This is a genomic window from Alistipes sp. AF48-12, assembly GCF_003477565.1.
Taxonomy (GTDB): Bacteria; Bacteroidota; Bacteroidia; order Bacteroidales; family Rikenellaceae; genus Alistipes_A; species Alistipes_A hominis.
The window spans coordinates 114,254-275,796 of the sequence record NZ_QUDJ01000001.1; the positions used below are offsets into that span (position 1 = coordinate 114,254).

The 161,543-nt window shown below is 56.1% G+C and carries 114 protein-coding genes, 3 tRNA genes, 1 rRNA gene, 11 pseudogenes and 1 riboswitch (1 of these 130 cut by a window edge); of the genes and pseudogenes, 70 read left to right on the forward strand and 59 right to left on the reverse strand.

What is annotated here, in order from left to right; genetic code table 11:
* The 3 genes from DW082_RS00585 to uxaC all read right to left on the reverse strand — a co-directional run.
* Positions 1-599, reverse strand: the 5' portion of a protein-coding gene (locus tag DW082_RS00585) for a bifunctional 4-hydroxy-2-oxoglutarate aldolase/2-dehydro-3-deoxy-phosphogluconate aldolase (protein ID WP_118456875.1). It extends 73 nt beyond the left edge of the window; only the first 599 of its 672 coding nucleotides appear in the window; its start codon is at positions 597-599; its stop codon lies beyond the left edge, outside the window.
* A gap of 34 nt (positions 600-633) precedes the next feature.
* A complete protein-coding gene (locus tag DW082_RS00590) occupies positions 634-1,671 on the reverse strand; it encodes a sugar kinase (RefSeq protein ID WP_118456877.1) in 1,038 nt (345 codons plus the stop codon).
* Positions 1,672-1,756: 85 nt separating this feature from the next.
* Complete coding sequence (uxaC, locus tag DW082_RS00595) at positions 1,757-3,184, reverse strand: glucuronate isomerase (protein WP_118456879.1); 1,428 nt, start codon at positions 3,182-3,184, stop codon at positions 1,757-1,759.
* A 211-nt stretch (positions 3,185-3,395) separates the two neighbouring features.
* Between uxaC and DW082_RS00600 the strand changes: the two genes are divergently transcribed.
* Positions 3,396-4,469 carry a substrate-binding domain-containing protein gene (locus tag DW082_RS00600; protein ID WP_055205172.1) on the forward strand — a complete coding sequence of 358 codons (1,074 nt, stop codon included), beginning with the start codon at positions 3,396-3,398 and terminating at the stop codon, positions 4,467-4,469.
* Between the two features lie 546 nt (positions 4,470-5,015).
* Here the strand turns inward: DW082_RS00600 and DW082_RS00605 are convergent.
* Positions 5,016-5,945, reverse strand: a complete 930-nt coding sequence (locus tag DW082_RS00605; RefSeq protein WP_259335440.1) for a helix-turn-helix transcriptional regulator — start codon at positions 5,943-5,945, stop codon at positions 5,016-5,018.
* A gap of 311 nt (positions 5,946-6,256) precedes the next feature.
* Here DW082_RS00605 and bioA point away from each other — a divergent pair, with 311 nt between their 5' ends.
* The 7 genes and pseudogenes from bioA to DW082_RS00645 form a co-directional block, all read left to right on the forward strand.
* On the forward strand, positions 6,257-7,549 hold the full coding sequence (gene bioA, locus DW082_RS00610; protein WP_055205830.1) for an adenosylmethionine--8-amino-7-oxononanoate transaminase: 1,293 nt from the start codon (positions 6,257-6,259) through the stop codon (positions 7,547-7,549).
* 57 nt (positions 7,550-7,606) lie between these two features.
* A complete protein-coding gene (locus DW082_RS00615) occupies positions 7,607-8,380 on the forward strand; it encodes a radical SAM protein (RefSeq protein WP_101572254.1) in 774 nt (257 codons plus the stop codon).
* Positions 8,381-8,407: 27 nt separating this feature from the next.
* Positions 8,408-9,565 (forward strand): glycosyltransferase family 87 protein, encoded by a 1,158-nt coding sequence (locus DW082_RS00620; protein ID WP_118456883.1) that lies wholly within the window; start codon positions 8,408-8,410, stop codon positions 9,563-9,565.
* Positions 9,566-9,598: 33 nt separating this feature from the next.
* A protein-coding gene (gene prfB / locus DW082_RS00625; protein WP_409049060.1) for a peptide chain release factor 2 occupies positions 9,599-10,688 on the forward strand; the annotation gives its coding sequence in 2 pieces (ribosomal slippage) (positions 9,599-9,652 and positions 9,654-10,688; 1,089 coding nt in all).
* A gap of 262 nt (positions 10,689-10,950) precedes the next feature.
* Complete coding sequence (locus DW082_RS00630) at positions 10,951-12,765, forward strand: CotH kinase family protein (protein WP_118456887.1); 1,815 nt, start codon at positions 10,951-10,953, stop codon at positions 12,763-12,765.
* 307 nt (positions 12,766-13,072) lie between these two features.
* Entirely contained in the window at positions 13,073-13,852 is a 780-nt protein-coding gene (locus tag DW082_RS00640) for a hypothetical protein (RefSeq protein ID WP_147386936.1), read from the forward strand.
* 644 nt (positions 13,853-14,496) lie between these two features.
* Positions 14,497-14,730, forward strand: a pseudogene (locus DW082_RS00645) (conjugal transfer protein TraG); the annotation flags it as partial.
* Positions 14,731-14,771: 41 nt separating this feature from the next.
* On the opposite strand, the gene DW082_RS14215 reads toward DW082_RS00645, so the two are convergent.
* From DW082_RS14215 to DW082_RS00665, 5 genes are all read right to left on the reverse strand, one after another.
* A complete protein-coding gene (locus DW082_RS14215) occupies positions 14,772-15,854 on the reverse strand; it encodes a DUF6236 family protein (protein WP_147386937.1) in 1,083 nt (360 codons plus the stop codon).
* Positions 15,855-15,887: 33 nt separating this feature from the next.
* Positions 15,888-16,613, reverse strand: a complete 726-nt coding sequence (locus tag DW082_RS14780) for a YhcG family protein (RefSeq protein ID WP_409049061.1) — start codon at positions 16,611-16,613, stop codon at positions 15,888-15,890.
* Entirely contained in the window at positions 16,574-16,921 is a 348-nt protein-coding gene (locus DW082_RS14785; protein ID WP_409049062.1) for a DUF1016 N-terminal domain-containing protein, read from the reverse strand. Before DW082_RS14785 ends, DW082_RS14780 begins: the two co-directional genes overlap by 40 nt.
* Positions 16,922-16,998: 77 nt before the next feature.
* Positions 16,999-17,604: an RteC domain-containing protein gene (locus DW082_RS00655; protein WP_118456893.1), complete on the reverse strand. Its 606-nt coding sequence runs from the start codon at positions 17,602-17,604 to the stop codon at positions 16,999-17,001.
* A gap of 756 nt (positions 17,605-18,360) precedes the next feature.
* A tRNA-Ser gene (locus DW082_RS00665) sits at positions 18,361-18,449 on the reverse strand.
* Positions 18,450-18,591: 142 nt separating this feature from the next.
* Positions 18,592-18,806, forward strand: a riboswitch (cobalamin riboswitch).
* Positions 18,807-18,951: 145 nt separating this feature from the next.
* Here DW082_RS00665 and DW082_RS00670 point away from each other — a divergent pair.
* From DW082_RS00670 to cobO, 3 genes and pseudogenes are all read left to right on the forward strand, one after another.
* Entirely contained in the window at positions 18,952-20,958 is a 2,007-nt protein-coding gene (locus DW082_RS00670; protein ID WP_118456965.1) for a TonB-dependent receptor, read from the forward strand.
* A 20-nt stretch (positions 20,959-20,978) separates the two neighbouring features.
* Positions 20,979-22,123, forward strand: a pseudogene (locus DW082_RS00675) (YncE family protein).
* A 111-nt stretch (positions 22,124-22,234) separates the two neighbouring features.
* Positions 22,235-22,753, forward strand: a complete 519-nt coding sequence (gene cobO / locus DW082_RS00680) for a cob(I)yrinic acid a,c-diamide adenosyltransferase (RefSeq protein WP_101572219.1) — start codon at positions 22,235-22,237, stop codon at positions 22,751-22,753.
* Between the two features lie 77 nt (positions 22,754-22,830).
* Here the strand turns inward: cobO and DW082_RS00685 are convergent.
* Positions 22,831-24,659: pseudogene (locus DW082_RS00685) on the reverse strand (ABC transporter ATP-binding protein).
* Positions 24,660-24,881: 222 nt separating this feature from the next.
* Here DW082_RS00685 and trpS point away from each other — a divergent pair.
* The 3 genes from trpS to DW082_RS00700 all read left to right on the forward strand — a co-directional run bounded on the left by trpS (position 24,882) and on the right by DW082_RS00700 (position 29,884).
* Positions 24,882-25,871: a tryptophan--tRNA ligase gene (trpS, locus tag DW082_RS00690; protein WP_118456897.1), complete on the forward strand. Its 990-nt coding sequence runs from the start codon at positions 24,882-24,884 to the stop codon at positions 25,869-25,871.
* A 29-nt stretch (positions 25,872-25,900) separates the two neighbouring features.
* Positions 25,901-27,688, forward strand: coding sequence for a chloride channel protein (locus DW082_RS00695; RefSeq protein ID WP_101572215.1), 1,788 nt, complete (start codon positions 25,901-25,903; stop codon positions 27,686-27,688).
* Positions 27,689-27,940: 252 nt separating this feature from the next.
* The gene (locus tag DW082_RS00700) at positions 27,941-29,884 is read left to right on the forward strand and encodes a fibronectin type III domain-containing protein (RefSeq protein ID WP_118456899.1); all 1,944 of its coding nucleotides are present in this window, start codon (positions 27,941-27,943) and stop codon (positions 29,882-29,884) included.
* Positions 29,885-29,952: 68 nt separating this feature from the next.
* Here DW082_RS00700 and DW082_RS00705 read toward each other — a convergent pair whose 3' ends face one another.
* The 5 genes from DW082_RS00705 to DW082_RS00725 all read right to left on the reverse strand — a co-directional run bounded on the left by DW082_RS00705 (position 29,953) and on the right by DW082_RS00725 (position 35,338).
* Positions 29,953-31,194, reverse strand: a complete 1,242-nt coding sequence (locus DW082_RS00705; protein ID WP_101572418.1) for an MFS transporter — start codon at positions 31,192-31,194, stop codon at positions 29,953-29,955.
* A 29-nt stretch (positions 31,195-31,223) separates the two neighbouring features.
* Positions 31,224-32,477 (reverse strand): DcaP family trimeric outer membrane transporter, encoded by a 1,254-nt coding sequence (locus DW082_RS00710; protein ID WP_118456967.1) that lies wholly within the window; start codon positions 32,475-32,477, stop codon positions 31,224-31,226.
* A gap of 179 nt (positions 32,478-32,656) precedes the next feature.
* A complete protein-coding gene (gene trmB, locus DW082_RS00715) occupies positions 32,657-33,400 on the reverse strand; it encodes a tRNA (guanosine(46)-N7)-methyltransferase TrmB (protein ID WP_055205755.1) in 744 nt (247 codons plus the stop codon).
* A 53-nt stretch (positions 33,401-33,453) separates the two neighbouring features.
* A complete protein-coding gene (locus DW082_RS00720; RefSeq protein ID WP_145996528.1) occupies positions 33,454-33,906 on the reverse strand; it encodes a hypothetical protein in 453 nt (150 codons plus the stop codon).
* On the reverse strand, positions 33,890-35,338 hold the full coding sequence (locus DW082_RS00725; protein ID WP_118456901.1) for a regulatory iron-sulfur-containing complex subunit RicT: 1,449 nt from the start codon (positions 35,336-35,338) through the stop codon (positions 33,890-33,892). The genes DW082_RS00720 and DW082_RS00725 overlap by 17 nt, the downstream gene beginning before the upstream one ends.
* 250 nt (positions 35,339-35,588) lie before the next feature.
* On the opposite strand from DW082_RS00725, the gene DW082_RS00735 reads away from it, so the two are divergent.
* On the forward strand, positions 35,589-35,861 hold the full coding sequence (locus DW082_RS00735) for a GNAT family N-acetyltransferase (protein WP_118456905.1): 273 nt from the start codon (positions 35,589-35,591) through the stop codon (positions 35,859-35,861).
* On the opposite strand, the gene DW082_RS00740 is transcribed toward DW082_RS00735, so the two are convergent.
* From DW082_RS00740 to DW082_RS00765, 7 genes are all read right to left on the reverse strand, one after another.
* Positions 35,854-36,669 (reverse strand): alpha/beta hydrolase family protein, encoded by an 816-nt coding sequence (locus tag DW082_RS00740; RefSeq protein ID WP_310648285.1) that lies wholly within the window; start codon positions 36,667-36,669, stop codon positions 35,854-35,856. The genes DW082_RS00735 and DW082_RS00740 overlap by 8 nt on opposite strands.
* 220 nt (positions 36,670-36,889) lie before the next feature.
* Positions 36,890-38,098, reverse strand: a complete 1,209-nt coding sequence (locus DW082_RS00745) for a hypothetical protein (protein WP_070103354.1) — start codon at positions 38,096-38,098, stop codon at positions 36,890-36,892.
* A 1-nt stretch (position 38,099) separates the two neighbouring features.
* Entirely contained in the window at positions 38,100-39,323 is a 1,224-nt protein-coding gene (locus tag DW082_RS00750) for a beta-galactosidase (protein ID WP_259335442.1), read from the reverse strand.
* Between the two features lie 147 nt (positions 39,324-39,470).
* Positions 39,471-40,631 carry an alpha-L-rhamnosidase C-terminal domain-containing protein gene (locus tag DW082_RS15395; RefSeq protein ID WP_409049065.1) on the reverse strand — a complete coding sequence of 387 codons (1,161 nt, stop codon included), beginning with the start codon at positions 40,629-40,631 and terminating at the stop codon, positions 39,471-39,473.
* A 5-nt stretch (positions 40,632-40,636) separates the two neighbouring features.
* The gene (locus DW082_RS14795) at positions 40,637-42,208 is read right to left on the reverse strand and encodes a family 78 glycoside hydrolase catalytic domain (RefSeq protein WP_409049063.1); all 1,572 of its coding nucleotides are present in this window, start codon (positions 42,206-42,208) and stop codon (positions 40,637-40,639) included.
* A 183-nt stretch (positions 42,209-42,391) separates the two neighbouring features.
* Positions 42,392-43,144: a CDGSH iron-sulfur domain-containing protein gene (locus DW082_RS00760; protein ID WP_101572199.1), complete on the reverse strand. Its 753-nt coding sequence runs from the start codon at positions 43,142-43,144 to the stop codon at positions 42,392-42,394.
* Between the two features lie 49 nt (positions 43,145-43,193).
* Positions 43,194-44,561 carry an MATE family efflux transporter gene (locus tag DW082_RS00765; protein WP_101572198.1) on the reverse strand — a complete coding sequence of 456 codons (1,368 nt, stop codon included), beginning with the start codon at positions 44,559-44,561 and terminating at the stop codon, positions 43,194-43,196.
* 180 nt (positions 44,562-44,741) lie between these two features.
* Here DW082_RS00765 and DW082_RS00770 point away from each other — a divergent pair, with 180 nt between their 5' ends.
* Positions 44,742-45,212: a hypothetical protein gene (locus tag DW082_RS00770; RefSeq protein WP_118456907.1), complete on the forward strand. Its 471-nt coding sequence runs from the start codon at positions 44,742-44,744 to the stop codon at positions 45,210-45,212.
* 13 nt (positions 45,213-45,225) lie between these two features.
* On the opposite strand, the gene mtgA is transcribed toward DW082_RS00770, so the two are convergent.
* Complete coding sequence (gene mtgA / locus DW082_RS00775) at positions 45,226-45,906, reverse strand: monofunctional biosynthetic peptidoglycan transglycosylase (protein WP_101572412.1); 681 nt, start codon at positions 45,904-45,906, stop codon at positions 45,226-45,228.
* Positions 45,907-46,119: 213 nt separating this feature from the next.
* Between mtgA and nifJ the strand changes: the two are divergent.
* The 18 genes and pseudogenes from nifJ to DW082_RS00865 all read left to right on the forward strand — a co-directional run bounded on the left by nifJ (position 46,120) and on the right by DW082_RS00865 (position 78,322).
* Positions 46,120-49,666: pseudogene (gene nifJ, locus DW082_RS00780) on the forward strand (pyruvate:ferredoxin (flavodoxin) oxidoreductase).
* Positions 49,667-49,904: 238 nt separating this feature from the next.
* Positions 49,905-51,932, forward strand: a complete 2,028-nt coding sequence (locus DW082_RS00785; protein ID WP_055205737.1) for a transketolase — start codon at positions 49,905-49,907, stop codon at positions 51,930-51,932.
* A gap of 184 nt (positions 51,933-52,116) precedes the next feature.
* On the forward strand, positions 52,117-54,111 hold the full coding sequence (locus tag DW082_RS00790) for an OPT family oligopeptide transporter (RefSeq protein ID WP_118456908.1): 1,995 nt from the start codon (positions 52,117-52,119) through the stop codon (positions 54,109-54,111).
* Between the two features lie 18 nt (positions 54,112-54,129).
* Positions 54,130-55,349: pseudogene (gene pepT / locus DW082_RS00795) on the forward strand (peptidase T).
* A gap of 322 nt (positions 55,350-55,671) precedes the next feature.
* A complete protein-coding gene (locus DW082_RS00800; protein ID WP_118456910.1) occupies positions 55,672-56,973 on the forward strand; it encodes an O-acetylhomoserine aminocarboxypropyltransferase/cysteine synthase family protein in 1,302 nt (433 codons plus the stop codon).
* Between the two features lie 251 nt (positions 56,974-57,224).
* A complete protein-coding gene (locus tag DW082_RS00805) occupies positions 57,225-58,673 on the forward strand; it encodes a sodium:solute symporter (protein WP_118456912.1) in 1,449 nt (482 codons plus the stop codon).
* Positions 58,670-61,669, forward strand: coding sequence for a xanthan lyase (locus tag DW082_RS00810; RefSeq protein ID WP_118456914.1), 3,000 nt, complete (start codon positions 58,670-58,672; stop codon positions 61,667-61,669). The genes DW082_RS00805 and DW082_RS00810 overlap by 4 nt, the downstream gene beginning before the upstream one ends.
* 12 nt (positions 61,670-61,681) lie before the next feature.
* On the forward strand, positions 61,682-62,851 hold the full coding sequence (locus DW082_RS00815) for an acyltransferase family protein (RefSeq protein ID WP_101572180.1): 1,170 nt from the start codon (positions 61,682-61,684) through the stop codon (positions 62,849-62,851).
* Positions 62,848-63,689 (forward strand): annotated as a pseudogene (locus tag DW082_RS00820) (ATPase). The gene DW082_RS00815 and the pseudogene DW082_RS00820 overlap by 4 nt, the downstream one beginning before the upstream one ends.
* Positions 63,690-63,698: 9 nt before the next feature.
* On the forward strand, positions 63,699-64,520 hold the full coding sequence (gene murQ, locus DW082_RS00825) for an N-acetylmuramic acid 6-phosphate etherase (RefSeq protein WP_055205729.1): 822 nt from the start codon (positions 63,699-63,701) through the stop codon (positions 64,518-64,520).
* Between the two features lie 145 nt (positions 64,521-64,665).
* Positions 64,666-65,445 carry a 5'/3'-nucleotidase SurE gene (gene surE, locus DW082_RS00830; RefSeq protein WP_055205814.1) on the forward strand — a complete coding sequence of 260 codons (780 nt, stop codon included), beginning with the start codon at positions 64,666-64,668 and terminating at the stop codon, positions 65,443-65,445.
* A gap of 539 nt (positions 65,446-65,984) precedes the next feature.
* Positions 65,985-67,183, forward strand: a pseudogene (locus tag DW082_RS00835) (efflux RND transporter periplasmic adaptor subunit).
* Positions 67,184-67,221: 38 nt separating this feature from the next.
* Positions 67,222-70,398, forward strand: a complete 3,177-nt coding sequence (locus DW082_RS00840; protein WP_101572176.1) for an efflux RND transporter permease subunit — start codon at positions 67,222-67,224, stop codon at positions 70,396-70,398.
* Positions 70,399-70,403: 5 nt separating this feature from the next.
* Positions 70,404-71,788 (forward strand): annotated as a pseudogene (locus tag DW082_RS00845) (TolC family protein).
* Between the two features lie 18 nt (positions 71,789-71,806).
* Entirely contained in the window at positions 71,807-72,589 is a 783-nt protein-coding gene (gene lpxA, locus DW082_RS00850) for an acyl-ACP--UDP-N-acetylglucosamine O-acyltransferase (protein WP_101572172.1), read from the forward strand.
* Positions 72,590-72,828: 239 nt separating this feature from the next.
* The gene (locus DW082_RS00855; protein ID WP_055205724.1) at positions 72,829-73,545 is read left to right on the forward strand and encodes an SIMPL domain-containing protein; all 717 of its coding nucleotides are present in this window, start codon (positions 72,829-72,831) and stop codon (positions 73,543-73,545) included.
* 76 nt (positions 73,546-73,621) lie between these two features.
* Complete coding sequence (locus DW082_RS00860; RefSeq protein WP_055205723.1) at positions 73,622-74,875, forward strand: Gfo/Idh/MocA family oxidoreductase; 1,254 nt, start codon at positions 73,622-73,624, stop codon at positions 74,873-74,875.
* A 27-nt stretch (positions 74,876-74,902) separates the two neighbouring features.
* On the forward strand, positions 74,903-78,322 hold the full coding sequence (locus tag DW082_RS00865) for a DUF1080 domain-containing protein (protein WP_118456970.1): 3,420 nt from the start codon (positions 74,903-74,905) through the stop codon (positions 78,320-78,322).
* A 103-nt stretch (positions 78,323-78,425) separates the two neighbouring features.
* Here DW082_RS00865 and smpB read toward each other — a convergent pair whose 3' ends face one another.
* Both smpB and DW082_RS00875 read right to left on the reverse strand, forming a co-directional pair.
* Positions 78,426-78,881, reverse strand: coding sequence for an SsrA-binding protein SmpB (gene smpB / locus DW082_RS00870; protein ID WP_055205722.1), 456 nt, complete (start codon positions 78,879-78,881; stop codon positions 78,426-78,428).
* A 6-nt stretch (positions 78,882-78,887) separates the two neighbouring features.
* The gene (locus DW082_RS00875; protein ID WP_101572170.1) at positions 78,888-79,577 is read right to left on the reverse strand and encodes a DUF4290 domain-containing protein; all 690 of its coding nucleotides are present in this window, start codon (positions 79,575-79,577) and stop codon (positions 78,888-78,890) included.
* Between the two features lie 271 nt (positions 79,578-79,848).
* On the opposite strand from DW082_RS00875, the gene DW082_RS00880 reads away from it, so the two are divergent.
* From DW082_RS00880 to DW082_RS00900, 5 genes are all read left to right on the forward strand, one after another.
* Entirely contained in the window at positions 79,849-81,060 is a 1,212-nt protein-coding gene (locus DW082_RS00880) for a sigma-54 dependent transcriptional regulator (protein WP_101572168.1), read from the forward strand.
* A 168-nt stretch (positions 81,061-81,228) separates the two neighbouring features.
* Positions 81,229-81,945, forward strand: coding sequence for a GDSL-type esterase/lipase family protein (locus DW082_RS00885; RefSeq protein ID WP_259335444.1), 717 nt, complete (start codon positions 81,229-81,231; stop codon positions 81,943-81,945).
* Positions 81,946-81,967: 22 nt separating this feature from the next.
* Positions 81,968-82,516: a GNAT family N-acetyltransferase gene (locus DW082_RS00890; protein WP_101572166.1), complete on the forward strand. Its 549-nt coding sequence runs from the start codon at positions 81,968-81,970 to the stop codon at positions 82,514-82,516.
* Between the two features lie 254 nt (positions 82,517-82,770).
* A complete protein-coding gene (gltX, locus tag DW082_RS00895; protein ID WP_118456916.1) occupies positions 82,771-84,300 on the forward strand; it encodes a glutamate--tRNA ligase in 1,530 nt (509 codons plus the stop codon).
* 190 nt (positions 84,301-84,490) lie between these two features.
* Positions 84,491-85,804: a retropepsin-like aspartic protease gene (locus DW082_RS00900; protein WP_101572162.1), complete on the forward strand. Its 1,314-nt coding sequence runs from the start codon at positions 84,491-84,493 to the stop codon at positions 85,802-85,804.
* 47 nt (positions 85,805-85,851) lie between these two features.
* Here the strand turns inward: DW082_RS00900 and rlmH are convergent, their stop codons facing one another.
* The 5 genes and pseudogenes from rlmH to DW082_RS00920 all read right to left on the reverse strand — a co-directional run bounded on the left by rlmH (position 85,852) and on the right by DW082_RS00920 (position 91,170).
* Positions 85,852-86,325: a 23S rRNA (pseudouridine(1915)-N(3))-methyltransferase RlmH gene (rlmH, locus tag DW082_RS00905; protein ID WP_101572160.1), complete on the reverse strand. Its 474-nt coding sequence runs from the start codon at positions 86,323-86,325 to the stop codon at positions 85,852-85,854.
* Positions 86,322-87,914: a glycoside hydrolase family 2 TIM barrel-domain containing protein gene (locus tag DW082_RS00910; protein ID WP_118456974.1), complete on the reverse strand. Its 1,593-nt coding sequence runs from the start codon at positions 87,912-87,914 to the stop codon at positions 86,322-86,324. Before DW082_RS00910 ends, rlmH begins: the two co-directional genes overlap by 4 nt.
* A 35-nt stretch (positions 87,915-87,949) precedes the next feature.
* A pseudogene (der, locus tag DW082_RS00915) lies at positions 87,950-89,255 on the reverse strand (ribosome biogenesis GTPase Der).
* A 62-nt stretch (positions 89,256-89,317) separates the two neighbouring features.
* A complete protein-coding gene (locus tag DW082_RS14800; RefSeq protein WP_259335445.1) occupies positions 89,318-89,680 on the reverse strand; it encodes a DUF4954 family protein in 363 nt (120 codons plus the stop codon).
* Positions 89,677-91,170 (reverse strand): DUF4954 family protein, encoded by a 1,494-nt coding sequence (locus DW082_RS00920; RefSeq protein WP_259335446.1) that lies wholly within the window; start codon positions 91,168-91,170, stop codon positions 89,677-89,679. Before DW082_RS00920 ends, DW082_RS14800 begins: the two co-directional genes overlap by 4 nt.
* 153 nt (positions 91,171-91,323) lie before the next feature.
* Between DW082_RS00920 and DW082_RS00925 the strand changes: the two genes are divergently transcribed.
* The 7 genes from DW082_RS00925 (at position 91,324) to DW082_RS00955 (ending at position 96,773) form a co-directional block, all read left to right on the forward strand.
* On the forward strand, positions 91,324-91,746 hold the full coding sequence (locus DW082_RS00925; protein WP_118456918.1) for a nucleoside recognition domain-containing protein: 423 nt from the start codon (positions 91,324-91,326) through the stop codon (positions 91,744-91,746).
* Positions 91,746-92,279 (forward strand): hypothetical protein, encoded by a 534-nt coding sequence (locus DW082_RS00930; protein ID WP_118456920.1) that lies wholly within the window; start codon positions 91,746-91,748, stop codon positions 92,277-92,279. Before DW082_RS00925 ends, DW082_RS00930 begins: the two co-directional genes overlap by 1 nt.
* 100 nt (positions 92,280-92,379) lie before the next feature.
* Positions 92,380-93,294 (forward strand): hypothetical protein, encoded by a 915-nt coding sequence (locus DW082_RS00935; RefSeq protein WP_055205712.1) that lies wholly within the window; start codon positions 92,380-92,382, stop codon positions 93,292-93,294.
* Positions 93,295-93,605: 311 nt separating this feature from the next.
* A complete protein-coding gene (locus DW082_RS00940; RefSeq protein ID WP_101572150.1) occupies positions 93,606-95,300 on the forward strand; it encodes a SulP family inorganic anion transporter in 1,695 nt (564 codons plus the stop codon).
* 330 nt (positions 95,301-95,630) lie between these two features.
* A complete protein-coding gene (locus DW082_RS00945) occupies positions 95,631-96,050 on the forward strand; it encodes a lipocalin family protein (RefSeq protein WP_409049066.1) in 420 nt (139 codons plus the stop codon).
* A 181-nt stretch (positions 96,051-96,231) separates the two neighbouring features.
* Positions 96,232-96,534, forward strand: coding sequence for a GNAT family N-acetyltransferase (locus DW082_RS00950; RefSeq protein WP_182424055.1), 303 nt, complete (start codon positions 96,232-96,234; stop codon positions 96,532-96,534).
* An 11-nt stretch (positions 96,535-96,545) separates the two neighbouring features.
* Complete coding sequence (locus tag DW082_RS00955; protein WP_118456926.1) at positions 96,546-96,773, forward strand: (4Fe-4S)-binding protein; 228 nt, start codon at positions 96,546-96,548, stop codon at positions 96,771-96,773.
* Between the two features lie 65 nt (positions 96,774-96,838).
* On the opposite strand, the gene DW082_RS14805 is transcribed toward DW082_RS00955, so the two are convergent.
* From DW082_RS14805 to DW082_RS00965, 3 genes are read right to left on the reverse strand one after another with little or no spacing between them, the layout of a single operon-like run.
* Positions 96,839-97,594, reverse strand: a complete 756-nt coding sequence (locus tag DW082_RS14805) for an MFS transporter (protein WP_259335447.1) — start codon at positions 97,592-97,594, stop codon at positions 96,839-96,841.
* Positions 97,576-98,301, reverse strand: coding sequence for an MFS transporter (locus DW082_RS14810; RefSeq protein WP_259335448.1), 726 nt, complete (start codon positions 98,299-98,301; stop codon positions 97,576-97,578). Before DW082_RS14810 ends, DW082_RS14805 begins: the two co-directional genes overlap by 19 nt.
* 1 nt (position 98,302) lies before the next feature.
* Positions 98,303-99,007, reverse strand: a complete 705-nt coding sequence (locus DW082_RS00965) for an SOS response-associated peptidase (protein ID WP_118456928.1) — start codon at positions 99,005-99,007, stop codon at positions 98,303-98,305.
* A 548-nt stretch (positions 99,008-99,555) separates the two neighbouring features.
* Between DW082_RS00965 and DW082_RS00970 the strand changes: the two genes are divergently transcribed.
* A complete protein-coding gene (locus tag DW082_RS00970) occupies positions 99,556-100,740 on the forward strand; it encodes a 6-bladed beta-propeller (RefSeq protein ID WP_101572141.1) in 1,185 nt (394 codons plus the stop codon).
* A 44-nt stretch (positions 100,741-100,784) separates the two neighbouring features.
* Here DW082_RS00970 and DW082_RS00975 read toward each other — a convergent pair whose 3' ends face one another.
* Positions 100,785-101,156, reverse strand: coding sequence for a DUF488 domain-containing protein (locus tag DW082_RS00975; protein ID WP_101572139.1), 372 nt, complete (start codon positions 101,154-101,156; stop codon positions 100,785-100,787).
* Between the two features lie 162 nt (positions 101,157-101,318).
* Between DW082_RS00975 and DW082_RS00980 the strand changes: the two genes are divergently transcribed.
* On the forward strand, positions 101,319-102,374 hold the full coding sequence (locus DW082_RS00980) for a winged helix DNA-binding domain-containing protein (protein WP_101572137.1): 1,056 nt from the start codon (positions 101,319-101,321) through the stop codon (positions 102,372-102,374).
* 77 nt (positions 102,375-102,451) lie between these two features.
* Positions 102,452-103,690, forward strand: coding sequence for a site-specific integrase (locus DW082_RS00985; RefSeq protein WP_118456930.1), 1,239 nt, complete (start codon positions 102,452-102,454; stop codon positions 103,688-103,690).
* A gap of 158 nt (positions 103,691-103,848) precedes the next feature.
* On the opposite strand, the gene mgtE is transcribed toward DW082_RS00985, so the two are convergent.
* The 4 genes from mgtE to DW082_RS01005 all read right to left on the reverse strand — a co-directional run bounded on the left by mgtE (position 103,849) and on the right by DW082_RS01005 (position 110,008).
* Complete coding sequence (mgtE, locus tag DW082_RS00990; protein WP_153498338.1) at positions 103,849-105,234, reverse strand: magnesium transporter; 1,386 nt, start codon at positions 105,232-105,234, stop codon at positions 103,849-103,851.
* Between the two features lie 396 nt (positions 105,235-105,630).
* Positions 105,631-105,703 (reverse strand) — tRNA-Ile (locus tag DW082_RS00995).
* Between the two features lie 180 nt (positions 105,704-105,883).
* Positions 105,884-108,028, reverse strand: a complete 2,145-nt coding sequence (locus DW082_RS01000; protein WP_118456976.1) for a cytochrome c biogenesis protein CcdA — start codon at positions 108,026-108,028, stop codon at positions 105,884-105,886.
* A gap of 75 nt (positions 108,029-108,103) precedes the next feature.
* A complete protein-coding gene (locus DW082_RS01005; RefSeq protein WP_118456932.1) occupies positions 108,104-110,008 on the reverse strand; it encodes a class II glutamine amidotransferase in 1,905 nt (634 codons plus the stop codon).
* A gap of 782 nt (positions 110,009-110,790) precedes the next feature.
* Between DW082_RS01005 and rbr the strand changes: the two genes are divergently transcribed.
* Positions 110,791-111,369: a rubrerythrin gene (gene rbr, locus DW082_RS01015; RefSeq protein ID WP_101572130.1), complete on the forward strand. Its 579-nt coding sequence runs from the start codon at positions 110,791-110,793 to the stop codon at positions 111,367-111,369.
* 84 nt (positions 111,370-111,453) lie between these two features.
* Here rbr and DW082_RS01020 read toward each other — a convergent pair whose 3' ends face one another.
* On the reverse strand, positions 111,454-113,292 hold the full coding sequence (locus DW082_RS01020; RefSeq protein ID WP_118456978.1) for a PQQ-binding-like beta-propeller repeat protein: 1,839 nt from the start codon (positions 113,290-113,292) through the stop codon (positions 111,454-111,456).
* A gap of 191 nt (positions 113,293-113,483) precedes the next feature.
* Here DW082_RS01020 and DW082_RS01025 point away from each other — a divergent pair, with 191 nt between their 5' ends.
* The 7 genes from DW082_RS01025 (at position 113,484) to DW082_RS01050 (ending at position 125,242) form a co-directional block, all read left to right on the forward strand.
* Positions 113,484-116,528, forward strand: a complete 3,045-nt coding sequence (locus tag DW082_RS01025) for a TonB-dependent receptor (RefSeq protein ID WP_118456934.1) — start codon at positions 113,484-113,486, stop codon at positions 116,526-116,528.
* 20 nt (positions 116,529-116,548) lie between these two features.
* A complete protein-coding gene (locus tag DW082_RS01030) occupies positions 116,549-118,195 on the forward strand; it encodes a RagB/SusD family nutrient uptake outer membrane protein (RefSeq protein WP_055205698.1) in 1,647 nt (548 codons plus the stop codon).
* Between the two features lie 10 nt (positions 118,196-118,205).
* Complete coding sequence (locus tag DW082_RS01035) at positions 118,206-119,828, forward strand: glucoamylase family protein (protein WP_118456980.1); 1,623 nt, start codon at positions 118,206-118,208, stop codon at positions 119,826-119,828.
* A 5-nt stretch (positions 119,829-119,833) separates the two neighbouring features.
* On the forward strand, positions 119,834-120,205 hold the full coding sequence (locus DW082_RS14815) for a hypothetical protein (protein ID WP_259335449.1): 372 nt from the start codon (positions 119,834-119,836) through the stop codon (positions 120,203-120,205).
* The gene (locus tag DW082_RS01040) at positions 120,142-122,112 is read left to right on the forward strand and encodes a glycoside hydrolase family 3 N-terminal domain-containing protein (protein WP_259335452.1); all 1,971 of its coding nucleotides are present in this window, start codon (positions 120,142-120,144) and stop codon (positions 122,110-122,112) included. Before DW082_RS14815 ends, DW082_RS01040 begins: the two co-directional genes overlap by 64 nt.
* Positions 122,113-122,145: 33 nt before the next feature.
* Positions 122,146-123,789, forward strand: a complete 1,644-nt coding sequence (locus DW082_RS01045; RefSeq protein WP_172970808.1) for a hypothetical protein — start codon at positions 122,146-122,148, stop codon at positions 123,787-123,789.
* A gap of 82 nt (positions 123,790-123,871) precedes the next feature.
* Positions 123,872-125,242, forward strand: coding sequence for a glucoamylase family protein (locus DW082_RS01050; protein WP_216645976.1), 1,371 nt, complete (start codon positions 123,872-123,874; stop codon positions 125,240-125,242).
* 91 nt (positions 125,243-125,333) lie between these two features.
* On the opposite strand, the gene DW082_RS01055 is transcribed toward DW082_RS01050, so the two are convergent.
* The gene (locus DW082_RS01055; protein WP_101572120.1) at positions 125,334-126,218 is read right to left on the reverse strand and encodes an AraC family transcriptional regulator; all 885 of its coding nucleotides are present in this window, start codon (positions 126,216-126,218) and stop codon (positions 125,334-125,336) included.
* Positions 126,219-126,595: 377 nt separating this feature from the next.
* Between DW082_RS01055 and DW082_RS01065 the strand changes: the two genes are divergently transcribed.
* The gene (locus DW082_RS01065) at positions 126,596-127,441 is read left to right on the forward strand and encodes a phospholipase A (RefSeq protein ID WP_055205795.1); all 846 of its coding nucleotides are present in this window, start codon (positions 126,596-126,598) and stop codon (positions 127,439-127,441) included.
* A gap of 48 nt (positions 127,442-127,489) precedes the next feature.
* Here DW082_RS01065 and DW082_RS01070 read toward each other — a convergent pair whose 3' ends face one another.
* From DW082_RS01070 to DW082_RS01090, 5 genes and pseudogenes are all read right to left on the reverse strand, one after another.
* A complete protein-coding gene (locus DW082_RS01070; protein ID WP_101572116.1) occupies positions 127,490-127,975 on the reverse strand; it encodes a copper resistance protein NlpE N-terminal domain-containing protein in 486 nt (161 codons plus the stop codon).
* A 17-nt stretch (positions 127,976-127,992) separates the two neighbouring features.
* The gene (locus DW082_RS01075) at positions 127,993-129,720 is read right to left on the reverse strand and encodes a hypothetical protein (RefSeq protein WP_147386938.1); all 1,728 of its coding nucleotides are present in this window, start codon (positions 129,718-129,720) and stop codon (positions 127,993-127,995) included.
* Positions 129,721-129,748: 28 nt separating this feature from the next.
* The gene (gene cdaA / locus DW082_RS01080; RefSeq protein ID WP_055205792.1) at positions 129,749-130,537 is read right to left on the reverse strand and encodes a diadenylate cyclase CdaA; all 789 of its coding nucleotides are present in this window, start codon (positions 130,535-130,537) and stop codon (positions 129,749-129,751) included.
* An 88-nt stretch (positions 130,538-130,625) separates the two neighbouring features.
* Positions 130,626-133,669, reverse strand: a pseudogene (secDF, locus tag DW082_RS01085) (protein translocase subunit SecDF).
* Between the two features lie 276 nt (positions 133,670-133,945).
* On the reverse strand, positions 133,946-134,200 hold the full coding sequence (locus tag DW082_RS01090) for a hypothetical protein (RefSeq protein WP_055205691.1): 255 nt from the start codon (positions 134,198-134,200) through the stop codon (positions 133,946-133,948).
* A 402-nt stretch (positions 134,201-134,602) separates the two neighbouring features.
* Here DW082_RS01090 and DW082_RS01095 point away from each other — a divergent pair, with 402 nt between their 5' ends.
* The 5 genes from DW082_RS01095 to DW082_RS01115 all read left to right on the forward strand — a co-directional run bounded on the left by DW082_RS01095 (position 134,603) and on the right by DW082_RS01115 (position 142,493).
* The gene (locus DW082_RS01095) at positions 134,603-136,915 is read left to right on the forward strand and encodes a glycosyl hydrolase family 28-related protein (RefSeq protein WP_182424053.1); all 2,313 of its coding nucleotides are present in this window, start codon (positions 134,603-134,605) and stop codon (positions 136,913-136,915) included.
* A gap of 112 nt (positions 136,916-137,027) precedes the next feature.
* A complete protein-coding gene (locus DW082_RS01100; RefSeq protein WP_118456939.1) occupies positions 137,028-138,413 on the forward strand; it encodes a cytochrome-c peroxidase in 1,386 nt (461 codons plus the stop codon).
* Between the two features lie 135 nt (positions 138,414-138,548).
* Positions 138,549-139,544, forward strand: coding sequence for a cation diffusion facilitator family transporter (locus DW082_RS01105; protein WP_118456941.1), 996 nt, complete (start codon positions 138,549-138,551; stop codon positions 139,542-139,544).
* A gap of 153 nt (positions 139,545-139,697) precedes the next feature.
* Complete coding sequence (locus tag DW082_RS01110) at positions 139,698-140,855, forward strand: MFS transporter (RefSeq protein WP_055205790.1); 1,158 nt, start codon at positions 139,698-139,700, stop codon at positions 140,853-140,855.
* A gap of 108 nt (positions 140,856-140,963) precedes the next feature.
* Positions 140,964-142,493 carry a DUF4832 domain-containing protein gene (locus DW082_RS01115; protein WP_101572106.1) on the forward strand — a complete coding sequence of 510 codons (1,530 nt, stop codon included), beginning with the start codon at positions 140,964-140,966 and terminating at the stop codon, positions 142,491-142,493.
* A gap of 67 nt (positions 142,494-142,560) precedes the next feature.
* Here the strand turns inward: DW082_RS01115 and DW082_RS01120 are convergent, their stop codons facing one another.
* From DW082_RS01120 to pdxA, 8 genes and pseudogenes are all read right to left on the reverse strand, one after another.
* On the reverse strand, positions 142,561-142,767 hold the full coding sequence (locus DW082_RS01120; RefSeq protein WP_055205686.1) for a heavy-metal-associated domain-containing protein: 207 nt from the start codon (positions 142,765-142,767) through the stop codon (positions 142,561-142,563).
* A gap of 19 nt (positions 142,768-142,786) precedes the next feature.
* Positions 142,787-144,325, reverse strand: a complete 1,539-nt coding sequence (locus DW082_RS01125; protein WP_118456943.1) for a beta-L-arabinofuranosidase domain-containing protein — start codon at positions 144,323-144,325, stop codon at positions 142,787-142,789.
* The gene (locus DW082_RS01130; RefSeq protein ID WP_118456945.1) at positions 144,235-144,543 is read right to left on the reverse strand and encodes a hypothetical protein; all 309 of its coding nucleotides are present in this window, start codon (positions 144,541-144,543) and stop codon (positions 144,235-144,237) included. The genes DW082_RS01125 and DW082_RS01130 overlap by 91 nt, the downstream gene beginning before the upstream one ends.
* Before the next feature lie 51 nt (positions 144,544-144,594).
* On the reverse strand, positions 144,595-145,644 hold the full coding sequence (locus tag DW082_RS01135; protein ID WP_055205684.1) for a hypothetical protein: 1,050 nt from the start codon (positions 145,642-145,644) through the stop codon (positions 144,595-144,597).
* A 39-nt stretch (positions 145,645-145,683) separates the two neighbouring features.
* Positions 145,684-146,466 (reverse strand): hypothetical protein, encoded by a 783-nt coding sequence (locus DW082_RS01140; protein WP_145996527.1) that lies wholly within the window; start codon positions 146,464-146,466, stop codon positions 145,684-145,686.
* Positions 146,467-146,569: 103 nt separating this feature from the next.
* Positions 146,570-147,106, reverse strand: coding sequence for a translation initiation factor IF-3 (gene infC / locus DW082_RS01145; protein ID WP_055205682.1), 537 nt, complete (start codon positions 147,104-147,106; stop codon positions 146,570-146,572).
* Positions 147,107-147,242: 136 nt separating this feature from the next.
* Positions 147,243-149,185 (reverse strand): annotated as a pseudogene (gene thrS / locus DW082_RS01150) (threonine--tRNA ligase).
* Positions 149,186-149,238: 53 nt separating this feature from the next.
* Positions 149,239-150,333: a 4-hydroxythreonine-4-phosphate dehydrogenase PdxA gene (gene pdxA / locus DW082_RS01155; protein WP_101572099.1), complete on the reverse strand. Its 1,095-nt coding sequence runs from the start codon at positions 150,331-150,333 to the stop codon at positions 149,239-149,241.
* 186 nt (positions 150,334-150,519) lie between these two features.
* Here pdxA and DW082_RS01160 point away from each other — a divergent pair, with 186 nt between their 5' ends.
* The 3 genes from DW082_RS01160 to DW082_RS01170 all read left to right on the forward strand — a co-directional run bounded on the left by DW082_RS01160 (position 150,520) and on the right by DW082_RS01170 (position 154,994).
* Complete coding sequence (locus tag DW082_RS01160; RefSeq protein WP_101572097.1) at positions 150,520-151,353, forward strand: GIN domain-containing protein; 834 nt, start codon at positions 150,520-150,522, stop codon at positions 151,351-151,353.
* A 171-nt stretch (positions 151,354-151,524) separates the two neighbouring features.
* Positions 151,525-152,622 (forward strand): nitronate monooxygenase family protein, encoded by a 1,098-nt coding sequence (locus DW082_RS01165; RefSeq protein WP_055205679.1) that lies wholly within the window; start codon positions 151,525-151,527, stop codon positions 152,620-152,622.
* Positions 152,623-152,732: 110 nt separating this feature from the next.
* A complete protein-coding gene (locus DW082_RS01170; RefSeq protein WP_118456947.1) occupies positions 152,733-154,994 on the forward strand; it encodes a cation-translocating P-type ATPase in 2,262 nt (753 codons plus the stop codon).
* A gap of 62 nt (positions 154,995-155,056) precedes the next feature.
* Here the strand turns inward: DW082_RS01170 and DW082_RS01175 are convergent, their stop codons facing one another.
* Complete coding sequence (locus DW082_RS01175) at positions 155,057-156,187, reverse strand: alkaline phosphatase (protein ID WP_118456949.1); 1,131 nt, start codon at positions 156,185-156,187, stop codon at positions 155,057-155,059.
* A gap of 173 nt (positions 156,188-156,360) precedes the next feature.
* On the opposite strand from DW082_RS01175, the gene DW082_RS01180 reads away from it, so the two are divergent.
* A tRNA-Met gene (locus tag DW082_RS01180) sits at positions 156,361-156,434 on the forward strand.
* A gap of 144 nt (positions 156,435-156,578) precedes the next feature.
* On the opposite strand, the gene DW082_RS01185 is transcribed toward DW082_RS01180, so the two are convergent.
* On the reverse strand, positions 156,579-157,685 hold the full coding sequence (locus tag DW082_RS01185) for a BF3164 family lipoprotein (protein WP_145996526.1): 1,107 nt from the start codon (positions 157,683-157,685) through the stop codon (positions 156,579-156,581).
* Positions 157,686-158,137: 452 nt separating this feature from the next.
* Here DW082_RS01185 and DW082_RS01190 point away from each other — a divergent pair, with 452 nt between their 5' ends.
* Together DW082_RS01190 and DW082_RS01195 are read left to right on the forward strand one after the other, a co-directional pair.
* Complete coding sequence (locus DW082_RS01190) at positions 158,138-159,154, forward strand: hypothetical protein (protein ID WP_118456951.1); 1,017 nt, start codon at positions 158,138-158,140, stop codon at positions 159,152-159,154.
* A 60-nt stretch (positions 159,155-159,214) separates the two neighbouring features.
* A complete protein-coding gene (locus tag DW082_RS01195) occupies positions 159,215-159,394 on the forward strand; it encodes a hypothetical protein (RefSeq protein WP_147386939.1) in 180 nt (59 codons plus the stop codon).
* A gap of 124 nt (positions 159,395-159,518) precedes the next feature.
* On the opposite strand, the gene DW082_RS01200 is transcribed toward DW082_RS01195, so the two are convergent.
* From DW082_RS01200 to DW082_RS01210, 3 genes are read right to left on the reverse strand one after another with little or no spacing between them, the layout of a single operon-like run.
* Positions 159,519-159,824: a hypothetical protein gene (locus tag DW082_RS01200; RefSeq protein ID WP_118456955.1), complete on the reverse strand. Its 306-nt coding sequence runs from the start codon at positions 159,822-159,824 to the stop codon at positions 159,519-159,521.
* A complete protein-coding gene (locus tag DW082_RS01205) occupies positions 159,817-160,188 on the reverse strand; it encodes a hypothetical protein (protein ID WP_055205673.1) in 372 nt (123 codons plus the stop codon). The genes DW082_RS01200 and DW082_RS01205 overlap by 8 nt, the downstream gene beginning before the upstream one ends.
* Positions 160,189-160,201: 13 nt before the next feature.
* Positions 160,202-160,384 carry a YtxH domain-containing protein gene (locus DW082_RS01210; RefSeq protein WP_055205672.1) on the reverse strand — a complete coding sequence of 61 codons (183 nt, stop codon included), beginning with the start codon at positions 160,382-160,384 and terminating at the stop codon, positions 160,202-160,204.
* A 508-nt stretch (positions 160,385-160,892) separates the two neighbouring features.
* On the opposite strand from DW082_RS01210, the gene DW082_RS14650 reads away from it, so the two are divergent.
* A complete protein-coding gene (locus tag DW082_RS14650; RefSeq protein ID WP_147386940.1) occupies positions 160,893-161,162 on the forward strand; it encodes a hypothetical protein in 270 nt (89 codons plus the stop codon).
* Between the two features lie 288 nt (positions 161,163-161,450).
* Here DW082_RS14650 and rrf read toward each other — a convergent pair.
* Positions 161,451-161,543: ribosomal RNA gene (gene rrf / locus DW082_RS01215) — 5S ribosomal RNA — on the reverse strand; the annotation flags it as partial.

Genomic DNA, 161,543 nt, shown 5'->3' on the forward strand with positions numbered 1-161,543 from the left:
GCGATCGCCTCGGCTGGGAATAGTTTCGAGCCCATGCCGACGCAAGTGATCCCCGCACGGAACCAACCGGACAGATTTTCTTCGGTCGGCTCGACTGCGCCGGTAGCCATCAACATGCTCCACGGCATCGGGGCCTTGATGTTTTTGACGAACGACGGACCGCCGACGCACCCCGCCGGGAAAATTTTACACAGGTCGCAGCCGGCCTCCTGCGCCGCGCTGATCTCGGTGACCGAACCGCAACCCGGCGTGTAGGGAACGAGCCGCCGGTTGCAGACCTTCGCGACGTCCGGGTTGTACATCGGGCCAACGATGAAATTCGCGCCGAGCTGGATGTACAGCGCCGCCGTCGGGCCGTCGACAACCGAACCCGCGCCCAGCACCATGCCGGAACATTCGGCGGCTGCAAATTTCGACAGTTCGGCGAACACCTCGTGGGCGAATTCGCCGCGGTTCGTAAATTCGAACGCGCGGATCCCGCCGTCGTAGCACGCTTTCAGCACGTCTTTGGCCGTTTGCGGACATTGGTGGTAAAATACCGGGACGATGCCGGTCGAAACGATCGCCGACAATGTCTCTATTTTTGAAAATCTTGCCATTTTTCCGTGTTTTTAAGGTTGAACGATGCGCGAGTCAGCGGACGACGCGGCCCGATCCGTCTCCTTTCATCAGGTTTTCCACTTCCGCAACCGTTACCAGGTTGAAATCTCCGTAAATCGTATGTTTCAGCGCCGAAGCCGCCACCGCGAAGTTCAGCGCGCGGCGGTCGTCGCCGTAGGCCAGCAGCCCGTAGATCAGGCCGCCCATGAACGAATCGCCTCCGCCGACCCGGTCGACGATGTCGGTGATATCGTAGGTCGGAGCCTGCAACAGTTCCCGGCCGTTCCATAATACGCCGCTCCAGGTGTTATGATCGGCGTTCACCGCGCCGCGCAACGTAATGACCACGCGTTTGGCCCGCGGAAAACGCGCCGTGAGCTGGCGGCAGACCGATTCGAAACGCGCGCCGTCGACGCGCCCGCCGGTCGATGCGGCATCGAAGCCTTCAGGTTTGATGCCGAACACTTTTTCGGCATCTTCCTCGTTGCCGAGAATCAGGTCGCACCCTTCGACCAGCGCCGGCATCACTTCGGCCGCCGTCTTGCCGTATTTCCACAGGTTTTTGCGGTAGTTCAGGTCAGTCGACACCGGAATGCCGAGCCGGTTGGCTGTGCGGATCGCTTCGAGGCAGGCGTCGGCAGCCCCCTGGCTAATTGCCGGCGTAATGCCCGTCCAATGGAACCACGATGCGTCCTGCAACGCTTTTTCCCAATCGACCATGCCCGGAGCGATCTCCGAAACGGACGAATGCGCGCGGTCGTAAACCACTTTGCTCGGCCGCGCTACGGCCCCGGTTTCGAGGAAATAAATCCCCAGCCGGTCGCCGCCGTACACGACATGCGACGTGCCTACGCCGTATTTGCGCAACTCGCGCAGGCAGCTATCCGCAATATCGTTTTTCGGCACGCGCGTTACGAATTCGACCGGCAGGCCGTAATTGGCCAGCGAAACGGCTACGTTCGCCTCGCCGCCGCCGAACGTGGCGGTGAACGAACCGGCCTGTCCGAAGCGCAGGCGATCCGGAGTCGCCAGACGCAGCATCACCTCCCCGAAAGTTACAACTTTTGACATATTCTTAGCGTTTTTAACAATTCCGAATTATGAGAGTCGCATCGCGGGCATCGGTTTCGATGTAGCCCGCCCGTAAAACGTTTTCCTATTGTCGCTTATCATCGTTTTCGAAAAAACCGAAATAACGCTCGGCGTTGCCGTAGCAGATATCCTCGACCAACTGCCCGATAAACGCCGTCTCGCTACGCGGCAATCGCCCGCTCTCGATGTCGGCGCCGATCACGTCGCACAGGATACGGCGGAAATATTCGTGACGCGGGTACGACAGAAAACTGCGCGAATCGGTCAGCATCCCGACGAAACGCCCCAGCAATCCGAAGGCCGACAGCGTGTCGATCTGGTGGCGCATACCCCGCTCCTGGTCGAGGAACCACCACGCCGAACCCAACTGCATCTTACCCGGCACCGATCCGTCGTTGAACGAATAGGCCATCGCGGCCAACACTTCGAAATCTTTCGGATTCAGGTTATACAGAATGGTTTTGGCCAGCGCGCCGCGCGACTCGAGCCGGTCAAAGAAACGGTGTCCCGCTTCGGCGCAGGGCTTATCGCCGATGGCGTCATAGCCGGTATCGGGGCCGAGCCTGCGGAACATCCGGGTGTTCGGATTGCGGATCGGCCCGATGTGGAACTGCTGCGTCCACCCCTTTTCGCTGTCCATCACGGCCAGTTCGAACAACAGACCGCCCTGCAACTGCGCGACTTCTTGCGGATGGAGCGTGCTGCCGCCGCGCACTTTATCGAAAATGCGACGCAAGTCGTTTTCGGTATAATCGTCCGTCGGGAAGGTATCCATCCCGTGATCGGAAAGGCGGCATCCCGCCGCTGCGAAGCAGTCGTGCCGCCTACGCAACGCGTCCAACAACTGAGCATACGAGCCGATCGAAACGTCCGACGCCTCTTCGAGCCGTGCGAGATATCCGTTGTAGGCCGCCGCATCGGCTACGGCCAGCGCCCGGTCGGGACGCCACGTCGGCAACACCCGGACGGCAAAATCGCCGGCAGCCAACTCGCGGTGGTATTCCAGCGAATCGACCGGATCGTCGGTCGTACAGACCGCCCGAACGTTGCACCGCCGCATCAACGCCTGCGCCGTAAACGCGTCGGTCGCCAGCGCAGCGTTGCAGGCGTCGTAAATTTCACGCGCCGTAGCGGGCGACAGCACCCGGTCGATCCCGAACAGCCGGGCCAGTTCGAGGTGCGTCCAGTGGTACAACGGATTCCGCATCGTATACGGAACCGTTTCGGCCCACTTCCCGAACTTCTCGTAATCGCTTCGGGAGCCGGTTATATACTCTTCCGAAACGCCGTTGGCCCGCATCGCGCGCCATTTATAATGGTCGCCGCCGAGCCATGCCTCGGTAATACCGCTGAAACGGTGGTTGCGGGCGATCATTTTCGGATCGAGATGACAGTGATAGTCGATGATCGGCATCTTCGCAGCATACCTGTGATAGAGTTCGACGGCCGCATCGGTCGTCAGCATGAAATTTTCTCCTATGAACGGGCTCATGTGATTTTCAGATTTTATCGGTCGTTCCCCAGGGGGCCTTCCGATATACCGAAGCCAAAAGTAATCAATTTTCCGGAGTTTCGTGCACGTGCACGAAATAAAATTCAGCACTCTGGAAAATATTCGCTATTTTTACCGGGAGTTTTGCTACCGGTACGGACATCCGACGACCGGCCGCAAACCACGGCAAACAGACAAAACACGACAAGGCATGAGCAAACCGGATAAAAAAGTTACGATAAAAGACGTCGCCCAGCTCGCGGGAGTTTCGAAAGGCACCGTAGACCGGGTGATCCACAACCGCGGCGAAGTGTCGGCCGAAAGTTTCCGGAAAGTACAGGAAGTGGTGCGGAAAATCGACTACAAACCGAACGCGTACGCTTCGCTGCTCGCCTCCCGGCGTCATTACCGGATCACCTGCCTGATGCCCGACTTCGAAGGAGGAGACTTCTGGGAGATCGCGCACCGGGGCGTCCTGCGAGCTTATGAAGAGTGCCGCGATTTCAATATCGGAGTGCAGGTAGTACGTTACGACCAGTTTCGAGTCGAATCGTTCCGGCAGGCTTGCAGCGACACGCTGGCCGACCTGCCGGATGCCGTGCTGATCGTCCCGATGTTCCGCGAAGCCGCGACGGAGTTCGTTACGGAGTTGGCCGGGAAAAAAGTGCCGTTCGTTTTCATCGAATCGAAACTGCCCGGCACGCCCTATCTGGCCTATTACGGGATGCCGGTCTTCGAAAGCGGCTACCTGGGAGCGAGCTTGCTGTTGCGGAATTCGGCCCCGGCGGAGGTCGCCTGTTTCCGGTTCCACCGCAGCGGAGACGCGCTCAGCAACACGGCATCGATCCGCCAGGACGGTTTCCTGCATTTCATAAAACAGGAAAAGCGGGCATGCCGGCTATGGGTCGACTACTTGTATCCGTCCGACTGTGCGCAAAATACCGAAATCCTCGACCGTTTTTTCGAAGCGCATCCCGACATCCGGCACATCATCATCTTCAACTCGCGCGCCTACATCGTAGCCGAATACCTGCAGGCGCACGGCATGGGCGATCGCATCCTGCTCGGTTTCGACCCGCTGGAGCGGAATGTGAAATGCATGAAATCGGGCTACCTCGACTATATCATCGCCCAAAAATGCGAAACCCAGGCCTACCGGGGCGTCAGAGCGCTGTGCAACCTGTTCGTTTTCAAAACCACGCCGGCCAGTGCCGACAACTACATGTCGATGGACATCCTGACCGCCGAAAACGTGAACTACTACATCGACCTGCCCAACGAATAACGCACGGCATCCGGCTCCGCTTCTATCCGCAGGAGCGGGCCGATTCCGCGACGGCCGTTGGCAGCAAGAACGGCTTCCCGACCGACGATCCGCTCCGGAACACCCGTTCGTTAAGCGTCTTTTTACCATATACTTATCGCCTCTGCCGCAAATGAAGAAATCGTCTCCGCCGGGGTATAAAAATATCGGCAGCTTCGTTCGGAAGTTGCCGATATTCATAAAAGGTTAGTTAGCTTTGATCAATTAGGTAGTGTAAATGTAAGAACTATTTTTCAATTCCCCAAATTTTTAATATACTTTTTCATCGCCAACAGAAATAAAGTATGCGGCAAAACCGGAAAACCCGGTCGCCGCATACCCGATAAAAAACCGAACGAAGGAGGTACTCTATTCCAAAACTTCGCTTTTTTTTATAATTTCTTTTATAACTTCTTACTAAAAATAGATTCTTGAATCAATATATAAATACCTGCCATTCAATACGACTTATAAATCTTCACAACCATTCATACGCTCCGTTCGCCCGGTGTCCATACGATATTCAGATCAAAGCTGAGGAACAGCCGGAGTGCCGTGTGGAACGAAACCTTTGGTTTCCGACGCGACCCCGGAATCGCTCTGTGCATGGCGATGGCGGTAGTTCGCAGGCGTGAAACCGTATTCTTTTTTGAATAGTTTGATAAAGTGGGACGTATTCGGAAAGTTACATTCGTTTCCTATTTCGGAGATCGACTTGTTGGTCGATATCAGCAGCAGCCGCGAATGCATCAGGCGCTGGCGGATGAACCATTTGTGAGGCGGTTCGTAAAAATGCTTCCGGAACTCTTTCTTGAACGAAGTGAGGCTGCGGTTGCACTTTTCGGCCAGCTCTTCGACTGAAATATCGGAGAAGATATAATCCTGGATCGTCTGCTCGAAACTCTCTTTCATCAGGTCCATATTGCTCAGGATCTTGCTCTTCAGGCAACATTCCTTTTGCGTGAGGATCAGATAGACCAGTTCGGTGATTTTGATCATTTCCGCCGTCGTATCCTGACTGAACAAGTCGTCCTTAAGGTACTGGCTGACCGTTCCGAAGAAATTCTTGATGGCTCCCGTCGCAGGGTAGCTTACATGCGTCTGCTGCTCGCAATCGGGACAGCTGTGATCGTTGGTTATGTGCAGTTGATAAACCACGCTCAGGTTATTCAACACTTTGGAAAGTTGAGCGGAAGTATAATAAAACACGATCTGCTCGAAATTCTTACCGGCCTCCGGAATGTCCTCCGTGTAATGACTGCCGGTTCCCATATAGAATAATGTTCCCTGAGGTATTTCGTGGCACAAATCGCCGTAGTAAATGCATTTCTTCCCGCGCACTACGTAACCGATGCTGTGACGGGCATAATTGTTTGCCTGAATTCCACTGCGGTTGGGTTGCACATACCTTACAATCATAGGCTGCTGTGCCGGAATCGGAGAAGATAAACGTGCCATAATTCAATAATTTTAAAAGTTAACGATTCGATAAATATTTTGATTTGCCTATATATAATCAGCACTACATCTATTTCACATTACAAATATACAAGATAAAATTTAAAATGCAATGGATTATTCTAATTTTTCCAATATTTTTTCATATTTTTTCTCATGGCCCTATGTACAAACCCCTTTGAAGCGTATCATACATAACGGCTCCGGCCGCATTCGATACAATCTTTCCTTCAAACGTCCGGCGCTGCCACAAACTCTTCCGCAAAAAGTCTGTTAAATTTACTATTTTTACAACAAAGATGGGCTTTAAGATGAAAGACAGAGAGACAAAAGAGATACTCGACTACGACAGAACGCACCTGTGGCATCCGTACACGTCGATGAAACAGCCGTTGAGCGTTTTCCACGCCGTCCGGGCCGACGGAGTGCACATCGAACTTTCGGACGGACGGCGGATCGTGGACGGCATGTCGTCCTGGTGGTCGGTGATCCACGGATACAATAATCCGAAACTGAACGAAGCCGTCGAGGCGCAGCTTCAGCACATGGCTCACGTCATGTTCGGCGGACTGACGCACACTCCCGCCGTCGAACTGGCCCGCAAGCTGGTAAGCCTGACCCCCGACGGGCTGGAGAAGATTTTCTACTGCGACAGCGGGTCGGTGGCCGTCGAGGTCGCCGTGAAAATGGCGATGCAGTACATGTATGCGCAGGGCACGCCGCGCAAAAATACGCTGGCGACGATCCGCAGCGGCTATCACGGCGACACGTGGCACGCCATGTCGGTATGCGATCCGGTCACCGGAATGCATTCGGTCTTTACCGGACGGCTGCCGGTACAATTTTTCGCGCCGCAACCGGCTGTCCGGTTCGGAGAGGAGTGGGACGACCGCGATTTCGCGCCGATGGCCGAAATCATCGAACAGCATCACGAAGAGTTGGCCGCCGTGATCGTCGAACCGATCGTGCAGGGAGCCGGCGGCATGTGGTTCTACCACCCCGAATACCTGCGCCGGTTGCGGGAAATGTGCACGCGGTACGACATCCTGCTGATCGCCGACGAGATCGCCACCGGCTTCGGCCGCACCGGACGGATGTTCGCATCGGAATGGGCCGGTATCGCGCCCGACATCCTGTGCGTGGGCAAAGCGCTGACCGGAGGTTACATGAGTTTTGCCGCCGTGCTGACGACCGAACGGGTCGCCGACGTCATCTCTTCGGGCAATCCGCCGGAATTCATGCACGGGCCGACGTTTATGGGCAATCCGCTCGCCTGCGCCGTAGCGAACGCATCGCTGGACATCCTGATAAACAACTCCCCGTTGCAACGGATCGCCGAAATCGAAAATCTGCTCCGCGCGCAACTGGCTCCGGCTGCCGGCATGAAACAGGTGACCGACGTGCGCGTCCTCGGCGCGATCGGAGTGCTCGAACTCCGCAAACCGGTCGATATGGCGACGATGCAGCGCCGGTTCGTCGAAGAGGGCGTCTGGATCCGGCCGTTCGGCAGGTTGGCATACGTCATGCCGCCATATATAATAAAGGACCACGACCTGGAGAAACTGACCCGCGCGCTGATCGAAGTGGTCGGCGAAACCGATTAGCCGATTGCACGATCCGGATTCATTTCGTATCTTTGGCCGGATAAAAGACCAGACGCCATGAGCACTTCGCTGTACGATCAAGTGATTTTCGGCCCTGTACACAGTCGCAGGCTCGGCTTGTCGCTGGGGGTCAACCTGTTGCCGCTCGACAACAAACTGTGCAGTTTCGACTGCATTTACTGCGAATGCGGATGGGCCGGCCGCGGTGCGAAACCTCGTTTCAACGACCGTGCGACCGTACGCGAACTACTGCGGGCCAAACTGCTCGAAATGACCGGAGCGGGAACTCCGCCCGACGTCATCACCTTCGCAGGCAACGGCGAACCCACGATGCATCCCGAGTTCGGCGCCATCATCGACGATACGATCGCCGCGCGCGACGAACTCTGCCCGAAAGCCAAAATATCGGTGCTCAGCAACGCTACGATGATCGGGCGGGAAGAGGTGCGCGAAGCCCTGCTGAAGGTGGACAACAACATCCTGAAACTCGATTCGGCATTCGACGCCACGGTGCGGCAGATCGATCTTCCGCGCGGGGACTATTCGGTAGCCCGCACGGTCGAGAACATGAAACGCTTCGACGGACGGCTGATTATCCAGACGATGTTCCTGCGCGGCGAGTACGGCGGGCGGACGGTGGACAACACCACCGAAGAAGAAGTATCGGCCTGGCTGGCACGAATCGCCGAAATCGCTCCGCGTCAGGTAATGGTCTACACGATCGACCGGGATACCCCGGCCGAGAACCTTCGCAAAGTATCCGTTCCCGAACTCCGGGCGATCGCCGCGCGCGTCGAAGCGCTCGGTATCCCATGCTCGGTCGCCGGCTGATTTTCCCACGAAACCCAAACCAACGCCATGTCCCGATTTACCGAAAACATCAGTCGTTTTTTTCTGAACCGCCGCAATATCTTCATCCTCGGCTTTGTACTGACTTTCGTACTGACGCTGCTGGAAGTGTCGCACGGCAAACAATACAACTTTTTTACGTTCCAGAACGGCACGTTCGATTTCTGGAAAGGGGAAGACCCTTACGGCGTCGAAAAGTACGACTTCCTGTACGGCCCACTGTTCGCAATCCTGTTCGCGCCGTTCGCCTACCTCGGCATGACGGTCGGCCCGTTCGTATGGAACCTGTTCAACTTCTCGATGTTCTTCTGCGCCATTTTCACGCTGCCCCGGCTTACGGAGAATCAGAAATGCCAGACTTACCTCTACACGGCGATGATCCTCGCGACGACGCAGATGTCGATGCAGTTCAACCCGGTAGTAGCCTACCTGTTCCTGTTCGCCTTCACGCTGCTGGAGCGCGGGAAACCTTTCTGGGCGATCACGCTGATCCTGATCTCCGGGTTCTGCAAGATATACGGCATTTTCGAACTGGCGCTGTTGCTGTGCTACCCGAAGTTCTGGCGTAACATCCTGTTCACGGTCGCGCTGGCGGCGGTTTTCGTCTTCCTGCCGTTGGTCAGCATCGAGCCGTCGGGCCTGATGCCGTTCTACGCCCGCTGGGCCGAGGTGCTGGCGCTGCATGTCGATCAGTTCCAGTTTTACGCGCTGTTCAACCTTTACCCGATCCACGACCTGCTGACCCCGGTCATGACCTACGTACAGATGGGATCGATCGCCCTGCTGGCCGTCCTGTTCGTAGTGAATCGCAAACAGTTCGACCGGTTCGACTTCCGGGCCGGCTCGCTCGGCATCCTGATGGGCTGGGTGATCCTGTTCAGCCTCTCGACCGAAAAACACACTTATGTCATCGCTTTGGCAGGCTATCTGCTCTGGTATTGGGTACAGGCCCGCAAAACCCGGCTCGATAGGACGCTCTTCTGGGCGAACTTCGTCTTGTTGGTCGCCGTACCGGTCGATCTGGTCTGCCCGACGCCGGTCATGCGGTTCCTGTGCGACACGCTGCAACTGAACATCTACTGCTTCACGTTCACCTGGCTGCGGATGATCTACCTGACGTTCCTGAAACCGATGGCCTGTCCGAAAACGATCGAGGCGGAAGTTTAACTCTTTTCGAATTTACACCTTAAATATTATAGTATGATAACCACGGAACAAATTAAAGAGCTTATAAGACGACAGGATTCGTTGAGGAGGCATCTTTGACGTCGATAACCGACGCATCGAATTAGAAGAAGAGGAGAGCCGCACGCAGGCTCCCGATTTCTGGGACGATCCCGAAAAGGCCGAGAAACAACTGAAAAAGGTCGCCGGGATCAAATACTGGATCACGGCCTACGACGAAATCGCGTCGGCCGCGGACGATCTGTCGCTGATGCCCGATTTCGTCCGGGAAGGGCTTACCTCCGCCGAAGAGCTGGACGCCCATTACCGGGCGACGCTCGAAAAGATCGAAGCGCTCGAAATGCGCAACATGCTCGGCGGCGAGGAGGATCACCTGGGCGCGATCATGGAAATCAACTCCGGGGCCGGAGGCACCGAGAGCCTCGATTGGGCGGCCATGCTGCTGCGCATGTACACCCGCTGGGGCGAAGCGAACGGATACCAGGTAAAAATCGTCGACCTGCAGGAAGGCGATGAAGTGGGCGTCAAATCGGCGACGCTGGAATTTGTCGGCGAGTTCGCCTACGGCTACCTAAAAAGCGAAAACGGAGTCCACCGGCTGGTACGCCTGTCGCCGTTCAACGCCAACAACAAGCGGCAGACGACTTTCGCGTCGGTGTTCGTTTCGCCGGCGGTAGACGACACGATCGAAATCGTCGTCAACCCGGCCGACATCGAATGGGACACCTACCGCAGCGGCGGCAAGGGCGGCCAGAACGTCAACAAGGTCGAAACGGGCGTACGCCTGCGTCACCTGCCGTCGGGCATCGTGGTCGAGAACACCGAAACCCGCTCGCAGATCATGAACAAAGAGAACGCGCTGCGCATCCTGAAGTCCAAACTCTACCAGCGCGAGCTGGAAAAACGGATGGAATTGCAGAACGAACTGGAAGGACAGAAGAAAAAGATCGAATGGGGTTCGCAGATCCGCAGCTATACGCTCCATCCCTACAAGCTGGTAAAAGACCACCGCACCGGACAGGAAACCTCCGACACGCAAGCCGTGCTGGACGGCGACCTGAACGAGTTTATCAAAGCGTTCCTGATGAGCAACGGAGTTTCCTGACCGATACGCGTACGAACGCAACCGACGAACTTTCCGGAATTTCCCCGTACGGGGAAATTCCGGAAAGTTTTTTCACGACACGGTTTTTCGTATCTTCCCGGCACGCCTCTGCGAACCAAGCCGGCCGCACATTGCGTATTTATCCGGCAACCGATTGCATTTTCGAATTTTATCGTTAAATTAGCGAACGGCGTTCTATAAAAACGCCACTTACCGTCCGGCGACACCCGGACATCCGAATCCACCTAAAACTTTACCGTTTATGAAAAAACAGCTACTCCTTTTCGCCACATGCGTCGCGCTGCTGTCAGGCTGCAAAGACAACGACGAAAACGGCCGGCCCGACTCGCCGGCCACCCAACCGGCGATTACCGCCTTCGTATTCGAAGCCGCCCGGAATCCGCAAACGCTGATCATGGACATCAAATGCGCGATCGACGGGAACGAAATTTCGGGGCTGATCCCCTACGCGACCGACCTCGACAAGCTCGTTCCGTCCTTCAAAGGCCGGTTCGCTCAGATCTCGGTAAACCATACGGTTCAGCAATCGGGCGTTTCGGAAAACGATTTCACGAAAGAGGTCGTCTATACGGTCATGGATAGCATCGGACAAACGGTCGACTATAAAGTCAACATATCCTGTTTCGAAGGGGCGGAGTCCGGCCCGGCGATCACGTCGTTCGTTTTCGAAGCGGCCAAAAACCCGCTGTACCTACTGTCGGATGTCGAATGCACGATCGACGGAACATCGATTTCGGGCCTGATACCCTACGTGACGGACATCGACAAACTCGTTCCGACCTTCTTGGGCCGTTTCGACCGGATCTCCGTCGGCAAGGTTTCGCAGCAGTCGGGCGTCACGGCGAACGACTTCACGAAAGAGGTCGTCTATACGGTTACGGACAGCAAGGGAACGTCCGCCGAATACAAAGTCAACCTGTTCAATTTCACCGGTCTGCCGGTCGTTACGGTCGAAACCGACCAGCGTGCGGCAATCACGTCGAAAGAGAACTACGTCAACGGAACGCTGACGATTAGCAAAACCGCCGATTTCAAAGCCGGATACGAAGGCGCCATGCGTATCCGGGGCCGGGGCAACGCCACGTTCGGGTATCCGAAAAAGCCGTACAAGATCAAGCTGGACGAAAAATCCGAGATTCTGGGTATGCCGTCCGACAAAGAGTGGGTATTGCTGGCCAACTACTGCGACAAATCGCTGCTGCGCACCAGCATCGCATTCAAATTGAGCGAGCTGATGTCGATGCCGTGGACGCCCCGCACCGAATTCGTGGAACTGTTCCTGAACGGGCGTTACGAGGGCAACTACCTGCTCGGCGAACACGTGAAAGTTTCCAAAAACCGGCTGAACGCCGATGACGACGGCTACCTGATCGAACGGGACGGCTATTACCAGCAGGAACCGCTGTACTTTATGACCGACCGCGGCAACCCGTTCACGTTCAAGCATCCCGATACGGACGACATCACGCAGCAACAGGTCGCCTACATCAAAGATTACGTCAATAAATTCGAATATGTGCTCTATTCGCAGAATTTCATGGACCCGGAAGAGGGATACCGCAAATACATCGACGTAGACAGTTGGGTGAACTGGTACTTGGTACAGGAAACCCTGTGCAACAAAGATACGAACTACTACTTCTTCAAAAAGAACGCGCAGCCGGACACCAAACTCGGCATGTCGCCGGTCTGGGACTTCGAGTGGTCGCTCGGCATCGGCTGGAACTATACCGAACCGGCCCGCCACGACGTCCTGGTACAACGTTCGCTCTATTTCGACCGGCTGATGCAGGATCCCTACTTCGCAGGACTGGTCAAAGAGCGCTGGAAAACGCTTAAAAGCGAATACCTGCCGCAGCTCTACGCCTACATCAACGAGACGGCTCAGAAGATCTCCGTATCGCAGCGGGCCAACTTCACGAAGTGGAACATCCTCAACACGCCGGTCAGCGTCGAAGTCATCACGCTGGGAACCTGGGAAAACGAAGTGCAGTACGCCAAGGACTTCCTAACCCGCCGCGTGCAGTGGCTGGACTCGGCGATTCCGATCTGGTAAGTATTTTCCGGCCAATTACGCAAAAGGCACCAGAGTGTCCGTAAGCGACATTTCGCATTCTTACCAATATTCGCAAGGTTCGGGAAACGTCTATCTCGTGGCAACCAAGATGGCGAATTCGGGAGGACATGCAGCCCCGGCGGTCAAAGCCGACATTAATTGGGTTTACATAAAAGATACCCAAAATACAAACGACGGAACTCCTATCATGGTTCACAGAAAAGAGGTCACCGACGTTTTCGAAGCCAACAGCGTACGAGCGTACGGTAGGGTACGATCCGAAAGTCGAAATTAAAACACTGCTTTTATGAAACGCCTAACGATACTCGCCCTATTTCTGTTCCCGTCGGTAGTTTGTGCACAGCAGCGAACGGCAGCGATATCCCCGGAATCTTTTGAGAAAAGAGCCGAATTCAGTGCCGCTGCATTCGATATCGTCTGGGCCCGGCCCAGGCATATGATCGATTTGGATACGCTGGCGGGACAGTGGATCCGAAGAGGACACCGCTCGGGAACTGCATATGCTCCCGTACTCGAATCCGAGAACGGGGAGTTCATTTTGATGTACATGAGCTTTTTAATTTACAGAACCGAGGGCGAGATCGAGATAGACCAAACCATGAGAAAGTTAGAAAAGTCGCCGCCAACGAACGAGCTGCTCACGAACGACAACTATCCCCGCCTCTTGATAACCGGCGAATTGAAAGCGGCCTACGGCTATACGGAAGGCTTTTTCAACCCGGTGGAAGGGAAAGTGTTCACCCGGGAAGATTTCGAAACCTACGTAACGATCGTTTCGGGCGGCAAAGCCCGGAGGTGGTTCAATGCCGACTCGGTGTTCCTGTACACCCTGCCGGTGGACGATCCGTTCAAAAAGGGCTACACGCATTGCACGGGTATGATCGTCTCTAAAAAAGGCAGGGCCAGCATAGGACTGAAGCTCTGGTTCACCAATGCAGGAAAGAAAAAAGAGCAACAATATCTCCGTTCGCTCCGCTGGAAGATACGGTACCGCAACGACGACTGGAAATACGACCGGGAAGTATTCGAACGTGCAGTCAGGAACCGCGAAGGAGACCGAAAATAGACGGCCTATCCGCCTTAAGGAATAAAACGGCGGCAGGTCTGCCTCCCCCGGCCGATTTCAACATAGACGGAAGCGCTTACATGTCGGCATATAAGCGCTTCCGTCTACGACTGTTACGATTTACAACGCAAAAAGCGGGAAAATTCCTGAACGGAATCATAAAAAACATCCGCACGATCGACCGGATCATGCGGAGTCTCTGTTTATCGATAAATCATACTGCGGAGAGATAGGGTTATGAACCAACACCCCCAGATCCCTTATTATCAAGGTGATAATTATTTCAAAAAGTACGTTTGTAACGAATTAGTAACGGTATCTTGTCTGTCATAGTCGCCTAATGGCTTCTTCTTGTCTGCCCGTTTTTTCATCACGTTACAAAGATAACAAAAATATTTGATTGACACATATTCTTCTCATTCAAAAAAGATTTTTTATAGTATTCTATGAATATCTTCTCTCATTATGGGGGATATATCCAATGCTTCCAAGTCTAACTGTCTAAGCCATGTCAAGCTTTCACTTTGAGACATATGCGTATTCGTAATATATTTCTCAGATAGGGTTATTACTGTATTACGACTTAAACCTAAAGCTAATAATGATAAATGTGTTTTGATTGGTACATTAAAGTATATAGATGCGTTTTTCATTGCGAAATCGTCGAGGATGCCGAAAAGGTGAAGCAGGAGGAGAAAGCCTACAAGAAGATTCCCATCATTACCGATTTTACGGACGAGGAGGGCAACGACCGCATGAAAGAGATGATACAGGAAAACTACAATCGCATCAAAGCCGACGTGCGGCAAATCGTCGCCGACGAACTGGAACGCATCAAGAGCGATCCGGCGCTGGTGCACCTGTTACAACAGACGTAATTTATAAAAGAATCCTCGCTGCTAACTCAGCGAGGATTCTTTTATATTCCGTTATTCATTGATAGTAAATACGAATATGGACTATTTCTCAAAACGTCTTGTTTATCTATATTATAGGAAATTAATGTAGATATGACAGAAATACCTGCACCTGCTAATAATGCAGAGGGGATAGATATTCCCAACAAAGCTGCAGGTATAGTAGTTGCACCTGTTGAGAAAAACGATATTTTCATAAGATTATTGACAAACGTTTTTATACCTGCTCCATTCAGAGACTTTTTTAGATTATTATATCCCGGCAAAAATTGATTTACATATATATCACTGACTTGTTGCCGTATCTGTTCTATTGTTGCATCGACTGGAATATTTCTGGTAAGACTTTCGATATTCATTCTAAACAATCCTAATTCATCTTGATGTTGTCTTTTAAATTTAAGAATATCATCAATCGAAACCTCATCCGATATAGTTATTCCATTAAAGGATAAATCCATAAGAATACCTTGAGCTAATTGATGCCCTCTATTACGAATATGACGATCTCTCCACTGATAATCCCAATGATTGTATATTGCTACTTGGTTATCAAGCCTTGCTAAATTACTAAAATTAGATGTGTGAGTATTGTCTGTTAGAGGTGCAATGCTATGCTGCTCGCATAGTCGATTTGTGAGTAATGTCATATAAAAATTGGCAAAACCTCCACTTACATGAAGCCAACCATCTTTATCCATATACTCTCGTAGTTGATACCATATTTCATGAGCCATTTTCTCCGGATGAATTCGGTGAATTTCTCGAATTTCTCTCGGCAATTTTTGGAGATGCATTGCAATTCCATTTTCGGGATGAGTCAAAACTTGGTATCCCTCATTACTATTTAAGTAATTTAATACATCATTCGTTAATCCCTCTATTAAATCCATGTCGGAATTAACGAAAAGAGGTTTTATCACCCCTTCATCTGCTAAAAATTGGGTGGTACATTGTTTATATGGATGGTCTATTGATGATGGTACAATAGTATTAATTTCATCCCAATACAAGATAGCTGTTTTAAGCCATGCCTCATTGGAAATATCAATTGTAGGATAATAAAGTGCACGAGTAAATGCCATGATAAATATTATTTAATATGTTATAATCCGATTTTAGTGTTGTAACCGATAGAACTCCTTTTGCCGTTCGATCTCCTCGCGTAGCTCCTCTTCGGTCGGCATATAGAGCATGTATTTCGAGGCGAACAGCCGGTCGTTGTCGTGCAACACGGAATAGCGTGCGATGTCCTCATCCGTTTCCGAGCAGAGAACGATGCCGATGGTCGGGTTGTCGCCCTCGCCGCGCACCCGTTCGTCGTACATCCGCACATACATATCCATCTGTCCTACGTCTTGGTGCGTGATGGTCGTCGTCTTGAGGTCGATCAGTACGAACGATTTGAGTATGTAGTTGTAGAAAACGAGGTCGATGAAGTAGTCTTTCTTTTCGGTGCGGACTAATTTCTGCCGTGCGACGAACGAGAAGCCCTTACCCAATTCGAGCAGGAATTTTTGCAGATTGCCGATGATGGCTCCCTCCAGCTCCGTTTCCGAAAAGTCGCTGTTGGGCGTAAGGCCTATGAACTCCGCGACGGTCGGGTTCTTGATGAACTCCATCCGGTCATGCTCGAACGGTTTTGTCAGCGTCCGCATTTCGGCTGTTACGTTTTCCTTATGCTGCGAGAGCAGCAACCGCTCGTAATACTGCGACCCTATATTGCGGTCGAGCGTGCGGTAGCTCCACATCTGTTCGGCGGCCTCTTTCAGATACCATGCGCGGGCATCGGCATTGGAAACGCTCAACAGACGCTTGTAATGTGACACGTCAAAATTCCCCACGCTGTGGGGAGTTTTTCGGGAAAGGCAAGATAGAACTGACGGAAATAGTACAACGAGTTGACGGGAAACCCCTTGCCGAACTCTGCCGTAAGCTCTTTCGACAGGGATTTTAACAACTGCGAGCCGTAATCCGCGCGGTCTTTTCCCTGCTGTTCCTGCTCCACGATCCGCTTGCCCATCTGCCAATAAGCCTCGACCATCGCCGAGTTGATCGCGGCGTATGCCTTTTGGCGGGCATTGGTTACGATCCGCTTGATCTCTTGTATGAAATCAGGGGTATATAAAGCGGTAATATCGTCTTTTTTCATTGTTGCCGAATGATTTTACGACAAAAATACATAAATTAACGGAAGAACGCCGTATGTTCTCCCGTTTATCGGTAAGGTTACCGCCTCGCCCGTTCTTTCTCCTCATCGCGCTGCATGAGCAGGTTCAGCCGCTCACGCAGCTTGTCGAGGAAATAGGTGCGGCTCTCGCTCTTGCAGCGTTTGATGTCCGTATAGGCGTTATAGCAATGGCTGTCCTTTATTTCCAGCCCGAATATCTGACCGAAAAACGCAGCCAGCTCCTTGATGTCGTTCTCTCCGTCGTTGATACAGCCGATCTCGTCGAACGCATAGATGATCTCCACCAACTCGACGAGACTACCCGTCCAGCGGAAAGGCGTGTCCGGAATATCGGATTTTTGCGCCGACAGCGGAGGCGTCTGGGTTTGGAGGTATCGAAACATCCGACGCACGAACGTCAGGGCTTTGCGGATAGGAATTGTATGGGAAGATTCCGCCTTGTGAATCTCGTGCAGACAGCCCAGTTCCTTTTCGATATAGGCGAGCGTGAAGATAAGGTGATGCCGCTGGGATGGCGGAGCGCAGCATACGGTGCAAACCTCTTTGATGAACTCGTTATATACCGACGGCGTTATGGTGCGGGCGTCGGCTCCGTCATTGATCAGACGGAAAAATTCGTTTTTTGTAAGTATGAGGAAATCCATTCAGTTTCTGTTTTTCGGGTTGTTGTACTCCGTGACTAATTACGTGTTGCGCACGCTTCACATAAGAACAACCCCCTTTCCTGTGGAATGGATCGTATCGGATTGATAATTTATAAGTTATTGGATTGATTTTCGTATGACGAGCCGTTTCCACCCCGCAAGTCATAGGGTCATCCCTGCGATTGCGTATGCGAAAATACTATTATACCCCCTGCGGCTTGCAGCCGCAGGGGGTACAACGAAAACGGATAGCCCTGCCGCAGAGCGGCTATTCTTTCACGGGCCGGACGGAGAAGCCCCAGCTTTTCCCACTTGAAGGGCTCGGGCTGATTCCATTTTTGCTTATCATGAACTGACGCCCAGAATGGGTCGCAGTCGCTTGTCCCGTCCAGTAACCGTATGTATATCCGTCGTAATATATTACGTGGCCATCCGTATAGTACCGTATTCCCTGGCCTGGAATAAAGATCGTGCTTCGCCGTTGAGTGATACACGCTTGCGCGGCGAGAGTTTCGACGTCCGCCCCGTTCGAGAATAACAAGAGAGCGGAGCGGCCGGGCATCCGTTTCCGTTGTACCCCCTGCGGCTGCAAGCCGCAGGGGGTATAATAGTATTTTCGCATACGCAATCGCAGAGACGGCCCTATGCCCCCTCATTTGTGTCCTTAACGGAGAAAAAAGAAAACACCCAAACTTACATTTTAGGGTGTAAATCTGGGTGCTATCCTTGTAATTCGCTGACAATCAGCCTTGTTTGCGGAGAGTTAGGGATTCGAACCCCAGGAACCACATAAGCGGTTCAACAGATTTCGAGTCTGCCCCGATCGACCACTCCGGCAACTCTCCTATTGCGGATGCAAAGATAATACTTTCCGGGATATATTTTCCATCCCGGACGTATTTTTTTGAAAAACACTCCGACGGCACACCGTCCAAACGTCCGGACGCACATTTTTTTACGATCCGGCAGCATCGTCCCGAAAAAAAACTATCTTTGCCGTGCAAAGGTTTCCGCATCGCGCTTTCGACCGCGATCAGGGAATTAAAAGGGAATGCCGTGCGAATCGGCAACAGTCCCCGCTGCTGTAAGTTTCAGTTCCGAAAGGAATAAAATGTTTCGACACTCTTGGCCACTGACATCGAGTCGGGAAGGCGCCGAAACGGAAACGAGTCAGAAGACCTACCTTTGCTTTACGGATTTTACAGTCTGCGGTGAACAGACGAAAATCGACGGAATTTCCGGCTGACCTATTTGCGCACGATGCCGCCCGCTGTAAAACCGAATTGGATTTTTTAACGATCAACGAGCGGCATGGAACGTATTCCTCCCATTTATCTCTTCCTGTTTATGTGTTGCCTGACACCGGCGGCGCTTTATTCGCAGAACGGCTCCGACAGCCTGACACGCAAAGCGTATCCGGACAGCCTACGCCATTACAGCATCGACGAGGTGACCGTATACGGACAGAACCAACCGTCCCGGATTATCCCCGCCCAGGAACTCTCCGGCAAAGAACTGCAGCGACTCAACGCCCTGTCGGTCGCCGATGCGGTACGCTATTTTTCCGGGGTGCAGATCAAGGATTACGGCGGAATCGGAGGACTCAAAACCATCAATATCCGTAGCATGGGCACCCAGCACGTCGGCGTTTTCTTCGACGGCATCCAACTCGGCAACGCACAGAACGGGCAGATCGACCTGGGACGCTTTTCGCTGGACAACATGGAATCCATTTCGCTGTACAACGGGCAGAAAAGCGCGGTATTCCAGCCGGCTAAAGATTTCGCATCGGCCGGTTCGATTTACATGCAGACGCGAACGCCCCGTTTCGACCGAGACGGAAAAAACAACCATTTCGGCGTGTCGATGAAAACCGGCTCTTTCGGCACGGCCAACCCGTCGATCCTGTGGGAACACCGGTTCAACGACCGGCTCAGCAGTTCGTTCAACGTCGAATACCTGTACACCACGGGCCGCTACAAGTTCAGCTACACGAAAAAAAACGGATACGACACGACTGAAGTGCGCCGCAACGGCGACGTGCGCGCCCTACGGGCCGAAGGCGGCCTTTTCGGCCTGGTACGCAACGGCGAATGGAAAGCGAAAGTCTACTTTTACAACTCGGAACGGGGCTACCCGGGCGCTTCGGTGCGACAGGAACCCGGACGGTTCCGGCACGAAGACCGGCAGTGGGACGACAACTTTTTCGTACAGGGTTCTTTCCGGAAAACCTTCAGTCCGTTTTACAGTCTGTTGCTGAACGGCAAGTACGCCTACGATTACCTGCACTACCTGTCCGATCCGCGCCTCGACGAGAGCACGATGTATGTCAACAACCACTACTACCAGCAGGAGACGTATTTATCGGCAGCCAACGAATTTACGTTTTTCAAATGGTGGAAAGCCAACCTCGCCGCCGATTTCCAATGGAACACGCTGGACGCCGACTTGGTCGATTTCGTCTATCCGCAGCGCTATTCAGTACTGACGGCCGCGGCGACCTCGTTCGAATTTCCCCGGGTCAAAGTGCAGGCAAGCCTGCTGCACACTTATGTCCACGACCGGACGGAAGCCGTCGGGGGAAGCGCCGGCGACAAAAGCGAATTCACGCCCACCTTCGTAGTCTGGTACAAACCGTGGAGTCGGCCGGAGCTGAGTTTCCGCGCATTCTACAAACGGATTTTCCGGATGCCTACGCTGAACGACCTGTACTACACGTTCATCGGCAACAAATACCTGAACCCGGAATACACCACCCAATACAACCTCGGCGTCACCTATGCGAAAAATTTCGACGGCATCCTGCGGCGGATCGACTTCCAGGCGGACGCCTACTACAACGAAGTGGACGACAAGATCGTCGCCATGCCCACCAGCAACCAGTTCCAGTGGACGATGATCAACCTCGGTCGCGTGGAAATACGAGGGATCGAAACGACCGTGCAGACCAACTGGCTGTTCGGTCCGGTAACCTTCAACGCCCGGCTGAACTACACTTACCAGAAAGCCCAGGACGTCACCGACCGGACGAGCGAATGGTACGGCGGCCAAATCCCCTATATCCCGTGGCACAGCGGTTCCGCCGTACTGAATCTCGGCTACCGGGGATGGGATCTGAATTACAGCTTCCTTTACACCGGAGAACGCTACGAATCCGTCGCGAACATCCCCGAAAACTACGCGCGGCCGTGGTATACGCACGACATGGCGCTCTCGAAATACATCCCGTTCAAAAAAACGGCGCTGCGCATCACCGCCGAAGTGAACAACATCTTCAACCAGCAATACGAAGTCGTACAATGTTACCCGATGCCGGGCACGAATTTTAAAATCAAAATAAACTTTACGTTATGAAAAAACATTTGACAAAATCCCTGCTGCTTTTGCTGCTCAGCGCAGCCGTCTGCAGCCTCAACTCCTGCCGGAAAGAAGAAACGGGCACCCCTTCGTCCGGTTCGGGCGGCGGAGAGGGAGAGACCGCCGGTACGGTGAAAGGATTCTTCCTGCTGAACGAAGGCAATCAAGGCAGCAACAAGGCCTCGCTCGACTATTTCGACTACGAAACGGGCGTCTACACAAAAAACATCTACCCCGAGCGAACCCGGGCGTAGTCAAGGAATTGGGCGACCTGGGCAACGACCTGCAGGTTTACGGCGAAAAACTGTATGCCGTGATCGGCGGTTCGGGACTGGTCGAAGTAATGGATGTCAACACGGCCAAGCACGTGGGGCAGATCTCCGTTCCGAGCGGCCGCCGACTCGCATTCAAAGATCAGTACGTCTACATCAGCTCCTACGCAGGCCCGCTTAATTTCGATCCGAACGCCCGGAAGGGTTATGTGGCCCGGATCGACACGGCGCAACTCGGGAAAGTCGATACCTGCGTGGTCGGCTATCAGCCCGAAGACATCGTCGTCTCCGGCAACAAACTTTACGTTGCCAACTCCGGCGGATACCGGGCTCCGGTCTACGACAGCACGGTTTCGGTGATCGACCTGAGCACATTCAAGGAGATTTACAAAATCAACGTAGCGATCAACATACAGAAGATGAGGCTCGACCGTTCGGGCAACCTCTGGGTGTCGACCCCGGGGAACTACTACGACATCCCGTCGCGGACTTTCGTGATCGACACGAAAACGGACAAAGTGACCGACACGCTCGAAGTGCCGAACGCCAACATGGCCCTGCGCGGCGACTCGCTGCTACTGTACAGCGCCACCTGGGACATGACCACCGGAAAAAGCGCCTATTCGTTCACTTTCATAGACACCCGGACGAAAAAAGACGCCGGGCAGAATTTCATCAAGGACGGAACGGATAAAAATTATACCGCAGCCTATGAAATCGCGGTCAACCCGGACAACGGAGACTTTTTCGTCACCGATGCGAAAGACTATATAACGCCCGGAAAGATCTATTGCTACGGTTCCGACGGACGCACCAAATGGTCGGCCACCACGGGCGACATTCCGGGGCACATCGCATTCACGCATAAAAAGCTGCAACCGCTGAAATAACGGCTCCCGCCGCAAAACGACAAGCTCCGGAACCTCCGTTCCGGGGCTTTTTTCCGTACCGTCCGCCGCTTTCCCCGCAATAAACCGTATTTTTGTAAAAACACGACGATCATGGGCAACAAAGGATACATCCATGTGTACACCGGGGACGGGAAAGGAAAAACGACGGCCGCTTTCGGGCTCGCGGTACGGGCGCTCTGCGCCGGAAAAAGCGTCTACGTCGGACAGTTCGTCAAAAGCATGGCCTATCACGAAACGAAAATAGCGGAAATGTTCGACAAACTCCGGATCGAGCAACTGGGTCGCGGCTGTTTTATTCGCGAGGAGCCGGAACAGACCGATATCCGGATGGCCCGCGAAGGACTGGACAAATGCGCCGCGCTGATGGCCGGCGGCGACTACGACGTAGTGATACTCGACGAACTGACCATCGCCCTGCACTACGGATTGCTGACCGTCCGGGAAGTGCTCGAAGCGTTGGACCGCCGCCATCCGTCCGCCGAGATCGTCATCACGGGCCGTTACGCCCCGCAGGAACTGATCGACCGGGCCGACCTGGTAACCGAAATGCGCGAAATAAAACACTATTACCGGCAGGGCGTACGCTCGCGCGACGGGATCGACAAATAGCGACTCCGCACGCACGGAAAAACGATTTTCAAATTGAAAACAACGCGGCAACCCGTAAGCGAAGCCGCGCGGGAATTTTACTCCTCGACCTGCTGCATCTCGATCAGCCGGGCATAGATGCCGTGCCGTTCCATCAGTTGTTGGTGAGTCCCCTGTTCGGCGATCCGGCCCTTTTCGATCACGATGATCCGGTCGGCGTTGTGGATCGTGCTCAGACGGTGGGCGATCACCAGCGAAGTGCGCCCTTTCAGTAAGGCGTTCAAAGCTCCTGCACCAGTTTTTCGGACTCGGTATCCAATGCCGAGGTCGCTTCGTCGAGAATCAGTATTTCCGGATTTTTCAACACGGCCCGCGCGATGCTCAACCGCTGGCGCTGGCCGCCGGAAAGCTTCATGCCCCGGTCGCCGATGTTGGTCTGATAGCCGTGCTCGGTCTCCATGATGAAATTATGCGCATTGGCCACGACGGCCGCCTGGCGGATCTCTTCGTCGGTGGCGTCCTGCTTGCCGAGCCGCAGGTTGTTGGCGATCGTATCGTTGAACAGGATGGTCTCCTGCGACACGACGCCCATATACTCCCGCAAACTTTCGATGTCGTACTGACGAATATCCACCCCGTCGATCAGGATCGCGCCGCCCTGTATGTCGTAAAAGCGCGGGATCAGATCCGAAAGCGTCGATTTGCCTCCGCCGGACGGACCGACCAGCGCAACGGTCTCCCCTTTCCGTATTTTGAAGTTAACGCCGCAAATTACCTCCTTATTATCGTAGGAAAAACGCACGTCGCGGAACTCGATTTCGTCGTGCAGTCCGGTCATCCGGACTGCATCGGGCGCATTGGTGATCTTGCTTTTCTCATCGAGCAGCGCCAGCACGCGCTCCCCGGCCGCAATCCCCTGGTTGATGTTGGCGAACGAATCGGTAAACGAACGCAACGGCCGGGTGATCTGCGTAAAGATCGACAGGTAGGCGACGAACGCGCTCGCCTCCAGATCGCCCGACAACACCAGGCTGCCGCCGTAGACCATCAACACCGCCGCCGCGGAAATCCCGAGAAACTCGCTCGTCGGCGACGCCAATTGCTGCCGCCGCGCCATGCTCAGCGAGATCCGCGAGAAAAGACCGTTGATATCGTGAAACTTATTGCGGATATAGTCGGTCGCATTGTACCCTTTGAGGATTTTGATCCCGGTCAGCGATTCGTCCATCAGGCTGACCATATCGGCAAAACGTTCCTGCGCAGCCGTAGCCGACTTGCGCAGCCGCTTGACGATCGAACCGATCACCAGCGCCACGACCGGCAGGAAAATCACCGAAAAAATCGTCAGCTTCCACGAAATCATCACCAACGCGATCAGGAAACCGACGATCATGAACGGATCGCGGAACGCAACCAGCAGCGTATTGGTGATGCAGAACTGCACGACCTGCACATCGGACGAAATTTTCGAAATGATGTCCCCCTTGCGCTCGTTGTTGAAATAACCGACATGCAACCCCATCACGTTATCGTACACCCGGTTGCGGAGCCGCTGCAACGAACGCACGCGCATGGTCTCCATCACGCGCTGTCCGAGATAACGGAACAGGTTGCTCAGAAACGACATCAGGATGATGAATACGCTGAGGAAAATCAGCACGTCCATTTTCGAATAATCGGTTCCGAAGACACGGTATATCAAAAAGTTGACGAGGCTCCTGAAATAATCCGTATTCAACGCGAACGACGGCAGCGCGGTCACCGGCTCGAGCAGTTGGTCCTCAACGAACAACGTGTTGAGCAACGGCATGATCAGCATGAAGGTGAACGTATAGAATATCGTGTAAAAAAGCGTGTAGAAAAAATAAGGGATCGCGTACTTTTCGATGGGTTTCGCAAAGCCGAGCAGCCGCCAATAGGTATTCATTCGCTGGATTTCATTAGATTACTTCGGACAAAAGTAATCCATTTTCCGATATATCCTTTATCTATTTTGCCGGAAAGCTGCCTGTTTTAGGGTAAAATTCGTAAATTTGTCTGCTGAAATCTCCGGGATTCACCGATTCCCGGCATGTCGAATCCGGACAACACATTCGCATTCAACCGAATCTGTTGTCGATAAACGGCGCGTTGCGCCAAACGTTTAATTATGGAAACTGTTGTCAGTGGAATACGGTCTACCGGAAACTTGCACCTCGGAAACTATTTCGGGGCGCTCAGGAACTTTGTCAAAATGCAGCACACGGAACGGTGCTTTTTCTTCATCGCCGACTACCATTCGCTGACGACGCATCCGGATCCCAACATGCTGCACGTCAACGTCAAGAACGTGCTGTCGGAATACCTTGCCGCAGGGCTCGATCCGGAGGCTGCCACGATCTACGTGCAGAGCGACGTTCCCGAAGTAGCCGAACTGTCGCTGCTGCTGAGTATGCACGCCTATGTCGGCGAGCTGGAACGCACCGCTTCGTTCAAAGACAAGATCCGCAAGCACGCCGACAACGTCAACATCGGTCTGCTGAGTTACCCGGTATTGATGGCCGCCGACATCCTGCAGCATCGCGCCACCCGCGTACCGGTAGGCAAGGATCAGGAGCAACACCTCGAACTGACACGCCGGTTTGCACGCCGGTTCAACCAGCTTTACCAGGTCGAATTTTTCCCGGAATGCCAGCCTTACACGTTCGGCGGCAACCTGGTAAAAATCCCCGGACTGGACGGAAACGGCAAAATGGGCAAATCGGAGGGCAACGGTATTTTCCTATCCGACACGGACGAGGCGATTCGTAAAAAAGTAATGAAAGCCGTGACCGATTCGGGCCCGACCGCGCCGGACAGTCCGATGCCGGAGGTGATCGCCAACCTGTTCACGCTGCTGAAAGCCGTTTCGACCGAAGATACGGTACGGCATTTCACCAACCTGTGGAACCGCTGCGAGATCCGCTACGGCGACCTGAAAAAACAGCTCGCCGAAGACATGATCAAGGTCGTGGCCCCGATCCGCACCCGCATCCAAGACATTATCGGCGACGACGCCTACTTGAGCCGGGTCGTCAAACAGGGCGCCGAAAAGGCCCGCGAAAGTTCGAGCCGGACGCTGTCGGACGTTCGCCGGATCATGGGTATCAAACCGTTCTAAACCGCAATCCCTTAAACTCTGCGACGGCCATGCCTAAGCTGAGAAACAAAATAGCGCTGCTGTACCGCTACCTGATCATCGCTACCAAGCGGCTGACCGATAAACAGTTGATGATTCTGCTCGCGATCGTGGTCGGTCTGGCGGCGGGGTTTGCTACGTTCGTATTCGAACGGGCGCTGATGTTTTTCCGCTTCGTGCTGACCAGCTGGTTCGACATCGACACGGCCAGCGTTTTCTACCTGTTCTATCCGGTCATCGGAATCATCATCGCCACACTGTTCGTCAAGTACGTCGTGCGCGACAACATCAGCGAAGGAGTGACCCGCGTACTGTACGCGATGAGCAAAAAAGGGTCGCGCATCAAGCCGCACAACTGCTATTCGTCGATCGTCGCGAGTTCGGCGACGATCGGTTTCGGCGGTTCGGTCGGCCCGGAGGCGCCGATCGTACTGACCGGAGCGGCCGTCGGATCGAATATCGCCCGCTTCATGCGACTCAATTACAAGAACATCACGCTGCTGCTGAGTTGCGGCGCGGCGGCGGCCCTGTCGGCCGTATTCAAGGCGCCGATCACCGGAGTCGTCTTCGTGTTGGAGATACTGATGCTCGACATCACCGTCGCATCGATCATCCCGCTGCTGATTTCGGCCGTGACCGCCACGACGCTGATGTTTTTCCTGAACGGTTTCGATCCGGTTTTCAACCTCAATATCCTGCACTCGTTCGAACTGGAACACCTGCCGTACTACATCGTCCTGGGCCTGATATGCGGGCTGATGTCGTACTATTTCACACAGATCAACTCGAAAATCGGGCAATTGTTCGCCCGGATCAAAAGCATGTACCGCCGTTGGATCGCGGGCGGCCTGATCATCGGCGTCCTGATCTTCCTGTTTCCGCCGCTTTACGGCGAAGGGTACGAATCGCTGGCCGATCTGATGCACGGAAACGTCGATGCGCTGTTCAACAACTCGATGTTTTTCCAATACCGGGGCATCGGCTGGGTCGTCATGCTGTACCTGATCGCCACGCTGTTTTTCAAGGTGGTCGCGATGTCGGCCACCAACGGAGCCGGAGGGGTCGGCGGCTCGTTCGCCCCGTCGCTGTTCGTAGGCGCTTTCACCGGCGCGACGATGGTCTATGGGCTGAACTATTTTTTCGGACTCGAACTACCGATCATTCCGTTTACGCTGGTGGGCATGGCAGGAGTCATGTCGGGCGTAATGAACGCCCCGTTGACGTCGATCTTCTTGATCGCCGAACTGACCAACGGCTACGCGTTGTTCGTCCCGCTGATGCTGGTCGCCGCGCTCTCTTTCGCGCTGGACTACTACCTCGAACCCTATTCGATCTACACGAAAAAGCTGTCGCAAAGCGGCGAACTGCTGACCCACAACAAAGACCGTTCGGTACTGGTATTCCTCGATCTGCCCGCCTTGATGGAGACCGATTTCTACAAAATCTCGATGAACACGACGCTCGGCGACGTCGTGAACCTTATCTCTACCGTCCACCGGAACATTTTCCCGGTGGTCAGCAAAGACGGCACCCTGCTGGGCATCGTTCAACTGGACGACCTGCGGGCCGATATGTTCTCTCCGGAAAAATACGGGACGACGATCGACCGCTACATGATCGCGCCGCCCGACCTGATCTACCAGAACGAGCAGATCGGCAGCGTACTGGACGCTTTCGAAGATTCCAAAGCCTGGATGTTGCCGGTCGTTACGACCGATAAGAAATACCTCGGATTCATTTCCAAATCGCGCATTCTGGCCGCGTACCGCGAACAACTCCGCGCAATCAGCGAAGAATAACCCATCGGAAAACAAACAAAACCGATCCGTCCGCCTTACGGAAACGCCACGCGAACCGGCCCCGATCTAAATTAATCTCATTTTTTTACATTCTCTTGTTCGTTTTATTTTTTTTATTTAATTTGGTCCGAAAGAAAATTTTCATTAATTATGTCTATTATCAATAACTATTTTATAGTTCGTAAACAGCACGGAACGAACACATCGAAATAAAACCAATATCCTATTTTGTTTAACTAAAACACACTGATTATGAAAAATTACCTAAAACTGAGTGCATGGTTGTTTTTGATTCCGGCACTGATGTTTTCATCGTGCAAGGACGACGACAAATCGGACGGCGACCCGTTGCTGGCTCCGAGAAACCTTGTCGGACTGGCCGGCGACGGGCAGGTCATCCTGAACTGGGACGCTCCTTTGAGCGGCGAGGTGAAAGAGTACTCCGTAACCTGGACTCCGGGCAACGGCAGCGCTACGGTAAGCGGCATGGCATACACGGCGACCGGACTGACCAACGACACCGAATACACTTTTTCGGTGAAAGCCGTCTACGCGTCAGGATCGTCCGACGCCCTTACGGTCAAGAAAACGCCGAAAACCGAAGCGATCAACTACACAGCCTGCACGGACGTAGCAGCCCAGGCGGGCTATAAGGCGATCACGCTGACATGGGCCGTTCCGGAAATCGTTCCGAAAGCCGAATTGTCGGGTTATACGATTACCGTTGCGCCGGGTGAAATGGAACCGATCAAAGTTGCCGACCCACAAGCCGTTTCAGCGGTTATCGACGAATTGGCCAACGGCACCGAATACACCGTAACGATCATCGCAGACTACAAAGACGGCGGCATGTCGGCAGGCGTATCGGTCAAAGCGACTCCTACCGAACTGATCTCAAAAGTCGAATCGGACAATGTCTCCAAAATAAGCTTCGACAAAGAAAATGCAGCCATCGAACTGTATTATACCAGACCGGTGGATGTAAAGGCCATTCCGGTAACCTTCACGCTGATCGAAGGCGCAACGATAGATAACGAGAGCGGCGCCGTAAGCAAAACGCTGAATCTGAAGGATCCCGCCACGGTCGACGTCGTTATGAACGATTTCACGGTTCCGTATCAGGTAACCGCCGTAGTCGATACGCTCGTAAAATCGCTCCAGGCATCCTACGACGGCACGACGGTCAACGGAAAAGTCGATCAAGCGACCCGAAAGATCCTGATCGACTTCGGAACGACCCAGATCGACAAATCGGCCATCGAAGTAACGATCGACATCTCCGAAAACGCAACGTTGGTAAATCCGTCGGCATCGCCGGCCACGATGAATCTGTCGAGCGAAAACACCGCGATCAAACTGTCGGATAAATACGGAAACGAGGTATCCTACGGCGTAACCTGCCTGGGCGCGGATCTTCCCGTTGTGGAAGGATTCAACCCGAAGGACATTACCGGAAAAGACATTCCGGCCGATTGGGTACGTCTCAACCGGTTTAACGGCAAAGATATTCCCGCTACGATCGCAGTCTATGAAATCCCCGAGACCAATTCTTACGTGGTCATGTGGAAAAAAGGGTCCGATTTCACGACCTACCACCTGGGAAAAGACGCCGTTCCCTTTGCGGATTACAAAGCGGATTATGCGGATGAAAACACCATCCTGGTGTCGGGAACGCCCAACCTCCAGAACGCATTCCACGCCTCTCAGGTCGTTGTAAAAGGCCCTCAGGGCCCGATGTTCGCCAAACAGACTAACGGCAACTGGGCACACTATACCGGCGACTGGGACGGCGACACGTTCTTTAACTTCGACACGAAAGAGAATCCCTGGCCTGTAGTCGAAGGATTCACCGGTAACGGATTCTACCTGAATCCGGGAGCGCCGAACGGATACACGTCGGTTGCGCCGCACACCACCACAAAGAAAACGCAATGTTTCTTCGCATATCACGGGGAACCCTCCGATGCCAACCTGGCCGGATTCTTCGTTTCCGGCACTGCCTCTTTCACCCAAGACGAAGTCTGCGAAAAACTGATCAGCATCGGGCTTACCAGAGGATTCCCGATCAACTCGATCGACCAGACTACGGATAACATGAACGTAGGTCTCACCATCAATGGAGGAGATGCCGTCAACATCACCGTATCGGGAGGTCTCGATCCGGTATATGCCGTAGGAATCAGCGAAACGAAATAATCTTTCTATCCATTTTCAAAAAAGAGGAAGCGCAAGGCTTCCTCTTTTTTTAGATCCCATATTTCGCTTCATTCGCTGAAATCGGGAGCTCCGAAAACGTAACTTTCCCGGTACCGGTAGCCGACGACCGCCATCAACAGCACGATCGCAGCGTTCAGCACGAACGGGAAATCGGCCGAACCGGACTTCCCGAACAGCCCGGTCAGCAGATCGACGATAAAAGGGCACAGCAGGATCGCCAGGTAATTGACCGACATCACCAGCGCCAGCGCCAGCGTCGTATTTTTCGAATCGGCCGTCCGGACGCTCTTGTCGTAAACCAGCGGCTGGATAACCCCGTAGCCGATCCCCGCGACGAAACATCCCAACCCGATCGTCCACTCGTATTTGAACAGGTAGATTAGCAGCAGCCCGGCGCAAATCAGCAGCAGCGGCAGGAAAACGGTCGCATTCTTCAATTTGCGGATAATCCAGGTGATAAACAGACCGGGCAGCATGATCGCCAGGAAAAAAAGCGAAATCATCACGCCGGAAGCCGAACTGCTCAGCGTATAGTGCTGCATCAGGAAAGGCAGGTTGAACGTGACCACGAGTACGACGTAAGTAGCCAAAAAATAGAGCAGCATCAATCCTACGAGCCGCGGCACGTCGATCCCGGGCAACCATTTTACAGCCCCGATAGCCGCATCCGTCGGAGAAGCGGGAACCGCAGGTATCGTCGCGGCCTCCCCCCGATCCGGCTTGTATTTCCGCAACGAAAGCGTCATCAGCAGCGCGACTCCGGGCAACAGGTAGACCAGAAACGGGTAATGCCAGTCGACCGTCGCCAGCCAGCCGGTCAGCGACGTGGCGAGCACCAGCGTAACGTTGCTGATCGACGAACTGATCCCAAGCTGACGGGTACGGTAGGCTCCGGTGAAATGGTCTGCGATCAGTCCGGTCGACAGCGGGATCACCATCCCGGCTCCCACCCCGAGCACGCAGTTGATAAAAATCAACAGCACGATGTTCTTTGCGAACAGGCTGAAAAAACCGCTGATGCAGAACAACGCGAGTCCCGTGTAAAGAATCAGCAGCTTGTTCCTGCTCACCGACAGCTTACCGGCCAGCAGGACGAACGGAATGATCAGCAACGACGGTAGCGAGGTAAGCATCTGGATTTCGAGATCGGTCGCGTGTTTGAAAATTTTATCCAGATCGCCCAGAATCGGCGATATGGCCAATCCCGGCAGGGAAACCACCGCCGAAACCGACCAGATTGCCACCAGTACATTCAGGGGAATCGTACCCCGTCCCGTTTGTATTTTCAGCATAACCTTCGTCGCTAATTAAATAAGATTTAGAAATTATACTGCACGATCGCCTGAACGCGGTTGGCGTGCCCCTGCTCCTTGTCCATGTTCCGGCGCGTTCCGTAAAGGTAAGCGGCTCCCAATTGACAACTTTCGGTCAGGTTATAGAACAGATTCACCGACAAGTAATTGGCTATCTGATAAGTATTCGCGTCGCGGTAGTCGTTCCGGCTGAAAACCTTCACGCCGCTGTAAGCCGCGGTGGCCAACCATTTCGAAGAGAACATGTACTGGGCCCCGGCGATCCAGCTCATCATCGGCAGCGCCTGCAGGCTGTTCGCCCGTTTGGGATTGACCACCAGGTCGAGTCCCGTGCCGGCTATATCCTGAATATAGGCCGCGATCCCTTCGCCGTAGAGGAACTGCATGTAGGTCGTCAGTCGTTTGCCGGCCTGGATCGAGCCGCTCAACTGGGTTCCCCATCCGAAAACCGATTTGGTGGCGTCCGACTGGTCGTCGTAATAGAACATATCGCGGAAAATGGCCGATGCGCGCAAGTGGCTCCGCCCTTTGTTCCAGCTATACTGGAAATAGAGCGGGAAATCGGGCATCCGCTGCGGGATCGAACTCATATCGCTCGCCAGCGACGCGCTGAGATTCGGCATTTCGGCGGCGACCGCCATCGACCAGTGATCGTTGAACTTCCGGGTATAACGGATCATCGTGTTATACACCATCGGATAGCCGTTCGGCCCTTCGAAGTCTACCGTCGAAGGCGATGCCCCGAGGTCGCAGAACGTCGTGAAACGGCGTCCGATCGAGAATCCGGCCAGTTCGATATAAGCCATATTCAGACTGAACCCCAGGTTATTCGATTCCCGGAAATCGGCCTGAATGTAACCGACGATCGGCCCGAGCTTGCCGGCATGGGCGATCGCCTTGAAATACAGGGTAGAAGTCGACGGATCGAGCTGGAACTGCTGACGTTGTTTCGGCGAATTCGGCACGGGAATGGCCGACGTTACGAAATCGAGATCGTTGGCGATCCCGTCGAAATCGTACGAAAGACGCGTGTTCACGTTACCGCCGATACCGAAGATCATCTTCTGGTCTTTACCCGAAATGATGAACTTGGGCAGACCGGTCTGGCGAAACCCCTTTTCGATCGTCGAATAGTACAGATCGATCACCTGGGTCGCCGACATCGTGTCCACTTCGGTCCCCCGGCGGTTGATAAAAAGCACATCGGGTTTCGCATTGTTCTTCAGCACCTGGGCCTGCAGCCCTCCGAAAAGAAACATGCGATGATCGCTGCTGCAAAAAGTATACAATGTTTCATAATTATGGAATTTAAATTGGTTTCGGGCATACGCGTCCTCGGACGGTCTCCGTAAACTCAATTATTGTGCCGATCCCCGCCCCGCAAATACGAAACAGGGCGTCCCGACAGGAACGCCCCGGATGATAAATTATTAAAGAATTACCGCTGTACGGCAACTCCGGCCGACAGCAACGCTTCGTCGGGAGCAAAAGGAATCGTCTCGAACTCCCGGCGGTCTCCGAACCCGAAACGCAGGTAGGTGATCGGCAGCCCTTCCTGCAAAAAACGCTGTTCGTAAGTGGTTTTGATCGACAGCACCTCGTCGGCGAATCCCGTCCCGTAAATATCGTCGCAGCAGGCGGCGACCGGAAGTCCGTTGCCCCGGGCCAGATTTTTCGTATATTCGTGCAGGTGAACCGAATCGGTCTTCAGATTGATCATGCCGCCCTCGCGCAGAAAGCGGGCGTACATAGCCAGAAATTGCGGGGCAGTCAACCGTTTTTTGATCCGGTTTTTGTTCAGTTGCGGATCGGGAAACGTGATCCAGATCTCATCGACTTCGCCGGGAGCGAAACACGAATCGATGAATTCGATCCGCGTACGCAGGAAAGCCACGTTCTTCATTCCGTTCTCCGTCGCGGTCTTGGCCCCGCGCCACAAGCGGGCGCCTTTGACGTCCACCCCGATAAAATTCCGTTCCGGGAAACGTTCGCCCAACGCCACGGTATATTCGCCGCGCCCGCACCCCAATTCCAAAACGATCGGTCGGTCGTTCCCGAAAAAATCGCGGTTCCACTTCCCTTTCAACGCATAATCTTTCCGGAAAACCTCCTCGAACCCAGGCTGAACGACACAACGGAACGTGGCATTCTCCGCAAAACGTCTGATCTTATCTTTTCCCATTCGATCCTCTTCGACTGATCCGGAAACCGATCCGGTATTCCGGGAATCTCTACTCAATAAATATCCATTCCGACGGCAGCAACGCCCTCCACCTCTTCGCCGGGCATCAACGGCTCGAACTGAAACAGGTAACTGCCCGGCCGCGACAGGCACACCCCGCTGCGGTAAGCCTGGCTGACGTCCCGGTAAAGCCCCAACCCCGGATGCCCGTCCGGCACGTGCACCACTACCGTATCGCGCCAGCGATACCCGGCAGGCGTTACGGTGGTCACGGCCAATACCAACCGGTCGTAACTGAAATTACTGCCGTACCGCACGACGACATCCATCGTCCGCAGCGACGCGGTATCGGTATTCTCGAAACTGACGGCGACCCGCTCCGACCGGTTCCATCCGTACTGATCGGTTTCCGCCACCGAAGCCTGCTGCGGCGCGAGGCATGACACCATAGTCGCCAGGCAAACCAGTCCCGGCAACCTCCGGACGATTTTACTCGCCGGCGCCACCTTTTTCCTGTTTTCCGCCGCCGGACTGCTGTCCGTCGCGGTTCTGTCCTCCGTTCGGATTGCGACGGCGATTACGGCCGTTGTTGCGACGCGGCGCATCCTCGCGGGCCGCCGGAGCGCCCCCGGCCGCATCGGCCGGAACGCGCTGTTTGCGGGCAGGTTGCTGACCTGGCGCCGGTTTATCGGAACGCCGGTTTTCCGGTTTCCCCGAAGCCGGCTTCTGCTCCCTCGCCCCTTTCGGCGATCCGGAACGGGCATCGCCGCTCTGACTCGCTCCGGCCGGCGCTTTCCGCTTTTTACGGTTTTTGCGCCGTCCTTGCTGCTTATCGAAACGGGTCAGGCTCTCTTCGCCCACCACGTTGGCAAACGTCGGTTCGATATCGACCGATACGGGCGAAGCGTCGCTCAACCGTTCCGGCTTGTTTCCTTTCTGGTTCATCCGGATCACCTCGCGCACCCGTTCGACCGGCAGCGCAACCAGATTCGCCTGCGATCCCGGATCCGTCGCAAACCACATCGTGCGCTCCAGAATATCGCTTTTCACCAGGAAGTAATCGCCTTCGATCGTCTGCAACGGCTGGTTGACGCGCGGGAAATCCTTGCGGGCGTCCAGGTACGTATCCAGTTCGTACACCAGACAGCACTTCAGCTTGCCGCACTGTCCGGCCAGTTTCTGCGGGTTCAGCGAAATCTCCTGATGCCGCGCCGAGTTGGTCGTCACCGATACGAAATTCGAGATCCACGACGCGCAACACAGCTCCCGGCCGCAGGACCCCAGCCCGCCGATGCGCCCGGCCTCCTGCCGCGCCCCGATCTGCTTCATCTCGACCCGGATGCGGAACTGCTCGGCGAAAACCTTGATCAACTCGCGGAAATCGACCCGTTCGTCGGCAATGTAATAGAAAATAGCCTTGATCTTATCGCCCTGGTATTCGACGTCGCCGATCTTCATATTCAGGTTCAGGCTGGCCGCGATCTGGCGCGAACGGATCATCGTTTCGTGCTCGAGACCGATCGCCTCCTGCCACTTTTCGATGTCGTAAGGTTTCGCCTTGCGGTAAATTTTCTTGAATTCGCCGTTCTGCGGATTGAACCCCACGCGCTTCATCTGCCGGGCCACCATGTCGCCGGTCAGCGACACGATCCCGATGTCGTGTCCGGGCGAGGCCTCGACGGCCACGATGTCGCCGCGTTTGAGCGGCAGGCCGTTGACATTCCGGTAATAACTCTTCCGCGTATTCTTAAAGCGCACCTCGAAAATATCGTCCGGGAAAACTTCCGGCATGCCCTCGAGCCAGTCGTAGGCATGCAACTTAAAACAGCCCGAACAGGGCGACGCCGAAACCTCTCCGCCGCACCGGCAGAACTCGCAGCCCCGTCCGATGTCGAGCGTCGGTTTCGCATCTTTATTTTTACACTCTTTGCAATCCATCCGAATATATGTTGTTAGGCGCCGGATCATTTCCGGCCGGGAACGTCTTTCGTAAAAAGACCGGCCGGAGCACCGAAAGCGCCGGTAATTTGCACCTTCTGCCCGTAATAGCACAAAAGTAATAAATTTTTCCGGATTGCCGTTTTCCCGGCGATCCGGAAAACGGAGAACCGTTTGCGAAAACCCGATTTTCGCTTATCTTTGGGAAAGCGGCACACCGTTTGCCGCGACGACTTTAAAAACTGCGCTTATGGAGATCATTCACGACACACAGCGCCGCCGGTTCGAAATCGACGGCGAAGGACACCGGGCCTACCTCGAGTACGTCCCGGTCGAAGGAGGGATCGACATCGTCCACACGATCGTATCGCCGATGCTCGGAGGCCGCGGCTACGGCTCCCGGTTGGTACGCAGCGCGCTCGACTACGCCCGCGACAACGGGCTGAAAGTAATCCCGTCCTGCTCGTTCGTCGGAGTCTATCTGGAAAGACACCCGGAGTACAAGGCACTGCTGTTTAAATAGGCTCTCCCGACCGGTTCTGTTGCGTATCGAAAAAACGCCGAAAAAAAAACAGATGGTACTCGACCGCGCTGCGCCAGTAATCGTGCGTATGTTGTCCGGGCCGCACGATGTAGTCGTGGGAAATATGATAATACAGCATCTGCTCGTGGAGCTGCCGGTTGACCTCGAAAAAATAGTCTTCCGTCCCGCAGTCGATCACGATAGCCAGTTGTCCCGGCTGCAAGCCGTAATCGACCGGCCGGGCTTTCGTCGAGGCCACCTCCCGGTTCGCATCGGTAAACGGCACCACGCGGTACAGTTGACTGAGTACGGTATGTTCGTCCCACACCGCCCGGTTTTCGGCATACGGACCGAGTTGCTCGCTGATTTTCCAATTGTTCGGGAAAGGCCGGATATCGACTCCACCGCTCATCGACCCGCACGCGCCGAAAACGTCCGGATGCCGGAAAGCGAGCCATAGAGCGCCATGCCCGCCCATACTGTACCCCGTAATCGCCCGCCCGCGGCGGTCGGGCAACGTCCGGTAATGCGCATCCACATAAGCCACCAGTTCCGTCCCGACATAAGTCTCGTAACGGCTGCGGGGATTGACCGGACTGTCCCAATACCAGCTCGACTCGCCGTCCGGACACACGACAATCACCCCGAAAGCGGAAGCCGTCTGCGGCAGTTCGGGCTTCGTTTTACGCAACCAGCTGTCGTACCGATTATTATACCCGTGCAATAGATACACCACCGGGTAACGGCCGACGGCGTTCCGACCGTACCCGGCCGGCAGGATCACGACGTTTTTGATCTTCTTGTCCATCGAGGACTGTAAACCTCCACCGTATCGACCGTCTGCGCCCGCACGGACGCCGCGGCCAACAATACCGCCGCAAACAGGACGGCGCATTTTCGCATACTTTTCATACCGATCATTCCGATTTTGTCGGCAAAAATAAGAATTTACCCTCGAACGGCATCGGATCGAAACGAAAAACCCGCTTCTGATGAAGCGGGTTTTTCGAAAACGGAACGCACAAACGTTACCACATATAGATCGCCACATCGCCCGGATCGACGTTCATCGCCGGAGTATAATCTCCGGCCGATACGATCGAACCGTCTTTCAGAATACGTTTTACGGACGGATCGGCCGAGAAGATCAGCCTCATCGGCTGCTGATAATCGCGGTTGACGATCACCAGGAACGTGCGACCGTCGTTTTCCAGCAGCGAAATCACGGCTCCCAACCCTTCCGTTTCGAGAACGTCGACCGGTTCGGGCAACTTGGTCAGCCGCTGCGTACCGCGCGGAATCGTTTTGCCGGTATGGCGCACCCATTTGACCTTCGCCCCGGCGAAAACGCCCGACAGCGCCTTGATCTCCCCGTTCACCTGCCGCACCAGATCATAGGCGACCGTCCGCCTGCCGTCCAGGCCGATCGGTCCGAACTCGTAGTCGAAACCCTCCGAATTCACGGGCGTCCAGTAAGTGAAATACTGCAGGCCTTGTGCGCCGTAAGCCAAGTCGCTGAACATCTGCAGCCGCAGCGTGGCGAGGGTCGGATGCGGGTATTTCCAATGCTTGGTAGCCATGGCGAACGCCCAGAAATCCTTGCCGGCCTTTTTCGATTCGTCCGAAAACTCCTCGAGGTTCTCGTACCATTCCGGCTTCATGCCGTCGTACGTGATCGGATAGTGGTCGAACGACAGGAACTGCATCGGCACCTCCCGGTCGAATCGCGACACGTACTCGCGGTAACTTTGAACGCCCAGCGCGTCGAGATGCTCCTTGCCGCCGTTCGGGAACAGGTTCAAGTAACAAAAATGCTTGTCATCGACCGCCTGCACTTTCCGGGCCCATTCGCCCAATGCGGGGAAATCGCTGCTGAGCGGTTCGTCGCGCAGGAAATATCCGGCCAACGCCGGATGTTTCATAAAGCGTTTCACGGTAGCCTCCGTATCGTTGCGTAATTCGGGACAGGCGGCGATTATCTTAACCCCTACTTTTTGGGCCGCATCGAGCGCCTTCACGACCTCGTCCGCATTGGAATACCCCCTGAAATTGAGGGTAAATCCGGCGTCCTTGAGCTCCTGGAACCGTTCCACCGTAGCTTCGTCGGCCGGAATGCCGTACCAGGCCAAGATCGGAATCTCCTTCTGCGGCAGTTTCGGCTGGGCGCCGAGGATTCCGGCCCCCAGCAGCGTCGCGGCACAACACAGCAACAGCGTATTTATCCGTACTCTTTTCATCCTATTGCAGCATATAAATTACGGCATCCCCCGGCTCGACCATCAACGTCGAAGAGTAGAGCGACGCCGGAACGATCGAACCGTCTTTCAGAATCCGCTTCGCCGACGGATCGAGTTCGATATCCAATTGCATCCGGTCGTTGAAATCGCGGTTGACGATTACCAGGAACCGGTTGTCTCCGTTCTGCAATTCGGAAACGACGGCGCCGGTTCCGGTCGTTTGCAGCTTCTTGACCGACGCGGGCAGCTCCGCCAACGGAGTAGTTCCCTGCGGAATCGTATCGCCGGTATGACGTACGGACAGCACTTTCGCACCGAGGAACACGCCGGTAAGCGCCTTGATCTCACGGTTCAATTCCGTCACCTTGTCATAGACGTCGGTACGCTTGCCGTCCAGACCGATCGGCCCGTGGTGGAAATTCCAATTCGGGTTCTTTCCCGGAGTCCAGTAAGTAAAATACTGCAACCCCTGGGCCCCATAAGCCAGGTTGCTGAACATCTGCAACCGCATCTGGGCCAGATCCGGGATCGGATACGGATCGTGCGCGGTCGCCAGCGAGAAGGCCCAGAACGGTTTCCCGGCCAGGCGCGCTTCGTCCGAGAAGATCTCCAGGTTCTCGTAATAATCCGGACGCAGCATCCGGCCTACGACCGGATAATGGTCGAACGACAGCAACTGCAACGGCACCTCCTGATCGAAGCGGTGCACGTAATCGCGGTAGCTGTCGGCTTTCAGCGCCTCCAGGGAAACGTACGTGGGCAGCAGGTTCAGGTAGCAGAAATGCGCGTCGTCGGTGGCGCGGATCCGTTTCGCCCACTGGCCCAACTCGGCGAACGACTCGGTGTTCGGCTCGTCGCGCAGGAAATAACCCGCCGTCGCCGGATGGTTCATAAAGCGTTTCACGGTCGCTTCGGGTTCCTTTTCGAGCTCCGGGCACGAAACGATCAGTTTGACGCCGGCCGCCTGCGCCGTATCCAGCGCCCGCTGCATCGCATCGGCATCGGGGTAACTGGTAAAACTGTGTGTGATCCCGGTTTCCTTCATTTCGCGGAAACGTTCGAGCGTCGTACAGTCGGACGGGATGCTGTGCCAAGCCAGGATCGGCATTTCGCCGGTCGCCTGCAGTTTCGGCCAGACAGCCTGTTCCGCCGCCTGCTTCTGTCCGGAATTACAACATCCGGCCAGACCGGCAGCCAATAGAGACAGCAAGAAGATTTTTTTCATCGGTCTAAGTTTTAGTATTTTATGAATATTCCGATTTCAAATTTAATAAAATTTCCGCAATCGACGGAATAAACGCCTCATTTTTATCTCCATACAAAAACGGAGGCGTTTACACGCCTCCGTTTCCGTCGATCGCGACCGTCCGGGCTATTCCACCGTAAAGGTATATTTGCCCGAACGCACCGTATATTCGGCGTAATCGTCCTTCATGCCGTTATAAACGATATTCCCGTCTTTCTTACCGGTTCCGTCCGTGCGAACGGCCGAAGGGGCTTTCGCATCCGGTACGCACACCGTAGCCGTACAGCCTACCGGCACTTCGACCGTCATCGTAAACCGACCGCCCCGTTTGCTCCAGTCGACCGACGCTTGCCCGTAAGGAGTCGCCGTGGCGTACTTCGCCCAGTCGATCTGCGATACCGGCTGCGGGCGAAACACGATATGACGGTAACCGGGCTGCGACGGGTCGGCGTTCAGGCCGGCCAGTTTGCGGTAGAACCAGGTCAGTGAACCGCCGAACATCGGATGGTTGCGCGAATTTTCGCCGTTCCACTGTTCCCAAGTCGTCGTGGCGCCCTGGTCGATCCAGTGACCGAAACTCGGATAGTCCCGTTTGTTCATCGCTTCGTAAGCCAGTTCGCCCAATCCGTTCTCGGCCAGCACCTCGAAGAAGAACTGGGTGCCGAAAATGCCGGTATCCAGATGACCTCCGTTGTCGAGAATATCCTGCCTGAGCGACGCCACTACCCGGTCGCGGTATTCGTCGGGAACCCCGATCCGCAATGCGAAAATATTTCCTCCGTAACGGCCGTAAGTTCCTTTCTGCGGATCGTAGAAACGCTTGTGGAAAGCGGCAGCCGTCCGGTCGGCCAGCTCACGGTAGGCCTTTGCATCGTCCGTCTTGCCGAGCGCTTCGGCTGCGCGGGCCGTGTAATCGGCGCAACGCCACAGGTAGAACGTATGCACCATTTCCGCAGGCGGAAAATCGAAGGCCGGACACCAGTCGCCGAGGTTCATCCACTGGTTCGGCGTTTGCATCAGCATGACGCCGTCGTCGCCCACCCAGTTTTGCATGAAACGGATCTGCTCCTTCATCGCGTCGTAATTGCCGGCCAGCAGGTCGCGGTCGCCGTAGTGCACGTAGAATTCCCACGGCATGATATTCATCGCGGCTCCCCACGCCACGCCGCCGCCGCAGCCGGGCTGCCACGGCGCGCCGTTGGGCACGTAACCCGTCTCCGGATTCTGCGCCCCCCACATGTCGCGAATCCACTTGTTGTAAAATGCCGCGGCATCAAGGTTATGCATCACCGTCACACACGCGACCTGCCCGTCGCCCGTATAGGCCGAACGTCGCGGTGCGGGCAGTCGCTCGCCACGCTGCCGTGCATGTTATCGGTCTGACTGCGCCACCAGATCCGATTGATCGTATTGAACAGCGGATTGGAACACTCGAAACAGCCGGTCGTAGCCACGTCCGAATATACCGCCTCGGCCGTCACCTGTTCCGGACGCAGTTCTCCGGGCCAGCCGCTGAGTTCCACTTCACGGAATACATACCACGTAAAACGGGTGTGGTACGACTCGGGGCCGCCGCCCTTCATCGTATAGCTGTTCGAACCGACCGGAGATTCGCAGATGTAACGAATGTCGATCTTCTGTCCCGGAGCGCCTTCGACGTCTTTCAGATGCAGCCAGCCCGAAATTTCCTGTCCGAAATCCACTTTGTAACGACCTTCGCCGAGTTTTTCGATCTTCACCGGTTCGAGCCGTTCCATCACCCGGTCGGGCGGACCGTTCTGGGCGACGAGCTTCCCTTCCGGCGCTTTGCGCAGCGCGACCGGCTGCCAGGCCGAGTCGTCGAATCCCGGAGCGCACCACCCCGGCTGTTCGCGGCGGGCGTCGTAGTGTTCGCCGGAATAGACCCCGTCGGAGACGATCGCGCTTTCGGACGCTTTCCACGACCCGTCGCTCAGGATCACGTCCTGCGTTCCGTCCGCATAGGTTATATGCAGTTCCCCGAAAAAGCGGGGCGACCCGAACGCCATTACCCAATGGATCTTCGCATTGTAGAAACCGTTGCCGAGAATCGCTCCGAGCACGTTTTCGCCGCGGCGCACCCGGTCGGTCACGTCGTATCCGACGTACATCACCCGGTACTCCCTGAAATTATCCTCGACCGGAATCCCGCGTTTTTCGAGTCCGGGACGCTTGCCGTAATTGGTCTGGTTCGGAGCCAACACGTCGTCGCCGACCTTTTCGCCGTTCATATACAACTCGAAATAACCGAGGCCGGTTCCGTAGAAGTAAGCCGAAGCGACCTCCTTATCCACGCCGAACGACTTGCGCAGCAACGGGGCCGGAGGCGGCACGTCCTGACTCAGAGCCTCCAGCGACTCCTCGCCCTGCCACGGCGCGCCGATCCAGCGGCATTTCCACTCCGACGGATCGAGGATACCCATATTCCAGCGGGCCGGTTCGCTCCACGCCGATACGTTGCCCTTCCCATCCCACACGCGCACCCGCCACCAGCAGGTCTCGCGCGACTGCAACGGCTTTCCCGCATATTTCACCAGCGTGGACTGCGGACTTTTTACTTTCCCGCTGTTCCACAGATCGGCCATCCCGTCCCGCAACGCTTTTTCGGTAGAGGCCACCTCGATCTGGTATGCCCGCTGCTCCTGGCCGCGAAGGCCTGCGGCAGCGGTATTGATCCACGACAAGCGGGGATGCTGCGCGTCTACGACCGACGGGTCGGTCTGGTATTCGCAGGTCAGCTTTCCGGGAACGATTCCGGCGCTTCCGCGCGCCGCAGACGACGCGCCGGAAACGACCAGACAGGCCGCCAATAGCAGGCCCGCAACTTTTGCACTCGGTTTTTTCATAAATTCAATTCAGTTATTTAGGTTTTCCGCATCCTCCCGCGGTCATAAAATCGGGGAGTTCGACAAAATTACCATTTTTCGCGGATTTTCCGAACGATTTCGACAGGCATAAAAAAACGGAGGGAAAAATTTCCCTCCGACAAACATTATTTTCGAAAACAGCGACGAAGCTTTCGAAATACCCTACCACTCTTCGCCGTCCGGCTCGGGCTTTCCCGGCAATCCGTCGCGAAACCCCATCGAAGCGTGCGTCCCGTCGCAGTACGGCTTGTTGGACGACTGGCCGCAACGGCACAATGTCACCCGGTTGCGGATCTCGTAGACAAACCCGTCTTCGCGTTGAATCGGAATGCCGCCGCGCACCCACAACGCGCCGCTGCACCCGCGCTGCGGATCTTCCAACAGGCCGAGCGAAGGTTCGAAATGCGGTTCGTGCGGATGGCTGGCGTCGAGCCACGCCGAAAGACGTCCGGCCGGACAACGGTCCGCCTCGCGGATCGTCAGGTCGCGGGCGCGTTCGCCCTCCTCCTCTACCAGATTCCACACCTGCCCCTTCGCATCGCAGAAACGGGCGAAAGCGCAATACTCGCGGTTATCGGTCAACGCCACTTCCGGACCGCCGAACGACTCGGCTTCATCCAGCAGCGGTTCTTCCGATGCGGTAAGCGACGGGTCCCAGTCGGTATGCACGTGCGAACCGTCGCAGTACGGCTTGGTCTTCGACGCGCCGCAACGGCACAGCGCCGTCGGTTCGTCTTGGGTAGCATACTCTTTGCCCGCCTTGTAATACCAGATTTCGCCTTCGCGGTTCGGCAACATGAATTGTTGTTTCAGTGGCGGCTGTCCGTAAACCAGATAGGGCCCTTCCTCCATAACGGTGATATGAAACCGGTCGGGGGCCACTTTCGTGCCCGGTTGTACATTGAACTTTTCCATGTGATTGATGTGTTTAAAAATCGTTTACGGATTTTCGAACGTGCAACAATCATACCCGTCGGCCGGAAGAAGGATAAAATACGCGTCTTTCGCTGCGCAGGAACAGAATCGCCACAACGGCCGCCAGCAGGTCGGCGGCCGGGATCGATAGCCACACTCCGGTCAGGCCGAACCAGCGCGAAAAGAAATAGAGCGCCGGGATCAGGAAAATCACCTGTCGGGACAACCCCATGAAAACGGCCTTCTGAGCCTTGCTGATCGACTGCAGGAATACCGAAACGACGATCTGAAAACCGTCCAGAAACAACAGGCAGTACCCCAGCCGCATCCCGTGCACGGCCATAGCCGTCAGATCGGGATCGTCGGTAAAAGCCCTGACGAGCCAGCGGGGAAACAGTTCGGAAGCGAGGAAACCGACCGTAACGATCAGCGTGGCGATCCGGATCGTCAGCAGCAGCACATCTTTGACCCGTTTGTGTTTTCCGGCGCCGTAATTGAAGCCGACGATCGGCTGCATCCCCTGGCAAAGCCCGAGCACGCACATCACGATCAGCATACCGAAGCTGTTGATGATGCCGAATGCTCCGATCGCCAGGTCGCCCCCTTCGCGCACCAGTTGGTTGTTCATGATGATGTTGACGACGCTCGCCGCCAGGTTCATCAGGAACGGGGCCATGCCGATCGAAACGATGTTGCGGATGATCCGGGCCTTCGGCCGGAAACAACCGACCCGGAAATGCACCTGGTGTTTGGTGTTGAAAAAGTGACTCATCACGAACAACATGCTGACAAACATCGAGATGACCGTCGCGACGGCCGCCCCCTCGATCCCCATATTCAATCCGAAAATGAAGACCGGATCGAGGATCACGTTCAGCCCGACGCCGATCAGAATCGTGTACATCGACTTGCGCGGATAACCGGTGGCCCGCATCACCCCGCTGAAACTGTAACTGAGGTTCGACAGGACGCTCCCCGGAATCACGATCCGCAGGTAATCCTTCGCATACGGGATCGTCTGCGCGCTGCCGCCGAACGCCAACAGGATATCGTCCAAGTAGAGCATCGAAAAAGTAATCAGCACCGCCGAAAACAAAAACGTCAGCACGAAAGCGTTCCCCAGAATATTACGTGCCCAACGCACATCATTCATTCCCAGTACGATGGATATCCGAGCCGACGCGCCAACGCCGACCAGCGTACCGATCGCCATCACGAGCGTCATCAGCGGGAAAGTCAACGCCAGCCCCGAAATCGCCAACGGGCCCACGCCCTGCCCGATAAAAATTCTGTCGACGATGTTGTACAACGACGCCATCACCATCCCGATCACCGCCGGAATGGAATAATCGAGTAATAACTTCCCTACGCGCTCCGACCCGAGCCGGGCCGTCGCTTGATCCATCTGCACTGCCATATTTCGTTTTTTTCTGATACGCCGTTCCGGAGAGGACGGCCGAGACAGGACAAAGATACCGAATTTCAACCGAAAAATCCGCAATTTCACCTATAATATATTGCATATTCCACAGAAATGATTAGTTTTGTATGCGTAGGGCCGTATCATACAAGTACTAACGAATTCTATTCGGAAATCATGAAATCCGTAAAAGTCCTGCCGACGCTGTCGATCCTGTTGCCGGCGGTTTCCGTTGCGCAGGCGGCGCGTCCGCTGCGGGGAATCCGCATCGTCAGTCCGGCAAATCCCGTAACGATCTACCTGAACGGCGAGCGGGTCTTGTCCGTCACCAACAGTTGTTTCATCGCCAACCTGAAAAGCGGCGACTGCCGGATCGAGGCCTACGACGGGTACGGCGACAATAAACGCAACGGCAGTCCCGTTTTTTCAGAAATCGTACGTCATTCGGGCCGCGAGGTCACCGAAATCAGCGTCGAAAACCGTAGCCGTGCCTGTTCAACGCTCCGGCGATCGGCCGGGCGCAGTTCGGCCGGCTTGCTGAACATGATCCGGGAAGAGGCGTTCGACGCCAACAGGAACACGCTGCTGTCGACGCTGAAATTTTCGGGAAGCAAAAGCGAACTGAAAAATTTTATCGGCGGTCTATAAAATCCGGCGCGGCTCACCGGCCCAGATCGACCTCGCCGACCATGTTCATCAGGGTACGCACGCGGGCGGCGCGGCGCACCATGTAGTTCGAAGGGTTCTGTAACCGCATCCGCAGCGGATTCGGCAGCACGGTGGCGATCATCGACGCCTCGTAACGGTTCAGTTCTTTGGCACTCTTACCATACACCTCGCGGGCGGGAGCTTCAACCCCGTACATGTTCCGGCCGGTCTCGATGACATTCAGGTAGGTTTCCATGATACGGCGTTTGCTCCAGCAGCACTCGATCAGCACGGTGTAATAAGCCTCGAACCCCTTTCGCAGCCAGGTGCGCGAAGGAAAGCAGAAAACGTTCTTGGCCGTTTGCTGCGAAATGGTGCTTCCGCCGCGGAGGCGCTTACCCTCGCGGTTCTCGTCGAACGCCTGGTTGATCGCCTCCCAGTCGAAACCGTTGTGCGTAGCGAAATTATTATCCTCGGTGGCGATTACCGCCTGTACGACCGACGGATTGATCCGGTCGAATGGCACCCAATTTGAATGCACTGAAAAACCGTCCTGCGTGAAATTCTCGAAGAAACGGAGCACCTTCAGCGGCGTGACCGTTACCGGCACCGCCCGAAGCAACAGCACCGAGCAAATCGAATAGGTCACAAAAAACAGCGACAGATAAACTACCAACCGCAGCAAGTAGCGCATAATCAAGATTTACAGACAATTAATTTTCAAGAAAACACATCCGAAACGAGAAAACGCTCTGGAGCATTCGGGCAAAAATAATATAATTTTTCACATTTCATAGTGAAAAAATGAGCAAATTATTCAATTTAAAATAATCGCTGTATATTTGCACGAAATTACAGAGAAGGGAAAAACTTTTAGGAAAATTATTCCAACAAATCGTTTTTAAAAATGGCACAAAAAAAATTTATCACCTGTGACGGAAACTACGCAGCCGCCCACATCGCTTATATGTTCAGCGAGGTAGCGGCGATCTATCCGATCACTCCGTCGTCCACGATGGCAGAATATGTCGACGAATGGGCGGCAAGCGGACGTAAAAACATTTTTGGGGAGACAGTCAAAGTCGTTGAGATGCAGTCCGAGGCAGGAGCCGCCGGCGCAGTGCACGGTTCGCTCCAGGGAGGTGCTTTGACCACTACGTTCACCGCTTCTCAGGGGTTGCTGCTGATGATTCCGAACATGTACAAAATAGCCGGGGAGCTGCTTCCCTGCGTATTCCACGTATCGGCGCGGGCGCTCGCAGCACAGGCCCTGTCCATTTTCGGCGACCACCAGGACGTAATGGCCGCCCGTCAGACCGGCTTTGCCATGCTGGCTTCGGGCAGCGTGCAGGAAGTGATGGATCTGGCCGGCATCGCCCACCTGATCGCCATTAAATCGCGGGTTCCGTTCATGCACTTTTTCGACGGATTCCGCACCTCGCACGAAATCCAGAAAATCGAGCTGATCGACGAGGAAGCGCTCATCAAACTACTCGACACCAAAGCGTTGGCCGAGTTCCGCAAACGGGCGTTGAATCCGGAGAACCCGGTAACGCGCGGCACGGCCCAGAACTCCGACATCTATTTCCAAACCCGCGAAGCGTCGAACCGCTTCTACGACGCCATCCCCGATCTGGTGGCCGAGGCCATGGAGAACATCAGCAAAATCACCGGCCGGGAATACAAACCGTTCACTTATTACGGCGATCCGGACGCCGAAAACGTCGTAATCGCGATGGGTTCGATCACCGAAACGATCAAGGAGACGATCGACTACATGCAGGCGAAAGGCGAAAAGGCCGGCTTGATCTCGGTACATCTCTACCGTCCGTTCTCGCCGAAATACCTGATGAACGTACTGCCGAAATCGGTAAAACGAATCTGCGTGCTCGACCGTACCAAGGAACCGGGCGCCAACGGCGAACCGCTCTACCTCGACATCAAAGACGTGCTGTACGGCACCGCAAACGCGCCGATCGTCGTAGGCGGCCGCTACGGGCTGTCGTCGAAAGACACCACCCCGGCGCAGATGCTGGCCGTTTACGAAAACCTGAAGGCCAACGAGCCGAAGGATCACTTCACGGTAGGCATCGTGGACGACGTAACGTTCACCTCGTTGCCGGTAGGCCCGGAACTGCACCTCGAAAACAAAGATACGTTCGAGGCCCGTTTCATCGGCCTGGGCGCCGACGGTACCGTTGGAGCCAACAAGAACTCGATTAAAATCATCGGCAACACGACCGACAAATACTGCCAGGCCTACTTCGCCTACGACTCGAAAAAGTCGGGCGGCTATACGGCATCGCACCTGCGTTTCGGCGACAAGCGATCCGTTCGCCCTACCTGGTCAATACGCCGGATTTCGTAGCCTGCCACGTTCCTTCGTACCTCGGCAAGTACGACCTGCTGAAGGGGCTGAAGGACGGCGGCACATTCCTGCTGAACAGCGTTTGGGACGCGGAAACCACCAAGAAGCACCTGCCGGACGCTATGAAAAAGTACATGGCCGAGCACAAAATCAACTTCTACATCATCAACGCGACGAAAATCGCATCGGAAATCGGCCTCGGAAGCCGCACCAACACGATCATGCAGAGCGCATTCTTCAAGGTGTCGGGCGTCATTCCGTACGACAAGGCCAAGGAGGAGATGAAGAAAGCCATCTACAAATCCTACGGCAAGAAAGGCGAGGACGTGGTCAACATGAACTACGCCGCCGTAGAACGCGGGGGCAACGTGACCAAAGTGAAGATCCCGGCCGAATGGGCTTCGATCGAAGTCGTTCCGACCGAACCGGAAAACGCACCCGAATTCATCCGGAAAATCGTCCGCCCGATCGAAAGCCTCGAAGGAGACAACCTGCCGGTCAGCGCGTTCGTCGGCCGTGAAGACGGTTCGTGGGATCCGGGCACGTCGCAGTACGAGAAACGCGGCATCGCCGTAAAAATTCCGGAATGGCAGCCCGACAACTGTATCCAGTGTAACCAGTGCGCTTATGTTTGCCCGCACGCAGCGATCCGTCCGTTCCTGCTGACCGAAGAGGAAGCCGAAGCCGCTCCCGAAGGAACGAAAACGATCCAGGGCGCCGGCGCGACGAAAGCTACAAATTTAAGATCCAGATCTCTCCGCTCGACTGTACCGGTTGCAGCAACTGCGCGAACGTCTGCCCGGCTCCGAACAAGGCCCTCGTGATGAAGCCGCTCGAAGAACAGCTCCAGAACGGCGAGGAAGCCCGCTGGGAATACATGCACCGCAAAGTCGGCTACAAAGATACCGTCGTAGACAAGACCAAGACCGTGAAGAACAGCCAGTTCTCGCGTCCGCTATTCGAATTCTCGGGCGCCTGCGCAGGCTGCGGCGAAACGCCTTATATCAAAGCGATCACCCAGTTGTTCGGTCACCGGATGATTATCGCCAACGCGACCGGCTGCTCGTCGATCTACGGAGGCTCCGCACCGTCGTCCCCTTACTGCTCCAACGACAAAGGTTTCGGGCCGGCCTGGGCTAACTCGCTGTTCGAGGACAACGCCGAATTCGGACTCGGGATCCTGTCGGGCGTCGCCAAACAGCGCGAGCGCCTTTGCATCCTGATGCGCGAAGCGATCGAAAACGGATCGACCTGCTCGGCCGAACTGAAAAGCGTAATGACCGAATGGATCGACAACCGCAAAGACGCGACCAAAAGCGAAGAGATCGCCGAACGCCTGATCCCGATGATGGAAGCCTGCAACTGCCCGATCTGCCAGCAGATCCTCGAACTGAAACACTACCTGATCAAAAAGTCGATCTGGATCATCGGCGGCGACGGCTGGGCCTACGACATCGGATTCGGCGGTCTGGACCACGTCATCGCATCGGGCAAGAACGTAAACATCCTGGTTCTCGACACCGAAGTCTATTCGAACACCGGCGGACAGTCGTCGAAGAGCACCCCGATCGGCGCCGTCGCCAAATTCGCGTCGGCCGGCAAGCGCGTCCGCAAGAAAGACCTCGGAGCGATGGCAATGACCTATAGCTACGTCTATGTCGCTCAGGTCGCCATGGGAGCCAATCACAACCAATACTTCCAGGCCATTAAAGAAGCCGAAGCTTACAACGGCCCGTCGTTGATCATCGCCTATGCGCCCTGTATCAACCACGGTATCAAAGGCGGCATGGGGCTGTCTCAGATGACCGAGAAGCAAGCCGTCGAATCGGGCTACTGGCACCTATGGCGCTACAACCCGACCCTTCCGGAACAAGGCAAGAATCCGTTCATCCTCGACTCGAAGGAACCGGACTGGTCGAAATTCCAGGAATTCATCCACAAGGAAGTGCGCTACACTTCGTTGCTGAAAACGTTCCCGAAAGAGGCCGAAGAGTTGTTCGCAGCCTCCGAGTCCGACGCCAAATGGCGTTACGACACCTACAAACGTTACGTAGCGATGGACTACTCGAACGAAAAGAAAGAGTAGCGCCTACCGTATAACGACAAAGGCGAAGGGCCGTCCCGATTGCGGGACGGCCCTTTGTTTTCGGAACGGTTCCCGGACGGCGCGGAGACGATCCGGGAACGGCGCGGAAAGGCCCGCCGCCGGGGAATTATTCGTTTGCAGGATTTTGAAGAATCGGTTTTTTTACCTAAATTTGTTTCGTTTAATTTTTCCGGAAACGAATTCACTTGAAACCAAAAATACTAACTGAATTAACAAAATGAAAGACTTGACGACAAGAGCTGCGGATAACATCCGTATCCTCGCAGCCTCCATGGTGGAGAAAGCGAAGTCGGGACATCCCGGCGGCGCAATGGGCGGTGCCGATTTCGTAAACATTCTCTATTCGGAATACCTGAACTACAATCCCGAAGACCCGCGTTACCCGTTCCGCGACCGTTTTTTCCTCGATCCGGGCCACATGTCCGCGATGCTGTATTCGGTGCTGTCGCTGGCAGGTTATTTCAAAATGGACGAACTGGCCGCTTTCCGTCAATGGGGCAGCCCGACGCCGGGACACCCCGAGGTGGACGTCGCCCGCGGTATCGAAAACACGTCGGGTCCGCTGGGCCAGGGACATGCGATGGCGCTGGGCGCAGCGATCGCCGAACGCTTTCTGGTAGCCCGCTTCGGCGAATGGATGGCGCATAAAACCTACGTGTTCATCTCCGACGGCGGTATTCAGGAAGAGGTGTCGCAGGGCGTGGGCCGTATCGCCGGCCATCTGGGTCTGAGCAACATGATCATGTTCTACGACTCGAACAACATCCAGCTTTCGACGAAAGTGGACGAAGTTTCGACCGAAGACATCGTGGCCAAATACGAAGCGTGGGGCTGGAACGTCATCAGCATCGACGGCAACGACGCCGCCGAAATCCGCCAGGCGCTGAACCGCGCGATCGCCGAAACCGAAAAACCGACGCTGATCGTAGGCCATACGCTGATGGGCAAAGGCGCCGTCGGCAAAGAAGGCGAAGACTTCTCGAACAAGGTTTCGACGCACGGACAGCCGTTGTCGGCAGCCGGCGGCGACACGGCCAAAACGATCGCCAACCTCGGCGGGGACCCGGAAAAACCGTTCCAGATCTTCAAAGACGTCGAAGAGCTGTACGCCCGCCGTCGCGAAGAGCTGAAAAAATGGTACGCGCTGCGTAAAGAAGAAGAATCGATCTGGCGCGCCGCCAACAAAGAACTGGCCGCGAAACTCGACCAGTTCCTGTCGGGCAAGGCTCCGGATATCGACTATGCGAAGATCAACTGCGGCGACAACGTGGCTACTCGCGCCGCATCGGCCGCCGTACTGTCGTACCTGGCCGAGCATGTGGAAAACATGATCGTTGCATCGGCCGACCTGAGCAACTCGGACAAAACCGACGGATTTTTGAAAAAGACGCATGCGATGGTCAAAGGCGACTTTACCGGCCGTTTCCTGCAACCGGGCGTAGCCGAGTTCACGATGGCCTGCATCATGAACGGCATGGCGCTGCACGGCGGCGTAATTCCGGCCTGCGGAACGTTCTTCGTATTCTCGGATTATATGAAACCCGCGCTGCGTATCGCCGCGCTGCAACGCCTGCCGGTCAAATACGTCTGGACGCACGACTCGTTCCGCGTGGGCGAGGACGGTCCGACGCACCAACCGATCGAACACGAAGCACAGTTGCGCCTGATGGAACAACTGCGCAACCACAAAGGCGAACGTTCGGTCGTCGTACTCCGTCCGGCCGACAGCTACGAAACCGTCGCCGCCTGGAAAATCGCGATGGAAAACGAACGTCCGACCGCGCTGATCCTGTCGCGTCAGAATATCAAGAATCTGCCCGCAGCGAGCGGCGACCGCGCCAAGGAAGCCATGCAGGCCGTCAAGGGCGCTTATATCGTCGAAGACTGCGCCGGAACCCCGGACGTAATCTTGCTGGCGAGCGGTTCGGAAGTGGCTACGCTGATAGACGGCGCCGAAAAGCTGAAAGCCGACGGCGTGAAAGTACGCGTAGTATCGGTTCCGTCCGAAGGACTATTCCGCGACCAGAGCAAGGAGTACCAGAAGAGCGTGCTGCCGTGCGGCGTGCCGAAGTTCGGTCTGACCTCGGGTCTGCCCGTGACGCTGGCCGGCCTGGTCGCCTGCGACGGCGAAGTGTACGGTCTCGATCACTTCGGATATTCCGCTCCTGCGAGCGTCCTGGACAAGGAGTTCGGCTTCTCGGGCGAGAACGTTTACAACCAGGTGAAAGCGATGCTGAAAAAATAAGGCGACTTTTTCATAAACAAGGCAGAGAGGCCGGGTTCCGCAAGGATCCGGTCTCTCTCTTTTCGGCCGACGGGCGGCGGACAGCTTACGGCAAAACAACGCGGATGGCAAACCAAGCGATTCCGATCCGTTTTCCGAATTTGTCGTAAAATAACTACCTTTGAATGACAGATACCCGAAAACCATGGCACAACCGCACAAAACCGATACTACCTCGCTGCCCGAAAACGCATACGGCGAACTCGCCCCCGGCGAAACCTACCGCCCCGTCATGCCCGACACGCCCGCACCGCGCGAAGTAACCCCTTACTCGGTCACATTCGGCATCCTGATGGCCGTCGTCTTCTCCGCCGCCGCCGCGTACCTCGGTCTGCGCGTCGGTCAGGTCTTCGAAGCCGCCATCCCGATCGCCATCATCGCCGTCGGCGTCGGCAACCTCACCGGCCGCCGCAACATGCTCGGACAGAACGTCATTATCCAGTCGATCGGCGCAAGTTCCGGGGTCGTCGTCGCCGGAGCCATCTTCACGCTGCCCGCTCTCTACATTCTGGGGCTCGAAGCGCAGTTCTACCAGATCTTCCTGTCTTCGCTGTTCGGCGGTATGCTCGGCATCCTGCTGCTGATCCCGTTCCGCAAATATTTCGTGCGCGACATGCACGGTAAACTCCCGTTCCCCGAAGCCACCGCCACGACCGAAGTGCTCGTCTCCGGCGAAAAAAAGGGAAACCAAGCCAAACTGCTCGCCGTCAGCGGACTCGTCGGAGGAGTCTACGACTTTATCATCAGTACTTTCGGCTGGTGGACCGAAGAAATATCGACCCGCATGACCGGCTGGGGCGAAGCGCTGGCCGACAAGATGAAAGTCGTTTTCAAGATCAACACCGGCGCCGCCGTCCTCGGTCTCGGCTACATCGTGGGCCTGCGGTATGCGGCCTATATTTGCGCCGGATCGTTCACCGTATGGTTCGTACTGATCCCGTTTCTCAGCCACTTCGCCGACGGGCAGACCCTCGCCGTGGGCGAAGGGATCACCACGCTGCTGCGCGACATGACGCCCGAAATGATTTTTAAAAATTATGCCCGGCATATTGGGATCGGTGGGATTGCAATGGCAGGGGTCATCGGCATCGTCCGCTCGTCGAACATTATCCGGCAGGCGCTCGGGCTGGCCGTCACCGAACTGCGCGGCCGACGCGCCGGAGCCGAAACCGCCGAACGCACCCAGCGAGACATTCCGATGAAACTGATCCTCTCGGTGCTGATCGCCGTACTGGCCACGACGTTCATCTTTTTCCGCTTCGGACTGCTGGACAACTGGCTCCACGCGGGCATCGCGATCGCCATTGTTTTTGTCATCTCGTTCCTGTTCACGACCGTCGCGGCCAACGCCATCGCAATCGTCGGCACGAACCCGGTATCGGGCATGACGCTGATGACACTAATCCTCAGCTCGCTGATACTGGTCAGCGCCGGACTCAGCGGCACGGCCGGCATGACCGCCGCACTGATCATCGGCGGCGTGGTCTGCACGGCGCTCGCCATGGCCGGCGCTTTCATCTCCGACCTGAAAATCGGCTACTGGCTCGGCTCGACGCCCGCTAAACAGGAGGGCTGGAAGTTTCTCGGAACGGCGGTCTCGGCCGCAACGGTCGCCGGCGTGATGATGGTGCTGAACAAAACCTACGGCTTCACCGGCGACGGCGCGCTGGTCGCACCGCAGGCCAACGCGATGGCCGCGGTCATCAAACCGCTGATGGAAGGCGGCGCAACGCCGTGGCTGCTCTATTTCGCCGGCGCGGCGCTGGCGCTGGTGCTGACGATGATCGGCGTTCCGGCGCTGGCTTTCGCGCTCGGCATGTTTATTCCGCTGGAACTGAACGCCCCGCTGCTGGTCGGAGGTCTCGTCAGTTGGTATGTCGGCAGCCGCAGCCGAAACGCCGAAACGAACAAGACCCGCCGCGAACGCGGAACGCTTATTGCATCGGGATTCATCGCCGGAGGCGCGCTGATGGGCGTCGTGAGCGCCCTACTGAAATATTTCGGAGCCGACTGGTTCGCTACGGAATGGAACGGCACGACGGGAGCCGAAGTGTTGTCGCTTGCAATGTACATCCTGCTGATCGCCTATTTCGTCCGCGACAGTTTAAGAGATTCGGCCCGTAAGAACAACGGAAGTTAATACGAAAGAGATAAAAATATGACCCTCGAACAACGATTCTTAAAATACGTCGCTTTCGACACGCAGAGCGACCCGAAAAGCGAAACCTATCCGTCGACGGCCAAACAACTGGCCCTGCTGAACCACTTGCTCGAAGAGATGACGACCCTCGGACTGCACGATGTCGAGATCGATCCGAACGGCTATGTCACCGGTACGATCCCGCGACGCCGGGCTGCGAGTCGGCCCCGGTCGTCGGCTTCATTTCGCACGTCGATACCAGTCCCGATATGAAAGGGTCGGACATCCGCCCCGGCATTATCGAACGCTACGACGGCGGCGATATCGCGCTGAACGACAAACTCACGATGCGCGCCGCCGATTTCCCGGAACTGGCGTTCTACAAAGGGCACCGGCTGATTGTGACCGACGGCACGACACTGCTCGGCGCCGACGACAAAGCCGGCATCGCCGAAATCATGACCGCAGCCGAATACCTGACGACCCACCCCGAAGCGAAACACGGCACGATCCGGATCGGGTTCACGCCGGACGAAGAGATCGGCCGCGGAGTAGACTTCTTCGACGTAGAGCGGTTCGGGGCGAAATTCGCCTACACGATGGACGGCGGCTTCGAAGGCGAGATCGAATACGAAAACTTCAACGCGGCCGCCGCCGAAATCGCCGTGCAGGGACGCAACATCCACCCCGGATACGCCAAAGACAAAATGATCAACGCGCTGCAGGTAGCCTGCGAAATCAACGCGCTGCTGCCCGCCGCCCAGCGTCCGGAACACACCGAGGGCTACGAAGGTTTTTATCATTTGGTCGGATTGGAGGGAACGGTCGAACGGGCTTCGCTGGAATACATCATCCGCGACCATTCGCACAAAAAGTTCGAAGCAAAAAAACGCTATCTCGCCGACGCCGTGGCGCTGCTCGGCGAGAAATACGGGGAAGGCGTCATCCGCCTGACGCTGAAGGACCAGTACTACAACATGCGCGAAAAAATCGAACCGTATCCCGAAGTGATCGAAAAGGCGATGGAAGCGATGCGGCAGGCAGGCGTCGCGCCGATCGTGCGTCCGATCCGCGGCGGCACGGACGGGGCGAGGCTATCGTACATGGGCCTGCCGTGCCCGAACCTGTTTACCGGCGGCATGAATTTCCACGGCAAATTCGAGTACTGTTCGGTCGACACGATGCAACGAGCCGTGCAAACCATTATAAACCTGGCCCGTATCTGGTCCGAATCCTGACAGACGCGCAGCCTTTCGTTTGCAGAAACTAAAAAAAAATTAAAAAAAAATTGCGGAAAACGCACCAACTTTACGGGAAATGCATATATTTGCCGCAGGAACATGAATGAAATGACAAACAACAGCGCATACGAACGTTTCGCCGCACTCCGGACTTCCAGCCGGATGACGATGGGTATGTGCATGTCTTCCTGCTTACGCCGGATGTGATTCTGTTTGTCTACCCCGCACCGATTCAAAACGACACAATCATAACGATCCGGCTTTCGAGCCGGATTTTTTTGTATCCCGAATTCACAAACCAATCAAAAAAAATAAAACCATGAGCAAAAGAAATTATCACTTCGACACCCTGCAGGTTCACGCAGGACAGGCACCCGACCCCACGACCGGTTCGCGCGCCGTTCCCATTTACCAGACCACGTCGTATGTCTTTTCGGACGCGCAGGAAGGCGCCGACCGGTTCGCGCTGAAGAAGTTCGGCAACATCTACACGCGACTGACCAATCCGACGACGGCCGTATTCGAAGACCGCATTGCGGCGCTCGAAGGCGGCACGGCGGCCGTAGCAACCGCATCGGGCCTGTCGGCGCAATTTTTGGCCATCAGCAACCTCGCCGAAGCCGGCGACAACATCGTCAGCACCTCGTACATCTACGGCGGCACGCACAATCAGTTTAAAGTCGCCCTGCGCCGTTTCGGTATCGAGGTACGGTTCGCCGACGGCGACGACGTACGGAGCATCGCTTCGCTGATCGATCCGAGAACGAAGGCGATCTATCTGGAAACCATCGGCAACCCGGAGTTCAACGTGCCCGACTTCGAACCGATCGTCGAACTGGCGCGTAAGCACGACATCGCCGTAATCACCGACAACACGTTCGGGGCCGGCGGTTACTTGTTCCGCCCGATCGAATGGGGCGTCAACGTCGTGACGCATTCGGCGACCAAATGGATCGGCGGACACGGCACCAGCCTCGGCGGCGTAGTGGTCGACGGCGGCAACTTCGACTGGGGCAACGGCAAATACCCGGCCTTCAGCGAACCGACCGAAAGCTACAACGGACTGAAAATATGGGAGGTATTCGGCAGCGACGGTACCTTCGGCAACATCGCGTTCGCAATCCGCACGCGTGCCGAAGGACTGCGCGATCTGGGACCGTGCCTGAGCCCGTTCAATGCCTTTCAACTGCTGCAAGGCCTCGAAACGCTGTCGCTGCGAGTACAACGCAGCGTCGACAACACGCTGGAAATCGCGCAATGGCTCGAAAAACACCCGAAGGTCGAAAGCGTCAATTATCCCGGCCTCAAAAACAGTCCGCACCACGCGCTGGCAAAAAAATACCTGCGCCACGGCTTCGGCGGCGTACTGTCGTTCCGCGTCAAAGGCAACGCCGAACAGACGGCTCAGGTCATCAACCACCTGGAATTGATTAGCCACCTGGCCAACGTCGGCGACACGAAGTCGCTGATCATCCACCCGACATCGACGACGCATGCCCAGCTCAGCGAAGCCGAACAGCGCAAAGCCGGCGTCTTCCCGAACCTGCTGCGGCTATCGCTCGGCATCGAGGCGGTCGAAGACCTCAAAACCGACCTGGACGAAGCGTTACGGACCCTATAACCGCCTCCGGTTTCGGAAACCGATGTTCGAAAGGCCGTTCCCGGTTCGGGGACGGCCTTTCGCTTCTATCCGATATTCAACGCTGGAACCGACGATTCCGCACAGGCAATTTTACCCGACTCCGGCGTAAAACGGAAAACCCGCGAAATCCTTTCGTCCCCCACCGAACGGAATCCGACGGAAACCGTCTCGTAATCTGCCGTTTTTTCTAAAATAGTTCGTACCTTTGGGATACCAAACCGATCCGGAATATGACCCCTGCTTTAGTCCTCGTTACCGTCGCGGCTTATTTTACCGTGCTGTTCGCAGTCGCCTACGTGACCGGACGGAAGGCCGATAACCAGGGATTTTTCGTCGGCAACCGGAAATCGCCGTGGTTCGTGGTCGCTTTCGCGATGATCGGATCGAGCATTTCGGGGGTTACGTTCATCTCGGTGCCGGGTTGGGTGGCGACCAGCCACTTTTCGTATATGCAGATGGTGCTCGGGTTTCTGACCGGGCAGTTGATCATCGCGTTCGTGCTGATCCCGCTGTTTTACCGGATGCGGCTCGTATCGATCTACGAATACCTCGAAAACCGCTTCGGAGCCTCCTCCTACAAAACCGGGGCATGGTTCTTCTTCATCTCGAAAATGCTCGGGGCGGCCGTGCGGATTTTCCTGGTCTGTATCGTCATGCAACTACTGGTTTTCGAACCGCTCGGCATCGGATTCGTCTGGAACGTCGCCGCCACGATGGCGCTCGTATGGCTCTACACGTTCCGCGGCGGCGTCAAATCGCTGATTTGGACCGATTCGCTCAAAACGTTCTGCCTCGTAGTAAGCGTCGTACTGTGTATCTGTTACATCGCGTCCGACCTGCAGCTCGGCTTCGGGCAGATGGTGCGGACGATCGCCGTCCACGACTATTCGCAGGTCTTCTTTTTCGACGATATAAACGACAAACGCTACTTTTTCAAGCAGTTCCTTGCGGGCGTTTTCACGGTGATCGCGATGAGCGGCCTCGACCAGGACATGATGCAGCGCAACCTGAGCTGCAAGAATTTCCGGGATTCGCAGAAAAACATCGTAACCAGCGGCATCCTGCAGCTGTTCGTGATCCTGCTGTTCCTGATGCTCGGAGTGTTGCTCTACACGTTCACCGAACGCAACGGCCTGCAGGTTCCGCAGAAAAGCGACGAATTGTTCCCGATGATCGCGACGCAGGGTTACTTCCCGGTGATCGTCGGTATTCTGTTCGTGCTCGGACTGATTTCGGCAGCCTATTCGGCGGCGGGGTCGGCGCTAACCTCGCTGACGACCTCGTTCACGGTCGATATTCTCGGAAGCACGAAAAAACACGACGAAACCCGGACGGCCCGCATCCGCAAGCGGGTGCACGTCGGCATGGCCGTCACGATGGGCGTCGTAATCCTGATCTTCAACGTGCTGAACAACACGAGCGTCATCGACGCCGTCTACGTGCTGGCCAGCTACACTTACGGTCCGATCCTCGGCATGTTCGCGTTCGGCATTTTCACCAAACGCCCGGTTCGGGACCGTTGGGTTCCGCTCGTCGCGCTGCTGTCTCCGGTGCTCTGTTTCGTACTGGACAGTCACTCGGAAACCTGGTTCAACGGTTATTCGTTCAGTTACGAACTTTTGATATTCAACGCATTATTTACATTTGCAGGCCTTTGCCTGCTAATCAGAAAAAAATGAAAATCATAAAAAAAACGCACGCAGTCCGTCTTGCGTTCCTGTTGTCGGGGTTCTTCGCGGCAACTCTGCCGCTGCAAGCCCAGCCGCTCCCGCAGGATGTCCGCGACCGGATCGGGGACCTGCTCACCGAAACGGCCCGCACGACGATCCGCTCGGGCCGGATTACGATCGACTCGGTGGCCGCAGACAAAAAAACGCTGGAACTCTATGCCGGCGAGAACTGCGCCTACATCCCGTTCCGCGAAGACAACGTCCGGAGAATTTACGACGGTATCCGAGAATTGCTGCCGGCCGGGTTCAAACGCAAGGAGATCGTCCTGTTCTCCGACGGAAAACGGATCGAGGAACTGATCCCCGCCCCGTTGCGCAGCAAAGCCGACCGCAGCCGAAAACGCTTCGTCACGAAATCGCCCGAGCCGCTGGTCACGCGGGCGAATCGGCCCTACCGGCCGACCGCCGGACTCGACGGACGCCACATCGCCCTGTGGCAAAGTCACGGATACTATTTCGAACCGAAACTGAACCGCTGGGAGTGGCAGCGGGCACGTATTTTCGAGATCGTCGAAGACCTCTACACGCAGAGCTACGTGCTGCCCTACCTGGTTCCGATGCTGGAAAACGCCGGGGCCTACGTCCTGATGCCGCGCGAACGCGACGTACAGACCGAAGAGGCGATCGCAGACAACGACCCGGCGATAGCGGGCGCGTCGCGTTACGAAGAGCGAAACGGGACGAAACCCTGGACGACCGGCGAGGAGCCCGGCTTCGCCTACAAACAATCCAGCTACAAGGACGCCGAGAACCCGTTCCGCGACGGAACGTTCCGGCAGGCCGTGACCGTAGGTCATCCGGACGACGTCAGCACGGCACGTTGGACGCCCGACATTCCGAAAGGCGGCCGGTATGCCGTTTACGTCTCCTATAAAACATTGCCGAACAGCACGGACGATGCGGTCTACACGGTTCGCCACAAAGGTGGAACGACCCGTTTCCGCGTTAACCAAACGATGGGCGGCGGCACATGGATCTACCTCGGGCACTTCGATTTCGATGCGGGATGTTCCGAATCGGGCTGCGTTACGCTGAGCAATTTGTCGCATAAGACAGGTCGGATCGTCACGGCCGACGCCGTCAAAATCGGCGGCGGACAGGGCAACATCGCCCGGATCATGCCGGCCGAACAACGCAATCCGGAAATCGACTACGCATACGAGACCAGCGGCTATCCCCGTTTCACCGAAGGTGCGCGCTACTGGCTGCAATGGGCGGGATTTCCGGATTCGGTCTATTCGGCCACGGGGCATACGAACGACTACCGCGACGACTACCTGTGCCGCGGCCTGTGGGTGAACTACCTGATTGGCGGGACGAAGAACGCCCCCGACCGCGAAGGGCTGCACATTCCGGTCGACCTATCGCTGGCATTCCATTCCGACGCCGGAACGACGATGAACGACTCGATCATCGGCACGTTGGGCATCTATTATACGCACAAAGACGACGGACTCTACCCGAACGGCGCCTCCCGCGACCTGTCGCGCGACCTGACCGACCTGGTGCAATCGCAGATCGTATCGGATATACAGGCGTTGTACGAACCCGAATGGTCGCGTCGCGGCATGTGGGACAAAGCCTATTTCGAAGCGCACGTCCCGGAAGTGCCGGCCATGCTGCTCGAACTGCTGTCGCACCAGAATTTCGCCGACATGCGTTACGGCCTCGACCCGCGTTTCCGCTTTACGGTCAGCCGGGCGATTTATAAAGGCATCCTGCGGTTCCTGGCATTCCAGTACAAGCAGGATTGCGTCATACAACCGCTGCCGGTCGACCATTTCCGGATCGCATTCGCGGGGCGGGACAGCGTCGAACTGAACTGGCAGCCGGTCGCCGACCCGCTGGAACCGACCGCCCAGGCAGGACGATACGTGCTCTACACCCGGATCGGCGACGGCGGCTTCGACAACGGGGTGCCGGTCGCGGAAAACCGTATCAGGCTGTACCAGCAGCCCGGCAAAATATACAGTTACAAAGTGACGGCGCTGAACCGGGGCGGCGAAAGTTTCCCATCCGAGATCCTTTCGGCCTGCCGAGTTCCCGACGAGAAAGGGACGGTGCTGGTCATCAACGGATTCGACCGGATCAGCGCGCCGTACAGTTTCGTATGCGACTCGCTGGCCGGTTTTTACGATGAAATCGACCACGGCGTGCCGGATAGGCAGGACATCAGCTTTATCGGCAGCCAGTACGAATTCCGTCGTCCGGCGCCGTATGCCGACGACGATGCCGCCGGTTTCGGGGCCAGTCGCGCGGATTACGAGAAAGAGGTCATCGCCGGCAATACGTTCGATTATCCGGCCCTGCACGGCCGCTCGATCGTCAGCGCCGGATATTCGTTCGTGTCGTGCAGCAACGAATCGGTCATCGACGACGAGGTGAACCTCGGGGACTACCGAGCGGTCGATCTGATCCTCGGCAAGCAGCGCGAAACCGTCCTGGCGCGCGGAGCCTGTCCGCCGGAATTCCGGGCTTTCCCGCCCGAACTGCAACTGGCCCTCGCGGACTACTGCAACGGTGGGGGCAACCTGCTGGTCAGCGGCGCTTACGTGGGTTCCGACCTGTGGGAAAGCGACACGACCGGGGCATCGAAGGAATTCGCCGCCAACACGTTGAAATTCAAATTGCGTACCGGACGGGCGGCCGTTCGCGGCAGTGTCCGGAGCGTCGCCTCGCCGTACAAAACGCTGAAAGGAGATTACGACTACAACCACGAACTCAACGGCGATTGTTACGTCGTCGAATCGCCCGACGCTATCGAACCGGCTGCCGACGGCGCCTTCACGGTATTCCGTTACGCGGAAAACAATCTCAGCGCGGGAGTGGCTTATAAAGGCGCCTACAAGGTCTGCACGCTCGGATTCCCGTTCGAGACCGTCCTTACGGACGAACGGCGCGACAGCCTGATGCGCGGGATTCTGGAATTTTTCGAACAACCATAACCCTTCGGACGAATGAACGCCGCTGAAAACAAACGCCTGCTGGCCCTCGATATCCTGCGCGGGATCACGATCGCAGGGATGATCCTGGTCAACAACCCGGGCAGTTGGAGCGCGATCTACGCCCCGCTGGAACACGCCTCGTGGAACGGACTGACGCCGACCGACCTGGTCTTTCCGTTTTTCATGTTCATCATGGGGGCATCGACCTACTTGTCGCTGAAAAAATTCGATTTCCGGTGCAGCCGCGCCACGGTCCGGAAAATCTTGCGGCGAGTACTGGTGATCTTCCTGATAGGCGTCGGGATCGGGTGGTTCTCAAGATTCTGCGGCACGTTCAACGCGCTGTCGGACGAAGGAGTTCCGTTTTGGGAACGGATCGGACGTTCGTGCTGGACGTTCGACCGGATGCGGATCCTCGGCGTGATGCAACGCCTGGCGCTGAGTTACGGCGCGGCGGCGCTGATCGCCGTAACGGTTCGCCACCGGCGCATCCCGTGGATCGCCGCGGGACTGCTCGCCGGTTATTTCGCGATCCTGCTATCGGGACACGGATTCGAAATTTCCGAACAAAACGTCGTCGGCATCGTCGACCGAGCAATACTCGGCCCGGCGCACATGTACCGTCAGGGCGATCTCGCCTTCGACCCGGAAGGATTGCTGAGTACGATCCCGTCGATCGCCCACGTGCTGATCGGATTCTGCTGCGGAGGACTGCTCGTCGGCGCACGGAACCTGACGGATAAAATCCAAAACCTGTTCCTCGTCGGATCGGCGCTGATGCTGTGCGGCTGGCTGCTGAGCTACGGCTGTCCGATCAACAAGAAAATCTGGTCGCCCACGTTCGTACTGGTCACCTGCGGCATGGCCTCGTCGCTGCTGGCGCTGTTGATCTGGACGATCGATGTCAAAGGTTACAGGCGCTGGAGCCGTTTTTTCGAATCGTTCGGCATCAATCCGCTGTTTCTGTACGTCTCGGCGGCCGTGCTCTCGATCCTGCTGAACAACATTCGCCTGCCGCACGGAAACGGCCTGCTGAGCCTGCACGGGTTCGCCTACTCGCTGTGCCTGAAACCCGCGCTGGGCGACTACTTCGGTTCGCTGGTCTACGCGCTGCTGTTCGTCGCGCTGAACTGGGGAATCGGTTATACGTTGTATAAACGGAAAATCTACATCAAAATATGATACTGCTTGCAGACAGTGGCTCGACCAAAACGGACTGGTGCGTGGCCGACGGTGCCGCGGAAATATGCCGGATCGCCACCCACGGAACCAACCCGTTTTTCCAGAGCGCCGACGAAATCGCCCGGGAAGTGGACGGCGGCCTGCTCCCGCAGCTTGGAAATCGTCCGATCGAACAGATCCGCTTTTACGGAGCCGGCTGCGCTTTCCCCGATAAGATCGCCGTGATCCGCGACGTCCTGGCCGCCCGTTTCACGGCGGCGGACATCGAAGTGGGCAGCGACATGCTGGCAGCCGCCCGCGCGCTGTGCGGCCGCAACGCCGGCATCGCCTGTATCCTCGGAACCGGCTCGAACTCCTGCCTGTACGACGGAACCGAAATTACGGCCAACGTCTCGCCGCTCGGATTCATCCTCGGCGACGAAGGCAGCGGGGCCGTTCTCGGCCGGACGCTGGTCGGCGATTGCCTGAAAACCAGCTCCCGACAGGACTCAGAGAGAAATTTCTCTCGCGTTTCGGCTTGACGCCGGCCGATATTCTCGAACGGATTTACAAAAAACCGTTCCCGAACCGTTTCCTCGCCGGCCTGTCGCCGTTTCTCGCGGAAAACCTCGACGTACCGGAAATCCGGGCGCTGGTCAAAAACGGTTTCGCGAGCTTCCTGCGCCGGAACGTACTGCAATACCCCGACTGCCGCGAGCTTCCCGTGCATTTCACCGGATCGGTCGCCTATTATTATAAGGAGATCTTGGAAGAGACCGCCGTCGAATCCGGTCTGCGGATCGGGTCGATCGTCCGCACGCCGATGGAAGGACTCGTCCGTTACCATGCGAATCAATAACGATAACATATGACTTTCGTAAAAATTACCGAACAGGCATCGCTGCACGACAACCTGGAACAAAAATCCGTCCGCGAGCTGCTGGAAGAGATCAACGAAGAAGACCGGAAAGTCCCGGAAGCAGTCGGCAAGGCGATCCCGCAGATCGAAAAACTGGTAACCGCCATCGTCGAGCGGATGCAGAAAGGAGGCCGCATCTTTTACCTGGGAGCCGGCACGAGCGGCCGGCTCGGCGTGCTGGACGCCTCGGAGATCCCGCCGACCTTCGGGATGCCGCCGACGCTGGTCGTCGGCCTGATCGCCGGCGGCGACACGGCGTTGCGGAATCCGGTGGAACACGCCGAAGACGATCCGCAGCGGGGCTGGCAAGAACTGCTGGAACGGAATATCTCGCCGCTCGACACGGTGATCGGTATCGCGGCATCGGGCACGACCCCGTACGTGATCGGGGCGCTGCACCGCGCCCGCGAACACGGCATCCTGACCGCCTGTATCTGTAGCAACCCGGACTCCCCGCTGGCCGCCGAAGCCGATATTCCGATCGAAATGATCGTCGGGCCGGAACTGGTCACCGGCAGTTCGCGGATGAAATCGGGAACCGGGCAGAAGCTGATCTGCAACATGATTACGACCGCCACGATGATCAAGCTGGGCCGCGTCAAAGGCAACCGGATGGTCAACATGCAACTGACCAACGACAAACTGGTAGACCGCGGAACGCGGATGGTCGCCGACGAACTGGGGCTCGGTTACGAACAGGCCAAACGCCTGCTGCTGCTGCACGGATCGGCCCGCAAAGCGATCGACGCCTACCGCGAATCGCAAAGCTGACCCGCCGGCAAAACACCCCGACAACCACGATCCCGGAAATCCGAAAATGTTGCGGACTTTCGGGATCGTCGCTTTCGGCCAAGTTGGTATTCGGCCCGTTTTTTCGTACCTTTGCAGTTTACGATTGAACGAATAGACAAAGCCTATGAATCATAAACCATTGATATTTATCACCAACGACGACGGAGTCCGCGCCAAAGGACTCCAAAAGCTGATCGAAACGGTCCGACCGCTGGGCCGGATCGTAGCGGTGGCCCCGGAAGAGGGGCAAAGCGGCATGTCGCACGCCATCACGATGACGCGCCCGCTGTACCTGAAAAAGGTGACCGAGCAGGAAGGCTTGACCATATACGGTTGCAACGGCACTCCGGTCGATTGCGTGAAGATCGCTTTCGACTACCTGCTGCAAAACGGCGAAACTCCGGATCTGGTGCTGTCAGGCATCAACCACGGCGCCAACTCGGCCGTTAACGTCCTCTATTCCGGAACGATGGGAGCCGCCATCGAAGGCAGTTTCTACAACATTCCGTCGATCGGCTTCTCGCTGCTCGACCACGACGAGGACGCCGACTTCGGCACCGTGCAGCAGTACATCCTGCCGATCGTGCGAAAAGCCATGACCGAAAACCTCGGACGCCCGTTGTGCCTGAACGTCAACGTACCGAACCTGCCGGCCGAACAAATCCGCGGGATCATGCCCTGCCGCCAGAACCGGGGCTATTGGCGGGAAGTGTTCGAACGCCGCCAGGATCCGCGCGGACACGACTATTACTGGCTCTGCGGTTATTTCGAAAATACCGAGCCCGAAGCGACCGACACGGACGAATGGGCGCTCAAAAACGGGTACGTATCGGTCGTTCCGATCCAGGTGGATCTGACCAATTACGAACAACTGGGGCAGTTAAAAGAGCTGAAATTCGAGTAAAAACAGCTTCCTTACCGCCGTTTCGACCCGTTTTCGGATATCGAGACCCGGTTAAAAACCCGACTAAATTGACCGATCGGGTAAAAAACTTTCAAAAACTGGAAAACTATTTTTGTTTTTCCAGTTTTCTTATTTACATTTGCGACCTGTACAATGCGGTAAAATCGGATTGTGAAAAAATGCCGTAAAAATGGTCGAATCCACATAAAACCGGCATCATACGGGCAATTTATCCGGTGAAAACACGTTAAGAAAAACGAAATAACGTATTATCCGGAGTAAAAAGACTTTACCGAATGCACGGATTAGATTATCGAACGAATATTTGTACTTTTGTCTGTCGGATTTTCGTCGGCAATTCATCCGTTCGTTCGACGTAGGCAAGAAAACATGGTGAAAAATATGGATAGCGGAAAAAACGAAAAAACATGAGCAGAACACGGAACGGGTCGTACCTCATGCAGGCGCACGACAATGGGGAATGCGGTTCCCCCGCACACTACGACATTCGAAAAATAACAAACAAATAGTTAAAGAATATGAAAATTCGAAAATCAATGCTTATTCAGTCTCAACGGTTTTTCTTATTAACCGCATTGGGCGCGACTTTCTTTTCGTGCGGCACGAAACAGCAGGCCGGAATGATGGGCGGCGTACCGGAATACGCCACCATAACGCTCGAGCCGACTTCGATCGAACTGAACAATACCTACCCGGCAGCCGCTATCCGCGGACGCCAGGATATCGAAATCCGCCCGAACGTCAGCGGATTCATCACCAAACTGTGCGTAGACGAAGGCGCGACCGTTAAAAAAGGCCAAACGCTGTTCATCATCGACCCGGTACAATTCGAGGAGGCCGTCAAAGTGGCCGAAGCAAACGTAAACGTAGCCAAGGCAGCCGTAGCGACGGCCCAGTTGACCGCCGACAACAAACGCGAACTGGCCCGCAAAAATATCATCAGCGAGTACGACCTGCAAATGGCCGAAAATACCCTCGCATCGCAGAAAGCGGCCCTCGCACAAGCCGAAGCGCAATTGACCAACGCGAAGAATAACCTCTCTTATACGCAGGTGACCAGCCCGTCAAACGGAGTGGTCGGCGAAATTCCGTACCGTGTCGGAAGTCTCGTAAGTCCGAGCATGGCCACCCCGCTGACCACCGTAGCGGACAATTCGGAAATGTACGTCTACTTCTCGCTGAACGAAAAAGAACTGCTGAAGATGACGACCGACGGATCGCTGAAGAAGATGCCGGAAGTGCAACTGCAGCTCGTCGACGGCTCGATCTACCCGGAAAAGGGCACCGTCGAAACGCTGAGCGGCGTGATCGACCAGACCGCCGGCGGAGCCGCGTACGCGCCACATTCAAAAATCCGAACCAGGTATTGCGCAGCGGCGGATCGGGCAACATCCTGATTCCGGAAAAACTCGATTCGACGATCGTGATTCCGCAGAGCGCAACGGTCGAAGCCCAGGATAAGATCTTCGCATTCGTCGTAACGGACAGTTCGACGGTAAACCAGACGATGATTCAGGTATTGCCGATCAATAACGGCCAGCAGTATGTCGTAACCGGAGGTCTGAACCCCGGCGACCGGATCGTCGTAGAGGGCGTAGGCTTTATCAAGAACGGTATGCCGATCAAACCGATCACCCCGGAAGAGGCAGCCGCCAAAATGCAACAGGCGACTCAACAGGCAGCCGCTGCCGCAGCAGCCAAAGGTGCAGCAAAATAAACGCCCGGGGAATGAATTTCGCATAAAAAAGCAGAATTATGAAATTAGACAGATTTATAAAACGCCCGGTACTATCCACGGTGATCTCGATTCTTATCGTGATATTGGGTGTGCTGGGATTGGTTTCGCTGCCGGTAACTCAATATCCGGATATCGCGCCGCCGACCGTGCACGTCAGCACGTCGTACACCGGCGCCAACGCCCAAACCGTACTGAACAGTGTGATCGCACCGCTCGAGGAGCAGATCAACGGCGTGGAGAACATGATGTACATGACCTCCACCGCTACTAATACCGGCGATGCGAGCATCGACGTATATTTCAAACAGGGAACCGACCCCGACATGGCCGCGGTGAACGTGCAGAACCGCGTCGCCAAAGCCCAGGGTCTGCTGCCGTCCGAAGTTACGCAGGTCGGCGTGATCACCAGCAAGCGGCAGACCAGTATGCTGCTGGTCGGCACGGTTTTCAGTCCGAACGACGAATACGACCAGAACTTTCTGAAAAACTATGCTCAGATCAACCTGGTTCCCCAGATTCAGCGCGTACCCGGCGTGGGCGACGTGATGATGATGGGCGCCGATTATTCAATGCGTATCTGGCTGAAACCGGATGTGATGGCGCAGTACATGCTGATGCCGACGGACGTTATCAGCGCACTCGCCGAACAGAACATCGAGGCCGCGCCCGGACAGTTCGGCGAAAGCGGCGACCAGTCTTTCCAATATATCATGCGGTACAAGGGACGCCTGGCTACGCCCGAAGAGTTCGAAGATATCGTAATCCGGGCGACCCCGGACGGCAAGGTACTGAGACTCGGCGAAATCGCCCGTGTCGAACTGGGCGGACTTTCGTATGCATTCTCGACCCGTTCGAATGCCCATCCGGGTACCTCGTTCATCATTTACCAGACCGCAGGCTCGAATGCTACGCAGATTATCAACGACGTTAAAAAAATCCTCGAGCAGTCCGCCAAGGATTTCCCTCCGGGAGTGGACTACGAAATCATGATGGATACGAACGATTTCCTGTTCGCCTCCATCAATGAAGTGCTCAAAACGCTGATCGAAGCATTTATTCTGGTGTTCCTCGTGGTGTTCATCTTCCTGCAGGACTTCCGCTCGACGCTGATCCCGGCGATCGCGATCCCGGTAGCTTTGATCGGTACGTTCTTCGTCCTGTACCTGATCGGATTCAGCGTGAACCTGTTGACGCTTTGCGCCCTCGTGCTGGCGATCGCCATCGTGGTCGATGATGCCATCGTGGTCGTCGAGGCGGTGCATGCCAAACTGGATCAGGGTTATAAATCGCCGTTGAAAGCGTCTATCGACGCGATGAGCGAAATTTCGGGAGCTATCGTGTCGATCACCCTCGTGATGATGGCCGTGTTCATTCCGGTAAGCTTCATCACCGGTACGTCGGGTACGTTCTACCGCCAGTTCGGTCTGACGATGGCCATCGCCATCGGCCTGTCCGCCATCAACGCGCTGACGCTGAGTCCTGCGCTGTGCGCCATGTTCCTGAAACCGCACCAGAAAGAGGAAGAGGGACAGAAAAAACTGAGCCCGATCAAACGGTTCCATAAAGCCTTCAACGTCGCTTACGACGTCACGCTGACCAAGTACAAAAAAGGCGTCAACCTGTTCATCAAACGGAAATGGCTCGCTTTCGGCCTGGTCATCGCTTCGGTGGTCGTTCTGCTCGGCCTGATGAAAATCACTCCGACGGGTATGGTGCCGAACGAAGATACCGGTACTTTCTTCGTCGCCGTGAGTATGCCGCCGGCAACTTCGCTGGAAAAGACACAAGCCGCCATGGCTCGGATAGACAGTCTGCTCGCAGCCACCCCGGGTCTGAAAAGCCGTACCGAAATCGCCGGATACAGTTTCATGGCCGGACAGGGTAGCGCCTACGGTACGTTTATCTGTAAACTCAAGCCGTGGGAAGAACGTACCAAGGAACAGAACGTCGATGCGATCATGGGTATGCTGACCATGCAGACGCGCAACCTGATCAAAGACGCCCAGGTATTTATCTTCGCTCCGCCGATGATCTCGGGTTACAGCGCCTCGAACGGTTTCGAAGTGAACCTGCAGGATAAAACGGGCGGCGACATCAACACGTTCTTCAACATCTCGCAGCAGTTCATCGGCAAGCTGAACCAACGTCCGGAGATCGCAATGGCCTACAGCGCGTTCAACCCGTTCTACCCGCAGTATATGGTCGATATCGACGTAGCCAAATGTAAACAGGCCGGCCTGAGTCCGCAAACGCTGCTCGCCGCCCTGCAAGGCTATTACGGTAGTATCTACGCGTCGAACTTCAACCGTTTCGGCCGCCTGTACCGCGTAATGATCCAGTCCGACGCCGAACTGCGCGTCAATCCGGAAACGCTGAACAGCATCAAGGTGCGCAACGGCAACGAAATGGCGCCGATCACCCAGTTCATTACGCTCAAACGGGTGTACGGCCCGGACAACATCTCGCGTTTCAACATGTTTACCTCGATCAAGGTGAACGGAAACCCGAAACCCGGATACAGTTCGGGACAGGCTATTCAGGCCATCCAGGAAGTCGCCAACGAAACGCTGCCTTCCGGTTACGGATTCGAGTATTCCGGTATGACGCGCGAGGAACAGCAGAGCAGCGGAAGCACCACGGCCATTATCTTTATCCTGTGTCTGGTCTTCGTCTACCTGCTGCTGAGCGCCCAGTACGAAAGTTACATCCTTCCGCTGGTCGTAATCCTTTCGATCCCGGCCGGTCTGATGGGTAGCTTCATCTTCGCGCAATTCATGGGCGTCGAGAACAACATCTACATGCAGATCGCCCTGATCATGCTGATCGGTCTGTTGGCCAAGAACGCCATCCTGATTACCGAGTTCGCCCTCGAACGACGCCAATCCGGTATGAGCATCGTCTCGGCAGCCGTACTCGGAGCGTCGGCCCGTTTGCGCCCGATCCTGATGACCTCGCTGGCCATGGTGATCGGCCTGTTGCCGCTGATGTTCGCCAGCGGCGTAGGAGCCAACGGCAACAGCACGCTGGGAACCGGCGCCATCGGCGGTATGTTGATCGGTATGATCTGCCAGATCTTCGTCGTACCGGCGCTGTTCGTCGCCTTCCAGCATCTGCAGGAACGGTTCAAGCCGCTGCACTGGGACGATACCGACAACACCGAAATCGAAGCAGAAATCGAACAATACACGAAATAACGGAGATGAAAAAACAACAGTTCATATATATCGTATGCCTTGCAGCGCTGGTAAGCGGCTGCAACATATACAAGCCTTACAGCCGGCCCGAAATGGACACGAAAGGGTTGTACCGCGATCCCGTCTCGGCAACCGACACGCTGGTTTCGGATACGACCAACATGGGCGACCTGCCGTGGCGCGAAGTATTCACCGATCCGCAGCTCCAGTCCCTGATCCAATTGGGGCTGGAACAGAACACCGACCTGCAGACGGCCATCCTGAAAGTTCAGGAGGCCGAAGCGGGCCTGATGTCGGCGCGCCTGGCCTACACGCCTTCGCTGAACCTGGCCCCCCAGGGCGGCCTGAGCTGGTATGAAAATCACAGGCGGACGTGGACATGGAGCGCCCCGATCGCCGCCAGCTGGGAAATCGACATTTTCGGCAAACTGCTGAACGCCAAACGGGGAGCGAAAGCCGCCGTCCTGCAGAGCCAAGCCTACAAGCAAGCCGTCCAAACCCAAGTGATCGCCGCCGTAGCGAACTACTACTACACGCTGCTGATGCTCGACGAACAGCTCGCCATCACCGAAAATACTTCGGTACTGTGGAAGAAGACCGTCGAGACGATGCGGGCGATGAAAGAGGCCGGCATGGTGAACGAAGCGGCCATCGTGCAGAGCGAAGCGAACAGCTACATGATCGAAGCGTCGATCCCGGAACTCAAACAGCAGATCCGCGAGATCGAGAACGCGCTGTCGCTGATCCTCAAAGAGGCTCCGCAGCAGATCGAACGGGGCAGCCTGAAATCGCAATCGTTCCCCGCGATGATGAACGCCGGCGTTCCGGTACAATTGTTGTCGAACCGTCCGGACGTCAAGGCGGCCGAGATGGCGTTCGCCGGCACGTTCTACAACACGAACGCCGCCCGGTCGGCTTTCTACCGTCGCTGTCGATCTCGGGAAACTTCGGATGGACGAACCAACTGGGTAGCATGGTGGCGAACCCGGGCAAAATGATCGCATCGGCCCTCGGCTCGCTGACGCAGCCTCTCTTCAACAAAGGCGCCAATACGGCCCGGCTGCGGATCGCAAAGGCCCAGCAGCAGGAAGCGCTGCTGAGTTTCCAGCAGGCAATCCTGAATGCCGGCAGCGAGGTCAGCAACGCGCTGTGCCAGTACCAGTCGGCCGAAGACAAAATCGTTCAGCGGAAAAAACAGATCAATTCCCTGGAAAAATCGGTCGAATATACGCAGGAATTATTAACTTTAGGAACTTCCACCTACCTGGAAGTGCTTACGGCGCAGCAATCGCTCCTCAGCGCTCAGCTGTCGAACGTATCCGACCAGTTCGATCGCATACAGGCCATCGTCAACCTGTACAACGCATTGGGCGGAGGACGCAACGAATAACGATAAAAACACAGCGATATGATCAGTCCATTAGCTCATGTAGACCCCAGTGCGAAAATCGGGAAGAACGTGACCGTCTACCCGTTCGCATACATCGATAAGAATGTCGAAATCGGCGACAACTGTACGATCATGCCTTACGCCAGCGTGCTGGACGGCACCCGGATGGGAACCGGCAACACCGTTTACCAAAGCGCCATCCTGGGCGCCGCCCCGCAGGACTTCAAGTTCAAGGGGGAGGATACCATCCTGGTAATCGGCAACGACAACACGATCCGTGAAAAAGCGATCGTCAACCGGGCTACCTATCCGGACGGCGTCACTTCGATCGGCGACGGGAACTTCCTGCTCGAAGGCGTTCACGTAGCGCACGATACGAAGATCGGCAACAAATGCATTCTCGGGAACGGAGCCAAGACCGCCGGCGAATGCGTCATCGACGACAAGGCGATCCTCGGCAGCGGCGTTATCCTCAAGCACGGCTGCCACATCGGCAGTTGGACGCTACTCCGGGACGGATGCCGGGCCAACAAGGACGTACCGCCCTTCATCGTAGCCGCGCACAACCCGATCGTTTATTATGGAGTGAACGCCGTACTGTTGTCTAAAGTCGGCGAAATTCAGGAAAATATCATCGACGACATCGCAAAGGCTTACCGCCAGATCTACCAATCCGGAACCAGCCTCGAAAACGCGCTGATCCAAATCAAGGAGACCATCCCGATGAGTCCCGAGATACAGTACATCATCGACTTCATCGAGAAATCGGATAAAGGAATCATTGGAATCGCCCAGTTGTAGGCTTCCTCCGTCATTCATAAAAAAGGCCCCTTTCGAGGGGTCTTTTTTATATTGCATCATTACATACTGATAAACAACCGACTACACAGAAGTCGGAACTTTATCCCGGAAAGCCTTGCTGTTTTTTGAAATCTTTTTATTAATTTTAAACTGTCGTATTAGGCTTCCCGTTTAACTGAAAATCCGCAACAAAAAAGGATTTGCATCCTGAATAAACAACAATACTAAAAGCTGCTATTATGGAAAAGACAAAAAGTTACCTGGTCGAATGCGCCCTGCTGGCGATCGGCCTGATCGTAGCGGGATGGATGCTGCGGAGCGGCATCGTACATTTCAAGGACAGCGAACGCGTCGTTTCCGTCAAAGGACTTTCGGAAAAAGAGGTCAAAGCCGACCGGGTGATCTGGCCGCTGGCCTACAAAGAAGTCGGAGACAATCTGATGACACTTTACAATACGCTCGAAACGAGCAATGCGAAAATCGTCGATTTCCTGAAGTCGAACGGCATCACGGACGACGAAATTACGATCGCCCCGGCGGAAATCATCGACATGGACGCCGAACGCTACGGCCCGCAAAGCGTCAAATACCGTTACAACGTAACCAGCGTGTTGACCGTTACGACCGATAAGGTGGATCTGGTGGTCAAACTGATGTCGCGCCAGAGCGACCTACTGAAACAGGGCGTAGCCATCACCGGCGGGGATTACCGTTTCACAACGCAGTTCCTGTACACTTCCACTGCGTTGAACGAGATCAAACCGAAAATGATCGAAGAAGCGACCGAGAACGCCCGCATCGCCGGCGAAAAATTCGCGCACGATTCGAAAAGCAAACTGGGAAAGATCAAATTTGCCAACCAGGGACAGTTCTCGATCTCCGACCGGGACGCCAATACGCCCTATATAAAGACGGTGCGCGTCGTAACGTCCGTCGATTATTACCTGAAAGACTAATAACGGGATGCGGAGGAAAAATCCCTCCGCATCGTTTACGCAATACTTAACTTAATCTTCAAAAAATACCAAACTTATGAAAAGAAGGGATTTCCTGAAAACGTTCGCAGGAATGGCCGCCCTGACCATCGTTCCCCGTCACGTACTCGGCGGAACGCGATACACGGCTCCGAGCGATCAGCTCACCAAGGGCATCATCGGCGTCGGCGGGATGGGACGCGGTCATTACGGCTACGCCGGCACCCGCCTGGTAGCCATTTGCGACGTGGACAAAAATCATCTGGCGGCCGGCGAGCAACTGGCCAGCGATAAACTGGCCACCTATTCCGACTACAGGAAACTGATCGAAGATCCGAACGTCGATATCGTACACATCGCCACCCCGCCGCACTGGCACGGGATCATGTCGGTCGACGCCGCCCGCGCCGGCAAGGACATCTGGTGCGAGAAACCGATGACGCGGACGATCGGCGAAGGCAAACGGGTGATGGAAGCGGTCAAACAGCACGGCAATATTTTCCGCCTCAACACATGGTTCCGCTTCACCGACACGTTCTACGGTATGAACACGACCGTCGACAAGATCAAAAAACTGGTCGACAGCGGTATGCTCGGATGGCCGTTGAAAGTGACGATCAGCAAGCATACCGGCTTCAACTGGAAATTTTTCTGGGTCGGCAACGAAAAACTCGAAGAACAGAAAGTCCCCGCCGAACTCGACTACGACATGTGGCTCGGCCCGGCTCCTTATAAACCCTACAACGCGCACCGCGTACACGAAACCTTCCGCGGATACTGGGACTACGACGCCGGCGGACTGGGCGATATGGGACAGCACTACATCGACCCGGTGCAATACCTGCTCGGTAAGGACGAAACCAGCCCGATCTCGGTCGAGATCGACGCGCCGCAGCAGCATCCCGACGCGGTGGGTACGTGGCGTAAAATCGAATATACTTACGACGACGGCTGCAAAATCATCCTGTACGGCGAAGACAACGGCAGTCCGAGCGATCCTTACATCGAGGGCCCGAACGGAAAAGTATACCCCAATTTCCAGTGCGACATTCCGGACTGGGAACGCAAACTGGCCGAATTTCCCGACCCGATGCCGCAGCAGACCGATTTCCTGCATTGCGTCAAGAACCGTCAGAAATTCGCCCTGAACGAACAGAACGGGTTCCGCTCGGCGACTATCGTCAATATGGGCGGCGTGGCGCTGCGTCTGGGACGTTCGCTGAAATTCGATCCCGAAAAGCTGCTGTTCGTCGATGACGATGCGGCCAACCGGCTGATCGACCAACCGATGCGCGCCCCCTGGGCCATTTAACGTCTAACCCGATTAACGATAATTATGATGAAAAAGATAGTTTTAGTTCTTTTTGCGTTGTTCGCGTTGGCCGGCAGCAACCTGTCTGCACAGACCAATCCGAACCGCACGTGGAAAACCAAAGTATCGGATGCGCTGGGTCTGATGCCGGCCCCGAACGAAGCCGAATACGACCGGTTGATGAACGATCTGGTTTCGACCGGAGCTGAGGGCGTGGACATGCTGGTATCCATGTTCGACGATACGAACAACGTTCCGGTCAGCTACGCGCTGTCCGGCTGGTCGGCCTTCGTTTCGGGCCCCGACCGTGAACAAGCGCGCAAAGAGTTCGTCAACGGGATTATCCGCGGACTGAAAAAAAGCAACGATGCCGAAATCAAGGCGTTCTACATCCGCCTGCTGCAACAATGCGGCAAAAAGGAGAGCGTCGACGTCCTGGCCGGTCTGATCGGCGATCAACGGCTGGGCGGCCCCGCGCTGACTGCGCTCGTTTCGAACGGAACGCCGGAAGCCGAAACGGCGATCGCCCAGGCGATCGTTGCCGGGACAGGCGATAAAAACGCGCTGGCTCAGGCCGCAGGCGACGCGGGCATCGACAACGAAGGCGTCGAAACGGCTCTGATCGCCTGGGTAGGCAACGATAAAAGCGCCGACAAGTCGATTTATTACGCCCTGTCGAAAATCGGTACGGCCGCATCGCTTCCCGTGCTGAGCGCCGCAGCCGCAAACGCTAACTACGACGGCGACGCGACGGACGCTTATATCTGCCTGATCGAAAAGCTGAAAGCAGACGGACAGGACAAACTGGCCGCTGCGGAAGCCGGTAAACTGTTGAAAAAAGCGGCAGCCGCCGGATCGGAACACGCCCGTATCGCAGCCACCGGAATCCTGCTGTCGCTACAGAAGAGTCCGGTCGCCTATGCGATGAAAGCGATGAAAGATCCCGCACGGGCTTACCGCAACAACGTGTTGCGATTCGCCGCTCCGTATGCGGACGACGCGTTCTACACCGAACTGGGCGCTACGCTCGGCAAACTGAAAGACAACGAAGCCAAAACCGACATTGTCAACTACCTCGGCAACCAGGGAGCGAAAACGGCGTTGCCGGCTATCCTGCCCTATCTGAAAGATGCGGATGCGGAACTTAGCGAAGCCGCTATGTGGGCAGCGACGCAGATCGGCGGATCGGAAGTTCCCGCCGCTCTGAGCGAAGTGATCCTGACGGCGACCGACAGCGAGCACGACCAGGCCCGAGCCAATACGGCTGCCCAATGCCTACTCGCCTACAAAGGGAACGTCAATCCGGTAGCGGCCGAGATCGTTCAAAAGAAAGGAGACGTCCGCGGAATCACGGTACTCGCCGCCCGCCGCGCGCAGGATCAGTCCGGCGTCGTTTTCGATGCGACCCGGAATGCCAATGCCGCCGTCGCACAGGCCGCTTATGCGGCGCTGCCCGCCGTAGCGTCGGCCAAAGACCTCCCCGCCCTGTACACGATGCTCGAAAAACAGCAGTCGGTCAACGACCAAAATACCGAAGCGATTCAGAACGCCATCGTCGCAGCGTTGCGCGAACTGACTCCCGACGAACAGGCCGGAGCGATCGGCGACCGCATCGCCAAAAGCGGAGCCAAGAAATCGCTGTACTACGCCGTTCTGGCGAAAGCAGGGCTGCCGGACGCAATGGAAACTATCTCGAAAGGCTTCGACAGCGGTTCGGCCGTCGACAAGGACAACGCGTTCTATGCGCTACTGAATATCAAGGGAATGGCCGCTGCCGACAAACTGGCCGAAATCGCGGCCGCCGACGATGCCGCCTATGCGGCCAAAGCGCTCGACGTGTACGTACAGCGGATCGCCGCATCGGACAAAACGCCCGAAAACAAGACGCTGCTGCTGTCCGACGTGCTGGATATAGCCGGATCGAACAAAGCCCTATCCGCCGCCGATGCGCGTAAGATCGAAACCAAAGCGCTTCAGGGACTCGAAAACAACAAGACGTTCCAGGGGATGATGCTTGCCGGAAAATACCTCGGCAACGCCGACGCGGACGTTTCTCAGGCCGCTGTGATGGCCGTAATCCGGACGGCTCTGGCCCACAAAGAATTCTACGGCCCGGCCGTTACCGAACTACTGAAAAAGGCTGTGGAACTGAACAAAGACAAGGACAGCAATTACCAGCGCGAAGAGGTGCAAAAACACCTGGCTTCGCTGCCGGCGACGGGCGGTTTCGTCTCGATGTTCAACGGCAAAGACCTGACCGGGTGGAAAGGGCTTGTCGAAAACCCGATCGCCCGCGCCAAGATGAAACCGGCGGAACTGGCCAAGAAACAGGCCGCCGCAGACGAAACGATGCGCAAGGACTGGGTAGTGAACAACGGACTGATGGAATACGTCGGACACGGATTCGACAACATCTGCACCGAAAAACAATACGGCGATTTCGAAATGTACGTCGATTGGAAACTCTATGCCGAAGGTAGCGAGGCCGATGCGGGCATTTACCTGCGCGGTACGCCGCAGGTGCAGATCTGGGATACGGCGCGCCGTAACGTGGGCGCCGAAGTCGGTTCCGGCGGACTCTACAACAACCAGGTCAATCCGAGCAAGCCGTCCAAAGTGGCCGACAATAAGTTGGGAACTTGGAATACATTCTACATCAAGATGGTAGGCGACCGCGTCACCGTACTGCTGAACGGCGAGAAGGTAGTCGACAACGTGATCCTCGAAAACTTCTGGGACCGCAGCCAGGCGATCTTCCCGATCGAACAGATCGAACTGCAGGCGCACGGCACCAAAACCGCTTTCCGCAACCTCTACATCAACGAACTGCCGCAGGTGAAACCGACCGAACTGTCCGCCGAAGAGAAAGCCGAAGGTTTCAAACTGCTGTACGACGGCACGAACATGCACGGTTGGACGGGTAATACGCGCGATTATGTCTCCGAAGACGGAGCGATCGTGCTCTATCCGGGCAACGGCGGCGGCGGCAACCTATATACGGTCGACGAGTACAAAGACTTCGTCTTCCGCTTCGACTTCATGCTGACCGAAGGCGCGAACAACGGGATCGGAATCCGGGCCCCGCTCGAAGGCGATGCCGCTTATGTCGGCATGGAGATTCAGGTGCTCGACAACGAATCCCCGATTTACAGCCAGCTCGAGAAATACCAGTATCACGGTTCGGTGTACGGCGTTATTCCGGCCAAACGCGGTTTCCTGAAACCGGTCGGCGAATGGAACAGCGAAGAGATCCGAATCAAGGGCAACGACATCCGCGTTACGCTGAACGGCGAAGTGATCCTCGAAGGCAACATCGCCGAAGCCAGCAAGAACGGAACGATCGACCACAAGGATCACCCGGGCCTGAAAAACGAAAAGGGCCATATCGGATTCCTCGGTCACGGCTCCCTGGTCAAATTCAAAAACATCCGGGTCAAGGAGTTGTAAAAAAACGTTCAGCGGAATGGCTCCGATCTATTTACGCTGAACGAATAAAAAACAGCGGTTCGCTATCTCAAGCGAACCGCTGTTTTTTCTATCCGTTTACGAATTACTTCCGGAATACGCGCTCCAACTCCCGACGAGCGTCTTTCTCCTTGATGTACTCCCGCTTGTCGTAGCTCTTACGACCGCGTCCCAAGCCGATCTGCAATTTTGCCAGCCCCTTGTCGTTGATAAAAAGCTTCAATCCTACGATCGTCAGCCCCTTGTCCTGCAACGCGCGCTCCAACTTGGCCAGTTCTCGGCGTTGCAGCAACAATTTGCGGTCGCGTTTGGGCATGTGATTGTTGTAGCTGCCCCAATGGTATTCCGAAATGTTCATCCCCCGGACGAACAATTCATGGTCGTTGAAATAACAATAGCAGTCGGTCAGCGAAGCTTTTCCCAGCCGCAGCGACTTGATCTCCGTACCCGACAAAACGATACCCGCAACATAGGTGTCGAGCATCTCGTAATCGTAAGTCGCCCGCTTATTTTTAATGGATATGTTTTTCCCGTCGTTCATGGCCGGTTATTTTCCGTATTGCGATTTTCCGGTACGGCGTTTGCCTCCCTGTTTATTGTTGCCCGCATGACCGTTCGTTTTCCCAGCGGAATGATTTCCCGTCTGAAAATTCTTGCGTGAACGATTGTTCATTCGGGGCTGTTTATAGTCGTTTCGGAGATTATTTAATGCAACTTCATCGATCGTTACCCCATTATCGGACATCGAGCGTATATCTTTCATGATGATCTCATTGCTCGGGTGTTCCTGGTTGTATTCGAACGACTTAGCCCGCATATACTTCGCTATATTATTTACTATCAAAGTCTTCGCCTCCTCGTCGTCGATCGCTTTCAGAGCGGCGAGCGTCCGTTCTATATTTTTGCCGTAGTGCTTGCGGGCAATCTTCCCGCCCGGGTAAGCCATATGATCCGGCCTGGGGTTCAATATCTTAGCCGACGGGATCGGATAGGGCGAATCGACATCCAGCTTAAAATCGGACATGATGAACAGGTGATCCCACAACTTATGTTTGAAATCAGCCGTATCGCGCAGAGTCGGATTCAGGTTTCCCATCACCTCGATCACCGCGTGCGCCTGCTGGTTACGCAGATCTCGGTCATGTATAGACATCAGATAATCAACCATTTGATGCACATGCCTACCATACTCGGGCAGCATGAGTTTCTTCCTTTCGAAATTATAATTTTTATCCATAAAGAATTTTGTGGTCTCCACGACGAGCCGTTCCCGCAAGGATCTACGCTGTAAAACGAAAAATCTAAGAAAAAGTCTGAAAAAATGGTATTTTACGGTCGATATTCTCAGAATCCTGCTTCGGTCGATCCGGAATGCCGTGTTTTTTTTAAACGGGAGTATTTACTAACTTTCGGACAAAGCTACATGGTTTTTCCCAGAAAACCAAAACCACGCAGCAGAAAATATAGTAACACTCCCATCCTAGTATTTAATATTTTATAAAAAAGTTATGACAAACGTATTGGTAGTAGACAGCGAGCGGAGCATTCGCAACACGTTGAAAGAACGGCTCGAATATGAAGGCTTCCGCGTCGAAACCGCCGAAACGGGCAGCGAGGCGGCCGACAAAACCGAAAAATCAACCTATGACATCGTACTTTGCGACATCAATGTTCCCGACACGGGAGCGTTCGACCTGCTCGACAGCCTGCGGGCAAACGGAAAAAGCCTGCCTTTTATCATGCTGTCGTCGCAAAAAGGGACGGAACCCGTCGTCAATTCGATGCGTCACGGAGCATACGATTACATACTCAAACCGATCAATCTGAATAAATTACTCGAATCGATCCGATCGGCTACCGAACCTAAAAACCAAAATCATGCCACAACCGTCGCGGCGGCTTCTACGGAGACCGTAGCCCGGAAATCGTCAGCAGCTCCGGCATTGCGTGCGAACCGCGGCGCCACGGAACTGATCGGTTCCTCGCGCGCAATGGTTTCCGTCAAACGGCTGATCGAAAAAGTAGCTCCGTCCGATGCGCGGGTACTGATCAGCGGAGCCAACGGAACCGGCAAGGAGCTGGTCGCCCACCGGCTGCACGAACAGAGCCTGCGGGCCGGACAACCGTTCATCGAAGTCAACTGCGCCGCCATTCCGTCGGAGTTGATCGAAAGCGAACTTTTCGGGCACGAGAAGGGGTCGTTCACGTCGGCCAACAAACAGCACAAAGGCAAATTCGAACAGGCCGACGGAGGAACGCTTTTCCTCGACGAAATCGGCGACATGAGCCTTTCGGCGCAGGCCAAAGTATTGCGGGCCCTGCAGGAAAACCGGATCAGCCGGGTCGGAAGCGACAAGGACATCACCGTCAACGTGCGGGTCGTCGCGGCCACCAACAAAAACCTGTTGCACGAAATCGAAATGGGCAATTTCCGGGAAGACCTCTACCACCGGCTGAGCGTGATCATCATTCCGGTTCCGCCGTTGCGCGAACGCCGCGAGGACATTCCTTCGCTGGCCCATCACTTCGTCGAGAAAATATGCGCCGAATACGGCCAGAAACCCAAAGTCATCGAGAAAGATGCGCTCGCCGCACTGTCCCAGATGGAATGGAGCGGAAATATCCGGGAGCTCCGAAACGTGATCGAGCGACTGATCATCCTGTGCGACAACAACATAACGCTCGAAGACGTAAAGACCTACGCACAGGGAGTCCTTTAACCGATTTATTTCTTACAAAAAATTATTTATATCGTTTAAAAAAAGAAATAAATTCCGAAACCGAATCGAAAGCGGCGGCGCCATGTAATAATAAAAAGGCGCCGCCGCTTTTTTTGTACGGAACCGATAAAACCATTACCTTTATTCGAAAATAAAACCTTTTCATCCGTGAAAAAAATCTTCCTTTGCCTTCTGACAAGCCTATGCCTGTCGGGAGTCTCCGCCCAACGAGACTGGGCGCAATTCGCAAAATACGAAGCGGCGAACCGGCGGATCGACTATCCGGTCAAAGCCGTCTTCATGGGCAATTCGATTACCGACAACTGGGCGCTGATGGATTCCGTATTTTTCGCCGAACACCGTTTCGTCGGCCGCGGCATCAGCGGACAGACTTCCGCCGAAATGCTGGTGCGCTTCCGGCAGGACGTCATCGGACTGTCGCCCGAAGCCGTCGTCATCATGGCGGGCACGAACGACCTGGCCCAGAACAACGGTTACATCGCATTGGAAAATATCTTGGGCAACATCGCCTCGATGTGCGAACTGGCCAAGCTCCACAAAATCCGGCCGATCCTCTGTTCCGTACTGCCCGCTTACCGGTTCGGCTGGCGACAGGAAGTTCCGGCGGCCGACCGGATCATCGAGTTGAACGGAATGATCGAGCGGTACGCCCGGGAAAACGGCATCTCTTATGTAAACTACCACTCCGCCCTGAAGGACGGACGGAACGGCCTGCTGGAGAAATACAGCGGCGACGGCGTACACCCCAATCCGGAGTGCTACAAAATCATGGAAGCGATCGTTCTGCCCGTTATCGACAAAAAACCGGCAAAAAAAGTCGCCGTCCGTACCGGCGGCGCGAAAAAGCATAGCTGGGACCGATAACCGGCCGCAAGTCCATCGCCCGATGACAACCCGATACCTCGAAACGCCCCGGCTGATCCTGCGCGACTGGCAGGACAGCGATCTGCTCCCGTTCACCGAAATGAACGCCGACCCGAAAGTCATGGAATATTTCGTAAAACCGCTGACCGCCGAGGAATCTTCCGCTTTTTTCCTCCGCATCCGGAACGAACTCGCCGATTTCGGTTACGGAGCATATGCCGTCGAACGGAAAACGGACGGAAAGTTCCTTGGCTTTACCGGCCTCCACCGGATTCCGTTCGAAGCGGACTTCACTCCGGGAATCGAGATCGCCTGGAGGCTGATCCGCGAAGCATGGGGCAACGGATATGCGACCGAAGCGGCCGCCGCCTGCCTGGAATATGCGGACAAACGACTCGGTCTCCGGGAAATATACGCTTTCACGACCCTCCAGAACCGCCGGTCGGAGCGAGTCATGCAGAAGACAGGTATGCAACGGATCGGAATATTCGACCATCCGCTGCTCGATACCCGGCATCCGCTACGAAAACATGTGTTGTATAAAATAAACTTTCAGAGTTTACAAAAATAAAAGTTATGCCATCCGGGATAAAAGTACGTTTCCCGGAAACGCCCCCGGCGAACCGGCCTCCCTGCAACGACATAGCAAATAAAACCCTCCCGATCCAAAACTCTTTCGAATAGATTTCCTATCTTTGCAGGCGGTCGATCCGGAGTAAAACCGTGTAAACCACGCCGAACCGGAATCGGCCGGCGACACGCGTCGCGACAGACCGCAGCATGTGCCGTCCACATCGTCATCCCGCAAAAACAATTTCTAAAAATATGTCTTGCAATAAAAAAGTCAGAGTCCGTTTTGCGCCGAGTCCTACCGGCCCCCTGCATATGGGAGGCGTCCGCACGGCGCTGTACAACTACCTTTTCGCGCGCCAGCACGGCGGCGACTTTATCCTTCGCATCGAAGACACCGATTCGCACCGATTCGTACCGGGAGCGGAGAGCTATATCATGGAGTCGCTCAAATGGTGCGGCATCACGATCGACGAAGGCATCGACGAGGGAGGCCCTCACGCCCCGTACCGCCAGAGCGAGCGCAAAGAGATCTACCTGAAATACGCCTTGCAACTGGTCGGATCGGGCGACGCTTATTACGCTTTCGACACGCCCGACGAACTGAACGCGATCCGCGCGGAAGCCGAAACAGCCGGCAAAACGTTCGCGTACAATTACGAAGTGCGCACCCGGCTGGCCACGTCGCTGGCCCTGTCGGACGAAGAGGTCAAACGCCGCATCGCCGCGGGCGACCAGTGGGTGATCCGTTTCAAAATGCCCGAAAACGAGGAGGTGCGGATGCACGACCTGATTCGCGGCGACGTGACGGTACACACTTCGACGCTGGACGACAAGGTGCTCTACAAATCGGCCGATGCGCTGCCGACCTACCACCTGGCCAACATCGTCGACGATCACCTGATGGAGATTTCGCATGTGATTCGCGGCGAAGAGTGGCTGCCGTCGCTGCCGTTGCACTACTTGCTGTACCGCGCGCTCGGCTGGAGCGACACGCAGCCCGAATTCGCCCACCTGCCGCTGCTGCTGAAACCTACCGGCGGCGGCAAGCTGAGCAAGCGCGACGGCGACAAGATGGGATTCCCGGTATTCCCGCTGCAATGGACGTCGCCCGAAGGCGAGACCTCGCACGGCTACCGCGAAGACGGGTATTTTCCGGAAGCATTCGTCAACATGCTGGCACTGCTGGGCTGGAATCCGGGAACCGACCAGGAGATCTTCTCGATGGACGAACTGATCGGCGCCTTCTCGCTCGAACGCGTCAGCAAGAGCGGCGCCCGGTTCAACCCGGAAAAAGCGCACTGGTTCAACGCCCAGTACCTGCACGCCAAATCCGATGCGGAACTGGCCGCGCTGTACGCCCCGATCCTGAAGGCGAAAGGGGTGGACGCCCCGGCCGCCAAAACGGCCCGGGTGATCGCGCTGATCAAACAGCGCGCGACATTCGTCAGCGATTTCTGGAATCTAACCTCGTTCATGTTCGTCGCGCCGGAGCAATACGATCCCAAATCGACCGCCAAATTCTGGAAAGGCGAAAATCCGACGCGGATCGCAGCGCTGCGGACGCTGCTGGCAGGGATCGACGACTTCTCGAAAGAGAACACCGAAAAAATCGTATTCGAATGGATCGCGCAAAACGAATATCCGATGGGACAGGTGATGAACTCGTTCCGACTGGCCATCGTGGGTACGAGCTCCGGCCCGAGCATCCTCGACATCTGCAAGATCATCGGCAAGGAAGAGACCTTGCGCCGTATCGACAAAGCGCTCGAAACGCTGCGATAACCGACCGTTTTTGATCGTACCGGCAGCGCGTTTCCGTCTCCGGACGATCGGCCGCGCTGCCGCGTAATCCGACCGAAAAATTCCGTTTTCCCAAAAATCGCCGTCCCAACGGACGGCGATTTTTATTTCGGCATCCGGACGATTATTCCCGTTTTATTCATTAAATTGCCGTAAATAACTGCCGAATACCATGAAATTTCCGAAATTTCTCCTGGCGATGACGATCGCTTCCTCGTCCGTTTTCGTTTCGGCGCAACCGCCGGACGAGAACGTCGCCGACCTGTTCAACCGTCAGGATTGGCTTACGCTCGAAAAAATATTTCCCGAAATAAAAGACAGCATCCGGGATCCGTGTCTGCGGTATATGACGCAGTCCTTACTGGACTGCTCTTTCAACCGCCCCCGACAGGCGCTGGGCGCACTCGACACGCTGATGGGCCCCCTGCTGGTAAACATGAGTTTCTCGAATATTCCGAACATGGTGCTTTTCCGCTGCGAAGCGATGCGGCTCAATAAGAAATACGCGGCGGCGGCGGACTATCTCGACAGCTTTTTGCGCTACCTGTCGGCTACGATGGATATCTCCCGATTCCCCGAGCACCTGCAAATGTCCAGAATCCTGAACGGGCTGCGCGACGCCCCGGCTCCGGAGATCGTTCGTCCCGAACGCGACGTACGGCTGCCGCTGGCGATTCGGCCCGTCGTCGTCAAAGGCCGTACTGAAGGAGCCCACTTGTCCGTTCCGGTCGCAATCAACGGCAAAACTTACCCGTTCACGCTCGACACAGGAACCGGGACGACGGCAATTTCGCAACGCCTGGCCGACGAACTCGGACTGCGAACGATCTGCGATTCGATCCGAATCGACGGAATAGGCTCCCGCCTGGGGAGCCTCGCAATCGCCGACAGCCTTTGTGTCGGGAACATCGTATACAAAAACCCCGTGGTCGCCGTACTTCCGCCGAATCCCGCAGTAGACACGCTGCTATACATAGACGCGATCCTGGGACGCGACCTTCTGATAGCGGTCGGAGAGGTGCAGATCTACCCGAAAAAGAAGAAAACCGTTTTCCCGGCCACGCCCACGCCCTCCCCTCTGCCGGAAAAGAACCTCGTATTGATGAACGGAGGAGACCCTTACCTCGAAGCCTGGTCGGGCGACGAGCGGCTGCTGATGCTCTTCGACACGGGAAACTCCACGGGCGGCATGTATCCTTCGTATTATAGGAAACACAAAGAGAGGATAGAGACAGAAGGCGCGCCGGACACCGTGCTGGTCGGCGGCATGGATCTGTACACCGCAACGGTTTACCGCCTGCCCGGATTTCCGTTACGGACGTGCGGTTCGGAGATCGGAATCGACAACATGATTGTGGAAACAGCCGAAAACGGCCCTTCCCGTACGGGACAAAGCGGGGACGGCGTACTCGGCATGGATTTTATCCGGCAATTCCGCAAAGTGACGATCAATTTCAGCCAAATGTACGTAGCCGCGGAGAAATAAGCCCGGTCGAAACCGGCACGCCGTCCGGACACTTCCGGAATCCCCGTCTACTCGTGATGATAAGGCTCGTTGCGGATGATCGTGAAAGCGCGGTAAAGCTGTTCGGCGAAAATCGCGCGGATGATCTGGTGCGAAAAGGTCATCCGCGACAACGATATGCTTTCGTCGGCCCGGTCGTAGACCGTTTTCGAAAAACCGTAAGGGCCGCCGATCACGAAACAAAGCCGACGGACGCCGCTGTTCATCCGCTTTTGCAACCACATCGAAAACTCGACCGATCGCATTTCGGCTCCCTTTTCGTCCAGCAACACCACGTAATCGCCGTCGGCGAACTGCCGCATCAGCAGCTCGCCTTCCTGCCGTTTCTGGCTTTCGGCCGAGATGTTGCGCGTATTTTTCAGGTCGGGCAGCGTGACGAGCGTCACCCGGGTATAAAAATTCAGCCGTTTCAGGTACGTCGCGACAAGGCTCTGTATTTCGGCGGAATCCGTCTTGCCGACCACCAGCAGATCGATGTTCATCGGCGAGCGGCGCTTTTGGGTTTAACGGCCGTTTTGGAACGGGCCGCCGGCGCCGGTGCGGCATCCAGCAGAGTTTTCGCATCCCGCACTTGCGGGAACGGAAAATCGCTGTTCCACTCGCCCTGCACGTCGCGGTAGGTGACATGATGCAACGAATCGGCCCCTTTGAGCCACTGGTAAGCCTTGTACATGTTATAACCGTTGCCGGACATTCCGCCCATCGACAGGGCGATCACCGACGTGTAGTTTTTACTGCGTCCCTGCATACCCGCCACCCGGTCGATGAACTGCGGCAGGAAAGCGGGATCGTTGGCCACCGAACCGCCCACGTTCCGGTCGTCTTTCCTGAACCCGGCGTTGATGTTGGCCTGGTCGATCACGTAAAATCCGATCCGGTCGCACAATTCGTAAAACCAGTGCGGCTGCGGGTAGCTGACGCAAAGCGTATTTACCCGCTGGTTTTTCAGTATCTTCAACTGCCGTTCGGTCGCGGCGGCATCGGCCGCAGCATCGTAATCGACCGCCGACAGTTCGGCCTTCTTATCGTTGATCCACAGTTCGCCGTCGCGCAGTTCCGCGTGATTGAACCCGAATTTCAACGGAATGTATTCGGTGATCCGGCCGTCCCGCCGGGTGTAGAGCATCAGTTTGTACAGGCTCGGCCGTTCGGGCGACCAGGCCGTGCTTTTCCAGATATTTTCAAGCACTTCGCGGCAGGCCAGCGTATCGGTGCTGTTGCCGGGAATCTCCGTATCGATCAGGTTGTAGGTAAGCAGCTTGCCGGTCGGCGAATAAATATCGTAGCCGAACGTGATTTTCTCGGCGCTGCGGTACGAGTTCGACATCACGACGGCGAAATCGACCCAGCCGTGCACTTTCGTCGTATCGCTCTGCGTCCGGATCACGAAATCCTCGATCCGCAGCTTGGGCTGCGAATAGACGTACACCCCGCCGAGACTCCCGGGTTGCAACTGCGGCAGCAGCGTCTCCATCCAGTTGCCGGTCGAATAACCGTAAACTTCGATCCCGATCGTGTTCACCCCGTCGGTAACGGCTTCCGAGATCGGAAATTCGGTCGGCGTACGGCTGTCGTCGCTGTATCCGATGCGCCGGTCGTTGACATACACCGTATAGGCTCCGCCGACCCCTTCCACATGGATGAACATATCCCGGTCGAGCCACAGGTACGGCACGTCGATTACCGCCCGGTACTGCACCAGCGGAATCTCGGCCGGCAGTTGCGGCGGCGTCAGCGCCTCCAGCGGGGAAAGCCCCTGCACGACCGACGTGTTGGGTACGTCGACCTCCTGCCAGGCCGTCGATGTAAAGGCGGGTTTGTAGAAACCGGGCTCGCCGCCCTGCCGCGTAGTCGAAACAATCGCCCGCCACTTGCCGGCGAGCGACACGTAATGCGGCGCATTGGCCGGATCGCCGGTCTCGCCCGCTTCACGGGTCGGATAGCTGATAAACTCGGGGCGCGAATCGGCTTTGCCTTCGCCGCCGACCGACGGATTGTTCCATACAGGCACCTGGGCGGCCAGCGAACAGGCCGCGCAGCAAACTGCCAATAAGCAAACTGATTTTTTCATGAATGCGAACGATATCATTGGTGAAAATGCCCGCTTTATTTCTGGCGGAAAAAGATCTGGATCGGCACTCCCTCGAAGTCCCATCGTTCGCGGATCTTATTCTCCAGAAAACGGCGGTACCCCTCTTTGATGTACTGAGGCAGGTTGACGAAAAACGCAAACGACGGCGTGGGCGACGCCAACTGCGTAACGTATTTGATCCGGATATATTTCCCTTTGGTAGACGGCGGCGGCGTCTCCTCGATAATCGGCAGCAAGTATTCGTTCAGCGCCGAGGTCGGGATCTTGCGTATCCGCGAATAGTAAACCCGCATGGCCGTTTGCAGCACGTCGAGGATACGCTGTTTGTTCGTCACCGACGTGAAGACGATCGGCACGTCGCTGAACGGGGCGATCCGCCGGCGGATCGCTTCGGCGAACTCCTTCATCGTGTTGCTCTCCTTCTCGATCAGGTCCCACTTGTTGACCACGATCACGCACCCCTTTTTGTTACGGACGACCAGGTTGAAAATATTCAGATCCTGCGCCTCGATACCGGCCGTCGCGTCGAGCATCAAAATGCAGACGTCGGACGATTCGATCGAACGGATAGAACGCAGCACCGAGTAGAATTCGAGATCTTCGGTCACCTTCGCCTTTTTGCGCAGCCCGGCCGTGTCGATCAGGTAAAAATCCATACCGAACTTGTTGTAGCGCGACAAGATCGAATCGCGGGTCGTCCCGGCGACCGGCGTCACGATGTTGCGCTCGGTGTCGAGCAGGGCATTCGTCAGCGACGACTTGCCAACGTTCGGACGCCCGATCACGGCAAACTTCGGCAGGTCGTCCGCCTGCTCCGCCCCGGCATCCTCGGGCAGCGCCGCGACCACCGCATCCATCACTTCGCCGGTTCCGCTGCCGCTCATCGCCGAAATGCAGTACGGGTCGCCGAGTCCCAACGCGTAGAACTCGTGCGAGGAGTATATCTGGTCGTTGTTGTCGATCTTGTTGACCACGAGGATCACTTTTTTCGAAGAGCGCCGAAGCAGGTCGGCCATCACCATATCCAAGTCGGTAATCCCGGTAGACACCTCCACGAGAAACAGGATTACGTCGGCCTCCTCGATCGCCAGCACCACCTGCTTGCGGATCTCGGCCTCGAAAATATCCTCTCCCCCCCATGGCGTATCCGCCGGTGTCGATCACGGAAAACTCGCGGCCGCACCAGTCGGTCGTACCGTAATGCCGGTCGCGCGTGGTGCCCGCCGAATCGTTGACGATCGCTTTGCGCATCCCGACCAAACGGTTGAAAAAGGTGCTCTTCCCGACGTTGGGACGACCTACTATCGCTACTATACTCATATGCTTCGTTAAAAATTTCCGGATTTGGCCCGTTACCGGCAAAGATAGGTATTTTTTCGGAACTATACTTTCGGTTCGCCGCGCACGGCCCGGAAATCTTCGGCCCGGCGCTCCCCGTCGTCGATCCCGTAGCCGACCGACATGGCCGGGGCGAAATCGCGACCCGCATCCTGTGCAATGGCCGCAGCGAGCGCAGCGCGGTCCCTGGCGCCCTGTTCGACCAACGACGCGATGTCGTCCGGCGTGATCCGGTCTTCCGACTTACCGAGGAAAACGGCCAGCGCATACAACGCCCACCGCCGCTCGTCCGATCCGTAATCCCGGTCGATACTTTCCAGTTCCCCGACGAAAGCGTCCGTATCGGCCACCGCTCCGGCATCGACCCGGTCGAGCAGCGCTTCGATCCGGCTTTTCGGCGCAATCATCCCCGCCAAATCAATCCATTCCCGCATCGACGGATCGGGCGGCACGTCGCCCCCTTCGGCAAACAGTTCGCGAGATAGCCGCGCAACGCCTGAGTATAGAGCATCAGTCCCTTCTTCAGCGAATGCATCTTGATCTTCACCCGATTCCACGTCACCACTTCAGCGGTCGGATACCTCTCCATCAGCGCGCGGCACTCGCCGATCGCGTCGAGCACCCGGCCCGCAGTGTAGGGATTCATCAGCTCGTAACGGATGATGTCGTGCGCCACGCCCCGCCGCCGGTCGCGCGACGGCCATTTCCCGATATCCCGCGCAGTACCGTAGCTGCGCAGATTGACCCCCGGCAACAGAATCGAGTCGTCCGCCTCTTCGAGCAGGTACGAAAACGGCATTTTTTCGGTATCGTGATGATTGTAGTGTCGTCCGGTCACAATCGTAAAAACGCCGGTGCTGGCCGGCAGCAGCACATAGGCATCGCTGCCGAACTTACACCCGCGCAGATGCACGCCCTGATGCACCGGCCCGGACTTATACATGTGGTTGCTCTGATTGGCCCCGCTGCCGGCGTTGAAAAACGAAAAATACCCGGCGATCAGCAGCGTCGCGCGGTGATGCGACACCGTATAAGGCCCGGCGAACACCGCGCACGCTTCGCCGTGATTGCAATGGCTGTTGGCGAAAAACAGCGAATTCTCGGCCGAAAAACCGTTCTCAATCACAACCCCTTCGCCGACGAAACAACGACGCAGCATCGAACCCGTATCGACCCGCGCCGAACACGCCAGGATGAAATCGGACGCCGTCACGCCGGCGCCCACCGTCGACGGCGACTGCGGCGTGCTGTTGACCGTCCCGTTGCGTAGGGACGACGCGCCGTCCACGACGGCGGACTCCCCGACCGCTACGTTGAACAGCGACAGCGTATTGACGATCCGGCTGTCCGCGCCGATCGTCCCGCGCCGCGAAACGCGCCGTTCGGCATAACCGGCGATCATCGCATTCATCCGCCGCACCGTCTGCGGACGGTGACGGTACATCGCGATCACATAGGCGATCTGCGCCGTCAGTCCGTCGAATATCGGCACTTCGCGCCCTCCCGCCTCGTTGACGGCCGCCACTTCCACGCCGTTGCCGAACGCCGTTGCCCCGTCGCAAATCATCTCGCCGACATTCTCGATCACCGCCCGGTCGCCGATATCGTAATTGGCGACGTAACGGCCCACATTGGAGATCAGCGCGTCGTCGCCGACCGTACAGTCGTGCAACGCGGCCCGGTAAACCCCGGAACGGCGCACCACGCCGCCGGGCAACGGAATCTCCGAACCGTTGCCTCCCAGCCGCACGCTTCCGCTGAAATGTACTGTACGAACGAATTCGGGCCGAAACCCGTCCGCCACTTCGACCTGCTCCCAACTCTCCGACGTACACCCCTGGGCCGACAAAACGGAGATTTCGGCCTCCGTCAATTTCCGATAGGATTTACCTTCCATGCAATCTCGTATGCTTTGTCATTCGAACCGGACAAATGCCCGGCATTTACCAGAACGGACGGAACCGCTCCAAAAGTACGCAATCCTTTTTATTATTCACAAATTATGTCGTAGCTTTGTCTGCTGGCCGGCGAATGGCCGCACCCCAAAGTCATGGAACAAAACTCATTCCGAATCCGCCTGCTGCGCGCCGTAAGCGAAGCCATGCGACCCGCCTGGCGGACAGCCGTATGGGTAATCAAAATGGTCGTCCCGATCACGCTGGCCATCTCGATACTGGAGCACCTCGGCGTAATCGGCCGGATCTCGGAATGGATCGCCCCGCTGTTCGGACTGGTCGGACTGCCCGGCGACAGCGGACTCGTATTCCTGACCGCCGCACTGTCGAACAACTTCGCCGCGGTGGCCATCATCGCCACGCTCGGCTTCGATTACCGGAGCGTAGTCATCCTGGCGGTCATGGCATTGGTCTGTCACTGCCTGATTATCGAATCGGCCATCCAGCACAAAACGGGGGCCTCCGGATTGAAGATGACCCTGCTGCGGATCGGCATGGCTTTCATCGCCGCGGCCTGATGAACCTGATTCTGCCCGAACACATGACGGGCAGGTTGTTTCTGCCCCCGGCCGGAGTATCTCCCGAAACCTGGGCAGAAGCGGGACTGTTGTGGCTGAAAACCATCCTGCCGCTGTCGCTGAAAATCGGGATCATCATCGTCTCGCTGAACATCCTCCAACGCATCCTGCAGGAGTTCCGGCTGCTCGACCTGCTGACCGTCCCGCTGCAACCGCTGATGGCCGTGTTCGGACTGCCCCGCTCGACTTCGTTCCTGTGGATCATCAGCAACGTCGTGGGACTGACCTACGGCGGCGCGGCTCTCGTCGACGAAATCCGGCGCGGCGCGATCAGCCGGGAAGATTCGCGGCTGCTGAACGCGCACGTCGCCATCTCGCACAGCCTGCTGGAAGATACCGCTATCTTCTACTCGATCGGGGTAGGGCTTTTCTGGCTGCTTGCGCCCCGTATCATACTGGCGATCTGCACGGTATGGATCATCCGCCTGTTCGTCCGCCTGCGGAACCCCCGCCGCAGCATAGCGCCCGGATAAAATTCGCAAACGCGTCGTGCAACTTTTAGAGAAACAATAACATCTCATTAGAATACGTTATGTAATTTTGAAAATGAACATAAAACTACGTTAAAAGCACATGAAAAGACTTCTTTTACTCCTGGGATGCGTCGCGGCATTCTCTTCCTGCCTGAAAAACGATAAATTCGAACGCGACATGACCAGCACCGGTTACATCATCTACTCGTCGGCGGCCAAACAAACCCTCGTAGCGCTCGACCCGTTCAACGTCGCTTTCAGGCTGAACATCCTGATCGCCGAAGGAGACGGGGACTTCAACGCCGCGCCGGGCGAAATCCGGCAAAGAATGTTCAGCACGGGAACCGTCATCTCTTACGACGAAACCCGCGCCAACTACAAGCTGGTTTTCAACAGCGGTTCGATCTCCGGCGACTATCCCCGAAAAGGAACGATCACCATCTCGACAAACGGTTACGGCTCGCTGGCAGAAGCGGGCGCGCGCTGGGATATCTACCTTTCGGACTCTTACGCCATGTTCAGCGACAGCAAAGCGATCTACACCTCTTCGAGCACCTATTCGGTCACGAATTCGGGCGATAATACATGGCAGGTAAGCATCCAACAACTCGTCTCGGTACTGCCCGACGCGGGTATCGTGGAGGGTTCGGACGGTTCCGAAATCAAATTCGAATCCGACTGGACCGCTTCTTACACGATCAAACAAGAGAAAGGAACTCAGAAGTTAACGGACGTCCGGAACTCGATTTTCACCATATCGACCAGCGTATTGAACGGCAAAACGATGTACCTGCCGGCCGATCAGTTGAACGTTTCGACGCCGAAGCCGTTCCAATTCAATCCGGCTTGCTCGGCTTCGGCCCCGGTAGGCAACGGACTGATGACGATCAGCCTCGCCAACGACGACGAAATGATGAGCAACTACACGACCGCCGAAGTGATGGGAGGAGACCAGTTGAACACCTGCTTCCCGAAAATCAAAATCTCGTACGGCGGATACACGACCGAATATTAGTATACGCGCAACTCCCTTAAATAAAACGCCCGCGAAAATCTCAGAATTTTCGCGGGCGTTTTCGTATCCGGGCTTCAATCGCACCGGGCCGACAAATGCCAGGCACAAAAGAACCGCGAACAAGAAACGACACCGTCCGGACACACATATAAGCCTCATAACAAACCTTTTACAATCATCCTCCCTATCCGAAAGCCAGACACAACGCCGGTCTTCTTCTTCACAAAATAATAAGATTCGCGGGAATAATGGTTAATTTTAGTTACTTTTGCACATTTTTCAAACCAAAATCAATCAATCGATTCGGGTCGATGAAAACATTTACGTTCCGTCCGAAACTTTTCAGTTCGCTGAAAGGTTACTCGAAAGAGACTTTTACCGCCGACCTAATGGCCGGCATCATCGTCGGCATCGTCGCGCTGCCGCTGGCTATCGCATTCGGCATCGCGTCGGGCGTCTCTCCCGAAAAAGGGATTATCACGGCCATCATCGCCGGGTTCGTCATCTCGCTGCTGGGCGGCAGCAAAGTACAGATCGGCGGCCCCACCGGAGCCTTTATCGTGATCGTCTACGGTATCATCGCCCGTTACGGCGAAACCGGACTGATCGTAGCGACGATCATGGCCGGCGCGATCCTGGTCATGCTCGGCGTCTTCAAGCTGGGCACGGTCATCAAATTCATCCCCTACCCGATCGTCGTCGGATTCACCAGCGGCATCGCGGTTACGATCTTCACCACGCAGATCAAAGACCTGCTCGGACTGAGCGCGGACTCCGTCCCGGCCGATTTCCTACCCAAATGGCAGTGCTATTTCGAAAATATCGGCACGGCCGACCCGCTTTCGGTCGTCGTCGGAATAGGCAGCATCGCCATCATCGCCCTATGGCCTCGCATCTCGAAAAAAATTCCCGGTTCGCTGGTCGCCATCTTCGCAATGACGCTTCTTACTTACCTGCTCAGACGGTACGCCGGAGTCACCTCGATCGAAACGATCGGCGACCGTTTCCAGATCAGCGCATCGCTTCCGGGAGTCGCCGTACCCGACATGAGCTGGGACGTAATCAAAGGCCTGTTCCCGGCGGCCGTCACCATCGCCGTACTCGGCGCGATCGAGTCGCTGCTGTCGGCCACCGTCGCCGACGGCGTAACCGGAGACAAACACGATTCGAATCAAGAGCTGATCGCACAGGGCGCCGCCAACATCGTCACGCCGCTTTTCGGCGGTATTCCGGCAACCGGAGCCATCGCCCGCACGATGACCAACATCAACAACGGCGGAAAAACGCCGGTCGCGGGACTGATCCACGCCGCGGTATTGCTGCTGATCTTGCTGTGTCTCGGCCCGCTGACCCGGCACATCCCGATGGCCTGCCTGGCCGGAGTCCTGGTGATCGTCGCCTACAACATGAGCGAATGGCGAACGTTCAGGGCGCTGATGTCGAACCCGAAAGCGGACGTAGCCGTGCTGCTGGTCACGTTCCTGCTGACCGTCCTGTTCGACCTGACCGTCGCCATCGAGGTCGGACTGGTGATCGCCTGCCTGCTGTTCATGCGCCGCGTGGCCGAAACGACGAACATCTCCGTACTGAAAGACGAGATCGATCCGAACGCCGACGCCGGCATCTCGCTGGGCGCGGAACACCTCGTCATCCCGGAAGGAGTCGAAGTTTACGAGATCGACGGGCCCTTCTTTTTCGGAATCGCCAACAAATTCGAAGAACAGATGGTCGCGCTCGGCAACCACCCGCAGATCCGCATTATCCGGATGCGGAAAGTCCCGTTCATCGACTCGACGGGGATTCATAACCTGACCAACCTGTGCCGGATGTCGAAACGGGAAGGCGTACAGATCATCCTCTCCGGCGTAAACCCGACCGTCCACCGCACGCTCGAACAGGCCCGGTTCTACGACCTGATCGGGAAAGAAAATATCTGCAGCCACATCGACCTGGCGCTCGAACAGGCCCGCAAGGAACTCGCCGCACGGCATCCGGGAAAAAGATAACCGGAGACGGCGCCTGCAAAAACCGTTCGCAACGGATAATCCGTTGCGGACACGGAAACCGTAACCGCCAAGAACAAAAGAAACGGCGCGGTTTTTCGGAATTTATTTTTTACATTTATCGGGTCAACCGAAACGTATGTTTTTCAATATTCTAAAAATCAACTCATGAAAAAATCGAATCTGCTTGTCGGCACTCTGACGGCAATCGCCGCCGGACTAACGGCCTGCGCACCGGAAACGCCGCAATCCATACACGGCATCGTAACGGACGCTTCAATGAACGATATCCTGGTAGTCACCGATCAGGGCGACACGGTAGCCATCAGCACGATGGATGCCGATCCGGCGAAAGTGCCGGGCGTACTGGTCGACGATTCGGTCACGGTAACCTGCATCGGAGAAAAAGTCGGCGGCAACCGGATCCTGAAAGCGACGGAACTTGTCGTAACCGCTCACTCGCCGTACTACTACATCCAAGGCAAATGGATCGAACCCAACCCGATCAACGCCGACGAGGTGCAGGGCTTCGAACTGAAACAGGACGGCACGGCCTCGTCGATCAACATGGCGACCCTCGCTTTCCAGCAATGGAACCTGGAAAACGGCGAACTGCTGCTCAAAAGCCAGAGCATCGGCAACGGACAGACGATCGAGGGAACCGACACCCTCCGGATCGACAAGCTAAACGCCGATTCGCTGGTGCTTTCCCGCGACGGCAACGTGCTGTGGCGCCTAGCAAGACAGAAATAGAGATTCGTTCATATCCGAAAAATCCCCGCGGCGAATCTTCCGCGGGGATTTTTCGTTTTCTCGGAGCGTGCCGCTTCCCCTTCGCAAAAACCGGAAACCGATCGGAAAATTTTTGGCAAACAAATTGCGCTGACAAACAGAATCAACCGTAATTCAGAACAAGCGATTTAAAAAAACAGAAATTATGGAAAATTACAAACTGATCGACAATGTCGCCCTGCACCAGTACGAATTTCGCATCGGCGACCTGATCCCGAGAATCGAATACATCAAAACGAAAAACGGAGAGATTTACCTGACGCACACCGAAGTCCCGTCCGCACTGGAAGGCAAGGGCGTCGGCAGCAGCCTGGTCAGGCTGGCGCTGGAAGACATCGAGCGACAGCAGTTGCGCCTGGTGCCGCTGTGCCCCTTCGTCGCGGGATACGTCCAGAAGCATCCGGAATGGAAACGCCTCGTCATGGAAGGAGTCAACATCGCATAAAACACCGGACTATGAAAAACACGATCGAGTATTCGAACGGTGAAATCACCGTTTTCTGGCAACCGGCGCGCTGCCGGCACGCCGGAATCTGCGTAAAAACGCTTCCGGAAGTCTACCACCCGCAAGAAAAGCCGTGGATAAGACCCGAGAACGCCACGACGGAACAGCTCAAGGAGCAAATCCGGAAATGCCCGTCGGGCGCGCTGAGTTATAAGATACTGAAAAAACAATCGGTTTAAAAACCTTCCCGTCATCGAAAACCCTGCTTTCGCAGGGTTTTCTTTTTCCGATGCCGATAGCGTCTCTACTTCGAAACGTCCGTCCCCGTTCGGCCCGTTCTCCGCTTTACGAGCATCAGCAGGAACGGCAGCAGCGATGCGAGCGTAATCAGGCATACGACGCCGAAATCGTCGGTAATCCCCCCGACGAAAGTTTCGGCAGACGACAACGACTCCCGCGCGGCGTGATAGGATGTCCGGGAGGTCATGATCGCCGTCAGCATCGCGATCCCGATACTCCCGGAAAGCTGTTTGACGCTGTTGGCGATTCCGGATGCGGCGGCCATATCTTTCAGCGACAGATTTTTCAGCGAAAAAAGGTTCAGCGGCGCGAAGGTCAGTCCCATGCCGAACCCGCGCAGATAGAGCACCCACATGATGCTTCCGTGGGTCGTATGGATCGTGAAACGGCTGGCCAGGTAGAAACTGAGCGACATGACCAGCACGCCGGCGAAAACCAACGGCAGGATTTTCAAGTAGCGGGTCAGAAATCCCGACAGGGTCGACAGGATTCCCTGGATCAGCCCGACCGGCAGGAAAACGCTGCCGGCCATGATCGCCGTATATCCCAACCCCTTCTGCATGTACAACGGCAACAGGTAAGTGCCGCCCAGCATACCGATGCCGAAGATGAAAAGCACCGTCATCGCGACCCCGAAATGCCGGTCGCCGAGCAGCCGGATATTCAGGAGCGGGTGCGGATGCCGCAATTCCACCGCGATAAATACGGCCAGCGCGACGGCCGCAGCGACGAAACAGCCGATCACCTGCGGCGAAGCCATCCGTCCGGGTTGGATGGGGAATTCCCTTTGGCGAGCCCGTAGACCGAAAGCGGCATGAACAACGCGATGCTGACGAAGCCCGCCCAGTCGAACCGTCCCCGCACCGGGCTTTTCCACTCTTTCTGAACGACCGCCGACAGCGCGATCGCCAGGATGCCGATCGGGACGTTGACGTCGAAGATCAAGTGCCAACTGAAATCGTCCACCAGGTAGCCGCCGATCAGCGGCCCGAACGAAATGGACGCGGCCGCGGCCACGGCCCACAGGCCGAGCGCCAATCCCCGTTGTTGCGGCGGAAACTCGCGGGTCACGATAGCCAGTCCGAGCGACTGGATGATCCCGCTGCCGACTCCCTGCAACGCACGAGCCCCGATCAGGAAAGCGTCGCTGTCGGCCTGCGCGCACAATCCCGAACCGAGCGTGAACAGCGCCAGTCCGACGATATAGAAACGCTTGTTGCCGAACCGGTCGGCAATCCACCCCGACGAAGGCAGCATGATGGTCATCGTAATCATATACGCGGTCACGATCCACTCGGCCGACGAAATGCCGATATGAAATGCGGACATGATGGTCGGAATGCCGACGTTGACGACCGTCACGTCGAGTACCGCCATGAAGGTACCGAGCATAACCAGGCCCAGCACCCACCATTTGTAGCCGCTGCCGGCGCGCAGACGTCGTTGAAGTTCTCCGAACCCTCCCATATCAGGCCTGTGCGGATTCCGTCCGAGGTTGCAGGATCGTCGGATCGTCCGGCGACTTTTTCAGAAAACCGTTATCGATCGTTTCCGCGCGCAGCAGGCCGTCGGGCAACGGCTCCAGCAGCGACCGGACGGCCTCCTCGTCCAGCGACGGATCGAGCCACCGCTGCTGCTGCCGTCCGGTCAGGATCACCGGCATCCGCCCGTTCACATTATCGATCGAACGCATCAGTGCGTCGGCCTCGGTCGTGATGATCGCAAAAGTCTCGACCTGTTCGCCGGTATCCGGGTTCCGCCACATGTCGTACACCCCGGCCAGCGAGCAGATACCGCCCCCGGCCGGAGCGACGTAATAGGGAATCCGCCGGTCGTCCTCGTGCCGCCACTCGAAAAAACCGGTTACGGGCACCAGGCAGCGCGTTCGGCGGATCGGCTTGCGGAAAGCGGGTTTCGTAAAAACGGTTTCGGCGCGGGCATTGAACGTCCGATAGCGCAGTTCGAAAGCGTCTTCCAACTCGTCGGCCCAGAACGGGATCAGTCCCCAGCGGAACAGTTCGATCTCCAGATCGGACGTCACCACCGGATACTCCGGATAGCTGAATGCCGACACATGGTACAGGGGCTTGAACCGTTCGATCAGGTCGGCTTTACGACCGTAGCGCGCGGCGAGTTCCGACGGGCCGGCCGCCAATGAGATATGATAACACATAGGCTCTGGTTTTACCGGAATACCTGCCAATTCGGTGCCAGAAAATCCGTATCATACCGAGTCATTATGAAACAAATTGGAACTTCCTGCTAAAAACAACTATGATTAAAGCGACAACAAGGATATAAACCTTTACCCGACCGTTTAATTCCTTACAACATCCGAATCCCAAATTATTTTACTATAAACTTTTACATATCAATTATTTTGTTTAAACTTACAATCTATTTGAAAAAATTAAAAGTTCAATCATTTGTTTCGTTGCAGCCATTGGCATTGCGGCATTTTTCACAGCCCGTTCGTCATGTTCGACGAATATCGACTCCGGATTATTTCTTGTAAATGTCGAAGTATTGGCACAAGATGAAAACAAAAACGGATCCGAGGTAAAGGTAACGGGAACCTGCGAGAATGAAAAAGGCCAAAAATACGATTGTGTCGTATGTATAGGGACAGGGAGCGTCAAATGCCCATAATACTTCGATTCATCTACCCGGATAGACTTTATTTATCCGGTAGATATTTTTCACCATCCCCAAATATGAAATATGATAAAAAAGTTTTTAACTCTGCATGTTTGCTTGTTGCTCCTTATCAGTTGTTCTGACAAATCGGATCGTCTCGTCAAAGTCAATACCGTAAAAGTCGAACTAAAAAGAGATGACGGCTCTTCAAAAATCAATGAGTTCCTTGAATTTTCCCATTTTGTGCCGCTTCAAACCGGCAATGATATTTTGATCGGGGAGATCAATAAAATACAAATCATACATAACAAAATTTATATTCTTGATTGGAAACAAGGGGCGGTCTTTATATTCAATGCCGACGGATCTTTTGTTTCAAAGATCGACAAAAAAGGGCGTGCAGGAGGCGAATATTTATATCTTTCTGATTTTGAAGTAACATCCGACGGTTCAATATTTCTGAACGATCCCATACAAGGGAAAATATATGTTTACGACGAATCCGGCAATTTCAAATACCAGATGAAAAACGCGCGTAAAACATGGTCGTTTAAACTTCTGGACAATGGTTGTATAGCATACAATATGGCGAATGGATCGGGCGATGAAGACGGTAAGCGTGAAGAATACAACTACGTATGCATTTCTGACAGCGGCAAAGTAATACACAAAGGATTGCCGTTCAACAAAGTTTTAACGGGTAACAAATTTTTTTACGGATCGTGCCGTTCGTTTTTTTGCCAGTACGACGACACCATTTACATGTCTTCCATCCTGAACGATACTATTTACAAAGTATCACAAGCTACGGGAGCCGTATCGCCTTATCTGGCATTCGACTTCAATACACGCAGACCAGCGGTGGACGACTCTCCGAAAACCGTTATGGATTATGTGAACTCTTTAAATGAAGAAAATCCTACGACTCCTCATAATTTTTACCATTTCAACAATGGAAACCTGATTATTTACCGTTATGAACACAAACCGTATATCATCATAACCTCTTCCGAAGGGCATATATTATATTCAGCACCCACAGGAGCGGATAAAAACGGCATAAAATTGTCCTATATACACCCGTACATCGATTCCGATAATACAGGATACATAATCAATCCCGTTACTTCTACACGAATAATTTCATGGATCGACGATTACAAAAAAAACGGAAAGGAGCGCACATTACTGAACGAAATAGGAACATGCATTGAAGAAAACAGTAATCCCGTATTGATATTTTACAAATGGATATACCCCGATTATTGAATCTCGACAACAATTCACGCGTAAATAGACGACTTGAATAACTACTATACAGTCATAACACTCATAACTTTTACCAGATAATCTTGCAGGATCAGGGCATGATTCTGCAAAGCGTTCCGGGAGGCGTACACCAACGTAACGGTGTCGTTTCCGGTGATCTGACGGACGAATTCCGCCACGGCTGGCGACTGCCGCAATTCCGCGGCGTAACGGCGGCCGAACTCTTCCCAACGCCCCGGCATATCTTCGTGATACCACCTTCGCAGAGCGGCCGAAGGGGCTATCTGCTTCGCCCACAAGTCGTAGCGGAAATCCTCTTTCCGCATTCCGCGGGGCCACAGCCGGTCGACGAACACCCGGAAACCGTCGTCCGGTTCCGGTTTTTCATAAGCGCGTTTGATCTTGATTCGTGTCATTTTTTCGGTTTAACGGATCGAATACGAAACCCTCCCGCAAGGAATGCGCCAAAACCGAATCTGCGGACACCGGATCGAAAGGTTTCCCGCCGATCGGATAAATATCCGGCGAATAATACTTCGGAAGGCCCGATTTAACCTATTTTTGCAAAAACGACGACTATGATAACCGACATCCGCCTGGCCGGACAACAACTGGCCGCCCCGCGTTTCGACACGCCGAAAAAACTGGTTTCATGGATGGGAGCCATTCAGGCTCAGGATTACGCCATGGCCCGCTGGGCCGTCGGCATACGGCTGAAATCGGCGACGGCACGATCGGTCGGGGAAGCCTTCTCTCGGGGAGAAATCTTGCGTACGCATGTGATGCGGCCGACCTGGCATCTGGTCGCCGCGGAAGACATCCGCTGGATGCTGAAACTCTCCGCCCGGCGCATCCGGTCGGCCAACGAATCGCTGGCAAAAGGCCGGCAACTGGAGCTTACGGAACAATTGCACTACCGGTGCGACCGGCTGCTCGAAAAAATGCTGGAGGGCAACAGAAACCTGACCAAACAACAGATCGGGGAGGAACTGAACCGGCAGGGGATCGCCGCAGACACGCCGCGGCTGACCCGCCTGCTGATGCGCGCCGAAACCGAAGCGGTCGTATGCAGCGGACCGTTCAGCGGCGGCAAGCAAACCTACGCCCTGCTCGAGGAACGCGTCCCGCCCGTCCCGGAGCTGCATCCGGACGAAGCCCTGGCAAAGCTGGCTACCGCTTATTTCAGAAGCCACTCACCGGCCAGTCTGCAGGATTTCGTCTGGTGGTCGGGACTGTCCGTCACCGAAGCCCGGCATTCGGTCGGCCTCATCGGAAGATCGCTGACCGCCGAACGTTTCGGACAGCGGGAACTATTCGTGCACGAATCCTGCCGTGCGGCGGAGACCTCCGGCGTCCCGCTGTACCTGCTGCCCGCCTACGACGAGTACCTGATCGGTTACAAAGACCGTACGGACGTCCTGCGTCCGGAGCACCGCGCCAGGGCCTTCACGAATTACGGTATTTTCTATCCGGTCATCCTGTACGGCGGCCGGATCGCCGGAAACTGGAAACGCCCGGCACGGCCGGACGACTCTTGCGTCGAAACTTCGTTTTTCGAAACGAATACCGCCGTCGACCGGGACATCCTGGAGGAGGCCGTAAACCGATACCGGGCATTTTACCGCGCCGTCTGATATTTTTACCGCGAAAATGACGATTTTTCACCGCCGTCATTATCTTTTTCCCGGAAAAACATCAATCCAGGAAAATTATGGCAACAGTGAGAATCAAACTCCGCAATTCGTCGGTTCCGGGCCGCGCCGGCTCGGTTTACTACCAAATCACCCACCGTCAGAAATCCGTTCAGATCACGACCGGATACAAACTGCTCCCGGCAGAATGGGACGGCGTCAGGCAATGCGTCGCACCCGTCCTGCTGACCGGGGGCGACTATTACCTGCGAAAAGTACAACGCGCAATCGACTCCGACCTGTCCGTCCTGAAAAATGCGATCGGCGCGCTGGAACGCGCCGCCAGACACTATACGGCGCACGACGTAGCGCAGGCTTTCCGGGAATCGCACTCGGGCGAAACTTTTTTCGGATTCATGGAACGGCAGATCGAACAACTGCTCGCCCACGGCCGATTGGGAACGGCCCGGAATTACCGGAGAACCCGGCAAAGTTTCTCGCAGTTTCTGCACGGGGAAGACCTGTCGTTCGCCGGTTGCACCGCCGAACTGGTCGCCGACTACGAACAATGGCTCAAAAGACGGGGCGTTACGCGGAATACGGTTTCGTTTTACATGCGGATCCTGCGTTCCGTATACAACAAGGCGGTCGGCGAAGGAATCGCCTCGCAGCGCGCCCCTTTCGAAAAAGTCTATACGGGCGTAGACAAAACCCGCAAGAGGGCCGTCGACATGGCCACGATCGAAAGCCTGAGAAAACTGGATTTGCGCGGTTCCCGGTCTCTGGCCTACGCCCGGGATCTGTTCGTCTTCAGTTTCTACATGCGCGGAATGGCCTTCGTGGACATGGCCTACCTCCGCAAGTCGGATGTCCGGGATCAAACCGCGCAGTACATCCGCCGCAAAACGGGCCAGTCCCTATGCATCCGGCTGGAGCCCTGCATCACCGAAATTATCCGCCGCTACGCCCGTAAAACGAAAAACTCCCCTTACGTTTTCCCGATCATCGCCGCCACCGACGAGAACGAGGCTTATGCGCAGTATCAGAATGCACTGAGCTATTACAACAAGCTGCTGAAAAAACTGTCGAAACTGCTGCAGGCGGACACTCCTCTTTCGTCCTACGTTTCGCGCCACACCTGGGCGACGACGGCCCGCAACTGCGACATTCCGCTGTCGGTGATCAGCGCCGGACTGGGGCACCGTTCGCAGGCGACGACCCAGATCTACCTGGCCTCGTTGGAGGACTCCGTCATCGACGAGGCGAACCGCAAAATCATTTTCAGCCTGAACCGGCCGGGGAAAACGAGCAGCCTATAAAACCCGCACCCCGCCCAAAGGACGGAACCGGCCCCGGTTTCGCACATTCGGGGCCCTTTCCCGGTTTTTCGTTTCGCTTTTTCATAAAATACAATCTTTAGTACGGTCGCACTAAAGATTGTATTCGTTTATTTACCGAACGGGAAAAGCAAACCCCATCAAAGAATCTTTCCGGTCAGGAACAGCGCCGCGATCGAGAAATAGATAATCAACCCCGTTACGTCCACGAGCGTCGCGACGAAAGGCGCCGAGGCCGTGGCAGGGTCGAGTCCGCACTTTTTCAGGATAAAAGGAATCATCGAGCCCGACAGCGTACCCCACAGCACGATAAAAACGAGCGAAACCGACACGCTGGCGGCGATCCACGGCCAATGCGTCCCGTAGTCGTACAGTCCGGCCTCCTGCCAGATGAAAATCCGCACGAATCCGATGATCCCCAGAATCGCTCCGAGGATCAGCCCCGAGAAAATTTCTTTGCGCATCACGTACCACCAATTACGCAACTTCAACTCGCCAAGCGCCAACGAACGAATGATCAGGCTGGCCGCCTGCGAGCCCGAGTTCCCGCCGCTCGATATGATCAATGGCACGAACAGTGCGAGCACGACGGCCCGCGCGATCTCGTCGTCGAAATAGCCCATCGCCGATGCCGTCAACATTTCGCCAAAAAAAAGAATAACGAGCCAGCCGGCGCGTTTGCGCACCATTTCGGCCAGCGGGGTCCGCGTATAAGAGAGATCCAGCCCCTCCGTACCGCCGAACTTCTGGAAGTCCTCGGTACTTTCCTGCTCGGCCACGTTCATCACGTCGTCGACGGTCACGATACCCAGCAGGGTGCCGTCGCCGCCGATGACGGGCAATGCCGTGCGATTGTTGTCCTGAAAGGCGCGGACGGCCACTTCCTGATCGTCTTCGGCGCGAAGCGCGACAAAACGGTTGTCGGTAATCTCCGACACGTTACGAGCCGGCGACGCGAGAATGACCTCCTTGATCCGGATGTCGTCGATCAACTTCCAATGCTCGTCGACAACATAAATCACGTCGAGCGTCTCGGAATCGCGACCGTAACGGCGGATATGCTCCAATGCTTGAGCGACCGTGAAATACGGTCGGACGGCCACGTATTCGGGGGTCATCAGCCGACCGATGCTGTCTTCCGGATAGCCGAGCAGCCTCATGGCGACCTCGCGCTCTTCCTGCGACAACATCTGCACGAGCCGCTGGCTCACTTCGCCGGGCAACTCTTCGAAAAACGCCGTGCGGTCGTCGGGATCCAGGTCATTGAGCAGGTCGGTCATCTTATCGATGTGGGCGGCCAGTCCGTCGATAATCTCCTCGCGCTGATCGTGCGAGAGATGTTTGAAAGTCTCTTTCGCCGACTCGCGCGAAAGCAATCGGAACGGAATCGTCCGGTCGGATTTGGGAAGTTCGCCGATCGCTTCGGCGATCTGAAACGGCTCAAGATCGCTGAGCTCGCTTTTAAGGATTTTCCAGTTCTTGTCGGCAATCAATTGCCCGAACCGGTTTTTGATTTCATTGATCATACGGTCTCTCCTTGCGAATTTACACCGCAGGAGACTCGGAAGGCTTCTGCGGTCGGTTAAACAATCGGGGTCGTCTGTCGACAATAAGGGCCTTCGTCCATCGTAATGATTTTAGTTTATAAAGGATCGTCGCATACGGAACGCACACGGTATGCGGATGCAAAGGTACGATTAGTTTCCCAATATCCAATTTTAAAACGGAACGGGGCCGTGAAGCCGGAGAGGTTGCAGCGCGCCCGATTGCCGTTCGCGGTCTGTTTGTCAAACCGGTTCGGGATCGTATTCCCGGCTGTCCGGTCGCCGGCGCAAAATCGAAATACAGCGGATTCGGCGCCGTAAACCGCCCCCGACGCATAAAAAACACTTGCAGAGACTGCAAGTGTTCGGATTCGAAAGTGGGCCCAGAGGGGCATGATCCCCCGACCTCAGATTATGAGTCTGCCGCTCTAACCAACTGAGCTATGGGCCCTGCTCTTCAATACAACGGACGCCCTTCCCCCGCAACGGAAACACTCCGCATACGCAGATCGGTTTCCGCAAGACAAACGCCCATTTTTCCGTTTGCAAAGGTAGAAAATCTTTCCAAATACGCAAAATTACAGCGCAAAACCGCCATCCCCGTAACTCCCGTCCATACCGAGCATTCGGACTACTCCGCTCCGACCGGGTAATTACGCAATCCCTGCCTCAAGAAAGCGACGAACTGATCCACATCCAGATTATACCCGCGCCCCGGAGCCAATTGTTCGCCGTCCGGGCCCAGAATCATGTAATAGGGCTGCGAATTGATCCCGAACCGCTTGTGTGCAAGGTAAGCGTTGATCTTGCCGATGCTTTTGAGCACGCGGCCCGTTTCGGCGGTCACCCATTCGTTTTCGGGCAGTTCCTTTTTGTCGTCCGAATAGAGCGCCACGATCACGAAATCGTTCCGCAGCAGTTGCAGCACCTGCGGATCGGCCCATACGCGCGCCTCCATTTCCCGGCAGTTGACGCACCCGTGACCCGTATAATCGACAAAAAGCGGCTTATGCACTTTGCGGGCATAGGCCAGCGCCTCGTCGTAGTCGAAAAAGCCGTTCAATCCGTGCGGTAGGTTCAGTATATCGCTGTGCCTGGCGACGGGGAAAGCGTCGCCGGCCTTTCCGCCGCCGGAATTTCCGGCAGGCGATTCGGCCGCATCCAGCACGAAATCCTGCGTATGCAACGGCGGCAAGTAACCCGACAATCCGCGCAACGGCGCTCCCCACATTCCGGGCAACAGGTAAACGACGAACGAAAAGGTAACGATCGCGAGCAACAGCCGCGTCACTCCGACCGACTGTACTTCGCTGTCGTGTTTGAACCGGATCTTGCCCAGCAGGTAAAACCCGAGCAGCGTAAAGATAACGATCCACAGCGCCAGATAAACCTCCCGGTCGAGGATGCCCCAATGGTAGGTCTGATCGGCCACGCTGAGAAATTTCAGCCCCAGCGCCAGTTCGAGAAACCCGAGCACCACCTTTACAGAGTTGAGCCATCCGCCGCTTTTGGGCAGGTTGTTCAGCACGGATGGGAACAGCGCGAACAGCGTGAACGGCAGCGCAAAAGCCACCGAAAAAGCGAACATCGTGATTACCGGCGCCCACACCTCTCCGGAAGTGGATTTGATCAGTACCGAACCGACGATCGGGCCGGTGCAGGAGAACGAAACCAACACGAGGGTCAGCGCCATGAAGAACAGACCGACCAAACCGCCTTTGTCGGCCTTGCTGTCGCTCTTATTGACCAGCCATCCGGGCAGCGTAATCTCGAACGCGCCGAAAAACGACGCCGCGAAAACCATGAATACGAGGAAGAAAATCACGTTCGGAATCCAGTGCGTCGCCAGCCAGTTGAAAATATCGGCCGTAACGGCATCTCCGCCTACCAGTTTCGTTATCAGAATGATAACTGCAATCGGCAGCGTATACAGCGCGACAATGCACATGCCGTACAAGGCTGCCATCAGGCGTCCGCGCGCACGGTTCCCACTCCCTTTCAGGAAAAACGACACGGTCATCGGAATCATCGGAAACACGCAGGGCGTCAGCAGCGCGGCGAATCCCCACAGGATCGCTTCGATGATCGCGCTCCACAGCGTTCCGCCGCCGACCGGGGCGTCCGGCTGCAACAGCGGCTGCGACACCACCGCCGAATCCGCGTCCGGAACCGCATTTACGACCGTATCCGCTGCCGTGTCGGTCGTTGTCATATCCCCGGCTTGCGCAACCGCGGACGAATTACCCGTAGCGGAAACCGGTGCCGCAGGCGTCGCAGACGCCCCTCCTGCGGCCGTCTGTACGGCGGCTGCCTTCAGAGGAATCGAAAAAGTACGGTCGGCGGGCGGCAGGCAACTCTCGTCGTCGCAAGCCATCCATTCCACCACGGCTTTCAGCGTCGTTTCGCGGCCCGGGGCGACCCGTACTTTCTGAACGAATTCGGCGTTTTTTTCGAAATAACCGATCTCCATCGCGAACAGCGAATCGTACACCCGTACGGGTTTCGAAAGCTGTTCGATCCCTCCGAGCAACGTAACGTCCGCATTCGGTTCGAACGTAAAAGCCGTCGCATTCGGGCCGCCGTCGTAAGGGCCCGTATCGTACATGTGCCACGGTTCCGCGATCCGGGCCTTAAAAACAATCCTGGAAATCCCGTCGCCGGATTCGGAGACGGCAACCGACCAACTGACCGGATCGGCCGGCTGGGCGGTTCCATGCAGCGCCGCCAGCAGCAAGGCCGACAGGCAAACGATTTTTTTCAGAAGTGACAGGTTCATCATGCGATCTTAAATTTTAGGATCAACCGCTCCTTCCGACCGGGCGGACCCCGCTTGCTCATTCGCACCCGAAAATCAATACGCTCGCTCGTTCCGGTTCTCGTAGAAGTTGACAAATGCTTTGTTCGAGACGACGTTTCCGCCCGGAGTCGGATAGTCTCCCGTAAAATACCAGTCCCCGTTATGGATCGGAATGGCTTTGTGCATATCGGCGACCGTCTGGTAGATCACCTCGACGCGAGCCTGTATCTCCGGAGCCGTAACGATCTCCGCGATTTTGGCCGATATCTCCTCATCGGTGAAACGATCGTAAATCTCGGTAACGCAGTTCACCGTCTCGGAGCGGTCGCCTTTTTGAAGCTCGGCGACGGCCTTGCGGTAAACGTCTTCGATCACATGCTCCATCCCGCGTTCGCGTAGCAGTTCGATTACGGCCCGGAACGCCACGAAGTCACTCAGGCGCGACATGTCGATCCCGTAGCAGTCCGGATAACGGATCTGGGGCGCCGACGAACATACCACGATCTTTTTCGGTTTCAGCCGGTCGAGTATCCGAATGATGCTCTGCCGCAGCGTCGTCCCGCGCACGATCGAATCGTCGATGATCACCAGATTGTCCACCCCGGCACGGATCGTGCCATAGGTGATGTCGTAAACGTGCGCCACCAGGTCGTCGCGCTCGTTGTCCTGCGTGATGAACGTCCGCATCTTGACATCCTTGATCGCCACCTTTTCGATCCGGGGCTTGAAACGCAGGATCTCCTTGAGCCGGGCTTCGGTCAGCCTGCCGTTCTCTTCCAGAATATGTTGCGCACGGACGCCCTGGCAGTATTCGTCCAGTCCTTCGACCAGGCCGAAAAAAGCGCTCTCGGCCGTATTCGGAATATAGGAAAACACCGTATTTTCGATGTCGTAATCAATACTTTTCAAAATCTGCGGCACAAGCTGCCGTCCGAGCTGCTTGCGCTCGCGGTAAATATCTTGGTCGCTGCCCCGCGAGAAATAGATCCGCTCGAACGAACAGGGCCGGATCGGCCGCGGCGCGGTAAACGGATCGACCGATACCTCTCCGTCGCGTCGCACGATCAAAGCGTGGCCCGGCGTCAGCTCCCGGATATCTTCGTACCCGAGGTTGAATGTCGTCTGGATCACCGCGCGCTCCGAAGCGGCGACGACGATCTCGTCGTCGCAATAGTAGAACGCCGGACGGATTCCGGACGGGTCCCGCATGATAAACGCGTCGCCATGGCCGATCACCCCCGCCATCGCATATCCCCCGTCCCAACGGCGGGCCGACAGCGACAATACTTCCTTGAGGTCGATGTGCTTGGCCAGCATTTCGGTGACGTCGTGCTTCGAATAGCCTTTATCTTTAAAATAGCGGTACTTATCGTCGTTTTCACGATCGAGGAAATGACCGATGCGCTCGAGAATCGTCACCGTATCGGTTTTTGCGGGCGGATATTGCCCCAACTCGATCAGCCGGTCGAACAATTCGTCGATATTGGTCAGGTTAAAATTCCCGGCCAGCACCAGGCTCCGCGTCATCCAGTTGTTCTCGCGCGAGACCGGGTGCACGTTCTCGATGTCGTTTTTGCCGAAAGTCCCGTAACGCAGGTGTCCCAGAAAAATCTCGCCGGTAAACTCCACCTGTTTTTTCAGCAGCAGCGGATCTTGCAGCACCTGCGGGTTCTTCGCGACCGCTTCGTTGATCCGGACGTCGATCTGCTGAAAAATATCCTTGATCGGAGCGGCTCCGTTCGAACGCACCCGGTTGATATAAACGCATCCGGGTTCCGGGTACAGCTTGATGTTGGCCACTCCCGCGCCGTCCTGTCCCCGGTTGTGCTGCTTCTCCATCAGGATATGCATTTTGTTAAGTCCGTAGAACGAGGTGCCGTACTTTTTCAGGTAGTAATCGGCCGGCTTGAGCAGGCGGATAAAGGCAATGCCGCACTCGTGTTTGATCGAATCGCTCATAATGTCGTATAAATAAATCGGGTTCCTGTGGAAAACCCGCGAAATCCGCGGATAGACACGCGTCAAAGGTATTTATTTTTGACTTGACAAACAATACCCCGTTGTCGGATAAACGTTTCACGCCGGCCAAAAATTGCGGCGACTTTTCTCCCTGCGAACCGATTGCGCTTACGCACACGTTTTGCAAACGCCGGAACCGGCTCTGTCCCGGAACAAAATTTCATTTTCCGCACGACGCTCCCCGTTTCCGGCACGGGGCCGTATCGCGCACCGGAACGGGCCGGGATACGGCGGAGACTTTGTTTTGAAAACAGCGAATAAAATATTAATTTTAGTCGGTCGGCTCCGATAAAACTGTTCGCATGAAAAAATTCCGGGTTTTATAGCTGGTTTGCTCCGTTCGTATTATGCGCTTGCGAAGATAAAGAGAAAAACATATTAAAAACCCGCCGAAAGATTACTTAGGAGGATATATTTTGATAGACGTTATTTCAAAAGAAAAATTCGGGAAATTTACCGTCCAAACCCGATTGGACGTCGTAATCCGCCGTTTTTCGAAGAAAAGCCGTACCTACAAAAAACTCTTTTTGCGGCATACGGCTGAAAACCGGCCGGGCGGCTCCGGCATATGCGATGTCTTCGGCCTCGCGACGGATCACATAAACTTATACGGTTATAAATATTTATGATCGCGGATCGTTTGCTATTTTTCCGATCTCCGCGTATCTTTGTACTGGAAAGCAGAGACATAACGAAATCATTTACTATAAAAGCTTAAAGAAATGGGAAAAAGTATCAAAGGCACGAAAACCGAACAGAACCTGTTGAAATCTTTCGCCGGGGAGTCGCAGGCACGGAACCGTTACGTATTTTTCGCAAGCGTAGCCAAAAAAGAGGGCTTCGAACAGATCGCCGGCGTATTCGCCGAAACGGCCGAACAGGAAAAGGAACACGCCAAGCGATTCTTCAAATTCCTGGAAGGAGGCATGGTCGAGATTACGGCGAGTTATCCGGCCGGCGTAATCGGAACAACTAAAGAGAATCTCGCAGCCGCGGCAGCCGGAGAAAACGAAGAGTGGACGGATCTCTACCCGACGTTCGCCGATGTGGCCGATCAGGAAGGATTCCCGGTGATCGCCGCCGTTTTCCGCTCAATCGCCACCGTCGAAGCCGAGCACGAAAAACGCTACCGCGCGCTGTTGGCCCGCGTCGAAGCCGACAAGGTTTTCGAACGCGACGAAGAGATCGAATGGCAGTGCCGCAACTGCGGTTACATCCACAAAGGCAAGAAAGCGCCCGCAAGCTGCCCTTCCTGCGCTCACCCGCAAGCCTACTTCGAACCGAAAAAGAACAATTATTAATCGACGGTTCGTACGAATCTCGTACAAAACGGCGGAGAATCCTCGGATTCTCCGCCGTTTTTATTCTTTTTCCCGAAGCATCCGTCACCGCGCTTCCAGCAACCCGACGATCCCGGCCGAACTGGTGAACAGGCAACGGTTCCGATCGAGCGGCACGACCGTACTGATCAGCGAGTTATCGACCTTATGCCGCCACAGCACGCTGCCGTCCGACGCGTCGAGCGCATAGACCTCCCCATTCATCGTGCTTCCGAAGACGACCCCGTCTTTTTCCTGCGGCATCGACGGCGCGATTTCATAACCGAAACCCACGTACGACGCCCACCGTTTTTCAGGCCGGTCGCCGCGTGTGGAAAAGCATACGACGCTGTCCCGCATCGTTTTGCTGTACACTTTCGACGAATCTTCGGAGAGCCCTACGGTTTCGCGCACGGTCGATTCGGCGGTACGCCACAGCGTCCGGCCGGTCGAAGCGTCGATCGCCGACAACACCCGGTCGGGAGCCGCTATGAAAATCCGTCCGGCGGTTGCCACCGGCCAGACCGCGGCGGGCGAATAGTGCATACCACGACGCCCGTCGCTCCATGACCACAGTAAGCGTCCGTCGGAACGGTCCAGCGCATACAGATGGTCGTCCCAGGCTCCGAAGATCACTTTACCGTCGTAAACCAGCGGACGCGTTTCGACGTATCCGTTCGTCCCGGTAAACGTCCATACCTCCCGGCCCGTACGCACGTCGATCGCCCGGAACGTCCGGTCGCTGCAACCGATGTAGGCTACTCCGCCGTCGATCGTCACGGCGCCGAGCACCGCTTCCGAAGTTTCGACCTTCCAGCGCAATTTCCCCTTTTTCGCGTCTATTCCGTAAATATTGCCGTCGGCAGACCCGAACACGACCGTTCCGTCGGCTGCGGCCGACGTTCCGATGATCCGATTTTTCGCGGCGAACCGCCACAGCAGCCTGCCATCCGCGGCATCGAGGCAATTCAACAGTCCGAGGTCGTCGCCCACGTACACCCGCCCGTCGCAAAGCACCGGCGACGAATAGATCGCATTGCCGATCGGGGTCATCCACGTCTCTTTCACTCTGCCGTACCGCGCGTTGATCGAAAAGTCGGGGCGCACATATCCGGCGGTATCTGCGGTAAAATAGGTATCTTTCAACGAATACGCGCCCCATCGCTGGGGTCCGGCCCCGATCTTCCGCTCGTAAACGATCACCGAATCGGCCGTCACTTCGAATTCCGAATATCCGCCGAACGGCTCGCCGCCCCGTAGCGTCGAACGGCAGATGAAAGCCGGAATACCGTCGTAATCGGCCAGCCGGTTGGTATGGTAATGCCCGCCGATAAACGCCCGGATATCGTATTTGCGGACGGCATCGGTCACCGCGTACCAATTATCGACGTCGCCCTTCATCATCGGGTAATGCGTAACCAGAAAAACCGGCCGTTCGGTTCCGTAGTCCGCAAGCTCCTTTTCGAGCCAGCTAACGTCCTGCGGCGCGACGTGCCCTTCGGCCATCCGGATCACCGGCCCCGTATTGAACCCAAGAAACAGGTAATTCCCGTACTCGAACCGGAAACGGTCGGAACCGAAAATGCGCCCGAAAGCGGTCGCTCCGGACTCGCTCCACTTGGTTTCGTGATTCCCGGAAGTAACGTAATATTTCAGTTTCAGCCCGTCGAGGATCGCTTTGGCTTTCCGCAGCGAGGCATCGTCTCCGTAATCGGTGAAATCGCCCGAAACGATTACGAAGCTCAGTCCCGGCGTCGCATTGATCTGATCGACGGCATGTCGCAAGTCGTTGGCGGCCAGCGAATCGGCCGTGACGTGCAGATCGCTCATCAGCGCAAAACGGAATCCTTCCGCACGGGCCGACACAACGGCCAGCAACAAAACGGCAAACAACATTCTTTTCATAACCCGCAATATTTTAAACCTTCTACAAAGGTAACGGATTCCGGGCATTTTCGCCGGAGAAACGAACGAAAAAATACGGGATTCGCCGAATTAGGCTCATTCAGGCGCAAAAACACCGGAATACGATTCTTGGCATCTGCTTTGTACCTGTCTGTCAACAAATACAATCGAACCAAACTAAATCTGTTTCTATGAAAGTATTCGACTTTTTAAAACCGGTTAGGCTGATCGTGCTGTCAGCCCTAATTTTTTGCTGTTCCCTGGCGGCGTATGCGCAGGGCGACGCAAAACTGTTGACCGGCCGCGTAACGGATACCCAGGGGCAACCCCTGATCGGGGCCAGCGTTCTGATCAAGGGCGACATCAACCGGGGCACGTACGCCGGCGCGGACGGAACCTTCTCCCTCGACGTAAAACCGGGCGACGTCCTGGTATTTTCGTACATCGGGTACAAAGAGCAAGAAATCCCTTACACGGGACAAGCCTCGCTCAACGTGACACTCCAGGACAGCGCCACCGACCTGGACGCCGTGGTAGTCGTAGGATACGGCGTACAGCGCAAGCGAGACGTGACGGGTTCCATCGCGTCGATCAAAGGAAGCGAACTGGCGACGACCGTTGCGGCGGCCAACCCGCTGCAAGGCCTGCAGGGCAAGGTGGCCGGCGTCGAAGTGGTGCAGAACAGCGCGCCGGGCGGCGCGCCGCAAATCCGCGTGCGCGGCGTCAGTTCGTTCACCAACTCCGATCCGTGCTACGTCGTGGACGGTCTGATCATGGACAATATCTCGTTCCTCAACCCGAACGAGGTCGAGTCGATGGAGGTGCTCAAAGACGCTTCGGCAACGGCGATCTACGGTTCGCGCGGCGCCAACGGCGTGATCATCATCACCACCAAACAGGGCCGCAAGAACCAACCCGTGCAACTGACCGTGGACGCCAACGTCAGCGTATCGCAGATGGAACGCTACCTCGACTACGCCGACGCAGGGCAATACCTCTACCTGCAGAACCGCAGGGTGATGGCGCAGAACGCCGCCGACGGGACTTCGATCTCCCTGCCCTACACGCAGCAGCAAATCGACGCGGCCGGACGCGGAACGGACTGGCAGCGCGAAATCACGCAACTGGCCGTAACGCAGAACTACAACGTCAACTTGGTGGGCGGCGGCGAAAAAACGACCTACGGCCTCTCTTCGGGTTATTTCAATCAGGAAGGCGTGATGAAAAGCTCCGGGTACGAACGGGCCAACGTCAAGCTGTCGAACACTTACGACCTGACCAAATGGGCGACCATCGGAAGCAATATCTCCTACATCTACGAACGGCGCAACAGCCAGGGATCGAATCTCGCGAGCGCGCTGCGCGCCCTGCCGACGGCTCCGGTGATGGACCCGGACGACCCGTCGAAATTCTTCGGCCCGGTCGACGAGATCGGAAAATCGGGCAATCCGGTAGCCAACCTATACTACAACAGCGACAACTATACGAACTATTACAAGACGATCGCCAACTTTTTCGTCAAGCTGGAACCGGTCAAGAACCTCGTTTTCCAATCCTCTTATACGCTGAACAATTCCAACTCCGAGGGCAAAAGCTTCCTGCCGAAATACGAAGTCAACGTCGACCAACGGCGTACCGACAACGAACTGAGCGTCAACCAGAGCCGCACGTTCAACTGGTTGAACGAAAATACGCTCTCCTACTCGTTCGAAAAGAACAAACATGCGTTCAGCGCGCTGGTCGGCATCACCTTCCAGAAAACCACCTCGCAAGATCAGAGTCAGAAGATCCTGGGCATGCCCGACGTGGCATGGAAAAACCGCGACCTGTGGTACACCGGGCTCGGACAAGCCTCTACGCTGACCGGAACCACCGGCGGCGCGGTTTTCACCTACCTTTCGTATCTGGCTCGCGTCAATTACAACTATGACAACAAATACCTGATAACCGCCACGGTGCGTACCGACGGATCGTCGCGCTTTCCGGTCAACGGTCGCTACGGAACGTTCCCGGCCGTCGGCGTCGGCTGGGCGATGCACGAAGAGAACTGGCTGAAAAACGTCGGCTGGCTGAACCAGTTGAAACTGCGCTCCAGCTACGGCGTGGTAGGCTCCGACGCCGGTATCCCGAACAATATTCAGACGGCTTACGTGAACCGGGTCAACGGCGTATTCGGCCGCGATCCCGCGAGCGTGACCACTTCGGAAGTGCTCGATATGGTGATCGACTACGGCCTGCACTGGGAAGAGGCGCGGCAGTTCGACCTCGGGCTCGATTTCCGCGCGCTGAACAACCGCCTGACGCTGGAATTCGACTATTATATCAAAACGACGGCCAATATCCTGACCAACATCACGCTGCCGGGCATCAGCGGTTCGACCTACTCGCCGCTGTCGAACATCGCCAAGGCGCGTAACACCGGCATCGAATTCAACATCGGATGGCGCGAAAACCGGGGCGACTTCTCGTACGACCTGTCGCTGATCGGGACGACGCTGAAAAACAAGGTCGTTTCGGTGAACCAGAACCTGCCGCCGCTCGAAAACGGCGCGAACGTCACGAAGGTCGGCTACCCGATCGGCGGTTTCTGGGGCTACGAGGTGCTCGGCATCTACCAGAACAAGCAGATCATCGAAGAGACCGCGTCGATCGACGGCGCGACGCCCGGCGACCTGTGGTACAAGGATCAAAACGGCGACGGCGTGATCGACAAGGACGACCGTATCTACATGGGCAGCTACCTGCCGAAAGTGACTCTCGGGCTGAACATGCGCTTCGCCTACAAGGGCGTCGACCTCGAAATGGATCTCTATTCGAGCCTCGGGAACAAAATTTACAGCACCCGCCGTCAGACGCTCGGCGTCTCGCCGTACAACGTGACGACCGACTACCTGCACTCGTGGGTCGGCGAAGGATCGACCAACAAGACCACGCGCGTACTGCTCGACGGCCCCGGGACGAACAACCAATACAGCCAGTATTACGTAGAAAACGGCAGCTATTTCAAGATCCGGAACCTGACCCTCGGTTACACGTTCCCGCAGCGGATCTCGTCCAAAATGAAGATGCGCAACCTGAGAGTCTACTTCTCAGTGCACAACCTGTGGACGGCGACCAATGCGACCTCGTACTCGCCTGAAATATCGGGTCCGCCCAACGGCGCCGGTATCGACAGTTTCGACGGCACTTATCCGCCTTCGCGCATGTATTCGTTCGGTATCAGCATCGGTATTTAACCTCTTAAAAACAGGAAACAATGAAAAGGATTACCATCTATTTATCCATACTGGCCGCAGGGCTGAGCCTGAGTTCCTGCGACGGCTTCCTCGACCAACCGGCGCAGGGGCAGATGACCGAAGGCGACTTTCTCGGCAACAGCAATTCCGCTGCGAGCCTGACCAACAGCATCTATGCGACCTACCGCGAAGGAAGCACCTACGAAACGACCGGTTCGTGGATCGGCGACCTGTGCTCGGACAACGCGCTGCGCGGCAGTTCGATGTCCGACGGCGGCGGCACGATCTACAACAACGGCACCAACCAGTTCCAGAACCTGTCCGGACTCACCGGAAGTTCCGCCTTTCTGAACTGGCTGTGGCTGAACGCCTATACCGGCATCGGCCGGGCCAACACCGCGCTGAGAACCATCGACACGTTCGAAGGGCTCGCCCCACGACAAAAAGAGATCCTGCAGGGCGAAGCCTGCTTCAATCGCGCATGGTTCTACTTCGTCGTGCTGAAACTATGGGGTAAAGGCCCGATCGTTCCGCTCGAAACGCTCTCCGGCGCCGAACAGGCCGCTCTGAAAATTTCCGACCGCACGGCGCTGTACGACACCATCGTAGCCGATCTGCAAATCGCGCTGAAAATGCCCGACAAAGCCGAATCCGCCAAATGGTATCCGACTTCGTGGTACGGCCGCGCCCACAAGGGCTCGGCCCAGGGACTGCTGGCCAAAGTGCTGCTGTACCGCGCCGCCGACGATCCGGCCAACGCCATGCAATATTATCAACAGATCGTACAGATCGTCAAAGACATGGAATCTTCGACCGACGGATACGACCTGATCGCCGTCGATAACATCTTTACAAAAGCGGGCGAATACAGCGTCGAATCGGTATTCGAAATCGGGGCGGCCAGCTTCACGACCTCCGACGGAGCATACCAGGGCTGGCAGTTGCTCGGCACCCGCGGCGAACCGAACTGGGGCTGGGGATACATCGCGCCGTCGCTGAACCTCGTACAATCGTACGAACCGGGCGACAAACGCAAAGACAACGACATCATCTATGGCAAAACGACCATATACAGCGGCATGGTACAGACCCAAAGCGTGATCGACGGCACGACAATCATCGGCGCCTACAGCGAAAGCGACCCGAACTCGGTCAGCAACGGCTACCCGAACCGCTTCTGCCGCAAAGGCTACCAGCCGCGGCCGGTCGTAGGGGGTAACGAAAACTACGGCGGCAACATCCGAATGATGCGCTGGGCCGAAGTGCTGCTGATTGGCGCCGAAGCGGCCGTCCGTACCGGCGACGCGAAAGCATCGACCTGGTACAATGCCGTCCGCACCCGCGCGGGACTCGCCTCGAAAGAGCCGACGCTCGAAAACATTTGGGAAGAGAAGCGGATCGAACTGTCGATGGAACGCGACCGTTACTTCGACCTGGTACGGATCGACAAGATGCAACCGGGCTATTTCGCCGCGAAGGTATGGGCCAAAATCCAGTCCGAACAACAGGGCCTCGAAGAGATGAAAGCGCAAGGCTTGGCCCCGGCATCGACCACGCTGCCGCTGCCGCCGGCTTCGCCCGTAGTCGTTCCGAAAAATTACGTAATGCCGGTACCGAACGAACAGATCCTGCTGATGAACAACCTCAAACAGAATGACGGCTATTAATCGGACATCGATGAAAAAAACGGGACTCCTGCTGTCGTTGCTGACGCTGCTGTGGTACTGCGGCGCGGCGCAGACTCCGGTGCAGACCGACCTGCGCAGTTTCCTTCCGACCGTCGGCCGGATCGAGGCCGCGGGGTACGACTCGCACGTGGAACTGCGCTGGCCGGCGGTATCCGGCGCGGAAAGCTACGCGGTATACCTGCTGCGCGACGGCAAAAAGTCGCTGCGCGGAGAGACCCCGAACCTCTATTACCTCGACTTCGTCGCCGGACTCGGCCGCAACGCAGTCTATACGTACCGTGTGGCGGCGCTCGGCGCCGACGGAAAACAGCTTTCGGAAACCCCGCAGATTTCAGCCGCGATCTCGGACTTTTCGGACGAACAGCTCCAACAAATGGTGCAGCGTTACACGTTCCGCTATTTCTGGGATTTCGCCGATCCGCTGACCGGCCTCGCCTACGAACGTTCGAACGACAAACGGGCGGACTGCATCACCACCGGCGGCTCCGGTTTCGGCGTCATGGGGATCGTAGCGGGCGTACGCAACGGGTTCGTAACACGTCCGGAGGCAGTCGCACGGCTTACGAAAATCGTCGGGGCGCTCGAAAAACTGCCGCGTTTCCACGGCGCATGGGCGCACTGGTATAACACACGCACCGGACAGCCGTACCATTTCAGCGAAAAGGACAACGGCGGCGACCTGGTCGAAACGGCGTTTCTCGTACAGGGATTGCTGGCCGCACAAGGCTATTTCGACGGCAACGACGCCGCAGAGAAAGCGTTGCGCGACCGGATCGAACAACTGTGGCGCGAGGTGGAATGGAGCCATTATACGCAGGGACAGAACGCCCTGTACTGGCATTGGTCGCCGGACTACGGCTTCGCAATGAACCATCCGATCAAAGGGTACGACGAAACGTTCGTCACCTACATCCTTGCAGCCGCATCGCCGACCTTTCCGATCGACAAGCAGGTCTACGACGACTGCTGGGTCAACCGCAAGGAGGGCGAGTTCTTCTGCGCGACCGATTTCTACGGCATCATGCTGCCGCTCGGCAAACGGGCGCAGATGGGCGGGCCGCTGTTCTGGGTGCACTACTCGTACACGGGACTCGACCCGCGCGGGCTGGCCGACCGGTTTGCAAACTACTGGGAACAGAACCGCCGCTATACGCTGGTCGACCGCGCCTACTGCATCGACAACCCGTACCGTTGGGTGGGATACGGCCCCGATTTCTGGGGCCTGACCGCATGCGACGCGCTGCCGGAAGGCTACCGGGCGCACACGCCCGGCGTCGGCGAGGACTTCGGGACGATCGCACCTACCGCCGCCTTGTCGTCGATGCCGTACACGCCCGAAGAGTCGATGGCCGTCCTCAAAAACCTCTACCGCAACCTCGGGTCCGTCGCGTTCGGAATCATGGGATTCTACGACGCGGTGAATCTGAGCCTCGGCGAACCCCGTTCGACGGAAAGCTACATCGCCATCGACCAGGGTCCGATCCTGGTGATGATCGAAAACCACCGCAACGCGACCGTTTGGAACGCCTTTATGAAAAAGAACGACATCCGGCGCGGACTCGACCGGCTCGGCTTTACGATCAACCACAAAACCATCGAATACACAAAATGAAACTTATGACCAACCTGAAAAATATCCTGTTTACCGCCTGCGCGGCGCTGCTGACGCAGGGCTGTCACATGACTGCCGATCGCGGCATATCGACCGACGGAGCGCGGCATTTCTTCGCCGACCGGCAGATCGACCGCCGGGTCGATTCGGTGATGCGCCTGATGACGCTCGACGAGAAGATCGGTCAGCTCGTACTCTATTCGAGCCATTTCACCACGACCGGCCCGACACTGCCCAAGAACGTCGAAGAGGCGATCCGCAACGGCACCTGCGCAATATTTTCAACGCGCACGTTCCCGAATACAACCGGGAACTGCAACGGGTTGCCGTCGAGGAAACGCGGATGCACATTCCGCTGCTGTTCGGCTACGACGTGATCCACGGCATGAAAACGATCTTCCCGATCAACCTCGGCATGTCGTGCTCGTGGGATCTGCAAGGTATCGAAAACTCGGCCCGCGTAGCGGCGCGCGAGGCGATCGCATCGGGGCTGAACTGGACGTTCTCGCCGATGGTGGACATCACCCGCGATCCGCGCTGGGGACGCGTTTCGGAAGGATCGGGCGAAGACACCTACCTCGGATCGTTGATCGCGATCGCGATGGTACAGGGCTACCAGGGAACGACTCCCGAGGCGCTCGCCTCCGACACGACGATCCTGGCCTGCGTAAAACATTTCGCCGCCTACGGAGCTCCGGAAGCGGGGCGCGATTACAATACGGTGGATCTCACCGACCGCACGCTGCGCGAAACCTACCTGCCTCCGTATAAGGCGGCCGTAGACGCAGGCGTAGGAACGGTGATGGCCGCATTCAACGATATCGACGCCGTGCCGGCCCATGCCAGCCAATACCTGATGCAGCAGATCCTGCGCAAAGAGTGGGGATTCAACGGTTTCGTGGTGTCGGACTTCACCGGGATCAACGAACTGGTTCCACACGGCGTAGCGGCCGACAGCTCGCTGGCCGGCCAACTGGCGATCGAGGCCGGGATCAACATGGATCTGCAGGGCGACGTTTACCACCGTTTCCTGAAATGGCTCGTCGAAACGGGCATGGTTCCGCAGAAACAGGTCGACATCATGTGCGCCGAAGTACTGCGCGTGAAATTCGCGCTCGGTCTTTTCGACGATCCGTACAAATACCACGACCTGCAAGCAGCCGAAAAAGAATTTTACAAACCGGCGAACCTCGCAGCGGCCCGCGACATGGCCTGCAAGTCGATGGTGTTGCTGAAGAACGACAAGGAAGCGCTGCCGATCGCCGCAGGGAAAAAGATCGCGTTGATCGGACCGTTCGCCGACGCCCGGCTCGACCTGCTCGGATCGTGGTACGGACAGGGACAAGCCGACAAGGTCGTTTCGATTCTTACCGGACTTAAAGAGCGTTTCGGGGCCGACAAGGTGATTTATACGAAAGGTTCCGAACCCGATAAGGACGACCGCAGCGGATTCGCCGCCGCGCTCAATGCCGCCCGTTCGGCCGATAAAGTCGTAATGGCGGTGGGCCATCCGGGCTTCTGGAGCGGCGAGGCGACGAGCCTGACTTCCATTCGGATCCCGGCTATCCAGCAGGAATTGATCCAGGAAGTCGCCCAAAGCGGCAAACCGCTGATCCTCGTCCTGCTGAACGGACGTCCGCTCGACCTGTCGTGGGAAAGCACCGTAGCCGACGCGATCGTCGAAGCGTGGTATCCGGGTACCGAAGGGGGACATGCCGTAGCCGACGTGCTGTCGGGCGACTTCAATCCCTGCGGCAAACTGACGATGACCTTCCCGCGCAACCTCGGTCAGGTGCCGATCCATTACGACGCGAAAAATACCGGCCGGCCGTACACGCCGGGACAGGGCGAACAACACTACGTTTCGCGCTACCTGAACGAACCGACCGCCACGCCGCTGTATCCGTTCGGCTACGGCCTCAGCTACACGACGTTCGAATACTCCGACCTGAAGGTCGCTCCGGAAAAGACCGACATGAAACAGCCCGTCGCCGTAACCGTTACGGTCAAGAACACCGGCAAGGTACGCGGCACGGAGGTCGTACAGCTCTACGTGCGCGACCTGGTGGCCAGCGTAACCCGTCCGACGCGGCAGTTGAAAGGGTTCGAACGGGTAACGCTGGAGCCGGGCGAAAGCCGCGAAGTCAGCTTCACGATCACGTCCGACGCGGTCGGCTTTTACCGGCAGGACATGAGCTTCGGCTACGAGCCCGGCGACTTCAAAGTATGGGCCGGCGGCAGCTCGGACGCCGCACTCGAGGGTTCCTTCGAAATCACGAAATAAGCAAACAATCCACTCCTATTTAAAATGAATATTATGAAAACATTCAGACTACTTGCGATCTGCGCGCTGGTTCTGGCGGCCGGCTGCGGCAAAGACCCCAAAATAGACAAGGTTTACAATACGGTCTATATCAACTCGGCCGCAAGCTCGTTCCAGGGCAGCTTGACACAAGGTCAGGCGGTCGCACAGGGCACCAAAATCACGCTGGCCTATACCAACGGTCTCGGTAAGAGCGCCCAAGTGCTGCTGCCGGAGGTCAACGGACTGTACTGCGATCCGATCGACGTGCGGCTGGCTTCGCCGACCTCTTCGGACAACGGGAACGGAACCGTCGAGATCCCCGTCTCGGGAACCCCGACTGCATCGGGCAGCATGAACCTGCGGCCGGTGATCCGCGTCGGCGAATACGAAGTGTTCATCTCGATCCCCGCGACCGTAACGCCGGCCATTGCGCTCGACGCCGCGGCAAGCGTCGTTACCGGCACGTTCCGCATCGGACAGGCCATCGCCAACGGCAACATCGCGCTGCACTATACGTCGTATGCGAACCAGGAAGTAACCGTTTCGGCAGACGAGGTATCCGGTATTTCAATCGCGGAGTTCACCGCATCGCTACCGGCTGCGCCTTCGGGCGGCACGCTCGACGTCCCGGTAACAGGAACGCCGTCCGACTACGGAACGAAGACCCTGAAAATAACTATGACGCAGGGAGATAACACCTATACGGCGGACATTCCGGTCGAAATCGCGGGCGATATCGCACTCGACGCCGCCGGCAGTACCGTAACCGGCACCCTGTCGAAAGGCGTCGAACTCTCCGACGTCAAAATCGCGCTGCATTACACGGCCGCCGAAGAGCAGCAGGCGACGATCAGCATCGACCTGACCAACGGCATCAGTTGCAGCGCATTCGACGCGACGCTGCCGGCTGCCGAAGACGGAACGGTGGACGTGCCGTTGTCCGGAACTCCGGTTTCGGACGGTGTAACGAACCTCGTGGTCATCGTTAAGATCGGCTCGACGAATTACACCGCGACCATTCCGGTCACCGTCCTGTCCGATGTTCCGGGCATTCCGTTCGAACCGGAGACCTTCACTTACCAGGGACTCGAATACACCACCATCTTCATCGACGTCAACGGTAACGGCTACGTCGATCCGGGCGACGTCTGGCTCGACCGCAACATCGGAGCCGCTTCGGCCGATCCGGGCGCTTACGGCGCCGACGGCATCAACGCCGCTTCGATCGGCCAGATGTTGCAATACGGCAAGCCGTACGGAGCCACCGCATTCGACGCTTCCTACCAGATCGATTACGACGCTATCGGCGAATGGACGGTCTGCCCGGAAGGGTACGCCGTACCGACACTGGATCAGTTCAACGCCGCCATCGCGAAAGTAACCGGAGGAACGATCAGCGGCAACGGGGTTTCGGGCAACGCAGGCATCACGCTGACGCTGATGAACTCCGTGATGAAGCTGCCGATTGGCGGTTGGCTGACCAACGGCGACACGCAGCCGCAGGCTTACGGCGAAGCGGCCGCTTACTGGACGTCGAGCAAGGGCAGCAACACCGCCCCGTGGAAAGTCGATATCAACAACAGTTCGGCGTCGAATACCGGAGCCAACTGGGCCGATGCGGCCTGGCAATTGCCGGTACGCTGCATCAAGAAATAAGCCTTACCGGAAAAATACAGCGAAGAGGGATGGCCCGCAAGGATCGTCTCTCTTCGTTTCAACCGCTAAAAAACACTGAAAAATGAATATTTTGCAAAAAACGGGGGTCGTCCTGTCGCTGCTGCTGGCCGCAGCCTGCTCGAAAGACGATTCGGAAGGATTTATCCCGCCCCCCACTCCGCCCGACATGGACGAAACGCTGCTGAACGATCTCCAGCGCACGCATTTCAACTTCTTCTGGAAACTGACCAACACGGCGAACGGACTGGTTCCCGACCGGGCCAGCGCGACGAACAACGAAGCGATGAGCAGCATCGCCGCCACCGGATTCGGCCTGACGGCCTACATCGTCGGCGTCGAACGCGGCTTCGTCACGCGCGACGAAGCGGCCCAACGGACGGTCGTCACGCTACGGACGTTCAACGATGCGCCGAAAGGCACCGACCCGGTATTTTCGGCCGGATACAAGGGATTCTTCTATCATTTTCTGAACCGGAACACCAGTCTCCGGGAAGGACAGAACGAACTCTCGACGATCGACACCGGACTGCTGATGGCCGGTATCCTGTCCGCCCAGACCTATTACGACCGGGACAATGCCGTAGAAAACGAAATCCGGCGGTTGGCCGACGAACTGTACCGCGCAGTGGACTGGAAATGGGCGATGAACGAGGGCGAACTGATGAGTCTCGGCTGGACTCCCGAATCCGGCTTCCAACCGTACACCTGGCAGGGTTACAATGAAGCCATGATCCTCTACATCCTCGCAATCGGCTCGCCCGAGACCGACAAAAAACTCGACGGCAGCGTATGGAACCGCTGGACGGCTACCTACAATTACAGCAGTTTCCAGAACTACGAGATGGTGAACTTCTCGCCGCTGTTCGGGCACCAGTATTCGCACATGTGGATCGATTTCGCAGGGATCAAGGACGCCTTCATGCGCTCCAAACCGGGTCTCGATTATTTCGAAAATTCCCGGCGGGCCACGCTGGCCAACCGTAGCTACTGCATCGAAAATCCGAGTAAATACGTCGGATACGGCGCCGATATCTGGGGACTCACCGCCTGCGACGGGCCGGGAGCCGGCACCTACGGCAAATGGGCGTACCACGCCCGCGGAGCTTCGGCCGCCGGCATCGCCGACGACGGCACGATCGCCCCGACGGCAGCCGGCGGATCGTTCCCGTTTACTCCGACGGAATCCTACGCCGCGCTGAAAGCGATGAAAAGCTACAAAAACGGGGCGCTCTACACCGACTACGGCTTTCTCGACTCGTTCAATCCGAGTGAAGATTGGATCGACGGATGGTGGCTCGGCATCGATCAGGGCCCGATCCTGGTCATGCTCGAAAACTACCGCACGCAACTGATCTGGAAACTGATGAAAAAGAACGCCTACATCGTAAACGGATTGAAAGGAGCCGGATTCACCGGCGGATGGTTGAACTGACGGCACGATCTCCCGCCGGGAAACGGCGCCCGTTTCCGTTCTCAAAAAATATCCGGGCCGATGGGCCCGGATATTTTTAACGGCATTCCGCCTACATCCGCCGGTACTGGGTCGGAGAGACTCCGGTATGCTGCTTGAAATATTTGCCGAAAAAAGACTGGTTCGCGAAATTCAGCGCTTCGGACACCTGCAGGATCGTCAAAGTGGTCGATTTCAGCAAGGCCTTGGCTTCGAGAATCACATAATCGTCGATCCACGCGCCGGCCGATTTTCCGGTAAGTCCCTTAACCACGTTCGACAGATGCTTTGGCGTCAGACAAAGTTTGTCGGCATAAAAGGTCACACTACGCTGGGCTTTATAATGATCCCGGACCAGATGAATGAACTGTTCGAACACTTCGTCCCGACGCGTTTTCACCTGCCGTCCGACGGCGGGAGCATGACGGTTCATGATATTGCCCAATTCGTAAAAAAGAGCATGGAACAGGCTCTTGGCGATCTCGCGACGGAAACAGTTGTCTCGCATGTTGACTCTCTGGCGCAAGAACGAACAGTATTCCAGAACGGAAACCACCTCTTCGGGTTTCAGCGGAATCCGGGGATCTTCTTTGATCCGCAACAGGGTCGGCAGGAACTGCCGGTAAGACAGGATCGCTTCCTGGGCGAACTTGATCGAAACGGCGAACACGCAACACAAAAAATCGTCGCTCCGCTGGTGTTGCTGGACGATCTGGTCGGCCAGGACAATCACCATGTCGTTCGCTCCGAACGTATACTCTTTCAGGTCGATGCTCATCCGCGTAGTTCCCCGGAGGCAAATCGCCATCATTCCCATTTCGAGCCGGCTCGGATAATCGAGCACCGGCAGGTCGCTGGAATTTTCAAAAATGGCGAAATCGTTCTTGATCGATGTGATAAGATCGATTTCGGTCTCCAGTATCGACATATTGACTTTCTTTACACCCTCTTCTTTCATACCGCGCCTTCATTTATATTTTGCAAAATTATAATTATATTCCGTACGCCTGTTCGAAAACGACTTTCAGAACAATTATTCGGCGAAAACGAACTTTTCAAACCGGGCCGTTTATCCACATTTGCAAAATGTTTTATACGCATTTTTTTTACTGACAGGCATATAATGCAGCCGACACGATTACAAACGCCGTATTACCGCATCCGGAGCGGTGTAAAAAAGGATAATTTCATGCAGGAAAAGACTCCAGACAAGCCTATTTCACGGTACCGGCAATTCTCACAATACGGCACCGCCTTTGCCCATATCAGGCGCAACGATCCCGAAAACGCTTCCGGACAGGAATATATCGCCGGCAAATCCGCAACCGAAACGACATGACCAATAAACTCCTGGCGCTGCTGCTGCCCGCCGCGCTGACGATCGCGCAGATCGCCGAAGCCAAGAAACCGCGGCAAATACCCGATTGGTACCCCGACAAAGACAGCCTTTACCGGGCTGTGGAATCGATCCCGCCGTTCGGCATCTACAAAGACAACTACATCGTCACCGGAACCAGTTTTTCGGGAGGCCGCGTCACGAAAGACAATTCGGACGCCAAATTCCAGATCAGCCTGCGGCACCGGCTGATCAAAAGCATCCTCCCGCTGCACACCTACCTGTTTCTGACCTATACGCAAAAATCGTTCTGGGAGATCTACAAGGATTCGAAACCGTTTTACGAAAACAATTATAACCCGACGCTCGGTTTCGGGATGCCGATCACCCGGGGCGACAAAGTGGTCGGAGTAGGTTTCCTACAGTTCGAACACGAATCGAACGGGCGCGACAGCATTTGGTCGCGCAGCTGGAACCGAATCACCCTTCAGGCGATTTACGAGATCGATCCGCATTTCACGGTACAGGCCAAATTCTGGATCCCGTTCGCGCTGTCGGACAATCCGCACATCGTCCGCTACGCCGGCTACGGACAGGTCGCCGGAACCTACAAGACCCGTAACGAGCGGTTCCGCTTTTCGATGCTCGTCGTTAAACGGGGCGGCTGGAATCTGAATGCGAATTTCCAGATGGACGCCGCTTTCCGGCTGTCGAAAATCAGCAACCAGTATATCTACCTGCAATACTACAACGGCTACGCCGAAAGCATGATCGATTACGACCGGTTTCACAGCTACCTGCGCATCGGGTTCGCCATCAAACCGAAACATTTTTCGATCTTCTGACCTTTCGATCCCGCGGCGGGGCGGACGCAACGAATCGTCCCGCGAAAATTACTCCGCGGCGGACGAGAGCGCGTCCACCTGCTTCAGCGCATAATTCGGCCCCGGTTTCAGACGCGCCTGGTGCCGGTTCAGCAAAACCAGACTGTCAGGGTAATAGAGGAAGTTAATCTGTTCGAGGGTCGTATCCCCGAAATTAAGCTGGTACACGGTCGCATCGGGATTTTCGGCCGAACCGCGCAACGTTCCCCACCGTCCTATCATCCGGAACTTCTTATCCTTTCCCTTATCAGCCTTCGGATAAATCATCGTCAGATCGTACGAACCGTCGCCGCTGAACTCTTCGTTTTTAAGTTCCAGCTCGTAATTGATCGGAGTGCCGTCGGCCGTAGGCAGCGTGCCTTCGTAATAGCGCACCTGCATTCCCGAATCCGCGGCAATTGTCGCCGTATCCTGCCCGGCGGCGGCCTGCCTACCCGTCTGGCCGCCGCATGCTGCAACCAGTACGGAGATTCCTAAAATCAATCCTGTTTTCATGCTGTCTCTGTTTTAATTTATTTCTCGAAAGACGGAACGGCCTCGACCGGCGTCTGTCCGTCCAGCACATATTTCCGCGCTCGAATCAACTCTGGCAGCGCCTGCGGATCGGCGGACAATACCTGGCAGACGTTGTCCATAAAATTGTTCGAACTGCGGATATTCTCGGTAAAATCTCCGAGACGCAAGTAATTCAACGTACTGTTGTTGACCGATATGCGGCGACACTTCCGATTGGCGTCGGCTCCCTGCAAACGGATGTTGCAAACGCCCGAAGTCAGCCCCGTAATGTTGACCAGGTCGACGTCCCCGTCGAAGATAAAATCCCCGTTGATCACGAACATGCCGGAAAACAGGAAATTATACCCCACTCCGAACCGGAAGTCGGGATTCAGGTGTCCGACCCCCTGGTCGGAAAACTTGACTGCGAAACCGTCGCTCTGGTTGGCTTCCTGCATCGACACGTTGATCGCATTGCCCCACTCCAGATCATGCACCCGGTATTCGGCCGGCTGGCGGAATGTCACGTAGTAAACGCTGCCGGCAGCCGGTCGGTCGCCGCCTTTCCAGACGATCCGCGAGGCCGCGTCGCAGTCGCCGCCCTCGACCCGTACCACGTCGAAATCTTTGCCCGCAACCCACTCTCGGCCGCCGACGGCCGGTTCGCTGCCGATCCGCACCACTTCGGCATAACGCGGCAGTCCGTACCACTCGGTACGCTGCGCCGGATTCGGATCGTCGACGACCGAGTGGCCGTGCAGCGTCAGCCAGTCCCAATCGCGCCCCGGCCGTCTGACCACTTCGGCTTCCGGATACGGATTCAGCCGGTCGCCGAACTTGCCGCGCGGACCGGCGAAGATTCCGCTGGTAAACGAACAGGAGCTGTTGTGGATCGACGGAGCCTGCCCGCCTACCCAATCGAAGAACACCCCGTCGCGGAACACGGCCGGATTACCCATACAATAGATCGACTCGAACTGGTACTCGCCTTGTCCGCAATGGTTTCCGTTATCGAGCCGGATCCCGGTGCGGGCGTCCAGTCGATTAACGTCCGATACCCGCACATGACCGCCGGAACCTATGATATCGATCCCTACCTCAAAAAACTTATCGGAAAGGATACCCGAGCCGAGCTGCTCCCCGACGTTAACCCGCGAAACGATCACGTGGTCCAGCAAAAAGTCTGCGCCGCGGCCGGTCGTTTCGATGATTCCGACATTGTTATCGGGATGATAAGCAATGTGGGCGATCTGGATCGCGGCGGTTCCGGCGATCGTCTTCGACGGCGTCTGCCGGTCGAGCGCTACGGTCATCCCGTCGATCACGCACCCTTTATGCCGGATGCGGATCGTCGCGGCGGGAACCCGCTTCAGATCCTCGCGGCAGACAAAGCCGAAATCCCGGCGCGCATCGGTCTGGAAAATACGGGTCGTCCCCGCGCCCTCTCCGCGAAATACCTGTCCGGTCGCCGTAGACTCGATCGTTCCGCGATTCGGCGCCGCCGAACCGGCGAAATAGTAATCTCCGCCCGGAAAAAACAGCGTCGCCCCCTGCGGGGCCCGCTGCATAATGGCTGCAATGCGTTTGGTATTGGACTGCGCCACGCCGCGGTCGTTTTTGACCAGCGGTTCGACAACATACTGCGGATCGACGCGATCCACATAAATCATCTGTCCCGCAGCGAAACACGGGAAACAAAACGACAAGAGAACACCGGTTCGGAGCGCTCTGAATAAATTGGTCATAGCTATATCGGGTTTTAGTCGGTATGCATTAAACGGAAAGCCCCTTGCGCAACAGCACTTGCAGGTGGGCCGGGGAGATATCTCGGCTGATGTGTCCTTTGCGGGCGATGGAGATCGTTCCGCGCTCTTCGGATACGACGATCACCAGCGCATCGGTTATCTCGGAAGCGCCGAGCGCCGCGCGGTGGCGCATCCCGAACTCCATGGGAACCTCGCGCTCGGTGGACGGCAATACGCACCGCGCCGCCGCGATCCGATCGTCGGCGATCACCATCGCCCCGTCGTGCAACGGCGAATTCTTGAAAAAGATATTTTTGATCAGCGAGGCGGAAATCAGCGCATCGATACGCTCTCCCTGCTCAATAAAAGGCAACAGGTTCACTTTACGGGCAATCACGATCAACGCGCCGGTCTTGGTCTTCGCCATATCGGCGCAAGCTCCGACCACCGTATCGATCCATTCCTGCCCGACGACCTTCACTTTCCGTCCGCGCGGACGGAACAACCGGGCCATAAACGACACCCGTCGGTTCGTATACTGCGTGCCGAGCAGGATCAAAAAACGCCGGATCTCCTGCTGGAACACGATAATCAGCGCGATTACCCCCACGCCGATGATCTGCCCGAGTATCATACTGAGCAGTTCCATATTCAACACGCGGGTCACGATCCACAGCAGGTAGATAATCAGGATGCCGACAACGATGCGCAACGCATTCGTCCCCCGTGTCAGCCGATACACCTGAAACATAATCAGCGCCACCACGAAGATATCGATAATATCGACCAGCGTAATATCCAGAAATCCGAAGCCCATAGCAGAAACAAAGGTAATAAAAGAATGACAAAACGGCAACTGTTTTCACAGCCGCCGTTTTATCATGCTCCAAAAGATCTGCGCACGCTTACTTCGCAGCAGGCTCTTTGCGGCGAATCAGGTCGTATGCGATCGGGGTCGCGGTGAATACCGTCGAGTAAGTACTGATCAGCACGCCGAACAGCAGCGCGAAGACGAACCCGCGGATCACTTCGCCGCCGAACAGGAAGATGGCCAGCAACACGACCAGCGTCGTACCGGAAGTATTGATCGTGCGGGTCAGCGTCGAGTTGATCGCATTATTGATGTTGTCCTTGATGTTGCGTTTCGGATAGAGCGTCTGGTACTCGCGGATACGGTCGAAAATCACCACCTTGTCGTTGATCGAGTAACCGATGATCGTCAGGATCGCGGCGATGAACGACTGGTCGACTTCGAGGTTGAACGGCAGCAGGCCGTGCAGCAACGAGAACAGACCGATCGTGAACAGGGCGTCCAGGGTCAGCGAAATCACGCTGCCGACACCCCACTGCCAGCGTTTGAACCGGATAATAATATAAAGCGCGATAGCGACCAGACTGAACAGCACGGCGATAACCGAATCGACCTTGATGTCGTGCGCCACGCTCGGCCCCACTTTGTCGGAACTGATGATCCCGTACGGATTCTGCGCCGTCGTCAGGAATTCGGCTTCGGTAAGCTGCGCGGTCATCAGCGGCGAGAGCGCCTTGTACAACATGTCTTCGATTTCGGCGGTCACGTTGTCCCCCTCGTCGTCGTATTTATACTGCGTAACGATACGCATCTGGTTGTCCTGACCGAACTGTTTCACTTCGTAACCGGTGCCCGTGAAGACATCGCCCAGCGCTTCACGCACTTCGTTCGCGGTGACCGGCTGGTCGAAACGCACCACGAAAGCGCGGCCGCCGGAGAAATCCACGCCGTAACTCATCCCGCGCACGCCCAGCGAAACGAGCGTTATCAACAGCATGATACCCGAAATGACATAAGTGATCTTGCGCTTGTCGATAAAGTTGAACTTGGTGTTGGCCAGGAAATTTTCGGTGAATTTGTTCGAGAAGGTAATCTTGCGTTCGCGGTTCAGCATACCCACGAAAATCAACCGGGTGATCAGGATCGCGGTGAACAGCGAAGTGATGATACCGATGATCAGCGTCGTGGCGAATCCCTGCACCGGGCCGGTGCCGAAGATGAACAGCACGATACCGGTAATCAGCGTAGTAACGTTACCGTCGATAATGGCGGACATGGCATTCTTGTACCCCTCGGCCACGGACATGGCGAGCGTCTTGCCCATGCGGAGTTCCTCCTTGATACGCTCGTAAATAATCACGTTGGCGTCCACCGCCATACCCATCGTCAGCACGATACCGGCGATACCGGGCAGCGTCAGCACGGCTCCGAACGAAACCAGCACGCCGAACAGGAAGAACAAATTGCATATCAGCGCGACGCTTGCCACCCAACCGGCTCTGTTATAGTAGAAGATCATATAGATCAGCACGAGCACGAATGCCAGGATAAACGACATCATACCGGCGTTGATCGACTCCTGACCGAGCGACGGGCCGACGACGGTATCCTGCGTAATCCGCGCCGGAGCGGGCAGCTACCCGACTTCAACACATTGGCCAGGTCGCGCGCTTCGTTGATCGTAAATTGTCCGGAAATCGACGACTGTCCGCCGGAAATCTCCCCGTGAACCACGGGAGCCGAATAAACGTAACCGTCGAGCACGATCGCAATGCACCGATCGACGTTGTCGGCCGTCAGACGGGCCCATGTCCGCGCTCCGGAAGCGTTCATCGTCATCGACACTTCGGCGCTCGATCCGTGCTGCGCATATCCTTCGCGCGCCTCGACGACCGATCCGCCGTCCAACGGGGCTTTGCCGTCGCGCGTATTGGCCTTGATAGCATAGAGCGCGAACGTCGTCTCCTGCGGATCGATGGCTTTGACGCCCCACATCAGCTTGATATCGCGGGGCAGCAGCGCTTTCACCTGCGGAAGACTCATATAACGGTTCACGGCGGCCGTATCGAACGACTTGGCCCATCCGATCACCGGCCCCCTGCCGACCTGTCCCTGCTCGTCGGCCACCGGACGCAGCTTCGCGAACAGCGGGAATTTGGAAATCATCGCCTGTTCGTCGGTTTCCACATGAGAAGCATCGGTGCTATCGAGCTGCGAAATCAGCGTCGAATTGCCCGCTGCGGCGGCACTGTCGGCATTCGCCAGCATCGTGCTGTCCGCAGCGACGGTAGCGACGACCAGGCTGTCCGCAGCGGCGGCAACAGTCGACGCGCCGCCGGTTTCCGCAACGATTTCGCCCGCATCCTGCAGTTCTTTGATCACGTCATTGGCCTGCACCAGCGCCGGATAGATCTCCTGGTTTTCGTAAGTGGCCCAGAATTCGAGGCTGGCCGTCCCCTGCAACAGTTTGCGGACGCGTTCCGGCTCCTTGACGCCCGGCAGTTCCACCAGTATCCGTCCCGAATTTTCAAGACGCTGGATATTGGGCTGCGTCACGCCGAACTTGTCGATACGGTTGCGAAGCACGTTGAACGAGTTTTCGATCGCGCCTTCGGCCGACGACCGGAGCACTTTGATCACTTCGGCGTTCGTACTGTTCGGGGTGATCTGTTCGCGCAGTTCCGGCGTATTGAAAATATAGCTCAGCCGACCGCCGTTCGAAATCTTTTCGTAGGCTTCGGCAAAAAGCGTGATATAATCCTTCGTACTGTTTTTCTGCTCTTCGCGGGCCTGCACCAGCGCCTGGTTGAAACCGGGATCCTTGCTGTCGTTCGAAAGCGCCCGGATCACATCCTCGATCGAGATCTCCAGCATGACGTTCATACCGCCGCGCAGGTCGAGACCGAGGTTGATCTCTTTCTCCTTGCACTGCTTGTAATTGAACTTTATGAACCCGAGGTTGTAGACAGTCTGCGATTTGATCGAATCCAAATAATTTTGCTCCTTGACCGCGTCTCCGGCAGCATACTGGGCCGCCTTGTTCTCCACGTGCCGCGTAACAAAAGTAAATGAGAGTTGATACGCACAGGCGACCGCGAGCGCGATAGCCAAAAATTTCAGTGCACCTTTATTCTGCATTTGTTCAAAAGTTTTATATATTTTCGTTTTTACTGACCCGCTGATATTCCCTGCGTTCGGCTATGATAACCGCATTTGGATTGCAAAGCTACATATTTTTTTGCGAAATACAACAAACGGCCGTTTTAAACCGTTAATTTATCCTTTAGTATCTTACGACAGCTGCGCGTCAACGCGATACGGAGCCGCCCGACATGCACGGAAACACGTTTCGCCCCGCTCGCAAAACGACAGGGAGACCGTTTTCGATCTCCCTGCCGCCCGATTTCCGCCACGTTACTGCTGATCCTTCTGCTCGGCGATAATACGCATCGCGCACTCCAGGATCGAAGCATCGTCTAAAGTCACCACTCCCCCGTCAGGACCTTTCTCGAGATGAATGCCCACCGGGCCGCCTTCCTTGAAATGCGTCCCGCCGAAATAATTCCGCACAACGTTAACGTCTATGTTCAATTCATCCGCAATACGCTGCGAACTGCCGCTGGGCAGTTTGTCCTTGATTCGGCGCAGCTCGTTAAATGTAATTACCATAATCCTTAAGGTTTAGTTTAAGTTATGCAAGATCTGTCAATAAATTCCATACAACGATCAATCCAGTTTTAAAGGTATAAAAAATAAAATTCAATTCAAAAGGAATCCCTCCGTTTTTTTCCGATTCACCGCATAACGAATCAACAAACAACATATTAATGTTTTTTTACGCTTTCCGGAACGGTTGTCCCGGCCCCTGTCCGGATTTGCAAAAAACGTTTACGTCTCCCCTTTTTCCGAATTCGTACGGGAAATTTTTCGAAAAACAAAAATTTTCCATAATTTTAGTCCGGAATGATACGTCCGTCCGCACGATCCGGCAGGCGCCGGCAACGCGGCGGGACGAAATCCTTCCCGTTTCCGCCGGACAACCGTTTTCGATATGAACCCAAAACCGACCGTATGCCAAAAAAAATCTCCCCTTTTCGCAGCCTGCTGCTTTGCGCCGCCTTGTCGCTGACCGGACAGGCCCCGGCCCAGCCGGGCCCGACTCCCGGGCTGACTTTCGAACAACCCGGCTCCGCCGAACGGTTTACCGCCGTAAACGGCAGCGTGGCGACCCGAGACGGAGCGTTGGAATACACGTTCCGCAAAGGTTCTTCGCTCAGCTCGCCGCCGCTGGCGGGCAGCCGGCACCTGCTCTACAATCCGACGCTCGAAAAACGCAACACGGTACTCCTGCTGATGGAGAACCGGAGTTCCGCGACCCGGCTGCGACTCCGTTTCATCACCGACCGGGACAGCACCTATGACGAAGCGAAATCCAAGATTTTCGAAATCGAACCGAATTCGCCGAAAAAAACCTGCTACCTCAACCTGTCGGACAACCCGCACGCCAAAGGCCGCCTGAAGGGTTTCCGGATCGAACCGCTCGGCGGCAAGGGCATGCTCCGAATCGACCGGATCACGTTCGAGCAGGAGGCCGCGCTCGAACCGCAGGCCGGCCGGATCGACGGCTGCACCGCCACGCCGCATGAGATCGCGGTCACCGGCAGCATCGACCCGAAATACCGCAATCGATACTCCCGAATCGCGATTTACGAAACTTCGATGCTACAACCCGAAGACGATATCGACCGGATGACCGAATTGTACGAAGGCGAACTGACTCCGGAATTCCGCATCGCAGGCATCCCGATGCGCAATGGCGACATGACGCGGCTGAGCAGCCAGTTCCTGGCGGTCGTCAAAGACGACAAAGGCAATTTTCTAAAGATCGGGCCGCGCTTCTACATCGACAACTGGAACGATTTCGAAGAGAATCCCTACGCTTTCGCATTGCCTTCGCTCACGGTTCACGCTACCGACTACGGAGCCAAGGGAGACGGATTCACCGACGATACCGACGCCATCCAGGCGGCGATCGACGACGCTGCCGCGAAGGGGGGCGGACGGGTCGTGCTCGACGGCGACGGCTCGTTTTACGGCAAACGCTATGTCGCGACCAACATCCTGCTGAAAAGCAACATCGAACTGCACATCGCCGAAGGCGCGATCCTTTGGCAGTCGCAGGACGCGCGCGATTACAAGTATAAACCGGCCTACGGGCACGAAGGGTCGATCCCCGGCATCAACTGGACGCACAACATGCACGTTTCGAACCTGCCGCTGCTCCAGGGCAAAAGCATCGAAAACATCAAGATCACCGGCCCCGGCAAGATCCGTTCGATGGATCCCGAATGCCAGGACGAGCGCTACGCCGAGGAAGATTACCAGCGTTACTGCGCCGACCGCATCCACGTCATTCCGATCGGGCTGTGGAACGTGCGCAACATCGAAGTGTCGAACCTCGACATCGTCCGTTCGAACAACTACCACACGGCGTTTTACGCCTGCGAGAACGTCTTCATCGGCAACCTGAAGATGCACGAGGTTCAGTGCGTCAGCGGCGACGGCCTGGGACTCGGCGTCGGAACGCACAACGTCAAGATCGTCCGCGCGTTCCTCGAATCGAACGACGACGGCGTGGTGCTGTGGACCGCTTACGACGACCCGCGCGGCATCCTGTGGTGGTGGGCGCGGCCGGACGCCGACAATTCGATCCGCAACGTAACCGCCTGCCACAGCTACATCAATTCGGGCGGCGGCAAGGCGATCGCCTTCATCCCGTGGGGAACCGACAACCCGGACTGGGGCGACACCGAAATCGACAGCATCACGGTCTACGATTGCGTCCTCAAAGGGGGATATGCGGTCGGCACCTGGCCCGACAATCCCTATTTCGGCAAACAACCGTTCGACAACACCGAGCAGGACGACTACTCGCCGATCAAAAACGTCCGCATCTACCGCAACAGCTACCTCAGTCCTTGCGACTTGCTCTGCATCCGGCCGACCAATTTCATCTCCGACTGCGGCATCCGCAGCAGCGGCACGTTCCAGAACGGAAACTTCGAACACGGCCGCGCCTACTGGACGATGCGGGGCGACGCGGGCGTCCGGGACGGCTGCGGCTACGCCGACGGAGGACGTCTGTACGAAGGGCTTTATCTGACCCGCGGCAGGCACACCTTCACGGCGGAAGTACAGGGCGACGGATCGCTCTACGCCGACAGACTAAGCCTGTTCGAAGAGAGCGTGCCGATCGCACGAGCGGATTTCAGTTCCGAAACATGGACGCAACGGACGTTGACGGTCGATATTCCCGAAGACGGCACTTACGCCCTGGGGATCGACGGAAACGGTGCGCGGATCCGAAAAGCCGCCGTCGACTGATCTTTCCGAAGGAAATGATTTTTTTGTTGGAAATTTCAGACAACCTGCTTATCTTTACCCCCATAAGTCCGTATTTGCAGACCGGATTTACGGCAATAAACCCGAACAAAAAATGAAAAAAAGCGTAAAAGTCATTCTGGCGCTGGCGGTAATCGCTATCGCGCTGACGATCACCTATCATGCGGTGAACCGGATTCCGGCTCCCGAACTGACGGCCGAAATGCGGGTAAAAGCGATCTTCGACGACGGCGGCTGTCTGGACTGCCACAGCGCGACACCGAACCTGCCCTTCTATGCCAACCTGCCGGTCGCAGGCGATATCGTCAAGAAAGACGTATCCGAGGCGCTCAAACACACCGACCTGACGGAAGCGTACCGGGCGCTTTCGGACGGCAGGCCGGTCGGCGAAGTCACCCTGTCGAAAATCGAAAAATCGGTTGCCGACGGCTCGATGCCGATGGCCAAATACTACCTCGTGCACTGGGGATCGTCGCTTACCGACGCCAAAAAGGAGATCCTGCTCGATTGGGTGAAAAAACACCGGGCGGAACACTATCCGAATAACCTGTCGGCGACCGTTTTCGCCAACGAACCCATCCAACCGATCGCCGATTCGATCCCGGTGGACATCCGCAAAGTCGCACTCGGCGAAATGCTGTACAACGATCCGCGGCTGTCGTCGGACAACACGGTTTCGTGCGCGTCGTGCCATAACTTGCAAACCGGCGGCGTCGACAACAAAGCGTACTCGGAAGGAGTGGGCAAGCAACTCGGCGGCGTCAACGCCCCGACCGTGTTCAATGCCGTCTACAACTTCGTGCAGTTCTGGGACGGCCGGGCGGCGGATCTTGCCGAACAGGCCGGCGGCCCACCGTTGAACCCGGTCGAAATGGCCAGCGCGTCGTGGGACGAAATCATCGGGAAATTGAAAACGGACAAAATCTTTACGAACGCTTTCACCGCCGTTTACCCGGAAGGCTACTCGGGCGAAACCATCACGGACGCCATCGCCGAATACGAAAAAACGCTGCTCACGCCCGATTCGCGGTTCGACCTCTACCTGAAAGGCGATTCGACGGCGTTGAGCGCGGAGGAGCTTCACGGATACGAACTTTTCAAAGAGAACCGCTGCGCGACCTGTCACGTCGGCCCGACGCTCGGCGGACAGTCCTACGAACTGATGGGACTCTACGGCGACTACTTCGCCGACCGCGGAACGGAAATGACCGAAGAAGACAACGGCCGCCACAAGCAAACCAAAACGGACTACGACCTGCACCGATTCAAAGTTCCCGGACTGCGGAACGTAGCGTTGACGGCTCCCTACTATCACGACGGGACGCGCCAGACGCTGGACGAGGCGGTCAGCGACATGGCGAAATACCAGGTCGGGAAAACGCTGCCCGAAAGCGACGTGAACGACCTGACCGCATTCCTCGAAACCCTGACCGGAAAGCTCAACGGGCTGCCGCTCACGGACGGCAGCGCCCTGAACTGATCCTTCGACGGAGAAATACCTTGAAAAATTCCGCCGACAGCGGAATTTTTCATTTCCCGGAATACGGAACGCGCCACACGACCGTCGTTCGACCCGGCAAAACGCACTCCGCACCAAACAAAAAAACGACGAAACATGAAAAGCAGAACCGAAAGCGAAATCAAACAACGGGTACAACGGCGGATCATCGCCTGTTCGGTACTGCTGATGGGCGGCAAATTTCTGGCGTTCGCCCTGACCAATTCGGTGGGTATCCTGACCGACGCGATGGAAAGCATCGTCAACGTAATCGCCGGATTCATCAGTCTGTACAGCCTGTACCGGGCCGCCAAACCGAAAGACGAAAACCACCCGTTCGGACACGGGAAAATCGAACTGATCTCGGCATCGGTCGAAGGACTGCTGATCGCCGTGGCGGGCGGGATCATCATCTTCGAAGGCGTCAGGCGGCTTTTCGAACCGGCCGCGATCGAAAAACTGGATATCGGTATCGTACTGGTAGCCGCGGCCGGAGCGGTCAACTACCTGCTCGGCCGGTACAGCATCCGCACGGGCCGCCGATACGATTCGATCGCGCTGGTGGCCGGGGGCCGGCACTTGCAATCGGACACCTATTCGTCGATCGGCCTGGTCGCAGGCCTGTTGCTGCTGTACGTAACCCGCATCGGCTGGATCGACAGCGCGCTGGCGCTGATCTTCGGCGGCATTATCGTCTGGACGGGCTTTTCGATCCTACGTAAAACCGTGGCCAATCTGACCGACGAAGCCGACCGCGAATACCTCGAAAAAATGCGGACGACCATCGCGGAAAACCCGCACCCGGACTGGATCGACATCCATAACTTGAAAATGATCCAATACGGCAGTTACTTCTACATCGACTGCGACCTGACGCTGCCGTGGTATTACAACATCCGTCAGGGACACGCGGCCTGCACCGAACTGCGGGAAACCATCCAAAAAGGATTCTCCGACCGGGTGCTGCTGTCGATTCACACCGATTCGTGCGACGAAAAACACTGTAGCCACTGCGCCGTCGGCGACTGCCCGTACCGCCGCGAACGGTTTGCGGCTCCATTGATCTACACGCTGCGGGAACTGACCGAAACGGACGAAGACCGCGACGAGTAACCGTTTCGGCTCCCCCACCTCTCCGCAACGACGCCGGCCGTCGCTCACAAAACCGGTCCGGAAACATCCCCGCAAAACTCTTTTTCGAAAACGACAGCCGTTTTCAAAAATTCCGTACATTTGCCGCGGAAATTTCGAGGGAAAATTTTTACGATGGGAACATTGTCACTGAGCGCTACGAAATACTACCGGATCTCGGTCAGCGCTTTTTTCTTTATTCAGGGCCTGGTATTTTCGAGCTGGGCCAGCCGCATCCCCGACATCAAAGACGCCCTGCACCTGAACGAAGCGGTGCTCGGATCGGTGCTGTTCGCACTACCGGTCGGACAACTCTCCGCAATGGCGCTGTCGGGCTACCTGGTCAGCCGCTACGGCAGCAAGCTGGTACTGACCGTAGCAGCGTTGCTCTACCCGGCCGCGCTGGTCGGACTCGGAGCGGCCTCGTCGATTGGACAGCTCACGCTGGGACTCTTCCTGTTCGGCATCACGGCCAACCTGTGCAACATCGCCGTCAACACGCAGGGAGTCGGCGTCGAACGGCTCTACAACCGCAGTATCATGGCGTCGTTCCACGGCTTGTGGTCGCTGGCCGGATTCTGCGGAGGGCTGGTCAGCACGCTGATGGTTGGTTACGACATTCCGCCGCTGATGCATTTCTGCATCATTTATGCGGTTACATTCGCGGTGCTCGTCACGATGCGCGGCTCGATGCTGCCGCGCGACGCCAAGCCGGCCGACGAAAAAAAACCGAAAAAGGTTTTCGTCCGTCCCGACCGTTACATCCTGCTGCTCGGACTGATCGCTTTCGGCAGCATGGCCTGCGAGGGAACCATGTTCGACTGGAGCGGCGTCTATTTCGAAACGGTCATCCGACCTCCGAAAGAGCTGATCCGGCTCGGCTACATCGCCTTCATGTGCACGATGGCCTGCGGCCGGTTCACCGCCGACCGGCTCGTAACGCGATTCGGGGCGATCCGGGTGATCCGCGCCAGCGGCATCGTCATCGCGACCGGGTTGCTGCTGTCGGTGCTGTTCCCGCACCTGACTACCGCCACGCTGGGATTTTTGCTGGTCGGATTCGGGACGTCGTCGGTCGTGCCGTTGTGTTACAGCTTGGCCGGGCGGTCGAAAACGATGCTGCCGGGGGTGGCGCTGGCGACCGTCTCGACGATCGGATTTTTCGGGTTTCTGCTCGGCCCGCCGGTAATCGGCTTCATCGCCCACGCGTTGAATCTGCGTTGGTCGTTCGCGCTGATCGCCCTGATTGGCCTCACGACGACCGTCGCCGCCCCGATGCTGCGACAGAAATAGTTCCGGGCTTCCGCTCCGCCGGAACAGGCGGCCGAAATCCCCTTCCGAGAAGTATCGCATACGATTTTTTTCGCTATATTTGAACGAAACGTATCAAACGATACCGATATGAAAAAAATCAACCGACGCACTTTTTTGCAGCAGGCGGGACTCGTAACCGCCGCCCTCGCCGCGGGAATGTACGATCAGGTCGCAGCGCGGCCGTCGAGCGGCACGGCCGCCGGAAGCCTACCCTCAGCGGCAACCGACGACATCACTTCCGAAAACGGCCGGTTCACCGCCGCGCTTCGGGATCACGGCCGGGCGCTGACCAACCCGGGCATGGGCTGGACAATGCATTTTTACTCGAACATCCTCTCCAACTACGGATCGCAGCTCGAACCGTCCGATACGCTGGACGATTTTCCGGGGCTGAGCACCGTCTACCTGCGGGTTCCGTGGGCCTTTCTCGAACCCGAGGAAGGCAAATTCGTCTGGGAACTGCTCGACACCCCGGCGCAGCGCTGGATCGACAAAGGCAAATACGTCGCCTTCCGCGTCAGCGCGACCGAAAGCTGGCTGTACCACGCCACGCCGAAATGGGTATTCGACGCCGGAGCGACGGGATACGACGTCGAAGGTCATTACCTCGAACCCGACTACGAAGACCCGGTATTCATAGAGAAGGTGGAAAACTTTTTGCGGGCGATGGCCGAACGCTACGACCGCAACCCGCACGTCGCCTTCGTGGACGTCGGACACTTCGGGATGTGGGGCGAGGGCCATACGGTCATGAGCACGCCGAAGCACGGCCGTTCATGGGGCCTGGAAACCCAGAAAAAACACATCGACCTGTACTGCAAGCATTTCAAAAACACCCAACTTTGCATCTCGGACGACTTTGCCGGGCACGACGCGCCGGGCAGCCGTTTCCCGATCACCGATTACGCCTTCTCGCGCGGCGTGACCATCCGCGACGACAGCATCCTGGTGCAACCGCCGCCTCATTCGTGGTACCACAGCGAAATGGCTCAGCTCTTCTGGCCGACGCTGCCGGTAATCCTCGAACACGAACACTACGGCGGATCGAAAGAGCGCGGCAGTTGGGACAAAAATCTGCTGGTCAAGTCCGTCGAGGATTACCACGCCTCGTTCATGTCGATTCACTGGTGGCCGCGCATCCTGCTCGAAGAGAACCGCGACGCGATCGACCGGATCAACCGCCGGATAGGTTACCGCCTGCAGGTATCCGGAATATCGTGGCCCGAAAGCGTAAAAATGGGCGAACCGTTGGAAATCCGTTCCGCATGGAGCAATGCGGGCGTAGCCCCCTGCTACCGCGGCGGCCACCCGTGTTTCACGTTGAAAGACGACAAAGGGGGAATCGTATCGGCGCTGGTGGTCGACGATTTCGACCTGCGCTCGCTTCCGGTTTGCGAAGCGGGAAAAACCGAAGAACGGCAAATCGTTTCGACGTTCCGGATCGCTCCGCGCTATGCCGACAAAGCGGGCACTTTTTTCCGCGCGTGCAAACCGGGCGTTTACGACCTGTACGTCTCGGCCGGTATGCGCGACGGCACCCCGGTCTACGAACTGCCCTACAACGGCAATGACGGACGGCGACGCTATAAACTGGGACGGATTACGGTTAGCGAATAAACCGACGGACACGACGAAGGGGTTCCGCTTTGAAAAGCGGAACCCCTTCGTCGTGTCATAGATGCTTTTACAGAACTTCGGCCTTGTATCCGGCCTGCTCCACCGTCCGGACGATCTCCCCGTCGGACAGGTCGGACGTTACGGTCAATATTCTCTCGGGCGTGCTCAAATCGATCGACCAGCTTTCGGCCGGCACGATCTTGTTCAGCGCCTCCCCGATGCGGGCGACGCATCCGCCGCACTTGGCGTTAGTTTTGAATCTTGCTGTTTTCATATCTTCTTCATTCTATATTCTATTCGAGACAAACTGTCGCGGTATCCATTTTCACGGTCACCATCCGGTGGTAATTCGCTCCGGACGAAACGGCCGGGTCAAGCAGATGGTACAGCGGCGTAAGCCGGAACTCCGTACCTTCAATCCGGAAAGCATCCGGTCCGTCGGCGACGATCGGGAATTCTTTCCCGGCCAGTTCCAGCGGAGCGTCCGCTTCATAACCGAGCACCAACGGCCCATACATCGCCTTATAAAGCGTTTTATCGGCAATATCCCGGTTCTCGAGCGGCACCCAGCGGGGTTCGAAGCCGTAATTCAGCGCCACCGTATCGCCGGCGTCGAAATGCCCGCTCACCCGCAGGAATCCCTGCACGAAATGTGCCGAAACATCCGAATGCGACGGCAGTTGCACCGAATCGGGACGAAGGTAAGACGGCACCGCCAGCGCAAGGGTCACGACGCGCTTCGGCGCTTCGGTCACGATGAACTCGACCCGGTTCCCGAACGGGTAACCGGTATGTTGCGAGAGCGCGATGTTTCGGTCGGGCAGCGCGAGCGTACTCTCGTGATAGAACGGAACGTACACCGTATCCGCCTCTACGAAATAGGCGTATTCCGCAGCGCGGCCCAATCCCTCTCCGCCGCGCATCGTGCAGCACCAGGTCGCCTCGTCGGCATGGATCGCCAAGTCGGGCGACACGACGCCCACCGGCCGGTCACACCCGAATCCGCCGTTGGCACGCTGCGTAGCGGCTATCCCGTTCAGGTAGATCTTATCGGCGTCCTCGAGGTATTGCGGATTCCGCGTAACAGCCCACAACTGCGTGGCGACCAGATAAGAATCAATGATCGCGCAAGGCTCCGTCCAGGTATCGTAACGCCCGAACCAGTTGTAATTCTCGTAATTTTCGGTCATGCCGAACTCTTTATACAATTTCCAGCGTGTCTCGACCTTAGGAATCAGCGTCGTATCCCCGGTCAGGGCCGCATAGCGCAACATCCCGCGCATGGCGGTCAACGACGCATGAGTCTGCGCCTTGATTCCCACCAGATCCATTCTCTCGAAAAGAGCGATCAGCTTTTCTATCAATGCCTTGGACTGCTCCGACGGAACATACTGGTACGAATGGATCAATCCTTCCATCCCGATGAATACGCAGCCGATATCCGACGACAGCCGCCAGCCGCCAACCGTATTCTGCACGCTGCCGGACATGTCTCCCGTACCGGCAATTCGTTCCTTGTCGCTGAGCGGATATTTGTCGACGAACGGCGCGATCGGAATGAACAAGCTGTCCACGATCGTCCGCGCGATTTCCAGTGCCTGCGGATCCTGTTTCCACGCATAATATTCGCACAGCCCGCGCAACAGCCAGCCATGCCCGGACAACTGCTGTTCGTCGACCTCCCCTTCGTGGATCGAACCGAGATAGCCTTTGGCGTTCAGGTGTTCGGGCAGCAGGCGGATCAGTTCGCCGAGGTATTTCGGCTCGCGATGCGAAGCGCGTCCGTCGAGCACCAGGCGAGAATCGTCCGCCCCTCCTTGTCGCCGGGCCATCCGCCCGACTCCTGTTCGGTCCAATAGACCTGTTCCGGCTGATACAGTTCGGTTTCCATCCGGTCGAAATTGCGGCTCAGGCGATCGCCCAATTCACCGCCGACCGTAACGTTCTCGAATCCGGCCGGAGCCAGCGTCCGATCCCCGTCCTGCAAGCAACCCGCCATAAAACCGGCTGAGCAGAACACTGCCAGATAACTCCAAAATTTTCCTTTCATCGGTTCTTCGATTTTGATTCAGTAGTTCTAATTCCCGCTGCCAAACATCCGTCACTCGGACTTGAACCTGCGGATCTCTTCCTTCAATATTTTCAAATATTTGTCGCCGTGCTCCACGGAGGGCTCGATATCCTTGCTGACCTCGACGCTCGGCTGTTCGCCGGTCGTCCATTCGTTCCACGACACGACCATCGCAAAACGGGTTCCGATCTCCCGGGCGCGGGCGAACTGCTCTCGGAGCGTTTGCCCGTCGCGGCGTCCTTTTTCCGGAATGTAACCGGCATCGCCCGGATCGCCCTGCTTGCGGGTCGCAGCGCAGACGACCATCGTCTCGGGTTTCCCGTCGTAGATCGGATAGGTCTGCTCGCCGCGGTCTTCCCATGCCCAGTAACCGTATTTGCTGACCCGGTCTTCGGTGCGCAGCGACGGCTGTTCCGAGACGTACCCGGTCATCCAGCGTACCGTGAAACGGTCGTCGTTCCACTCCGGGGTTCCGTTCTGCCACGGCGACGGCGTATCGACATACACCACCAACAGCGGCTTACCCAGGTATAGCTGCATCATGTCCTTGTATTTCGGATTGTTGGCGTACATGTCGTACACCTGGTCGGCCTTCTTCTGCAACCGGCCGTCGTCAGCGGCTTCCGGAGCCCCGGTCACCCCGATGAAAATACTGATCTTCGGATGTTTCATCCCTACTTTGCCCATCTTGTAGTACTCGTCGAACAGGATGGCCGTAGCGTCCTCGATCAAATCCTGCTTCCCGCCTACCCAAAATTCGTCGGGATCGTAAGTCACGTTGTTCGACCAGTCGAGCCAGATAAAGTCGACGCCCGCATCGGTCAGCCACTCGGCATGTTTGCGCATGACGCGGCGGTCACGCGAATCGTACCGGCCCAGCGCCGGCATCCCCCACGTATTTCCCCAAATATCGTTATCCATCCAAGAAGTGTAGGCGATGCCCACCTCGCGCTCGGACGGCGGAACAGGAGTAACTTTCCGGTTGTCTTTTCCGCCGGAAACGTCCGCGCAGCAAAGCGTTCCGGCCGTCAGGATCAGGATTGCCGCAAGCGCTCCGAATCGAATCGTTCTTTTTTTCATCGTTTTGAATCAGTTAGTTAGGTTGGAAATGGTTTTTCGTTATTCCGGCTGCTCCGGTATGCGGGAAGGCAGCTTCATCCGCATACCGTTCTCGCGAGTCAGCCGCAGGTCGAAATCGCTCTGCGGCCGGCGCCAATAGCTCATCATATTGTCCGGAGCCGACGGATCGGACAAGTGGCCGCCCCCTTTCCAGGTCTGGAATTCGTCCCAGTCCTTACCGTTCCACATTTTCAGGACATAGATCATCGAAACGGCATGTCCCTTCCAGGGAATCAGGTCTTCGATCAGCACCGTTTTGGCGCGTTTGCAGACTTTCACTTTGCGGGTAAACGACGAAGTCGTCAACAGTTCGATCTCTTCGGGCGTACAATATTTCCGCAGGTTCTCGTTCGAGAACAGGCATTTCTGCTCCGCGACAAAGCCGGAGGGCCGGTTCTGTACCGTATCGAGCAACGGATAAACCGAACAATTCCGGTGATGCTCCCAACTGAGCGGATGTTTTTTCGTCTCATTCAGGTAAGACGGACGCGAATAGCGAAGAACGCAGAACATCATCCCGCCGCCGAACAGAACCGTATCGGTTTTCGGGTCGATCTCGCAGGCAGCCAGCATACGGGCCGCCGCCCGATCCAGCGGGCAACTCCCATGCTGCGTATAAAAACTGCCGAAGTAGAACGACAATCCCAACCGGTCGTTCCGGAAAGTGCCGGCGGTGTCGACGACCCGGCTCGCGGAATCGACCCGATAACGCTGCACGCCGCAGGAAACGAAACTCCCGGCGCACAGAAACGCGCAGAAAACGAGCAACCATCTTTTCATCATTCGGTCAGTTTTAGGTCAGTTCTCTTAAAAACACAAATTCCCGGAAAGAAACCTGATTCTCTCCGGGCTTGTTTGCAGGCCCGATCGGGGCCGGGAAGAAACGCTACTTCTTCGGCTTCGGAGCCAGAATCAGGATCATCCGCTTCCCTTCGAGGCGCGGCATCTGCTCCACTTTGGCCAGCTCTTCCAGATCGGTCGCGAAACGCAGCAACAAGATTTCGCCCTGATCCTTGAACACGATCTGGCGTCCTCTGAAAAAGACGTAGGCTTTCACCTTAGCCCCCTCTTTCAGGAAGTTCTCGGCGTGTTTCAGTTTAAAATCGTAATCGTGGTCGTCGGTATTGGGCCCGAAACGGATCTCCTTGACCACCACCTTGACGATCTTCGATTTGATCTCTTTCGCCTTTTTCTTCTGCTGATAAAGGAATTTCGAATAATCGACGATCCGGCATACGGGCGGATCGGCCTTCGGAGAGATCTCCACCAGATCCAGGCCCATCTCGTCGGCTTTGTTCAGCGCATCGCGCAGCGACATCACCTCCGGTTGCTCGATATTGTCGCCGACCACCCTGACCTGCGGCGCCGTAATAAAATTATTGATCTTATGCGCGGCCTCTTTTTCCGGCATTCTTCCCCTCATGTAGGGTCTCGATTGTGGTTTCGTAATTATAGTTTTGTCCTCCTTACGTTAGTGAAACAAAATTTTATCTGTAAAAACGGGAGCCGTTTGCGGCTCCGGTTCCGGCGCGGCATCCGCCTCCCGTTTTCATCCTTTTCTATTTATTCAACTTCTGAATCTCGTCGGCGACCATCTTGCGGATCAGTCCGACGAAATCGTCCTTCGTCATCACGCCCTTGTCGCCTTCGCCCTGGGCGCGGACAGCCACCGTGCCTTCCTGTTCCTCCTTTTCCCCGACGATCAGCAGGAACGGAATCCGTTTCAGTTCGTTGTCCCGGATCTTCCGTCCGATCTTCTCGTTACGGTCGTCCACCTGAGCACGAATATCGGAATTATTTAGAAAATCTGAAACTTTTTTCGCATAATCGTTGAATTTTTCGCTGATCGGCAGCACGACCACCTGGTCGGGAGACAGCCACAACGGGAATTTTCCGCCGGTATGCTCAAGCAGGACGGCCACGAAACGCTCCATCGAGCCGAACGGCGCGCGGTGGATCATGATCGGGCGATGCTCCTTGTCGTCCGACCCTTTGTAAGTCAGGTCGAAACGTTCGGGCAGGTTGTAATCCACCTGGATTGTTCCGAGCTGCCACTGGCGGCCGATCGCATCGCGCACCATGAAGTCCAGCTTCGGCCCGTAGAAGGCGGCCTCACCGAGTTCGACGGTCGTATTCAGTCCCTTTTCGGCGGCCGCTCGATGATCGACTGTTCGGCCTTGTGCCAGTTTTCGTCCGAGCCGATGTACTTCTCCTTGTTGTTCGGATCGCGCAGCGACACCTGTGCGGTAAATTTATCGAAACTCAACGTCTTGAAAATATACAGCACGATGTCGATCACCTTCATGAACTCGTCCTTCAACTGGTCGGGACGGCAAAAGATGTGGGCGTCGTCCTGCGTAAACCCGCGCACCCGGGTCAGCCCGTGCAACTCGCCGCTCTGTTCGTAGCGGTACACGGTGCCGAATTCGGCGAAACGCAACGGCAGATCTTTGTAAGAACGCGGTTTGAATTTGTAGATTTCGCAGTGGTGCGGGCAGTTCATCGGCTTGAGCAGAAACTCCTCGCTGTCATCCGGCGTATGGATCGGCTGGAACGAGTCTTTCCCGTACTTGGCGTAATGCCCCGAAGTAACGTACAGGTCTTTCATCCCGATGTGCGGCGTGATTACCTGTAGGTACCCATACTGCTTCTGCACGTTCCTCAAAAAGTGTTCCAAACGATCTCTGAGCGCAGCGCCTTTCGGCAGCCACAACGGCAAGCCCGCTCCCACGCGCGGCGAGAAACAAAACAGTTCGAGCTCCTTGCCGAGCTTGCGGTGGTCGCGCTTCTTGGCCTCCTCGAGCATCGCCAGGTATTCGTCGAGCATCGATTTTTTCGGAAAGGTGATTCCGTAGATACGGGTCAGCATCTTGTTGTTCTCGTTGCCGCGCCAGTAGGCCCCGGCCACCGAAGTCAGCTTGATCGCCTTCACGTACCCCATGTGCGGCAGGTGCGGCCCGCGGCACAAATCGGTAAAATTACCGTTCGTATAGAAACTGATCGTCCCGTCTTCGAGCCCCTCGATCAATTCCACTTTATACTGGTCGCCTTTTTCGGTATAGGTCTTCATCGCCTCGGACTTGCTGACCTCGCGGCGACAGATCGCCTCCTTCGTGCGCGCCAGTTCTTCCATCTTTTTCTCGATCTTCGGCAGATCGCCTTCGGTGATCGGCGTCGGACTGTCCACATCGTAGTAAAAGCCGTTCTCGATGCTCGGCCCAATCCCGAACTTGATCCCCGGATAGAGCGCTTCGAGCGCCTCGGCCAACAGATGCGACGAAGAGTGCCAGAACGCTTTCTTGCCTTCGGGATCTTCCCATTTGTGCAATTTGACCGACGAATCTTCGTTGATCGGGCGGTTCAGATCGACGATCTCGCCGTTGACCGAAGCCGACAACACCTCCTGCGCCAGGCGCGGGCTGATGCTCTCCGCAATTTGCATTGCGGTCGTTCCCTGGGCGTACTCACGAATGCCGCCGTCGGGAAAAGTTACTTTTATCATCATGAATCTATTCGTTTATCCGGCGCAATACGAACTGCGCCGGCTGGTATTCGTTATGCTTTTTCCGGTTCATCGGGCAGCTCGGATGCCGACACGTCGGCGCCGCTGTCCCGTTTGTATTTCTGCAACGGGTTCGCCGTAATCGCCGCGTATAGGCGGCGGCTGCGCACTACGTCGAGCGCGAGGTAGATCGCATCGCGCATTGCGCTCTCGTCGGCCCGGTTCTCCCCGGCGATGTCGAAGCCCACGCCGTGCGCCGGACTGGTACGGACGACCGGCAACCCCGCCGTAAAGTTCACCCCGCCGCAACTGAGCGCCTTGAATGGAGCGAGTCCCTGATCGTGGTACATCGCCAGCACGGCGTCGTATTTCATATAACCGGCCGAAGCGAAAAAGCCGTCGGCGGCAAACGGTCCGAAAGCCAGTATTTTCTGCTGGGAAGCAGCCTGAATGGCCGGAACGATGATCTCCTTCTCCTCGCTGCCGATCAATCCTCCGTCGCCGGCATGTGGATTGAGACTCAGTACGGCGATGCGCGGTTCGCGCACCGAGAAATCCTGGATCAGCGACTGCCGGAGCTCGCGCAACTTGGTCACGATCCGCTGTTTGGTAACCGATGCGCTGACCTCCGAAACCGGGATATGAATGGTTACCAGCCCCACCTTCAGCAGATCGCTGCACATCAGCATCAGCGGATCGCCGCCGAATTCGTGCGCGAAAAATTCGGTATGCCCGGTAAAGCCGAACTGTTCGCCCTGCACGTTCTCCTTGCAGATCGGAGCCGTAACCACCGCGTCGATCAGGCCGGCTTTCAGGTCGGCGGCCGCAGCCCGGAGCGCAGCGACGGAAGCCTCGCCGGCCGCCGCGCTCAGCACGCCCGGTTCGACGCGCAGGTCGCCGGACACGCAATCGACCAGGCTGATCCGTTTCGGAGCGGCCTCGCGGGCCGACACAACCGTACTGAATCCGAAGTTTTCCGCCGCGTCGATCTGTTTTTTATAAAAAGAAGCCGCCTTGGCCGAACCGTAAACGATCGGCGTGCACAATTCGCACATTCGCGGATCGCAAAGCGTCTTGATAATCACCTCGTATCCGATGCCGTTCACATCGCCCTGCGTAATACCGATCCGTATTTTGGAATCACTCATACGTCATTTATTTGAAATTTCGGCGTCTCCGGCTAAAACCCGCAGACAACCGCCGTTCGAAAATAGAATATGCAAAGATATAAAACTATCTCGAATAAATATCGCACTGCAACTGTAACTTTTACACCTCTTTCCCGTTGTATAAATAATTTCACAGGATTCCGTTCCGGATAATCACGACCCGTTATGAGAAAAATACTCTTTTTGTTCGCATTGCTCGTCCCGGGAATCGCTCTGGCAGCCCAGACCCAGATGGTACGGCTGACCCGTTTCGAAGGGAAACCGATCGTCGGCGTAGCGGCCTCCGGCTCTTTCAACGTGGAGTTGATCCGCTCCGACCGGACGTATGCCGTCGTAGAGGTCAACGCCGAATACGAGGATATCCTGCTGTTCGAGTTGGACGGTCGGGGCGTAGTCACGGTCGGATTCAGGACGAACGCTCCGCTCCGTTTCGAAAACAACCTGGTTTGCCGCGCCAGAATCTATCTGCCGCACCCCGAATTCATTCACGGGTCGGGAGCGGCCAGCATCGTTTGCAGCGGCGGTTTCGAAAGCAACGCCCTGCAGATCGAACTGAACGGAGCGGCCAAACTCAACGGGCCGGAGATCGCGGTCACCGGAGAGGTAAACCTGCAATGCAGCGGAGCCAGCCGGATGACCGACGCCGCGATCAACTGCCGGGAATTGAACGGCATCCTGAACGGGGCCTCGAAAGCCGATATCCGGGAGTTCAGCGGCAACCTGTTCTGCGATATCTCCGGGGCCTCGCGCATCCGCATGGCCGGCAACGCCGGGATCGCCGACATCAAGGCCAGCGGAGCTTCGAATTTCGACGGGCAGCAACTCAGTTCGCGGGATTGCCGGATCGAAGCGTCCTCGGCGTCGAAAGTAAACACCGGAACCGTACTGGGAGACCTGACGGCCAACGGAAACAGCGCCTCCAGCATCACTTACAAAGGAGACCCGACGATCCGGAGCATCACCATCTCTTCCGCATCGTCGATAAAAAAAGCACTCTGACAAGTCAACTGCATAATTAGATTAGGATTAGTTTTGTTTTGTTGGACGGGCCGCCCCTTGAGTTGGGCGGCTTCGTCTTTTTTGCATTTAGACATCGTATATTTACAATTTATTTTGACGGAACACGTCATAAATAAATTATATTTGCGACGTAATTCTAAACCTGAATGAATGAAATCCTTTAAAATCGGAGATCTTACCATCAAACTGCCTATCATCCAAGGCGGTATGGGAGTAGGCATTTCCCTTTCGGGGCTGGCCTCGGCCGTAGCCAACGAAGGAGGCGTCGGAGTGATCTCGTGCGCCGGAATGGGGCTGCTGTACCCGAAATTCTCGAAAGACTATCTGACGAACAGCATAATGGGTCTCAAAGAAGAGATCCGCAAGGCGCGCGCAAAAACGCGCGGCGTGATCGGGGTCAACGTCATGGTCGCGCTGAGCAACTTCTCGGACATGGTCAAAACATCGATCGCGGAGAAGGCCGATATCATCTTCTCCGGCGCGGGACTGCCGCTCGACCTGCCGTCCTACTTACAGCGGGAGAGCACCACGAAACTGGTGCCCATCGTCTCTTCGGCCCGCGCGGCGAAGATCATCTGCGAAAAATGGAAAGCGAACTACGACTACCTGCCCGACGCCATCGTCGTCGAAGGTCCGAAAGCGGGCGGTCACCTCGGCTATAAAAACAACCAGATCGACGACGCCAACTACTCGCTGGAACACATCGTTCCGGAAGTGGTCGCCGAAGCGCGGCATTTCGAAAAGCTCTACGGCCGCCGCATCCCGGTGATCGCCGCCGGAGGACTCTATACCGGCGAAGACATCTACCGGATCATGGAACTCGGCGCCGACGGGGTGCAGCTCGGCAGCAAGTTCGTGACAACCGAAGAATGCGACGCGTCGCAGGCGTTCAAGGACACTTATATCAATTCCCGCGAGGAAGACATCGAAATCATCGCCAGCCCGGTAGGAATGCCGGGGCGCGCGATCGCCGGGGAGTTCATCCGCCGGGTGCGCGAAGGGCTGACCCGTCCGAAGAAATGTCCGTTCCACTGCATCAAGACCTGCGACTACACCAAAAGTCCCTACTGCATTATCATGGCGCTGTACAATGCGGCCAAAGGCAACCTGTCCCGCGGATACGCTTTCGCAGGAGCCAATGCGTTCCTGTCCAAAAAGATCACGAGCGTCCGCGAAACGATCGCTTCGCTACAGGCCGAGTTCCGCGCGGCGGAACTGCGCCGCAAACGCGGCCCGCTGTCGGTATAACGCCAGACAGGGACGGGCGGCCGCCTATTTTCAAAACGGTATTCGGAGATATTTCCTATCTTTGGGTATCGTTTTTGTTTGATACCTGTCGATTAATCGAAATTTAAGTTATGAAGGAAACCGTTCGCAAAAATTACCCGGTACTGGAAATGAGCTGCGCGTCCTGCGCCATGAGCGTCGAACAAACCGTGCGGAAACTGCCCGGAGTCACCGACGCATCGGTGAATTTCGCATCCAACCGGCTGTCGGTCGGATTCGACGAATCGCAGATCACGCCGCAGCAGATCCGCGCCGCCGTCCAGGCTTCGGGATACGACCTGATCATCGACGAACAGGGCGGAGAGGTCAAACAGCAGCAGGCCGAACGCAACCGCTACCTGCGCCTGCGGTACGACACGATCGGAGCGTGGCTGTTCTCGCTGCCGATCGTCGTGATCGCCATGCTGTTCATGCACATGCCTTACGGCAACTGGATCATGCTCATACTGTCGCTGCCGGTATTGTTTTTTTTCGGGCGCGGCTTTTTCGTCAACGGATGGAAACAACTGCGCCACCGGCAGGCCAACATGGATACGCTGGTGGCCCTCAGCACGTCGATCGCTTTCCTGTTCAGCCTGTTCAACACCGTTTACCCGCAGTTCTGGCTCCGGCGCGGACTCGAACCGCACGTCTATTACGAAGCCGCCTGCGTAATCATCGCATTCGTGCTGGTCGGCAAACTGCTCGAGGAACGCGCCAAAAGCAACACATCGTCCGCCATTAAAAGACTGATCGGCCTGCAGCCGACCACCGCCCGGCTCGTGAGGGGCGATCACGAAGAGGACGTTCCGATCTCCGCATTGCAGGTGGGCGACCGGGTTTCGGTACGCCCGGGCGAAAAAATCCCGGTGGACGGCGTCGTTCGCGACGGATCGTCGTACGTAGACGAAAGCATGATCACCGGCGAACCGCTGCCCGTCGGCAAGGAGGCCGGGGACAAAGTGGTGGCCGGCACGATCAATTCGCGCGGGACGTTCGTTCTCGAAACCACCGGAGTCGGCAGCGACACGCTGCTGGCCCGGATCATCCGCATGGTACAACAAGCCCAGGGCAGCAAAGCCCCGGTACAGCGCATCGCCGACCGGATCGCGGCAATTTTCGTACCGACGGTCATCGGCATCGCGCTGCTGACCTTCGCGCTGTGGCTGGCCATCGGCGGCATGGACTATTTTTCGTATGCCCTGCTATCGGCCGTCTCGGTGCTGGTCATCGCCTGTCCCTGCGCGCTGGGACTGGCTACGCCGACCGCGCTGATGGTCGGCATCGGCAAAGGAGCCGAGAACCAGATCCTAATCAAGGACGCGACGGCCCTCGAACAACTGTGCCGGATCGATACCGTCGTCATGGACAAGACCGGTACGCTGACCGAAGGGCGCCCTTCGGTCGTCGACTGGATCGCCGCAGGCCCCGACCTGCCGGAGTACCGAAACATGATCTGCGCCGCCGAAATGAAATCCGAACATCCGCTGGCCAGCGCCATCGTAAACTACCTGTCGGCACACGAAGCGCAACCCTGCGAAGTGGCCTCGTTCGTCAGTCTGACCGGGCGTGGAATCCGTTTTACGGCCGGCAACGCGGACTACTGGCTCGGCAGCCGCAACCTGATGGCCGAACAAGGCGCCGCGCCGGCCGAAGAAACGGACGTGCGGATCGAAACGGCCCAGCAGACTGGCGCAAGCATCGTCTATTTCGGCACGGCCGACCGACTGCTGGCCGTCATCGTTATCAACGATACGCTGAAAGCGACCACGCCGCCCGCCCTCGACCAACTGCGCAGGCTGCACATCGACATCGCCATGCTGACCGGAGACAGCCGTAAGACAGCGGCCGCGCTGGCCGAACGGCTCGGCATCCGCCATTACCGGGCCGAAGTGTTGCCCGACGACAAAGACAAATACATCCAGCAATTGCAGCGGGAAGGTAAGCGCGTAGCGATGGTCGGCGACGGCATCAACGACTCGCAAGCGCTGGCTCGCGCCGACGTCAGCATCGCAATGGGGCACGGCACCGACATCGCAATGGACGTCGCGATGGTCACGCTGATGAATTCCGACTTGCTGCTGCTGCCGAAAGCCTACGTTCTGTCGCGCAAAACCGTCCGGCTGATCCGGCAGAACCTGTTCTGGGCGTTTATTTACAACCTGATCGGCATCCCGATCGCGGCCGGCGTGCTCTACCCGCTGTACGGCATCCTGATGAATCCGATGCTGGCCGGAGCCGCCATGGCGTTCAGTTCCGTATCGGTAGTCGCCAACAGCCTGCGTCTGAAATGGATGTCCACAGGAACGCCGCCTCTTTCGTCCGGCCGCCCGAACAACGTTCGCGCCGATTAAAACACAGAACGCTCTCCCCGGTCGGGGAGAGCGTTCTGCATATCGGATAAAATCCGCAGGTACTATTTCAGCCGCATCAACGCTGCGATTTCTTTCGGCAGGTCGGTGTTGTCCATGATCCCGTTGATCCGGTCGGCGCACGCGCCGTACAGGTAAACGGGCACCAACGTACCGGTATGTCCGGTCGTGCCGAACTGGTATCCGATCCCGCTTTCGGAGAGCGTGAAATCGGTCTTGTTGCTCGTGATCGACAGTCCGGAAGTTTCGTGATCTGCCGTCACGACGACCAGCGTGCCGGGATGGGTGTCGGCAAAATCCATCGCAGCGCCGACAGCCCGTTCGAAATCGCGCGTCTCGGCCAGGATGCCTTCCGCATTGTTGGCGTGCCCTTCCGAATCGATCTGCGATCCTTCGATCATCACCATGAAACCCTTTTTGGAGCCGGCCGCATTGTTCGACAGGATTTCGAGCGCCTTTTTGGTCGCATTGCACAGGTAGTTTTCGTCGCGGCCCTTCATCACCGTCGGCATGTACTCGTCGGCGAACAGTCCGACCACCTTGCCGCGGTCCACCCCGTTCAGTTCGTTCATATCGTACACGACGCGGTAGTCCTTCGTTTTCAGCGCGTCGATCAGCGGCTTGCCGTCCTTCTGTCCTTCCTGCAGGAACTTCTTGCCGCCGCCCAACGCAACGTCCACGCCGCTTTCGACGAACTGCTCGGAAATTACGTCCAGATCGCCGCGGCTGGGCACGTGTGCAAAGAAAGCGCCCGGAGTCGCATGTTGTAGGTAGACGGTTACGACCAAACCGGTCTGGTATCCCTCCTCTTTGGCCCGCTCCATAATCGATTTGAAAACCTGCCCGTCGGGCCCCATTCCGAGCATACCGTTATCGGTTTTGTTCCCCGATGCCAGAGCGGTCCCGGCAGCGGCCGAATCGGTCACGCGGTTGTTCGCCGAGTAGGTCTTAATCAGGGCGATGTTCCCGCTGCGGTCGAACGCTGTGGGCCGGTAGCCGTTCTCAAGCATCATCATCGACACTTGCGACAATCCCATCCCGTCGCCGATCATGTAAATCACATTCTTTACCGCGCATTTTCCGCTTTTTTTAGGACCCGGTCCGGATTTGGCCGACAAATCCGCCGTCAATGCGGCCATCCATACGACAAGCAATCCCAAGACAATTTTTTTCATCTTCTTCTATTTTTAAGTTGACAAAATCTGTTTTTCGCTTAACAAAGATACGATTTTTACCCGAAGGTAGCGGTTAAGTTCCCGTTAAAATGATTTTCGGGCAAAAAATGCGGACGGATAATTTGTGCGAAACGAAATATTTGCTACTTTTGCACTCGCAAACGCCGAATGACGGCGGGATAGCTCAGCTGGTTAGAGCGCATGATTCATAATCATGAGGTCCGGGGTTCAAGTCCCCGTCCCGCTACTATAAAAGGTTATGACTTCCGTCATAACCTTTTTCGTTTATCAACTTAGTAAAATCGCGAGTTACACACATACCCATAAAGCGATGCGACATCCGCTTCGCTTTATCGACGGATATCGATGCTATCAAATCAAACAGTCACACCTAATCGCTCCGCTTATTCAATTTCTCCAGAATTTCTTTAAAATCATATTTATACATCTCCTCCATATTATAATTCAGCGCATACAAATCCCCGTTGATCAAATCGACGGCATACGCAGAAACAAACCGATCCAATTTCACTTCGGCCAATGGATTCCCATCCCAGTCGAAAAACTGAATCACCGGCTTTTTCGACATCTCCTTTCCGATATTTTCTCTTTTCTCACCCAGGTACAAAGCGCCGAAAAAATCAGGGAATGCGACCAGATCCATATAAGTGCGCTTTCTGCTTTGGGGATCGAGATCTTGCACGTCGCCGATACGATCCAACTGTCTGCCGACACAAATCGTTTTCCCGAAAGAGCCGTCCGGAGAATATACGTTAATCTGATTTAATCTGTTAGGAGCTTCGACAATCCGGCTACCGTCGGCATTGCATTTCGTTGCCGTCGACAGAATATTAAAATCTTCTCCCGCACGCACGGAAGAAAAATTTAACTTTTCGAGATTCTCCGGAATCGTTTTTTCTCCTTTATGCAGAATGTATCTTATTTGTCGGGTATGCTCTTCATTAATCTCTTTACATAAAAAAGTCGTACTGTCCAATACGATAAACGCCGTCAGATTCCGAGGAAAAGAATCTTGCATCATTCTCATACGAAGCGCCTTGTTTTTTATCGTTTCAGATAAGTCCATTTTATAGGATTTCCCTGTCGGAAAACTGTATATAATAGCTTTGAGCCGGCCTTGCTCTTTCAGAAAATTTTGCTGCTTCACCCAAGGCGAAGACAACAGTTCGTTGGGTCCGTTTCCCTTCATCAAATATTTCCCCAAATGCTTATATTCGGGCAATGAGACAAGCGACCAGTACCCCTTATTATCGGATGTGGAAATAAGCAGCAATGAATCCCGAATAACAATACTCGATACCCCGATTACATCCGGATCGAAAAGCGTCCCCTGGCCGATCGTAAAAGTTTGCGGAAACGTATCGACATATGCGACCTCGTCCAGAATCATGTAATCCGCCGAAGGAACGACAACCTGTCGGCAGGCTGAAACAAAAAAAGAAAACGCTACGACCGAAACAACACATCGTTTATTCATACCCAATCCTATTAAAACTCCGCTCTTATTTACAAATCAACAATTATTTGGAACACTTACCCCGACCGTACCATGTGCATTTGGAACGACATATTCCACAAAACTACGTGATCCGCAACGGAACACCGGCTCAACCTAATTTTTTCTTATATTAAATCCTCATCAGCGAAGATATTTTATCCAAATTTACTATCTAAAGTTCAATTCTCATCGCATTTTTATTCTTTTTACATCGCCGATTCAACATGACTATCGACAAGATCGCCGATTCCGAAATCGAAACCGAATTCATTTTCCTTATATAAAATGGATTCGATTCCCGAATGAATCGTTATATTTGTATCAAACACGGAAGATGACACTCCGAAAAAAGTCTCAAAAAACTCGCTGAATCGAACGTACCGACAACCATTTACAAAACTCGTATCATTACCAACTAACCCCACATTATTATGAAACGTTTCTTGACATGCTGCCTTCTGGCGGCAACCCTGGCCTGGTTCGGATGCGCCGAAAACCCGTCCAAAGGCAATGCCGGTTCTAATTCCGGCACCGACTCGACCTCCGTAACCGAAGGCCCCGTCCCGATGACCCATATCCTGATTTGCTGCCGCAGCGCGAACGAAGGAGTCATCAAGTTCAAGGTAGGCGACAAGTGGATCACCGATCACGATTACAAAAACATCGACCAGGCCCGCGCGATCCTTTCCACGATCCAACAGGCCGGCATCAACAACGTGATCATCGACCTGACCAATCCCAGCCAATGGGCGACCGTTCCCGCGAGCTGGCCGGGATGCCAGCCCAACGAAAACGCCCTGTGGGACGTGGATACCAAGTACCAGCTCGAAACCATCGAAACGGTGTGCAACGAACTGGGGATGCAGTTCATCATGTTCATCGGCAACCCGGCAGCCCACACGTTGGCCTACTGGAACGGCATCGCCAAACGCATCTGGGAAAACTGGGCCCAGAAGGATGTTTACCGCAAATACGGCTACGGAGACGACCGGCCGATGCTGGTGGTTTTCTACATGGGCGAAAACTTCCGGGAAATGTACGACGCCGCGCCGGACAACGAGAAAGACTACCTGGCTAAATTCCGGATCGGCACCTGCCAGGTCAACTCCCCGATGGATTTCGTCGCTTCGGACGGATGGGGCTACCGCAACCGCTCTTCGAGTTCGGATAACACGGTGCGGTTCGTCTGCCCGAACGAAGGAGTGGCTCCCGCAGACTGGAAACGCAGCACGCTGGATCAATGGAAAGAGAAAGTAGCCTGGGCAGGCGAAGCGTCCGAATACTGCATCTTCGGCTCATACGACGACACGTGCGATGCGATCTTCTGGGGAATTGCCGACACCAAAGAGAGCAAAACGGCCCACAAACGCTATCCCAACGGAGAAAAACCGGACGATTACTACAACGTGGTAAAAGAGTACCTTGCGAACCGAGACAAGAAAAAATAGGCTTGCGAACCGACACGGCAAATTATCGAGGTGGAACCGTAAAACCGACCTTATATGAAAATGAAACATATATTACCGGGAATTTTGCTGCTGGGGATTATCGCCGCCCTGTCCTCCTGTTCCGCAGAACTGCGGATACAGCGCAAGCAATACAAAGAACAAAAACTGCCGCCCGGACAGGTTAAAAAAGTCACGGGATCGAAATCCGCCGCACCGTACGCCCCCGGACACAACCAGTAAACGATCCGGTGCCGTCCGTTCGCGGGCAGCACCGGAAGGCCGGTATACAAATCATTTTCCCTAACCGAAAGGCGGTCGCAGATACCTGCGACCGCCTTTCGGTTATTATCCGGCAAAGCCTCCCTTATTTAAACGGATTTTTTCCGGAATCGGACTCTTTGCCGGTCCGTTCGGCATTCATGGCTTTGTATTTGTCGATCATCGAATGGATGAAGTTATACCCGGACATGCTCCATTGCACGATGTTATAGATCAGGTTGGCCTTCCCGGTGATCTGCTCCATCAGGTAGCCCACCGAGAACATCTTCGATATCCCGCGGTAATCGTCCCGCAACCTCCGTTCGACCGCGTCCAATTCATTTTCCACGCGCAAGCGTTCGATCCTGACGTCCTGCAGCGAACGGATCCGCTGATAATGTACTTTACTCATCGTCCGAATGTTTTTTACGCATGTCATAGACCATTTTGCCGAACATCCTGGCCATCTGATCGACGATCAGCCTGCGGCGTACCGCATATACGATCGCTGCCAGCACGACGAACAGCCCTCCCATCAACAGTATGGCGCCGAGCATCGACCCGATTAACATGCCGATCACCCACGTCAGGGCCACGGCAAAGAACATCGCGGCGATCCACAGCAAAACAATCAGGACGACCACGCCGAACAGTGCGTTGAAAAAGGTCGAAAGATTCTCGATCAGGCCGAGCCGCAGACGATCCGCATAGAGCGCCGCATAATCCTTCACATCCCGAGTCGCCTGTCCGATTCGGCCCCTGTCGTTGTTTTCCATACCTGCGGCGGATTTACTGTTGTTTGTGGGCGTACAATTCCTCCTCTACGGCATCCTTTACCTTCTGCTCGCCGTGTTTGATCTTATCGACGATTTTGTGACGCGTGTTCTGCCCCGAATCGGGAGCCAGCAGCAGGGCTACGACCGCACCGATGGCAGCTCCGCCCAGAAACGAAAAAAAGCATTGACCTTTCATGATTTTAATTTTTTAAGGTTTGAAAAATAATTTCTGAAATACCGGATTACAGTGTTCCGTATTCGGTTTTAACAAAAAACAAACCACAATTCCCATTTCACGGAAAAATTGCGGACTTTCCGGAAATCCGGCCAGAAATAAAAACGGAGCTTTCTCAGAAATACCGCTCCCCCGCCATAAGGAAATTTACAAATCCGGACCCAGACACGCATCATCCGCACAACTCCTTCCCCCCACACTCCAATTACTAAAAGAACAGAGCCGATATTGCTATTTTAATGATATTATTATTTTCGTATAAATTGCGAATATCCCCCAAAGCAAACCTAAAGACAATCGACCATGCTAAAAAAACTGAACCTTGAAAAATTTGCCATGGTAGCTACATGGAAGAAGACGAGAAAAGCGCGGTAATCGGCGGAGACTGGTATTACGTCGCATCTACCAACCGGCTCGAAAGCATAGGACCGGGGATAATGCACGAATCATCGAAGACAAAACGACATTAATGAATAACGGATATTCGTCTTTAAGCTTGCAACAAAATTCCACGAGTCTGAACACGGCAGAGTCGGGACAACAAAATGCGGTTCTTAGGGCGATGGTCAGTATCAATTCAAATGTACCCATAAGTGCTGCAAACTATGGAAGTACAGGCAGAGGAACAAGTTTTGCACAAACTTTACAAACATTAGATCCAATTACGAACCAACCGGTTACTGCCATTGCCATAAATTCCGGAACTAACTTTTTTAACGCAGCCAATTTCTACGATTAAATGTGCGTTCTTATTTAATGAGAACGTCCATTCCGACCGATATGCAAATAACCAATGATTTATAGTATTTGTTTGTTCGCCGAAATAAATTCAGCTATTGGAAACCTGCAAGCCCGGGATTCCGTACAACACTCCGATCCTCAAACCATTTTTCGTTCGAACGAGACGAAGCGCCCGTTATACGAGTAACCTTCAATAACGGACAAGTAGTATCGGTCACCGATGGCCCCTTGATTCAACCCTTTTGCCGCATAAAAAAAGAGTCCCCCGATTGCTCGGAGGACTCTAAGGAGGCGGCTACCTACTCTCCCACATGTTACTGCAGTACCATCGGCGTGAACGGGCTTAACTTCTCTGTTCGGAATGGGAAGAGGTGGAACC

What these genes read in the sequence shown, in the direction of transcription:
- DW082_RS00590 (WP_118456877.1), bottom strand. Translation starts at nt 1,671, where the DNA reads ATGTCAAAAGTTGTAACTTTCGGGGAGGTGATGCTGCGTCTGGCGACT.
- uxaC (WP_118456879.1), bottom strand. Translation starts at nt 3,184, where the DNA reads ATGAGCCCGTTCATAGGAGAAAATTTCATGCTGACGACCGATGCGGCC.
- DW082_RS00600 (WP_055205172.1), top strand. Translation starts at nt 3,396, where the DNA reads ATGAGCAAACCGGATAAAAAAGTTACGATAAAAGACGTCGCCCAGCTC.
- DW082_RS00605 (WP_259335440.1), bottom strand. Translation starts at nt 5,945, where the DNA reads ATGGCACGTTTATCTTCTCCGATTCCGGCACAGCAGCCTATGATTGTA.
- bioA (WP_055205830.1), top strand. Translation starts at nt 6,257, where the DNA reads ATGAAAGACAGAGAGACAAAAGAGATACTCGACTACGACAGAACGCAC.
- DW082_RS00615 (WP_101572254.1), top strand. Translation starts at nt 7,607, where the DNA reads ATGAGCACTTCGCTGTACGATCAAGTGATTTTCGGCCCTGTACACAGT.
- DW082_RS00620 (WP_118456883.1), top strand. Translation starts at nt 8,408, where the DNA reads ATGTCCCGATTTACCGAAAACATCAGTCGTTTTTTTCTGAACCGCCGC.
- DW082_RS00630 (WP_118456887.1), top strand. Translation starts at nt 10,951, where the DNA reads ATGAAAAAACAGCTACTCCTTTTCGCCACATGCGTCGCGCTGCTGTCA.
- DW082_RS00640 (WP_147386936.1), top strand. Translation starts at nt 13,073, where the DNA reads ATGAAACGCCTAACGATACTCGCCCTATTTCTGTTCCCGTCGGTAGTT.
- DW082_RS14215 (WP_147386937.1), bottom strand. Translation starts at nt 15,854, where the DNA reads ATGGCATTTACTCGTGCACTTTATTATCCTACAATTGATATTTCCAAT.
- DW082_RS14785 (WP_409049062.1), bottom strand. Translation starts at nt 16,921, where the DNA reads ATGAAAAAAGACGATATTACCGCTTTATATACCCCTGATTTCATACAA.
- DW082_RS00655 (WP_118456893.1), bottom strand. Translation starts at nt 17,604, where the DNA reads ATGGATTTCCTCATACTTACAAAAAACGAATTTTTCCGTCTGATCAAT.
- DW082_RS00670 (WP_118456965.1), top strand. Translation starts at nt 18,952, where the DNA reads ATGTGTTGCCTGACACCGGCGGCGCTTTATTCGCAGAACGGCTCCGAC.
- cobO (WP_101572219.1), top strand. Translation starts at nt 22,235, where the DNA reads ATGGGCAACAAAGGATACATCCATGTGTACACCGGGGACGGGAAAGGA.
- trpS (WP_118456897.1), top strand. Translation starts at nt 24,882, where the DNA reads ATGGAAACTGTTGTCAGTGGAATACGGTCTACCGGAAACTTGCACCTC.
- DW082_RS00695 (WP_101572215.1), top strand. Translation starts at nt 25,901, where the DNA reads ATGCCTAAGCTGAGAAACAAAATAGCGCTGCTGTACCGCTACCTGATC.
- DW082_RS00700 (WP_118456899.1), top strand. Translation starts at nt 27,941, where the DNA reads ATGAAAAATTACCTAAAACTGAGTGCATGGTTGTTTTTGATTCCGGCA.
- DW082_RS00710 (WP_118456967.1), bottom strand. Translation starts at nt 32,477, where the DNA reads ATGTTTCTTTTCGGAGGGCTGCAGGCCCAGGTGCTGAAGAACAATGCG.
- trmB (WP_055205755.1), bottom strand. Translation starts at nt 33,400, where the DNA reads ATGGGAAAAGATAAGATCAGACGTTTTGCGGAGAATGCCACGTTCCGT.
- DW082_RS00725 (WP_118456901.1), bottom strand. Translation starts at nt 35,338, where the DNA reads ATGGATTGCAAAGAGTGTAAAAATAAAGATGCGAAACCGACGCTCGAC.
- DW082_RS00735 (WP_118456905.1), top strand. Translation starts at nt 35,589, where the DNA reads ATGGAGATCATTCACGACACACAGCGCCGCCGGTTCGAAATCGACGGC.
- DW082_RS00740 (WP_310648285.1), bottom strand. Translation starts at nt 36,669, where the DNA reads ATGGACAAGAAGATCAAAAACGTCGTGATCCTGCCGGCCGGGTACGGT.
- DW082_RS00745 (WP_070103354.1), bottom strand. Translation starts at nt 38,098, where the DNA reads ATGAAAAGAGTACGGATAAATACGCTGTTGCTGTGTTGTGCCGCGACG.
- DW082_RS00750 (WP_259335442.1), bottom strand. Translation starts at nt 39,323, where the DNA reads ATGAAAAAAATCTTCTTGCTGTCTCTATTGGCTGCCGGTCTGGCCGGA.
- DW082_RS15395 (WP_409049065.1), bottom strand. Translation starts at nt 40,631, where the DNA reads ATGCATAACCTTGATGCCGCGGCATTTTACAACAAGTGGATTCGCGAC.
- DW082_RS14795 (WP_409049063.1), bottom strand. Translation starts at nt 42,208, where the DNA reads ATGAAAAAACCGAGTGCAAAAGTTGCGGGCCTGCTATTGGCGGCCTGT.
- DW082_RS00760 (WP_101572199.1), bottom strand. Translation starts at nt 43,144, where the DNA reads ATGGAAAAGTTCAATGTACAACCGGGCACGAAAGTGGCCCCCGACCGG.
- DW082_RS00765 (WP_101572198.1), bottom strand. Translation starts at nt 44,561, where the DNA reads ATGGCAGTGCAGATGGATCAAGCGACGGCCCGGCTCGGGTCGGAGCGC.
- DW082_RS00770 (WP_118456907.1), top strand. Translation starts at nt 44,742, where the DNA reads ATGAAATCCGTAAAAGTCCTGCCGACGCTGTCGATCCTGTTGCCGGCG.
- mtgA (WP_101572412.1), bottom strand. Translation starts at nt 45,906, where the DNA reads ATGCGCTACTTGCTGCGGTTGGTAGTTTATCTGTCGCTGTTTTTTGTG.
- DW082_RS00785 (WP_055205737.1), top strand. Translation starts at nt 49,905, where the DNA reads ATGAAAGACTTGACGACAAGAGCTGCGGATAACATCCGTATCCTCGCA.
- DW082_RS00790 (WP_118456908.1), top strand. Translation starts at nt 52,117, where the DNA reads ATGGCACAACCGCACAAAACCGATACTACCTCGCTGCCCGAAAACGCA.
- DW082_RS00800 (WP_118456910.1), top strand. Translation starts at nt 55,672, where the DNA reads ATGAGCAAAAGAAATTATCACTTCGACACCCTGCAGGTTCACGCAGGA.
- DW082_RS00805 (WP_118456912.1), top strand. Translation starts at nt 57,225, where the DNA reads ATGACCCCTGCTTTAGTCCTCGTTACCGTCGCGGCTTATTTTACCGTG.
- DW082_RS00810 (WP_118456914.1), top strand. Translation starts at nt 58,670, where the DNA reads ATGAAAATCATAAAAAAAACGCACGCAGTCCGTCTTGCGTTCCTGTTG.
- DW082_RS00815 (WP_101572180.1), top strand. Translation starts at nt 61,682, where the DNA reads ATGAACGCCGCTGAAAACAAACGCCTGCTGGCCCTCGATATCCTGCGC.
- murQ (WP_055205729.1), top strand. Translation starts at nt 63,699, where the DNA reads ATGACTTTCGTAAAAATTACCGAACAGGCATCGCTGCACGACAACCTG.
- surE (WP_055205814.1), top strand. Translation starts at nt 64,666, where the DNA reads ATGAATCATAAACCATTGATATTTATCACCAACGACGACGGAGTCCGC.
- DW082_RS00840 (WP_101572176.1), top strand. Translation starts at nt 67,222, where the DNA reads ATGAAATTAGACAGATTTATAAAACGCCCGGTACTATCCACGGTGATC.
- lpxA (WP_101572172.1), top strand. Translation starts at nt 71,807, where the DNA reads ATGATCAGTCCATTAGCTCATGTAGACCCCAGTGCGAAAATCGGGAAG.
- DW082_RS00855 (WP_055205724.1), top strand. Translation starts at nt 72,829, where the DNA reads ATGGAAAAGACAAAAAGTTACCTGGTCGAATGCGCCCTGCTGGCGATC.
- DW082_RS00860 (WP_055205723.1), top strand. Translation starts at nt 73,622, where the DNA reads ATGAAAAGAAGGGATTTCCTGAAAACGTTCGCAGGAATGGCCGCCCTG.
- DW082_RS00865 (WP_118456970.1), top strand. Translation starts at nt 74,903, where the DNA reads ATGAAAAAGATAGTTTTAGTTCTTTTTGCGTTGTTCGCGTTGGCCGGC.
- smpB (WP_055205722.1), bottom strand. Translation starts at nt 78,881, where the DNA reads ATGAACGACGGGAAAAACATATCCATTAAAAATAAGCGGGCGACTTAC.
- DW082_RS00875 (WP_101572170.1), bottom strand. Translation starts at nt 79,577, where the DNA reads ATGGATAAAAATTATAATTTCGAAAGGAAGAAACTCATGCTGCCCGAG.
- DW082_RS00880 (WP_101572168.1), top strand. Translation starts at nt 79,849, where the DNA reads ATGACAAACGTATTGGTAGTAGACAGCGAGCGGAGCATTCGCAACACG.
- DW082_RS00890 (WP_101572166.1), top strand. Translation starts at nt 81,968, where the DNA reads ATGACAACCCGATACCTCGAAACGCCCCGGCTGATCCTGCGCGACTGG.
- gltX (WP_118456916.1), top strand. Translation starts at nt 82,771, where the DNA reads ATGTCTTGCAATAAAAAAGTCAGAGTCCGTTTTGCGCCGAGTCCTACC.
- DW082_RS00900 (WP_101572162.1), top strand. Translation starts at nt 84,491, where the DNA reads ATGAAATTTCCGAAATTTCTCCTGGCGATGACGATCGCTTCCTCGTCC.
- rlmH (WP_101572160.1), bottom strand. Translation starts at nt 86,325, where the DNA reads ATGAACATCGATCTGCTGGTGGTCGGCAAGACGGATTCCGCCGAAATA.
- DW082_RS00910 (WP_118456974.1), bottom strand. Translation starts at nt 87,914, where the DNA reads ATGAAAAAATCAGTTTGCTTATTGGCAGTTTGCTGCGCGGCCTGTTCG.
- DW082_RS14800 (WP_259335445.1), bottom strand. Translation starts at nt 89,680, where the DNA reads ATGATTGCGCCGAAAAGCCGGATCGAAGCGCTGCTCGACCGGGTCGAT.
- DW082_RS00920 (WP_259335446.1), bottom strand. Translation starts at nt 91,170, where the DNA reads ATGGAAGGTAAATCCTATCGGAAATTGACGGAGGCCGAAATCTCCGTT.
- DW082_RS00925 (WP_118456918.1), top strand. Translation starts at nt 91,324, where the DNA reads ATGGAACAAAACTCATTCCGAATCCGCCTGCTGCGCGCCGTAAGCGAA.
- DW082_RS00930 (WP_118456920.1), top strand. Translation starts at nt 91,746, where the DNA reads ATGAACCTGATTCTGCCCGAACACATGACGGGCAGGTTGTTTCTGCCC.
- DW082_RS00935 (WP_055205712.1), top strand. Translation starts at nt 92,380, where the DNA reads ATGAAAAGACTTCTTTTACTCCTGGGATGCGTCGCGGCATTCTCTTCC.
- DW082_RS00940 (WP_101572150.1), top strand. Translation starts at nt 93,606, where the DNA reads ATGAAAACATTTACGTTCCGTCCGAAACTTTTCAGTTCGCTGAAAGGT.
- DW082_RS00945 (WP_409049066.1), top strand. Translation starts at nt 95,631, where the DNA reads ATGGATGCCGATCCGGCGAAAGTGCCGGGCGTACTGGTCGACGATTCG.
- DW082_RS00955 (WP_118456926.1), top strand. Translation starts at nt 96,546, where the DNA reads ATGAAAAACACGATCGAGTATTCGAACGGTGAAATCACCGTTTTCTGG.
- DW082_RS14805 (WP_259335447.1), bottom strand. Translation starts at nt 97,594, where the DNA reads ATGGCTTCGCCGCAGGTGATCGGCTGTTTCGTCGCTGCGGCCGTCGCG.
- DW082_RS14810 (WP_259335448.1), bottom strand. Translation starts at nt 98,301, where the DNA reads ATGGGAGGGTTCGGAGAACTTCAACGACGTCTGCGCGCCGGCAGCGGC.
- DW082_RS00965 (WP_118456928.1), bottom strand. Translation starts at nt 99,007, where the DNA reads ATGTGTTATCATATCTCATTGGCGGCCGGCCCGTCGGAACTCGCCGCG.
- DW082_RS00970 (WP_101572141.1), top strand. Translation starts at nt 99,556, where the DNA reads ATGATAAAAAAGTTTTTAACTCTGCATGTTTGCTTGTTGCTCCTTATC.
- DW082_RS00975 (WP_101572139.1), bottom strand. Translation starts at nt 101,156, where the DNA reads ATGACACGAATCAAGATCAAACGCGCTTATGAAAAACCGGAACCGGAC.
- DW082_RS00980 (WP_101572137.1), top strand. Translation starts at nt 101,319, where the DNA reads ATGATAACCGACATCCGCCTGGCCGGACAACAACTGGCCGCCCCGCGT.
- DW082_RS00985 (WP_118456930.1), top strand. Translation starts at nt 102,452, where the DNA reads ATGGCAACAGTGAGAATCAAACTCCGCAATTCGTCGGTTCCGGGCCGC.
- mgtE (WP_153498338.1), bottom strand. Translation starts at nt 105,234, where the DNA reads ATGATCAATGAAATCAAAAACCGGTTCGGGCAATTGATTGCCGACAAG.
- DW082_RS01000 (WP_118456976.1), bottom strand. Translation starts at nt 108,028, where the DNA reads ATGAACCTGTCACTTCTGAAAAAAATCGTTTGCCTGTCGGCCTTGCTG.
- DW082_RS01005 (WP_118456932.1), bottom strand. Translation starts at nt 110,008, where the DNA reads ATGAGCGATTCGATCAAACACGAGTGCGGCATTGCCTTTATCCGCCTG.
- rbr (WP_101572130.1), top strand. Translation starts at nt 110,791, where the DNA reads ATGGGAAAAAGTATCAAAGGCACGAAAACCGAACAGAACCTGTTGAAA.
- DW082_RS01020 (WP_118456978.1), bottom strand. Translation starts at nt 113,292, where the DNA reads ATGAAAAGAATGTTGTTTGCCGTTTTGTTGCTGGCCGTTGTGTCGGCC.
- DW082_RS01025 (WP_118456934.1), top strand. Translation starts at nt 113,484, where the DNA reads ATGAAAGTATTCGACTTTTTAAAACCGGTTAGGCTGATCGTGCTGTCA.
- DW082_RS01030 (WP_055205698.1), top strand. Translation starts at nt 116,549, where the DNA reads ATGAAAAGGATTACCATCTATTTATCCATACTGGCCGCAGGGCTGAGC.
- DW082_RS01035 (WP_118456980.1), top strand. Translation starts at nt 118,206, where the DNA reads ATGAAAAAAACGGGACTCCTGCTGTCGTTGCTGACGCTGCTGTGGTAC.
- DW082_RS14815 (WP_259335449.1), top strand. Translation starts at nt 119,834, where the DNA reads ATGACCAACCTGAAAAATATCCTGTTTACCGCCTGCGCGGCGCTGCTG.
- DW082_RS01045 (WP_172970808.1), top strand. Translation starts at nt 122,146, where the DNA reads ATGAAAACATTCAGACTACTTGCGATCTGCGCGCTGGTTCTGGCGGCC.
- DW082_RS01050 (WP_216645976.1), top strand. Translation starts at nt 123,872, where the DNA reads ATGAATATTTTGCAAAAAACGGGGGTCGTCCTGTCGCTGCTGCTGGCC.
- DW082_RS01055 (WP_101572120.1), bottom strand. Translation starts at nt 126,218, where the DNA reads ATGAAAGAAGAGGGTGTAAAGAAAGTCAATATGTCGATACTGGAGACC.
- DW082_RS01065 (WP_055205795.1), top strand. Translation starts at nt 126,596, where the DNA reads ATGACCAATAAACTCCTGGCGCTGCTGCTGCCCGCCGCGCTGACGATC.
- DW082_RS01070 (WP_101572116.1), bottom strand. Translation starts at nt 127,975, where the DNA reads ATGAAAACAGGATTGATTTTAGGAATCTCCGTACTGGTTGCAGCATGC.
- DW082_RS01075 (WP_147386938.1), bottom strand. Translation starts at nt 129,720, where the DNA reads ATGACCAATTTATTCAGAGCGCTCCGAACCGGTGTTCTCTTGTCGTTT.
- cdaA (WP_055205792.1), bottom strand. Translation starts at nt 130,537, where the DNA reads ATGGGCTTCGGATTTCTGGATATTACGCTGGTCGATATTATCGATATC.
- DW082_RS01090 (WP_055205691.1), bottom strand. Translation starts at nt 134,200, where the DNA reads ATGGTAATTACATTTAACGAGCTGCGCCGAATCAAGGACAAACTGCCC.
- DW082_RS01095 (WP_182424053.1), top strand. Translation starts at nt 134,603, where the DNA reads ATGCCAAAAAAAATCTCCCCTTTTCGCAGCCTGCTGCTTTGCGCCGCC.
- DW082_RS01100 (WP_118456939.1), top strand. Translation starts at nt 137,028, where the DNA reads ATGAAAAAAAGCGTAAAAGTCATTCTGGCGCTGGCGGTAATCGCTATC.
- DW082_RS01105 (WP_118456941.1), top strand. Translation starts at nt 138,549, where the DNA reads ATGAAAAGCAGAACCGAAAGCGAAATCAAACAACGGGTACAACGGCGG.
- DW082_RS01110 (WP_055205790.1), top strand. Translation starts at nt 139,698, where the DNA reads ATGGGAACATTGTCACTGAGCGCTACGAAATACTACCGGATCTCGGTC.
- DW082_RS01115 (WP_101572106.1), top strand. Translation starts at nt 140,964, where the DNA reads ATGAAAAAAATCAACCGACGCACTTTTTTGCAGCAGGCGGGACTCGTA.
- DW082_RS01120 (WP_055205686.1), bottom strand. Translation starts at nt 142,767, where the DNA reads ATGAAAACAGCAAGATTCAAAACTAACGCCAAGTGCGGCGGATGCGTC.
- DW082_RS01125 (WP_118456943.1), bottom strand. Translation starts at nt 144,325, where the DNA reads ATGGCCCGGCGACAAGGAGGGGCGGACGATTCTCGCCTGGTGCTCGAC.
- DW082_RS01130 (WP_118456945.1), bottom strand. Translation starts at nt 144,543, where the DNA reads ATGAAAGGAAAATTTTGGAGTTATCTGGCAGTGTTCTGCTCAGCCGGT.
- DW082_RS01135 (WP_055205684.1), bottom strand. Translation starts at nt 145,644, where the DNA reads ATGAAAAAAAGAACGATTCGATTCGGAGCGCTTGCGGCAATCCTGATC.
- DW082_RS01140 (WP_145996527.1), bottom strand. Translation starts at nt 146,466, where the DNA reads ATGATGAAAAGATGGTTGCTCGTTTTCTGCGCGTTTCTGTGCGCCGGG.
- infC (WP_055205682.1), bottom strand. Translation starts at nt 147,106, where the DNA reads ATGAGGGGAAGAATGCCGGAAAAAGAGGCCGCGCATAAGATCAATAAT.
- pdxA (WP_101572099.1), bottom strand. Translation starts at nt 150,333, where the DNA reads ATGAGTGATTCCAAAATACGGATCGGTATTACGCAGGGCGATGTGAAC.
- DW082_RS01160 (WP_101572097.1), top strand. Translation starts at nt 150,520, where the DNA reads ATGAGAAAAATACTCTTTTTGTTCGCATTGCTCGTCCCGGGAATCGCT.
- DW082_RS01165 (WP_055205679.1), top strand. Translation starts at nt 151,525, where the DNA reads ATGAAATCCTTTAAAATCGGAGATCTTACCATCAAACTGCCTATCATC.
- DW082_RS01170 (WP_118456947.1), top strand. Translation starts at nt 152,733, where the DNA reads ATGAAGGAAACCGTTCGCAAAAATTACCCGGTACTGGAAATGAGCTGC.
- DW082_RS01175 (WP_118456949.1), bottom strand. Translation starts at nt 156,187, where the DNA reads ATGAAAAAAATTGTCTTGGGATTGCTTGTCGTATGGATGGCCGCATTG.
- DW082_RS01185 (WP_145996526.1), bottom strand. Translation starts at nt 157,685, where the DNA reads ATGAATAAACGATGTGTTGTTTCGGTCGTAGCGTTTTCTTTTTTTGTT.
- DW082_RS01190 (WP_118456951.1), top strand. Translation starts at nt 158,138, where the DNA reads ATGAAACGTTTCTTGACATGCTGCCTTCTGGCGGCAACCCTGGCCTGG.
- DW082_RS01195 (WP_147386939.1), top strand. Translation starts at nt 159,215, where the DNA reads ATGAAACATATATTACCGGGAATTTTGCTGCTGGGGATTATCGCCGCC.
- DW082_RS01200 (WP_118456955.1), bottom strand. Translation starts at nt 159,824, where the DNA reads ATGAGTAAAGTACATTATCAGCGGATCCGTTCGCTGCAGGACGTCAGG.
- DW082_RS01205 (WP_055205673.1), bottom strand. Translation starts at nt 160,188, where the DNA reads ATGGAAAACAACGACAGGGGCCGAATCGGACAGGCGACTCGGGATGTG.
- DW082_RS01210 (WP_055205672.1), bottom strand. Translation starts at nt 160,384, where the DNA reads ATGAAAGGTCAATGCTTTTTTTCGTTTCTGGGCGGAGCTGCCATCGGT.
- DW082_RS14650 (WP_147386940.1), top strand. Translation starts at nt 160,893, where the DNA reads ATGAATAACGGATATTCGTCTTTAAGCTTGCAACAAAATTCCACGAGT.